The following is a 188456-nucleotide window of genomic DNA, read 5'->3' on the forward strand; positions in this document are numbered from 1 at the left end:
CTGCTAAGGGCGGCATCCGTGCCAAGCGCCTCAAGGCGGGTTGGGATGACCACTATCTGCTCAAGGTATTGTCTCAGTCTTCTAGTCAGGCTTCTAAAAGATGAAGAAACGTGTGCGTTTGCCCTATTGTTATCCCGCCTGTGCTTGCCAAGCTGGGCTCATGGTGCAACCCGTTGCAGCCTAGAGTTTGCGTGCCCAATCGCTGCTTTTCCAGAGAATAAAGAAGAGGCTGCTGGCAAGCAAGGCACCCAGATTCCATTTAATCGAGTTCTTGAAAAGAGTTTGCTTTTGCGCGGCGCGATTCTCTTCAATCTGCGCCTGCACTTTTGACCGCACGGTGGTCAATCGCGATAAAAATTCGGTTTTGAGCGCCTGCGGTTCTTTCGTTGGGTCGATCGGAATACCGGCTTTTGCCGCCAGTGCCTGAATATCACTGGGGGTGCTTTGACTGAGCTGGCTTTCAATTTTGTTGAATTGAGAAAGTTGCTGTTCGGCCTGGCGATTGACCTGTTGATCGTTCTGAAAATCCAAACGAGCCGTACCAAACACGCCAAGTGGAATCACCAGCAAACAGACGATCGATAGCACTAAGCAGACCCACGACAGCACTCTGAGTAGAATTTTTTCGAAGCGGTTGCGATCGTAAAATTCACCAAAAAAGACGAGCGCCATACCCAGTAGAGGCACAATCACGCGCTCGATCAAGCTCCCGATCGTCTGCACCTCCCAAGCCGGGTTGAAAAACTTCGGCGGGTATAAAAGCTGCACTACATCCATGAAGGCATACCCAAGCAAGCCATAGCCAATCCAACGGAATCTGTGTATGGATCGATTTTCAGTCGTTGATTCAGCCATGACGCTGGGGTTCCTTTGACACAATAGGGGCAAAATTGACAGTACACCAACAAACGGGTTCGCTCCGCAAAGAAGCCCAAATGGTTACCTTTTCCACCCTACATGTAGGCAAGGTAAATTGGTCGTGCGGAGGGCTCTAAGTCGGTGGAAAGTTGGGTTGCCACCAACGGTACCAGGAGAACCAGGCCGTTTCTAGTGTTTTGTAAGCCTTGTTTAGCGTCGCCGAGTCAGCCTGGGTAACAGGCACAGACATTAGAGTCCAGAGGCAGCGGCGATCGAGCAGCGGCTGTTGCCCGGTGAGCCAGGGTAAGAGGCGAGCAGGTATGAGATCGTGAGTGCGCAGATTTTGCACAAACTGCTGCGCTGTAACGGTGCTTTCGCCACGTGGATTCATGCAAGCACTTAGATAGGCACGGCCTTGATATGGCAGGACACCATAGAATCCGATCGACGGTTGATACTTTAAGACAAGGCGATTATTTTCCTGTCGAATGGGAGTGTGCACAAACAAAAAGCGGTTCACATCGCCATCGCCAGTCATGTAGCGTAGCTCAACCTTAAGAGACTGATCGCTGTGGCGGTACTGGTACGCTTGCCCAGCGATCGCCTCTGGCATGGGCTGAAGCGATTCACTCGACGCAGTTTGCCAGTCAGACAGCGGTACTGTTGCTGGTAAGGCATAAGACGGCTGCGTTTCTGCCGCTTTAGGAACCACGATCGCCTTACCCAAAACAAGCAGTGCACCACTAAAGCTCAGCACCAGCACAGCCATCCGGGCGGGTTGCCGAATCGTGTTAACCATTGGACGGGTTACCTGCATCTGAAACGGCTGGAGGCGTGCGCAAGAAGGCAAGCCAGCAAAAAACACCGAAAAGCCCCACGGCGATCGCGGCAAAAATCAGCGAACCGTCACCCGTATGCCAGTAGTCGAACGCGTTTTTTTGCGAGAAGGCTACGAGCACCGCCATCAGCGCCACTCGTGCGGCGTTCACTAGAAACCCAATCAAAACAGCCAGCAGCACAGCCAATGCTTGTTGCACCACTGAGCGTAGCGAAAACATCATCACAAACAGCACGGCGATGTAGAGCATTTGCAACATGCTGCTGACACCAGAACAGGCTCCATACACATCAACACGCCCCGTTGGCAACAGCAGCGATAGCCCGTCCAATCGCACATCAAACCCGGTATACCAGAGCATAAAGGCTGCAGCATTAGCCGTTAGCTTAGGCAGATTAATCAAGTCCAAGCCTAATTTCAGCAGTGGATTGAATGTCAGCAAGCCGAAGATGCACAGCTCTTTCCAATATTGATGCAGCCCACGCACGCCAGAAGCCAGTAAGCCCAACCCTAGTACCATCACGACTGGAAAGCCTCTCAGGAAGGAGCCAGACGTGGGCAGAGCCGAGCTGAGCCATAGTAGCCCTAGCAGCAAACCGCCACCGATCGCGCCACCGATCGCACCACTTTCAAGCACCAAGGTGTGCCGCCGCTCCCACACTAAAAACCCAACCGCAAACCACAGCAAAATGTACGTTGCAAATAGCTCTTGCGCCAATTCGGGATCACCGGTACGACTCAGCAACGTTAAATGGAGTGCCATCATGGCAGCCATCGTGCCGAGCAACCAAGAAGCTGGCTTGTGGAGACGCTTGATTAAGTCCATCATGAGTACTCGCTAACAACCGTCTTGAGCTAAAAAGAAAGCCGTAGGAACACAGCTTAAATTAAGGTCGAACGTCTCGCGTAGAGGCATGGCAATGCCATGCCTCTACAGGATGCCAGATTTACAGATTATTTAATTCGCGTTCCTTAAAAAACAAGAGTTGATCGAGCTTTTAAGCCCCATGTGCGTCAGCCTTAATTCAGTTCGAGCCTTTATCACTGTTACAGCAAGACACATAACTCTTAAAGTTTCGGTCAACACGATGGGTAAAGTGATAGCTTCATAAAAATTTCATGCACAGGAACACCAAAAAGATCAGCGGCAAGAAGTGAGGTGACACCCTTGTTTTATGTGAGCAGGTATCGTTGCATTACAGAATCGCTGCATGCGGCTGAATCGTGCTATAAAGCTGAAAATCTTTGATGCTAACTGTTCGGACAGTAGAGGTTTTCGCATCAGCCCAAATCGCAGCAAAATAGGCAAACCCGTCGCTCAACTTTGAATGCTGAAGATATAATGACAAGCGTCGTAGCCGTGACGTGCCAGAGACCTCCCGTCCTCAGGATGAGCCAACTTTAGGATTAGAGCCATGAGTGAAGCTGATAGCCCAAACGAGCAAGCTGATAGCCCAAACGAGCAAGCTGGTTCGCCCGCACCGACTGAACCAGTCGAGTTAACTGTTGTCCTTGATTCAGCCACTTCTGAGATGTCGAGACCAGGCAACCATGAAGGTTGGCAAACCGTTGATTTTCCTGGGGCGATGAGTGTCGATGCGATTCCATATCATGCTGCAAAGTCTATAGAGCCCAGCTCTACAGATGGGTCAAACACATCAATTTCTCAGGGAATCATTCACTATAGCGGCGCTGAAATTGACCCAGCGGCAGCCACTTTTGCAGTTTCTGCCGAAACACCTGACGAAATCACATTACGACAGCAGCTGCAGAATGAGAATGCCGCATTGCGCGATCGCCTTGCCCAAATAGAGCTAGACCTGGTGCAGCAGCAAATTGAATGGCAGTTGGAGTCAACACTTACACAGAGCCACACAGAGTCAGCAGGCACGGTCAGTACGGCAGAGTCGGCAGGTACAATCCAGCCGTCCATCGCTGAGTCAACAGATGAACGCCTGAATCAGCTTTTACAAGCCTTGGAACGATCGCGCCAGACCGCGCAACGGCAGCAGATTTTGGTCGAAACGCTGACCGAACAGCTAGAGAGCAGCCAGGAACGGATCGCCCAATTAGAACGAGACTGTGCGTTGACCCAGCAGCGCCATAACGAGCAGGTGCAGCAAGTACTGCAAGCAGAGGGTGCCTGTCGTGATTTGCGCTTGCGCTTGCATCGCCAGCAACAGCAGACACTTCAATTCAAAGCAGCGCTCGAAAAATGCCTTGAGATGCCAACGGCTTATGGGCAACAGGTCATGCCCGACCTTGCGATCGATGACAATGCAGCCACCCCAGAGACGCTTGCTTCCCTGCTCACGCCTAAAAATCAACCCGTGAAGCCCTGGTCGTCACCGCAACGAGCTGCACATGAAGCAGAGAGTGATTCAGCAGAGCTACCGAAACCACTATTCAAGCTTTTGAATGGGCTGCCAGGTCAGGGTCATGAAAGCAACGAACTTCAAGGAATCGACGCTTTAGCAGGGGAGTTTGACACGCCATTCGTTAGAGAAGACCAGGGAAGCAGGCTGCCTGCCCCTGCCGATCCGTCTGCCCTGATCGACTCCGACGATCCAGAGTTCGTCACCCAGTTGATGCAGTTGATCTTTCCCGCGACCGCTGAGCAAGAAGTCTACACGACAACTGACGCGCCTCCAGCAGAGCCATTGTTTGATTTGAGTCCCTTAGGGAAGGCAAACGCCACGCCACCCATCCCGGTTTCTCAGCAGAGTGAGGTCGTCGATGGATCGACAGACTGCCCTTTTGCCCCCCTGCAAAGCAGCGAGGCAAAAGGGCAGCAACAGGACGATCCGCCGTCGAGCGCGATCGACCACAACCCCTTGCCTGCACCGTCCGATGATCGCTCTACCGATCCACTGTGGGATGACCTGACCGCCTTAATCAATCCCCCCCAAACCGTTGAACAGACGACGGCTATCTTTGTCGTAGAGACTGAGGCTTCTTCTGGTCTACTGGAACTACCTCAGGCCAGCACTGACAGTGCTCACGACACCGTTAGCTCAGTGCTAGTGGAAAAGCACTCTGTGCCAGCGGGCTCTCCTAAGCGCCCAGGCATTCCACCCTTTTTTGCAGCGACAGCCGTAGAACGATCGCAGCTGGATGACACAGCCGAGCCAGACAGCAAAGCTGACAGCACCAAAAAAGCGATCGCGGCCTGGACATGGCGCGATCGCTTAGCAACCGCCAGTACAACACCGCAATCAACTGAACCTGATGCACCTGAAAAAGCAGATCAGAAACCAGCTAAACTCTTTGCGCTCAACTCTGTGAGTCGGCAAGCTGCGGTCGAGCAGCCGTCTGTGAGCCAAGCAACAGTCAGTCAAGCAGCAGTCAGCGTTGCCAGCCATGCTGAACGAACGCCAACATCCTTCTCGACCATAGCCCCCTCGCCGATCGTGTATCCGCTTCGCTCGACCAAAAAGCTAGCCTCACTTGCAGCTGTCGATTTACCAACCTTTCCCAGGCGCTAGGCAGCCGATCGGTTGAGTACAAAGCAGAGTCCAGTCAAGAAGCGATGGCTCAAGGCAGTAACCGATTGACCGATCGTGTCACGCCGCTGATGGCTATAACGTTAAACCCGCTCAGTCAAACTCACCCAGTCAAACCCGTCCATACGATTTGCGGCAGTATTGCATCCAGATCCTAAATCGGTGCGTGGGTTTGCTCTTCCACAGCCCCAATGACTTCAGGCTGCACTGTTTGTGGTCGTCCGACACCATCAGTCAGGTTATAGCGTTGCGCCAACAACCACAGCCAAAAGCCTGGAAACCTTGGTTCTAGCCAGGGTTGGATTTGGCGCAAAAGTGCAGGGAACCAGCCCCTCACCAGGCTGCTTACAAACGCAGTGAGCGTAAAGTCGAGGTAGCTACCGAGCCAACGCCCAAAGTCTACGGCTCCAGCCATATCCCAGATCCACAGCAACAGCTTCGGATTTTTCCAGGCAGCCGTCAGCGCCATGCGGTTAAACGTCACCCAGTCAACCCGATCTTTAATAAAGGCTTCGGCGATCGCGGGTGGCTGGTCGGCCAAAATGCCGAAAAAGGTGTTCAGCATGGCATTAACCCGTTCAGGCGGCAAGTTTCGCCCTGTAGGCACCATCATGCCTTTAGAAAACAGCCACGTGACCGCCACGTTACTCTGATATGCACGGATCTGATTTAAGTGTTTGGCGCTCAGCAGATCGTGCTTCAGGGCTGTATCGAGAAGATGGGTCAACCGGGGTAAGTTTCGCACTAGCGAGCCAAACCCAGTGAAGATCAGCGGTGACTGGAGTGAAGCCGCATCGCCTAATGCAATCAGGCGATCGAATGCCACCTGGCGATCGCCCCTACCCGTTGTAAAGTGCCCTGGAATATAGCCAAAGGTTGGTTTCTTCCAAACCAGCTGCTCCATGTCACAACGTCGGTATTCCGGCAGGATGGTGAAAAAGTCTTCGTACATTTCCAGCAGCGAGCCAGGATTTTCGGGGTGCACCTGGTGGTAATGGAACAGGTAAAAGGTAAGCTCTTCGCCATCGGCTGGAAAGAGCTCCCAGATGAGCTGCCGACCGCGTGAAATGTCTCCATGACTATTCAGCACATCGCCATAGCGCGCATCCCATACGCCCGGTTCAAACCCGCTAGCAATCACTGCCCCAACGGTTGGACAAACACTATCAAACGCACGGCCACCATTGAGCTGCCACGCGATCGGGGATGCCGTCCCCATCGCATCAACGAGCAACCGTCCACTCACTGATCGCAAACCCCCTGTTGGCAGATGTTTAGCGTGAACCGTCACCTGGGAGCGATCGACCTCAACACGGTTAAACTCTGTTTCATCCCAAATCTCGCCGCCGTAGCTCCGCAATTTCTCGCCACAGGTGCGCAGCAGCTTTTCAGCATCCAGCCCGACATTCAGCACCGTGGGCGTATGCAGCACAGGTGCTTTGGCTTGCGGCGGATTATTCGCATCAAAGAACTTGTGAAACCCGTCTACATACTCTCTAGCAATGACGCTTTCAAACTCATGGGGTGTCAATAAACCCAGGTTAATCAGGCTTTGGAACTCACTACGCGAGATATTCCACTCTCGGTTCATTTTGCCAAACGGCAAACGTTCTAACAGCAGCACCCGATAGCCCAACTTCGCCATCACGGCTGCATGAATGACACCCAGCGCGCCGCCAACGTAGATCAGGTCGTAGGGTGGTGAGGAGTCAGGGGTTAAAGCTGAGGAGTCAGAGAGTTTTGAGTTTTGAGTTCTGAATTTTGAGTTCTGAATTCTGAGTTCTGAATTGATGCTGACCGCTGACCGCTGACCGCTGACCGCTAAATCCTCTCTTTCAAACACCACTTGCCTCGGCTGCTGCGGATTCTGCACACCGTCGCGCCAGCGCTGCTCCCACCAATAGACGCGAGTGAGATCATATTCACCATTGGGCATCTTTTGAAAATATTTGACCGTGAGCGGATAGCGCTCCACGAGGGCATCGAAAATGGATTGGCGAGTGAGATCGATCGTCGGGGGCTGAGGATACTGATTGGGAAAGCGATCGCGTAGAGCTTGCGTCAGGCGCTTTAGCAAGGTTTTTTCTTGGGGCACTGGCTGTGTCGACCAACGAAAAACTTTAAGATAGGTCGTTCGTTGCAGCGACCAGACAAAAATTACCAGGGTAGCCGTTGACTCTGGCTGGGTTTCCGAAGTCAGCCCTTCCACAACTGTAGCTGGGGAAACCGTCAGACGAATGCCACTGCTGGTGATGACTTTTGCTTCCGTTTGAGGCTCAAACTCCCGCTGTAGCCAGGTTTTGACGGTCTCTACGTCGGGGGTAGGGACTTCTAGATAAAGAACTTCCTTCATTTAGGGGAGCCAAACTTTAATGAACTACTAAAAAAGGCGGGGATAAGCATTGCTAAAGTGCGCTAAACTGCAAGTCACACATTTGACTTAATAAACTTTACAAGTCTCTCATAAATCTTCTAGAGCCGCTTGCATTCATTACATCATTCAATCCGTCATGAACTATCCTATTTCAGCACACACACCAAAAGGGGATGTCCTCCGGCAGAAATTTGTCGATGAGGAGCTGATTGCAGCAGCGATCGTGGGTGTGGTTGATGTGGCGCGATTGAATGGTCAGTCGCTTGAAGAGTTAATGGCAGAAGTGTTAGCAGATGACGCTCTACTCGACTCTAAACAGCGCCATTGGTTAAGCGAAGTAGTTGCCGTGGCATGGGAACAGTTGCCCTCATAGAGACCTTGGCAGCAGGGAAGCATCGGTTAAGAGTCTGTGAATTTGGATCGATGGAATTTACAGTGGTGGCTAAGGGGTCATTTGGAGGACTGTTTGGTGGGGAAGGACAACCCCTCAAAACAGTCTTACAGAACATAAGCGACGATCGATCACAACAGACTTTAGTTTAAAGCGTGATAACGTCGCTCTTTGCTGATATTCCACGCATTTCAAACGCCAGCTCGATAGACTGGTAACAATGTCCATTGTCTATGAAAAGGTAGAGCCACCTTGAACTCTAATGCATGAGCTAAGTCAGAGAATTCTTCGTGTCTGGAGAGAGAATGTTGGCCCGCGAATTCTACCGTTACTCACAACGGTTCGCTTCATTGGTCTCATGATTGCTGCGTTTGCCCTTTGGGGCTTTTACGAGATTGCAGAGGGGGTTTTAGAGCAAGAAACGCAGTCGCTCGACACCCGCATCTTAATGGCGATTCGACAATGGCACACGCCTTTCCTCGATCGCCTCATGGTGGTCATTACCAATCTTGGCAATCCCTCAGTGCTATTGGTGGCAAGTTTGTTGCTGGCAGCCTTTCTGCTTTGGCGCAAGCGACGAGCCGAAACCGTCACGCTGGCGATCGCGGCGATCGGCGCACTCGGCCTCAATGTTGTGCTAAAAGACCTGTTTGCGCGTTCCCGCCCAGAACTTTGGCAACGCACGGTTGACGTCAACTTCTACAGCTTTCCCAGCGGTCATGCCATGATGTCTGTCGTGGTGTTTGGCATCATTGGTTACTTGCTAGCAGCCCATCTGCCACGCTGGCGGCTCGTGATCGCCACGCTGACAGTGTTACTGGTGTGTGCGATCGGCTTTAGTCGCCTTTACTTCGGCGTGCACTGGCCAACCGATATTGTTGCTGGTTATGCCGCTGGCACCGTCTGGCTTGTTGCCTGCATCCTGAGCCTCGAAATCTGGAAACGACGTTACCGTCGAGTTCCTAGTGAACGGCAGCGATCGCTCACTTCAGCGCCAAAAGTAAAGGCTAAAGGCTAAGGGCTGAAGGCTAAACTCAAAACTCAAAACTCAAAACTCAAAACTTTTCCCCATGACCGCTGCTGTTTCACTCCAGAACGTTTACAAAGTCTTTGACAAAGCCCTTGTTGTTAACGATCTCTCTTTTGAGCTTCAACCCGGTGAGATGTTTGGCTTACTAGGGCCGAATGGCGCGGGTAAATCCACCACCATTCGGATGCTGACAACGTTGACCAAACCCTCGGAAGGGCACATTGAGGTGGCAGGGTATGACGTTGTCAGACAGCGATCGCAGGTCAAGCAGCAGATCGGCGTTGTGCTTCAGCAGATTAGCGTTGATAGCGATCTCTCCGTTTGGGAGAACATGGAATTTCACGGACGACTGCACCACATTCCCAACCCCCAACGGCAGCAAGATATCGATCGCTGGTTGGAGTACGTGGAATTGAGCGATCGGCGAGATGACCTTGCCAAAACCCTTTCTGGTGGTATGAAACGGCGCTTACAAATTGCCCGTGCCCTGCTGCACCATCCAGATATTTTGTTTCTGGATGAACCCACTGTCGGGCTCGATCCTCAAACCCGTCGTCGTCTTTGGGAAATCATCCGCGATCTGAACAAGCAAGGCATGACAATTCTACTCACCACTCATTACATGGACGAGGTCGAGTATCTCTGCGATCGCATTGGCATTATGGATGCAGGTAAGCTCATTGAGCTTGGTACGCTTCAGGAGTTCCGTCAAAAACACGGCGAAGGCTTGGTGATGAAGCAAACCGACGATCGGTGGGACTACAAATTCTTTCCCACGGTTGAGGCCGCCAATGCCTATCTCGACCAGCAACCTAATAAAACTGGCATGATGGTGAGACCCTCAAACTTGGAAGACATTTTTGTAGAGTTGACGGGACGGAATTTGGATTGAAGGATAAAGGATAAAGTATGAAGGATAAAAAACGAAGCATAGAATTTATAGCCGTTCGACAACCAGCCAATCATAATCCTTTAGCCTTTAGCCTTTCTTCTTTCGCCCATGCCTCGTCTTGCTAGTAAAATTGAAGCCATTTTGTACTTAAAAGCGCAGCCGCTCACCGTTGCCGAAATTGCCGAGTTTGCAGAGTGCGATCGCGAGACAGCGGCAGAAGGCTTGCTTGAACTCATGACCGATTACGCCCATCGCGACAGTGCGTTGGAAGTAGCGGAAACACCCAATGGGTATACCTTACAGCTACGCGAAACGTTTCACCACCTGGTTCAAACATTAGTGCCTGCCGATCTAGGCTTAGGTGCGCTGCGAACACTTGCCGCGATCGCGCTAAGAGGTCCTATTTCGCAAACCGAACTGGTCGAACTGCGAGGTTCCGGTGCCTATCAACACGTACCAGAGCTGGTCGAACTAGGTTTTGTCCGTAAACGTAGACAATCAGATGGGCGTTCCTATTGGCTACAGGTCACCAATAAGTTTCATCAATACTTTCAAATGAATCAGTTGCCACAAGAGTTTGATCAGCACGTAAAAGCAAAGCCTTAAGCGGTGCGCGTTTTATTGATCGCGTCGTTTATTTGGCTGGGGTTGAGGTCTGTTTCAACTCCGTGCCAGGAGGCAATATCGTCTCATCAGACACTTTCTGAAAGATTGTCGCGTTATCGGTTAAGGCTTTAGGGCGAGGCTTGCCGGGACGAGTACCCAGCATTTGCAAGCGCAGGTCACCGTTAGCAGTGAACTCAAATAGGGTCTCGACGGTAACATCAGCGATCAAAACAATATCCAGGTGCATGGGTTGAGGTTTAGCATCCAGGCGATATTGGAATTGGCTGGCGATCGCGTTCCCCGACGCAGACGTGCCCGTCAGGATGAACGCTTTACCGTCTGGCGCAAAGACAAACATCACCGTATCGCCTTCTAGCGGTTCTTTCGCTAACCACTGCCCCAAAATTTGCTTGGCAGCGGGAACCGGAGCAGGCGTTTCAGGTTTAACCGCAGGTGATGGTGCAGTCGGAACAGGCGTTGGTTCGGCACTCAGCAACCGATCGGGAAGAAAGATCGTGGCAACACCCGCCAGCGTGAAGCATCCGATGAGCAAACGTCCGATCGCCAAACGCGATACCAGGCCAGCGCGATCGCCCTGCGCCCTTTTTCCCAAACAGACAGGGCAGTTTGTAGAAGGGTGTTTTCGAGTGAGTTGGGTCATGAACCTACTGCCAACGGATTACCAGCATCTTAACAGCGGAAGCGTCGATCACCCGACTGCTAAAATGCAAACTGCGCTCTAGTCGTTTCTTAATTTGCTGTCCACTCAAAGTGTCACCTGGAAAAACACCCCGCACGCTCATCGATTTTGACAATGATGCGGTTGCTGCCTGGATTTTTTTAGCCCCCGCTCTCCTTTTGCTGGGCGTTTTCGTGCTGTACCCGATCGCGTACCTGTTCTATCTGAGCTTTACAACTGGCAGCTTTACGAGGGTTGGCGTGCACTGGATCGGCCTCAAAAACTACTGGCGCTTGTTGTTGAATCCTGATTTTTGGCAGGTGCTCGGCAATACCATCTACTTCACGCTGGCAACCGTGATGCCGAGCTTAGTGCTGCCGTTAGGTTTGGCTGTGATGCTCGATCGGGCGATCGCATTCCGTGACCTACTCCGAGCGGCTTACTTTCTGCCATCCATTACATCACTGGTTGCCGTTGGATTAGGGTGGCGCTGGCTCTTTCAAACCGAAGGCCCGCTCAATCAGTGGCTAGAAGCGGTGGGTATGGAACCGATTCCCTGGCTGAGTAGCACCGTCTGGGCAATGCCTGTCCTGATTTTGTTAAGCATCTGGAAGCAACTGGGTTTCAACCTGGTAGTCTTCCTCGCCGGACTTCAAACCATTCCCCTCAGCCGCTACGAAGCTGCCGCCTTGGATGGAGCTAACCCCTGGCAGCAGTTCTGGTACATTACGCTGCCGGGATTGAGACCCACACTGCTTTTTGCTGCAGTGACAACGGCGATCTTTACGTTGCGGAGCTTCGAGCAGGTTTATATCATTACAGGCGGTGGGCCGCTCAACACCACTAATCTGCTGGTGTACTACATCTATGAACAAGCGTTTGCTCAGTTTGACTTTGGTTATGCGGCAGCCGCTGCCACGTTACTACTTGCAGCAACGCTGGTACTGGTATACATCCAGCTCAGAGCAACGCAAGAGGAAAGCGAACGGTAGCAACACGCAGTCGCACCGTCTAAACATTCGCGTCGGTGCCTCGACTCAGGGTTAGTGAGATGCCATTCTCTGCTGGTCGATCGCAGTAAAATCGACGCGCTCTGCATGCCCCCAGAAGGCTTCCAAATTATAGAATTCGCGCTCTTGCGGCATGAGAATATGGACAATCACATCACCGTAATCCTGGAGCGTCCAGCTTCCTTCTGATTGCCCTTCAGTACGAATGGGAGTACGCTGCAATTCCTCTTCAACCTTATCTTTGATAGAACCCGCGATCGCCCGCACCTGAGCCTTAGAGAAGCCCGTCACGATCACAAAGTAATCTGCCAGTGTAGAAATATCGGCAACCCGCAGGAGTGTAATATCAGCAGCTTTGCGATCATCCGCAGCGTTGGCAGCCGCGATCGCCAGTTGCAGGCTCGAATCCTGTTCAGTGTGCAGTGTACCTTCGCCAGCAGTAACTAAGACAGAAGACAGAGAGGATTCTTGGGCGTTGTTTGGCATTCAATCTCCAGTTTTGTAAATTGGTTAAACAGTCGTGGCTAAGTAAGAGGCTAGGAAAGCGGTCGTTTCAAGTTCTATGGGCGGTTTATCAAGGCAACATCGTTTGGTCTTAAGCATCTTTGATTGAGAATGACTAGAGCTTGAGGCTGATCTTAATGAGAGCGAGACGTTGGCGTTTTTTTGTGGGTTAAGCCCAATGCCCAATTACGAGTTAACACCATGCGGGGATGTATTTGCTGCGCGCGGGCTATCAAGTAACGCAACGACTCATCACAGGTGAGCCAAACAGCTCGATAGAGGTCTTGTTGGCTACTTTGACGTAAGGCAACTAGTTCCGGCGTGTCGCCACGACCAGGCTCCAGGCTGTCAGCTAGAAAGACGACACAACTCAACGCGCTCATGCCAGGGCAGCCCAACGTATGGTTACGAATGGCGTCTAGCACCGCTTCGTCTTGAATGCCAAACTCGTCTCTAGCAACGATCGCGCCCACCGCAGCATGAAGCAAATGCGGATTTGCCACATCCACTGGGTCAAGTACAACCCCTTCTGCCTGAGCCACTTGAAGCAGGCGTTGCGGCTTAAAGAACTTCGCCAGGTCATGCATGAGACCAGCCTGCGCGGCCTGCTCTGGATCAAGATGATAACGTTGAGCCAATTCGACTGAGAATTGCTCTACACGCAAAATGTGCTGCAAGCGGCTAATCGGAACATGCCTTCGGAGCCAGCGGATGACACGATCGCGCAGCTCTGGCGACATAAATGAGGCAGACGAGCTGGCATAAAGATGATCAAAAGACAGGTTCGTTGAAACGCCTCGACGATCGTGAGACCGATCGCCGTTTGAAGACCGAGCGGTTGGAGACTGAAAATGTGTGGCAGGCGCTTCTTCGGCAGGAACCCAGTCTACAGGCTGCTTGACAGGCTTCAGATGTCTTGCATCTGCGGTGTCATAAGCATCCAGGTTGCTGTCGGATTCACGCATTCAGACAAGGACTCCTAGTTTGCACTGATAGGGGTCAAGCTGAGAGAGTAAGTCGCCGTGAGGGGTTGTAAACGAAATCAAAAATTTGGCTGGGGATCGGAGTGCTCCTATTCTAGCTCACCCGTTTCAGTTGATTGGGCTTGAAGGTAGAATTCAACATTCGCAACATTCACACCCATTCTCAGAATTACAGCCATTTTCATTTGGATTAACCACACCCCACACCCCAGCCCCCACATCCCACGTCACAAGACTGTGGCTTACTGATCTGAAAACTGCTGTAGGTTCTGCGGACTAAACAGCAATGAGCTTCGGTTTCACGCACAGTTTGAAAGAAACCAGGTCTCTGGACACAACCTGGAGGCTTCAACAACCTCTGCTCGTGAAGAAACGCGGTTTCTCTAGCCTACGGATTGCTGCAACAGCCTTGCTAGCTCAAACCAGATTGGAGCTGTTTTTTGGCTTCTGCAAGCGCTTCAGGCAGTTTGCTGGCATCACGACCGCCTGCCTGAGCGAGGTTAGGCCGTCCGCCACCACCACCACCAGTAAGTTTGGCGATCGCGCCCACCAACTTACCAGCCTGCAACCCTTTTTGAATCACGGCAGGGCTGAAAGCAGCGACCAGGCTAACCTTATCGGCTTCAGGAACGGAGCCAAGGACAACCGCGCCATTGGCGAGCTTTTGCTGGAGCTGTTCAGCAGCCGTTTTGAGGGATTCGGGGTCAACGCCATCCAGTTGAGCAATCAGGATATGGAACTCACCGACGGCTTCAGCCTGTGCCAGAAGATTATCGGCTTTGGCGAGGGCAAGCTGACCTTTAGCGGTTTCGAGCTGTTTTTGGGTGGTTTTGAGTTCGGTTTGCAGGGTCGTGATGCGATCGCTGATCTCTTCGGGCTTAACCTTAAAGCGATCGCTCAGATCACGGACGATCGCATCACGTACATTCAGGTATTCCAGCACAGCAGGACCTGCAATCGCTTCAATACGACGGATGCCAGCAGCAACACCGGCTTCGGAAACGATTTTGAACAGACCGATTTCAGCCGTGTTGCTCACGTGAGTGCCGCCACACAATTCCATCGACACGCCTGCAACATCCAGTACGCGAACTTCACTGCCGTATTTTTCGCCAAACATCGCGATCGCGCCTTTTGCTTTGGCTTCTGCGATCGGCAGAATCGACGTCTGAGCCTTGTGAGCTTCGGCAATCCAGGTATTGACCTGATCTTCAACCTGCTGGAGTTCGTCTGGCGTGAGGGGACGAGGGCAGTGGAAGTCAAACCGGAGACGATCGAAGGACACCAGCGACCCTGCCTGAGAAATGTTGTCATCCACCAGCTTTTTCAGCGCTGATTGCAACAGATGGGTCGCGGTGTGGTGCGCCTGGGCACGACGACGACAAGCAAGGTCAATCTGTGCAGTGACGGAATCACCCGTATGCAAGGTGCCCCGCTCCACACGACCGTAGTGGACGAAGAAGGCAGATTCTTTTTGCACATCTTCAATCCGCACCAGAACGTCATCCCCAGAGAGGTAGCCACGATCGCCAATTTGCCCACCAGACTCGGCATAAAACGGCGTCTGATCGAGCACAACCTGTACAGCCGTGCCCGCTTCTACCAGTTGTTTAGGTTTACCATTCACCATCAAGACCTGCACGATCGCATTGGTTGCTGGCTGGGTATACCCCAAAAACTCAGTCTGCTCAATGTGGTTCGCCAGGTGATCCAGGGTGCCTTGAGCGGTGAGGTCAATGGTTGTATGTGCCAGTTGAGAGCGTCGTCGCTGCTGCTCCATTTCGGTCTCAAACCCAACGGTATCGATCGTTAAGCCTTTCTCAGCCGCAATTTCTTCGGTCAGCTCTAGCGGGAAGCCATAGGTGTCGTAAAGCGTGAACGCATCGGTGCCAGAAATTTGTCCACCCGCACCCACTTGCTCGGTGATGTCTGCTAGCAGCTTTTCACCGCGATCGAGGGTTTTCAGGAAGCCAATTTCTTCTCGTTGCAGCGCGACTTTGATCGTCCGCTCCATAATGCGCACGTCGGGATAGGCAGACTCAGATAGGGCGATCGCGGCTTCAGCAACTTTGGGTGTAAACTCGCGATCGATGCCAATCAAGCGACCGTAGCGGATGACGCGACGAATCAACCGGCGCAGCACATAGCCACGACCTTCGTTGGAAGCCACAATGCCATCGGCAATCATGTGAACAACGGCACGAACGTGATCGCCAATGACCTTGAGAGCGATTTTGGTCGTCTCATCAACGGTGGCGTAGTCAAGGTTGGCGATCGCTGCCGCGCTTTGAATAATGGGGAAAATCAGGTCAGTTTCATAGTTGTTGGGCACTTTCTGGAGGATTTGCGCCATCCGTTCCAGTCCCAACCCCGTGTCGATGTTCTTGTTTGCCAGCGGTGTCAGGTTGCCTGCGGTATCCCGGTTGTACTGCATGAACACCAGGTTATAGAACTCGATAAACCGGGTGTCGTCTTCTAAGTCAATATGCTCATCACCTTTTTCGGGATGAAAGTCGTAGTACATCTCAGAACAGGGGCCACAGGGACCCGTTGGACCAGACACCCAGAAGTTATCCTTTTCACCCATGCGCTGAATCCGATGGGCAGGAATGCCAATTTCGTCGCGCCACAGAGCGAAGGCTTCATCGTCATCCTCAAAGACACTCACAACCAAACGCTCTGGCGGCAGACCGTAGACCTTGGTAGACAGTTCCCATGCCCACGCGATCGCCTGCGACTTGAAGTAATCCCCAAAGCTGAAGTTGCCCAGCATTTCAAAGAACGTATGGTGTCGCGCCGTACGCCCCACGTTCTCGATGTCGTTGGTGCGAATGCATTTCTGCGACGTAGTGGCGCGGGGAAACTCAGCCGGACGCTGTCCCAAAAAGATAGGCTTGAACGGCAACATCCCGGCGATCGTCAGCAGCACGGTGGGATCTTCTGGCACCAGGGAGGCACTGGGCAAGATCTGGTGCCCTCTGGCTGCATAGAAGTTGAGAAAGGTTTGCCGAATTTGAGTGCCGCTGAAGGGAGTAGCCATGAAACGTGGTGGGGTTCTGCTAAGAAAGTATTCGCTGATCTTAATGATGCCGTATGATTCTGCCATTTCACCCGATGTCGTGACAAACTGCCCCGACAAATTGGAGCGGAAACCGCAAGATTCCTCAACGGCTGAGAAACAGGAGTGCGGGTTTATACGCAGGAAGAACGATGGCTTACCTGAGCGTACTTAACGGTAACTTCACCATTAGTAACCACAGCTTCACCGTTAGTCACCACAGCTTCATCACTACTAACGACAACTTGTGTGGAAGTAAGGACGATTTATGTGGAAGTCATCACAGCTTGAACGGAAGTAACGATCGCTCTAGCGGAAGTAAGGACGACTTCATCGCTGATAAGGACAGCTTGCGCGGAAGTAACGCTTGCTTGAATGGCAGTAACAACGCATTGAGCGGAAGCAATGATCGCCCCTCCTACATCAACATCAGCAAAAGGCTTTACGCCTCAAGCGTTCAGATCCCCGACTTCTTAAACATTGCTCTGCTTAGAAGTCGGGGATCTTTGCGTCCCTTCTAACCTCACACCTACCATACAGGTAGAGGGAGTGGCGACGGTGAAGTCGTAAAAGACTATTATGACGTTTACAAAGGTTCGCCTCTGGACGGTTGAAGAATCACGGTTTCTGGCAAGGATGGAGCAGACGCAAAACGCTACCAGGAGAAGGAAATGCAGGCGGCAATTGAGAGTGTCAAGGAGCAAGAGCAGTATGAATAAGCTCAAATACCAAATGGTCATCCAGTGGTCTGATGAAGATGATTGCTTTTTGGTCAGCTTTCCTGATTTTCCTGGGCAGCAATGGCGGACGCATCGAGACACTTATGCGTTAGCCGTCACTAACGGTATTGAGGCATTAGAGTCACTCATGCTGGCTTATGAAGCTACGGGCGAAGCATTGCCAGAACCAACCGTTTGCAGCGCTGCATAGAAGTTGAATTTGCGATCGATCCGCTCAAAAAAACATCGAAATCGCCTCAGTATAGCTAGTTCAGGTGCGATCGCTCACTGGCAATATAGCCACGATCGCTCACTGATAAACCTCCTGAACCATTTGATCAGTATTGGGTAGCTCCATACCCTCCTAACTTGAATTTTAGCCTGAGGAGTCGATCGCCCACTTCAGCACGTTGGTGAGGTTTCGCGATGATCACCCCAACTGCGAGATCAGCAAAGGTAACTGCTTAATGCTATCCGATCGCCCGATCGAGCAAGCACCTGTTTCGGTCGATCGACTAGACGCCCACAACCTGCGAGATTGGCGGCAACGGCATAGCACAGCTTGACAGACAGTTCTCATTTTGAGAGCATAGAGATGCCTTTAAACGGGAGTAGTTAGATGAAACGTACATTCTTATGCACCTTATCAGCACTCGAAAGTTAATCGTTGCTGCTGCCAGGTATCCTGATGTAAGTTCTCAAATGCGCTCTTGGTGCAAGACGATCGAGTCCTCATCATGGCAAAATTTGCTTGAAGTTCGGCAAGTTTATGCAACGGCTGAAGCCGTGGGCAACTTTACTGTCTTCAACATCAAAAGCTATCGTTTAATTGTTGGTATTAATTATCGTGTCCAACGAGTCTCTTACAAGTACTTTCTAACTCATGCCGAGTATGACAAGGGGAAGTGGAAAGATGACCCTTACTTTTGACAATGCTGCTTATGGTCACCTGTTAAGTGAGTTTCAGCCAAAGGTTATTGCAACTGAGGCTGAGTACGATCGCCTGCTTTTAGCCGTTGAAGCATTGATGTTCTGTCAAGATCCCACTCCAGAACAAACGGCTTTATTGGAACTGTTAGCAACCCTGGTGGAGAACTATGAGAGCGAACACTACCCAATGCCAAACGCATCCCCTCACGAAGTATTAGCGCACTTAATGGAAGCTAGAAAGCTCAAACAGATTGATCTAGTGGGAATTCTTGGTTCTAAAGGGGTCGTTTCAGAAGTGGTGAATGGGAAACGAGGCATCAGCAAAGCACAGGCAAAAGCGCTAGGAGAGTTTTTTCACGTTTCGCCTGAACTGTTCATTTAAGGAAGCGTATTTGGTCGGTAGAACTGAACAGCAGTCAAATTGGGAAATCGATCGCCCCCTTCAGAGCATATGATGGGTTTTGCGATGCTTAATTGGATTTGGAAGCGGGGCGATCTTCCATCGCTGATTAAGCAGTAGTTTCCAGGAAGATTTGCTGCCAGGAGTTAGGGCTTCTCTGACTAATATACAGAACCTCAATGCCAACGACTTTACCCTCAGCGTTGTAATCCAAAATGATCCCATCACTCACTTCTTCGGAGTCGATAATGGGAGTTTCATCTAACCGTAAGTACAAGGCATCATCGTCTTTATGAACCACTAATTTCATTTCACTCTCCTGCTAAAATCGCCTACTTCAGAGCATGGGTTTGGGCTTTGCGATGCTTTAAGGGGTTTAGGAGAAGGGCGATTATATTGCATCTGCCTTCAAAGAAAACAAAGAATTAGATTTCATTTTAAAACTCAGATTCGACTTGCTTCGGAAGAATGTAGACATCTTTGAGTAGGTGTTCAACAATATCCATCGCGAGAGCAAGCTGTTTCTCATTATGAGGCTTTACTTCGTGTGCTGCTGCGTTTCCCAAAGTGCGTATTTTGTGAAGGATGGCTGCACTAGCAGGTGTCAGAATTCCTTTACTTACAAGACTGTCAATCTTTTTGAGAAGGTCATTTCCGACAGCCTCTTTTTCTTTGCATACAGTCTCTAGCAAGGCACGCAAGCCTATACCAGCAAGAACTGATGCTTGGCATGACAAGGCAATTAGGTTCTCATTGTAGATTCTGTATACATTAGATGGCAAGTAATGTGTTTCTCTGCCAAGTCCTTTGATCCCTTCGATACGAGGAGGATACAATCTTTCATCTACATTGTATTCATAAGCATCGTGACTGATAGGATAGTACTCCTCATCATTTGAGCTTGCCTCCCGAAACGATACTGTTTTACAACCGAGACATTGAACGATTTGATTGTCTATCCACCATGAAAGCGAGTAGGTGCCTTCCTCTTTCGTGCCGCGGATGTCCACGGATACAAGTACTTTATGCGTAGTCTTGCCTGTGCATTGAATACATTGTAGCGAGTACTCTTCGCCCTGCGTCTTATTAGTGTAGTAATTGATAGTACCCGGCATAAGTTCCCCAATTTATTGATGTTTTCGCTCACCCTGTAGAGATAGCATTTACACTTCATTGAGAACTTTACAACTTTAATCTATTTCGATTCACAGGCTTTTTATATGGATTAAAGACAAAAAATAAGTTCAGTATGTTTCAACTAAAGCAGAGAGCTATTGTAGAAAATCAACTTTCAAAATACTCTCGACAGGAACTTCTAATCCTTCTCCATCAAAGCAAGCGTCTGACTCAATTTCCAATGGCTCTCCTTTAGCAGTTAGAAATAGATAATACAAGATTGGTTTAAACAACTCATTTCCAATGTATTTATTACTAACGAATTTGACTATGCAAGGTTGTAGCGATCCAACAACTGTATCGTGTAAACGAAAGTTGAAGACTTTTGAGTACCCATTACAGATATCTTCTATTATTTCTGGTAGTCGTAAGTAGTCATGATTACCAACCTCGTTTGCACGAAAGGCTTCTTCTCTAATTAGCATTGCAAATGGTCCCCAGTGACAGTGATCTGATACCTTCAGATTGTAAAGGTGATCTGCTACACCGCAATCTCTAAGCTGGAGTAAGTTATCGTAATGATCAGTACCTTCAAAGATTTCCAGTAGAGTGTTCCATATTTCTTTGATAGCTGAACCTAACGGAAGAATTCCTGCTTGAAATTTTGAGTCTAACCGAGTACGTGTTAGGTGAAACCAACAAACTTCATCAATGCCAATTACTGGTTCACCAAACTCTTGATTAAAAATTCCTCTCAGTGCTTCATCGAAATAGCAGAATTGTAAAGAGCTTTCATGAATCTCAGATATATCAGTTGCTAACAGGAACTGGTCAACCTTTAGTGGCGCTAGGTTGTAGAAATATGCAAGTGTATGCAATGCAGATTCTCGCGTTTCACAATCAATTCTAGTCACAAAAGTTTTATCCTAATCAATAAAATCTGGCACGATGAGTAGATGTTGCCTATGTCTAACCGACTGACAGGCCGCGATCGGCTTGACGTTCGCGGATCCGTTCCAAGCTACTCACAGGAATCGCTGAAATGAGTTGGCGCGTGTAGTCTTTTTGGGGTTCGCGGTAGATACTTTCGGAAGGGCCGATTTCTTCGATTTCGCCTTTGTTCATAACCATAATGCGATCGCTCATGAACTTCACCACACTTAGATCATGGGAGATGAAAATGTAAGTGAGGTTGAACTCACTTTGGAGTTCTTTCAACAGGTTCAAGACTTGCGCCTGTACCGAAACATCCAGGGCCGAAACCGATTCGTCACAGATGATGAATTTAGGGTTGAGGGCAAGCGATCGGGCGATGCAAATCCGCTGGCGCTGTCCACCCGAAAACTCATGAGGGTAGCGGTTCAGGGCATCGGCGCTCAACCCCACTCGTTCCAATAGATAGACCGCACGTTTCCGCTGTTCCTGCCGTTCTCTGGGCTTCGCGTGAATCACCATCGGTTCCATCACGGCTTTGCCCACCGTCATGCGAGAATCCAGCGAACCAAACGGATTTTGGAAAATGATTTGCATCTCGCGTCGCAACCGTCGCATTTCGTTCGGCAAGAGAGTCGTGACTTCCAGGTTCTCAAAGCGCACGGTGCCGCTGGCAGGCTTAATGAGTTGCAGAATGGCGCGCGCCAGCGTCGATTTACCGCAGCCAGATTCACCCACCAAACCCAGCGTTTCACCGGGATAGACATCAAAGGAGACATCCTTCACCGCCACAAAATAGCGCCGGGTTTGCCCAAATGCACCCCGTATAGGAAACTGGACGCGCAGTTTTTGCACAGACAGCAATGGTTCTGCTTGTTGCAGCGTCGCTAACCGCTGGTCGAGTTCGTCCTGGCTGACTTCGCGTGCAAGCTGGAGGGCGCGATCGACATCCGTTTCGCGCTCTTCAATCAGCAGTTCGCCCGATGGTGACGTGCTGACCTGCATAAAGTCTGAAACCGTGGGTAGAAGATGCAGGCGACGATCGAGTCTGGGTCGGCAGGTCAATAAGCCTTTGGTATAGGGATGCTGCGGATTCGAGTAGATCTGCAAAACGGGACCTGCTTCGACGATCTTGCCCCGATACATCACAGCAACATCATCGGCAATTTCAGCAATCAGCCCCAGGTCGTGGGTGATGAACATCATGGACATACCGCGTCGATCGCGCAGATCCCGCAGCAGATCCAAAATGGTTGCCTGTACGGTCACATCCAGCGCTGTAGTGGGTTCGTCGGCAATCAGGAGTGCCGGGTCGCAGGCGATCGCCATCGCAATCATCACCCGCTGCATCTGTCCGCCGGATAGCTCATGCGGATAGCGATTCAGGAAGGCCTCTTTTTGACGGAACACCTGATGCTCTACTTCTGCTGCCGGTGGCAATGGTACGCCAGGACTGTTGCGCTGGAGGTCTTCCACGTAGCGCCGTTTCATTTCCTCATCGTCTGGTAGCAAGCGCACTTCCTGGAGACGAGCGATCGCGTCCCGTTCGGCTTCTTTCTGCGTGACGCGTTTGTGCAGACGGATGGCTTCTACGAGCTGAAACCCGATCGTATAGACCGGATTCAGCGAACTCATCGGCTCCTGAAAGATCATTGAGATCTCCCCGCCGCGATAGTCTTCAAGCTGGCGTTTGGGTAGTTTGGTGAGGTCGATCGCCTGTGCCCCGTTCTCGGCACCCCAAAACAAAATTTCGCCGTTCGTCACCTTGCCCGGAGACGGCACCAGCCCCATCACTGCCAGCGATGTCACCGATTTCCCAGACCCTGACTCGCCCACAATCCCTAACGTCTGCCCTCGTTTGACCGCAAACGAAATGCCATTCACTGCCTTGATCAGCCGTCCATCGGGTTGAAACTGAACTTCAAGGTTGTTGACTTGCAGGACTGTGTCGCTCATGAGGTACCGGGAGAACTTTCCTGGATTTTAACAGCCTCTCTGGATGGATTGCGTTTAGCCTCCCATTGTTCCAGTGTCATCCCATCGAGTAGCCGTTATTCACGCTCGGAAGCCGCTATTGTTGAGGTGGTCGCGATCGCTCAGCCGCTATGGTTCAACTGCAACCGAAACTGCTCACTGACACCTGGGTTACTGCCACCTGGAACGAATACTTACGGCTAATCGAAGATCCTGCCTACGCCAAAGCTAAAGGGTATTACTTCAACGGTCAAATGAGAGTGGAGACAATGGGGGTAGGACCGGATCATGCTAGCGACAATGGAATTATTCACGTCGCAATCACGCTATTCTGCGCCCTCAAAGGCATTCCTCTTAAGGGGCTCATTAACTGTAGCTATCGCAAAACGGGTGTCCGTGAAGCGCAGCCAGATGTTTCCTACTACGTGGGCGATGCTGCTTTGCAGCCGTTGCACGATCGCGCCATACTCGCACCGCAGGGGAGCAGCATTACAAACCTGGATGAAAGTCCCGCGCCCGATCTGGCGATCGAAATCGCTGACTCGTCACTTGACGCTGATTTGGGCAAGAAACGGTTGTTGTATGAAGAGATGGCGATCGCTGAATATTGGGTGGTCGATGTTGAAAACGCGCAAATTTTGGCGTTTCAAATCATCAACAACGGCAGCCAGCGCATTGCTCAGTCTCAAGTCTTACCAGGGCTAGAAATGACAGTACTGTCTGAGGCGATCGCCCTGCGACGTCAAATGGATGACAGTCAGGTAGTTGCTCGGCTCATGTCCAGCTTTTAAAGCTAACACTCAGACCGAACACTCACAGCATCGACAGTTCACCAGCGACTTCCAGACGGGTGACACCGCTGAGCGTCATAAAGCTTTCCGACAGGGTTTCAGAAACCGATGGACTGATCCAGCCCATTTGTTTCAGTAAATGAATGGCAACGGCGTATTTGGCTCGCTTCGAACCATCCATTACCTTGATGGCTAACCCCATCCCTTCACCCAGTCGCCCAACGCACTGAATGCCCTCTGCTCCCGCTTTACTGACCAATTCGCCTTCTGTCAGGCGCATCAGCTCCGTATCGAACTCACCGTCGCCTGCTACCATCGCGGGGTGATGCGTCATGGCACGAACGATCCGCTCCATATCCAAACTGTCACCAGAGGCAAGACGGGCGTACAGCGAGGCAATCTGCCCCAACTGCATGAAGTAAGTCGGTGCGCCACAGTCATCCCGCGCGCTGATAAACTCTTCGGCTGGCATCCGTAATTGCTCGGCGACTTTTTGCAGAATTAACTGCTGTACGGGATGGCTGCGCTGGAGGTAGCTGCTGAGCGGAAAGTTACGCTGTTGGCAAACCGCCAGCATCCCTGCGTGCTTGCCAGAGCAATTGTGCTCCAGTCGACTGCGCTTGCCTGGTGGCACAGGGCACTGAAGCACGGTGGGATCAACATCTGCACGCCAAAGAATGTTGAACGCTTGCCGGACTTGCTCGATCCTGCCCTTGTGCGAACTACAGATAATCGCCAGGTCGCGATCGCTCAAGCCATAGCGCTCAAGCGTGCCCGTTGTTGTCACCGCTAGTGCCTGAAACGGCTTGAGTGCAGATCGCACGAAGGTTGCGGTCTCTGCACTGCCAGCCACCAGTAAATTTCGTCCTCGGTTGTCGCAAATGACTGCCTGGACGTAATGTCTGGATTCGATAATACCTTCACGCAGTAGCCTGACTTCCAGCTCTGCGGATTGTGTGCGTCTTCCCCTTGTCATGCCTATGACTCTAGCATTTGACGGGGACGGAAGGGGAAAAAAGATTTGAGGAGGAGGAGGATGAAGTATGAGGCTAAAGGATAAAAGTTTTGAGTTTTGAGTTTTGAGTTAACTCTGAATACTGACCTAGCTTTCTAGCCTTCATACTTCAGACTTCAGACTTTCACAATAGCTTCCACGCCAGACTACCTGCTAGCAGCCCGATCGCCAAAACGCCAAAGGTCTGTGTGAGGCGTTTGAGAATGGGTTGAATCTGGTATGTCACAACCAGTCGGTCTTGGGCGAGCATTTCGGGTGGTTTTTCCCAAAGCTGACCATCGTACCAACCTGACTCTTCGTAAAAAACGGTGGCATCGAACAACCGCGATCGGATGTACGTCCAGCCCAAATACAAGCGCAACAGCACCAGCGATAAAAACAAGGTGGCTCCTGCCATGCCCATCAGGGCAAACTGAGCCGGATACTTGGCGATCGGAAAACTGGCAGCCGCGATCGGTCCTGCAATGATCCAACTCCAAAACCAAATCCAGAGTAGCTTCCGAAGATATTGCGGGAAGGCAAATGTTCCCCATCGAAAATACCAGGACTCTTTAAGCTCCTGGTATTCATTAAGAGGTTGCTGCTCGAAAGGAACCGGGCAGGAAGAGACAGAAGACTTCATGGCTAAGCCATCCCAAGCTGGCACACTCTACACTATAGAACGACTTGCGCCCGGTAGACGAGTCAGCAAACAGGTGATTGTTTTGCCTGGGGCTGATTGAGAAACCATACGTCGAGCACAGCTTAATAGCTAGAGCGCTTGGGGCTCCCACAAAAAATCCCCTACCTCTTGCATCAGCAGAAATAGGGGAAATCAACACGTTAGACCAAGCGAAACGTCTAATCTTTGAGGTCAGAGGCTTGTCATAATTGCTTAAAAAGTGTCATCTTCCATCCGCGCCATCACAACGGCACAAAAGGCAAACGCTGCTACCAAGGGCATTGGGGACGCAAAGAAATAGGCAAACGCTCCAGCAGTGACAGCGCTTAGTCCAGCCGCTGCACACCACACCTTTTCTTCAAAGCACAAACCACGATTTGCCTTGATCGCCCTTAACACCTGGGTTGGGATTGGCACTGGCATCACTGCATTGGGAGGAAACGCCCAGTAATCAGTGCGTTCCTGAAATAAATCAGTCCAGCCATTTTCGGAACACCAATCTTCAATCCATTGGACAGCGTAATGTTTCATATCTCAACGCATCGGTGACTTTAGCGTGGGTAAACAAAGGCGAAAAGCTAGCTGTTACAGCGGCAGCCGAGATCAAAAGGAGTGATCAAATTCGCTAATCACGTTGATAAGCTTCCCTTCTCTTTTGAGACTACCAGAGGGATTCTTTGATCAACAGCCAAAGAAATCAAAGTTTACGTGTTCAAACTAACTTGAAACGATTTGTTAAATGCAGCTTTTGTCGCGCATAAATCGTCACGACTAAAAATCCATAGCTTCTGCCCTGTAGGCGTTGTAGGCATTTATAGTCGCATCGTTGGCACTCATTTATGGCACGACATATTTCTTCAAAAAACGACGTGATCGTTGCGTATTCGACGGTTGAATCAGCCTTAAGTGAGAGACTAATCTGCACGATCGCGTTACACAATTGCCTGTTTTGTTGCGAACCCTTAATATTCGGGCAGCAGTGTAGCAGGGGCAAAATATGGTGAAATAAAAGCGGCAGCATTGCAGCGCCTGTATCTGCTTGTTAAAAAATGCTAAAAACGCACCAACATTGAACCGCTATGAAAGCAACGATTGATTGCCCATTGTTAATGACTGCCGTCACGATCGCGTTGGCTGCCTGTAGTCCCAATCCTGGCCCTACCACGACTGCATCACCTCAGGCAGGAACATCGAGTGCTCCAACTAGCGGTGCGAGCGGGATTGCGATCGGCATTGGCGTTGCTCAAACCAGCAACGTGGCTTTGCTGGGGCAGGAACAAGTTGCAGGCGCAAAAATCGCCGAGAAGTACTTCAACGACAACGGCGGCATTAACGGTACGCCAATCAAGCTGGTCTTTCAGGATACGGGGGGCGATGAGCCAGGAGCGATTAATGCCTTTCAAGCGCTGATTACGAAAGACAAAGTGGTGGGCATTGTTGGCCCCACACTCTCGCAGCAAGCGTTTGGTGCAGACCCGATCGCCGACCGAGCCAAAGTGCCCGTCCTTGGTCCCTCCAACACCGCTAAAGGCATTCCGCAGATTGGAGACTTTATCGCCCGTGTTTCTGCGCCTGTGTCGGTGGTGGCTCCCAACTCGGTGAAAGCAGCACTCAAGATCAATCCCAGCATCAAGAAGGTAGCCGTCTTTTACGCTCAAAACGATGCGTTTAACAAATCTGAAACCGAGATTTTTCAGCAAACGGTGAAAGATCAGAAACTTGATCTGGTCACGGTGCAGAAATTTCAAACCACTGATACCGATTTTCAAAGTCAGGCAACCGCTGCTATCAATCTGAAGCCCGATCTAGTCATCATTTCTGGACTGGCTGCCGATGGTGGCAACCTGGTGCGGCAACTGCGGGAATTGGGCTACAAAGGGTTGATCATTGGCGGCAATGGACTCAATACCTCTAATGTCTTCTCTGTCTGTAAAGCACTCTGTGACGGGGTGCTAATCGCTCAGGCGTACAGTCCTGAACAGCCTGGTGATATTAATGCTGCCTTTCGTGAAGCGTACCGCAGTCAGTTCAAAAAAGAACCGCCCCAGTTTAGTGCTCAAGCCTTTACTGGCGTGCAGGTGTTTGTAGACGCGTTGAAGGCTGTAGACAAACAAGCAAAGATCAGTCAGCAGCCCTTAGCTGACCTCCGTGTGGCGTTGAATAAACAAATCCTGGCTGGTAAGTACAACACGCCCTTGGGTGAACTTTCGTTCACGCCTGACGGTGAGATTGTACAAAAAGAGTTCTACGTTGCCCAAATCAAAATGGATGCAAATGGCAATAGCGGCAAGTTTACTTACTTGAAGTGAGGATGGGTGTAGGGTGTAGGGTGTAGCGCGTCGGGAAGAAGTCGCTCATGTTCTGCATTCCCGGACTGAAGGGACGGAAGCAAGGCTGGTTGCTATGTGCGCGATCGCTCTATCCCTTTCTGTCGGGATTCTGGGCGATCGCACTGAGTCTTTTCTTGGCGACGATCGCCTATGCCAACGCACCCGCACCACCTGCCTACGCCTGGTTTACCTTCACCGATACTGCTGCCAAACCGATGGTGGTTCAAGGCGCTCAGTTGGCGGAATGTCAAACTGCAACGTGTGATAAGCCAGTCCTCTTGCTGCAAACGGGCACTTGTAATGCGTCAGGCTGTTTGCGATCGACTCCACTACTCAAAAGCCCGCCCGATCGCTTTGACTGTGCTGAGAATCGATGTCTTTACGTTGAAAAGGTGGTCAGCGATCGCAAAACGGGACCCTACTTTAAGTTGATTGCTCAGTTTACCGATGGTTTACGAACCAGCAAAGGCTTCCGTTTGAGCCTAAAAAGTCCACTTGACTCGAATGCTTTAGAGCATTTGCGCGTGACGGTTGGTGAAGCAGATCTGGCGATCGCTCCTGATACCAGTCCCAACCAGCCTACGCGCCTGGACTTGTTTTGGCTCGCTTTTGGACTGACGCAGGTGACAGAGTTAGCGGTAGCAGCTGTGTTTCTGTGGCGATTGAAGGTCGATCGACCGCTTCTCATCAAACTGTTAGTAGCGATAGCTTTCATTAATCTGCTGACGTTTCCAGTCGTCTGGTTTTTCTTCCCATCGCTGCAACCCTTTCAGTATCGATCGTTGCGCGTAGTGGGAGCGTTGAGTTTGGCCTTGGCGATCGGCTTCGGTGTGCTGTTATCCCGCCTCTCCAATGTGACGCTCAAGACGCTAGGCAAGGTGTTTGGAGGGTGGCTGCTCTCACTGCCGATCGTCTTTATTCTTGGCTTTGTCGGCATGTTGTTCTTCGCTTACGGCGAATGGCTACCCGCTGCCGATGGCTTGACTGCGAATATTACACTTCCTGCGTCTGAGCTTTTCGCCGTCATTGTCGAAGCCTGGCTCATCCACCGAGTTAGTCAACGTGTGCTGTCATTGCCAAAAGCAGGGCTTTTAAGCGTCTTGATGAATGCAGCCAGCCTCTGTCTAGGGCTTCTCTTTTTACCTGCCGTTCAACACGTAGGATAATGAGGTCGCTAAGGAATGCGAATTTCATCACATTATTCTTTAGTTGTATGGGCTTAGCATTTGGGCAACGGCTGCCAGAGCGGCAAGATTTATCTGCCAAATGCTAAGCCCCTACCGTATTTGTTCTCATTCCCTACTCCCTACTCCCTACTCCCTACTCCCCAGCTCTTGCATGTCCCTCACTATCTTTCTGCAAAACGTTTTGAATGGACTGTCGATCGGGAGCGTTTACGCCATCTTTGCGTTGGGTTATACGCTCATCTTCTCGATTCTGGGCATCATCAACTTTGCACATGGCGCAATTTTCACGCTAGGAGCATATTTCACCTATGTGCTGATTGGTGGCGCGTTTGGGTTTAATGGCTTGCTGGCAAATGCGATGTTGCCGGTGAAGATGCCGTTTGCGGCGGCGATCGTCCTCAGTGGCATTCTCTGTGGGTTGGTGAGTGTCGTGGTGGAACGACTGGCGTTTCGCCCTTTGCGACGACGAGGTGCAGATCCGTTGCTCACTGTTGTGTCGAGCCTGGGTGTGGCGTTGGTGATTGTGAATGTGATTCAGTATCTGGTCGGTGCGGAGAGCTATACGTTCCCAGCAGATACGTACGGCAACTTGCCACCTGCGATCAATTTTGGAACAGTTGACAACCCTATTCCCATCCGCAGTGTGCAGATTGTTATTTTTGCCGTCTCTGCCGTCATTCTGACCGTTCTCACGTATCTGATTAACGCGACTAAATACGGCAAGGCGATGCGGGCAGTGGCAGAAGATGCCACGACAGCCAGTTTGTTGGGCATTGATACCGATCGCTTCATCGTCCTCACTTTTTTCGTCAGCGGCTTTCTGGGCAGTCTCGCGGGGACGTTGGTGGGCTCTAGCGTTAGCATTGCTGGCCCCTACTTTGGCATCGGGTTTGGGCTCAAAGGGTTGGCAGTGATTGTGCTGGGGGGCTTGGGCAGCATTCCCGGTGCTGTCGCTGGAGGGTTGGTCATTGGCCTCATCGAAGCCTTCGTGCCCGGAGACTATTCTGCCTATAAGGACGCGATCGCCTTTGGGCTGTTGTTCATCATGCTTATGGTGCGACCGCAGGGATTACTGGGACGATCGTTTGTGCAGAAAGTTTAGACCGATCGCTGCGGTCGTTAAAAACTTCGCTATCAATCGCTTTAGGCGATCGCTTGGTTTCACCCACCTTCCCAAACCTGACGCTAACCGTTGATCAGATTTTTGCGGCAGGGCAGTAAAGCGCGATCCCTCTTTCACTGATTTCCATATCGCAGGCAACTGTGTCTCCCTTCCCTCAATCGCTCAATTTCATTCCAGGCTACACTGAAACTACTGTGAAATATGGCACTATGAGGCTTCGATCATGTTAAGTGGCATGAAACAACAAGTGGTTGTTGGTAAGGATGGCGAAATCGAGATCCAAACCTCTGAACCAGCAGAAGGAACTGTTGTTGAAGTGATTGTCTTAGTTGAACAAGATGGTGCTGAGACAAAGGCTACTCAGTCTGTTCCACAAGACGCAACAGAGTATTTGCTGTCTACTGAAGCCAATCGTTTTCACTTAATGACCGCTATACAAAACATCCAAGCAAAAAACAAGCTGGTCAATTTTACGCCTGAAGAGTGGAATGAAGAATATAACCTTCGCTCCTGAGGCCTTTGAGTAATTCAACAACTGCGCAACGCAAGATAGGAAAATTTATCGCAAGGTTATCGCCCTGATTAACAATATTCTTCGTCAACCATTTTCTGGACTTGGCAAACCTGAACCGCTAAAGCATGCATTGAGTGGATATTGGTCACGACGCATTACAGATGAGCATCGTTTAGTCTATGCAGTAACTGACGTTGAAATCATCATTTTGAGTTGTCGCTTTCACTATGATGACTGAATCGGCTTGCGATCGCTTTCCCTGTTCATGAAAGCGCGATCGCCATTTCCCGATTTCCTCAAAGGCGATCGATCGGCATTATCTTGCCATGATTGCCTTCTTCGACTTGAGGACGCACCTGAGTTTCATAAATCTCATCACCACGTCGAGCAAATTCCGCTTTGCTGTAGCAGGGTTGTCGAACTGTCATAGGTCTGACCTCGTTTCAACTTTGCCCCTACATTGTAACCTGAGCAATGTAGGGGAAGAATGCTGAAGCAACGGAGGTGATCAAACGAGAAGTTGTTGGGTTGACGCAGGAAACCCAACCTAAGTCTGAGTGTCACCTGCAATGTATCGATTGGGCTGGTGCAGCGACCTGAGAGAAATTGAGGAAATTGGGTGGCGTTGGGTGGCGTGCTTTTCCGTAGATGTTCCCTTCTCGATCGCCCTGCCGGAGCGTTAAGACTTAACGGACTGCACCCACTGGTCTCGTTTGTGCGTAGTACCCCTCATTTTGAGGCTTTGGGGCGTGATGAGCCAGCCAATCACTGGCTGCACAGATGTTGATCTAAGAAAAATCAATGCTTAATTTAGATCAACACAAGTGTTTATTATGAATGGGACGACGTTAGTGAGTAATGTCGTGATCAGATCGAGTAACGTCACGATGTTGCTTAGTAACACGTCGATCGCATCAAGTAAGGCGACGATGTTTCCTAGTAACATACCGATCGCATCGAGTAACGGGGCGATGTTGTGCGATCGGGATCTTGATTTTGTAACGGACAAGGCTTTTGAGGAGCAGGCGGATCGTACTTTATCGCGGTGCAATTGTCCGATCACGTCAGAAGATGGGATCGGGGTTGATACAGCGGTTTCGACCTAGATGAGGTACGGCAAAGAACGCTATACAAAGGCTTCAGACATTATTTTGTACCTCACTCACCTGAAAACCGCTGTACGTCTTTACGATCGCGGGAGCAAAGCCTATCGCTTTATCCAACTGATGGGAGTAAACTTCACATAGACCCATGAGTCAACCTCTTCTAAGCTAGAGGGAAATTAGGAAATTTATATGGGCCAGCCCATTCGGATTTTCATTGTGGATGACCTTCGCCTGCTGCGGGAGGGGCTGGTTTCCCTACTGGCGGAACAGGAAGACCTCACGGTGATTGGTGCGGCAGCCAGTGGCACCCAAGCCCTCGACCAAATCAAAGCCCTGTGTCCGCAGGTGGCGCTGATTGATATTGGCCTGCCGGACAAGGATGGCATCGCGATGACACAGGTGCTGCGCCGAGAAATCCCACAAGTGAAGGTGATTATCCTCGGACTGCTTGACTTGACCCATGAAATCATGGCATGTATTGAAGCGGGTGCGGCTGGTTATGTCTTGAAAGAAGCCTCTTTTGACTATCTGGTGGAAACGATTCGAGCGGTTCATGCGGGTGAATCGTTTTGTTCATCTCGGATAGCAAACTCCCTTTTCTCTCGCATCGCTGAGTTTGCCGATGAACAAAAAGTAGAACTGTCGCTCAGCTCGATCAAGCTAACCACACGCGAACTGGAGATCCTGAACGAGATCGCCCAGGGCTTATGTAACAAAGACATTGCTCAACGGCTGGGTATTGAACCGCAAACGGTTAAGAATCACATCCATAACATTCTCGACAAGCTGCAATTGCACACCCGATTGGAGGCGGTGCAGTATGCCCGCGATCGCAATCTGTTGAAGGAATAAGAAAAGTTTCAAGGTCCCTCTTCCAGAGAGAAAGAGGGCTTAAAGCCTGCGGCATCCAAGAAAAGGGTGAGGGCTACAAGAGAGAGATCACCCGACAACTGCTTCAGCGTTGGCTGACAGATGTGCTCAGGCAATCAGGTAATCACTGAGTATTTTCAGCAAGCGTTGATGTCGCTCTGAAGAAATCGAACCGATGGAACCGATGATATTGCGACGGGGCAAGACGGCTAGAAATCCCAGCCGAATTAAAGATTCTGCTTTCAAACCACTGGCAATAAAGTCTGGATCGGAAGGCGAGATAATTTCGTCGAAATCAGGCACTTGCTGATGCAACTGGGTACTGATGCCGCAGACCAAAAGATCTTTGTAGGGGGGCATTTCCCGCAAAATAATCGCTGGACGGTTCTTGATCACACCATCCGGTTGGGAAACAGGTGTTAGAACAACTTCAGCTTCCTGCATACTCCGGATTCGCTTGTTTGATTAAATCGACGGGGTAATCTTCTTCGTCTTCACCATAGGCCGCTTCCAGCCTACTGCCCGATAAACTGAGCCAGGATTCGCGTTCAGCATCTTGTTTGGGCAAGATCGTTATGATCAGCCTCGTGTTTGGCTCCAGATTAAATGGCTCGTCTAAGACAATTCGTTCGCCATCAAAATGAGCGGATAGGGATACGGTGTCCATAGAATCTACCTCCTACAGTGATTGTATATGGCCTGCTAGAGGCTAAACAACTCGGCATTGAATCGCAAACAGTTAAGAATCACATCCATAACATTCTAGAAAAGCTGCAATTGCACAAGCGACTGGAAGCGGTGCAGTATGCCAGAGAACGCAATCTGTTGAAGGAGTAAGAAAAGTACTAGTACTCGTGCAGCAAAAGTACTAGTACTTTTCCCTCAAACGTTGGCGATCGATCCAGCAAAGTACTAGTACTGGGTACAGGACTTTTTTGAACCCTCGGGTCTATGGAATGCTGGAGTTGACTTACCTACGATCGGGATCAAGGCAAGGAGGTCAATGCACCAGATTACCGTACTGTTAGCGATTCAACCGAGGATGCTATCGGCGGTAGTCGGAGGAATGGTGGAGCGACAGCCGGATATGGATGTGGTGGGTGAAGTGAGTGACCACAGTGAGCTTGGGGTTGCCATCCCGGCGACTGGGGCGCAGGTGGTGATTATGACATCCGGTGATGCAGAGAGGGAGCCAGGGATCTGCCGTGATTTGCTAGCAGAGTATCCGCAGCTCAAGATTATGGCGTTGTCAGCAGCGGGTGATACGGCGTTCCTTTACCAATTGGGGGCAAAACCGGAACGCATGGATGACGTGGGCGAGGCAGCGATTCTAAGCGCCATCCGGGAGTTCATGCGATAAAGCGTCATCGTTTGGATTCAGTGGCTGAACGCGATCGCCCTTGCCTCGTAGGTTGGCTTGACACTATCCAGATGCCGCTAAAGCCTATGAATGTTGGGTTTTATGCTTCAACCCAACCGACAAGAACGGCGAACGACTGTGCCCTTCAGGAAGCAAGCAACGTCGCGCGTCTCTGGGATGCCAAAGGCTTTAGCGCGATCGCACGTGTCTAACAAAGTTTCGGTATAACTCCGTCAAAGTGGGGTGTTATCCCGCAGATCTGCTGTTGAAGTCCATAGTTTGGCGGCAGAAGCTCAGAGCCTCGGATCCGTCGCCGCGAAAGACAGCTCGGACTCAGTTTAGCCACAGCACAGCACTTGTACTTCTACAGGAGTTCTTCATGCAGACGTCAAACCAACCGCCAATCCAGGACGCGCGAATGTTCCAGGACTCGCTCTACCGAAGCCACCGATCGACCGCCGTTGCGGGTATGGCCCTGGTCGATGATTTCAGCAAGATGTTCCCAAACCTACCGTCATTCGAGGACGGACAGAACACGGGTGACTTGCTCCAGCGCCTCCAGCAGCTAGCCCGCAAGGGTGGGCCAATGGACGCACTCGACCCGACCGTCACGATCACCAATCCGCTTGGAGGGAATGACGCCGATCGGAACCCCAACAACCAGAACCCAGACATGACCGTCGGGTTCACCTTCCTCGGTCAGTTCCTTGATCACGACATCACGTTCGACCCGGCAGCCCTGAAAGATCCGCCCACCAGTCCGAACCTGCGGACACCCTTCTTCGACCTGGACAGCGTATACGGCCGGGGACCAGACCAGGACCGGGTGCTCTACGACCGGACGAGTGAACTCGATCGCCCAACCGCGGCCCGTTTCCTGATCGACTTCGATGCCGTCCGGGATCTGCCGCGGACTAGTCAGCAACGGGCTATCACTGCCGACCCGCGGAACGACGAGAACGTCATTATCAGCCAGCTCCATCTGGCGTTCCTGAAGTTCCACAACCGGGTTACTGATCAAGTGGAGGCGGAAATGACCACAGCCGCAGTCGCAGCCGGGCTACCCTTGCCGCCCCCGGGGGCGGTGTTTGAGGAGGCCCTCAAGAGGGTCCGGTGGCACTACCAGTGGATCATCGTCTGGCAGTTCTTGCCCGCGACCCTAGACAAGGACGTGTACAACCAGGTCCGGAACGACAGGCCGACCTTGTTCCTCCCATCCGCCCGCCCGAAGATTCCCCGTGAGTTCCAAGTCGCCGCCTACCGGTTCGGGCATAGCCAAGTCCGCCCCGGCTACAAGGTTAACGTCGGCTTTGGGGCACCGATCTTCGATGCCCGAATCGACCCCCGGGAGGGTGACCCGAACGACCTCCGGGGTGGTCGCCGCGCCCCCCGACGGTTCGTCGAATGGGACACGTTCTTCAACTTTGGGACGCAGGAGATCAACCCTGACACCGGAGCCGTCCGAGCGAAGGTGAAGCAGAATAAGCGGATTGACCCGTTCCTCTCGACCCCGCTGTTCGACCTGCCAGTCGGCCCAGGGCTGCCATCCCCCGCAGACGACGTACGAACCCTGGCCGGACGGAACCTGGAACGACACATCCAACACCACCTCGCGTCCGGACAGGACATCGCCGCGGCCCTCGGTTATCCCGCGCTCCAAACGGCGGACTTTCCCGCGGACGTGCAGGCTCTCGGGTTCGACGTGAGCACGCCGCTCTGGTATTACATACTGCTTGAGGCATGGCGGCAGCCGGGTCGGCCACCGCAGCAGCAGGGACAGCGGCTTGGTCTGGTTGGCAGCCGGATCGTCGCTGAGGTTTTCCTCAGTCTGCTTCTCAGCGACCCCGATTCGTATCTGAGTCGGCAGCCTGAATGGACACCGACCCTGCCGCAGCGAGACGGGCGCGTCACTGGGTCCTTCACCATGACAGACCTATTGACGTTCGCTGGGGTCGCCTGACCAGACGCCACAGACGGCCTTGATCTGGCGGCAGTCGTGGGTAAAGGCGCGATCGCAACTCTGGTTGCAATTGACTTGAACATTAAGAGGGATGGGCGATCGCATGAGAGAGACAAAGTACCCCTATGAGTACGGTCGAAGGACATACTTTCTCTCATAATTGAAAGATAAGTCCATCGATCAAATAAGGGGCGCTGCAAACTCTGGTGTACCACGATGTCACCCAAGCGCTGATTTTAAGGATGCTGAAATCCGTACCGTAGATTCTGCAATTGGCACACTGGTGACCGTAACGCTCCGAATGACCGTAGAATCCGGCTCCACTTCATTCACCCTGCTGGTCCGACAGTGAACCTTCCGGGTCCGAAGCGCCACACCCACATCACAATCGAGAGCTTTACAACCCTGCACCGGTTCTCGATTCTCCCGCAGCTAAATCAAGTTCAGACGGAGCTTTACACGGTTACCCGACTCACTGGTATGGCAGAGGCAATCCCATTTTGATCGGAGCGCGATCGCACCAACAAGCAACGATCTAGTTGGGTAGGCACTGCTCACAATTCCCGTTGAACGCGATTTCCCCTCGTCTCATAAGTTGGTGTGACACCAGAACCGAATATAGCAGCCCCAAATATGTCTAGCCCTCAATTTGATCCCGAAGCCATCCTAGAATGCGCCCGCTCCATCCGCCCCGCTTTACCAGCTCTCCTGGGATCTGAAGCCGCTCTGGTCGATCGGCAACTGGCTGATCTACTGACACAAGCCAAGGCTGGACAACCTGTTGGCACCCAAATTTTAGAACTGCTCCAAAGCGACCCCAGAATCCGCAATTGGGCAGCGGAATTTCTTGCGCCACACCAAATTTCAAAGGGATTTGAACCACTGGCTGGCAGAAGTGGGGATGTCTCCGCTGCAAAATATGTTTGCCCTGATGGCGACTATGTCTGGTATCGCCGCACAACGGGTGAACAAATGCCCTCATGTCCAACGCACGGTGCCCTGGTTCGGGCTAATCGGGAGGACTCCATGTGATGCCCACTAAATTTCTTGAAAGTCTGGGCGGTAAACTAGCCGAGCAATGGGCCGCCAATCTGCTCACCCCTGCCTTTATTTTCTGGAGTGGTGGGTTAGCCGCCTGGATTGACAAGTTTGGTTGGAATCGCTTACAGCAATGGTTTACCCAACTTGATGAACCGCTCCAAATTGCTGTTCTGGTGAGTAGCTTGCTGCTGGTTGCAGCAACTGCCTTTGCCATCCAGCGGTTTGATCTGACAGTCCTGCGGTTTTTTGAAGGCTACTGGCCCACCTGGATGAATTTTCTGCGGCGGCGATTGCTGGCGCAACAACGACAACGGGTAAACCGGTTAAATACTCGTTGGCAGGCCCTCGCAGCACAGCGCGATCAGGAGGGTCTAACGGCAGAAGAGGTGGATGAGTTTGTGGCGATCGACTGGCGACTCCGGCAAGTCCCGGCTCAACCCGATCGCATGATGCCAACTAGTCTGGGAAATCTGCTGCGAGCCGCTGAGAGCCAACCCAGGGATAAGTATGGGTTAGATGCGATTATTTGCTGGCCTCGTCTGTGGTTGGTTTTGCCAGAGGCGATCAAGCAGAATTTGCAGGAAACCCGTGCCGAACTCAACACCGCCGCGCGGGTTTGGCTATGGGGAATCCTCTTTTTGATCTGGGCAGTTTGGGCATGGTGGGCGATTCCTGTTGCGTTACTGGTGGCGTGGTTTGCCTACGGTTGGATGCTGGGAGCCGCAGCTACCTATGGAGATCTGCTGGAGTCTGCTTTTGACCTGCATCGCCTCGATCTTTACCAGGCGCTTCACCTGCCACCGCCCTCCAGTCCGGCTGAGGAACGGCCACTCGGTCGGCAACTCACAGAGTATCTCTGGCGAGGGAGCGATCGCGAGAAACCGGGGTTTGTTTATCCCCAGGAGGGTGATCGCCATAAACCTAACTAAGTTGAATTTTCCCCGGATATTCCCGCCTGTTTACAAAGGTGCTGGTTATGAGTCGAGATGCGCTGGTTGTCGGTATTAATCTCTATCAACCGGGTGGCTTACAACAATTGCGATCGCCTGCCAATGATGCCGAAGCGATCGCCCAACGGTTAGAGCAGTATGGTCACTTTCGAGTCTGGCGACTGCCAGAATTCCTTGATCCCTTCGATCACAATGCTCACCGGATTGCCCAAAACCAGACCGTCACCGCCACCCAGTTAGAAGAAGCACTGGTACGGCTCTTTAAGCCAGAGGGTGAGCATATTCCAGAGACGGCACTGTTTTACTTCTCCGGTCATGGCTTGCGGAAAAACCGGGGCATTCAGGAAGGCTTTCTTGCCACTAGTGAAGTCAATCCAGACACTGATCAGTGGGGGTTATCCCTCCAATGGTTGCGGCGACTCTTGCAAGCCAGTTCAGTGCGGCAGCAAATTGTTTGGCTGGACTGTTGCTACAGTGGCGAATTACTCAACTTTGAGGAAGCCGATCCAGGCGATCGGGGCAAAGGCCGCGATCGCTGTTTCATTGCCGCCTCGCGAGAGTTCGAGGTTGCTTATGCAGAGGCTGGCGGGCCACACAGTGTGCTAACAGAAGCCCTGATCCGAGCCTTAGATCCCACGGAGCGACCGAATGGGGTGGTCACTAATTTCACCATCACAGAGTTTCTGGAGTCTCACCTGAGAACCGCCACCCAAAGCCCTCTGTTTGCCAACTCTGGCGGCAAAATTATGCTCACAGGGCGGCCTCAAGTCCCCGATCGCGTCGTCGCAGAAGAGAAATGTCCCTATAAAGCATTAAATTATTTTGATTGCAACGACGAAGATCCCAAATACTTTTTTGGCCGCACAGCACTCACGGATGCCCTGATTGAAAAAGTCCGCACCGGAGATTTTCTGGCTGTGGTCGGTGCTTCTGGCAGCGGGAAATCTTCCGTTGTGCGCGCCGGGCTGATGCATCAATTGAAATCGAGTTCCCGACTTTCTGGCAGCAATCAATGGTCGATTCACCTTTTTCAACCGGGTGTCCATCCGCTCCAAAGTCTAACTAACGCCTTTTTAACGGCGGAAGCATCAACGGTAGATCAAGCGGCTCAGTTGCAAAAGCTGACTCACCTGATCAGCGCTGGTTCAACGGGCTTAGGGCATTTGGTCGATGCGACACCTCATCGGCTAGTGCTCGTCATCGACCAGTTTGAAGAATGCTTTACCCAGTGTCGAGATGAGGCCGAACGGCAAGAGTTTTTTGCCTGTTTACTGGGAGCCTTAGAGCGCTCTGATCACAAATTGTGCCTTGTCCTGACGCTACGAGCAGACTTTTTGGGCAAATGCTTAGAGCAGGACTACTCCGGACTGGCGAAACAAATTCAGGATCATTTAGTGCCTGTCACCCCCATGACCCGGGAGGAACTCGAGCAAGCCATTGTTGAACCTGCCAAACAAGTGGGTCTGGAGATTGAACCCGATCTGGTGTCTCAAATGATTATCGATGTGCAAGGTGCACCGGGTAGCCTGCCCTTGCTGCAATATACCCTAACGGAACTTTGGCAGCATCGAGCGGTCAATTGGCTGACTTTTGCCGCCTACACGAACCTGGGTGGCGTGCGCGGTACGCTCCAGCAAAGTGCAGAAGCGCTCTATGCTGCCCTAAACGCCCAAGAGCAAGATGTCGCCAAGCACATTTTTCTGGAACTGACTCAATTGGGTGATGGGGACGGGGTAGCCGATACTCGCAGACAAGTTCCGAAACGAGAGTTCATCTCAACTCAACAGTCAGCAGCAATGGTCGAAGCGGTACTTCTCCGCCTCTTAGAGGCACGACTGCTGGTTACAACAGAATTAATTGAGAAAAATCAAGCCGCTCGTCACGTCGAAGTCATTGATGTGGCCCATGAAGCCCTGATCCGTTACTGGCCCAGACTTCATGGCTGGATTGAGGAAAATCGGGTGGCTTTGAGAAAGAAGCATGAGCTTGAGGCAGCGGCAGGAGTTTGGTTGGAAAACGGGAAAGCCACTGAACTGGCCTACCTTCTGCAAGGTTCAAAGTTGTCTGAAGCGCGGGCGTTCATTCAGGAGCATGGCGATCGCCTGCCGCTTTCCAGTACCGCTATCGCTTTTATCCACATCAGTCGCGTGCAAGAGCGCCAACGACAGCGCATGCGGTGGAGTATCATACTCGCCTTTCCAACGCTGATCATCCTCTTTCTGGGAGTGTTTGGCCTGCAACAGCAAACGTCAAAGCAAAGGATTCAACAAACGATTCAAGGGCTGTTCCTATCCGATGATCCTGCGACTGTTGCACAGGCTTTGCCACTGTCTTTTACCGCAGCTCAGCAACTGGAAAGGAATCCCACCAACGAAAATATTGATCTTGCCCTCTCTTATTACCGGCGAATCATGGTTGTTACTTCCAGATTGGCAAAGCAACCGCCAAATCCATTGAATAGCCCCTTTAGTCAAGCACACGCTCAAGCCGAAAGTGGAATGGCTGCCCTGATCAATCGATACAGAATGGGGGAATTGAAGAACGATCTTGAGCATCCACAATTTGGCAAACCGATTCCGAATGCAAAATTTACTCTATTTGAAAAGGCGTTTACCCATGGAGCCCTACAAACCACCTACAAAATTTTGATGCTTAATTTTGGTGCAGGAGCCGATCTCAATCGGGATGGTCAACTCAGTGAAGATGAAGCACAATTAATGCCCTGTGAAACATTAAAGGAAATTGAAACACTATGGCAAGCCCAAAAATCAAATTGCAGCTGGGATGATACTACCTGCATTGAGATGCCGATCGACAAAACACAAAAGCTTTCAAGTCAGTCTCTCGCAACAGCTATTTTTGACCCTGCCGGAGTCGAGTATGCCATCGATCGAATTAAAGCTTGTCACCCAATCAAGAACAAAACGGCAGCTAGTTCCGTCAACCCATCATTAAACTCATCGAATGGACATCAGTCATCATGAAAACCCTCTATGATTCATCCCAACCATCCGCATCTCAACATTCACAACGAAAGTTTTATCAGAGGCTACTAGCCCTGATCACACTCACTTTAATGCCTGTTAGTGTATTTGCAAATGCCCTTCAAGCCTTTGCCATTCCACAATCCGCCACCATTGCTGACTTGAAACCTGAATCAGGCAGTGGTGTTCCTGCCATTCGCATGGATCAGAAGCAACGCCCAGCGCCAGCCTCAAAAAATCAAACCATCAATTTGCAATTCCAAAATAGCATTCCAAGACAGTCTATCCTGGTGGTGGGTGGTCAACGCAGTCAGGTGCACGTCAGGTTCGACCATCCGGCTGATCCACTTTTGCAAATTGGTCCTGGTGATAGCGCTACAGAATACCTCTTTCCCTGTGCAATTCATGGCGCTGCAACGATCGGATGGAAAGCCATGAACCGGAATAGTAGGGGTTGCACTTCCGTCATTGCTAAATCGGGTCGAGGGCCCTCCGCAATGAACCTTCCCAAAGCAACTGGGTATCAACTGGGTCTGGCCAGCGACAAAAGCTTACAGGCAAAAAATCCTGCGGGTTCTTTTCAATATTGTAGTGTTTTGGAAGAGGCTGGCTCAGGGTGGGGATTTAGCGATTCGACCGATGGCACAACGAACCCCTGTCAAAAAGCAATTGAAGAGTGCAAGAGTAACGGGGTTGCTGGTTCCTGCGAGGTGGCGACCCTGGGTGAAGAACCACTGGAGACGCAAGAACTAATGGCCTTCGTTCAATGTTCTGGAAATATCGTCTTCCCAGCTAAAGGCAGTGGTCAAAGCATGGTGGACTCAGAACTCAAGACATTACACCAAGAGGCTCGCTACATAAATGGTAAGTCATGTTTTATTAATGTCTATCACCCAGGGGATGTGGCGATTTCTCCTGCCAGTGATGACGTCACGCTAATCCAACTCCAACCGCTCAACTCTGGCAGCATCGAAGTGTCGGTATTAGTGGGATCAGTAGACATCGTATCAGTAGACAGGCAGCATAGTCTGAGGCTGCAAAAAGGCAATAAGTATCAATCGGGTGAAAATATCATTAAGCCTATAGACTGCCCCAAAACTTTAGGTTCGGGATCCATGCAATCTTTTCTAAATCCTGCACTTTGGGCGGGTGCGCCAGGAATCTCAAGCCAATTAGCAGAATACAAACAAAAATTTTGTGCAACGGGGGGATCGCCTGAGCGACCAACAGAACCTCCCACCGGAATTAATATTCCCTTTCCTTTGCCCCGACCAATACATAGAGGAAACGATGGTAGAGGAAATAATGGTGGGGGAAACAATCTATTGATTCCTCTACGGTAGAGGAATCAATGGCAGGAGCCAAGGGGGCAGTAGATGATTAAACAGAGTTCCATTGCATAGGCGAGTTCCTTGGTAAGATTCGCGCCTGCGCGATCGCCTTCACCTTCTAGTTTAGGCTTCCTGGTGTCAACCCACTATTTCTGCCCTCAAAATCACCCATTTTGATTTGAGTGCGATCGCTTTCCTTTATAACGCGATCGCCGATCGCCCGTAGGATCGGTGAAAGAACACAGCCCATCATTGCTGAATGAGGGTATGAACCGTCTGATCGCGATATCGGCTGGGGGGCGACACGGCTGTTCGCCTCTACGAAATTCATACCTTTGATCAGCAATGCCCTGCTGCAAGGTTGGCTTACAACTCTGCAAAAACTTCTGGGAAAGGAATGGGACTGGATGGAGTAGTCGATGATCTGTCGCTGCAATTTAGCCGCAAAACTCGCAAAGCTCAAGCGGTAGCAGAGTAGTCTAGATTTTCACTGAAGAGTCATAGGTGGCGGTTGTAATTACCCATGACTGATTACTAAGCGGTCATGGGCAAATGTAGTTTGACCGCTCCTCCGTTTTTGGAGCGGCAACAGCTAGTTTTTTCGCACTACCGTTGTCGTGCTTGTTGGCGCAATCGCTTCTCCTCGGTCAAGCTGTCAATGCAGTAGGGACAGGCGATGCCATCTTCGTAATCAGGAGACGCTTTGTCCTCGTCTGAAATGGGATGTCCACAACTGCGGCACATATCATGGGTTCCCGGCTCCAAGCCGTGCTGCACCGCAACGCGTTGATCGAAGACGAAACATTCGCCTTCCCATAAGCTTTCGTCGGTCGGCACCGCTTCCAAATACTTCAGAATGCCGCCTTTGAGGTGATAAACATTCTCGAACCCTTGAGCCAGCATAAACGCAGACGCTTTTTCGCAGCGAATACCACCTGTGCAGAAGAGCGCGACTTTTTTCTGCTTTGCGGGATCGAGATGTGTGCGAACGTACTCAGGAAACTGGCGGAACGATCGAGTCTCTGGATTCTCTGCCCCCTGAAAGCTACCAATGCTGACTTCGTAGTTGTTGCGGGTATCAATGACGGTGACATCAGGGTCAGCAATGAGCGCATTCCAGTCGTTTGCCTCAACGTATGTGCCCACTTGGACATTGGGGTCAGCGTCGGGAACGCCGATCGTGACAATTTCTGACTTGAGGCGCACTTTCAGGCGAGCGAACGGCTGCACGGCTGCAAGCGATTCCTTGTGCTCCAGATCAGCGAAACGGGGATCAGCACGCAGAAAGGATAGCACCGCATCGATCGCCGCTCGCGAACCCGCGATCGTGCCATTGATCCCCTCTTCTGCCAACAAAAGCGTCCCTTTAATGCCTTGCTGCTGGCATAACGACAAGAGAGGCTGTTGCTGCTCAGCAAAATCAAGCAGCCTCACAAATTTGTAGAGCGTCGCAACCACCAACGTCATGATTCAGGCAACCGCAGTGCGGGAAATAACAAAGGTATTACCTCTTTACCTTAGTAGACAACAGCCTGTACAGATTAATACGCTGCGGTCGAGTTGACTCTCATCTGCGTGAGGCTTCTACCTTATGATGGGGAATCTTTGGAAGAGGTTTCGGTATTCTAAGGATAACGATCGTAGCGTGTAGTCTCTAGAACTCAGGTTGGCTCATTGATCGGACTATATATAGATCCGTAAGCAACCTATTCTATAAGCCACTCATAGAGCTGAGGTTGATGCCTGATACGCTGGAATTCTTGCCGCAGCAGCACTTACAAAAGTAGCATCGACCAGAAGCAGCATCGACGCTTATAACTAATATCAGGTATCAGGAAACGAGGGGACTATCAGGGAATGAGGAGAATTTTTAGATGAACAATCAAATTCAAACGCAAGCTGCTAAGGTCTGGCAACTCGTCAAAGACCCAGACACCGGGGCAACCTATACCAAAACGGTTTCCACAACCTGGGCTCTTCTGAAAGAAACAGGCTATCTACTCTGGTTGGTTGTTTGTTTAACACTAGTCTTTGGCGACTGGATCTGGCGAACGGGCTACCGTACTGGCTGGAGCACCCGCGAATGGATCAACAATTTTGAAAAGCCAAACACCGATCGCGTTGCTCAAGATGCGGGTCAAGGGCTACTGGAAGCCAGTAAGTCAGCCGTTACAAGCGCGATCGCCACAGCCAAAAATCAGCTAGGCATTGAAGCTAAGCCCGAACCGCTGTTGACAAGCACACCACCTGCAACGCCAGCCCCAAAGGCGACGCCAGCACCGACCCCGACACCAACACCGACACCAACACCGGCACCACCACTCAAACCCTCCACACCACCTTCACCGAACACGGAGGAATTGGATTCTGAATAGCCGTTGGGTGCCGTGCCTTACCTACAGCATCAGGATGGATGCGATAGACTAGCACTTCAGAAATGATTGCGAGGTCAAGAGAGAATGGGGGCACGGTCAACTTCTGCAAAGGCTGATTCAGGCATGGAATCGGTGGTATCAACCGAACAACAAACGGTGAAAGCACAGCTTCAGGCTACTAGTGGATCGAAGTCTGATGTCAATCGCTCACACAACGCCTGGTCGATCGAAAAAAGCGAGGAACTCTACCGCATTACTGGTTGGGGCGAACCCTACTTTTCGATCAATGCAGCAGGACACGTCACGGTTTCTCCAGAAGGCGATCGCGGTGGCTCTCTTGACCTTTTTGACCTCGTTAATGCCCTCAAGCAGCGGAACCTCGGCTTGCCACTCCTGATCCGCTTCTCCGACATTCTCGAAGACCGGATTGAGCGGTTAAACGCAGCGTTTGCCAAAGCGATCGCACGGTACAACTATCCCGGTGTATATCGCGGTGTGTTTCCCGTCAAGTGCAACCAGCAGCGGCATTTAGTTGAAGCACTCGTCCGGTTTGGTAAACCGCATCAGTTCGGTTTAGAAGCGGGTTCAAAACCCGAACTGATGATTGCACTGGCAACATTAAAAACTCCCGGCGCACTGCTGATCTGTAACGGCTACAAAGACCGTGAGTACATTGAGATGGCCATTCTGGCACAGCAGTTGGGGCAGACCCCCATTATTGTGCTGGAGCAAATTGAAGAAGTGCCGCTGGTGATTGAAGCGGGTCGCAAGTTAGGCATTCGTCCCATTCTGGGTGTGCGTGCCAAGTTGAGCAGCAAAGGCGTGGGACGTTGGGGCACCTCGGCCGGCGATCGCGCCAAATTTGGCCTCACCGTGCCCGAAATTCTCAGCACGGTTGAGCAACTGAGCGCTGCTAATATGCTGGACTCGCTGCAGCTCTTGCATTACCACATCGGTTCTCAGATCTCGTCAATCGCCGTGGTCAAAACTGCTATTCAGGAAGCCAGCCAGATTTATGTAGAACTGGCGAAACTGGGCGCAGACATGAAGTATCTGGATGTCGGTGGTGGGTTAGGCGTAGATTATGACGGTTCCAAAACCAACTTCTATGCTTCCAAAAACTACAACATTCAGAATTACGCCAATGATGTGGTTGCTGAGGTAAAGGAAGCCTGCGATGAGCGTAAGTTACCAGTACCAACCCTGGTGAGCGAAAGCGGTCGGGCGATCGCCTCGCACCAATCCGTCCTCGTATTCGATGTGCTCAGCACCAGCGAAGTGCCTTCTGGTGTGCCCGAACCTGTCCAGGAAACGGAACACCTGATCATCCGCAACCTCTACGAAACCTACGAATCCATCACGGTCGAGAACTATCAAGAGGCATACCACGACGCCACCCAGTTTAAAGAAGAAGCCATCAGCTTATTCAACTTCGGCTACGTCAGCTTGCCCGAACGTGCGCGCGCCGAACGTCTCTACTGGGTCTGCTGCGAAAAGATTTTGGCGATCGCCCGTCAGCAAGAATATGTCCCCGATGACCTGGAAGATCTCGAAAAGATCATGGCGTCGATCTATTACATCAATCTGTCCGTCTTTCAATCGGCACCGGATAGTTGGGCGATCGATCAGCTGTTCCCCATCATGCCTATCCATCGCCTCGACGAAGAACCCACCAAGCGTGCGACTCTCGCCGACCTTACCTGCGATAGCGACGGCAAAATTGACCAGTTTATTGACTTGAAGGATGTGAAGCCCGTGTTGGAGTTGCACCCACTTCAAAAGGCCGAAGGCAAAAGTATTAAGGATGAATCCGGAACTCATCCCTCATCCCTTATCCCTCATCCCTCTCCCGAACCCTACTACCTTGCGATGTTCCTTGGCGGCGCGTACCAGGAAATCATGGGCAACCTGCACAACCTGTTTGGTGACACCAACGCGGTTCATATTCACCTCACGCCCAAAGGATACGAGATCGAGCATGTGGTTAAAGGCGACACAATGACGGAAGTCCTCGGCTATGTGCAGTACGACTCTGAAGACCTGATCGAAAGCATTCGTCAACAAACCGAACTGGCACTGCGAGAAAAACGCATCACGCTGCAAGAATCCCAACTGTTGCTGCAAAACTACGAGCGTAGCTTGAGCCGCTATACCTACTTGTCTGCCTGACATAGCTGCGTGAGTCGTGTAGACTTTTGAGAAATGATTGCGGCGAATAGTACTCTTCAAAGCCCTGAATGCCATGACCAGCAGCGGACAACCTCATTCACCTGACAAGCTCGATATCCTGATTGACCAGGTTGGACACTTTACTAAGGGTTTAACCGAATTCAAATTACTGGTACACGAACAGGCAGAAACAGCCAAGCAACAGGCAGTGGCAGCTCAGCAACAGGCAGAAACAGCCAAGCAACAATTAGCTGCGATTGAGAAGCAGGGCGATCGCTTTGACCACATAGACGAACGCCTTGATCGAGTGGTTAAAACCGCTGAGCAGCAAAGCCAGAACATCGATCGTATTACTGCCGCAATGGAGGCAAGTAACCGCAGTCAAGCAGAAGCCATTAACCGCTTGGTGAGTGTTGTTGATCGGCTGGTGCCACCGTTGCCCTGAGTGCAGCATTCCGGTTAGATGGAGCGATCGCGCTAGCCATTGGGTCACCACCAGAAAGTACCCAGAAGGTGAAATAATAGCAAACGGATACCCAACGTTACATTGCGTTTGATCGCGACCAGTTGACCCTCTTTTAGCCATTCAGCCTTCACCAAAACCTTGGGTATAGACCTCCGCAGCTACGTTTATATCGATCGCTTGCAAGCCCAACACGCGGCTTACATGGGAACCGTCTCCATTGGGTTCTTGCCCCTTCCTGGCGATGCATCCCTCTGGATCGAGATTTCGCCTGGCATCGAAATCAATCGCATTACCGATGTCGCGCTTAAATCAGCCGTCGTTCGTCCTGGTGTGTTGGTCGTCGAGCGGTTATATGGCTTGCTCGAAGTGCATTCCAGCAATCAGGGTGAAATTCAGGAGGCGGGCAGAGCCATCCTGGAGGCGTTAGGTGTACAGCGGAATGACTGCCTCAAGCCGCGTGTGCTCTCTAGCCAGATTATTCGCAACATCGATCCGCACCATACGCAGCTCATCAACCGCAACCGACGTGGACAGATGATTCTGGCAGGGCAAACGCTCTATGTGCTGGAAGTGGAACCTGCTGCCTATGCCGCTCTCGCTGCCAACGAAGCCGAAAAAGCAGCCCTGATCAATATTCTGCAAATTTCGGCAGTGGGTAGCTTTGGACGGCTCTATCTAGGTGGCGAAGAACGCAATATTATGGCGGCAGCGCAGGCAGTCATCGAGTCGATGAAAAATGTGACTGGACGGAATCACCCCGACGATCGCCGCACAGAGTAGGCTGAATCAACCTTGATTCGTTGTCGCATCCGCTATGAATGAATCTGTTTGAATGAATTCGATCGTGCAAAGGACGCAAGTATGGCAAACCCAGAGCATCTTGCACTGCTAGAACGCGGTGTCGCTGCGTGGCAGGAGTGGCGGTTGCGATCGCCCCAAATGGTACCCGATCTCAGCAACGCTAATTTGAGCGGCAAGCAGTTTGCAGATATCGACTTAAGCGGTGCCAACCTCAATGGAACGCTCCTTTGCAATACCAATTTGAATGGCGCTGATTGCACGAAAGCCACCTTCAACAATGCCAATCTCATGCGAGTCAGCCTGGTGAAGGCAACCCTGAAGGAAGCAGAGTTCGTCAATGCCACGCTGAGTGTTGCTAACCTTAACGGTGCCAATCTGTCTCACGCCATCCTCATCGGTGCCGATTTGAAGGTGGCATTGATGCGTCATGCTGATCTGAGCCATGCCGATCTCAGTGCAACGGAACTCTATGGAGCGGATCTGCGCAATGCTGATCTGGATGAGGCAAACTTGAGCCGCGCGAATTTGAGCACTGCCATGCTCATTGCCGCGAACCTCAGCATGGCAACACTCACTCGTGCCAACCTCGATCGTGCTGAATGTGGACAAGCAACCTTCTACCGCACCAACTTGCACGCTGCAACGTTAACCGATGCACATTTTGCTGGAGCGTTGTTGCTGGGAGCTGACTTGAGCCATGCCAACCTGTCAGGAGTCAATTTCTCCTGGTCGAACCTCAGTCGAGCCAATCTGGCTAAAGCAGATGGTCGCAAAGCGAATCTACGCGGTGCAAACTTGAGCCGCGCGAACTTGAGCCACGCCAATCTTACAGAGGCAAATTTGCGAGGAGCCAATCTGAGCGAAGCAATCCTTACAGACACAGAGTTAGTCGGTGCTGATTTGATTGATGTGAAGGGCGATCGTACCCAGTTCAACAGCGCGACTATGCCCAACAGTAGCCGATATTAGCACTAGCATACGAAATGAGCTTGTATACAAAAGAAGCTAATCTAATGACTCAGTAGTGTATCGCATAGAAACGGTCTGTCTATCCACCGTAAACGGCGTACTATACAGAAAGATTCTGCCGATCTGTTTGAGGTGATCTGGGGAAACTGTCTGCTGATCCCCTGTTTTGGGGTGAATCTGCGGAAAGATTCCGTCTAATAACAAGTTAAACATCCAAATCAGGTTTCAAAAAGCGATCGCAGATAGCCTTGGTTGCATTGAGCATCCTAACTTCATCTATTGAAGAATGCTCAGCTTCATGCCAGGTGATGTTTCATATAGAGGGATCAACGGGACAAGTACGATCGCCCAAATTCTTGCCTCGTAAGGAAAATGATAGGTACGTAGCTGATGCTCAGAGGCTAGCATATTCAATTGAGGAGACCAGATCGCGCGAACGATCGCCGATTTAAGACTTTCTTTCTCAGCCTTCGTCACTTCGGCTGGTTCAACGATCGCCGCCTTTAAAGCTGGTGGGGCGATCGCGTTGAGGGTGCGTTGGAAGCGCGATCGCTTTTGGGCTTTCCGCTTGCGATAGTTGTGTTTCTCCAGCAGTTGGTCTACCACTGTCACACTGACGCTCATCCCTTCTGCCCGCAACAATCTGGCAAACTCGTGCCGCGTCAGCTTCGTCCACTTGATGGTTTCAGCCATCGGTGAACCCGCCGTATGCTTGGCAAGCACGCTCAAAAAGGCCTCATTGAGTCCCGCTATCGTTGCGAGGGCCGCTTTGCGTCCGCCTCCAGTGCGCCGCACTCGACTCTGGTGCCACGCCTCGGGTTGCTCTAATTCCCGTTTCCCCCATGGCATCGCTTCATCGTCACACTGGGGCGAACGCATACGTTTCTTCATCTTTTAGAAACCGAACGAGAGGACTGAGACAACACTTTCAACAGATAGTGGTCATCCCAGCCTGCCTTGAGACGCTTGGCGCGAGTCCCGCCTTTAGCCGATTTTTCTTGAGTGAGGAGATTCACTGCGAGATGGCGGATTACGGCTAAATTTTCGCCACTATGACCCAACGTCGAGCGTGCTTGGTCTTCTCGGAATGCGACATCCAGAATCCAGTGCAGTTGATTTTCAATGCCCCAGTGACCCCGTACCGACTGAGCAAATCGCTTTGCATCCAACGGTAGACTGAGCAGGTAATAGCGAGTTGCACAGGTCGTTTTCTCGCCGCTTTGTCGCTGCGATTCGACACAACCAATCGTGGTCAACTTTGCCCAGTGCTCAGCACCAACGAGATATTGGGTTTGACCCATCACCCAATAGCGACGAATTTCTGTTCGTCCATGCCCCCGTTCCTGAGTTGCATAGTCATCGTGTGCAATGCCGCGAAACGGCTGCTGACGAGCCTGGTCAAATAACTGCACCACATCCTGATGGAGATTGCCTTGGTTGCCTTTGAGCGCCAGCACATAGTCTCCTTGCTGTGCGACAATTTGCTCAGCAATGGCGGTTTGGCAGCCCATGGCATCAATGCTGGCCACAGCCCCAGCCAGATCTAACACCCTCAGTAATCCTGGAAGGGGGTGATTTCATTCGCTTGCTCATGCACCTTGCGTTGTCCCAACACAATCTGATTTTGCGTTGCCCAAGCACTCACCATATGAATCATGCCTTGCTTGCTGCCGCGCTCATAGCTACCCCGCAGCGTTTTCCCATCCAGCGCAATTAATTGCCCCCCACTGATCTCAAACACAGCCTGCACCCAGTTCAAAAAGCACTGTTGCAAAGGCTCTGGTCTGAGTCGAGCAAACACACGCTCGATTGTGTCGTGGGACGCCATGCCGTTCGGCAGTTCAAGAAAGGTTTCTAACCACTCCCGTTTCGCAAGCCCATAGTGCTCGATCTCCACCCAACTCTCTGCCCCACAGATCACCGCACAAATCGTGAGCATCACAATATCCATCAGCAAATGCTCAATGCTGTGTTGGGCACGCGGATCGGGCAGTTCTCTGAAATGGGCTTTGAGACTTGTAATCGCTGATGCAGGCATGAGAAACCTCGACTCAGATCTATAACTGTTTTGAATCTTCAGTCTGCTCAATTCTTCATGCAGGCATTGTTAAGATATGTATGCGTTCGCCCTGCCTGAGAGCCTAAGCTGACTTGTGAGAAGAGGTCTTTCAAGTCGCTGTCATACATGTGAATACACCCATGGGAGGTTGCTTGACCCACTGTGCCAGCCTCTAACGTGCCGTGAAAGCCAATCCAATTCGTGCCGTTCGTCCAAAAGCCAATCCAGTATCCCCCCAACGGGTTTCTCGGATCGTTGGCAGCAATGCGTTCATTCGTGAAAGGACTAATCCATGTGGGATGACGCTTCATCTGCATCACCTTGAATGTGCCGACTGGCGTTTCCCAACCGCGTCGTCCAGTGCCGATCGGGTAGCGTTTTACTGGTCTATCACCCTGATAGAGCACAGCCTGACCACGGCTCAAGTGAATTTCGAGGCGAGTGCTGCTGTTGGATAAGGTTGTGCTTTGCAGGATGGGTTGAGGAGCAATTGCTTGGGCGGAACTTGCCGTATTGACTGTAAAGACCGTGGCAGCGATCGACATGCCCGCCATTATGCCTGTACAACGGACGATCGTCTTGATCCATCTGGGTTTTCTTGCTAACGCGCTGAACGTGGATTGCCTGTACATCTTGCGCTGCTCCAGAGCATAAGGTGCTGCAAACGTTGATTCAGAAGAAACGTGTTCCTAAGAAAACCGTCCTTCACAACGTACCCACTTTCTACCTTGTGATAGATGACCATTTGAAAATGTTTGCTCAAGACATTGTGAAGCGATGAGGCGATCGCGTGTACTTACGGCATCGATCCAACGAAAGACGGTTGTACAATAGAGCCGTTGTGCTGTGCGACACGAACCTTGATTGAGCGTTATACCCTGCCCGAAATGGGCCATTTGTGGACTGATACTTACAAGCTAAAGACCTGGTTGCAAGTCGAAATTGCTGTTTGTGAGGCGCAGGCAGAACTCGGCTCTATTCCGGCAGAAGCGGTGGCAGAGATTAAGGCAAAGGCAAACTTTGACCCGAAACGAGTGCTGGAAATTGAGGCGGAAGTGCGCCACGACATGATTGCCTTTCTCACGAATGTCAACGAGTATGTCGGCGACGCAGGGCGTTATATTCACCTCGGGCTGACCAGTTCTGATGTGCTCGACACTGCTCTGGCGCTACAACTGGTTGCCAGTCTGGATGTTTTGATGGCACAGCTAGAGTCCCTCATTCAAGCCATTCGCTACCAGGCACAGCAGCATCGCAACACAATCATGATTGGTCGATCGCACGGTATTCACGCCGAACCGATTACCTTTGGTTTCAAGCTGGCTGGTTGGCTGGCTGAAGTCTTGCGCCATCGCGATCGCCTCTGCCAGCAAACACGCAGCATTGCGGTGGGCAAAATCTCTGGTGCGGTCGGCACCTACGCCAATATCGATCCGCAAGTGGAAGCGATCGCCTGTCAGAACCTTGGCTTAGAACCTGATACCGCTTCGACACAGGTGGTATCGCGCGATCGACATGCTGCCTTTGTACAAACGTTGGCGCTACTTGCTGCGTCGATCGAGCGCTTTGCCGTTGAAATCCGCAACCTTCAGCGTACCGATGTCCTGGAAGTAGAAGAATATTTTGCCAAAGGTCAGAAGGGCTCTTCGGCAATGCCGCACAAGCGCAACCCCATTCGATCGGAGCGCTTGACGGGGATGGCACGAGTGGTTCGTAGTCATGCCAGTACGGCTCTAGAAAACGTAGCGCTTTGGCATGAACGCGATATTTCTCATAGTGCCGCAGAGCGCGTGATCTTGCCGGATGCCTGCATCTTGACGCATTTCATGCTGGTCGAAATCACTGATCTAGTCAAAAACCTGCTGGTCTATCCCGAAAATATGACGCGCAATATGAACCTCTACGGTGGCGTTGTCTTCAGTCAACGGGTGCTGCTGACGCTGGTCGAAAAGGGCATGAGTCGCGAAGAGGCTTATACGGTTGTGCAAGGTTGCGCCCATCAAGCCTGGAACAAGCCGGATGGTGATTTTCACGCTTTGATCAGCCAGGACGATCGTGTGGCTAAACATCTCTCTGCCGAAGAGGTAGAAGGGTGTTTTGACCCGCAGCACCATCTCAAGCACCTTGACCAAATCTATCAACGCCTAGGCATTTAGCGGTCAGCGGTCAGCAGTCAGCTTTTGGCTGCTAAGTCGTTGGGTGTAATTAATAGATAGATGATCGTAGTATGAGGTCTCGCTCGCGGACAAGATGCACCCTGTTCTACATTTAATTAGCTCGGACTACTAGCTGATAGCTCTTAGCTCTTCTGCTTAAACCGCTCTTTTGCCGCTGCAAAGGATTCGTTCATCGCCTGCTGAATCCGTTTGGGGTCGGGTTTTTTACCGCCCATCAGATCGCCAAAGTAGACACAGGCCGCTTCACCCAAGGCCCAGGTGTACGCGGTTGCCCATGAAGCCGCGACCACACTCCCAAAGACAGGGATAAATTTAATCAATTCTCGCCCGATCGCCTGCGCTAGAAACCCACCCCCGATCGCGCTGACGATTCCCCCTGCCTGTGACGGCGACAGCGTTTGTCCATAGAGTTGGCCTAGAAGCCCGACCAATGATACCTGTAGTGCGGTGAGAACCGGCATGGTGGCGAAGGGTAACGGCACCGCAGCAAGAGTTGCCGCCATAATGGCAAACGGCAAAATGTAACGGCGACCCGTATCGCGGTAAAGATCGCCAAGCTTGTCCCCAGCACCTTCATTGAGGAGTTGATGCATGGCGCGGGCTTCGGCTTCAGGTAAAAGATCTGCTAACGCATTGACCAGAGCGTCTAACCCGTAGAACGTGGGCGTAAACTCGTCTTCTTCTAACGTGAAGTCGATGAGAATGGCGCGATCGTACAAACCCTTAAAGGATTCCTGCACGGCTGCAAACGCTCTGTTAACCGCTTCAACGTCTGGTGGATAGGCAGGATGGTCACTGAGATCGGCTGGATACAGCTCATGAAGTGATGTCACAGCCAGCAAACAAGGTACTTCTGGGTGCTGTTTGCGGATTTGGCTGGCAATCTGACGTAGTGTATCGGTCGCGAAATCATTAATTTTGACCGTCAAAATGAGGACTCTGGCGCAGCGATTCTCATTTGGCTGGAGTTCGCTGATGAGTTCCTGTGCGATCGCCCCTGTCTCCTGAGCACCATCGCCCAAACCAACCGTGTCGGTGAACACGAGCAGCGGCAAATCGCTGGTGGGATAGCTGTAGCGCTGTGTGTGCTGCGTATGGGGACGAAAGCCCTGCCCCACAATGTCTGCTGAAACTCCAGTTAAACCGCGCACGATCGAGCTTTTCCCGGCTTGGGGCTTGCCAACCATCAACGCTTCGGTGGTAGGCAACTGTCCCCGCACCTGTTCCAGAATCTCGACAACCTCTGCTTCGCTGACACTAAACCATGAGGTCAGCGTACTGGTGAGCCACTGTAGAGGAGCAAAGCGCTTCCAGTCGCTTAACTGTTCGGTGATGTCGTACCAGACTTTCACTGGCTGGGTTTCCAGGTTTGGCTCTGCAGAGACGATCGCGGTTTCCTCATGTAGCGATTGGGAAACGTCTGAAGGCTTTACTTCAGATGGCTCAGGCATAATCGTTTAAGAATGAGTGAGTACATGCCTTTAGTTTATGTCGTCACAATCATCCTGAATCATGCGTAAGGAGCACTTCTCTGCGCTGCCTCAATTGACCTTGTAATAAACGTTAAACTCATAAAACAAAGGCACGTTGGCTGATGGTCAACGTACCTTTGCGTTTGCCACAATAGGCAACGGCATTCTGGGGACTAGACGCGATTAAACATCTTCACGCCGATCGCTGGAGCCCGATGCGTTCGCCCCTGGTGACGATTCATAAAGCGCATCCAACTGTTCACGTGCGTCTTCAACGCTCATCGATCGCATGACTAACAGCGGTTCGTTAATAACATTCCCAGCGGTATCTAAAAATTCTGGGTGAGGCACCATCCGTAACCGTGAAGTTGATTTCGGTTCGCCCATGGCCCAGTTTCTTGGAGCTTGACTGCGCTGCGATTCAACACCCAGAGTCATCAAATTTCGAATCAAATTGCCAACGGCAAGGAAGGCGAGAGTCGTAAACGCAATGATATAAAGCAGGTGTAATAGCATAAAGGTTTCCTCAGGGTTAGCAGCCTTAAAAAGGGGCTACGACAGTGTATTTTTATGGATGCTTAAATTTTCAGGCACTCAACGCTCGTTTAACCAAACAAACCGAGAATACAGATATAGACTAAGGCCCTATGAAAATGAGGCTGTGTGTCAGCTCGGGTGTTGCTCTGCCTCCACAATCAGTCACAGTTATTTTTTCCAGACTCCTGCAAACGAAGGCGCACAGCTACCTGCCAACATTCTCCCACCAAATCATGCCAGGGTTTCATAACAGACGTCTCAATGCCAACCTGACCGTCTGTTACTTTAAGGAGCATTTGTGCAGTACTTACCTCTTGCTGCGCCGTGCTGACTCGCGCTAACAGGTCTGCACGCTTTTCAGCGCTTAAGAAGGGGAGCGTTTCGGTCTCTAAGAGCAAACGCGATCGCCCAAACCAGTATTGGAAATCTTCTAACAGTGGTCCTAGTATTGATCGGAGTAAGTCTGAGTTGGGTGAATTGGAATCAAACATTACTAAAGCTGACTTATTGTATCCATCCTTTTATCTTAGCGCCTTCTCAGGTTCGCAAACCTTCTTTACATATATTTAAGTAACTCAAAATCGTCACCATCAAGAGGGGGATCAAGAAGATTCAGTAAGATAGAAAGTGTCTTCCTGCACTCTCCATGTTGGACTTGTGGTGCCAGACTCTAGACTGGATCTATCTAGAGCTGGTTTCAATGAGCGTCATGTTTTGATGACGCTTTGGTGATTCGATCGCTCACTGCCCCTTGCTCGCCTCTAGTGTCTGTTGTATTGATGCCATCTCCTATGCCTGTCTCCGCCTCCCCCGACGACGATCAACCAGAAAAATTTTATTTGCCTCGCACCAGTGAATCAGTACCGTTGCAAAAGATTCGCCATACGACATCACACGTCATGGCAATGGCAGTGCAGAAGCTGTTTCCGAAAGCGCAGGTGACGATCGGTCCCTGGATTGAAAACGGCTTTTACTACGACTTTGATAGCCCAGAACCGTTTACTGACAAGGATCTAAAGGCGATCAAGAAGGAGATGACGAAGATCATCAACCGTAAGCTGCCTGTGATTCGGGAAGAAGTGAGCCGAGAGGAAGCGAAGCAGCGTATTCAGGCGATTAACGAACCCTACAAGCTCGAAATTCTGGAAGGATTGGAAGAGCCGATTACGCTGTATCACCTGGGCGACCAGTGGTGGGATTTGTGCGCGGGGCCGCATCTGGAAAATACTGCTGACCTGAAGCCAGACGCGATCGAGCTAGAAAGCGTGGCGGGTGCCTACTGGCGCGGCGATGAAACCAAAGCCCAACTCCAGCGCATTTACGGCACTGCTTGGGAAACACCTGAGCAATTGGTGGAGTACAAACGGCGCAAAGAAGAGGCACTGAAGCGTGATCACCGGAAGCTAGGCAAAGAATTAGGGCTGTTCATCTTTTCTGATTCGGTCGGGCCCGGTTTGCCGCTTTGGACACCGAAAGGCACGGTGTTGCGATCGATCCTCCAGGATTTTCTGCAAAAAGAACAACTTAAACGGGGCTATCTGCCCGTTGTAACTCCCCACATCTCTCGTGTGGATCTGTTCAAAACCTCCGGGCATTGGCAGAAATATAAGGAAGATATGTTTCCGCTGATGGCGGAGGATGCAGAGTCAGCAGCGCTGGAGCAAGGCTTTGTCCTCAAGCCGATGAACTGTCCGTTCCACATTCAAATCTATAAAAGTGAACTGCGCTCGTATCGGGAGTTGCCCATGCGGTTGGCAGAATTTGGTACCGTCTACCGCTACGAGCAATCCGGTGAACTCGGTGGCTTGACCAGAGTGCGTGGCTTTACGGTCGATGATTCGCACCTGTTTGTTACACCGGAACAGTTGGATGCTGAATTTCTAAGCGTCGTGGACTTGATCCTGTCCGTGTTCAAAAGTCTGCAACTGAAAAACTTCAAAGCCCGCCTCAGCTTCCGTGATCCCGATTCCGATAAATACATCGGCTCGGATGATTCCTGGGATAAGGCTCAAGGGGCTATTCGCCGTGCGGTGCAAACACTGGGTATGGATCACTTCGAAGGCATTGGTGAGGCCGCATTTTACGGTCCGAAATTGGACTTTATTTTTCAGGACGCGCTCGATCGCGAATGGCAGTTGGGCACCGTTCAGGTGGATTACAACTTACCCGAACGCTTTGACCTGGAATATGTGGCGGAAGACGGCACTCGCAAGCGTCCTGTGATGATCCATCGCGCTCCTTTCGGCTCTCTAGAACGCCTGATCGGTATTCTCATTGAAGAATACGCGGGCGATTTTCCGGTGTGGTTGGCTCCAATCCAGGTGCGGCTGCTGGCTGTGAGTGAAGACCAGCTACCGTTTGCGAAACAGGTCGTGAGCCAACTGCTGGCGATCGGTGTGCGGGCAGAGGTCGATACCAGTGGCGATCGTCTCGGCAAACTCATCCGTAACGCTGAAAAAGACAAGATTCCAGTCATGGCAGTCGTGGGTGCTAAAGAGGTGGAAGCCAACGCCCTCAGCATTCGCACCCGTGCTTCTGGCGAACTTGGCCCGACCCCGGTGGCTGAAGTGTTGGAGCGGTTGAACGTGGCGAATCAAAACCATACCACCTTTTAATTCTGTGCTTCGGTCGTTAGGATAAAACGAAAGTAATCCCTCAGGCGTTTACGTATGGCTTACCTGATCGAACCGCCGATTCAGCAAACTGATCAACAAGTAGTTTTGTTTGGCGTTAGCTGGCAGCAATATGAAAATCTCCTGGCAACGCTAGGAGATTTTCCAGGGTTACGCATGACCTATCTTGAAGGCGGATTAGAGATACTAATGCCCTCCTCTGAACACGAAATGCTCAAGAAGGTCATTGCTCGATTGCTAGAGCGATATGCTGAAGAATTAGATATTCCTCTGCACGGCTATGGCTCGACTACGTTTCGTAAAGAGGCAAAAGCCAGCGGTCTAGAACCCGATGAATGCTACTGCGTTAGTACGTTGAAAGATATTCCCGATCTTGCGATCGAAGTCATTCTGACCAGTGGCGGCTTGGATAAGCTAGATGTCTATAAAGGATTAGAGATTCCAGAGGTTTTGCTCTGGCAAAACAATCAGCTTATTCTTTATGACTTGAGAGGAGAAAGCCGCTCTGTAGCCAGTCGTAGCCAATTTTTTCCAGATTTAGATCTTGCTTTACTTGCTCAATACGTTAACCCTAAAGAGCAACCCCAAGCCGTCAAACGGTTTATTGCGATGCTGCGTCAAGCTCAGAATGACTAATCAGTATTGCTCATTCGCTCTTACTGTTTCGGGACCTTATGTTTTGGGAAGTGGCTGAATAAGTACCAGAAGACAACGATATTCACTACAAAGACGATCGCTTTAATGAGCGTGACGCCATGAATTAATTCATACACTTCGGGTGGAATGCTGAGACCAACCAGCACCAAGACGAGGACATGTGCCCAGCGTTTTTCGTGCCAGAGTCCAATCGCTTCGATCGCGGTTAAAAGAGCATAAACACCGGCTCCAATACCGCTAAATTCCAGCGTTCTTGGATTTAGATTCAAGATTTTGTCCAGAACCCAATCAATGAGCTGAGTTTTGCCTTCGATGGTGTACGACTCAGAAAAGTCTGCCAGAGAGTCATAGTTTCGTAACGCCAATAACAGCGCCACGGACGTAACGGCAAGGAGTGATGCGACAAAGGACTTGTAAAATACGATCGCAAGCAAGCCAAAGGAGCGCTTCGTCAGCATCTCTGTTCTCGTTAGTGAAAAGTAAGGGTCTAGATTAATGATACCCAGCCAACTGAGGCGATTACGGTAAGGATACCTACATGACCCTACTGCACAGGCGTTTCTGGCTGATCAGATGGTGATTGGTTTGTGAGTCGCTCAATCAGACCAGGAGGGGTAGCCTGACGGTATGCACCGCAGTAGTGCATCGTTAGAACTGCTTTGAATGCCCAATGATTCATAGGCACGTCAATAAACGGATTGGGCAACGTTTCGGCTCGATTCTGCACGCAGGCTTCGATGATCTGTCTCGCTGTCGGCTCAGTCTGGGCTTGAGCGATCGCGTGGTTTGGCTGAGTTGGTTGAGCGGCGATCGCAGTTAACGGAGTGGCGAGGCTGGCGATCGCAAGCACTGTCAGTGTCATCAAAGTCTTAACTTTCATCGGGAAATGCGTGAAGGGATTGCGTAAAACCGAATGTAGAAAACCAGTAGTCCTATCGCCAGTTTAACTACAGAGTCATCAAGATGGGAGTCTGCATCCGGCGGCGGGGATGCTGGCGATCGAGAAGCACCTCGGAAGGACTTTCAGCCCGTACGGCTGTCCGTGTCCAACTGCGTAAGCGCGCATGGAGGGCTTTCCAGGTACCGTCTTTGCGCCAGTTGCGGCAGTCGGTAGACACCGTTTACCAGGCGGGAAAGTCAGCCGGGATAGCGCGCCATTTACAGCCTTGGGTCACCACATAAAAGATGGCGTTGAGGACAGCCCACAGACTCGTACTGCGGGGGCGTCCGCCGGGTTTGGCAGCGGGCAGAAGGGGTTGGAGTAAGGCAAATTGGGCGTACTGAGTAGACTTTAACCATGGCTCTCACGGTGCTTGAGTTCAGTACTTAAAGCGTCTGCCGTGTGAGCTTTCTTACGCTCGATCCGGCTTTTCAAACACCCTCTTAACTCCTGATCCCTTCTTTCGCAGAGGCTTTTATAATGAGATGCTTGTATCAGCCGTTTGACTGAGTGAGGCGTTGCCCGATTGACTGAAAGCCGTTTTGATGTTGCCTCGATCGTCCAGGGTTATGCTCAGGGCTATTTTTTAATGGCAGACGATTCTGGAGCGTCACTGGGCTGGTACTCCAGTCGTGAGCGGACGTTGATTCCTCTGGATGAGCGGTTTCGCTATCCGCGATCGCTTCAGCGATTGCTCAATCAAGAGCGCTTCACGGTTGCGGTCGATCGGGCGTTTGAGGCCGTCATTGACGGCTGTGCCGATCGCGAAACGACCTGGATTTCAGAGGAATTAAAGGATATCTATCGATCGCTGCATGAGGCTGGATGGGCACACAGCTTTGAAACCTGGCAGGGCGATGAACTGGCTGGGGGGATTTTGGGGCTAACGATCGGCGGTGCGTTTATTGGTGAATCGATGTTCTTTCGGATTCCCGATGGTTCGAAGGTCGCAATGGTGAAATTGGTGGAACGTTTGCGCGATCGGCAGTTTGTGCTCTTCGACGCCCAGATGATGAATCCCCATTTGGAGCGATTTGGAGCCCACATTATTGGCAGCAAACAATATAACGCGTTGTTAAAGCAGGCACTAGCACGCCAATGTTCGTTGTAGTGAGGAGAGCTTCGTAGGAGCGTTTCGCGAAACGCCCCTATCCCAGAATCCTTCAGACCATCGATCGCAAGCTGGTGTCTTTCTCAGAAGAACCTGACCCCTTTGAGCAAGGCCTAAATTCAGGTGGTTACACAAGATACGGTGTCCAACGTTCCAGCAGTCCGGGCGATCCGTACCAGACGCGATTGCCTCTGGGAGAATGCATCGCGTCTTCAATCACAAGATTTTCGGCACCTTTGAGATGGGCTGCTTCGATCGGCGTAATGCCATCGCCCCACGTATTGCCCTTTCCACAGGTAAGCTTGTAGCTGCTATATGCCAGCCAGTTGCGCCAACGGTCTCCGTAAACCGCTTTCCCTGCCACGCACACGTAGCGCACATCCGAGTAGAATGCACCCGGATAGCTCAGGTTCACAAAGTCGAGATTTTTGCGCGTCCAACGCTCCAGGCTGGTGTGAGGTGTACCGAGCGTGATGAGTGTCGCTACCCGATCGCGGGCAGACCAGAGACAATCATCCGTCTCGTTGGGATGGATACAGTAAGGCTTTTCTCCTAAGTAGATGCGCGACAGCCAACCACCTGCCGAATGCCCGACCAGCGTGACGTGAGACACACCCTGCTGCTGAAGTACTTGCTTTACCGTGGTATCCAACACCCGCAAAATGGGCGCCACTGAACGACCACCGATTGTTGGCACCCAGTCTTGCCAGCGGAGCGGCACGGTGACAGTTGGAAACCCCAGCGCTTGTAACGTCTGTTCTAAAACGCGGTATTCAACAGCACCAGCGAGGTAACCCGGCAAAATGACGATCGGTCGTGGCATGAGCAACAGCGTTTAAATGGAGCGTACAGATTCAAGCGTAACGATTCTTTTCAGATCTAAAGACTCTCACAGTGTTGCAGGATCTGAATTTTGCTCAAACCGCGATCGAGACAACAATCAAGCTCAGTTACTGACTGATCGTACCAAGGCAGAGCGTAAATATTGTTCAGTCCCCTTTGCTCTCCCGCTTGCCTTCTCCCGCTTGCCTCCTCCCGCCTGCCTTCTTCTAAAACTTCTGTAGGCAATCGGGTCTCACAGTTCTTAAACTGGACATGCGGACTCTAACGAGTGCAACGGTGAGCGCTAAGATTTGAGCAAGGCGTTTCTCGCGATCGCATGCGTCCATTCCCCCACGACTGAGCTTGCCTGCTATGTCTAACTCCCTGTTGCCTAAAAACACGTCAAACGTCTTTACACAGGAGACGCTAGAGAAAGTACTAGTGGCGCTGCGCCAACCGTTCTCGATCGCTGTTTTAGCGTCTGTAGGCGTACATGGTTTGCTGTGGGCAGCGCTGCCTAACTTTCTGGCAGAAACAGAAAAGATTCCAGACACAAAGCAGCGCGTTCAGACCGTGGAACTGTCTCCTGCTGAACAAAGCCAACTACCGCAATTTGGCATCAATCCAATACCTCAAACCCTGACGCCTGCAAAACCCTCCAAACCAGCACAGTCAGCCACAAAGCTGCCAGACCCCAAGCTCTATAACGATCCGTCCCTCTACAATTTCCCCATCCTAGAGCCGCCACCGCCGATCGTGTTCCCTCTTTTAGGGCTACCTCCTGGGCTCGACTTCAAACTGCCACCAATTAAAAAAACACCTTCAAAACCACCGGCTGACCAGGCTATAAAACCGCCCAAGTCCCCTGAGAAAACAGAGCCAAAAAAGACAGATGCAGACACGCCGAAAACGCCTGTCGATCCAACTGCGCCTGCACGGCTTGACAAACTATCACCTGAGCAACTTACTGCGTTGCGGCAACAAGGAGAGCGATTGGGTCAGTTACGAACTTTATACACGTTTAATGGTCCAGATACAAAGGAAAAGGCGGGTGGGGTCTTTCAGGCGAATGCAACCACCTTCATAGACTTGGCGAAAAAGATTACTGGTGGGAATGCTGACGACAGTCGCCTTAAAACGCCAGAAAGAGTGACTGGTGTCTTTCCCAAAGAGGCGTGTCCGTTCGTGAGAGGATTTCGGAATGCGTCTTTTGCTGCGATCGTGAAACCTGATGGCACTTTGGCAGAACCGCCAACAGTGCTGCTAACGACTGGGTTTAAGGGTTTAGATAATGCTGCGATCGACGACATTACGAGCTCAGTCAAAAACAAGAAATTTGGTGACGGTAGCAAATTTCAACTCATCCGGTTCGATTTTATTTTTGATCCCAAAACATCCTGTTCGGCTTCTGATAAACGTGCTTAAGCGTTTGACTGATGGCAAACCTTGCAGTCAGATAGCGTTTTTCGCCTTGAGTGCATGTGTGAATGCCCGAATGCGCTACTCTGGCTGAGGTGAAGTTGTTGGCGTACGTTGAGCAACGTACGATCGTCTATGGCTCTTGATGCGTCTTTTGCAGTCCAGCTGATCGCTTCGGCTGAGCGGTTGTTTGACCTCATCGATCGCTTCCACGAAGCGAAGGTGCTAATTGTTGGTGACTTGACGCTCGATGAGTTTCTCACAGGGCAGGTCGAACGGCTGTCGCGTGAAGCGCCTGTGCTGATTATTCGCCATGAAACCACACAGCAGGTACCGGGTGGTGGCGCAAATGCAGTCTATAACTTTGCGAAACTGGGCGCACAAGTAAAAGCCGTTGGGCTGCTGGGTCAAGATGACCAGGGCAAGACACTGCGGGGTATTTTTGAGGCAGCCGACATCGACACACACGGCATTTTGCTGGATGCCGATCGCCCCACTGTGACCAAAACCCGCATTTCTGGTCATGCCCGTCAGTCTGTGACGCAGCAAATTGTGCGGATCGATCGCAAGTCAGATAACCTGCCTGATGAATCACTTCAACTTCAGCTTGCCGACTACATCCAGCAGCACATTGGTTCAGTGGATGCCGTTATTTGCTCCGACTACGGCGATGGTACGCTAACTCAGCCTGTGATTGCAGCGGCATTGGCTCACCCGCTCAGCATTGTGGATGCTCAAACCAAGCTCGATCGCTACAAAGGGGCAACCGTCTTCACGCCCAACTTGCCCGAAGCCGAGCAAGCGGTTGGCTATTCTCTCGTCAGCCCATCGGGCAATCCCTCTGATTTGACTCAGCTGCAGCAGGGTGGGCACGATCTGCTGCAATTGACGCAGGCAAAACAGGCATTGATTACCCGTGGCGAAGAGGGCATGAGTTTGTTCGATCGCGATGGCACTGAACATCACATTCCTGCGTTCAATCGCACAGATGTTTTTGATGTCACGGGGGCAGGCGATACCGTGGTTGCTGCGTTTACCCTGGGGCTCATCGCTGGGGCAACTCCGTGGGAGGCAACGGTCTTAGGCAACCTGGCAGCCAGTATCGTTGTCCGGCAGTTCGGCACCACACCGACAACCCCAACCGAGATGAAAGCGTCGCTCCAGGCGCTTTTGGATGAGTTTCAACATGAGTGAGGAATAGCGGTCAGCGGTTGGGAATAACTCAAAACTCAAAACTTTCTCGCTACCTACCGAAGCTAAATGTCATAACATCTAAATTAAATAGTACAAATATACTGATTTGTGTGTAGAATACTTAGAGCAGAACGTTGAGGAACTCCCTATGCAACCAGCGCTCAAATTCTCGCTCGAAATTGTTGATGGTGAACGACTGGGCAAACTCTCTGTACCCTACATCCATGTCGCCCGTTGGCTAAACTTCATTACCTCACCTCACTACGGTGCGCAAATTATCTTCTCGGAACAGGATAGAGAAGGCGTCACTATTTATTTTGATGCCTGCGAGGGTATGTACAGTTACTTGAGCGATCGCATCCACCCTCAAACCAAAGCCCCTCAGCAAGAGGTTGCCTTCGCGATCGCCAGCTAGGGGCGGGGTCTTGTGTCTTCACACAACTGGCGATCGTCTTGAGTAACATTAGGGTTTGTTGTGAGGTAATCATGTAGCCAATTGCAGCCGCGTGTAATCAATGCATTCAGGTTTAAATCGGCCAATTTCCACAGCACAACTCTTTTGTCATCACTTGCAGTTGCTAGCGTTTTGCCATCGGGGCTAAAGCTTAGCCCAACGACACCGCCACTGTAACCAGCCAGCGTAGCGATCAAAGTCCCGTCCGGCTGCCAGAGCTTAACGGTTTTATCGTCGCTAGCAGAGGCAAGAGTTTTGCCATCAAGGCTAAATTGAACTCCCTCAACAATGCCAGTATGTCCCGTAAAGCTGTTTAGCAGTGTGCCGTCTAGTTTCCAAAGCTTGATGGTTTTGTCTGCGCTGGCAGAAGCAATTAGTTTTCCATCCGGGCTGAAGGCAATGCCATAAATAATGGCACCGTGTCCGCTGAAGGTGCGAATCAAGGTGCCGTCTAGTTTCCAAAGCTTGATGGTTTTATCGGCGCTGGCAGAAGCGATCAGTTTCCCATCTGGGCTAAAGGTGACCCAGTAGACGTCTGACTGATGTCCCCTCAAGGTTCGGATCAGCGAACCATCAAGCCGCCAAAGTTTAACAGTATTATCGCCACTGGCTGAGGCAATCGTCTGTCCATCCGGGCTGAAGCTAACACCGTTTACATAGCTGCTGTGAGCAGGCCAACTCTTTAGCAAGCGGCTGTTTTGACCGCTCATTTGCCATAACTTAATGGTGCGATCGTTGCCGCCAGAGACGAGTAGCTGCCCCTTGGGACTAAAGCCAATACTATAAATTTCAGCGGTATGTCCACGCAATGTCGCAATTAATGCTCCCTGGGGTTGCCAAAGTTTGATGGTGCCATCACTACTTGCCGATGCCAATACTTGGCCGTCTGGGCTGAATTGAACACTGCCCACCCGTTCCTGATGACCCACTAGAACATTGATCAGACTTTTATCTTGCTTCCAAAGTTTGATAGTTTGGTCCTGACTGGCGGTTGCAATCATCTGCCCGTCTGGGCTGAAGGCAATACCATTGACATAGCTACTGTGGCCAAGCAGATCGCCAATCAAACTGCCGTCGCGTTGCCAAAGTTTCACCTTGTTGTCAGCGCTACCTGATGCAATAACCTGTCCATCAGGGCTAAAGGTCACGCTATACACTGCATATGTGTGTCCATAGAGTGTTTTCTGCAAGGTCCCATCCTGTTGCCATAGCCTCACTGTTTTATCAACGCCTGCGCTGGCAATTGTTTGACTGTCTGGACTAAAGGCGACATCACTCACGGGGGCAGTGTGCCCACTGAGGGTTTTGATGAGGTTGCCAGTAGGCTGCCATAGCTTCACTGTTTTATCAGAACTGGCCGAGGCAAACAGTTGCCCATCTGGACTGAACTGCAAACTATTGACGGCACCACGATGTGCGTTGATGGTGAGTTTTAAGCGCCCATCTCGCTGCCAGAGTTTAATAGTGCCATTCTCTTCACCTGAGGCGATCGTTTTTCCATCGGGGCTGAACCTGACAGCTCTCACTCTGCTTTGGTGTCCCACAAGCGTTCTCAATAACGTTCCGTCTGGCTTCCAAAGCCTCACCGTTTTGTCACTGCTAGCAGACGCAAGCATCTGCACATCTGGGCTAAAACTGACATCCAAGACCTCGTCGGTATGGCCTTTCAGTGCAATGGTCGAACGACCGTCTAGTTGCCAAAGTTTGACCAATCCGTCTCCACTGGCAGACGCGAGCATTTTTCCGTCGGGACTAAAGCTGACACGCCGAACCCAACTGGAATGTCCTTCTAAGCGGTTAGACTCCCTGACCCAGTAAACTGATTGACCAAAGGTCTTCAAGACGCGATCGCGGGTATCTGCTGGTGCCCAGGATGCTTGTTTAAGCAGTTTGGCGGCTCTTAACCCCTGAATGAGCGCATCAAACTCCTGATGATTAATGAACAAGCCGTCTGAGGTTGCTGTGAGTGCTTTGACTTCACCCAGTACCGCCTCCTTGCGGCGGGCTTCTGCCGATCGATACTGGCTAAACGCGACCAAGCCGAGTGATACTGAGACGATTAGTCCTAGCGTCAGGCTCCCGAGAGCCAGTCGTTGGCGTTGAGTTTCTCGCTTCTGCCGTGCCGTTTCTGCTAAGCGGCTGGTGATGGCGTATTCGGTCTGAACCTGCGTTGGCTGAGGTTCTTTGTCAGTTCCCTGAGCAATCCATTGTTCAACGCTTTCTAAATCGGTGCCGCGCAACAAAAAGCTATCATCGCGATCCCTATTCTCCCACTCGATTGCGCGAATGAGCAGTCGGGTATGGAAGCGAACATGGGCAAGATCGGTGTCGAGTGCTTGGATTAGCGCCTCAACGGCAGTGTCAAAAGCATGGTCGTTTTGGAAGTCAATCCAGTTGAGGTCTGCCAAAGCTCGATTGACGGTTCCAGCGTCTACGTCGCGCCGCAGAATGGGCATCAGCCGCTTGTTTAGCTTGATGGCGTGCTGTAGCTCAACGCCACATTCACGAGAGGCAATGGACTCTGGACTAATGACAAACAGAAACGTGTCAGCTGCAATAATGCCTGTATAAATTTCTTCTCGCCAGGGAGCATTGGGTGGAATGTCTTCCCAATCAACCCAGGTCGTTCGATTCTTTTGCTTGAGGGCATGGCACAGTGACTGCACAAAGGTCTTGTCGCGACGCGAGTAAGAAATAAAGATTTCAACGTTGATTTTTGATGGATTGGCAGCAGCATCGGATAAATTTGCGATCGTCATTTGGCCTCAAAGCATTAGACACAGTGCAACGTAATTACAGTGAATGCGACTAGTTCTCTTAGCAATCAACTGGCTATGAGGCCGGTTGCGGCGGTGGCTGTCCATGGTCGCCGCCACGTCCCATGTTGGAGCCCCAACTGTTATTAGAGCCCAACCCAAACTGCTCTGTCTCTACCCACTCTGCTTTGATCAGCGACCACCAATCGCGTGCTAAGCCTACCAGCACATAGTCGTAGGGTAGCCAACCATAGCCGCTTACTCCCCAGGTTTTGCCCCAAGAATTCTTAATGAGTAACGCTCCTGCATTGGGCGCGTTTTTGACCTTTTTGTAGTCGTCATAGCCGACGACGATCGCGGCATGCCCACCTTCTCGCTTTTCATTCCCCTTTGGGTAAAGAATGTGACCAGGTGGATTGGCCTCGTCATAGATAGAGTCGTAGACTGTAAACCCAAACATACAGGGAAAGCCCGCAACCAAAACTGTTTTAATCTGCGCTAGCAGTTCTTTTGTAGCGATTCCGGCTGCATCCAGACGAAAGTAAGTCATAGCCTGATAATTCTGGGCAAACGCATAGCAAAAAGCAGACGGATCTTCGTCATAGCGCTTCTCGTCATAGGGGCAGTATTCTTCTGGCGGTACGCCAAACAGCACCATCGCCTTCATGGTTTCCCGTACGGACGCGCCCGTATCGCCCTGACTGTGCATTAGATCACGGGTGACTTTATAAAGGAAACGCCGAGAGGCATCAATGGGATTACCACAGCTACGCTTCTCAAAGTATTCAATCAAGGCAACCCCAGCATGGGCAGTACAGGCATCCAGATTACCCTGATCCTCAACAGGCGTACACCAAAAACTTAAATCGACTGCTGCGGGTAGAGTCAGGTATAAGCTGCTACCTGAGTCGATCAATAGCGGTTTTGTGGACGCTTGAGCAATAGGCAACAGCGTTTTGCAGAGCTTACCGAGCATCGGCACTTGCAGCAAACATTCGTTGCACTCATGCTGCACATGGATAAAGGTTTGTGTTCGCACAGGGTTCACCGCCTGATCAGGCGAGTTTGAGCATCGATCGAACGGCTGGGTCTTTAAGAAAGCCTGGATGTCTTCAGCATGCTGACCATCGTACTCAGGAAGTAGACAAAGTTCTCGGAGCAAACATTCCTGAACATTTGCTCCGATCGAAGGCGATGTTGTGTCAGTGGGTGCGTCCACTGCGTTCTTGGGTGACGGAAAAAGGATACCCCATTGAGCAACCGTTTTTAGTGCGGTCATTACCAGTGGTTGAAATTGGCTCAGCGGGTTGGCCTGTTCAAGCGATCGCCCATAGCGCTTAAATTCTGCTTGCATAGTCGTCAGCGTTTCAACCAGCGGTTCGTACTGGTCTGGGGACTCAGGCCTATCAGATACTGTGAATACATGCCCTTTTAGCTGCCTCTCGATGACTTTGACGCGATCGAAGTTGGCAAACACCTTAAACCGAGCCAGACCGTCGGCACAGGCTTCTTCCAGATCACTATATTGAGCGATAGGTGCAACGATTTGGGCAATCACCTTGACAACCGGGCGAGTAATGACGGTTGTCATCAGCACCAGCATCTGTTTGACGGCGTCTTGCCTAACGGCTAAGGGCTTTTGCGAGTTGATTGCCTCTTTGAACAGTCCAGCAACTATTTGCTGCCTGTCTTGGGACTCGCTGTTGCTCTCGTCCAACACCACCAGCTTTGACAGTTCATCATTGAGCTGTGTGGCGATCGCAGTCAATCGATCGAGTTGCTGCGTGGGCAGAGTTGATGACTGTCCTGTTTGAGCATCTGCTAACAGCACTTTCATGGTTCGCCCGACAACTTTGGTTTGACAAATGAGCGTTTCAATAAATTGAGGCGCAATTGGGGGTTCTAGCGCTTTGAATGCTTCCCGACGAGCATCCGGGTTTTCATAGAGCTTGAGTATGGTGGCAAGATTAACAACACCATCTAATGCTTCCCCGTCCCGCATTATGGCAGTCTGAAATTGCTTGACGGCCTCTTCTGTAAGCTGCTCAAAATAGCCTGTAATGGGAGCGCTGTAATATCCTAGGGCGCGTAAACGTTCCTGGATATAAATAACGGCTGGCCCAGAATCACCAATTTTGTAGTCTGCGTACTGGAAGATGTTACTCGCAATGTAGCCTGCATCTTTAAGACGCTCGATAATTAGTTTTAAGTCATTACCCGTTAACGGTACGTCTTGCTCATTAGGGGGAGAAAATTTTGGCTGACCGCTATCATACGTCTTGAACGGAATGCGCTTCACAATGTTGTAACCAGTCTTTAAGGCAGTTATGCGATCGTCTTCGCCAAGACAGGGAGCTAATTGAGTTAAAAGTTCAGTCAGTGGCTCAATGTATCGTTGAACTTTTTCTTGCGACGTAAGTGATAAATTTGATGCACTAATTGATGTACTAGAACCGAGCAAAACAGCGCTAATTTGATCATGACCTCCTAACAAATCAACAATCTTATCCTCTCCACCTTCTGCAGCTAAAATGATGTTGTAGATCTCATTAGCACGTTCCTTAAAGATGCGACGCGGCACTGGCCTTAAAGGAAAGTCGAGTGTCTGCTTGCGCTTCCTTTCTAGCGCTTCTCCTGTCTGTGGCCCAATAATGCCATCGGCTAATAAACTGTTTGCCGTTTGAAAGGCGATTACGGCTTCATAGGTCGATTTGCCAAAAATGCCCGGTGGATCGGTGATAGTCAGTTTTGGCATTGCTTGCTTAAGCAACTCTTGAGCACATATAGTTGTCAGGTTAAAGTTGCTAAAGTTTTTGAGCATTGGATTGTACTTGCTCCGACGAATCTTGCCATCAATTGCGGTTAGTGCAAGTAATTCGGCTTTAGTAACGGCTGTTACAATGCCATTTGCAGGCTCAATGAGTTGATTCTGTTGAAATTGTTTGACAGCGTTCTCAGTAGCTTCATCAAAATATCCTGCAGCGGCGAGATCCGTTTCATGCAAAATGCCTAATTTGATCAATTTTGCCTGCAGTTCAGTAACTTCTTTCCCTTCGCTTTCTAGTGCAAGTATCCCTTCTGTAAAGGCAGCTGTCAAAAAATAGAGATGCTGATCAATATCTTTTTGAACATCAGTTGTGAGGGCTGTGAGCGCGTCAAATTCAATGTTTGGTAATTTGATTTTGAGAATGTCAATCAGTTGCCGGATGCGTTGGTCGGTCTGATCGATATCACCGAGTGGTTGCGCCGTACCTTTCTGAACGTTTTGCACGCGATCGTGGCGAAGTGTGCAATCTCTCACATCCGGGTAGTCAGGTACCCAGCCCATGCCTTTTTTACCCATGCTTGCTCCTGATTGCTTAGCTAAAAAATCTAGTCACTATGCAGTGTGCTGCTACTTATATAGCGTGTTCGACTAATATAAAGATGATTTTCTAACAAAAATTTTGGGGCAAGGAATAAATGGTTGCCACACCCACAGAGGTGATGTTGCGTTCAGCGACCCCTGATGATGTGTCTGTTTTGTTCAAATTAATTCAGGCGTTGGCAGAGTACGAGCGATTGCCAGATGCCGTAACGGGCACTCCAGAGGCACTCAGAGAGCATCTATTCGGCTCCAGGCGCTATGCAGAGGCGATTTTGGCAGAAGTGGACGGACAAGCTGCTGGCTTCGCGTTGTTCTTCTATAACTATTCAACCTTTTTGACGAAGCCAGGCATTTACCTGGAAGATCTGTTTGTGTTGCCAGAGTATCGGCAGCGAGGCATTGGCAAAGCGCTACTCACTTATTTGGCGCAACGAGCGATCGCAGAAAATTGTGGACGCCTGGAATGGAGCGTGCTGGACTGGAATGCACCCGCGATCGCCTTCTACGAGAAAATGGGAGCCACTGTTTTACCCGATTGGCGCATCTGCCGTGTCACAGGAGACGCACTGACGCTGATGGCAGGGTAAGAAACGTGACGAAACCATTGCAGATTATAGCGTTTAGGCTGAAGATGAGAGCGGTTGAAGATGGGAGAAGCATCGCCGATTACACTCACTGGCTTGCTTCTGAACGCTACAATCCGAAAGCCATCACCTAAAGCTCCACAATCTCCCAAGGAGGGCGCAACTATGTCTATTTGGGTAAATGAACAGATTGATCCGTCCGGCATCCTTTACTCCTGCATTGCGTGCTGTGATGAAAGCCACGCGCAAGATTGCCATCAATCCTTTCAGGAAAATTTGACGGACGATCAGGTTGCAGCCGGGTGGATTGCTCGACTGCGCACGGTTACTTCGTGGGATGACGTTCCTGCCAATGCGCTGAAGTTGGACTAACTGGGGGTGGCGATCGCCTTCGATGAATCAGTCGACGGGAACCGAGCGACAGACGCCTTGTTTCTATCGGCAAAGTTTCTGTACCTAAACTTGCCATTGCTGACTGAAAGAACTCGCAAAATGAGGGCCCGTGGCTCTCGTTGTCACTACAGCGATTTAAGTAAACTGGTTGTCTAACAACCACGTATTCGGCCAGTGAAAAAATTTTGGTCAGTGAAGATTTCGGAACTCTAACAATTAAGAAAGATTGCTAATCGTTGCAGACACGTTAAAAAGCGTAGCCTTGAGAACACCAAAATTCTACATTCAATTGTTTCTTAGACCCTGATTGGCTAGTACTTGCAAGCGTTAGGCGAACCCATTGATGCATCATTTAAGCTTTACAAAACTTAAATGACACTGCCTCACGCCATTCGTTGAATTGCATTAGGCAATACTCAAAAGCCTTTCTAACAAGCGGTTTTGGAGAATAATTTCAGAGGGTAATCTCATTGACAAATATTCACAGACAGCGCCGACAAAGAAAAACGAATGTTAATACTATAAGAAGTAGGTAAAACCTGTAACTGGGTAAAAATTACCGAACATTCATTCTTTGGCTACGGATTTCTCCTGTAGTTTCTAGCAATTATTACCACTATGACGACAACCATTCAAAGACGCGAAAGCGGCAGTGTATGGGATCGGTTTTGCAACTGGATCACCAGCACTGATAACCGCATTTATGTAGGCTGGTTCGGTGTCTTGATGATCCCGACTCTGCTGACCGCTACTATTGCGTTCATCATTGCCTTCATCGCTGCTCCTCCTGTAGACATCGATGGTATCCGTGAGCCCGTCGCTGGCTCCTTGATGTACGGCAACAACATCATCTCTGGTGCCGTTGTGCCTTCGTCTAATGCGATCGGTCTGCACCTGTATCCCATTTGGGAAGCTGCTTCCCTGGATGAGTGGCTCTACAACGGTGGTCCTTACCAGCTGGTTGTGTTCCACTTCCTGATTGGCATCTTCGCTTACATGGGACGCCAGTGGGAACTGTCCTACCGCCTCGGCATGCGCCCCTGGATCTGCGTGGCTTACTCTGCACCTTTGGCTGCAGCTACGTCAGTGCTGTTGATCTACCCCATCGGACAAGGTTCTTTCTCCGACGGTATGCCTCTTGGTATCTCAGGTACGTTTAACTTCATGTTCGTGTTCCAGGCTGAACACAACATTTTGATGCACCCCTTCCACATGTTAGGTGTGGCGGGTGTGTTTGGTGGTAGCTTGTTCTCCGCAATGCATGGTTCACTGGTGACGTCTTCACTGGTGCGTGAGACCAGCGAGAATGAATCGGCAAACGAAGGCTACAAGTTCGGTCAAGAAGAAGAAACCTACAACATCGTCGCAGCGCACGGCTACTTCGGTCGGTTGATCTTCCAATATGCCAGCTTCAACAACTCTCGCTCCTTGCACTTCTTCTTGGGTGCATGGCCAGTAGTGGGTATCTGGTTCACGGCTCTGGGTATCAGCACGATGGCGTTTAACCTGAATGGGTTTAACTTCAACCAGTCGATTTTGGATTCTCAAGGTCGCGTTGTAAACACCTGGGCAGACGTGCTGAACCGCGCCAACCTTGGTATGGAAGTGATGCACGAGCGCAACGCTCACAACTTCCCACTTGACCTCGCATCTGGCGAACCCACCCTCGTCTCGATGCAGGCTCCCGCGATCGACGGCTAATCCACCAGTCTCTCGCTAAACAAAAGCGCTCTCTTCTATGGGGGCGCTTTTGTCTGTAAATAAAAAAGTTTTATAAAAGGTTGTTCTCACGGCAGCAAGTTCGATGAACTTTGCCAATAATGAAAGAAAGAATGGCATCAATGCTGGAGTGACACAATGGCTACCTCAAAGCATCCGACCGATCGCTTCCGTTCGGCGACCGATTTCCCGAAAACGGTGGAGCATCTTAGTTTGTCGGATGCCAGTCAGTTTTATGTCGAGATGCGAGACTGTCTGATTTTTACAAACCGAAGTCGATCGCAACTCATTCGTCGGAACGAAGAGCATAAGCAGACGATATCGACACTGCAGAATGATGCCGCCCGGTTAGAGCAGTTCATCCATCAGCTTGAGCAAGACAAACAAACATTAACTCAGAGCCAACAGGACAACATTACGTCCTTGAAGCAGGAATTAGGCACGATGTCTTCCCATCTGGATCAAATTTCCCAGGCGTTTAAGGATGTTGAGGATATCGGTAGCCCGATGGGAGCAATGGCATTCCCTGGTCGCTTTAACCGCTTTTGGCGAGCGTTGAAAGCATTAATTACCTGGTGGCGAGAAGAAAATGATGATTTCAGCGCGGGTTCAGGAACCTTGCCTCCTTCGCCTACACCCTTAAACCCAGAGGATCGTCAGGAAAACCCGCAAATGTATTCTGATCCGGCTTCTGTTCAACGATCGCTGCGCGATTTATAACATGGGCAAAAAACGCATTACTCAGTTATTGGATCAACTACAGACCAATCACCAGGCGGATCTTGTGAATGCCGCCCAAATTTTCACAGTAGCGCAAGTTGCGGTTAATCAGCTTAACCAGCAAGCAGAGACAAACTCTAATGCCCTACCCGCCACCCGTTTTCAGCCTCCACCTGTCCTTGATCAAGCCGCACTGAAACAACGGTATGGTTCATTCAATGGGTGTCGAAAAGCGGCAAAGCAATTGGGCATCCAGTTTCATCACAATCCAACATGGGCGCAGTTAGTCGCTGCCTTTCGCTATTTTGACGCACTGCAAACCCTCGTTCAAGACTATACAACGGCTTTTCCAGATGCCAATCTGCATAATGTGACGGTAGCATTCAAGCTGAAGTAGAAAAGGCTTTAGAAGCAGCTAATTTGACTTTAGATAGCCGTTTTCAATTACGATCGATCTTCCGCTATCTTTTTGGACACTATGGGCAACACCTTCGGTCATCTCTTTCGCATTACCACCTTTGGCGAATCGCATGGCGGCGGCGTAGGTGTCGTCATTGATGGTTGCCCACCCAGACTGGAGATTTCGGTCGAAGAAATCCAGGCAGAGCTCAATCGTCGCCGACCGGGGCAGAGCAAGATTACAACGCCGCGCAATGAAGCGGATCAGTGCGAAATTCTCTCTGGCATGATGGACGGCAAAACGACGGGCACGCCGATCGCCCTCCTCGTTCGCAACAAAGACCAGCGATCGCAAGACTACGACGAGATGGCAGTCAAGTATCGTCCGTCTCATGCGGATGCCACCTATGACGAAAAATATGGCATTCGCAGCTGGCAGGGTGGTGGACGATCGTCCGCGCGGGAGACCATTGGACGAGTGGCAGCAGGAGCGATCGCCAAAAAGATTCTCCATCAGGTCGCAGGCGTTGAAATCATCGGCTACGTCAAGCGCATCAAAGATCTAGAAGGCGTAGTTGATCCTGAAACGGTGACGCTGGAGCAGGTTGAGAGCAACATTGTCCGCTGTCCTGATTCCAACGCTGCCGATCGCATGATTGACCTGATCGAGCAGGTGCGGAAGGAAGGAGACTCGATCGGAGGTGTGGTCGAATGTGTTGCCCGTCAAGTGCCCAAAAGCCTGGGCATGCCCGTTTTTGACAAGCTAGAGGCAGATCTAGCAAAAGGCGTAATGTCCCTTCCAGCCAGCAAAGGCTTTGAAATTGGCTCTGGTTTTGCGGGCACATTGCTCACAGGCAGTGAGCACAACGACGAGTTTTATACCGATGAGAACGGCAACATTCGTACCGTCACCAATCGATCGGGCGGCGTACAGGGCGGCATCTCCAACGGCGAGAACATCATCATTCGCGTTGCCTTCAAGCCCACTGCCACCATTCGCAAAGAACAGAACACAGTGACGAATGAAGGTGAAGCAGTCACGCTCGCTGCGAAAGGTCGTCATGATCCCTGCGTGTTGCCTCGTGCCGTGCCAATGGTCGAAGCAATGGTTGCGTTAGTGCTATGCGATCATCTGCTACGCCATCAAGGGCAATGTGGCGTATTGTAACAGTATTGCGTTAGATGGATTGATAAGTTTGCAGGGTCGGCGCAGTTTACACAGGAGGTAGACTTTCAATACTAATTCACTATCCATCCGCCATCTTCAAGTTGAACCCAAGTGGAACCATCTGCATACCGTTCTGCACCAGTCAAACGAATTTTATCATTTACTTCTAAAGACCCGATCGTTGGAGATTTAATTCCCGGACTTGAACGAATGTAAATCCGTTCTGCGGCATAAGCTGCTCCGCCTGAAATAGCTTGCGGTCCTGGGCAACCAACACCAATCCGTTTTCCATCTGGTAACGTTGCACCACAAATTCCTACAAAAGGTAGCTCTGGCAAAGCTTGCGAAGATTGCTTCTCCGTAAGCTTTGCTGCTATCTGTAAAGCGTCATTCAGTTCAGGATCTAATTGAGCATCTTGCAAATTAGCTCCAGACAAATCAGCTCCTTGGAACTCTGCTTTTTCCAATTTTGTTCGTTCCAATTTTGCTCGCCTCAATTCGGTGTCTTTAAAGCTAGTTCCACGAAGGTCTGCTTCCTGAAGATTCACGTTGAAAAAGTGGGTCTTGGATAAATCTATATCTTTGAGAACTGCTTGACTTAAATCTGCTGTACTCAGGTCAACCTTAAGATCTCTCCGCTTAATGAGGTTGGCTTCTTTTAGAAAGCGAATCACCTGCCCTTTTCGTTGCCCATCACCCTTGAGTTGACGAAATACTGTCAGCGTTCTTGTCCGTGCGATGATACTGATTTCGTCCTCAGGTTGAGCGTTTCTTAGTGTGGGCATCAATCTTTCGATGTTGTCAATATAAGCATTGAAAGCCTTCTCTCGATCTTGGTCATCTGAGAGCTTTTGTTTCTCTCGATTTTGGTCGTCTGAGAGCTTTTGTTGATTTGAGCTTGCCCAGAATTGAAGCAAAAAGGCAGCTAATGCTAGTCCTAGAGGAACAACAACCAACTGCAATAAATCCCAGGCGGTTTTTCCTTGAAACCCTGTCCATGTAGGAAATCGTGGAGGAAGTGTTTTTTCGTATAAACCAAAGAGTCGGCGGTACTTTCCAATCGCAAGATTATTCTCTTTTGCTTTTTCGGCAAGCAGATACTCACGCTTAATTGGATCAGTCTCCAAATCAAGCGCTTTGAAACTTTCTCGCAGTTTAATCAAATCTTCTGATTCTTGAACCTGGGCATCAGTTGCTTGTTGCGAGAGTTGAGTGCCCGGTTCTACAGGTGGTTCTTCTAAAGATTCTTTTTTCATCCCTCAAAATATTAATTACCTAATCTGTCATAACACGTTTTTTTACGGTTGCCAATTCACACAATCAAAATAGTTAGATAAAATCGTGCCTAGCGATCGCAGCCTTCACCAATCCTCCGATACGTTAACCCACCAGCAAATTAGGGCACACTGGATACGACTCAGCCGTCGCTTCTGTTCTCGTTTTTCGGAGTGTTTGATGCCAATGCAGTCCACTCAATTAGGCTTGGAATCGAACAGTATAGAAACTGATCAAGCCACACTGCTGCGGGTGTTTGTCGAACAAAGCCCTGCCTCGATCGCCATGTTCGATCGCAACATGCGTTACCTGGTCGCGAGCCGTCGTTGGCTGGAAGATTACGATTTGGTCGATCGCGATGCGATTGGGCAGTCTCACTACGACCTTTTCCCCGATCTGCCGCTGCATTGGAAAGCCATTCATCAGCGGTGTTTGGCGGGCGCGATCGAGCGGTCTGAGGAAGAAGCCATCACCCATGCCGATAGCAGCATTGATTGGCTCAAGTGGGAAGTGCGCCCCTGGTACTACCCCACAGGCGCTCAGACGGGCACAATCGGCGGCATCATGATTTTTGCTGATTTGATTACACAACAAAAGGAACGTGCACTGGCATTACAGCGCATTAATGCCGAACTCGAAGCCAGTATTAAAGCTCGCAATGCTGAACTGGAACTGACGGTTGAACAGTTGCAACAAGAAATTTGGGAGCGCCACGCTGCCCTGCGCGATCGCAGAGAAGCCGAAGCTCAACTGCAACAACAAGAGCAGTTGTTACGCAGCATTTATGACGGCGTTAGTTGCTCCATTTTTGTTGTCAATGTCCTGGAAAACGGTGAATTTCACTACGCCAGCCATAACCATACATCCGAGCAGCTAACGGGGTATCCAAGCGCTGATGTGGCAGGTAAAACGGCAACTGAGCTGTTTGGTGTGGCTGAAGGGGTTGCCATTGATCAATTCCTCAGCCGTTGCGTTGGTGCCAGAACTGCCATTACAGAAGCCGAAACTCTAACCTTTGATGGCAAATCAACCTGGGTGATGACGACACTGAACCCATTGATCAATGCAGAAGGGCGATTGCACCGCATTGTCGGCACGAGCTTCAACATTACGGATCTCAAGCAGGCAGAAGCCCAGCTCAAACAACAAGCGGTGGACTTGGCACACGCCTTGCAAGAGCTAAAGCGCACCCAAACGCAAATGGTGCAAAGCGAGAAGATGTCAAGCTTGGGGCAACTGGTCGCTGGCGTAGCGCACGAAATCAATAACCCCGTCAATTTTATTTATGGCAACTTGCTGCACGCTAATAAGTACTTACAAGATTTACTGAGCTTGCTGGCGCTCTACCAACAGTACTATCCCAATCCTCACGCTGCCATTCAGTCTGAGATTGAAGCGATCGACCTGGAATTTTTGCTGGCAGATCTCCCCAAACTTCTGGTCTCCATGAAAGTGGGTGCCGATCGCATTCAAAAAATTGTGGCATCCCTGCGATCGTTCTCGCGGTTAGATGAAGCGGAAGTGAAAGGTGTTGATATCCATGAGGGCATCGACAGCACGCTGATGATTCTCCACAATCGGCTGAAGTCCAAGTCAGACTATCCTGCCATCCAGATTGTGAAGGACTACGGCACGCTGCCCAAAATTGAATGCTATGCGGGACAGCTCAATCAGGTGTTTATGAATATTCTCAGCAACGCGATCGATGCCCTCGATGAACAGAATCAGCAGCGCTCTTTAGCCGAGGTCAGCGCTCATCCGAGTGTCATTACGATTCAGACCAGGGTGGTCGGTGCAGATTTTGTCGCGATCCAGATCACTGATAATGGTCCTGGTATCCCCGACGCATTGCAAACCCGTCTGTTTGAACCGTTCTTTACCACCAAGGCAGTGGGTAAAGGGACAGGCATGGGGATGTCCATTAGCCATCAAGTGATTACAGAACGCCACAAGGGACGCCTAACGTGTCTTTCATCCTTTGGGCAGGGTGCAACGTTTGTGATCGAGATTCCCATGCGACAAACCACGTGAAACGGCTTAGGTGATTTCTGAGTTGCCCACGTTGCACTTCTCGGCACGCCCTCACCAGCGTTAGCCCATCGATGAATCAGGGAATACTGAAAGCGTCGCCTGTGGGTGCTACTTGTTTCATGGACGACGTTGCTGGAACGCAGAATGCATCGTAACGAACGTTCAATTCCCAGACTCTTTTTCACTCCTAGCTCAACAACGCCTTGTGATATCCGGCTTCAAGGGACGTTGTAAGGCAGGAATTGTCACATGCATTTGAGGTATAGATGGCTATGAAGCAGGTAAAGATGCGCTGGTTAAACGCGTTGAGCAACCGAGTCAGAAGTAAGAAGCAACGGTGGCGATCGATCACTGGCTTGTGCCTCATGGCCTTGATCATGAGCTTAATAGTTAATGCTTGTAGCCTGGGTCAAACACCGACACTGAAACCGCTGAAAATCGGCATTACGACCTGGCCCGGCTTTGATGTGGTGCTATACGCAAAAACTGCTGACCTCTTCAAAAAGCATGGCTTGGAGGTTGAACTGATTCGGTTTGAAAACCAGCAAGACTCTTCCCGCGCTGTCCTCCGGGGCGCACTGGATGCCGCCTTTGCGTCGCTTTGGGATGTTGTACAGGTCGATCCGGGCAACGACAAACCGGCGGTTGTCATGGTGACGAACATTTCGCACGGTGCCGATGGCATTGTTACGCAAGCTGGCATCAAAGCCGTTGAAGCACTGCGCGGCAAACGGGTCGGTGCCAAACTAGGTACCGTGAATCATTTGATTTTGTTAGAAGCATTGAAGCTGCATCACATCAAGCCAGCGGAGGTCAGAATCGAAGATGTTTCCAATGAATCTGCCGTTGAACTCATGGAGCAAGGCAAACTGGACGGAGCCGTTATCTGGGAGCCACTGTTGGGTGCGACAGCGAAAAAAATTAAAGGCAACATTGTCTACACTACCAAAGAAATTGACAGCCTTGTCATTGACACCCTGATGTCCCGATCGACTGCCGTCGCTGCCAAGAAAGCAGAACTCACCCAATTTATTTCTACCTGGCTGGATGTCATGCATGCGGTTGATGTCGAACCAAAAGCCGTTTTCGAGCAAGTTGGGAAGCAAATCAATCAAAGTGGTGCGTCCTTTGGCAGCGACTATGCCGGACTCAAAAAAGGGGATATCTCTCTACAACAGCGCATGTTTCAGTCGCAAAGCAGACTCAAGCAAGCGATCGCCCAAATGTCGCAGCTTTTGAAGGATGACCCCCGCGCCGGACGCGCCCCGCGCGAGGATATTGAAATTGATGCTGCACCCGTTACCACTGCGATCGAGGGATGGAAATCTTGAAGCAGTTTTTCCGCATCCGACAACAAAGTCTTTCTAAGCAACTCTTGCTTGGCTTTGGACTCTCACTTACAACAGTTGGGCTGGCAACGATGTGGGTTAATTACCGTTTGATTCAGGCAGATTTAGCCCAGCAGGTCAAACAGCGCGCCCAAACCATCACGCAATCGCTGGAGTTCTCCACTGAAGGTTTGCTGGCACGCGAAAACCGCAATATCCTACGCCGGGTTGTACAAAACTACGCGACCTTACCGGCTGTGGTTGAAATTACGGTGGTCAGTCCCGATAACCTGATTTTGGCTCAGAGTTCGCAAGATACCGTGCAGTTCTCTTCTTCTGTGGCAGGAAATTCCTTCCAAGCCAAACATCCAGAACTGACAACCGCCCTTGAGCAAGCCTCACTGAAGGGTACAGAGAGCAGCCAGGAAATTGTGGTTGATGGCAAACCTGCACTGGCGCAAATTTTGCCGTTTAGTAGCGTGCTGTTTGGCACTTCGGGACGACGAGGATTGGTCATTGCGATCGTCGATTTAAAGCAGATGCAATTCGATGCCGAAAAGTCGTTCTTTACCTCTACCCTCGTTCTGCTGGTGGGCGTGGTCGGCATCCTTTTATTCATGGGCATCATCATCCATCGCACGGTGCTGCATCCTTTAAAGGCGCTTAACGATGCGGTAACCAGTAGCAAACAAACGGGCGTTTTCACGATGCCTCAGGCTCTTCTTGCCAATGAAATTCGGTTTCTAGCCACCACCTTTGACAAAGTGCTCAAAGAATTACAGGCGCACAATCAACTGAAATCGGAGATTGCACAACGCAAGCAGGTCGAAGCAGAATTGCGGGAAAGTGAAGCCAGCGAAAAGCAAAAAACCCGTGAGCTTGAGCAGACACTTCAAGAACTGCGCCACGCTCAAACGCAACTGGTACAAAGTGAGAAAATGTCGAGCCTGGGGCAACTGGTGGCGGGTGTCGCGCACGAAATCAATAATCCTGTCAACTTTATTTATGGCAACCTGCTGCATGCCAACGAGTATACGCAAGATTTACTCAATCTGCTGGCACTGTACCAACAGCACTATCCCAATCCCCATAATGCCATTCAGGATGAGGTGACGGCGATCGACCTGGAGTTTTTGATGGCAGATCTCCCCAAACTTCTGGTCTCCATGAAAGTGGGTGCCGATCGCATTCAAAAAATTGTAGCGTCGCTGCGATCGTTCTCGCGTCTAGATGAAGCCGAAGTGAAAGATGTCGATATCCACGAAGGCATTGACAGTACGCTCATGATTCTCCACAATCGGCTGAAGTCAAAATCAGAGTATCCTGCCATCCAGATTGTGAAGGAATACAGCATCTTGCCCAAGATTGAGTGCTACGCGGGGCAACTCAACCAGGTGTTTATGAACGTTCTTAGCAACGCAATCGATGCTCTGGACGAACAGAATCAGCAGCGCTCTCCCGCTGAGGTAGCAGCGCAGCCCAGCATCATTACCATCCAGACACGATCAAGCGATCACGAGACTGTGGCCATTCAAATTGCCGACAATGGACCTGGTATACCCGAAACCGTCCAAAAACGTCTGTTTGACCCGTTCTTTACTACCAAAGCTGTGGGCAAGGGTACTGGCATGGGGATGTCCATCAGCCACCAGGTGATTACCGAACGACACAAAGGCAGCTTGCAGTGTTTCTCAGTCCCCGATCAGGGTGCGACCTTTGTGATTGAGATTCCGATTCGCCAGACTGCGTGATGCTTTGTCGATCGTTTGATAGCGGTGTTGCTGCTTTGGCAAAGGCTAGATAGCCTCAACTGGTACCAAGGTTTCTAAAGACAAATAGTCATGAGCCATCTCAGCCGAGCGCAATGACAGCCATACCGTGTAGCCAGCCTTCGATTTGGTCAGGGCAGCTTGTTGATTCTGCTCACAGAGGTTGGTTCCCAAGCTGTATGCCTGTTGCTGCTGACTGAGCGGAAAAGAGGCAACGCAGCGGTAGAGATTCGTGCCGTAGCGCATTCCCTGATGAACGTTGTCACCGTCCCAAAACTTAAACTCAGACACTAATCGTGCTGGAATGATGGCAGGAAACATGCACTGAATCATGCAGAACGGAATACTATGCGTTTACATCACTATTGTACTTCGTTAAGAAGTGTATCGTCACTACTGTACTTCGTTAAAAAGTGTATCGAATCTTCCTGTTGGATGAATTCAATGCTGTGCACCTGCACCTATGACATAGCCGTTTTAAAAATCGAAGTAGATGTATGGCAGGGAGCCTTTGGGTGCCAGAATCCATACTAAAAACAGGCAGAGCGGCACTAGCATGAGCTTGATGTGCCAATTGAGCTGTAGTTTGAAGACGCGATCGCAGGTGTACGCAACGCCCATGCAGACTATCAGCGCCCAGAGCAACAGCGCAATTTGCAGCAGCCCCAGCCCGATCGCTTCTAAATAAACTTTTTGAGCAAACTGAGCGTCGGCGGCATGTCCCCACAGGCGCTGTACCACCAGCCAGGAGTCTTTCAAGTCTGGCAATCGAAAGAAAATCCAGGTGGTAAAGACCATGCCTTGCGTGAGTCCCCACGCCAGAACCACACCTGGTAGACTTTGCCATGCCCGCTCCAACCAGGAAAACCGTTTTGAGAGTGCTTCCGCCAGTCGGTGCACCACTAGCGCGATGCCATGCAGCAGTCCCCAAACGATGAAACCCCAGGCGGCACCATGCCAAAGTCCTGCGATCGCCATAATGATCATGAGATTCAGACACGTCCGCAGCAAGCCCTGGCGCGAGCCACCCAACGGGAAGTAAAGATAATTGCGCAACCAGTCGCCCAGCGTCATATGCCAGCGTCGCCAAAAGTCTGCAATGCTGGTGCTGAAATAGGGGAAGTCAAAGTTTTGCGGTAAGTCAAAGCCTAGCAACACAGCACTACCGCGTGCCATATCGACATAGCCGCTGAAGTCGAGATAAAGCTGCAGCCCATACGCTACAGTCGCCAACCATAGATCAGCACTACCTGCCCGCTGTAGGTTTTGAAAGCTTAAATCAACCAAAACACCCAGATTGTCTGCCAGGAGCCCTTTTTTGACTGCACCACAGGCAATCAACCATACTCCTTCGACGAGGCGATCGACACTGGGAAACGTCTGCGTTTGCACTTGAGCGGCGAGTGGGTGATAGCGAGTAATCGGGCCACTAATCAGCTTGGCGAAAAACAGCTTGTAAGCAGAAAAATCAAGAAACCGCTGTGCCGCTGGCGCTCCACGATACACATCGACCAGATAAGCAATGCACTCAAAGCAGAAAAAGCTCAGTCCCAAGGGTACAACTAGATTAGAGCGCGTCCACACCGCCCGCTCTTGTAGTATTGGATTCCCGATCAGCGCCCCAACCGTAGACAGCAAAAAAGGAATGTACTTAAAGCCCAACAGCAGTAAAACATTGACCACAATCCCTAGCCACAGCAGCCTCACCCGTTGTCGATGCCAGTCTTGTTGGGCAAACTGCCAGTCTTCAATCCGCCAATCGGGTGGCACTGCAAGCGCCTGCCCCAATTGAAACGTGACCCACGTGCCAGCCAGCAGCAGCGGAATGTACTGCACCTGAAAGGATGAGTAGAAGACGATACTGGCAGCAAGCAGTGCCCACATGCGGAGCCACTGCTGTTGCACCGACCAGTAAATGCCAATCACGCTTAGCAGGAACAGTCCGTAGGTGATGGAAATGAAGGTCATGCGATCGAAGGGGTGATGGTCATGCAGAGAGAGACAGAAGCAATGCCGCTCGCGTTGATTATAGTGAAGGTCTGCACATTCGCACAGATTCTTGACGTAACGGCGCGATCGATCGGTCTCTTGCGGGTTGCAGGTTGCAAATTGTGGACTTCAGGTAGGGTACGGCTAGATGTCAACGGCATGTCAGCCGATCGAAGTGAATCGTAGAGCTGCACGAATTGTTTCGCGATTAAAATCTCACTGACTATGAATCTGATGCACCCTGTTGTGCTAGGATCAATTTCCGTGGGTGAAGTGGGTCGATGCCCGAGTGGTTAATGGGGGCGGACTGTAAATCCGCTGGCTACGCCTACGCTGGTTCAAATCCAGCTCGGCCCATCCACGTTGAAAGGATGAAGTATGAATGATAAACGCTAAAAGAACCGTGTTCTTTTTAGCCTTTATCCTTAAGCCTTTATCTTTTCCTAAATGCCCGTGTGGCTCAGTGGTAGAGCACACCCTTGGTAAGGGTGAGGTCACGAGTTCAATCCTCGTCACGGGCTCTTTATTGCAGAGGCTTTCAACGTCCAAAAATCGCACTTCTGGCCCAAGCCTTAGTCAGGTTTAGGTCAGCGAGACGAGAGAAACTGTCTCAAGCTGGTTTCGCATCAGCATAGTAGCCAGTGACTTACAGCTTGGCCTGCATTTCCCCACCACTGTGAGGCTTAGGATCAAGCTTCGGCTCTAACTTTGCGGGACGGCAAGGCGTAGGCAGAAAGCCAATCGCGATAGTCTAGCGCTTCCTCTTTAGAGCCAAAGACGGGTGTGCTCAGAAAAGGTAAGTGCGCGATCGTGCATGAGCGAACGAGGTAAATCGATACGCCCCATTGCAAATACCAATAGCGTTTTTGCATAGAGTTAACAGGATCAACAGGGATGAGGCTAAACCACATCTTTAGCTCCAATTAAAACTAAATTATTTCGGCAAGTCCTTTGAGAAACCACTCATACGGGTGAAGGGCTAAGATTCAACCACTGAGGCATCAAGCGAGATTCTGTAGCAGATGAACCGTTTGCAGGATGCTCGATCGAGTAAAGGCGTGCTCTCACAATTTTTTCCAGGCAGGCAAACAAGCGATCGGTGTCTGCGTTTAGGCACAAAGAATTAGGCGGCCACCCGAACGAGCGGTTGGCAAAAAAGTATTAGGAGCCAGTTGAAGTATCCATCGGGCTCTTTTGTGTCTCATCCATCACCACAACGCCATCACTACTTGGTTAGCATTACCCATACGGCAAATGGCGTATTTTTGCATCATGATGGGTGCCTTTTGCTCTTCAAATTCGAAATTTGCTGCTGAAAAGACAGATGTTCCTTAATGCCTAGTTCTTCTATTAATCACGGTTAATATTATTTTTTGAAACTCTAAAAAACCCATTCAATAAAAGGTTTTAGGAAAAAGAGTATTCAGATCGATCGCTGTTTTCGATTTCAATATTCATTGAGAAATGCCATTTTTTTAATGAAATTCATATCTTTGTAGCAACTCAGCACTCAGCACCTGAGATACAAATTTACGTAAAGACACCGAGAACAAAATATTGTCTATTCGGGCACACTTTATCTAGGAAGATACTTAAACCCAAGCAAAGACGAACGTTGCTGGAAAGCGTCCTCATCTAACGCCCTAATCGGATGAGGCAACAAAGCGTTCTAATCGATGTGTTGTGAAGAACAACTGCACTGACATTTCGTCTCCAATGAACTCGGTGCTGTGTGTCTTGTAAAGCAGCTTTGCTTCAGTAGCGCGTAAGAACGTCCGAGCCCGACGTTAGCCTCTTACGCTCGCTCGTTCATCGTTTTAACTAATCGCCAAACTCACACATGGTTGCAAGCCACATCAAATGGATGCCGTAAGGCTCTGTTTAATCGACGCTCATCTGTGTGTGCGATCGCGCTTTTACTGCCTCTTCCGCTTTTCAGGCGTGAATCCAGCTGCGGTTCTGATGAACACAGATGCAGTCTGGTTCAAGCTGCCACCTGCGATCTACAGCCTTACTCAGGATATGAACACTCAAACCCGTTGGTCTTACTGCAAACTTTTAGCCGCAACTCTGCTAGTGGGTAGTTTACTGCCTCTAGCCTCTCGTGTACTTGCCGATGGCACGTCTGCTGGAACCACCATCAGCAACACCGCTACAGCCACCTACGAAGACCCCAATGCTCCGGGAACCACCATCAACGCCACGTCCAACACGGTGACAGTCACTGTTGCAGAGGTCGCAGGTGTCACGGCGACCCCACTGGCAATTACCGATGTGAACGGTGGCACGGTGCTGCCAAATGATGTCATTAACTATGACTACCGGATCACCAACGTCGGCAACGATCCGACTCGCTTCTTTATCCCTAGTAGCGCAACGGTGACAGGCCCTGGTACAGCCGGGACATTACAATACAGTACTGACGGTGGAACGACCTTTAATACTGTGACAGCAGGAGGCTTGACAACAACGTCCATTCCGGCTGGCAGTTCGGTCATTGTGCGGGTGCCTGTCACTATCTCTGGGCTGGCTTCCTCGGGTGCAACTGTTGCTGTGCGTTTGGGCGACACCGGAGCGAATGACAACAGCGCGGCTACCCAAAACCAACCTGATGTCACCGATGGTGCTACTGCTGGCGAAATTCGGACGGTTGACAACCTGGATGGTACTACTAATGAAGCAACGGGTGTGCCTACCAATGGTGAACGGGAAGCCAGTGTGACGCAACAAGTCCTGGTGGGTTCGCAGCCTCAAGCCTTTGCAGCGATTCTCAAGACCCGCACAGCTTATAGCGATTCCAGCACGACCGCACTCAATGACGATGTATTGACGTATGGATTGTCGCTGCGGGTGGATGCGACTGCCCCTGCTGGAACCGCTGGACTTAGCCCTGCGAACCTGGCAGGCACCACGATTAACGTAAACGGTGGTGCTGTGACGCGTGTGCTGGTATCAGATGCAGTTCCGGCAAGCACAACCTTGTCTGGAACGCCAGTTGCTCCAACTGGATGGACGATCGTTTACACCAATAGCCCCACTACCACTAATGCGAATGCAGCAAACTGGGTCACAAACGTCGCGACGATCGGCGGTATCGGCAATGCCATCCGGATTGGTTTCGTTAACAATGGGCCCATCACCGCTGGCACCACGGTTACAGGCTTTACATTCCAGGTAACAACGACGGGAGTGACAGGCACAACGACGATCGCTAACCTAGCTCAGGTCTTTGGTCAAACGGCAGGCGGCGGTACCACGCTGGTTTACGACGAATCGGGTGATCAGACTCCCAGCAACTTCAATGACGATGGCACAGCGGGCTCGATCACACCGACCAATGGCGTTGCTAACCCTACGACAGATGGTATCGATAGCAACAACAACAATACCGCTACGGGTCCCGGCGGTGAAGACAACGTCTATACCGTGGCGGCAGCAGGCACCATTCTTAACGGTTCCAACGGGCAGCCAGGGGCAGTTGGGCCAAGCAACAACAATGATGACTTCACCAACAAGTCATCCACAGTGCCAGCGAACCAGACACCCAATACAACCATTGATCCAAATTCAGTTACCTTCCTGAACACGATCAATAACCCGACTACAGGCAGTTTGAGCAATATTCTGCTAGTACCGGACTCTGTCAACTTCACCCCTGGTACAGGCGAGGTTCTACCCCCTACAGGGACAACCGTCACACTAACCTATGGTGCTCAAACGGCAGTCTACACCTACAACGGCACCAACTTCATCTTCACCTCTGGCACCGCCATTATTATTCCCACGCTGACCGCTGGCACGTCGGTGAACTACAGCGTGGCTGTAGATTTGCCGACTGGCACCGCCCTTTCCACCGATACTGGCAATGGGTTCTCTATTCCTATTTACGCCTTCCAGGATGTGAATGGAAACGGCAGACCGGATCTGGCGGCCGCAGAACCCACTCAAAACCGAACGATCGATCGCGTTTACACCGGCTTCCTGAAGGTAGTGAAGGATGCTCGCATCCTTGATACCGATGGTACGACGGTGGTTGAGAACTATACGCAGACCCCAACGGCTGCCAATCTGCGTACTGGCAGATTCATTGAGTACCGTATTACCTACACAAATATTTCGATCGCTCCCGTCGGTGCAGGGAACGTCACCCTCAACGCAGGCAATGTGGTCATCACTGAGGATGGCACCGCTGGCACCAACACATGGGCGAAAGATAACGATACCAACGGCACGATTGATACCAGCAATGTGGTGGGTTCAACGACTGCCCAGTTCGGCACGATCGCTTACTCCCCCAGCGGCGATCAGACGGGAACGACGGCAGCAGCGGATGTCACCCGTTACACCAACACGCTAGCCATCTCCATACAACCCGGAGCCAGCGGCACCTTCATTTTCCGCCGCAAGATCAACTAGACCAATGGCACCCTAATCAGCGGTTTCTGCAAGGAATCGCTGACTCCCACTTTATTCATTACCAAGCTTATAGAGGTTGAAAGCATGAAACGTCAATTCGCACTTGGTCTGAGTGTCGCGGCTGTGATCCTGACCATTCCCTTCGCCAGCAAATTGCCCGTTGTGGCGGGTTTGTTTAACTCCGATGTGGCGATCGCCAAAGCGATGCAGCATCCGAAAGTACAGCTGAATCTGATGGGTGAGAAGCAAGTCATCAGCAAAGATGCTCAAGGCAAGGAAATCATTTCCTGGCAGGGTGGACAGTTGGCAGCCCAACCGGGTGATGTCTTACGGTATCGCCTGATGGGTAAGAACGAGGGCGATCGTCCCATTAAAAACCTGACTCTGAATCAATCGATTCCCAAAGGAACAGTGTTTGTCCTCAAATCCGCTAAAGCTACTTCCAGTCAAGCAGCACGGATGACCTACAGCATCGATACCGGACGCAGTTTTGTCGAAGCACCCACAGTGCAGGTAACACTGCCCAATGGCAAGGTCGAAACCCGCCCTGCTCCGGCTGAAGCCTACACCCACATTCGTTGGAACCTGCCCAATATGCTGGCGGCAAAAGCCCCCGTTAACGCGGAGTACCAGGTGAAAGTGCGCTAATTGTAGCCTCTGATCTGATCTGATGGGTCGGCCTTCAAGGTTGTAACGGCTGTTGCCGACCCTATTTCCTCAATTTAGCGTTTGAATTTTGGCTCGCGGAAAGCACTCTTTTGTGGTTCCGACAGAGCTTTTATGCATGCTTTTTGGATGCACCGATGTCACATCAGACTTTTCCCAGATCTTTAAAACAGTTGGCAGCCACGCTGTTACTCAGTAGTATGCTGCCGACGACGATGGCGCAGGCGCAAACTCCGACACCTGCGGCGGCAAGCGCTATACCGAGTGTTCGGCTACAAAATACAGCATCTTACCAGTACGACGCGATTAATCAACCGCTGTGCGATCCGCAAACGGGCAATAGCCAGAACTGCGGTTTGACTCAGTCGGTTCAGATTTTGAACGTGACGAACCAGATTGGGGGCGCGTTTACGCCAAGCCTGGTTGACCCTTTGGGGCGCATTGTGGGCTGTGCCGGAGAGGCGTTAAGTGATTACACCGGGTTCAGCATTGCGCTGTATGCCTCTGACACAGGAGACCCGACTGGCGTCAATCTGGGACGACTCCTTTCGTTGACACCAACAGAGGTGCCGGACAAGCCAGGCAACGGGATTCCAGAAGGTCAGGCACCCAACACCGAAAACAGCAATCCATTCTCGCTCACTAATAGCGATCGCGGCACTTACAACTTCCTGCTTGACCCGCAGAAAGGGCAGCTAGATTCGGGACGCTCCTACGTTCTGGTGGTCAATCCGCCACGCAATTCGATTTACGCTCAGCGACGGTTTCGCTTAACGATCGGGGCACGCAATGGCAATCAGGTTGCTTACACGGCAACGGCGATCGATGGCAGACCGATTAACAGCGGCAGCAATGAAACCTCCGTCACCAGCACCATTACGATTCAGGATGCTGCACAAACCAGCCTGGTGCTTGCCGCGCTCAACTTTGGGGCTGGAGTTTGTCAGGCACAGGAGATTCAGATTATCAAAACGGGCGATCGGGCAACGGCAGAACCAGGCGATACCGTCATCTACCGTCTCTTGATCAGAAACCTCTCCAGTGCTGCCATCAACAGTTTGACCGTTACTGACACGCTTCCGCTGGGCTTCCGCTTTTTACCGAAAGCAGTACGAGGCGATTTTCGTGGCACTGCCGTTCCGATTACAACGACGCAGAGTGGCTCTACCGTTACGTTCAGCATTGGTACTGCCCTACCACAGGGCGCAACCGACCCCAGTGCTGTCATGAACATTGCTTACGCAGCTGTAGTGACACCAGATGCAGTGCGCGGCAAGGGACGGAATAGCGCGATCGTCTTCGGGAAGCGAGCCGATAACGGCTTTGGTGTGAAAGACGGCCCAGCCATTCACCAGCTTCGGCTTCGCTCTGGCATCATCACCGACTGCGGCACCATCATCGGGCGCGTGTTTGTAGATAAAAACTTCGATGGCGAACAGCAGCCTGGAGAAGCAGGAGTACCCAACGCGGTCATCTTCATGGATGACGGGAACCGTATCACCACTGATAAAGACGGTCTGTACTCGGTTGCCAATGTGCTGCCAGGATACCGCACGGGTGTCCTCGATCTGAGCAGCATTCTGGGCTACACCCTGGCTCCCAATCTTTACTTCAACGAACGCAATAGCCAGTCCCGCCTGGTGCATTTAGAACCCAACGGCATGGTGCGGATGAACTTTGCTGTCACTCCTTCTGCTGGGGGAGCTAAACCATGAAAGCGCAGAAACGTTACCTGAACTCTTATTTACTCTGGCTGTCACTGACCACTGAATTGCTGTTATTGTTCTGGCTCAAGACACCAGCGAAGGCAGTTACTCCCGCCACAGAAAGGCCATCTGCCACAACTGCTCAAGTACTTACAGACAATACGCCAGGAAGTGAACTTGTTAGCCCTCAACCATCAGTAGCACCCAGTCCGGTTGTTCAATTAGCTCCGATCGCTGCCCCTGAAATCATTCCATCCATTTCAACACTGCAGCCATCCCCGTCTGCCTCCCCTGCCTCCCTGGCTCCCAGTGAAGTCCGGATTTTGACACCGATTGCTCAAACCCTCCTGGATGTCCCCGCTGCCACTGTGGTTTTGCAATATCCCCAGGGCAGCCAAATTGAACTGAAAGTCAATGGTGCGAAAGTATCCGACAGCCTGATCGGACGCACAGAGACAGACAAAACGACTGGTATTGTGACGCAGATCTGGTATGGGGTGGCACTGAAAGAGGGCGAAAACACTCTGAGTGCACAAGCTGTAAGTAATGGCGTGGCGGGCGCGCTGGCGACCGTGCAGGTACAGGTGCGTGGTGATGTGAAACAGATTGCCATTAGTTCTGTTGAAACAAGGATTCCGGCGGATGGGCGATCGACTGCCACGATTCAAGGGCAACTGCTGGATGACAAAGGCAACCATTCAAATCGGGATGAGATCGTCACGCTGATAGCCTCCGAAGGTGAATTTGTGGGCGCAGATGCCAGTCCCGATCAGCCGGGATTTCAGGTGAAGGCAATGCAGGGGCAGTTTACTGCGTCGTTGCGCTCTAGCCTAAATGCCAGAACAGTCAATATCCGGGCGCTATCTGGAAGCCTGGAAGCCTTTACCCAACTCCTGTTTGAAACCAACCTGCGTCCATCGATCGCCACTGGCGTCATCGATATTCGCTTCGGCAAACGGGGCACTAATTTTTACGATAGCTTCCGAGGTTTTCTACCCGCCGATCGCAACAACCGCTATGAGTTAGATGTGCGGGGAGCCGTGTTTGCCACCGGGAAAATTGGCGAATGGCTATTCACCGGGGCTTACAACAGCAACCGTAACCTGAACCAGACTTGTGACGGCACCACGCGCCTGTTCCGCGATACCCAGTCCTGTGATCAGGTTTATCCCACCTATGGCGACAATTCCCAGTCCACGATCCTGGCTCCATCTACCGATAGTCTCTATTTGCGACTGGAGCGGACTTCGCCTGTGCTCGGTGCTGGCATTGACTATGCCATGTGGGGCGACTACAACACCGAGGAGTTTGCGCGGCGATCGCAGGAGTTCACCGCTATTACCCGCCAACTGCATGGCTTGAAGGTCAACTACAATCTTGGCAACCTGCAACTGACAGGCTTTTACGGCAACAACGTGCAGGGCTTTCAGCGCGACACGATCGCTCCCGATGGCACCAGTGGCTTTTACTTTATGTCGCGTCGCTTGCTGGTCGAAGGCAGTGAAAATGTGTTCCTGGAACTGGAAGAGTTGAATCGTCTGGGAACAGTGATTGAACGTAAATCTCTCAGTCGGGGGCCAGATTACGAGATTGACTACGATCGCGGCACCTTGTTGTTCCGTCAGCCTGTTTTGCGAACCGCTATCGGCAGCGATGGCGAAACACTAGTGCGTCGGATTGTCGTCACCTACCAGTACGATACGCCCGGTTCCAACAACAGCATTTATGCCGGACGAGCCGTTTATCATCTCGCACGGGAGCAGAACCGGGAAAGCTGGATTGGCGCAACCTACTTAAAAGAAGACCAGGGCAACCGCGATTTTGAACTGTACGGTGCCGATGCCTTCATTTCTTTGGGTTCCAGTGCTCGTCTGATTGCCGAATACGCCCACTCCAGCAACCTCTCTGACACACTGGGTCGGGTCAGCGGTGCAGCCTACCGGGCAGAACTGGAAGGAGACATTGCCAATGGCATTCATGGACGTGCCTATTTCCGCTCTGCCGAAACCGGGTTTGCTAATAACGCGACGGTAAGCTTTGTGGCAGGTCAAACCCGTTATGGTGCCCAGCTCGCTGCCAAGCTCTCCCCCATCACAGCACTCCGCTTTCAGTACGATCATGAAGATAACAAAGGGATTGCACCACGTCCGCTGAATACGCTGGAAGACTTGCTGACACCCCGACTAGAAGCGGTGCCTGGTTCTAGAGTAGACAACTCGCTGACCACCATTGCGGCGGGAGTGGTGCAGAAGCTGGAATCGGCGGAACTGGCGATCGACTGGTTCCACCGCGATCGCTCCGATCGCACAAACTCCGTCTTCAACACCACCTCTGACCAGTTGCGATCTCGCCTCACCATTCCGCTCAACTCCCGCCTGACCTTTCTGGCACAAAACGAAACTACACTGTCGGCTCAGACTGATGCGGTGTATAACGATCGCACCCTGCTGGCTCTGAACTGGCAGGCAATGCCCGGTATCAACCTTCAACTGGCGCAGCAGTTTTACACACGAGGACAGTTTGCTGGACAGTCCATTACCAGCTTGGGTGTGGCTGGAGACTATAAGCTCGGTGCCAATACTACTTTGAGCGGACGGCTCTCGTTGCTCAGAAGCTCTGATGCGATGACCATGTATGGAACAGCGGGCATCAGCCACCAGATCGTCCTGGCACGCGGTCTGAAGATGGATCTGGCGTATGAGCATGTGTTTGGCAGCTTTTCGGGCAGAACGGCTGCCGGAAGCCAATTTGCTCAACCCTTTGCCCCTGGTCAGTCGAGCGCATCGATCGGACTGCAATCTGGCGACACCTACAGCGTTGGCATCGCCTATACCGATAATCCTGACTTCCAGGCAAGCGCCCGGTTTGAACACCGCACGTCCTCACAGGGGAACAATACGGTGATTTCTGCTGCCGCTACGGGCAAAATTTCCCCCTCCTTAACAGCTTTGGTGCGCTATCAGCAAGCCAACGCTGCTAACCAAAAGCTCACTGGGCTGGGCGACACCGCCACGTTAAAGCTGGGTCTGGCCTACCGCGATCCTAACGATGATAAGTTCAATGCCCTGCTGCGCTATGAGTACCGCAAAAATCCTTCTACCATCCCCGACACCATTCTGTTTGGTACGGGCACTGGCTCCGTTGATCATGTCCTTGCAGCAGAAGCGATCTATGCCCCTAACTGGCGCTGGGAGTTCTATGGCAAATTTGCCCTCCGAAGCAGCACGTCTTATCTGGCAGATGATTTCGTAAATACGGGACTTGTCACTCTCGGTCAGGCACGCGCCACCTACCGCCTTGGCTACAAGTGGGATCTCGTCGGTGAAGCTCGCTGGATCAATCAGCCTGGAGTCGGTTACAGCGAAACAGGTCTGGTTGCAGAAGTGGGCTATTATCTGACCCCAAATCTACGTCTTGCGGCAGGCTATATGTTTGGCAGAGTGGGCGATCGCGACTTCGACGGCAACTCCCGCTCCTCTGGTGGTCCCTACCTCGGTGTCACCATCAAACTCAACGAACTCTTCAATGGCTTCGGTCAACAGCGTATTGCTCCACCCCAGAAGCAACCCTCAACATCCATCACTACGACTTCTTCTCACCCACTGTCCTCATCTCTTTTATCCCCCACTCCTGTTCCTGAAATACCCTTCCCTGGCAGCGTTTCATCTGCTGCCACCCTCCTGAATCCATAAGTCAGTGCAATCACTACCCATCCCCGGTACGGCATCTCAGAACCGGCAATGAATGCTGTGGTGCTTGAATTAAAAATTAAAAATTAAACATGCAAAAAACTGGAATTCTTAAAACAATACCTTCGCCAACCTGCTGCCCGGAAGGGCAAAGCATTCGTAAAAATCTTGGGACACTAACCGAAGCGATTAGCCGAATGCTTTGCCCCTACAGGTGGTTTTTTTGCACAAATTATTTTGTTTTTTTTGGCGAAGGTATCGTTAAAAGCGTAATCCTTTACTGACAAATATTTCAATGTTGCCCTGCCCTAAATCCTTTGTGAGAGAACCCATGAGTCGTGTGAAATCGCGATCGCTGCTGAAATGGATGCGGCGAGATTTGTCTAGAGCAATGCCCCAACTTGCCGGTCTTGTGACCGGTTGCGCACTGGTTTCCTACGCCCCGGCGGTACTGGCAAATGCTGCGATCAACAAGTTCTTTTCTCCTATCAGTGTCAATCCGGGGGATGTCTCAACCTTGACGGTAGTGCTTTACAACAGCAACACAACGCCTCTGACTGCGGCAGCGGTGACCGATAATTTGCCAGTGGGCATGACGATTGCGCCGAATCCGAATATTACCAATACCTGCGGTGGCAGTGTCGGGGCGATCGCAGGCAGCACAAACGCATCCCTTACGGGTGGCACTGTCCCTGGTCGTACGGGGTTTGTGGATGGCAGTTGCCAGTTTACGGTCGATGTTGTTTCCGTTGTTTCCGGCAACTCGGTCAACACCATTCCAGCCAATGCGTTGACCACCGCCCAAGGACAGACCAGCCCTCAAGCAGCTAGCGCCACCCTGCAAGTCAAAACGCTGAGCGCGATTTCGGCCAGCAAAGCCTTTGCACCCAATACGATTCCAGTCGCAGGGGTTTCCAGACTGACGATTACGCTGAACAACGGCAATGCTATCAATGTTCCGGGCACCGCCTTGACCGATAATTTGCCAGCCGGAGTCACGCTAGCAGCAACCCCCAGCCCAACCACGACCTGCGGCGGCACCGTCACTGCTGTACCGGGTGCATTCAGTGTGTCGCTGGCAGGTGGCAACATTCCTGCTAGCGGCAACTGCCAAGTGACGGTTTTAGTCACGGCATCCAGTGCCGCTTCTTTCACCAACAGTGTCCCCGCCGGAGCCATCACCAATAGCCGTGGTATCACGAATACGAGCGCCTTTACCGCCACGCTCAATGCCCAGGCAGATGCCCCCATTTCCAAGAGCTTCAGCCCAACGTCGATCTTCCAGGGGCAACCCTCAACCCTGACTATTACCATCAACAATGCCCAGTTCATCGCGTTGACCAATGCGGCTGTCACTGATAGCCTCCCCGCTGGACTACAAATTGCCAACCCGCCCACGGCTTCAACGACTTGCACAGGTGGAACGGTCAGCGCTACTGCGGCTGGAACCAGCGTGTCGCTTAGTGGTGCGACTATTCCCGCCGCCTCAACCCCAGTTGGCGGTACTTCTAGCCGTGGTGTCTGTACGTTTCGGTTTAACGTCACTAACGTCACAGGTGTGACGGGTACTCGGACTAACACCATTCCAGCCAGTGCCCTGACCAACACTCAAAATGTGACGAACATCGCAGCGGCAACTGCCAATCTGACAATCAATGCATTGGCAGGTGGGGGCAGCGGAATGACCCTGTCCAAGAGCTTTGGTACAACGGCGATCGCGCCGGGTGCCACATCAGTACTCACCATTCAGATCACCAATAACGCTGGAGTGGCTGTCTCCAGCCTGGGCGTGACCGATAATTTACCAACGGGTGTAGTTCTTGCTGCTACTCCCAGCGCTTCCACAACCTGTAGCGGCGGATCAGTGACGGCACCTGCGGGCGGTGGGGCGATCGTGCTATCCGGTGCCTCCTTGAACAGCGGCAGCAATTGCCGAGTCACAGTCACCGTGACCGGAAACACCCCTGGAGTGTATGGCAACACCATCCCCGCTGGTGGCATCACCACCGCCCAGGGCAACTCCAACGCATCTGCCGCTACAGCCAATCTCACTATCCTGGATGTGGTCAGTGTTTCTAAAGCATTTTTCCCCAGCACCATCGTGCCGGGAGGCAGAAGTCGCCTCACTCTGACCCTGAGCAACGCCCTCACCACCGCGATCACCAATGCCGCGATTACCGATAACCTCCCAACGGGTGCCCAGGTGGTCACCGTTGCATCGTCGCCCAATCCCACCACTACCTGCGGTGGCACAGTCACGGCGAATGCCGGTGGCGGCTCTGTGCGTCTAACGGGGGGCACCATTCCTGCCCAGGTTGGTGCAGTTCCTGGCATCTGTACGGTATCCGTCGATGTGACTTCCCCCAACACGGGCACATCCACCAACACCATCTCAGCCAATACCCTAACCAACGATCAGGGGCGCACCAATTTCCAGACGAGCACAGCGACCCTGACCAAGACCAACATGACGGTGAACTTGAATAAGGCGATCAGCCCGGTGGCGATCCAGGGCGGTGATCCAGCCGTATTGACCGTCACCATTACGAACCCAAATGCTGCTCCCCTCAGCAGTTTACGGTTTGTGGACAACATGCCTGCCGGGATGGTTGTGGCGGCGGTTCCCAATGCCACCACAACCTGTAGCGGTGGTAGTGTCTCAGCAACGCCGAATGGGACAAGTTTTACGGTCACTGGAGTCAGCCTGACCGCTGGACAGACCTGCACTGTTTCCGTGAATATCACCAACTTGGTCGCAGGCAATACGATTAACACGATCCCTGCCAATGGCGTCACCACTCAGGAGGGCGCAACGAACGCCAGCGCCGCCAGCGCAACCCTCACAACCTTGGCATCTGCTGCCCTGAGTAAGGCATTCACCCCCAATTCAATTTCGGCAGGTACGGTGGCAACATTGACCATCAACGTCTTGAATGCCAATCTGTTCCCCCTCACCAATGCCGCTCTGACGGACAATTTGCCCGCTGGTTTAACGATCGCCCCAACCGCCAATGCCTCAACCACCTGTGCTGGTGGCACCGTTACCGCCACATCGGGTGCCACGTCCGTCGCCCTCAGTGGCGCAACGGTACCAGCGAATGGGCTTTGCTCCGTGACGGTCAGCGTCAAAGCTTCAGTCTCCGGCACTTATACCAACACTCTGGCTGCTGGCACCCTCAGCACCAACGAAGGCATTACGAATCCCAAACCCACCTCGGATGTACTGACTGTGATTGCGGATGTACCTGCCTTAGTTCTGGTCAAGCGGATTACAGCCATTAATACGGTTAACGTTCCTACTTCGGTAGATGATCCCGGTTCCACCAATGACAATGCTGCCAATTGGCCCACGCCATTAGATGCTAGCAGCAACATCAGCACCTATCTGCGGGGTGCCTTGAATGGGGGAGTCGTGAGACCGGGGGATGTACTGGAGTACACGATCTATTTCCTCTCGGCAGGTAGCGTCCCTTCCACAAATATCAACCTATGTGATCTAGTTCCCACCAACAGCACCTTTGTGCCCAATTCTTTTAGTGGTGCCCCAGAATCGGGTATTAACCTGACGATCGGTGCTACGTCAACCAACCTGACTAACGTGCCTGACAGCGACGAAGGACAGTTCTTCAACCCTGGTGCCACTCCTTCGGTTTCCTGTGCGGCTGCCAATACCAACGGAGCGGTGGTCGTAAACGTGGTTAAGAGTCCAGCGAATTTGCCCAACGCCACTGCACCGGGTACGCCGACCAACTCCTATGGCTTTATTCGCTTTCGCGCCAGGGTGAACTGATACCAATTCGCTCAATTCCATTTACACACCCTCGTAGGGGCGTACGGCCGTACGCCCCTACGGACGGTCATCTGCAAGTGCTATCTTCTGGCATTAGTATGATTGGGACTGATCGAGTTCACTAGCAATACACCTAGAGCTTATGCAACTGCTAGAGTTCGCCCCCTAGCCCCCAAAGTTGGGGGAACCGCACTCATTTAAAGCTCCCAGAATTGGGTGGGGGCACATGCGTCAGTCCTAATGCCTACTGTTTCTTGCGTCAACTGCCCGATGGCGATCGCGCTTGCAAGTTAAGGTTTGCCTACGCAGTTTCACCCTATGTGGGTTTCTCGCTGCCCGGTGAGCTGCTGCCAAAGATAGTTCAAGGACTGGTTCACGACAAGTTTCTCTTCGATAGAGCAGTCTAGCTTGTCGATCAAGGGGGCAACGGATGTAGCTCCTACTGCCGTCATGCCGTAGTTGATGAGCACGGTCTGGTACAACTGATCACGGTATGCTTTCACGGGGTTACAACCGCAAGCAAGCTGCTGGAGGTAGTCATGGTCAGACATGCCCAAATCGACGATGATCGGTTGCTCTTCTGGCATAGCGGTATCGCGTAACGGTACAAGCGTGAGCGTTGACTAATCACTGCGTGAAGCGATCGCGGATTAGCCAAGCGATCGAACGTTCAAATCAGTCTAACCTTCAGAACGAGAAATGGCTCGAAACCGGATTAAAGCTCACACTTATACATCTATCTAAAGGTGTAATATGGCAAAAATCTGATACAGTGACTACCAATCACTCACCGTTCTGCCTAAGTCTTCGATATCGAGTTGATCGGCTGCAAACGCGCGACGAAGTAGATCGGAAGGGATGAACTCGTCGTACTTTTGCAGTTTGGGTACTTCCTCTTCGCCTAGCAACTCGTCTGCGGTGAGACGACGACTGCCGATCGATTTGATCTCGTGATAGAGGCTGACGGTATTGCATTTGCCCATGTTGACCACCAGGAAGTACGGCGATCGCCCGACCACGCCCTTAATTTTTAGCGCCTCTCGACAGTGCAACCGTAAAAACCGCTCCAGGGTGCGAACGGCGATCGTGCCTGCCCAGGGCAAAATGCAGCAGGCGTTCCCTTCTAGCGGAAAGAGGCGACTGCTCTCAAACCCTTCTTTCTGCGCGAGTTGACGAGCCGCCGCTAAACGCGCTTTGGCACCAGGTTGCAGGTAGAGATAGTCCGTGTCTTCTAGCAATGCCTGCCGCATGCGCTCTAAAACGCGCGTGTGAATATTGCCGCTGCTCCCACGCCAGGAAACCGTCGAGGTGCCGATCGCGGGTTTGACTTGAAGTACTTTGCGGCGATTGTTGACTTCGGTGACTTCCCAGACGCGTCCAGCCAGTGCAAGGCGATCACCGATGGCAGGCGGCACGACCACGGTGCCCAACTCTACCCCATCGCTCCAAACGGCGTATTCTTCGTTGTCGGGGAAGATGGCATAGAACTTAAAGTTTTTGACAATCCGCTCAGCGGTCATCCCAACAATGAGTCCGTTTTCCTTGGTGCGTTGAATGTGGTCTAGCTCGATCCAGTGGCGTAGCACCTGGCGAAAATCGTCCTGTGAGATCGAGCGAAAGGGTGGCAGCGTGAGAACCTGTTGTGCGAGGGCAGCGGGAGACAGTTCACCCAGAGCGACGAGCGTGCTCATGGTTTGCTGATATAGCAGGCTGAATGGGTAGTGTAACGGTGCGATCGGCTCGATCCACTTTTCCTCTAAATAAAGCTGAATGACTGCAATGCACTGAAGCAGTTGCCACGGAATGAGCTCGGGCAACGATTCACCACCTGTCGGTTTGTCTTCAGCGCAGACAAACCGCATGTCGGCTGGACTGCCTCGCCGACCCGATCGCCCCAGCCTTTGTAAAAAGCTCGCCACCGATGGCGGGGCTTCTAGCTGAATCACGCGATCGAGTTGTCCTAAGTCGATGCCCATCTCAAACGTGACGGTTGCCGCCGTCACAGTGGGGCTGGTTGGGTCACGCATGGCGTTTTCGGCAGCTTCTCGGAGCGGTGCTGCAATGCTGCCGTGGTGGACGTGATACACGTCAGGAAAGCCTTTAGCCTGGGCAATTTGCCGTAGAGAAGCAATCACAGTTTCTGTTTCGGTGCGTCCGTTGGCAAAGATCAGACACTTGCGGGATTGGCTCTGCTCGAATAAATGGCGCTGATAGGGGTTGAAAGCCGCGTCTCGTGTATCGCCTTTCGCCCGCACAGTGAGGCTGGATGTGTAGAAATGCTCCAACGCCAGTTGAATGGTGCGCGGCGCAGCCGGTAGATGAGGGGTTGTGACGGAGCGCTGTGTGCCCGATCTCAACCAGTCTTCTGCCATGCCGTAGTCGCCCAGCGTGGCCGATAGCCCGATGCGTCGCGGGTGGTTTTGCGTTAATTGAGCCAGCCGGGACAGCTGACAGAGAATTTGAGCCCCGCGATCGGAGCCAATGAAGGCATGAATTTCGTCAATAATGACAAAGCGGAGTTCGCCAAATAAGCGCTCCAGCTCGTTGTGTTTATTAATCAGCAGGCTTTCTAGCGATTCAGGCGTAATTTGTAAAATGCCTCTGGGATGCTTCAGCAACTTGTTTTTGTGGCTTTGCACCACGTCGCCATGCCATGCCCAAACGGGGATGTCTGCTTGCTTAAGCAGGTCGGTGAGGCGATCGAACTGATCATTAATAAGCGCTTTGATGGGGCCAATGTAGAGTGCACCCACGCTGCTTGGCGGACGATCGTGCAAGAGGGTCAGCACCGGCAGAAAAGCCGCTTCGGTTTTGCCTGATGCCGTTCCAGCTGCGATTAACAGATGTGTATCAGTTTCGAACAGCACTCGACAGGCTTCTACCTGCACAGGACGCAGATCTGCCCAACCCTGGCTATAAATGTATTCCTGGATGAAGGGAGCGAGACGGTGATAAGGAGAGGTTAGATCAGGCACTGCAAACTGCCTCTAATAATCGTTAAATTTGTCTTACGAAACACACGATCTGGGCCACGATCACCATGTGTCAAAATGCAAAAATAATCGTTACATTGTGTAGACTTCTAAGCGTTGGTTCTAGCTCCTACGCCTGTTACCCAAGACAGATTTAATTAAACTTAGCATCTACCTTGAGAAAGATTTCGCTAACGATGTCATCCTCACGACATTGCTATTGATGGGTTTTTGCTGCTGTTATAACGCTGCTGTGTCGCTCACGACTCCAGCTTTGTAAGGTGCATTGTTATCAAGGCGTTGTTTTTCCTAGTTCCGATAAAATTTGGGTTGCGTGAGCGGTATAATTTACATGATTGTGTTTTTAGTAGTATCAATCATTACTACTAAACTGTTGTTTTTAGGTTTTTAGGAGAGTTGAATTATGAATCTTATTGCGTGGATTGTTCTTGGTTTGATTGCTGGCGCGATCGCAAAGGCGATTTATCCTGGTACTCAAGGTGGCGGTCTTCTGGCAACGCTGGTCTTAGGTGTCGTTGGTGCCTTCATTGGTGGTACCTTGTTTACCCTCTTGACGACAGGAACGTTTGCTCTGGCTGCGCCAGGTTTTAGCATTGGCGGCATTGTCGTAGCGATTCTGGGTGCGATCGTTGCGATCTTCCTGTGGGGCTTGATTACCCGTCGCGCTGCTTAGAGAACGGCATCGTTGCATATAGGGACGAAGCATCTGACCAGTCAAAGCCTGCTCGCCAGATGCTTCGTCCCTATAATTTTTGGCATTGACCATCACTTCACGTTGTTTCAGTGAGTACACGTCAGCCTGAACGAAGGCGAACCGCTCGTCCAATTACACTGTAAATTCAGCGAACTCGCTGGTTTCATCGATCGACTCATCTTTGTGAGCTTTCGATGGTTGAAAGGTTGAACTTTGCATCACTTGGCTGAGCGTCATTTTAGGATTCTGCTGCAAAACGCTCAAGACACCCATAAAGTCGCGCACTACTTCGCCGGGAGTCAGCAAAGCTTCTGCGCCGACTCGGCTAGTGACTGCCCCTAAAAAGTCCTGAAGCTCTCGCTCTGTGAGTCGTTGCTTGCCATTGTGATGGGTCGCGTGAATTTCTGAGAGGCGCTGCAAGAGCCCCAGAATGTCTTCCTTGCTCAACGGCTCTAGCCAGATCGCTGGCCCCGAAACATCCTCCGCACTAACGTTGACAAAGCGACTTTTGGCGGTGCGACGCTGCCAGGCTGGGTCACTATAAAGTCCGCGACGTGGATCTTCTAAAAGCTGGGGTGTGCCGCCGATAATGGTGCCCAAGTGGCTAACTCTGCCTTGCATGGCATCGTTGAACATTGCCAGCAGTTTGTCGTAATTATTTTGACGCGCGATCGTGGTGTTGATTTTGTATAGGTGAATGGCCTCGTCCAGGAAGATGAGCAAGCCTTTGTAGCCAATATCAGCGACGAAGCGGGCAAAAAGTTTGATGTAGTCGTACCAGGTGTCGTCGTCGATAATTACCCGTACACCGAGTGCTGCCCGTGCTTCTGTCTTGGTAGCAAATTCGCCGCGTAGCCAGCGTAACGCGGCTGTTTTCTTGCTGTCATCGTCTGTGCGATAGCCCGACCAGTAAGTAATGATGACGTTGGCAAATTCAAAGCCATTGACCAGATCGGCAACATCTTTCACAACTTCGCGAATTTTGGCTTCTACCTGACCGTCAAAGCCATCGTCGTTCGGCTTTTTCCCGGTTTCCTGGGCAACCTGGGTTTGGATGCCTGCGATCCAACGCTCCAAAATAATGGTGAGTGCACCACCGTCAGGACGGCTTTTCGTCGCCAGGTTGTGCATTAATTCGCGATAGGTAGCAACGCTAGAGCCGCTGCTGCCGGCTAAACGACGTTCGGGGGTGAGGTCCGCATCAGCCACGACAAAACCTTGTTCCATCGCATAGTTGCGGAGCAATTGCAGGGTAAAGCTCTTACCAGCTCCGTAACGACCCACAACGAACCGAAAGGCTGCCCCACCTTCGGCAATATTGTCGAGGTCTTGCATCAGGGCTAGGACTTCCCGTTCACGCCCAACGGCGATATGTTCTAGCCCTACACGTGGCACAACGCCAGCGCTGAGGGCATTGATGAGCGCTGTTGAGACTCGTTTAGAAAGTTTGGATGGAGACATGGGCGTTTCTTCGTTCACTCAGTGCCAGGTTCATTTGTACCAGGACGATCGCTTATTCACCATAGTAAGACCTGAAAGGCAATACTCTGCGCCCAGTTGCAGGATTCATCAAGTCAGCTTCACCAGAAATTTCTGATGAGGTTGGGAATCGACAGCGTCATTTCTCATGTCAGACGGTTTAAACGCCTTTAACCCCCGCTTCGAAAAGCGAGAGTTAGCTGCAAGAGCATTAAGGGTTTAAGGCGCTTTCTTGTAAACAAAGTACCCGTACGGGCAGGTTTGACCACAAGGTTAACGGCTAGAGGACAAGACTCTGGCAAAACCTGCCCGTACCCAACGGTAAATTTTTTCTTGGAATTTCCTTACTAAACAGGGGTCAGTGCTGTAGCAGCCGGAAGACTGGCTGTAGCTGCGGCTGCGGCTGTGACTGGGGCTGACAGTTTCACAACTAAGGGTGCATCTGTGACGTTGAGCGTAAGTTGAGTGGGTGACGCATAGGCTGCGACTGGGGCGATCGATTGACTGGGTGCATACGTGGTTGCCTGCCCTAACGCCGTGTTGAAGTTTAACGTCACGCTTTGGCTAACCGATTGATCGGTACTGGGCACTTCAACCCAAAGTACCAGGTAGAACTCGCCGTTGCTCTTCTGTAGCAGCGTGTGGTGTACGTTTTGAGCTGTGCCGCCGATCGAGTAATTGAGTGCTCCTAGTGGGGTTGGTGTAGTAACAACTGGCGTGGTTACGGTTGCAGCGGGTTGAGGATCGTTGAGCAAGCCAATCAAATTTTTCAGCACTGTGTAGGCTGGCTTGGGCGTGCCATCGCTACGGATCAGACCATAGTTGTTTTCGCTGTTGTTTGGATCAGCCTTCTGATCAATCAACTCATACGAGAAGGTGCGGGGTACGCCCAGATTGAAGCTCTCTAAAAAGAGACGGGGAATATATTTGCCCTGGACAGCTTCTGTAACGGGTCGATCGGATGTGGCACTGCCAGTCGAATAACCCACTTCGGTTGCAATCAGCGGTTTGGTGCCAAAGGCCTGCGATCGCAAAGCATAGTCTTTCGCCAGACTACCGTCACCTGGATTTTTGGGGTTGTTGTATGGGTGGAAGTTGCCATAGTCTACCCACTGGCTCAAGTCGCCCACGGCGCTAGTAGAGGTGGAGTAAACAAACGATGGCCCGATGATGGGGATTTTGGCCGTTGCGGGGTCTGACTTGAGCGCTATGTAAACATCGCGTGTAAAGTCACGCACATAGCTAATCCAGCCGTTGCCTGTGACGGGTTGCCCATTACGGCTATAGGCAAAAATGCTGGAGAACAGGTCAAATTCATTCAGGATTTCGACTGCCTCAACTCCAGTCGCCACGAGATTTTTGACAAAGTTGGCGACGGTATAGCCAGGCGGTTTGATGTCGTAGGAGGCATCCGGCCCAATGCCAATATTGGGGTCAAGCACCAACGTGGACTTAATCCCTAAACTCCCTAACTCATTAATGCGCTGAATCCAGGTTGGGTCGCTGCCGCCATCGCGAATATGGCGAACACCGAGATCGAGCAAACTTTGTTTGATGAACGGATAATTACCATACGCGGTGTCGTAGTAGCGAATGTGGGTGTTAATGCCGATCGAATCCACAAACGCATTAGCACTTTTGGCGGGTTCACCCGTTGCAAACGCGAGCGTGCTAATACCCTGAAACAGTTGGCTAGCGGGAACGATCTCTTTCGCCTGTGTGGGGCTAGACCACAGCAATTGCGATGTCGCGCCGCCCGTACTGTCGTAGTACTCCAGCTTGATATCGTAGGCTTGTCCTGCTGCAAGGGTGATCGCGCCACTGTTTTCTATGAGGTCGTGATCAGTCCAGTTATCAATCAACAGTTGACCATTGACCCATAACCGAATGCCGTCATCCGATCGGGTGTAAAACGTATAGGCTTCAGAATATTTGGGCTGTACCTGCCCCGTCCAACGCACAGCAAAGTTATCGGCTGGTACGATCGAGTTGGGTGCATTCGTTCCCCATGTGAAATTGACGTTCGGATCAATTTGCGACCATTTGAGATTGGTAAAATCTTTGCCTTGATAATACTGCGCGCGTAACCCCAATTGGTTAACCGCAGGAGCCGCGATCGGTGTCGTGGCAGCAGCGCTGGTAGGGGTGCTGCTAGACGTTAGGCTGCTATTAAGATTAGCCGAGTTGCCAATTTGTGTGGTGAGGGTGGAAGCGGCGACTGGATTGGCACTGACATTTGTATTCAGAGCAGAGCTGCTTGGCACAGCTACGACGGTTGAATCTGCCACTGGTATTTTCCCTAGTAAACGAACTTGACGTCAATGAGCCTTTCAAATAGCGGCAGACTGGACAACTAGAACCAGAATTGCCATCTGTATTGAGTAGCTACTACGGAATGAGCTGTTTGCTGGGAACACACGAATTTGACTTGAAGGCATCTGCAAACGAAATTTGACTAACGGTCATCAGAGCAAGGTATTGAAACGGGCGATCAAATGGTTCCTCTTGAACCTCACTACTCTCTCAACACGAGAATCATTACCTGCGATAGCCGCGACTAATATGTATCACGAGTTTTCATAAATCTCAACCCCTTGGTAGGAGGGCTCAAACTAAAGTCGTTGCTTTGATGGGGAAAGGAAGCCACTTTTTTAGACAAAAATGGCATGAATCCAGCAACAAAATGGGCAGTCTGATGATCTTTCCTGATGTAAGCTGCGTTAAACATGAGACCTTCTGATAATGATTGAAACCTCCAAAAAACAATCGTATCAGTATTTTCAAGGCAGTTAAGCGCTTAAATTTACATGCTACAGTCACCTAAAGTTTGACTCCTCAGGATCTTTGTTTTACTTTCTGCGCTGCAAAAGCTTTTGTTCGTTATCTTCACAGAAAATTTAAATAAGCTTTGAATTTCCAGTCGCCACAGCTTGACCATTTTCTATCATTCAACCGCTCATGCTGAAAAACTTAGGAGGATGGGTAATCCCTCGTCTGTATAGGGTGAGATCCGTTCAGTCAAAGCGGATTGCACGATCGTGCAATCATTACGATAAAGAGACGTTTAGAGAAGACATTGATTGTGACAACCACCGTTTCGGAACGTTCCTTGTCATCCGGATCGACCTCGCTTCAAAACGCTTCTGACGCTCCGCGCTTGTGGCTCCCTGAGCGCGTTTTGTTCACGCCTTCAGCCTTGGAGTTGCCTTGGGGGCAGCAGATTCTGTCGCGTGTAGAGGCACTAAACTTGCCCGTTGAAACCTTGCCGCGCGATCGCCTGACGGGATTGCGGGGTGAAGATGACCGCGAGACCTACGCGATCGCCAAACGGACTCTTGCCGTTGTCGTTGCTCCACCTAGTCACTTTAAGCTCAGTCCCATTCCACCCTCCGCAGACTGGCAGTTTCATTTGGCGGAAGGCTGTCCGGCTCACTGTCAGTACTGCTATCTGGCAGGCAGTCTGCAAGGGCCACCGGTGATTCGGGCGTATGCCAATCTGCCGCAGATTTTAGAGAACCTGGCAGCGTATGAGCGTCCCGGTCAAATAACCTCTTACGAAGTCAGTTGCTACACCGATCCGCTCGGTATTGAGCATTTGACGGGTAGCCTTGCCGAATGCATTCGCTACTTTGGTACGCGACCTGATGCTCATCTGCGTTGGGTGTCGAAATTTGATGGAGTCGATCGTCTGCTTGACCTACCGCACAATGGGCGCACACGCTGCCGGATGAGTGTAAATGCAGCTCCGATCGCTCAAAAGCTTGAGGGTGGCACAGCTTTTGTCGCTAAGCGTCTGCAGGCACTACGACAACTGGCCTTACCCCGATCTCAGGGTGGCGGTGGTTATCCGATTGGACTGGTGATTGCGCCGATTATGCCGATCGATGATTGGCAGATTCACTACAGCCAGTTGTTTGATGCCATTGAAGCGGCGATCGACTTCGATTGTGATTTCACCTTTGAACTTATTTCTCACCGCTTTACACCCGGCTCCAAGGATGCGCTGCTGAGTTGGTACCCCAACACAACCCTTGACCTGGACGAGTCTACCCGTAGCGTCAAACGCAACAAGTTTGGCGGCACGAAATATGTTTACGCTACCGAAACGATGAAGACCCTGCGTCGCTTTTTTGAGCAAGAAATTGCCCGACGCTTTCCGCAAGCAAGGGTACTTTACTGGACTTAAAAGCTTTGGGCTGGCGATTAAAATCGCGCCTACAAGCACCAAGTCCGCCTGCGCGGACTAAGCTTTGCATGGGTTTTCGAGAACCCGTGTAGGCGGGTTTTGTCTCTGTAGCTGCGGTTTCAACGCCCATCGGAAAGATTTGTCAGGCAGGCAGCTTAAAAGCTTTCCTCAAAATGCCTCAGATTTAGCCAGGTTACGACGGACGTACTGATTGCCAAGCCATAATGGAAATACTATGAATGAATATGCTCCTGAAACCTGGAAGGTCGTATGACTAAGCGATTGGATGTTGAAGCAGCGATTAAGCAATTACCAGAGCGTGAAGTCCGCGATCTTGCAAAGTGGCTGCAAGACTATCTGAATGAGATCTGGGATCGGCAAATTGAAGCCGATCTAGCATCGGGGAAATTAGATCATTTAATGGCTCAAGCAGAAGCAGAGATTGCAGCAGAGAGCGTGAGGGATTTAGATGGAGTCCTTCGCAACGGCTGATTTCTGGAAGGCTTATGCGGCACTGCCACCTGATCTATAAAGAGCAAGCGCAGAAAACGTACCAACTTTGGCAGGAAAATTCACTTCATCCTTCTCTGCATTTCAAGAAAGTCGGTAAGCATCTTTGGTCTGTTCGTGTCGGTGGTGTCTATCGAGCCTTAGCTTTGAAGAAAGGCGACGATTATTATTGGTTTTGGATTGGTGCTCACGATGAATATGAGCGTTTTTTGCATTAGTCTCTCTCATAGGGCATGTTACGCCGCACCAACACACCGAAGCTGATGGATTACCGACTTCTCCATCAGGTTTATTCCGAAAGTAGTTCGGAGTACACTGCCACTGTTTCAGCGTGAACTCGTGCTACTTTCAGCCAGTCTAGATTTCGGCGCGATCGCGCTTTCCACTCCTTCAACAACTCAGAATCACGTAGTAAGGGGGCGATCGCGTCTGCCAATGCTGTGGGCTTGGCGGTTGCTACAAGGATACCTGCTTTGCCACCATCCAACGCTTCTGGAATGCCGTCAACATTGCTTGCTACGATCGCGCAACCAGCTCCCCGCGCTTCTGATAGGACTAAACCAAACGGCTCCTGACGCGAGGCGAGGACGAAAATATCGGTAGCGTGTAAGTAGCGCTGGGGTTCTGCCTGGTAGCCTTCAAAGTGAATGCGATTTGCAACGGCTGTAGCGTGTGCTTGCGCCTCAAATTCGGCGCGATCGGGGCCATTGCCAATTAAATAGAGATGAGCGTCTGGGAACTCTGCTCCCAGACGCTCAAACGCCGTAATCAGGTCTGCAATGCCTTTGCGATGGTACATACCAGCCAGTGTGGCGATCGAGGGATGCTGAAGCGTGACAGGCGGCAATTCCGATAACCGTTCGCGCGGACTGCCCAACGTGCCGTTGCAGACCACTCGCAGTTTTGCTTGGGGGATGCCTCGCTGAGCCATCGAGTCTGCTACTGACTGACTGACGGCAAGTACGCGGTCGGCTAACCCCATTAAAATGGCGCTGCGCTGGAATTCGTTGTGGACAGTAGACACCAGTCTGTAGGGTGACTGTCCTCGGAGTGTCCATGCGATTACGATGCCCGTCATCATGTGAGCGTGAACAACGTCTGGCTGCATGGTTTTCACTAGCGTCCGATACAGCCCAGCCGCCCGCAGCAGATTCAGTGGTTGACGGCGTTGATCGAGCGGCACGTGGGTCACTCCGTAGCGGCCTAAGAGGCGATCATAGCTCCCTCCCGCAGACGCGACGACCACCTTATGACCAGCTTCTGCCTGCAGGCATGCTAAATCGACTGCCGCATTAACGATGCCGTTGCCAATTTCCTGAATGTGGTTGAGGAGGTGCAAAATTCGCATGTTGCTTAACTGACCTGAAGAGCCTTCTGGTGTGTTAGTTGCGACAGCACATGGATGTACTGATCGGTAACGCGATCGACTGAAAATTCCTGGGCACGTTGGCGGAGCACATCAGCGGCGATCGGCGCTTGCAAGGTAGCTAGGATACCCTCTGCCAGCGCTGCCGGATCGTTTACGGGAACCAGCTTGCCATACTTGCCACCCTCCAAAATTTCGGCGGGTCCACTGGGGCAATCGGTGGAGACGATCGCGGTGCCTGCTGCCATCGCTTCGGCGACGACATTGCCAAAGCCTTCAAAAATTGAGGACAGTGCAAAAACGCTGGCATGAGCCATGTAGGCATAGGGATTTTCGGCAAAGCCCGGTAGCGCTACGTCGTCTTGCAAGCCCAGTGCACGGATCTGTGCCTCCAGCTTTGCCCGATCTTCGCCTTCGCCTAAAATCATCAGCCGTGCCGATCGCTGTTTGCGCACGATCGCAAACGCCTCTACCAGAGTGGGAAAGTCTTTCTGACTGACCAAACGACCGACACCCAGAATGACGGGTGGTTCTCCTGTTGCGAACCAGGGATGGTCAACGGGCTGCTGCATTTTTGCAAGCACCGCAGGCGTGACGACCGGGTTATAAATCACTCGAATGGTGTCTGATGAGATTCCTGTTAACCGAGCAACATCCTCTGCAACACCTTTGGATGCCGCCACGATCGCATCTGCCCACGGGTAAAATAAGCGCACCAATTTGGGTCTGATCCGGCCGATCGTGTTGGGTTGATGATCACGAAACTGCTGCGACAGATTCGTTTGCACACACATCACAACTCGAGTGGGTACGCCAGCTAATCGTTGTGCCCAGGTTGCAGAACTGAGAATATCCAGGGCCGAAAAGAGTACGGACGGTTGTTCCTGTTGTAAGTAGCGACGCAGTGCCAGTGTTTTCGATACCAGCAGTGGCGATCGTGCCTTCAAGTCCACAATCCGAATCGAGGACGGCACGGTGTCTAGATAGGCTCCTTTGGTCTCTGCCAGTACCAGGTCAATTTTGAAGCCACGTCCTGCCAAACCTTCTGCAAGATGAAGCATCGCTCGTTCGGCACCACCGCCTTCGAGGGCGGGAAGGAAAACGCTGAGGAAGGGCGTAGAGGGAGAAAAGGGCATAGGGTGAGAGGGGGAGGGGGGGAGGGGAGATGGCGATGGAGGGGAATTTTTGAATGTTGTATAGCCTTTGGCATTCCAGAAACGCGAAGCGTCTCCAAAGGAGATTTGCCTTAATTCTGACCGCTGACTGCTGACTACCGCTTGCAACAATTGATCGATCTGTTGCCAAATGTGATTGATGTCAAAGCGTTGCGTGGCCTCGACTTGGGCAGCTTGGGCAATTGTGTGAACGGGCTCTGGATGATCGCGGCAGTGGGCGATCGCGGCGGCTAGTGCCTGTACATCGCCTGGTGGCACTAACCAACCAGTGACGCCTGACTCGACTAATTCCACAGCGCCGCCAGAGGCAGAAGCGATGACAGGTCGCCCACAGAGCATGGCTTCGGCAATGACACGCCCAAAGGGCTCGGGTGCTGTAGAGGTGTGAGCCACCACATTACACGCCTGCATTAACGGTACGACATCAGAGCGGAAGCCTAAGAAACGCACTCGGTCTTGTAGCCCTAACGCGTCTACTTGTGCCTTAAGTGTCTGCACATAGTCCTGTTCACCAAAAAGCGCATCACCAACAAAGAGAGCGACAACATCGGCAGGGCAGTGAGGCAACGCTTCAAGCAAAATATGCTGTCCTTTCCAGGGAGACAGACGGCTAAAATGCCCTACCACAAAGCGATCGTCTAGCCCAAGCTGTTGCTTTAACTGGGTTGTCATCCCACTTGCTTGCTTGTATGTGGCTAATTCAAAACCGTTGTAAACCACAGCCGCTAAATCTGCCCGTCCACCCGCGTCAATAAATGCATCCCGGCTAGCCTCTGAGGTGGCGATCACTTGACTGGCAAAGCGATTGGCTAAGGTGACAGCAAGACGGCGATTCGTCGGGCTAAAGTGATCGTCGGAAAGAATGTCGTGCAAATGGAACACCAGCGGACGGCGACTGAACAGGCTTGCCAGTACACCGACCACCAATGCCTTTTGAGTGTTGGCATAAATCAGATCGTAGCGACGGCTGAGACGCGCTACTTTCATCGCTATTGGTAGCAGTTGCCCGAGGCTTTGCAATCCCTGCACTAAACCGCTGTCTTTCCGCACCTGAATGGGTTCTGTTTCCAAGACCTTGACTGGTACTCCATGTTTGCTCAACGCCGCTTCAAACGGACCATTGGTGAAGAGACAAACCAGGCATCGATCGCGATACGGCTGCACAATATCCAAGAGACACAATTCCGCACCTGCCAGTGCACCACTTTGGTCAAGAAAAAGAATCTTCATTGCCGTTGTTGGAGACGCTGGATCGAGAGGCTGTGTTGCGCTTGCTTTGGGGCTCATGATTATTTGTCTTAGACCATTGACCATTGGCATTTCAATCCATAAATAGGTGAGATACCCTGTGACGAGTGTGGTTGTCAGCAACAAACCAGCAGTAACTGGATAACCAATACGGTCAAGCAGATGGGTTGTGACGATCAGCTTCAACAGTACCGAGAGACAGAGATAGTGTGTCAAATAAACCGAATAAGAAGCATCACCCAAAGACGTAAATAGTCGTGCTAGCAATGTCGTTGTTTGGCGGCGCGATCGTTGCAAGTCGAAGGCCGCTGCACCAAAGACGATCAGCGTTGACGGTATGCCATAAGCAAGAACGGGATTCAGAATGAGCGATCGCTCCGCTTGAGCAAAACCAAAGAGGAGAAAGCATGACGTACCTAACAGTAAGAAAAAGGTACTCTTTAGCTTCAAACGGTTCAGTAGCACCAGGCAAGCCGCTAAACAGCCCAGCAGAAACTCAAGATTGTGAGCGTTAAACAGAAACTGCAGCAGAAAGTGCTTCTCTGGGTTGATACTACCTGAAAGACTGTCTAAGAAGAGAACAACTGTACCGAAGAGCCATCCCAATAGCAAATAACGAAATCGTTTGAGCGGTAGTACGATGGCGAGTGCAAAGACGACATAAAAAAGCATTTCATGGGTCAATGACCAGCCCACAATTAAGATAGGAAGATGCGGCTGGGGCACTAACAATAACGATTGAACAATGACCGCTAAATCACGTTCATGGCCGTAGCCCACTTGAGGCGCTAAGAAGTAGATGGGCAGTATGGCTAAGGTGATCAGCCAATAGAGCGGATAAATCCGAATGAGTCGTTTGAGAATAAACGGTTTGAGTCGATTGCGCTGACCAATATCGGCTTGATGAACGAAGAAAATAATAAAGCCACTGAGTACAAAGAAAAAATCGACTCCAGCACCACCAAAGGTGAACAAGTTACCTAAAAACGGCTGACCCAGCTTTTCTTGGCTCAGTTGAGTGATGTGGAACAGCAGCACCAGCAAAGCGGCAACGCCCCGACAGATCTGAATGCCTTCTAAGCGAGGTTTTACCGCTTTTTGCAACGCGATCGAGGCTGCTGTAGAACCCACTGCTCCTATCTGATCGGTCACAGCAGTGCTGTCAGCGACGGGTAGATCCTTCCCACTTGATGCCCTCATTCGCTTCCTACCTCCGACAGCAGCTGTTGCTGACGATAGAAGCGTTGAGCTGCCAGTGCGATACCTGCAAAACTCCACATCACGACGCCCGATAACGCCAGCGTCGAACTGCCCAAGCCGATTTGGGCAAACACACCCAGGCTGATGGCACGTGACGCGCTGACAAAGGGGTCAGATCGCCCCTCTGTTCCCCGAAACAGGCTAAAAAACAGCAGAATCATGCCGCCCAGATAGGGGATAGTCCCGAACCAACCCAGGTTAAACAGCATTGACAGAATGCCGCTATCATTGCTGCCCAGGCTATCGTTCGCCAGCACAAAGCCCAGCCCGTTGCCTGGAATTTCTGCCAGCGCATCACCCAAAATCTGACCGTATCCTTCCAGGCGCTGGTTGTAGCTCACGTCGTTCTGCGTATTCGAGAAGGTTTGCAGCCGCGCCGCGATCGCCCCTGAAAATGGCTGCATATTCACGAGCGGAATCACACAGATTGCCATCACCAAAATCGTCACAATCAATCGCATCTGCAGTCGTGGCTTGAGCGATGGAATGTACATCACCACGCCCACCACCCACCCCAACCAGGACGATCGCACCAGCGAGAGCAAAAACGATAGATAACCGACGCCGACTGCCGCAAACCGCAACATACTCTGACTGCTAAACAGCAACAGGAGTCCCGCCATCATCACGGTGGCAAACGGCCCCGGCGAATTCATGGTGCTGAAGACGCGCATTCCCAAGGGCTCTGGCGTACCAAACGCGATCGACTTTGAATTAATCAACCAAAAGCGATCCCATTCTGGTGCGATGAGATATTGCAGTACCCCGTATGCTCCTGATACCAGCACGCCCCACAAAAACACACGCTCTAAATTCTGGCGATAGGCCGGGTAGCTCCGCCAGTTAACGAACAAATGAAAGCCAAACAGAATAGGCGCTAACCAGTTCAGCAGCGGCACCACAACTGCCGTCGGTGGGTACTTAATGAGACCGACCAACATGCCATAGAGAACTCCCCCCGCCGATAAAATAAACGGCAACCCATCCTGTCTCAGGTAACGGGGAAAATGCTGCACAAAGGTCAACCCCGTCAGCATCATCACCAGAAACGGTGCCAGCAACACAGGGCTTGGATCAACCCAACCACTCTGAAAGTCGATCAAGCGCCTGACAAACGGAGTCAAGAACGCGAGCCACCAGGCAAAGCCCAGATAGAGCACTGGATAGCGCCGAAACAGAAAAAGCCCAACTGCCAGCGCCCCAGCAGGATAGGCCAACCGCAGCAACCCACCCGCATGCGCCAGGATGCAGAGCAATGAGAAGAACACCAATCCTAACATGGCAGTCCACGCCAGCGTTGGCTGTAAACCAAACTGGGGGCGACGACTGGGAGTGGCGACATCGGTTTGCATCGGGAAAAGTTGAAGGGGACAGGCTAAAGGCTAAAGGAGTTTTTAGTTTTTAGAAGAAAGCTGACTGCTGACCGCTCAATTAATTCAAAACTCATAATTCAAAACTCAAAACTCAAAATTGATCATTCAAAACTCATTTCCTGCCTTGTCGCCTCGCTTTCCAATCAATTTCGTACAGCTTGGCTTCCTTCAAAAAGATATAAAAACTCCACAATCCAGAGAGGGTAAAACCCGCCATGCCCTGACGAAACATGCCGTACCAGAGGTACTGCTGTACAAATTTAGCCAAGGGTTTGAGCACCAGGCGGAGCAGGCTAAAGCGTGTGCCGGTACGGTGAGCCTGCTGGGCATCCAAGTCGGTGTAGCGATTGAAGCGAATCACTAAATCGCTGATGTCGCGGAACCCGTAATGCCAGATCACGCCTGGCAGTTTCACCACGGGAGCATCTTTGATATCGGGGCCTTCATGCACCAGCACGTCTTTAATGCGAAACACGGTTTTGTTGTAAAGACGTGTGTGGTACTCCGGTCGTGTGTCGAGCCAGGTGTCCCAAAAGTCGCCGATGCGAACAGCAGAGAAGGCGTTGGCTGTGATCGTGGGTGCCTGCTTCCATTCCAGCAATGCATTTGACAGACGATTGTCAATCACCTCATCCGCATCAATGAAGAAAATCCAATCGTGCTGTGCCTTGTCAGCACCAAAATTACGCTGATTGGAGTAGCCCGACCAGGGATTGTGATAAACCTGACAGCCGAGATCGTGAGCGATCTGAACAGTGGCATCCTCGCTACCACTGTCTACAACCACAATTTCATCAGCAAACGGTTTGCACGATCGAATGGCGTTGGCGATACATTCCTCTTCGTTCTGCGCAATGATGACGATCGACAACTGTCTTAACGGTATTGCGTTCACTGATTTAGATGGTGATGCTTGGCTCACTTGCATAACGACCTACTGATAGAAAGAAGAATCAAAAAGAATGTTGTTTACGAGGCAGAGTTTTGATTGAAGAAACGTGTCTAAGTCAATAGGGTCTAAGACAATATTTTTTGCTCTACCAGGCTTAAAAGCCGAGAGGCAAAGACGTTGACTGTATTCATCTGATTGTGAGTCTCATACCACTGATGGGCTGCATCTGCGATCGCCTGCATTTGCTCCATTGCCAACTGTTTTGCTTGCACTCCAGCGAATAAAAATTGCTCATCTGTTTTCAATCCATCCATAAGGGGTGATCGATTCTGTGTGACGATCGGCACCAGTCCATGAGCGCAATAGGTGGCGAAAACACCTGATTTTGCTAAACGACCATTATCAGTAGAGTAGACGATTCCTGCAAGGGAATCAGAGAGCAACTGGCTAATCAAAGCGGCGGGCTGTTTGCCTTTTTCAACCAGTCGAATGCCTGCGATTTCTGGCTGGTTGAGATGCAAAGACGGCCCCACATCACAGATTTCTTGGATCCCTAAAAGCCTACAGCTATTGATGAGCATTGCCTGCGATCGCTGATAAATTCTGGCGCGGCGTCCGGATGTGCCAAAAACAATTAAGCGTCGCTGCCGTTGCTCCAGCGGTAGTGGTTGATCACATTCACCAATATTAGAAAACACAGGCAGATTGATGATTGGTTGCCGTAACCGTCTGGTTAGTATTGTCTTTGTGACAGCATTATTGGTCACAATGGCGTTGGCTAAGGTTGCCAGCTTCCAGGCAACTTGTTGCTGCCAGGGAAAGAGATAAAAGGTTTTCTTTAATAAATAGAACGATGGGAATTCGTGAAACACAATGATGAGTGGAAGCGATCGCTCTTGCTGCATAGATTTCAGGGCTTTAACCAACCAATTGGGTGCGCCACGTTTGGGATCGTAAGGATAGTCTGAATAGTGTAAAACAACGGCTTGAATGCGTGTTGGAATTGCTTTAACAAACGCCTGCGGGCTCTCAACAGGCAAGTGAAGATGCGGAAAGCGATGGTCGTCTAAGGCATGCTCTTGTGGAAACGTCATAAACTGTGTGCGAATACCGTGTTGCAACAGTCCATTCGCTAACGTCAAGGCATAATCACCAATGCCATCGATCGCGGGGGGAAGTTTGGGGCATAGTTGTAAAATTTCCATCAGTTGCGGATCATCTAACGGTGCTTAACTGGGGCTTGAAAGAAGCGGTGTTGGCGTTTTTGTGAGTCCTAACGCTTGCTGCATGGAGCGGCGAATTGAGTGCACAATGTTGGCACGATCGTAGTGCTTGATTGCGGTCACTCGAGCTGATGCCCCTAGCCGACCGCACCGATCATCGTTTTGTAAGAGGGCCACACAGGCAGCGGCGAATGCTTGTGGCTCATCTCGCTGCACAAAATCTTGACCATCCTTAAAGACCAGTCCTTCTGCCCCAATACGAGTCGAAACGATAGGTTTGCCATAAGCCGCAGCTTCAACCAGTTTTACGCGTGTACCGCCGCCCGACAGAATGGGGCAACAGACTACCCGCGATCGACAATACAACGCGTCCAAATCATCCACAAAGCCTGTGAATTCTACGCCTGGTGGGTTGCTGCGGTAGGTGCGAATATTCTCAGGCTGTTTGCCAGCAATAATCAAACGAGCTTCGGGCAACTGCTGACGGACGATCGGAAACACGTTCTCAATCAAAAAATTAGCCGCGTTGATGTTCGGATAATAGTGATACGCTCCCAGCAGCATGAGGGTTGGCTCTGCCGTTAGTGGTTGCGGTCGGGGCATCGTGACCGCATTGGGAATGGAGACGACATCGGCTAAGCCCTGCCTGGTTAAATACTCCTCATCGTGTTGTGAACAAACATAGGTTTGCTTTGCCAACCGGATTGCTTGCCGTTCGCCCCACCAAAACGCTGGCAGTTGTAAATAGTAGAGAGACGTGATCAGTCGCGTGGGTGGTTGCCGAATGTCGCGTAAGAAAGCGATGTGCTCAATGTCGTCCAGGTCAAAGAAAATGGGCGGCAGCGGCTTTTGAGTCAGCATTGCGGGACACATCGATCGCAGCCGATGGATAAACACTGCATCCGGTTGACGGCTTAGACAGGCTTCAAAGGCCTGAATTTGCTTCGGTTGGCTGGTACGAATCAAGTCACGCTGCTGAAAAAAGTTCAGCATTCCCGGTGTTTGCTGTTGCCATTTTGAAAGCGGCTTGGCATGCATGAACTCTGGACACAGAAACAGAGTGATGGGTAGGTTCCAGTGTTCTGAAAGGGCCTTCTCAGTGGCCGCGATCGCCTCTGGTGATGTATCGGTTTCAGGTGGAACGTAAAACAGCACATCCAATGCCGCCTTTGCGGAACGTTGGTCTTGCAGCATCAATTGCAACGCTTCAACAAACATGGCCATCCGCTTATACGTGCCCTGCACATCAAGCCGCAGATCACTTGGAAAGTGGGTTGAGACAAAAAGCACTCGCATAGGGAAGAGAGGTGGCAGATGAACAAGAACAAGAACGACGATCGTGAGCAAGGAGTGGTGAGCAACCAGTAGCAAATAATCGACATTGGGTTTAGCGATACTTGCTACTGAGTTACTTAAGCATTAAAACCTCTTTTTGGCGTCTAGCTAATGAATGTTGTTCAAGCGATTATAGATTGAAATTGGTGTCGCCATCGCTCAATTGCGGCAGTGTCAATGGTAATTCTGGTGACAAAGGGAGCGTTAATCCATTGTTGTATAGACTTGAAATCATGGCGATCGGCTGATGGTAAGCCAGTCGATCGAGCAATTTCGGCAGCACGATGGTCAATCTTGAGAATTAAGGATCGTCGTCTTGCTAAAAGGCAGCGAATGCCACCATGCAGACGGGTGCCAATATAATCCAATGATGGCTCAAACTTGAGCAAATTCTCTAGCATCGCTAGCGATCGATCGAGTAACGTAACAGGTAGATTGAAACTCTTAACATAGTCAGAATCGCCTGCCCCTTGAGGCCAAAAATAAACGGTTTTATAGCACGAGATGACAAGTTCTAACAGCGTCCGATCAAGTTCAACATTGCGAGAGTAATCGGTCAGCATCAACAGCGCATTTTCTGCCTTTGTGTGCGGAATGTCGGCAGACTTTAAGTTAGCCAGCGTCCACATGGTAGGACAACCTGTATTAATCACATTCCAGAAACCCATCGAGCGTAATTTCAACTCTGTATAGTGATCTCTCACTGAATGTATGCAGCTTGACGATAGCGCCAGATGTAGTAGTGCCATGGTATAGAGGTTTGGCCTACCCTGGTATTGCCACCAGCTTACACCGAGTAAGATGACCCGTTTTTGTAACCGTAGTGCATCTCGAAAAAAGATTTTCCATTGGTTGTAGTGGTTCATCTGCGATGACAGTAAATTTGTGCCGCCGACTAAAACAACAGAACTTTCTTGGATAATCTGAAAATGCTTTTCCTCTAATGGCACATGAGTTGAAATTTTGGCGGTTTGTTGATCGCCGAAAATATGTTTAATCTCGCGCAAGACCGCTTTTTGAATAATGAGATCGCCCAGATTTTCGCTGGGTGATCTGTTGTGATCTGCAATGCCTGGATCAAATAGGCAAACTTTAAATGGTCGTGCAGCATTTTTCTGATCGACGTAGAGAGGTTTCAACATAATCGGCTTTTCTTGAAACTGTTCGGTGAGTGAATTTCAAGAACTATCTAAACATAAAATGTCGATAGCATTTGTTGAGTTCGTATCACTCTGACGACTATTAAATGAGCGGTGAACCATTAATTTTTCCTTTTCCTGAGCTGAATTGCATTACTAAAACAAAGGACTTTGGTTTTAAAAAGAATTAGTTGATTGACTCGGAGACTGCTGTGTAATGATTCCTTGCTTGCGATGTTGATGGGAGCTTTTGCAGCAGACTCAATGTTTGCTCAATCATGGCCGTTTGAGTAAATATTTGTACCTGTTTCTTTGCCTGCTGTGCCATGCGCTGCATTTGCTCAGGGTGCTGCAGTGCCCAACGAATGGAGTGATGCAACTCGTCACTCTCTCCTGCACGGCATAGCAGTCCATGCACTTGATGTTCCATGACTTCAGGAATACTGCTGGCATTGGTAGTCACAATGGGCACACCATAGGCCATCGCTTCTAGCAAGGCAAAAGGATGTCCTTCAAACCGAGTTGGAAACACAAATAAATCTGCTGCAAGCAGCAGGCGAGGCAAATCAGAACGGTGTCCGAGTAGGAGCACTTTGTCTGCGATCGCGGCTTTTTGCAGGCGATCGTATAGTTCTTGCCGTTGTTCGCCCTCTCCAGCCCAGACAAACCGGAGATCAGGATACTCCTCAAGCAGCGTTGGAATCGCATCAATTAAATCGGTATACCCTTTTTGCGGTACTAGCCGACTGGCAGTTAAGAGAACCTTACTATTTGCAGGAATTCCCAATTCCTGCCGTACCGCTTGACGTAAAGTTGCTTGTGCTGAAGGGTTACAGTCCAATGTTGAAGGCAACTTGATGCCGTTGTAGATGTACCGAATGTCGCTGGTAGGCATCTGGAATAAGGCGGCAAGCAGATTGCAGTTCGCTTTAGAGTTGGTGAGCCATTGCTGCTGTCTGGTTCGCATCCAGGCATACGCACGCAAGCGCGATCGGCTCAGTGGAATCAACTCTGGTGGAATCAGGTGAAACATCACGACTGTTGGCATCTGCAGCCGTCCACAGGCAAGAAGGCTGCCCAAACAATGGTCTGCCCAGGGTAGGTTGATGAGTACTACATCTGGTTGGAGGGCGAGCAGCAGCGCACGCGTGCGGGTGAAACGTAAAAAGGCGTCGCTCATCGCTTGTATGCCCCGACTCAGCGTCTCAGCAATGTCTAGAGGGTGGTAGAAGACCTGACTAGTTGCCAATGCCTGTCGCAACGAGGTGTTTTCTTCCGTCTGAGGAAAGGCTGCATGGGTCTCCCATCCTGCTTGAGCTGCTGCCGTTGCGATCGCCAGCGCATAGGCTTCGGCTCCACCACACACAGTGGCCGATGCAATGATCAAGCACCTCATGAGCTGGCCCCTTTCGGTGTCGTTCCCCGTGTCCACTGCCGCTGCCACTGTTTATAAAGAGGTTTCCAGAGTGCTGCTGGCAGGCTGGGGCTGAGATAGCCATACGTCCAAAACAGTCGATACAGTGGCGATCGCAACAGCCATTGACGATCTTTGCCAGACTTTAGAATGAACTGCCAATCTGCCAGGACGGATTGGTGCCAGCTTTTCCAGGCATCACGCAGGCCGGTATCGTAGCCATACAGGGCTTGCAGCGCTAGCGTTTCCCGATAGGTGCGCTTATAGACCTGGCGCAGCGGCTCATTGTGAGAGTGATAGACCGCCGCCTCTGGTGCATAGATGATTTTTTTGCCCAGCGCGAGGATTGCCCATGCCCACTCCACGTCTTCGCATCCAGAGAGTACTTCATTGAAGGGACGTTTTTCCCAGCACTGACGACGAATTGCGGCATTGGCATTGGAAAACACACGATCGCTCAGTTCGTTTGGGTTGGTTTGTACGCGTGGTTGATCGCTATAAAAGCTACAGTAATCCCGCTCTACAGGGGGATAGGCGTCAGGATGCGGCACTTGCTTGCCATAGACGCCCGCGACATTAGGATCAGCAAAGGGCAATACTAGATGCTTTAACCAATCGTGATCGCAGGGAAACGCATGAGCGCTCAGCGCAACAACAATGTCTGCTGACGTGGCGGCAAAGCCAAGGTTTAGCGATCGTCCAAAGGTGAAGTCTTCAGGCAGCATGGTCAGCAGCCTGACAGCAGGACGCTGTTTTACCAACTCGATCGTGCCATCCGTCGAGCCTGAATCCACGACGATGATTTCGTCTGGCTGTAGCGATTGCTCGATCATTAAATCAAGCGTCTTGGCAATATCTTTCGCTTCGTTTTTCGTGCGAATTAAAATACTGACTTTGGGTTTCATAAAGATCTCGATCATAGGTAGAGCAGCCAGAGGCAAAGCGAGAAAGACACTGAGCTAGTGATTATCTCGCAGCCGATGAAAGCTTGAACATTTTTGCTTTGATGGCCTCTGGTAACGCTTGAGGCTTGCGCAAAAAATAAGCGGCTGTTGCCCAGTGATCGCGCAAAACTAGCTGCATTTGTTGCAGTAACGGTAAGTCTTTACGGTAATGCTTGAGCAACTGATTTACTCGATGATTCATCTGTCCCTTTTTCATATCATTCACTGTTTTTGTTCCTTCCAGGCGACGGTAATTTCCCCAGGTGCGATCGACATAAACCACGTTTGCCGCCTGCACTGCTTTCAAAATAAAATCCAAGTCCATTGAATAATGATCATCAAGCGAGTAAAGTCCAATTCTTTGGTGCAGCGATATGTGATAAAAGTAGGCAGCAGGGTTGCAGGGATAGGGGTTGACATTCACCCCAACGACTAAATCGAATAGACCGAGTTTGCCAGGTTTATTCACTTCAATTAATCTGCCGTCATCATCCCAAATATTGCAGTTGCCGACTAAAAGACTCGGTTCCGGTAAAGACTGAAAGCGATCGACAACATCGTTTAAGACATTGGGTTCATACTCATCATCGACGTTGAGTACGCCCATGACGGTTCCGCTTGCCATCGTAATACCCTTATTCATGGCGTCTGACTGTCCACGATCGGGCTCTGAACGCCAGCGAATATGAGGGTAGCGATCGGCATATTGCTGAATAATATCTACCGTACGATCGGTGGAACCGCCATCGATGATGATGTGTTCAAGATCAGAACAGTGTTGCCCTATCACAGCCTCAATGCAGGCCGCAATAAATCGTTCACTGTTATAAACCGGGGTAATAATACTCAACATAAGCGATCAGAATCAGAGTTCTACATAGGTATTAAACGCAGACGCAATGCCAGCAGAAAGACGCACTCTGCGACCGAGATATGGCTGCTGCCAAAGCATTGAACCAACATGACGCAACAGCGTTTTATCCTCTGCTTTTGCAGCTGTTTTCAACATGTGTTGGGCATAGTTAGACATGCGATCGCGAAAATATCGCTCGACATCCGTACTCAGGTTTGCGTAGCTAAGAATGGTTCGTTCAATCGCCTCTAGCTGCGACCAAAAATCGGCTCGACGCCACGTTTTGTACTGATAATTTTGGTCGTGCTGGTTGTAGTACAAAATCTCAGGGTTTTCAATTACTAGCGATGGATAGTGGGCACAAATGCGTGCAAAATATTCCAGATCGCAAGAGTAGGAAAACTGCTCATTAAAGGTTCCGATCGCTTTGACAATGTCCCGATGCAGCGTGACTCCAGAAGGCGTCGTGGTTGTGTTCAGCACTGACCAGGCTCCAGGCTCAGCCAGTCGGTAACGAAACGCTTGATCAAGGTGCGCGTCCACTGAGCAATGGGCAATGAGCGCGGGCTCGCCTACCAGCAGGCAGGCTCGTCGAATGGTTTGAAGCGCAGTTGGTGCGACGCTGTCGTCATCGTGAATGACACAAAGCCAATCCTGCGAGGCACCAGTAAGGCAGCGATTCCAGGTTTTTACCATGCCGTAGTTGGATGGATTAGACACCAGCTTGACGGCAGGAAGACGTTGCAAGGCCTCAGTCGTGCCATCCTGGGAGCCATCATTCACGACCAAAAGCTCATCACCTGGTAGTAGTTGGGGAATGAGCTGGTCCACTAGCGCCGTCACTGACTGACAGCGGTTGTAAGTGGGAATGGCGATCGTCAGCCGTGGCAATGCTCCAGCATCATGATCAGAGTGCCTCTGCAAGGTCTTAGCTTGGCTTAAGTTTGCTTCTCGTAGATGCATCGTCTCTCCTGTAAAGTGGGGGCAGATGAGGGACTAGGAGATGGGCAGGACTTACGCAGAAGTTGTCGAAGTTCGCCCCCCACCCCCCAAGCTTGGGGGAACTGAGCTTATTAAAGCCCCCAGAATTGGGGGTTTGGGGGCAACTGCGTAAGTCCTAATGGGGAAAGCTTTGAGTTTTAAGTTTTGAGTTAACGCTGGTTTTTACCTTCTGACTTCTGACTTCTGACTTCTGACTTCTGACTTCTAAATTTCTTCTAACAACTCTTAAACCTGTACTTGATTCAGCGTTTTCGCTAAGGTGTCTGTAAAAACGTCTAAATTGTATTTTTTTTCGCAAAGACGACGACCACGATCGCCCATGGCGGCTGCTTCCTCTGGGTTTGCTAAGAGATATGCGATCGCCTGTTGCCAACCTTGCACATCTTCGGGCTCTACCCAAAGGCCAATCCTTTCTTTTTCGATGTCTAGCTCAATGTGTTGGTTGCGTGTCATGACGACTGGTTTGCCCACTGCTATAGCGTCAATCAAACTGGTCAGACCGGCTAAATTATGGGTCTTTGTGAGTGGGATTGCGATCGCAAAGGCCTTACGATAGGCGGTTAAAAGTTCTTGGTACGAAACAGCATTGTGAGCAGAATGGCTTGCATGAATCTGAATACGATCGGGCAAGTTGATAATACGGGGTATTGTATTTGCAGAGCAGTAAACTTTCAGTGCACATTCAATGTTGAGGCACGCTTTGACCAACGTGTCATGGTCACGTTCAGTTTTGCCAGCGCTGACGATAGTTGGTGAGCTGGCGATCGTTGCTACATCTTGTGACCCTGCATCATAGAATGGTAGATCTGCTCCCCATCCAATAAAGTCCATCTTTTTGTAGATATCAGGTTTCTGTGCAAACGGCTCCATGACTTTTTCACTGAGACACAGTAAGCGATCGTGCCCTTGGAGAAAGAGAGCCTTTTTGAATGAGTGACTGAAGGGATGATGAATGAGAGCAACTAGCGGTTTGTGAAACAATTTGAGCGATCGTAAGCACGCTAGCAGAAATGTATTGGTCTGGCAGGCGGAGTAAACAACGTCATAGTTGGCGCGGCTGAACAGAACATAAAGCTGCTGATCAAGATGATCGCCCAAACCGATTTTGCGTCCAATTTTATTGAGCAGCCTAGACGTTTGATACGGCACAATTTCAACCTCAATGCCATGTTTGGCAAGATGCGTTGCCCCCCAAAGATGCTGTCCGGGATACTCGCCGTTTTGCCAGAGTTCCCAGGCGTGATCCATTGGGTAATTGTTGAGCAACAGCACTTTCATGGACAGTTTTGAGTGGAGAGAGGAGTCAGGAGTCAGAAGCGTATTGAGTTGATTGAGCGGTTAGGGAGCAGTGGTCAGCGTCTTTCTAACAACTAATCACTTCTTCTGCTCCATAAATTGAGGACTGCGATCGCAGGCTTTGCTAACTAAAACTGTTCGGTATTGGTGGCTCCTGTGATGGTGGCTTCGGCGATCGCACCAACATTGCCGCGATCGCCCACTTCGTACTGCATTTGGTGATAGTTCCAGAGCTTGCCGCGTTGATCAAGCAGTTCCTGGTAGGAGCCTTCTTCAACAACACGTCCCTGCTCCATCACGACAACTTTGTCGGCGCGAATGATGGTCGAAAGACGGTGGGCGATCGCAATTACGGTGCGTCCTTCTGCTAACTTTTCGAGCGATGCCTGAATGAGCCGTTCAGAAATTGAATCGAGGGCACTGGTGGCTTCGTCCAGAATGAGGATGTCAGGATTGCGGAGAATCGCACGCGCGATCGCGATCCGTTGTCGCTGTCCGCCTGAGAGCCGCACTCCACGATCGCCCAGGCGAGTATCAAAGCCTTCAGGCATCTCCTGGATGAACTCTAGAGCGTTTGCCAATTTCGCCACTTCAATAATGTCGTCCTCTGTGGCTCCTTCTGTGCCGTAGGCAATGTTGTCGTGTACAGTCGTGTTGAAGATGAACGTATCCTGGCTGACGATCGCAAAACGTCGCCGCAGCGAATTAATTTGAAACTCCCGCAAATCAACACCATCAATGAAAATGCCTCCCCTCGTTGGATCGTAAAAGCGGGGAATTAAGTCAACGAGAGTGGTTTTGCCAGCTCCCGACGCGCCGACCAGAGCCGTCATTTCGCCCTGCTTAATCGTCAGATTGATGTTGTTGAGGACAAATTGCTCGGAATCATAGCCAAAGTCAACAGACTTAAACGTAACGGCCTGACGCAATTCCGAAAAGGGAAGATGTCCGTCCTTTAAATAGGGCTTGTTTTCGGTCTCCAGCAACTCTCTAATGTTGTTCAGCGATCCCCAAAAACCGCCCATTGCTGCTCGACTGCCGTTAATTTCGTGTAGGGCTGGTACCAGGCGAAACAAAATAAACAAAAACGTCAGCAGCGTCGCCGTTTGCATAATGCCATTGGTGACAAACAAGGTCAGTGCCAGAATGATCATGCCAATCAGCACCGTCGTGGCTAAGGCCTCTGCAAGCGGACGCACCAACGCATACCCTTTGGTCGCTTTCATGGAAGCGTCTAAAACATCGCTGCTTGCTTTGTAGAAGCGTCGCCGCTCAAAGTCTTGGGTCGCAAATGCCTGTACGGTACGGATGCCGTTGATGAACTCCATTGCCGTGGCAGTAAAGCGACCATTGGACGATGATACCCCCGTGCTAGCCTGCCGAATCCGCGTCATTAGCCCAGACAAAGCAACTGAAAGCAGGATGAAGAGCGTCAACGAGACGATGGATAGCTGCCACGAGAGCCGAAACATCAGGTAGACGTAGACAGTGAGCGTCAGACTGCGCGTAATGATGAACGAAAGTAGACCGAAGGCAGCTTGCAGTCTGCCAATTTCACTGGTGAGTGTATTGAGTAATTCGCCGGAGTTCGTTTTGGAGAAATAACCGAGACTCAGCGCTTGCAGTTGCTCAAAAATTTGTTTTCGCAGGCGATCGACCAGTTTTTGCTGGGTCAATTCTGTGTAAACCTGAGTCAAATAGTTAAAGCCAGACCGAATCCAGGTTGCTGCCAAAATCAGCGCTGAGACGCGATACAGACGATTGGTTGAAGATTCGCTGACGCCCAAAATCCACTGGTCAAACCAGCCTAAGCCCGTGTGAAAGGGGGGAGCATCTGGATTGACTAAGCTTTGTAAGAATGCCAGCAGGAAGCCAAAACTAAAGCCCTCAAAAGAAGCTGCTCCCATAGCGCACCCGATCGCGAGGATCGCTACGAGTGGAAAATGCTTAAACTCACGCAGGATGGTGTAGTTTTCCTGCCAAAAGCTAGTGGCTTTCAGTGTTCGTTTGAACGATCGTCGGAGGGGTGCAGGAAGTCTTAGGAGCATGAATTTTCGGTAAAGGGTTGCGGTAGCCTTATTGTCAATGGAAGCTGTGGCGTCAGCAAGCGCTCACGCCTACACTAGAAGGCACCAAACCCTGAAAGTACTTTGGGCACTGTCATCAAGAGAATTTTGAAGTCTTGACGAAGTGACCAACTACCCATGTAGCGCAAGTCAACTCGGTTCACGTCATCCAGATCCCGCAGGTGCGATCGACCCGTCACTTGCCAAATGCCTGTGATGCCTGGTAGCGCGTTCAACCGTTGTCGCACGGCTGGGCTGAGCCGCACGGCATCATACAGCGCCCAAGGACGTGGTCCCACTAAACTCATCTCGCCTCTCAGCACGTTGATCAGTTGGGGTAACTCATCCAGGCTATATTTCCGCATCCAGCGACCAACGGGGGTAACACGGGGATCATTTTCACATTTGTGCAACCCTGCCTGGTGTCCCATCACCTGGTGGTGATACAGTTCTGCGCCGGTTACCATCGTGCGGAATTTAAGAATCCGGAACAACTTGCCCCGCTCACCAACGCGCCATTGGCTGAAGAAAACGGGCCCCGGTGATTGTAGCCGAATCAAAAAACTCAGTCCCAGCATGAGAGGCCCGATCACCAGTATTAGCAAGGCGGCAGCACTCCAATCGACCAGCCGTTTGAGCCACCATTTCAGTCGATTTTGCTTTTTGGGTAGAGCGGCGATGCTAGGTACGCTCAGGTAGGCGGGTTTATTGACTTTGGCACATGCATCAGCCCAAAGTGCCAGTGCAGCTTCGCCAATGTCAGGCGTCAGCTTCACCAGATGAATGGGCGATCGCTTTAAGCAATCTGCCAGCAATTGTTCGCTTTCTAACGCTGGCAGCAGTGGCGTCGTTTGTGTGGGAGATAACGTGAGTAAGAGCTGTTTTTGTCGCCAGGTGAGTGTGTAATAGGAGGCTCGATCGCGCGATGGTTTTCTCATCGCGGCTTGGTTGGAAAGGGAAAGGGTAGACATACGCTTGGGGGTCTTGAAAGGGTAGATTTGCAGGAGTGTTAATTTATAGAGTGGCTAACTGTCCTTGGCGCTCATAGGAGAGATAGCGATTTGCCGTCAGGTCAGACCCGTTAGCAATGACGCCGATGACATTAAGCTTGCTCAGCAGGGCTGTTGCTTGGGTCAGTTCAGCCCGCGTGACGTGACCAATGCGCCCGACCAGCACCATGCTGCTGCAAAACGATGCGGTCAGCAGGGCGTCGACAATACCCAGAACCGGGGGGGCATCAATGATGATGAGGTCATAGGCTTGCTCCAGAGCCTGCACTAAATCACCCATGCGTTCAGCGCTCAAGAGTTGGGCAGGATCAGTTGGTGTGGGGCCGGAGGTGAGAATCGACAGGGGAATGTCGGTATAGCGGTGCGACGGCTGAAAATCGCCATGATGTCGGAGCGGAGTGTGCCGTGTGAGCAGTGTCGACAGCCCATAGTTGTTGGGTAAGTCAAGCTGCTGGTGTAAGCTAGGACGACGCAGATCCGCATCGACTAGCAGTACCCGCTGATGCAGGCGCGCGGCGCTAATGGCTAAACCGAGGGCGATCGTCGACTTACCTTCGCCTGCTAATGCCGAGGTAACCACCAGGGAACGTAATCCAGCTGCACTCGGCAACAGCTGAATATTTTTGTAAATCAAGTCCAGGGATTCACGAAAGGGTTGCCAGTGAATGACTTGCATGATGGGTGGGGCTGGCACACCCACTTCGCGGAAGGGCACCAGCGCCGCTAAACCTCCCTCATACTGGAGGGCTGGCACCATGCCCAAAAGCGGTACAGCAACTTGCTTCAAGTCATCGGCATTATGGACGGCGTCGTCCATGGTGTCTCGAATGAAGGCGGCTACACTGCCTAGCATCAGACCGGCAACGGCTCCTAGCAGAATGTTCTGTTTCACATTAGGGCCAATTTGCTTACCGAGCTTGGGTTCTTCAACCACCTGCCAATCAAAACCACCACGTGCAATTTCAAGGGCAATATCCTGGCGGGCTTTTAACAATTGTTGCAAGGTGTTCCGCCCAATCTGAACATTGGGCTGCAGCCGACCATACTCTGCCAGCAGACTGGGAAAGCGTCGGAGCTGTTGTTGGAGCGATCGCTCTGCTTCGTTCAAGCTTTGAGCACGACCTTGCAACGCCACCAGATTCACCTGTGCGTCTACCAGTGCGTTTGCCAGGGTCAGATCGGTGGCGCTTAACTGTCCGACACTGAGCCCTCCGTCGCCTTTAACGTTGACTTGTGCAGCATTGTTACCCAAAATTCGCTGCACCTCTGCTGCCAGTAAATCGCGTTGCCGTTGCCGTTGGTCGATCGCCTGTTGCACGTAAGGACTGGCCGCCTTGAAGCGCAGGCGTTGTTGCGCGATCGCCAGCTCACTCTTTTGAATCTCATTTAACAGGCTTTGATACCGAGACGACTGGCTCAGCCGTGCGGCTATGAGAGCCTGCTGTGGCGACAGTGCCAGTTCTTGTTGCAGTGTTTGGTAGCGACCCTGTACTTCTCGTATCTGCGCCTGGTTAGTCTGCTGCTCCTTCTGAAGATTGCTGAGGGCATCAATCAAGGCGCGCGACTGCACTTCCGGATCAACCAGATTTTGGCTTTTGCGGAAGCGTTCCATGGCATCTTCGGCGCGATCGACCTGCTTTTCCACGAGGGGCAGTTGCTCATCCACAAACGCTAATCCGCGAGTCAACCGCAGCTTCTGTTGCTCTCGGTTATAGTCCTTGTAAACCTGCTGCACTGCCATCAGCACTTTCTGCGTTTTTTCTGGGTCATCACTGGTGTAGACGGCCTGGAAAATTTTGGTTTTTACCTTATCTTCCTCAACTTGTGTCAAGACCAGCGCTTTCTGGAGTTCTGCCGCTTCTAATTTGGGATACTCTGCTTGTAATAACACAACCGCTTTTTGCAGCAGTTGAGAACTGCGCATTTGAGTAAGCTGTGTCGAGTAATCAATTTCCACATTGCTATCAGCAAACTGATTCTCTGACCCGGCTCCAGAATCTTTTTTGCTTTGATAATTGGGCTCTACCAAGAGCTGCATTGAGCTTTGGTAAATGGGCTTTTTCAAGAGCGTGTAGATGGTTACTGCAGACAGAACAGTGAGAAAAATACCCAGGAGCCAAAGCTTACGGCGAAACAAAGCCGCCACTAGCTGCCCATAGCCTGGATCAGTTTCAACCGTATTAGCGAGATTACCTACTGTCACAACGACCACCCTTAAACATAGAAAAATAAATTAGTAGATTGATGCACCCATGCTATTCAAACTCCCCCAATGACATGTTCAACTTTGCCAAAAAAAGCTTCCTCAGAAAAATGCCGGAGCGCATGTTCCCGAATAGTGCGATAGTTCCATTTGATTGCGTTAGCAGTCAGCAAAGCCGATTGCACAGCTTCTGGAGTTTGACGATTAAATAAAACGCCTGTTTTTCCAGGAATCTGAGTATCGAGAACGCCCCCTGCTCCATACGCAATGACGGGTGTACCGCTTGCGTTTGCTTCGACTGGCACCAACCCATAATCTTCTAAAGCAGCGACAATAACGGCGCGCGCTTTAGACATTAATTGTGTACGGTCGGCATCACTAACATGTCCCAAAAAGCGAATATTTGGCATAGCATGCGCCTCTAAGCGTGCTCGTTCAGGCCCGTCGCCTGTTATGTAAAGCGGCAACCCTAACCAGTTGAACGCTTCGATGATAATGTCTGTACGCTTGTAGCTAATGAGCCGAGCCGAGGTCAGATAAAAATCGTCTTTTTGACCTGAGAACACAAATTTGCTGCTGTCGATCGGGTAATTAATAACGATCGCAGGCTTGTTGTAAACCGACTGAATACGTTTCGCGACAATGCTCGAATTGGCGATGTAAAGATCCGGTTCCTGAGAGTAGTTTAGATCCACTTTCCGCATCTGCTGAAAGATTTTTTCTAACAGCGGATACACCTTTCTGAACGTTGTGTATTCGCGTAGATAATTACGCGTATCCCACAGGAAGCGCGTAACGTTGTGGCAAAAGCAAACGTGCCGCGCCGTGGGTCGTTTGCGAACCGCTTTAGCAAAGCTGCTGCTACTGCTGATGATTAAATCGTAGTCCTGTAAATCGAGCGATCGAAAGGCTGGAAAATACAGCGGCGCTAATAGTCTGAACGATTTACTGGCTCCTGGAATTTTTTGCAATGCAGTCGTGTGTACTACTCGATCGTGAAGATCAATCGTTCGTTCTGGGTCGTACAGCGACGTAAAAATATCGGCGTTGGGATAGCGTCTGCAAAGCAGTTCAAAAACACGCTCTGCTCCACCCCGTTGAGTTAGGTAGTCATGCACTAAGGCAATTTTCATAGCTAAAAAGTGACGCTATAGTTGTGAACCTGACATCCAAACGCTGGCTTTAGTAAAACGCTCAAGAGCCATTACGGCAAGCTACTTTAGATGTAAATGTTCAAAGCTCCTGTGATGATTAAGGATTGTTCGGGTAGCAGATAGATTTGTCGAATGTACTCGATCGCAAGTAATCGGGCACTAACTTTCTCAGCTCATCAACTCACAGGGAACTACCTATCAAGATCAGCCTGCATCGCTACTAGTATCAATTGACGCAAGCAGATCTCAGTGCGGCAACGTATCGTCGTCAATCGACTTCTGTATCCGCTCAAACACCAAACTTAGCAAAGCGTAGAGAGCGTACAGAAGTAAAACATCTCTCAAAGGACTTAGATTGTCAAATCGTTCCAGAGAAATGTGTGCGCTTAGAGCATCACTTTAGTAAAAGTAATGATGCTTAGCAGTTTGATTCAATACTAAAAAGTGAAAATAGTAAAGCACCTGATGATTCAACAACCGCCTGAATGGCTGTTTTTAGGTGTAAATTTATACATTAATCTATGCATTCTTTACGTATTCTTCTGTGCTACTGTGTAGTGATATTGCGATGAGGCTAAAGACTGTAATCCTTGCTCAGTAGACGTTATAGCTTTTGAAAAGGTTCTGCTTGAGTGCGAATTTTGTGTGTGCCTGTCATCCTGGTCTATTAAAAATAACAAGCTTTGTGATTTGCGTATCACTTTTAACAAATTCGTAGTGTGAAGGGTTCAGCTGTTTTTTTTTGGCACGATCGCTTTAACAAAACAGGAACTTTGATGGCATTGCTACGTCTGTGGGGACATGCTCTACCTTCTCAGCAACCGTCTCATGGTTTTGGCACAACCGCTTTTGCTTTCCCAGCAGATGAACGGCGCGATCGTTAGCTTGGCTCCTGTTGTCGCACTTGGATTATTTCTTTTGCCATCGGCTGGCATAGCGCAGGTTGTCGATCGCACATCCAATACCTCCGTACGCCCTACCATTGATCCCTCGTTGCCCCAATCAGAAGATAGCTATTTGTTGGGATCTGGCGATCGTGTTCGCATCGATTTTTTCAATGTGCCTGAATACAGTGGCGAATATCTAGTTTTGCCCAATGGCGCGGTAAATTTGCCGCAAGTCGGCGCGGTTGCAGTGCAAGGTCGAACGCTGAAGCAAGCATCGGCTGCGATCGCGGCGAAGTACGAACCGTACCTGACGCGTCCGATCGTCACCATTGGGCTACTGGCAGCACGACCGCTGAGGCTGGCGATCGCGGGTGAAGTGAATCGACCCGGCACCTATAATGTACAGGCCGTTTCAGCAAGTGCTGACACAGGCGTACCGAGCGTGACGCGGTTAATTCAACTAGCTGGTGGCATTACCCAGGCGGCCGATGTGCGACAGGTGGAAGTGCATCGACCGCGTCCTTACAACACTGGCGCAGACAAGGTGATCAAAGTTGATCTCTGGCAGCTTCTGAAAACGGGCAATCTGCGACAGGATTTGCGGCTGCAAGATGGCGACAGTATTTTTATTCCTTCTGCGACAACGACCAATTTGGAAGAAGCGCAACGACTGGCGGCAGCAACGTTTGGGGCTCCCAGCGATCGCCCGATGCGGATTGCCGTGGTTGGCGAAGTGAACCGTCCTGGCCCCTACATTCTGACGCCCGATCAAACCAATCCGACGAACCAGACAAACGGCTCGGCTGTTAACCCACTGCCCACTAACGCTAATTTGAAGATTCCCACCGTGACGCGGGCGATTCAGACGGCAGGCGGCATCACTCAATCAGCCGATGTTCGTCGTGTCGAAATCCGGCGCGTCACGCAAGCTGGCCCTGTGCAAACAATCAATGTTGACTTCTGGAACTTGTTGCAATCGGGCGATTTGCGTCAAGATTTGCCCTTGCAGGAAGGCGATACGATCGTGATTCCCACTGCAACCGCTTTGAATGATACGGAGGCGACCAAAATTGCCGCTGCCAGTTTTGCCCCTGATCGCATTACGGTGAACGTGGTGGGTGAAGTGGTGCGACCAGGCCCCGTGCAGGTGCCGCCCAATACGCCACTCAATCAGGCCTTGCTAGCGGCGGGTGGTTTTAACAATCGTGCCAAGAAGGGTGAAGTCACGTTTATTCGTCTCAACCAAAACGGTACGGTTGCACGACGCGATGTAGACATTGACTTTGCTCAGGGTTTGAACGACAAGAATAATCCTGCGATGCGAAATAATGACACGATCGTAGTGCGGCGATCGGGCTTTACAACCGTTACCGATACATTAGGAGCCGTGCTATCGCCGATCGGCGGTGTCTTTAGCATCATCAACCTGCTGGGCTTTTAGACCTCCGAGGTCTTCGAGACCTCGGAGGTCTGGGGCTGCCTCTCAAGCAGGCGGATGTTCTAGCGCGATCGTGCCCAACACTCCGGTGCGAAAATCATTCAACAACTGACGTGCGGTTCGCTCAACATCACCCTGATGACGATGGACTGCGAGTTCATGCAGGTAGCTCTCGCCTGTGAGCGGCTGCGCATCAAGGCCATAACGCGATTTTAGCGACGACTCGACCGCCATTTGCTTGAGCAAATCCACCAACGCAGCGGCCACTCGTTGATTGTCGTAGGCGGCTTCGCCAATGTCGTCACAAATTGCCAGCTTGAGTGCAGCATCCTGGTCCGTCAGTCGTGAGGGCAGAACACCAGGCGCATCTAGCAGTTCGATTTGATCAGAAATTCTCACCCAGCGTAATTGTTTGGTGATCCCTGCACGGCGAGCACTATCGACTACCCGCCGATTGAGCAAGCGGTTGATTAACGCGGATTTGCCAACGTTTGGAAACCCAATGACAACTGCCCGCACGGGGCGGGGCAACATACCGCGATCGCGCCGCCGCTGATTCATCTGCTCTCCCGCTGCTTGTGCCGCATGAAGTACGGTTTCAATGCCTTTCCCATGTTGAGCATCGGTAAAATACGGCTCCTCACCCTGCGATCGAAACCACTCGATCCACTGTTGCCGTGCCTGCGCCGGTATCATATCGATGCGGTTCATTACCAACACGCGCCCTTTGGTGCCCAACCACTGCTGCACCTGGGGATGCTCCGTTGAAAGTGGAATCCGCGCATCCCGCACTTCCAGCACGACATCGACACGCTTCAGCTGCTCCATCAGCGCTCTTTCTGCTTTGGCAATGTGACCGGGATACCACTGAATTGGAGGAGTCGTCATGAGAAGTACAGCACAAACGTTGATGAAGGAATTACATTCGCTCTAGCGATCGTAGCTGACTGAGAAGGTTTTCTTTAGCCAAAACTTCCTTGCCTGACATTCGATCGAATCTGTAAGAGACGATCAGTGATTAGAAATGGAAACGGCGTTGTTGCATGAATAATCCCTTCTAGATAAGGGTTTCAGCCGTTTAAGAAGTCGAAATTTAGATTTTTATCGGTTTTCAATCGCTGAAACCCTTGATGTTACTGGATCTATTCATGCAATAACGCCAATGGAAACTGTAATCACCTGATCGTGCTGGGATGAAAGCATGATCAATCGTGACTGCCCCCTTCCTGAGCCTGCCTTAGTCTACTGTGGACATCCTTACTGCTCAGTATTATTGTGATGGATAAATATTGCTTTACCGAAGCAGACTAAAACGTGATCAAACTTTTGAGGGTGAGTGAGTGGTACATAAAATAAACGATTGCAGGCTTCCAGTGAGCCTTTTGGCAGGGATGACGATCGCGACGATCGGCTTGGAATTACCTGTCCTTGCGGCTCCTCAGCCTGCTCCAGTGTTGGTATCTCAAGTGGCTTGTAGGGTCAGTAATAGGATTAGTATGATTGCCGTTTATACAACGGCGAACCCTCAAAATCCAGAGGTGCTAGGTCGCAATCTCAGGGGTGGTACTCTGATTGGCTTGGCAGAAACGTTGACGGTGCGCCCGCCAGAACGTATTCAAATCACCGACCCGATCAATGGCTTTGTCGCTTATACAGGACTGGATTGTGGTAGAAGTTCATCTAATCCGTCAACCAAAACAACTGCCTGTCGCAAAGTCAGAAGCGATATTGTCAATGCAAATGTTTTTCGAGCACCAAACTGGAACTCGTCACCGATCGCACCGATCGATGTGACTCGACCCGTTTTTGTGACTCAAACTGCAGGACGTACGACTTCTTTTACAGATGTAAACGGTGAAGTGTGGGTAGAAATTGATTTACAACTCACCTTTAGCAGAAACTTTGGTCTCTCACCCAGCGTGGGCTGGCTTCCTGCCACTGATCCGAACAGTCAGCTCAGTACGTTAGTCAATGGGTGTGGTTAATTAAACCTTTGCAACTGGCTCAAACGGTTTTCTCTGCCTAAGATCAGCATAAGGGCTACAAGTTAGGTGGCAATTTTGCGGCTGACACTAGAGAAAACGTGGGTCGGGCAGGGGTATGGTCAAAACGATTCTCTTTTTATGTGGACTGGCGATCGTCATCAGCTTGATTTTGGCGGCACCGTTGTTGACCCGCTGGCGACGTAAACGCATTCGCGATCGTGCCTTTCCTCATCAGTGGCAGACGACACTCGATCGCAAGATCCCTCTTTACAAGAGTCTGCCCAAACCACTGCAAGAACGACTGCGTGGATACATCCAGGTTTTTTTAACAGAAAAGACATTTACGGGTTGTGGGGGCTTGACGATCACCAATGAAATGAGGGTAACGATCGCCGCACAGGCTTGTCTACTGCTGCTCAACCAGAACGAACGGTTTTATCCAAAACTCAACGCCATTCTGGTCTATCCAGGTGCGTTTGTGGTGAACACGACGCAATCAATGGGCGGTTATGTGGTGGAAGAGAAGAACGTCGCGCGACGAGGCGAGTCCTGGGATCGGGGCATTGTAGTGCTGTCGTGGGAAGACATTCAGTACGATGCGACTCATGGGCGCGATGGTCATAATGTGGTTTTGCATGAATTCGCCCATCAGTTGGATCAAGAAGGTGGACGTGCGGATGGTGTGCCGTTTCTTACGCCTCCAGTTGATCGCGCTACCTGGGCGCAGGTCTTTAGACGAGAGTACGATCGGCTGCAACGCGACGTACAGCGTGGATTAAAGACCGTCCTTGATGCCTACGGTGCAACCGACCCAGCCGAATTTTTTGCCGTAGCGACGGAAACATTCTTTGAAAAAGCCCAATTAATGCAGCGCCATCACTCGGATTTGTATCAGGTACTGGAATGCTACTACCGTCTAGATCCTGCCAGTTGGGGCTCAAAGATATAAAAGCATTGCTTCAGGTCAGGTCTGGTTTGGTCTGAAAAACACATCCTCGTAGAGCAGCGCGATTGGGCACTGAAAATCGATGCTCGTCAGTTCAACGTCATCCCCGTCCAGATAAGGTGTCAATTCCCATTTGCCCGCTTCATTCAGTCGAAAGCATTCCACACTGACCTGATCGGCATCAATCAGTACGTACTCTCGGAGCGTTTTAATTTGGCGATAGTGGGCAAATTTCCCACCTCGATCGTACGCTTCAGTAGTCGGTGAAAGCACTTCCACAATGAGGCAAGGGTGCAACAGAAACTGAATCGCAACGCGATCGTGCTCATCACAACTGACTGATAGATCAGGGTAGTGAAAGGGGCCGTTCTCTGTGACACCAACCTTGATATCAGAATTAAACACACGACAGCCGCTGCTTCGCAGATGCGATTTCAACGCTGTTGCAAGGTTGAGCGCAATCGTCCCGTGGGGAATCGTCCCGCCAGTCATGGCAAAAACTTCACCGTTGACATATTCATAGCGAAGTTCCTGACCTTGCTCCCAGTCCAGGTACGCTTGCGGTGTCAACGTTTGGAAATTTGCGACCATCGCTCTCGTCTAAGGCTCAATGACGTTCAAGGCACAATTAAGACGGGACACGGCGACAGGTTAATCACACGATTGGTGACGCTATCGGAGACGCCTTCGTCAGTGAGACCCAAGCCACGACAGCCCATAACAATGAGATCGGCGGAAACTTCGTCAGCCACATCACAGATGGTAAATGCGGGCTTGCCTTCGCGCTCGATCGCATCGGCTTCAATCCCCTGTTGAGCAAATAAGTTTTTCGCAGTGGTCAAGAGTTCGGCAATCGCTTCTGGTGAGGACATCGCATCAGTCGTGCCATCTTCAGCGGGTGGTTCGACAACAGACAACAAAATCAGTCGGCTGTTGTGGATTTTAACCACGCCAGCAACGGTTTCAGCCGCTTGTTGCGATTCGCGGCTACGGTCGATCGGAAAAAGTACAGTCTTAAACATGGTAATGAAGACCAAGGGTACGTACTTCTGTACAATAGGTAGAAAGACTCATTTGGGAGGTTCTTTCGGTGCCTAAGAAGACTCTAGCAGGTTTATTATCCTCTGATTTAGTGGGCAAGCGCGTCCTCGTGCGGGTAGATTTTAATGTTCCTTTAGATGACCAGGGCAACATCACAGACGATACGCGCATTCGCGCTGCCTTGCCGACGATTCAAGATCTCACCTCTAAAGGCGCAAAGGTCATTTTGGCGAGCCACTTCGGTCGACCCAAAGGTGACGATTACGCGGCTCGTGTTGCCGATAAGTTTCGCCTGACTCCCGTTGCCAAGCGCTTGTCTGACCTGTTGGGTAAGCCAGTCGTGAAAACAGACGACTGCATTGGCGACGATGTGGCTGCTAAAGTCGCTGGACTAAGCAATGGTGATGTCCTACTGCTAGAGAACGTTCGCTTCCATCCGGGTGAAGAGAAAAACGATCCCGAATTTGCGAAGCAACTGGCATCGGTGGCTGACTTGTATGTGAACGATGCGTTTGGCACCGCGCACCGTGCCCATGCTTCAACGGAAGGCGTCACGCATTACCTCAAGCCATCGGTTGCTGGCTTTTTGATTGAGAAAGAGCTGCAATTTTTGCAAGACGCGATCGAACATCCCCAACGTCCTTTGGCGGCGATCGTCGGTGGTTCCAAAGTCTCTAGCAAAATCACCGTCATCGACACCCTACTCGATAAAGTAGATAAACTGCTGATTGGCGGCGGTATGATTTTTACCTTCTACAAAGCGCGTGGGCTAAGTGTCGGCAAGTCCCTGGTAGAGGAAGACAAACTGGAACTGGCAAAAGCGCTGGAAGCCAAAGCGAAAGCGAAAGGCGTTGATCTACTCCTGCCTACGGATGTCGTGATTGCAGATAACTTCGCGCCCGATGCCAATGCTCAAACCGTTAGCGTTGAAAATATTCCCGATGGTTGGATGGGTTTGGATATTGGACCTGACTCCGTGAAAGTCTTCCAGGATGCACTTTCTACTTGCAAATCGGTGATCTGGAATGGTCCGATGGGTGTGTTTGAGTATGATAAGTTTGCGGTGGGCACAGAGGCGATCGCGCGTACCCTGGCAGACCTCACTAAAACGGGTACTACAACCATCATCGGTGGCGGTGACTCGGTCGCAGCTGTGGAGAAAGTGGGTGTTGCTGACCAGATGAGCCACATTTCAACGGGTGGCGGTGCCAGTCTGGAACTGCTGGAAGGCAAAGAATTACCTGGTATTGCAGCGTTGGATGATGCCTAAACCACGATCGGCTGAAAGGGGCGATCGTGTCGCTTTTCGCTTTTCGCTGACTTACTCTCAACTAGTATCTTCTAATAGCTTTCACCCGTTGTTGCTTCTTTTGAGAAAGCATCGGACGCAGTGAAGGCTTTTTTATGGTCGAGAATACCTGCCTTACAAAGGCGATCGTGTAGAAATCTACCTTGTAGTAGATCGCTTCCGTCGTATAGGGCTACCTCTTGATAGAGAAGTTGCCGCCTGCCTTTGGCTAACCTTTGCGGTGATGCATCACTTGTTGAAGTGAGCTTGCTTTCCCGCTCGTACGTTTGCTTTCGACTGTTTATCGGCTGGCTTGGCAAGAACGTTAAACAGCCGTTTTTCCATACAACACGTTAGTTAGAAGGTTTACTACTATGGCAACGACTTACAAGATCAGGCTCAAGAACGAAGCAGAAGGCATTGACCAGACCGTAGATGTTTCGGATGATGCGTACATTCTTGAAACGGCTGAAACCGAAGGTATGGAACTGCCGTTTTCTTGCCGCCAGGGCGTATGTTCCACCTGTACTGGAAAGTTGATTGAAGGTTCGGTTGATCAATCAGAACAATCCTATCTGGATGAAGATCAGGTTGCGGCTGGCTACGTGTTGATCTGCGTTGCACATCCTACTTCTGACTGCACAATCGAGACTCATAAAGAGGAAGAACTGGCCTAGACAGATTAAGCGGTAAACGGAATGCACGATCAATGATTTAGGACTGATGCATCTTGACCAAAACCTCCGAGGTTTAGCGACAACATTAGTTGCGATGCTTGATGCTTGGTTAACGTGAGTCGGATCAAAGCGATCGCCCGCCTACACCGACTATTCAGTCATCCCGGTCTTCTTCAGCTTGCGACCAAACCGTTGACCCATATCATCCACCAGCGCATCCAGTCCACTGCCTTCGCCGTGAGCTTTTACATGGCGATAGACTTGCAGTGCCGCTGAGTAGGCATCACTACCAACCGCAACCAGTGTGTCGTCAAGCTCGGCTTGAAGCTGGTTCAGCGCCATTGCGATGGGATAAATCGCTTCAAAGAGAGCGACATCCCGCTGCATTTCCTCCAGGTCAAAGGAGCGGGGCAGATAGTCCGGGTGTTGCGTGGCAACTTCCATTGCTTTGTGGACAAACGCCCGACTCTTATCACCCATTTTGGGCAGCGCCCGCTTTGCTTTACCTGCCATTTCAATGATGAAAGGAAGTTTGGTACGAATCTCCGCCAGGTCTGCCAAAATTTGCTCACGGTCTTGAGGTAGTAGCGCTCCACTGATGTAGTTGGATGTCATGAGAGGGATCTTCACTGAACTGACCATCTTATAGTTCCCAAAGGCTTTAGACAATCCTCAACGAGCCGAAACAAATTCTACCGTTTTGCGTGCTTGCACTCTACCAACGACGAAACGTTTGAGAAGTGCGACGAAACGTTGGTGGCTTGCCGAGAAATTTTCACGGGTTGTCGAGAAGATTTGTACGATCGCCGAGAAATCTTCATCGATCGTCGAGAAAATTTGGACGATCGCTAAGACATTTTGGTGGCTTGCGGCGAAACGTTCACGGATGATTGAGTAAATTGGGAAAGTTAACCGAGAACGGTTGGTGAGCGTGAAACATTCTTTCACCCACGACCCTGAACATCTCACAGGTGTTCTCGAAAATTTGACCGATTGCCTCGTTAGGGTAGTCAAATGAAGATCAAAAATGGCGTGAGCTGAATTGCAGCATATCGCTGGCTTCTGCATCGTCACGCAAAGCTGCCTTGAACACTAACAGGACTGACGCATTTTGACCAGAACCTCGGAGATTTCAGCGATAACATTGGTGACAATGCTTGATGCTTGGTTCAAACTTCTGAGGTTTGCATAAGCCCTAATTAACTAAGGATCGTGGATTAAATAAAACCGTCTATTCCAACTGTAGGGGCGAAGCCTTCGGTAGCTGATCCTGATTGCATTGCAAAGCCTTTGCCCGAAGGCTTCGCCCCTACCAAATCTTATTTAATTCCCGTTCCTAAGACGGTTTCTCTTAAAGAATCTACCCGATTGATACTGTAGTGCAAGCGTCTCGCTTGCGACGCGGGCAAGATGTCCGCACTACGACAGGTATTTTCTTTCGTAGAAATCGCCTAAGACGATATGACTTATTCGGAACGAGCAATCGGTCCTATGTAATCATTCATAGAAATACCCTCACTACTAATGAGTTGCACCGCATGGTCTCCTCGAATATGACCAGCAATCCATCCAACTATTTTGTCCATACCCTGCTACGGGCACGCGACTGGCAGCATCGCCCTGAGTTCGATCGAGTCTGTGAGTGGTGGCGCACGGGTGGTCAGGGTGTGTGTGGTCTGGTGGGCATGGGTGGTGCGGGTAAAACGGCGATTGTCGATCGGCTGTTGCAAGTGCTGCCAGGGGTAATGCTGCCAAACCCCAGGCTACCAAAAGACAACACGCTACCAGCGCCCAACAGCACCGTTGTCTTTTCCTTCTACGACGCGCCCAATGCCGAAGCGTTTTTTGAGGCGCTGTCGATCTGGCTTTCTGGAGCACCCAATGGTGCAACGGCAGTGTCCTACAGCCAACTGATCTTTCGGATGCAGAATGCTGTACCGGGGTTAATTGTGCTGGATGGCTTGGAAAAGGTGCAGGAAGACGGGACGCGGGGAATTCTCGGACGGATTGATGCCCCAAATCTACGGGACTTTGTCAATCGGGCAGCAAATGGTTACTTTCCTCGCTTGAGCGTGCTGCTTACGACTCGCTTTCCTCTGGCAGATCTCCAGGAAGAGCAGCCCCCGTTCTTTCAATCTATCCCCATTGAGGAAATCGACACCTCGATGGGCATCAATTTGCTGCGTCAGCGGGGAGTACGAGGACGTGACCTTCAGCTAGAGCACATTGTGAAAGAGTGCGGCTGCCATGCCCTCACGGTCGATCTGGCTGGAGGCTACATCAAAGAATATGGCAAGGGTGATCCAGATACTCCATTGGCGCTGGGCGCTGCCATCGAGCTAGAGCAAGCGGTGGAGCAAGAACAAGACCCCACTAAGCGCGCTGTCTTAAAACAGGGGTTTCGCTTTGCCCGCGTTGCTCAGCGCTATCAGGCAGCAATGCTGGAGCATGACCCTGCTGCCCTTGCCCTGCTGGAACGGATCTGTCTGTTTCGGTTGGGAGTGGATGCAACAACGCTGGCGGCAATCTTTACTGGGGAAGCGGCGGTGCCGGTGTCGGGGGCAGCGCTGGCGGGGTTAAGCGCTCAACAGCTCCAGCGTAAGCTCGACTGGCTGGTGCAGATGCGGATTATTGAGGAAACCAGAGTGCAGTCTCGCGATCGCACCACGCGCATCCTGTACAACATTCACCCTGCCGTGCGCGATGGTTTTGTGCAGGGCATTGGTCGTGATATTGCCGCCCTTAGCCACCAGGCGATCCGCACCGGGCTGGAAGTCTCCCTGGGAAAGACTCCTGGCGAAAACCCCTCCGACCCCGCCACCCTAGATCTGCTGGAAGAGATTGTGTATCACGCCATCGCCAGCGGGCAGGTACAGGAGGCATATAAAATCCATCGGGATAAGATCGGTGGGCACCAGAACCTGGGCTGGCGGCTGGGTGCTTATGAGCGGGGTGAACGGATTTGCCGTGCCTTTGGCGGCGCACAGTCCCCGGAAACGATTGCTGCGCTGCTGCGAGATCCCCACCGGCTCGCGAAAACGTTCCTCCCCTGCCTCCCCCTGTCCGACGCTGATCGAGCTGTCTTTATCAACGAATGGGGGCTGTATCTGCAAGCGCTTGGCCGCCTTGATGCCGCTGCCCGCTGCTGCGAAGCTCATATCGACATGCGAATGCGGCAGGAGAACTGGCAAAACGCCTCGAGGGGAAACCAGAACCTGTCTGGTGTGTGGCTGCTGGCAGGGCGACTGCGGTTGGCACTGGCGAGTGCTGAGGAGGCGTTGCGCCTGGCAGAGCAAGCTGACAGTAATGAACGTCGCTATCAATCATTTATCCTTCTTAGTCAGTCCCATACTGCGCTGGGGAAACCACGAGAGACGCTCAATCACTTTGCAGACTGCCAGCGCCTCTGGGGAACAGCTCCACTGGATAGCAGTTTAGGTAACGCCTACAGTATATTTTTGAGCCTGATGGGTCGTCGGCAGGAGGCGACCAGGTTTTGTGAAGGCAACAAAAGACGGTGCCGAGACCGATGGGGCGAAGCAGATGAATTTTCCCCCATCGCAGACCTCATTCTTGCTGATTTGTGGCTCAGCGCTGGAACGGTGCAATCGGCTCGAGATTGCTACCGTCAAGCCTATGACTGGGCGCTGGCGCGAGAGGCGAAGGACGTTTTATGTCGGGCAGCACTGGTCAAAGCTCGCATTGAGCTGGCAGAAGCCAGGAGTCAGGAGTCAGGAGTGAGGGCAGAACCGTTACAAGCGGCTCAGAATGCCCTTATGGAAGGGCTAAAGCTTGCGGTTGACTGTGGCTATGGCATCCATCACATTGACCTGCTGCTAGAGCAGACTCACCTGCATCTCTTCCTGGGCAAACCTCAAGCCGCCCTCGCTGACCTGCACCTTGCCCTTGATGGCGGCATTCCTGCAAACGACCAGATCGGTCAACCCGAACTGCTGGCAGCGCATGACCCAGAGTGCGGCTATGCCTGGGGGATTGCCCTCGGTCTGCACCGCCGTGCCGAAGCCCTGCTGCTGCAAGCCGCTCACACACTGGGCACCGATTCCTTTGCTCCCGCTCGGCGCAAGACATTGCCTGCAACTGTTCAAACCCTGATGACTCAAGCAGAAGCCTGCCTCACCGCTGCCATGATCTGCTGGCACGACCTGCGTGACCCAGAGGTGCAGGATTCCAATTTTATTCACCCCACCACAGATGAGGCATATAACTATCGCGCTGCTGAAACCTACCGGGTGCTAAACGATTTGCAGGGCGGGTTGCTGACCCAATATCCCCTCCCCTCCCGTACAGACACCACTACCCCGGAGCCGCTCTCTCCCTCAGAATTGCTCATGACGAAACGCTTCAATGTTGCCCTGTCTTTTCCGGGTGAACATCGCCCCTTTGTTGCCGCGATTGCCGATGTGCTAGCCCAAACCCTGACAAAGCCCAGAGTCTTCTACGATCGTTTCTACGAAGCCGAACTCGCACGCCCCAATCTCGACATCTATCTGCAACGCATCTACCCCGACGATGCTGACTTGATTGTGGTATTCCTCTGCGAAGACTACAACAACAAAGAATGGTGCCATTTGGAAGCCCGCGCCATCCGCGACCTGATCAAGCAGCGGCGGGATGAGGAGATTATGTTTGTCCGTGTAGATAATGGCAAGGTCGATGGAGTGTTCTCCGTCGATGGCTACGTCAATGCCCACGATCGACCTGCTAGTGAGATTGCCCAGTTAATTTGTGAGAGACTGCAACGGGTTCAGGCTGGGTGAAAAACAACAATGCTGATCACCTACACAGTTGTGGTAAGAGGGCGAAGGGATAAGCAGTAGGCTCTTAAATTAGGACTGGAATAGAAATCAAACGCTTGACAGGCAAAGCGCTGCTTTCATCCTTTATCCCTTATCCTTCTACTCAAAACTCCCCTTCCAACGCGGGAATGCAGCGTTCGCAGAGTAGCGGATGTTCAGCCGATTCGCCAACGTGGGTGGAGTAGTTCCAGCAGCGATCGCACTTTTTGCCATCCGCATCAACCACACCGATTTGGAGAGCATTGGCTTGAGCGCTGTATTTCAAGCCCTCTAAACGTTCCGTCGAGTCTAAGAGTTCGACTTGAGACGTGAGGAACAGGTAGCGTAGCTCATCCACACCGTTGCCGCTCAAGCTATCGGCAGGATTGAGTGCTTGCAGGGTTTGCTTGAGTTCTGCATCAGCCGTATACAGCAGCAGCTTGGCTTCCAGGGAAGAGCCGATCGCTTTGTCGGCGCGGGCTTTTTCCAGCACCTTGTTGACCTCATCGCGGCTTTGGGCGAGGGTTTGCCATTTTGTAGCTAACTCTGGTGCGCGCCACTGATCCTCTAGCGTGACCCATCCCGCCTGAAAGACAGACTTGTGCGGTGTGGCGTAGGGCAGCGCTTGCCAGATATCTTCTGCCATGTGGGAAAGGACGGGCGCGATCGCTTTTGCCAAGTTTTCGAGGGCGATCGCCAGAACGGTTTGGCAACTGCGACGACGGGGAGAATCGACCGCGCTGATGTAGAGCCGATCCTTGGCGCTATCCAGATAGAAGTTGGACAGATCCACGACACAGAAATTTAGTACCGTTTGGAAGAAGCGGAAGAACTGGAAGCTGTCGAAGGCATCCGTGACTTCGCTGAACACTTCGGTGATGCGATGGAGAAGGTAGCGATCGAGTTCTGGCAGTTGCTCATAAGGAACCGCATTTTTAGCTGGATCAAAATCATGCAGGTTGCCCAGCAAAAACCTTGCTGTGTTGCGGATCTTACGATAGACATCCGCCATCTGCTTGAGGACGGTTTTGCCCAGGCGCATGTCTGACGAATAATCCACCGAAGACACCCACAGCCGTAGGACATCTGCCCCATAGGGTGGTTCTTCCTTCTGGTTTTTGCCGCCCTTGATGATGACCGTTGGATCAACGACATTGCCAAGAGACTTGCTCATCTTGTAGCCCTGCTCATCCAGCACAAAGCCGTGAGTCAGCACGGTTTTATAAGGCGCACAACCATTCACTGCCACACTGGTCAGCAGACTGGACTGAAACCAGCCGCGATGTTGGTCAGAGCCTTCTAGATAGATGTCAGCGGGGTACTTCAACTCGGAGCGTTGCTCTGCGACGGCTGCCCAGGAGGAACCGGAGTCGAACCACACGTCCATCGTGTCGGTGCCTTTGCGGTAGGTGTGTCCGTTATTGCGGTAAGACTCTGGCAGCAGTGCTTCGACGGGCAGTTCCCACCAGGCATCGGAACCCTTCTCAGCCACGATCGCCTGTGCAAACGCGATCGTCTCCTGGGTCAGCAATGGCTCTCCTGTCGCTTCGTCGTAGAATACAGGAATGGGAACGCCCCAACTGCGCTGGCGGGAGATACACCAGTCCGACCGCTCCACCACCATTGACGTGATGCGGTTCTCGCTCTGCGCAGGAATCCAGCGTACGCCAGCGATCACGTCCAGTGCGCGATCGCGGAAGCCCTCGACAGAGGCAAACCACTGTTCTGTCGCTCGAAAGATGGTCGGCTTTTTGGTGCGCCAGTCGTAAGGATATTTGTGGACGTAGGGTTCTTCTTTCAGCAGCGATCGTGCCTCTTGAAGTGCCGCAATCACCGCCGTATTGCCGTCGCCCAGCACATTCAAGCCAGCAAACGGCCCCGCTTCGTCGGTGAAGTTGCCGTCGTCATCGACAGGTGCGAGGATGGGCAAGCCGTAGCGTTGACCAACAATATAGTCATCCTGACCATGACCGGGAGCGGTGTGGACTAAACCTGTACCCGCTTCTGTGGTGACGTAATCGCCGCCGATGACGATCTCGCTGCGACGGTCAAAGAGGGGATGCTGGTAGGTCGTATGCTCCAGCGTTCTGCCCACCATTGTTGCCTGGACAGTCAGCGTGGTGCCCAGGATTTCTGAGAGGCGATCGACCAGATCCTTCGCGACGATCAAATACTTAAAGCGACCAGGAGCGTTTTCACCCACTTCTACGACCGCGTAGATCAGCTCTGGGTTGACGCTTACGGCTAAGTTGGCAGGGATCGTCCAGGGAGTCGTCGTCCAGATGGCAACGCCCAGTTCGCCCGTACCCATAAAGGAATCGAGCCCCATCATCAGCGCGGACGATAGCTGCTTGACCTCGAACGCCGCGTAAAGACTGCGCGAGGTGTGCCCTTCGGGATACTCTAGCTCTGCCTCTGCCAACGCTGTTTTAGAACTGGGGCTCCAATATACAGGCTTCAAGCCCCTGTAGATATAGCCTTTCAGCACCATCTGCCCAAACACACCGATTTGCGCCGCTTCGTATTCGGGCTTCAGGGTCAGGTAGGGATGCTCCCAGTCACCCCACACGCCGTACCGTTTAAAGTCCTGTCGCTGCTGGTCAACGGTTTTGAGCGCAAACTCTTTTGCTTTCTGGCGTAATTTGAGCGGTGTTAACGCTTTACGCTCCTCAGATTTTAGGGTTTGCAGCACTTTCAGCTCGATCGGCAACCCGTGACAGTCCCAACCCGGCACATAACGTACCTTCCGACCTTGCAGTAATTGGTACTTGTTGATGACATCCTTCAACACCTTATTGAGCGCGTGCCCCATGTGCAGCGACCCGTTGGCATACGGTGGGCCATCGTGCAGCACAAACAGCTCGCCCGGATTCTCCTGCGATAGCTGCTGGTAAAGCTGTTCCTCCTCCCAGAATGCCTGTAGTTCCGGTTCCCGTTTGACCGCATTCGCGCGCATGTCAAAGTTCGTCTTGGGTAAATTAACCGTGTCTTTATAGGAGCCGGGTTCTGTAACAGTCATGGAGGCGTAGGGGTTAAGGAATAGGGTGTGAGTGGTTGTAGTATATGTAGTATAGCAATGCTGCGCTTAGCGGTGGGTTAGTAGGGTATGGTTTGCCCCCTGCTGAACGGCTGCGATGCATCATGGTTAATCAGCTATCTGAAGCTTTAAGTCTAGCGAATTGCGGTACTAGCAATTTGGTGAATGCTTGAGTCAGCGTGCGATCGTCTGTGGCGGCGACCGACTGATGCCCCACGACTGAGGGCGATCGCACACTGCTGCTTGTGGCACTCCCGCTTTGAAGCGTGATGGCATCAGGAGGAGAAGCGATGGCTGGATGCAAGCCGCAGGCTCCAACGGCATCGTTGCCTGAAGCAACTCGATTTTTGCGCAAGCCCTGACATTTAATAAATTTCATTTCGCTTGGTGTGAAGTCACAGGTGTTTACCATCACATCTGCTTAGGATTGATCCCAGAAACGTCAGTTTTCTGAATTAAGCATTGTTTCAAGATGAAGAACTATGACCCAGCTTGAGTTAGCGCAGTGCCTACATTTGGCTAAAACACTTGATTTGATTGTGTCGAGTCGCATGATTAACGGAGTCTTGTACGTCTACGATGCCGCTGGGCAAAAGAGACCGTGGGACAGCTTTATCTCCGATTACCCAATAGAGCGGCTGAAGGCGATGATCGATCGCCTTCAGATGCGCCTCAAAACAGCCAGCTAAAACTGTTGTAGAAAGCGCAAGTCGCTGGTATAAAGGCGGCGAATATCATCAATCTGGTGCAGTACCATTGCCAAGCGTTCGACGCCCATACCAGCCGCAAAACCAGTGTAAACTTCAGGGTCATAACCAACGGCTTTCAAAACATTGGGGTCTACCATACCGCAGCCCATAATCTCCAGCCAACGCCCCTTCCACTGCACATCCACCTCGGCGGACGGCTCTGTGAAGGGGAAGAAGCTGGGACGAAAGCGAATTGGGACTTCGCCAAATAATTGTTCCAAAAAGACTTTGATCGTACCCTTCAAGTCGGTGAAGGTTAGCCCTTCATCCACTGCCAGGATTTCGACCTGGTGAAACACCGCAGAATGGGTTGCATCGACCGTATCCCGCCGATAGCAGCGTCCCGGCATGACAATACGCACAGGCGGCTCATTGGTCTCCATATAGCGAATTTGCACAGAAGATGTGTGTGTTCGCATAATGTTACCGTCTGGCAGGTACAGCGTGTCTTGCATGTCGCGCGCGGGATGGTCGTGCAGGAAGTTCAACGCCTCGAAGTTGTAGTAGTCCGTCTCCATTTCTGGACCTTCGGCAACGGTGTAACCCAGGCCGACAAAAATATCCGTCACTCGATCCATCATGCCGTTGATCGGATGAATGCGCCCTTGGGGTCGATACACTCCCGACATGGTGATATCTAGCGTTTCTGCTTCAAGCTGTGCCTGGATTTGAGCCGCTTGTAAGGCAGTGCGACGACGATCGAGGTCGCTTTGAATCGCTTCCTTCACCTCATTTGCCAAAGCCCCAATACGGGGACGATCGGCCGCGTCAAGCTTTGCCATCCCGCCCAAAACCTGGGGGATTGGTCCTTTTTTGCCCAAATACTTCACCCGAAGCTGTTCCAGTTGCTCAAGCGAGTCGGTCGCTGCCAGAGCCTGTTGCGCTTCTTGTCGAATGGATTCTAATTGCGCTGCGAGTTCTTGAAGCTGAACAGTCATACTAATGAAGTTGTTGGTTGTTGGTTGCTGGTTGTTCGTTGCTGTTCGAAGCCAGAGGTCGATCGCACGACGAACAACTAATTACTTTCCAAGCCCGAAGAGTTGAATAAGATCTGGATCGGGAACGCAAGCTCTGATGCAGCTTATTCCACTGCACCCATCCTTCAGTTTAGTCGCTGAGTGGAGGCATAAGCGATCGCTCCCAAAAATCCCCACTTTCCATTCCCCATTCCCCGACCAATCAATGAAACTACTCATCAGCAACGATGACGGCATTTTCGCTCTGGGTATTCGCTCACTCGCGAACCGTCTAGCAAACGCAGGGCATCAGGTGACGGTTGTGTGTCCCGATCGAGAGCGATCGGCAACCGGGCACGGGCTCACACTGCATCAGCCGATTCGCGCCGATCGTGTCGAGTCGGTGTTCCATCCCAACGTCAAAGCCTGGGCTTGTTCCGGCACACCCTCAGACTGCGTGAAGCTAGCGCTTTGGGCGTTATTGGACAGCCCTCCCGATTTAGTGCTGTCTGGGATTAATCATGGGTCTAACCTCGGTACAGATGTGCTGTACTCTGGCACCGTATCGGCAGCGATGGAGGGAGTGATTGAAGGTATTCCCAGCATTGCCTTTAGCTTGGCTAGCTTTGTGTCATCCGAGTTTCAGCCTGCTGCTGCGTTTGCCGAATCGTTGGTGGCTCAACTGGCTCAACAACCGCTGCCTGAGCTACTGCTATTGAACGTGAATGTGCCTGCTGTGGAAGCAGAGGCGATCGCGGGAGTTAAAGTGACTCGCCAGGGCATTCGCCGTTACATTGATGTCTTTGAAAAGCGACTAGACCCACGTGGCAAGACTTACTACTGGCTGGCTGGTGAACTGTTGGAGGACGTGAATGATGCCCCTGAGTCAACCGAACACGCTCCAACGGATGTCCAGGCCATTCGTCACAATTACATCACGCTGACCCCTTTACAGTACAACTTGACTGCCGCCTCTGGGCTGAAAAGCTTGAAGGACTGGAAATTTGATCTCCCCGTTGAGTATGCTAAATAAAGGCTGTGGGTGAACAGTCAGTGGATAGACGCACTCAACGATAAAGTTTTGATAAACAGGCATCGTCGTTAACATAAACTGATGCAAGCGCTTGCAGTGGCAGAGATATGGCACTGTTATGACCTTATATGAATGCGGATCTTCATCAAGCCAACATTCCTCAGCAGGCTCCAGCAAGCGGACATTAAGCGGCTTCAGGGTGATGTCTATGCAGTTGAACGATGGCTTATTGAACAGGGTGCCAAATGACAGGAGTCGTGCAGCAATGGTGCCTGACCTGCGGCTAATCGCGACTAAAGATACCACAGTGGTAGAAAAAACTTGCAGCCCTGATGTGCATCTATGTTACTGAACGGGTACTTTAACTCAAAGCCCTATAAAGGGTAGGGTTAATCTGCCACCATTGCACTGTTTCCGATTAGCAAACGTTACAACCTTGACGATGAGATCACGGAGTGGTGCGATCGTGATCACTGACAAAGCGGACATTTTTTATAAAGCTGCCTTGAAGGGGCAAATTGAGTATCGGTTTTAACGTTACGTTCGCCCAGGTTTGGCTTTCTGGCTGCTGAGAAAGGCGCTTTACCTGGAAACTCGATCGAATCTTGCAAGAAGTACCCATGTCCAATACAGAAAATCAGTTCACAGCCACCTTCTGGGGCGTTCGGGGAAGTATTGCTAGTCCGGGCTCCGCTACGGTTCGCTATGGTGGCAATACTCCCTGCGTAGAAATGCGAGTAGGGAGCGATCGCCTGATTTTTGACGGCGGCACAGGCATTCGAGTCTTGGGTCAAGCACTGTTATCCCAGATGCCGCTGGAAGCGCACATGTTTTTCACCCATTCCCATTGGGATCACATCCAGGGCTTTCCGTTCTTTGTACCAGCGTTTGCTAAAGGTAATCGCTTTAACATTTACGGGGCGATCGCGCCGAATGGCTCTACGATGGAACAGCGCTTGAATGACCAGATGCTGCATCCAAATTTTCCTGTGCCCTTACAAATTATGGGTGCCGACCTGAAATTCAATGACATTGAGGTCGGACAAGCGGTAAAAATCAATGACGTTCTAGTCCAGAACGCTCTGCTGAATCATCCAGGGCAAGCAGTGGGCTATCGGGTTAACTGGCGTGGACATGCCGCTGCTTACGTGACCGATACCGAGCACTTTCCAGACCATCTAGACGAGAATGTCCTGTTTTTGGCCGACCAGGCCGATCTGCTCATCTACGATGCGACGTACACGGACGAAGAATACCACTCCAAGCAGTTCAGTAAAGTTGGTTGGGGTCACTCGACCTGGCAAGAAGCCGTCAAGATTGCCAAGGCTGCTAACGTGAAGACGCTGGTAATCTTCCATCATGACCCTTTACACAGCGACGACTTTCTTGACCAGGTTGGAGCCGAAGTTGCTGCTGCCTTTCCCAACAGTTTGATGGCGCGAGAAGGGCTAGTGATCCAAATTTCGCCGCCCACTGACCGAGTTGAGCCGGTGCTGATCGAGGCTGAGCTTGGTGTGTCAGTGTGAGAAGGATAAAGGATGAAGGATGAGTTCAAAGCGTTTTATCCTTCATCCCTTATCCTTGAGCCTTTCTTCTCCGCCTGATCGTCCCGCCCCTTTGTGTGTAAAAATGTAAAGCGTGTGGGTTACTTCATCGCCAACTACTGTTCTGACTCCAACTGCCGTTGCTCTAGGAAACTTTGATGGTGTGCATCAAGGGCATCGACAGGTAATTGCACCTGTCCTTTTGGACTTAGAACCTGCTGATCGAGTCGATCGCGTACATGCGACGGTTTTGACGTTTCACCCCCACCCACAAGAGTTTTTTACAGGGCAAACGCGGCTGTTACTGACTCCGTTGATCGAGAAGGCAGCACAGCTAAGCGCGATCGGGGTAGAGCAGCTTGTGCTCTTGCCCTTTGATCAATCACTGGCCAGTTTGAACCCAGAGCAGTTTGTGGAGCAAGTTCTCCTAAAGCAACTGAAGGCTACGAACGTGAGCATTGGCTCAGATTTTTGTTTTGGGCGGCAGCGATCGGGCACGGCAGAAATGCTACAGGTGATCGCTGCCAAACACGGTATCACCGTGACGATCGCGCCGTTGAAAAACTTGGGGGACGATCGTATCAGCAGCTCTGCGATTCGTCAGGCACTGCAGCAGGGAGACATGCAGCGTGCCAACCAGCTTCTGGGGCGACCGTACAGACTCATTGGCAAAGTTGTTCGAGGACAGCAACTGGGGCGGACAATCGGTTTCCCAACGGCGAATCTACAGCTTCCTCCAGACAAATTTTTGCCTTGCTCTGGCACGTATGCTGTCCGCGTTCATTGCTGCGATCGTGATAGCGTGGTTGACTTATCAGTTGTGCCGACGCTACCTGGTGTGATGAATATTGGCTACCGACCCACAGTGAACGGTACAACACAAACAATCGAAGTTCATTTGCTGGATTGGTCAGGTGATCTCTATGATCAGACCCTGATTGTCAGCATCGAAGCCTTCTTAAGATCGGAGCAAAAGTTTCCTTCTCTGGATGCCCTCAAAGCACAGATTCAGCAAGACTGTAACGCCGCTCGTCTATTGTTCTAGTGAGCAGCTTTCCAGAACATAAACGACCCATCACTTGTCTGTCCTGTAGGGACGTAAAGCTTTGCGTGCCTACAGAGTTAAAAGCTTGCTTGAAAACGCTTTGATGCGGTTCTGCCGTCCGTTATGCGATCGAACTTAGCATTCTTCATCCCTTACCCAAAGCGACCTTCCACATAATCTCTGGTGCGCAATTCGGCAGGCTGCATGAAAATCTGAGACGTGGGACCAAACTCAACGAGTTGACCAATGCGGCTTTCATCCGTACTGAAAAAGGCAGTGTAATTTGACACGCGGGACGCTTGCTGCATATTGTGCGTGACGATAACGATCGTCAATTCTTGTCGTAGAGTGTCGATCAACTCTTCGATCTTCATGGTGGCGATCGGGTCGAGCGCTGAGCAGGGTTCATCCATCAGCAGCACTTTAGGCTTGACTGCCAGTGCACGAGCAATGCAGAGGCGCTGTTGTTGACCACCGGAGAGCCCTAAGGCTGATTTCCCCAGATTGTCTTTGACCTCATCCCACAGAGCTGCTCCGCGCAAAGCCGCTTCAACGACTTCATCCAGCGAGGCGCGAGGCGGACGACCAAAGACTCGTACTCCATAGGCAACGTTATCGTAGATGCTCATGGGAAAGGGATTTGGCTTTTGAAACACCATGCCGATTTTGCGTCGCAGGCGATTCAGATTGACCCGTGGGCTATAAATATTCTGACCAAAGAACTCGATCGTGCCATCCACGCGCACCTTTGTTTCCAGTTCGCTAATGCGGTTCAGTGCTTTTAGGAAGGTGGATTTACCACAGCCAGACGGCCCAATAATGGCGGTCACTTGCTCCTGGTGAATATCCATCGAGATGCCTTCGACAGCTTTTTGGCTGCCGTAGTAGAAACTCAGGTTTTTCACACTTAGCGCAGGATTGTCGATGGCGATCGACGAGGAAGCAGTATCAACAGGGTGCATGAAAAAATTGTCCGTGCTGGATGACATAGTTTAGCTGGATGACACAGTTTAGCGGTTAGGCAGACGTTTGCGGGTGATAAACCGCGAGAGTAGGTTGGTCAGCAAAACCATACCGACCAGAATGACCGACGCCGTCCACGCTAGCTGGTTTTGTTGAACATACGCGGAATTGGCGTAGTTGTAAATCATGACAGACAGCGATGGTGCAGGTTGGAGCAACCCTTGCGACCAGCCTTGTGTGAACAGTGCCGTGAAAATGAGTGGAGCCGTTTCACCAGCGGCGCGGGCAACCGCCAGCAGCGCGCCTGTGGTGATACCGGGTAAAGCAGTTTTCATCACCGTGCGGGCTGTCTGGAAGGCGTTAGCTCCCAGGGCGGCAGACGCCAGCCGTTGCTGCATGGGCACCAGCTTCAGCGCTTCTTCGGTGGTGAGCACGACGATCGGCAGCATAATTACAGCCAGCGCAAAACTACCCGCCAACGCCGAAAATTTAAAGTTGAGCACAATGACGGCATAGGCGAAGACACCCACCACGATCGACGGTACGCCGCTGAGAATAGTGACGACAAACCGGACGGCTTGCGCGATCGGCTGCTGCTTCCCAAATTCCGATAAGTAAATAGCGGTCAGCACACCAATGGGAATGCTGATCAGCGAGGCGATGCTGACCATCATTACAGTGCCTTGAATCGCATTGGCAAAGCCATTAGGGACGCCTTCCAGACCCACAGGCGCGGGTAGCGAAGTCAAAACCTCCCACTTGAGATGGGGGACGCCTTCCCACAAAATTTTGAGCAGGATGGCCAGCAGCGGTAACAGTGCGATCGCGGTGCCCAAAAAGGCTATCGTCGTCATGCCATTGCTGAACCACTGGCGACGGACGGGCAAGGGTTGCATCAATTCTAGAGAGTCATCATTTGCCATAGCCCAATACCCTTACCATCAAAATTGCTACGACATTAATCGCCAGCGTCAGTGCAAACAGAATTAATGCTAAATACATCAGCGACCCGATATGCAGCGGATCGAGCGCTTCGCCAAACTCATTTGCCAGCAGTGCCGGGATCGTATAGCCCACGTTGAAAAGAGAGGGACTGATCTGTGCCGAGTTCCCAATGACCATTGTGACTGCCATTGTCTCGCCCAGAGCACGACCCAGACCGAGCATGGCTGCCCCCAAAATGCCCGACACGGAGGCCGGTAAAATCACTCCAAAAATCGTTTCCCAACGCGTGGCTCCCAGCGACATGGACGCTGCCCGTAAGTCGGTTGGAATTGCCATTAGTACTTCACGGCTAATGGCAGCGATCGTCGGCAGAATCATAATCGCTAGAATCACCCCTGCTGCAAGCATGCCAGAGCCAAACGGCTGTGTGCTAAACAAGGGAATCTGCTTGAAATGCGCATAAAGCCAGAGCTGAATTGGCTGCAAAGACGGTACCAGTAGATAGATACCCCAAAGACCAATGATAACGCTGGGAATGGCAGCAATGAGCTCGACCAGAAACGCAATGGGCGATCGCACCCAGGGCGGCAAAAAATTCTCGCTGGTGATGAGAGCGACTGCCAGCCCGATCGGCAGCGCCAGTACAAGAGCGACCGTCGAAGTCACAACCGTGCCGAAAATGTAGGGCAACGCGCCAAACTTCACATTGGCAATATCCCACTCCTGGCTGGTCAAAAAGCCGAAGCCGAATTCCTTAATGGCAGGTTGTGCCTGCTGGAAAATAACCCATCCCATCCATAACAGGATGAGCACTGTGATGAGCGCAAACCCTCGCGTCAACCAAAGAAAACCTTGATTGGCCCAGGATGCCATGCCATCGGTTGCCATGATGTCGTCACTGCGATCGGCAGTCGTCGATCGATTAGCAGAAAAAGCGGAAGCAGATTGGGGTGGTTCGGCTGAACTCATTGAGTAAGGAGTAAGGAGTAAGGAAACAGCAAACCGGTGGCTGGTGAGAGCGTGAGGTAAGAGCACTGTAACAGGTAAACCGGGCTTCTAAGTACTGAGCGTAGAAAGCGTCCTCCAGCTTGACCAGAGGACGCTTCAGGCTAACGTTGAACGATCACGACTAAGGCTTCACGCCAGAGTTCACTGAATCAGCGATTCGTTTCGCATCTTTAGCAGGAATCCGCACGTAGTCAAGACTAGCGTTGAGCTTCTGACCGTCGTTTAAGATCCAGCTGACTAACTTTTTGATCGCTGCTGCTTTTTCGGGGCTGTCATACTGCTTGTAAACCATCAACCAGGTCAACCCTGCAATGGGGTAGCCCTCATCAGGATCACCGACGAACACGCGATTGTTTTCAGGAATCGCTACTGTTCCCAGCGCCTTGTTGGTCTCACGAATGGATGGGGGCAAAAACTGTCCCTTTTTGTTCTCTACAAGCGCCTGCTGAATGCTGTTTTGCTTGGCGTAAGCATACTCAACATAGCCGATCGTGCCTTCAGCACCGCTTACACCTTTAGCCACGCCAGGATTTCCCTTTCCTTTGAGTGGGTTTCCAGGCCATTTGGGAGCCGTACCAACACCAATTTCAGATTTGAAGGTGGAGCTAATAGCGCTCAAATGGTTGGTGAAGATGAAAGAGGTACCGCTGCCATCAGCGCGAACGACAGGCTTGATCTCAGAATCAGGAAGCTTTGCACCGGGGTTATCCTTAGCAATTCTGGGATCGTTCCACTTCTTAATTTTGCCAGTAAAGATGTCGGGCAACACGCTGCGAGACAGCTTGAGGTTCGGTATAAAAGGGAGGTTGTAAACAACGGCTACAGCACCACCAGCAGTGGGTACCAGAATGACGCCATTCTTGACCTTAGCCATATCTTCATCGGTCATTGCTGCATCACTGCCGCCGAAGTCAACGGTACCAGCAATGACTTGGCGGATGCCAGCACCACTACCCACACCCTGGTAGCTCACGTCAATATCAGGATTGCTTTTCTTAAATTCAGCAATGTAGCGTTCATACAGAGGAACCGGAAAGGTTGCCCCAGCGCCCGTTAAGGGGACTGCTTGCGCGATCGCAGTCAGCAGGGGACCCAGCGCGATCGCGGCAGTCATGGCTGAAGCCGTTACGGCGCGACGAAATGCAGTAGCAGGAAATGCCATTTTGCCTTGTCCTCACAAAGAGACTTATTGTTAGTTTCGGTAACTGTTAGTTTCGGTAACAATGACAACCCTACCGCTAGAGCAGTTAAGTGAAAACCAAAGGAAATGTAACAAAAGATTAAGGTTAGTTAAACGTTTGTTTAAGGTGCTTTAATTTACCCTTCTGAACGGCCGTGCTGCACTAAACAAGTTGGTTGCTTGCAGTGTCTCCGCGATCAACTGTTGCTAGCTTCAAAGTGTTTTCTGTGTTGTCAAATCACTATACAGAATGGCTTTAGGAGCTTATATATAAGTTTCAGGTGAGCCGTAACGATCGTTTCAGTCAAAACGATCGGGTTGCTTGAGCTGATTTTGATTCTCAATTTGGTTCAATCTGCTTCTTTCTGGTAGCCTGAGCGACTTATCCATAAAGTGGTGGAAAACTATTATTTTTAAGTTGAAGACTAAACTTCAATAAAGCTGCTTAAAGGGTTGTGAAGACGACCCTTCCCCACGTACTATTTAGCTAGTTCACGCTCACTATCAGGCAGGACTCAAGCATCCTGTTATGAATAGGCTGTTGTGAACAAGGCATTTGGTTCGATGCCTGCAGCGCTCACGAGCTTTAGCCCTTGCTCAAAGGGTTGGAGAAGGGTAGCTACGCTTTGCTTTCCACACGGCTCAATCTTGCTGCAATCATTCCCATGTCTAATTCTCTGGCTCTAAAAAATCTGCCTACTCCTGTGCGATCGCTGCTTAGACCAATGCTCTTTGCGGCAATTGGCCTACATGCACTGCTGCTGTTTACGCCCATCCCGTCTGAAGAGAAGCCGAAAAAAACAGACGACAAGGAAAACCCCGTCAAAATTACGCAGTTGCCGACTGCAAAGCCTGCTGCTAAGGCACGCCCCAAGCTAGCAAAACCAGCACTGCCAAAGATTAATCGTCCTAAACCGGTAGTTGCGGTACCAAAGTCACCATCAACGCCACGTGCTAAAGGTGCAGGCGGTGCAACCGACGATACCAAAAATCCGTTTGTCGACTTTCCCCATTACCCAGGATCGGTACCTAATTATCAGGGGCTCGAAAATTTGCGAGTCGCTAGTGGTGCTTCTCTCGTTTCAGTGGTTGCCCATTTTCGCAAGGCGTTGCCTGCCCAAAAATTTACGCTGACTGACGAACCAGAGCCAAACACCTTCAAGGTGTCTAAGGGAGGCATCAGCTACTTCCTCAGTGTGATAGAAGATGGCTCACAAACGTTCTATTTGTTAGGCCCTGATAAATTAGACAAAGCCAAACTAGCGGCAATTAAAGAAGGCAAAGTGGTGGGCATTCCGCCGGAATTGGGCGGCATCGCTAAGGCACTTGATACCACGTATGCCATCTCTCAAGATAATTCTGCGACCTCGTTAGATGTTTCGCAGAGTAGTTCCTTCTTCGAGCCAGACAAAGATAATCCATCAAACGAGGTCTATGTTGATGGGATCTCTGAGACCCGCATTATTGACGGTCAACCGCCCGCGCAAGTTTATCAAGCACTCCAAGCAACTGTTTTGAAAGGGTTTGAGAGCGTCACTGAGGCGGGAACGTATGGCGGTGGCCCTCTCTATGAACTCAAGAAAGGCAAGTTCACAGGCGGTCTAAGCCTGGTGCCCGGTAAAACAGGTGGAACCGTGGCTGTGATCTGGACGAAGAAGCCCTAGCAAATGGCCTTCTGTAGGGACGTTCCATGGAACGTCCCTACAGAAAAAGAACAGTATGACTGAAAAATGAACGGCTATTCGATCGCCAACGAAACGCGATCGCCGCCAATATCGCGCAAGGTGCCCAATACCTGCACAACCTTGTCGTAGGTCACTTGTTTGTCGGCCTTGAGCACAACGGTGCCTTTAGGATTCTTTTGCAAGTACGTCACGATGAGTTGCGCCAGTTGCGTATCGGTCACCGTTGTGTTGTTCATCAAGACCTGCCCCTGTCGATTCATCCCAACAATGATCGGTTCAACAGGCTTTTCTTTGTTGATTCCCTTGTCCGTGCTCGGTAGCGGCACATCGACTGCCTGAAAGCTAGTCAGTGTCATGGAGACAATGATAAAGAACGTGAGAACGGTCAGAATCACGTCCATCATGGGCACCAGATTCGGCTCTGGCATCTGGGAGCCTTGCTGTTGAGCTTTGAATTTCATGGTTGCCCTCGGAGATTAATAGCTTACTGATGCCCACTGGTCACAGGATCAGCCAGAGGGGAAACACTTGAGCGATCGCCATTCAAGTGACCCGATTCATACCAGACGTGACGGTAGATGACTTCAAGCTCACTACCAATCTGGGAAAAGTAATCGATCTGTTTTGCCTGAAGCGTCACAAAGACACGAAAGGCGGCCAGCGCAATGATTGCAACCACCATGCCAGTTGCCGTCACAATCAGCGCTTCACCAATCCCTGCAGCGGCTTTAGACGTGTCTGCACCCGAACCGCCACCACCAATGTTCAGATTGGTGAAGGTGCTAATCAAGCCCGTGACCGTGCCCAGCAAACCCAGCAGCGGTGCAAGGGCAACCACCGTTTCAAGCAGCTTGTCACCTTTCCGCATTTGAATAAACTCTTGATCGCCGGCGGCTTCCATCGCCAGACGAAAGGTTTCGGGGGTTGGATGTCTCAGCTTTAGCGGTGCCAGCAAAAAACGACCGATCGGCAACGTCTGGTTGCGTTCGGCGATCGCCCGTGCCTCATCAAGACTGTAGCGAGCTGCATCTAACACGTCGTGGGCAACGCGATCTTCACGGCGCAGGAGCTGAAACCAGAACAGGGTACGCTCTAAAGCACAAGAAACAGTCACCAAAGACAGCCCTGCCATCGGGATCATGACCGGACCACCTTTGGACAATAAATCAAATAGCGTCGACATCTTAGAGTTTTGGAAAGAATGTTCTGCTTAGACTCTGAGTTCAGCTCAGCACTCCTGTTAGAATACCGGACTTACAGAGTGGGTCTGGTTAACGTCAGGTAAACAAAATGTAATCTCAACATCGAAAGTGACGATCTCTGGGCGGCCACCTCAATGGCGTCATCGAATCATAATCCGATGACGCCATTGCGCTCTGTAGAAACGTCCCTACAGAGCGCAATCTAGACTTATGAGGCAAGATGGGGTGAGGCAAGATGAAGTTACTACTTAGCCTGAGCAATCTCTCCAGGTTTGGGCTGAGACAGATCGCGAAAGATGATTTGGTCGGCGACTTTTTCTTGTGGTGGTTTGTCAGCAACCTTATCTTGCGGTTCATCCTCCTTCCGACGTGCCAGTGCCTGCTGTTGATAAAGATCCAGAGCACGGGCGATCGCCGTTAACCGTCGATTTTGGTCGTGACTGATGTTACCCTCTGTATTGCCCAGTCCTGGCGCTTCCCAACGGTTTAGTCGAGGATTCCAATACGATTGCGTGCGTGCCCACAGCACAGCCTCCGATCCCGTCAGACCACGATCGCGCGCTTTTTTCAGCCACTCCACATAACCAGGTGTATCTAATGCCGCTAGGGGAGCCTGATTTGCCAGGTCGATCGCATTTAGCTCCTCTTCTAACGATAGGCTTAGGCGATGAGAATCTGCTTTTTGGCGAATGACGTCTGCCTGTCTCTGTAAGCGCTGAAGCTGTTTTTCATCTGCTTCTTCTGGTGATTTGGCTCCGTGCTGATAGGAAAAACTGCCCACATTCCACACCCCATTGCCAGGATCAGAATGTCCATAGTAGGCACGAGTCTTGCTACCATCCGCTGTCCGTGTGCCTTCTGCATGACCCACCGTACGGGCAACTAACGAATCAGACCCGCCAGTAAAAAGGTCGGCTTGGGTGCTAGTTGAGGGTGCTCGTGAAGAGATTGTTGGGGGAGGAGAGGCTTTGGGCACTGCTGCAATGGCAGACGCAACAGGCGGATCGAAGCTAAGCGCTGGCGATCGGTTCGGGGTCGAAGCAGTAGGTATAGCTGCGTCGGTGGGTACTGCCGCTGACGTCTCAACTGGAGGTACTGCTGCACTTGCTAGCGTAGAGGCATCAGACGTGCCAACCGAGACGTCGATCGCACCACCATTGTCAGCGTGAACAGACGTATCAGCACGAGCCGCAAGCGCACTTGAGAAACAGGCAACCAGACTGAGAGCAATCAGAGCAGGGGATTTCATGGGCGACTGGTAGGGTTGAGTTATGAGTTACGAGTTTTGAGTTTTGAGTTAGCTTTCACCACTGACCACGCTCGGCTGAACGCTCATGTCAAAGCCTGACCACTGACCGCTGATAGCTGACCGCTGATAGCTAAGACAAGCCCTACCCATCTAAGGCTTTTTCAGCGTGCGTTCCAGGATGGCTTTGGCGGGCTCAACGATCGCCCAGGTGCCGTTTGGCTGTTTGCGTAAGGCGGCAAACTGAAGCAAATCGCCCTTGCCGATCGTGTCGCCTTGACTGACCTCACCCGTTTGTGGATTATCGAGCCCACACAGGCGAAAGAGGTAGGCGGGGACATCGGCACTGGAGAAGACTAGACAGCGATGCTGATCAATCTGAGTCTGACCGTCGAAGGGTGCATAGACATTGTTGCCCTTGAGCGCAATGGAAATGTCTCCAAGGCCACCCAGTACTGGACGATCGCCGATGGTATCGCCCGGTTGCAACTCCCAGGTTTGATAGAGTTTGATGTCTAATGTCGAGTTCTTATCTGGAGTACGGGCACAGCCAAGGGGTAAAAGCGATAGCAAAACACTAGCAATACCTACAAACGCCCTGATGGAGATGATTGGTGTAAGCATTCTAATGACGGAAGCTGAACGAGTAACCTGCATATTCGTCACCTTCGTAAAGGACGACAATCCAGGTCTGCATATCAAAGGCCAACGGATACACTTCGCGGCGAGACGAAACGCCTGCCCTCAGTTCTGCCGCTGGCAACTGGCAATAAGGCTCTTTCACAACTTGGCGGACTTGCGCTTTAGGAGAACGCTCCGGCACTGCCAACAATTTAGTGAGTTGATCCCTCGATAAGATTGCCTTCGACTGCACGATTTCCTGACAGACCTCTTTTGTCGGAGCAGGGGGTGGCAAGAGGCCGCGGGGGTCTGCGAGCAAGCCAAACGCTGCGACGACAGACCCACCAGCCAGCATGTATTTCATACTATTGGCGCGAGATTTGCGACGATGCATCGTTCCAGTCCTCGAAAGTGACAAGCGGGTAATTTCGTTAAGGTAGGCAAGGTACTGAGATGGTCTCTAAAGCGCTTTATTGGTTGGAAAGCGACCGCAACGGTTGAGACGGTAACACCAGTCATCACGATCGCAGAACCAATGACTAACAGGGTTAGTAACGCTTGGTCGATCGTCGTGGCAATCACAACAACTTAATTCTAATGAAATATTTAGTACAAGAGTACTATAGATGATCTTAGCAAGTCTATAACCGAAACTTCATAAATTGCCAAACATCAAAAAACTTCCCGTGATGAAACAGGGAGACAGGGCAATGCCCTATTCCTAGGATTGATCGACAGCGATTCTTCTTAAAATTGAGATGATCCTGACTTCAATAGTAAACAGGAGGCAAAAAGAACTTATCTCCTGCCTCCTGCTCCCTGTTTGCTATTAAGAAAGCGGTATTACGTGGTGATCGCCGCTTGATCACGACGACGGATGGCGACGACAGCAGGAATGGGTGGATCATTTGGTTCCTTGGTAGGCCAATTAGAGCCGATCGGTACCGTGCGAGTTTGCGTGAATGGCTGACCACCGGGCAACCGCATTGCATACTGACGAGTTTCGGCCGCCTTATCTTTGCGAGTACCGTTCAATTCGCCAGGGTGCTGCACCGAGAGAAAGAGCGTTTTGCCATCGGGAGCAAAGTACGGTCCGGTTAGTTCAGCATCCATCGGCGCTGTGCCGAAGAGGAAAGGGGTGCCTGCGGCTTCTCCTGCAAGGGGAATGCACCAGATGGAGTTGTTGCCGAACAGTCCGCGCAGGTTGGAGGCTTTGACTGGAACGCCGTTTTTCTCCAGGCGATCGGCCGGCACGGGATAATTCATTTTGTCCGAGGGCATATCCGTCACAATCCACAGATTGCCATTAGGGTCAAAGGCCAGATTATCGGGGTTAGAGAACCCAAAGCCACCGGCGGCTGGTTCTCCGCCCGTTGCCATCATCTTCCACTGAAACGACATGGCGGCTGGCTCATTGCCCTCTTCAGTTAAATGCATGACCCAGCCATACTCGTAAGCAGCACTACCATCTGGCCCCTTGAAGATACGAACATCAGGGCTACCATCTTCTTTGCTGACGGCTCCCGATGTAAAGGAGATAAAGAGTGACCCATCCGGAGCAATTTCGGTATCTTCAGGACGAGCGGTGCAGGTTGCACCCGCCGCATTGCCCGCATAATGCGCGTCGATGAGAATGGCACCTTGCTTTTCTGCGTCACTGCCTGCATAAAGCTGACCGAGCGTTTTGAATTTTTGCTTGAAAGCTTCGATCTGTTCGTCATCCTCGACCTGCATCACGCCGCCTTGGGGACGCTGTGGCAAGGGCAACATGGCTCCGGCAAGCCGTGCAGTGGTTTCGGGATCAACGGGTGTACTGGGAGCTAAGGCAATCCAGCGTCCCGTGCCGTCTGGGTTGAACTTGGCAGCATACAGCATGCCATCAGTCAGCAGTTCAGAGTTTGCCTTGTCTTTGGGGTCGCTCACTTTGGCTTTGCTGACAAATTTATAGATGTGTCCGCCACGCCGATCGCACCCGGAATAGAAGGCCAGCCGTTTGCCGGTCTCTACCCGCACCCCCACGGCTTCGTGACGATAGCGTCCCAACCAGGTGTGCTTGGTGCCGTAGTCTTTGGGGTTAGCAGGATCAATTTCGACCATCCATCCGTACTTGTTACCAGCCAGCCCAAACACATTCCCCAAACCGCTAATTTCTTCATCTGTGATGTTGAACGGGCGGTAAACCGGGTCAAACGATGTACCGTCAGCATGGACTGGCTCAGGCACTTGACCCTGGATGTTCTCTTCGGCGCTCAGGACGGTGCCCCAGGGTGTTGTCCCCCCCGCACAGTTCTGCATAGTGCCGATGATTTTAGCGCCCAGTTTGTCTACATAGCCCTGGCCTTTCGACTTGCGAAAGATGGCAACAGCAGGGCCAGTGGCACTCAGGTAGCGTCCATCGGTGAGACCAGAGATGCCTGTCACACGCCGATCGCTCGTGCCATTGGTTCTCACCCAACGACCATCCGACTCACGTCGCACCGAAATGACACCCAAGCCTAAATCGGTCAAGGCTTCTTGAGCAATCAGCTTGATCTTTGCTTTTACAGGATCACTGTCTGCTAGCGCAAACGCATTTAGCCCTGGCGCTTGATCCGCTTTGAGCACTTTTGTGGAGGCTTTTATAGCCTGATCAACTTCTCGCAGCGGCAAGGCTTTACCAATTACCTTTTCGTAGGTCTGCTGCCAGGAAACCGCGCTGATGTATTCAAAATTAACTGTCAAAAAGCCTTCGCCATTGCTGGTTTCTACCAGTGACAGGTAATCGTTGTTGAACCCAAAGCGAGAATCACCCACTTTGTCGCCCCATTTTGCCACGATGTCGTAGGTGTAGCCTTCTGGTAACACCAGGTCATCCATCACCTCATAGTTAGCAAACGATGCCGCAAGTTGTTCGTCGCCGTTTGCGGTGAAAGAAACCTGTTTCGCGCCTGTTGCGGTGCCGTTCGCTAGCGGCATTGGCCCCTTCAGTGGGCTAAAGCCTAGTTTTGCTGGAGGCTTGCCGATCGTCCCTGCTGGCTGACTTGTTGAAACAGACGACTGCTGACCTTGTGGTCGCCCGTTACAGGCAACAGTACCCACACCTGCACCCAAAAAGAGAAGGAAGTGTCTACGATTAATTGCCATATTCGTTTTCCGTCCAACGGTAGAGGTGACAATTCAGGATAAATGCATTGGGTTTAGGCTAGCTTAATGGCTTTAAGAAACGGTAAAACTTTACCCCTTCATCACTGGATAGGCTTTGTCTCAGAAGATTTCCATGCAAAAAATGACCGTTAGGTACGGACAGGTTTTGCCAGAGTCTTGCCCTCTAACCATTCAGCTTGTCATCAAACCTGCCTCTATGAGCCTTTTGTTCGTTAGAAAGCTCCTAAGAGACCGTAGGTAGGGGTCAGCCACTAGAGAAAAGCTGATAGCTGATAGTTAATCCAAAAGTATGCAGTTATTTTTTAACAAGTCCTAAGGCTGCCGTAATGGAGCCCTTGGCGATCGACTCTGTTGCCCAAAGTTACAGGCTGTCGCGATCGCGCTCGCGACAGCCTACAACTGGTTGACGAATGATTGCGAGATACCCAAACCGAAACGGTTCAAGTGACACGTACGAATGGAATCCGGCTACTTACCCGCGATCGCCGCCACTTTCTCCGTTGACTCTTCTGGTTGATAGTCAGCCAACTTGGTATAGATTTCATCGCGTACAATCTCGCGATAGTCGATGAAATGCTCCAGCAGTGCGCAATTGGTCAAGTAATGCTTAAAGACACCAGGATTTTGTCGCAAAATGGCAAAGAACTGCTGCCAAAACTGGACGCGAGTGCTGCGTTGGATGCCCTGCCGCCAACAGATGGTCACCATAGCGCGAATATCCGTCAACCCTGGCAACTTAAATTTCTTTTTGTTGGGGCTGGGCTGCATTGCCAAAAAGTGGCGATAGACCCGCGCCAGGTAGCGATCGGGTTCATACAACTCCCAGAAGCAGCGCACGTATTCCTGCGCAATTTCTTCTAACGGGCGAGTGGGCACAAAGTTCGTGAGCGTTGTTTGGTGAATATTCGCTTCGCCATCGCCTGCTCGTAACCGCCCTTCCTTCTCCAATCGATGCCACAGCGCCGTATTGGGCAGTGCTTGCAGCATACTGAACAGCGCCTGGGGAATCGCAGTCGCTTCGACGAAATCGATGATGCGATCGCCTGCCCCTGGTTTCTCACCATCAAACCCAATGATAAAGCCAGCCATCACTCGGAGACCCGTGCGATTAATAGTCTCTACAGCTTCCACCAGAGAATTACGGGTGTTCTGGAACTTTTGCGTGAGCGCCAGACTGTCAGTATCAGGCGTTTCAATGCCCAAAAAGACGGCAGTAAAGTTCGCGGCAATCATCAGATCCAGCAATTCTTGATCTTGCGCCAGATCCACCGACGCTTCTGTAGACAAAGTAAAGGGAAAGCCATGCGCTGCCATCCAGGGAGCGAGTTCCTTGAGCATCAACTTCACGTTGCGCTTGTTGCCAATGAAGTTGTCGTCCACCACAAAGATCGATCGTCGCCAGCCCAAATCGTACAGCGCTTGTAACTCCGCCAACAGTTGAGCAGGCGTTTTGGTGCGCGGCTTCCGCCCATACAGCACAATGATGTCGCAAAATTCACATTGAAACGGACAGCCTCTAGAAAACTGCACCGACATATCGCCATACGCGTCCAGTTCCAGCAGATCAAACCGGGGCACAGGCGTATCCGTCACAGCAGGCTTTTCACCATCGGCACGAAACACACCCGACGTTTCACCACGTTCCAATGCCTCTACCAGCATAGGCAACGTAATTTCGCCTTCATCCAGCACCAAAAAATCTGCTCCTGCTCCCTGCGCTGCTTCCGGTACAGAGGTCACATACGGCCCACCGACAGCAACAGGTTTACCCCTCCGCTTCGCCGACTCGATGAGATAGAGCATGTCTGGCTTCTGCACAATCATGCCAGAGATGATGACCAGATCTGCCCAGTACCAATCGGCATCGCTCTCGTATCGCACATTGCGATCGGCCAGACGAAATTCCCAGGTCTGAGGCAAAATTGCTGCAACCGTAGTCAAACTCAATGGTGGCAGCGAAACCTTGCGCCCGACTAATTCAAGCGCTTTATCAAACGACCAGAATGACTTTGGAAACAGCGGATAGAGGAGTAAAACGCGCATGTAATATCCAAACCTACAGCTACGATGATTGTTCAGTTAAGCAAACGCTTATGGGCACGCCCGATTATCATCGCTTAAGTATAGGTGTTTCAGAAAACTCGCTGAGATCTTAAGCATTGAGGCGATCGCTATAGGCTAATTTCACTCATCATCATAGAGAACATCGGAAGGTAACGGAATCTCATCACCGTGCTCATAAACCGTTTCAATCCAGAGTTGCCGTGCCTCTTCGATATTCGCCATGATTTCATCCGGCGTTTCGCCCTGCGTGATACACCCTGGCAAATCTTTAATGACTGCTACATAGCCACCTTCCGCCTCTGGATAAATGGTGATCGGGTAGCTGAGGTTAAGGTAGTGTTTCAGAGCCTTACGACTTGTCTGTTTGGTTTGCACACCACTTTCCATTACTTGGCTGAGCTAAATTACTTTAAATTCGCTCCAGAGGTTGCAGGGTTTCCAAAACAGACAACTCTCAGATACGTAGCCACACTTCTCGTAAAAGCCTGTTGCGGTTTCATGAGCAACGGTCACAACCGAAATATCATCTTCTCCGCCAACGGCCTCTCGGATACGAACCAATAGCTCACTTCCGATGCCTTGTTTTGCATACGCCCTGTCTACGCCAAGGTCTGTGACAAACAGGAAGTAGGCAAAATCTGTAGCACCAAAGGCGATCCCAATCAGTTTCCCGTCATCATTCCTGGCAGTAATGGCAATTGACCGCCTAGCCAGGAGCTTTCGTATTCTCTCTTCAAAGCGCTCTTTAGGGTATTGCCCCCCAAGATCACTCCTTTTCAAGAAGTCATAATATTCCTCAAAAGTTAAATTCTCGTTCTCCCGGTATTCAATCATCTCTGGTCACTCAACAACACGCAAAGCGCCTCCATTATCAACCTGGGTTGCTGGAACTTGAACGCCGACAAGCTCAAAATTCTTTGCCTACCCATGCTTGTTCGAAGCCTAACAATTCAGCACGATCATGTTGTTGTTAAAAGCACGAAGGAATCTGCTTAAACATCTGTAATGATTAGTGCGTCTCGTACTTCCACCAAACGGGTTACACACTGCGGTAAGGTGGGAAGAGTGACTTACACGCTTCAAGCTCTGAACTTATGTCGCCTACCGCCACGCCGATCGCCACTCGCACCATTCGTATTGGTTCCCGCAAAAGTCAGCTTGCACTGGTACAGACCTATTGGGTGCAGGAGCAGTTGCAAAAAGCCTTCCCAGACCGAACCTTCGAAGTGCATACCATGAGCACTCAGGGCGACAAAATTCTGGACGTGGCGCTGGCAAAGATCGGCGACAAAGGCCTCTTCACGAAAGAATTAGAAGTCGGCATGATCAGCGGTGACATTGATTTCGCCGTCCACTCCTTAAAAGATCTGCCCACTCATTTGCCGGAAGGTCTGGTTTTAGGCTGCGTGACCGAACGCGAGAATCCTGCTGATGCGTTGGTTGTACACGAAAAGCACAAAGACAAGCAGCTTCCCACCTTGCCAGAGGGTGCTGTAATCGGCACATCTTCCCTGCGACGGCTCGCGCAACTGCGGCACCACTATCCCCACCTCAGCTTCAAAGATGTGCGGGGCAACCTGAATACACGACTGGCAAAGCTGGATGCAGGCGAATACGATGCGCTGATTCTGGCAGCAGCAGGCTTGCAGCGGTTAAACATGGCAGACCGTATCCATCAGGTGATTTCGGCAGAAGTGTCGCTACACGCGGTTGGGCAGGGTGCGTTGGGCATTGAATGTCGGGGTGACGATGCAGAAGTCTTGTCGCTGCTAAAAGCGCTGGAGCATGAGCCAACTGCACAGCGCTGCTACGCTGAGCGATCGTTCCTACGAGAGCTAGAGGGTGGTTGTCAAGTGCCGATCGGTGTGAACACGTCTCTAGAAGGCGATCGGCTCACCTTGACGGGCATCGTGATCAGCTTAGACGGACAAACCGCCGCTAAAGATAGCGTGAGCGGTCTTGCTGCTGCTGCCGAAACGCTGGGCATTGAGCTGGCTCAACGGTTACGTCAACAGGGTGCACAGGCAATTTTGGACGAGATTCTGGCAACGGTACAACGAAGCTGAAGCATGGTTGCTGTTTGTTGGTTTTTAGAGGGGGCGATCGGCTTAAGCATGCTCTTCTGTTGAGTCATGGGATTAGTACAAAAGCAAAGGAACCTCCTTTATACATTTCTCTGCCTTGCTGCCTTTTATCTAACAACCAACAACTAACGACGACTAGCACAAGGGTTGTGCCAGTATTGCTCTCAAATTTGTGTGCCACAATCGGTAGCAATGCTGCAAGTGCCAATTTCTCTGAATCACTTTGCATCAATGCACTCAATCAAGGCTGGGCTACATGCTGGGCACCCTGCTTAACGGACGCTTTAGAATCATCCAGGCTTTAGGTAGCGGTGGTTTTGGGCAGACATACATTGCAGAAGATGCCTTGTTGCCCGATCGCCCTGAATGCGTCATCAAGCAATTTAAGCCTGCCTATCAAGAAGCAGAGTTTTTGCAGGTTGCACGTCGCCTCTTCTCTACGGAAGTTGAGACCCTGCGAAAGCTGGGCAGTCACGATCAGATTCCGACACTGCTAGCTGATTTTGAGGAACATCAAGAGTTTTACCTGGCGCAGGAGTACGTTAAAGGAACGTCTCTAGCAGATGAAATTGCAGTCACGCAGCGGCTTGATGAAGCGGCTGTAGTTGATCTGTTACGGGACGTGCTGCATATTCTGGCGTTTGTGCATCAGAACTACGTCATTCACCGCGACATTAAGCCTAGCAACCTCATTCGGCGGCAACGAGACGGCAAACTGGTGCTGATTGATTTTGGAGCGGTCAAAGAAATTCAAACGCAAATTACCAGCATGGTCCCTGGGCAAAGCGAGTTGACGGTCGGTATTGGCACGCAAGGCTATGGGCCCAGCGAGCAGATGATGGGCAAGCCGCGCTACAACAGTGACCTCTATGCCCTGGGCATGACCGCAATTAACGCACTTACTGGGCTGCAACCGTCACAACTACCGACCCACCCTGAAACTGGCGAAGTCATTTGGCGTGATCTGGTGCAGGTTAGCTCTGGACTGGCAAGCATTTTGACGAAAATGACCCGCTACCACTTCAGTCAGCGGTATCAATCTGCGCAGGCGGTGCTATACGCACTGGAACACCCAGCCGAAATTGTGGCTGATGAAACACAGTTGCCTGCCACTGTGGCAGAGTATCCAATCCAACGGACAGCGGATGGGGACGATCGTGCCACCGTACCCCAAACAGCCCAGTTCTCGCTCACCCACTGGCAGAGCCTCTCCAGCAGTGCGCGGAATGCAGATGGCAGACATCCCAAAGGCTTCAGGCTAGCAGCACTGTCGATCGGCGTTGCCAGTCTTGCCGTCACTGGTTTCATCCTAGGCATGCGTCAGTTGGGTATGCTTCAGCCGCTAGAGTTAGCAGTCTACGATCACATGGTGCAGGCAAGTCCAGACGCTGGGTTAGACCCACGTCTGCTGGTGGTCGGCATCACTGAAGCGGACATCACGGCACAAAAGCAGTTTCCTATTCCCGATCGCACCCTGGCTCAAGCAATCAACGCCCTGCAATCTGCTCAGCCCAGAGTGATCGGGCTTGATCTACTGCGTAATCTACCCCAAGAGCCTGGTCGGACAGAGCTTTTAGCAGTACTCAAGGCACCCAATGTCATTGCGATTACGACTTTGGGTAGTGCGAATCCACCTGCAATACCAGCACCAGCAGAAGTGCCTTTGAATCGCGTTGGTTTTAATGACGTGATGCTCGATCCAGGAGACATCGTGCGGCGCAATCTATTATTTGCCGATAGCACCACTCCCACCAGTCAAACTCCAGTGACGTTTTATTCGTTTTCTGCCCGTTTAGCGCTGGCGTATCTCGCAGTACAAAAGCTAGGACTGCAGCAGCGCTCCAGTGATCCTGACCTTTTTCAGCTTGGCAAAACGCCGTTTAGTCCCTTGGAGAAAAATTCAGGCGGTTACCAGGCGATCGATGCTCATGGCTACCAAGTTCTGTTGAAGTATCATGGACGCACGATCGCGCGGCAAGTAAGCTTGAGCGATGTCCTTAGCGGCAAAGTGCAGCCCGACTGGGTAAAAGATAAAGTCGTTCTCATGGGTACAACAGCTGCCAGCGGTAAAGATTTCTTTTCGACACCCTATAGTTCTGCCAGCGAAGAGACACCCAGAATGGCTGGGGTTATGGTACATGCGCAGATGGTGAGCCAGCTTTTGAGCGCAGCCTTAGACGGTCAACCGCTTGTCTGGTTCTGGACTGAATGGGTAGAAGCGCTGTGGATTGCAGCCTGGGCAGCGATCGGCGGCGTATTGGCCTGGTATATCCGACAGCCCCTAGTCTTGGTGATCAGTGGCACAGCGCTCTTGATCGGTCTCGCTGCCATTGGTTTCAACCTCTTTCTGCAACAGGGTTGGATTCCGCTGGTGGCTCCTGCCATTGCTGCTACGGCTACAGGCGGTATGGTAATTGCCTATCGTGCTTATTGGGCGCAGCGATCGGACCAGTTGAGGCGCTAGTGCAGAAGGTCTAAAAAAGCCGTTCCATATAGCGAAAATCACGCTCAACCTCTGCCCAGAGAGAACGGTTATGCGGATCAGTGCGGAGAGCCTTTTTCAGGTAAATTCTAGCCTTATCGAGCTGTCGTTCCTGAATCAGCTGCCGTCCCCAGCGCTGATACGCGATCGCTTGCCATTGCTTCACCTCTGGATCTTGCGGGATGCGCCGTGCCAGTCCTTCGATTAGAGCGATCGCTCTTGGAAAGCGCTGCTCCTTCAGCATCTGTTGCAACTGCTGATAGGAATTCGTTTTTAGCTGCTGCTCTAACGGCGACAGATTGGTGTACTGAAGCGGAGGCTGTTTACGCGTAATGCGAGTGCCGCCAGTCGTAGTCGAGGGCGGTTGTCTTCCAGTCGCTTTCGGCGGCTCTGGCTCAGGACTAAGAATCGTAGATAAGAGAAATCGATAAGCCTCAGTGAGCTCAATAAACTTGTCTTTTGCGTGCTGATTGCCAGGGTTCACATCTGGATGGTAACGCCTTGCCAGACGACGATAAGATGCCTTGATTGCATCAAACGACGCACCAGATTCTAGCCCTAAAATGCGGTAACACTCTGCAAGGTTCATTTAGATGAGAAATGGCAGAATTACTAATGATTCTGCCACTACTGAGACGGAGTGACGTGGATTAAGGCGATTCAATCATTGAATTAATAAGAAGCTAAGCAAAGGAAGTGCTGTCAGTGGAGCCTTGAATGACTGCCTGCTGCCAACAGATCGCTTTCGCTTGCAACGCTTGATGCCAGTTCGGCTACCTTAGTTGGCAGATTCAATGACGCGATCGATCAAGCCATACTCTTTCGCTTCTTCAGCCGACATGAAGTAATCGCGATCCATATCCTTCTCAATTTTCGCCAGCTGCTGACCCGTGCGATCGGCGTAGATCTGGTTCAGCTGCCGTCGGATGCGGATAATTTCCCGCGCTTCAATTTCGATATCCGTTGCCTGACCACGAGTACCACCAGAGGGTTGGTGAATCATGATCCGTGAGTGAGGCAGCGCCAAGCGCTTGCCTTTGGCACCGGCTGCCAGCAAGAAAGAACCCATTGAGGCGGCCAAGCCCACACAAATGGTCACCACGTCCGACTTAATGTGCTGCATGGTGTCATAAATAGCCATGCCTGCTGTGACCGACCCACCAGGAGAGTTGATGTACAGCACAATGTCTTTGCCGGGATCTTCAGAATCCAGGTAGAGCATCACAGCCACGATTTGGTTGGCAATTTCATCATCAACGTCTTTGCCCAGAAAGATAATGCGCTCTCGGTAAAGACGGTTGTAGATGTCGATCCATTGTGTATACGGTTCTCCCGGCATGCGGTAGGGAACCTTGGGAACACCAATTGGCATAAGAAGCTCCGTTGTTAGATAAATTTTGAGTTTTGAGTAGCGCTCCGCGCCACGTTGCTAGAGAGTTCTGAGTTAAATTCGGTCGCTCGACACTCAAAACCTTAAAGAATGCCAGCGGGAAGAGGAACGGGAATATCTTTTTCGCTTTCGAGAACGCGATCGATCAAGCCATACTCTTTTGCCTGCTCAGGAGACATATAGAGTAGCCGATCCATATCTTTGGCGATTTTTTCGATCGATTGGCCGGTGTTCTGAGACAAAATCTCGACCATCGTCGCTTTGTTCGCTAAGACTTCTTTAGCGCGAATTTGAATATCCGTCGCCTGACCCCGTGCGTAGCTCTTGCTCTGATGGAGAACGATCGTGGCATTTGGCAAGCTCACACGGAAGCCCTTGGTGCCTGCGGAGAGCAGCATAGCAGCCATGCCCATCGCCGAGCCGATACAAATTGTCTGCACGGGCGGTTTGATATAGCGCATGGTGTCGCAAATGGCAAACGCCTCGGTTTCAAACCCGATCGGTTCGCCATCGTAGCGAGAGGTGCCTGTGGAGTTGATATAAATTTTGATTGGTTTCTCTGGATCTTCATATTGAAGATAGAGTAGCTCTGCCACAATCAACTCCGTCACAGCGGGCACCAGCGGCATGCCCAGATACACAATCCGCTCCTTTAGTAGAAGGGAAGGTAGATCGGGCGGCGGCGTACGGTAGAAGGAATCACCACCGTAGTAAGGAGACTGAGCAGCTTGGATGGATGATGTCATAGCAGGGTTGCCTGAAACGTATGGCCTGAAGTGTGTCACCTGAAACAGCGGCGCTGTCTTTACATCTTAGCGTGACAGTTGGCACTGTGGAGAAGGGAGGGGAGGAGGGAGGGTGTAGGGTGTGTAGGGTGTGGGGTGTAGGTGGAGAAAGTCTTGAGTTTTGAGTTTTGAGTTTTGAGTTTTGATTGCAGCCTTCATTCCTCATCTTTAGCCTTTAGCCTTTGGCCTTTAGCCTTTCCCCACTCCCAATACATTCTTCCTAGCCGATCCCTTTTCACTTTCGCCTATTCTGGTTATTAATAGGCTTACGCTGTTTGCTTTGAGGTCATGTGTTTACCTCCCGCTTTACCAGGAGCTTCGTACCATGAAAGTTGGTTTGCAGTCTGTTCTAAACGATGCCAATGTTGATGCAGCCCAAGCGGCGAGCCAGCGTCAGCTTTCAGTTTCGATCGCGGCGATCGCAGAAGCGATGAGTCGCAGCATTCCATTAAATCTCTGTTTGATTTTAGACCACAGTGGCTCAATGGGCGGTCGGGCACTGGATACGGTCAAACAGGCAGCGCAACGGATTGTCGATCGGCTGTCACCGGGCGATCGGCTGACGATCGTGGCCTTTGACCACAAGGCGAAGTTGCTGGTGCCTAATCAGGTGATTGACAACCCTGCCAGCGTAAAGTTGCAAATTAATCAACTGAAAGCAGCGGGCGGCACAGCAATCGACGAAGGCTTACGGCTGGGCATCGAAGAACTGGCAAAGGGCAAAAAAGAGACGGTCTCACAGGCGTTTTTGCTGACGGATGGCGAAAACGAACATGGGGACAACGATCGCTGCCTGAAACTGGCAAAACTGGCAACAGACTATAACTTGACGTTAAACACGCTGGGGTTTAGCGATAGCTGGAATCAGGATGTGTTAGAAAAAATTGCGGATGCAGGCGGAGGAACGCTGTCATTCATTCAATACCCAGAGCAGGCGGTCGCTGAGTTCGATCGTCTCTTTAGCCGCATGCAGTCTGTCGGACTGACCAACGCCCATCTGCTGTTGACCTTAGCACCGCATGTTCGTTTAGCAGAAATGAAGCCGATCGCGCAGGTTGCGCCCGACACGATTGAATTAACGGTGCAGCAAGAAGCGGGCAAATACCTCGTGCGTTTAGGCGATCTCATGATGGATGCGCCCAGAGTCGTACTGGCAAATCTTTACATTGCCAAGCTACTAGCAGGCGAGCAGCCGATCGCCCAGGTACAGGTGCGCTACGATGACCCGGCAGCGGGCAAAGAAGGCTTGCTGTCAGAGATAGTCGCTGTCACTGCAAATGTGCTGACGCCTTATCAACCAGCCATTAATGCCGACGTACAGCAACATATTCTGGCGCTGGCAAAGTATCGGCAAACGCAGATTGCGGAAACCAAGCTGCAGCAGGGCGATCGCACAGGCGCAGCCACAATGCTCCAAACAGCCGCCAAAACGGCTCTACAAATGGGCGATCAGGGAGCCGCGACCGTGCTGCAAGCCAATGCGACAAAGCTACAAGCAGGCGAAGAACTATCGGAGGGCGATCGGAAGAAGACGCGCATTGTGTCTAAAACGACGTTGCAGTAGGCAGTAGAACGATCGCTTTAGTTGTCCCGATTAGCCAATAGAACGCCGTCTCAGCTTCTTACCTAGTCCCTTTTCTTCGCTTTCCAGATACCACCGTGGGGCAGAGCAGGTTGTTTTGACTGATCCATATCCAGCATGTTGGCAGGTAAACTGTCACTCTCCCGTAACATCTCATCTGGCGCGGTAGAGGACAGGGGATGGGGAGCACAGAACGAACAACACTTCTGGCGAGATCGGGGCATCAGGCACTTAGATCATAAGTTTGCGAGACGTTAAGAAGGAATCATAGACGCTCTGGGTCGGGCAAAAATCATCCGTCCAGCCGAGGTTTGCAGCGCGCTAGTGACAACCACCTGAAGCTCACCGCCCACATAGTCGCGACCTTCTTCAACCACGACCATTGTGCCGTCATCGAGATAACCCACGCCCTGTGCAGCCTCTTTTCCTTGCTTAAGAATCTTGAGGTCGAGACTATCGCCAGGAAGATAAGACGGACGCACGGCATGAGTCAGATCATTCACATTCAGGACAGGCACTCGCTGCACGCTGGCAACCTTGTTCAAATTGTAATCATTCGTTAACAGTGTGCCGTTAATCTCCTGCACCAAACGCACCAACTTGGCATCAACGGTAGGGATATCGTCATAGTCGGCAGAATGGATGATGATACGATCGGGATAGGCCTCTTTCATCCGGTTGAGGATATCCAGCCCACGTCGTCCTCGCACTCGTTTAATGTCACTAGAGGCATCAGCCACCTGCTGCAATTCTGCCAACACAAATTGAGGCACTAGAAGTTGTCCCTCAATAAACCCTGTATTCAACAACTCCTCAATCCGTCCATCAATGATGCAGCTTGTGTCGAGCACTTTAGTGGACGCTGGCTTCAATGTGCCCTCGGCCAGTAGCGTCGTTTCGACCGTATTAGGGTTAATCAAACGCAGCAAGGTACGACCATGCGTATCAGCTAGTGTGATGCCAGAAAAGGAAAAAAGAATGCTGCCCAGCACGGCTGCCAGAGGTTTGAGAAACGAGAATTCAGGTGGAATGGGCAGTAGGAAAATGGGTGCCAGCATTAGGTTAGCCACCAAAAGCCCAAGAACCAGACCAACCGCACGGCTTAAGAGCACATCCGCTGGCAACGCGCGAAACTGGCGCTCAAAGCGTCGATAAGCGGTTTGCATCAGCAAGCCGATCGCAAAGCCAATCAACGCTCCAAAGCCAGCTGTTACCCAGCGAAGGGCGCTTTCATTAGTGACTTGTTGAAGAGCACTGATTGGCAGCTCTTCGATGCCGTTAAAACCGATCCCCGCCCCTGCTAGGATGAATGAAAGAATGATAATGGCGTCAAGCATAAGCTTAGTTTGGTTGGGGGGACTGATTCCAAACGTCTGCACGGTTAGGAATCTACCGCTCTGGATGTCGAGCTAGTGAGAGCATATCAATCGAACGCAATGGAGAGAAGCAGTGCAGCGATTCAGCTAGCATAGCAAGCAAGCGGCATAGCTTCATTATACTCTTCGTACCTGTAATGCTTTTGCCCAAGGTAGATTCTAAGGAAACACTTAATCTTATCGAGCTGCCAGGGTCTGCTTATCTGCACATCCCCTTCTGTAGAAGGCGCTGTTTTTACTGTGATTTTGCGGTGTCTATCGTTGGCGATCGCCCACCCGTGGCTCGAACCGATGGCTTACCCGCTAACCCACTGAATGGCAGCAATTCTGGCACGATCGCCCATTACGTGGAGATCCTTTGCCAGGAAATTCGGCTTACCGAAGCAACTGGGAAACCCCTCGATACTGTTTTCTTTGGGGGCGGCACGCCATCCCTACTCTCCGTTGAGCAACTGAGCCGCATTCTGAGCACGCTGGAGCAGCAGTTCGGCATTGCTCCTCAGGCTGAAATCTCTATGGAGATTGATCCCGGTACGTTTGATTTGTCGCAACTTCAAGGTTATCGAGCGGCAGGCGTGAATCGGGTCAGTATTGGCGTGCAGGCGTTTCAGTCGGAACTGTTACAGGCCTGTGGTCGATCGCACACCGTTGCCGATGTGTACCAGGCTGTGAAGTGGGTCCAAGAAGCGGGCTTCGAGAATTTCAGCTTAGACCTGATTTCTGGCTTGCCGCACCAAACATTGGACGATTGGCAAGAGTCTTTAGCAAAGGCGATCGCCCTCGCGCCCACTCACCTCTCGTGCTACGACCTGACCATCGAACCTGTGACTGCCTTTGGTCGGCAATACAAACCGGGCATGCAGCCGTTGCCATCCGATGAAGTCACTGCCGAGATGTATCGCACTGCCCAACGGTTACTGACAGCAGCAGGCTATGCCCATTACGAAATTTCTAATTACGCCAAATCAGGCTACCAGTGCCGCCACAACCGCGTTTATTGGGAGAACCGATCGTTTTACGGATTTGGTATGGGCGCAACGAGCTACTTAGACGGCAACCGCCTTTCCCGACCCCGGAAGACACGCGAGTACTATGAGTGGGTGGAGGAAGAAAGGCTTAAGGCTAAAGGCTTAAGGCTAAAAAATGAAGTTGATCCTTCAGACTTGAGCCCACTGCCAAGCGGAAGCAAGCTACAACCTTCAGACGTTTTGCTCGACACTTTGATGCTTGGGTTACGACTGGCTGAAGGATTGAGTTTGACAGCACTGATTGAGCAGTTTGGCAGAGCAGCGTTGGAACGGGTTTGGGCGTGTTTGCAGCCGTTTCAACAGAAGGGCTGGGTGAAAATTAGTTCTAACAAAAAAGAGGTGATCGACGCATTGTTAGCAACTCTACCGGAAACGGGACGGCTCCAATTGACTGATCCAGAAGGCTTCCTCTTCTCAAACGTCATTCTCGTAGCGCTGTTTGAGGAGTTTGAGTAGAGAAAGCATCACCTCAAAGCTTGCACCTTTCCCCATGCCCTAGATACCAAACAGTGTTTGCAGGCGTTTGCGAATTTTCAGCAATGGCGTTTCTTCAGATAGTTCTGACAGCAGGCCCATTGCACGCAGGGTTTGTTGGCGTTCCATCAACTTGTGTGCAATCTGGTCTGCCAGTCCGCGATGGTCTTCCAGTAGTTTTTGTAAGTCGTTGCGTTCGATGACAAAGAGAACCGTGTCTTCGAGCGTTCTCACGGTTGCCGATCGGGGAATGCCCATCAGCAAAGACATTTCGCCGAAGAATTCACCTTCATTGAGCGTGGCAATATATTGCTCTGCCTGCTTCGAGAAGATTTCAACCGAGCCTTTCAAAATAATGTAAAATGACTCGCCGGGTGTCCCTTCCTCGCAAACAATTTGTTCCGTTGGAAAGAGCTGCCGATAGCCATATTCAATGAGCTGCAGCAGTTCTTCATCCGTGCATTGCTCAAAGTAAGCAATGCGCCGCAGCATGTCGCGCAGGGTCAAGTTGTTGGGTGCTTTGGGTGCAGGCTTGCGGCTGCCCACATCACCTTCGAGATGCTTGCCATTACCAGTAGCCCTTTCACTATCGGGGTGGAACAGTTGCAACACGTCCCCGATATTGCGGATGTTGAGATCGTGCTGGGGAAAAGGGACTTCAATGCCGCGGTGGTGAAGCTCGCGATCGATGCCAAAGTACAGCGCACTTTTAATCGGTTCGCTCTCTGTCGGTTCATTCGTCCACACCAAAAGCTCAAACAGCATAGCGCTATCGCTAAAGCCCTTAAACCAAACGCGAGGCGACGGGTCTGTGAGCACTTTGGAATCTTTACGAGCCGCTGCCAGCAACGCTTCCGTGACGATGAGTGTATCGCTGCCCTGAGCCACACCGATCGGCACGTGGAGACGACAGCGCGGGTCACGGTAGCTCCAGTTAATGATGTTGTTTTCGACAAAGCGAATATTGGGCACGATGACAAACACGCCATCCAGTGTCCGTACAGTGGTCGATCGGATCGAAATGTTTTCGACCGTACCCAGCAGCTTATCGATTTCAATGAAGTCGCCCACGCGGATCGGTTGCTCGATGAGAAGCGTGATCCCGCTAATAAAGTTGCTGGCAAGGTTTTGCAGCCCAAAACCTAAGCCAATGCCCAAGACGCCTGCAAACAGCGTTAGAGAGCTGAGATTGACACCCGCCGTTTGCAACACAATCACAAAGCCGATCGCCGTCAACAGATAACGGATAAAAGTGGCAACAACTTCACGACTGCCGCGATCGAGTCCCAGCCGTACCAGCAAGCGACGATTGATCAGATTACTGAGCGATCGCGACACCCAGAAGACCGCCACACTGATGATTACCAGCGTCACAATGAGGCTGAGCGAATAACGATTATTGCCGACCTCGAACATGGGTGTGGCAAATAACCGCATCAACTCTGCAAACGTTGTCTGAATTCCGTTAAGCAACCAGTTCATGCATGAGCCAGTGAAAAGCTATCTGAACATTGTGCCGGATTTGGTTGCGGCTCAGAAAAAGAAACTCAATCTCTTCATGCAGTTTGCACAGTGCCCTGCTGATCAAGGTGGCAGACGGGATGAGTGATTGGCAGTCGCCCTGGTATTGCTTTTTGACCTGGCACTGCCATCAGAAAAAAGTGGAGTGCGATCGCGATCGCACTCCACTAAATTGCCGTATAGCTAAAAAACAATCACTAGACTTTGGCTTCTTCCCGCACCAGTTTGTCCCAACCAAGGTCTTTGAGTTCGGTATTGCGGCGCAGAGGACGCGTCACCAGTTCCAAAATGTCACGAGCGTTGGTAAAGCCGTGAATTTGGGCAAAGGTGAATTCGACTGACCATTTGGTGTTGATGCCGCGTGCTTCCAGGGGGTTAGCGTGCGCCATGCCTGTAATGACCAGATCAGGCTTCAGTGCGGTAATGCGCTGAAGCTGGTTGTAATTATCGGGCTTTTCAACAATGCGAGGTGTCGGCACACCCATTTCGTGGCAGGTTTTCTCCAGCAGCGTTAATTCTGCTGCCTGATAGCGCTTATCCATATAGGGAATGCCAATTTCAGGGCAGCTCATGCCGCAGCGGATGAGGAAACGTGCCAGGGAGATTTCCAGCAGGTTGTCGCCCATGAAGAAGACGGATTTGCCGCGAATGAGTTGAAGGTAGTCTTCCATCCCTGCCCAGATTTGCGCTTCCCGATCGTCCAGCCCTTTCGGTTCAATACCAAATACGGAGCAGATCTTTTCAATCCAGGCGCGAGTGCCATCAGGACCGATCGGGAAGGGAGCGCCAATCAGCTTGCACTTACGACGACGCATAAACGTGGTAGCGGTACGCGAGAGGAAAGGATTGACACCCGACACATAGTAGCCTTCTTCAATCACAGGCAGTTCAGTGTAACGCTTAGCAGGCAACCAACCAGAGACTTTGATGCCCTGTTTCTTGAGTTCCAACGTCAATTGCGTGACCACTGGATCAGGTAGAGAACCGAACAGCACCAGCGGTGGGTGATCCACGTACTCAGATTCTGAGGTGGCAATCTCTTCTTTTTTGCGCCCAAAGTTGAGCAGTTTAGTAATCGCGTTGCGCTCTTCTTTGTCGCCTTCAGCTGCAAGCGGTTTATCAGGACAACGGTTCACCATTGCAGCGAGAACGGTATCTTCGCCTTGCGTGAAGGCATAATCCAATCCATTTGCGCGAGCCACAACGATCGGAATTCCCAGTTCAGCTTCCAGTCTAGGAGCCAACCCTTCCAAATCCATCTTGATGATTTCGGTGGTGCAGGTGCCAATCCAGACGATAACGCTGGGGTTGCGATCGCGCTTAATCTGCAAGCACAGCCGCTTCAATTCTTCGTAGTCATTCAATTGTGCAGAAATATCGCCTTCTTCCAGCTCTGCCATCGCATAACGTGGTTCGGCGAAGATCATCACGCCCATCGCGTTTTGCAGAAAGTAGCCGCAGGTCTTGGTGCCAATGACCAAAAAGAAGCTGTCTTCAATTTTCTGGTATAGCCATGCGACGCAGCTAATGGGGCAGAAGGTGTGATAGTTGCCTGTCTCGCATTCAAAATTCAGGGCTTGCGGTTCGGTTTCAGCAAGAGTCATGAGTCAGTGTCCTCCGTGAAGGGAGTGGTTGGTGGTTGGTTGTTAGTTGTTGGCAGTGTTGCTGCTTTTCCCTCACCCTCAATCCCTCTCCCTGGGGAGAGGGACTTTGAATCTAGCTCCCTTCTCCTGCGGGAGAAGGGCTGGGGATGAGGGCGGTTCGGATTGCTCGAACGATTATTCGGTCAATAGTGGTTAGCAGAAGAGAGATTAATCGCGTCGATCGCGCGAACCACGGCAGTCTTCATCAATTTGGGCAGGCGCTTTCATCGGCACTTGGCTGGCTTGGATGTTGATCTCATGCAAAGCGGCAGGCAGTAGCTTACGGGAGCCGTTCGTCGTTTCGTTGACTGCACCTTCAGACACCTTGTCTAACTGTTCTTCGGGGTTAAAGTTGAGTCCCAGAGCCATCACGATGCGATCGGGGTTGCTGCTCAGATCGACAACCAATGGTAAAAGTTGAGCAAGCCTTGGCTCCAATACTGAGAGGGTTGCCAGAATAAAGCCAGACGAGGGGCGACGTTGCCCGTCACAGTTGACCCAAACCCCTAAACGCGACAGCCATTGACGATTTTCGGCGTAGTAGGTCAACCATTTTTCTCGCACCGATTGGCGAATTTGCTCAGTATTCACGGGTAAATTAGTTTTGAGTTTTGAGTTTTGAGTTTTGAGTTTGGTCATCACTCATCACTCAAAACTTATCACCCATAACTTTCTTTTAAACCATCATCACGTCTAATTCTTGGGCTTCTGAGCGCACGGGTGGCTGAGCAGGGTTGAGGTAGAAGTCAGACAGGAGGGAGAACAGTTCGCGATCGGGCGTGTCGTTCGGCACCACGCCTTCGGGACGCGCCAGAATTTGGTCAGCGATGTTGAGGTAGTAGTCGCAGACGTAGTTGAGCGACGGATCAGTTTCCGCCATTTCAAACAGCGTCTTGCCTTTGACACGAGACACGCGAATATCTTCAATCAGCGGCAGAATTTCCAAGACAGGCATGGGGACGGTTTCAATGTACTTGTCGATCAAATCGCGCTTGGAGGTGCGATTGCCAATCAATCCACCTAAACGTAGGGGATGTGTCCGGGCTTTCTCGCGCACGGAAGCAGCAATCCGATTGGCGGCAAATAGAGCATCAAAGCCGTTGTCGGTCACGATCATGCAGTAGTCGGCGTAGTTGAGGGGAGCGGCAAAACCACCGCACACTACGTCACCCAACACGTCAAACAGAATGATATCGTATTCGTCGAAGGCGTTGAGTTCTTTTAGCAGCTTGACGGTTTCGCCCACAACGTAGCCGCCGCAGCCTGCCCCGGCTGGAGGTCCACCCGCTTCCACGCAATCCACGCCACCGTAGCCTTTGTAAATCACATCTTCAGACCACACATCTTCGTAGTGATAGTCTTTTTCTTGCAGCGTATCAATAATGGTGGGGATGAGAAAGCCCGTCAGCGTAAAGGTGCTGTCGTGTTTGGGGTCGCAACCAATTTGCAAAACCTTTTTGCCACGACGCGCCAGTGCGACTGAGATGTTGCAGCTTGTCGTAGATTTGCCAATGCCGCCTTTGCCGTAAACTGCGAGTTTCACTCTAGTTGTCTCCTAATCGTGTCGTGGGCTGCTCAGAAACCGGGTTTCTTATTTCTAGGTTTCTTATTCGGATTGGTCGATGAGGTCATTATTGGGCAACTCGATCGCAAAGGAAAGCGCGACCAAAAATGCACAGGGCTGCTAAACGAATAATTAAACCGTCTGGATTTGCTGGAACCTTGCTAGAAAGCATAAGGCTCTATCAGTATCTAAAACCACGTCTTAATCAGTTTTAACCTTTGTTTTTTATAAAAAGTGGAACAAAAGACAATAAATAAAAAGCGTCTGGAATGTTCTCGTTAGAGGCACTTTAAAGCGATCGCGCCTCTCCACACGCCCACTTCACCGACTAAAGTCAGACTCTACCAATGGCGCTTGCTAGTCTAAACGGCGACTGATCCCCAAAAAATAAGGGCGATCGCGCTAGATGTAAGGCGCTTGCTCAACCCAAAGTGTCTGCCTATCAGTCGTTTCAAAGCTTGGGAGCGATCGCGCACACTTCAACAGCAAGCCCCTTGCCGGGATTTTCGCTCTGCAATGGTTGGTGAATGCAATGGGAAAGAAGGGCTGATTAGTGGGGCGATCGTCCAAAACGATCAACAAACCAGCCGAAACAATCAGTCTTTTATTAAAAATAGTGACAACTTGCCAAACGGCTTCCTTTCGTAACAAATGCGTTACTGCTTCACAAATCCACGCATTAGCGTTTGAGTAGGATTATCAACCAGGAGCGTTTTCTTATCGGCTGAAGCATAGAGCATGAACCTATAGCACTTACTGCATCCAGGAAGGTCGGTTGAGCCACTCGCCCTGTCATTGCGTTCAGCTACATCGTCAATAAAAATAAGCTTATTGCCATCAAGTTTGACTTTGCCGTGCAGTTTACCGTCATCGCCGAAGAGTATGAACATAGCCTCAAATGTGCCGTTTGCCTTGATTGTGATGCTCATCTGTTCAACGAATTGACGGTAATCCGTCTCAAGTTCTTTTACAGGCATACTTACTGAATTTTTCATATCACTTAATGACTTTTTCAGTGCTTTCTCATCAACGACTCCTTTGTACGTTCCTGCCAATGACTCGATCGTGAGTGGTGCGGTAACAGGGGAGGCGATCGCGGGTTGAGGAGAAGCGGGACGATCGTCGTTGGCGATCGCAGAAGGCACGGTTTGAGAACATGCTCCCACTGTTAGCAAAACTGGTAGTAGAAAGAGGATGGGTAAAATCCGCATAATGACGGTTGCTTTGAGTACGATCAGACAATGAATATCGCGGAGTCTAGCAAAAGCAGTAAACACACTCCATCAGCATTGTTACTAGCCTGATCATTAAGAGTCATCAGGTCATCATTGAGCAAATTAATCAGACAGTTTGAATGCGATTGTCCAATCATCTAAAATTTTGCTTCCACACAGCACAGCAGGCAGTATAACGGCAGTAGAAATGAGAAGTTGTTTAAACTGGCGCATAAAATTCTTTCCTTATTGCTGCAAATCTTGACTGACTATGGCTCAATGCAGCGACAGGAAGAACTGACCTGACGAGCCTGGAAGCCGTTAGCAAGGGTTTAGCAGTTGTAGCAAGCGGTTGATTTTTACAAGTCTGGTTCATCGTCACCGAGCTGACAAAAGGCATTCGTTTCAAACATCCTCTCAACGAATATTAAGGAGACACTCGTGGTTCAAGATTTCACTGCATTCAGAAAAATTTCGTTTCAGACGGTCGATGTCGAGGTTGCGCTAGCAGAAATTGAGTATCAATACCTCAGATTTGTTTGCGAAGCGACGCTGCGTAATTCCGATGAAGTGTTGCGCGAGCAAATTCGCAATTTGCATATCCCCGGCTTACCGTCGTTTGACGACTGGCGCAAACAAGAAGCGACTCCAGTTAGAGGCATCCTGGTGCCTTCGATTGAGACCAACACCATTCCAACAACCGCGATCGCAAGTCAGGAGAGCGTCGCTCCGGTGGTTGAACCTGCTGTTGCACCATCAACGAAGCCCAGTAGCGATCGCAAACCAGCAGACGCACCAACGGCTAAAGCAACTCAAGCAGCGCCATCAGGAAGCGTCACCAGCGCACTCTTGCAGGTGTTAGCTGAGCCAGCGTCAGCCAAACTAACCTCGCGAGAAGTCATTGAACAACAACACGAAAAGCTCAGCGCCCTGCTGAAAGAAGGCCAAAGCATGGATGAGCTTGCCACCCTGCTGACCAGCAACGGTGCCAAGATTAGCGCCTCTACGCTCAGAAATTATCTGTCAGCTGCCAGACGCAAAGCCAAAACAAGTAACGCTAACAATGCAGGCAAACCCGCCCGTGCAAAGAATGACCCAGCCGCTAAAAAAGTCACTGGAGAGCGATCGACTGACAACGCAGTCCCAGCATCAAAGCCATCAGTCGAGGCCGCTCCAGTGGTCATTTCACAGCCATCCACGGCTGAAGCTACAGACGCTCCCCCTGTGCCCACAAAGCCTAAAAGAGGTCGCCCCAAAGCTGCTGCAAAAGCGAAGCTCGAGCATGAAACCAGCGTGACTGCGACCCGTAAGCCCAAAACCCAGGCGCCTGCACTCAAAAAGCGAAAGGGCAGTCGATAATGGACGACAGGGGGGATTGAAAGGATGAGCCAGTCACCGTAGAGACGCAAAAGACGCACTCAAAGCGCATCATGTCCTAACCATTACTATTAGGGCTTAAAACGTCACTACGGTACGAATCCCCTCACCGCTGTGCATCAGATCAAAGGCTTCGTTAATCCGCTCAATGGGCATCACATTGGTAATGAGATCATCAATATTGATTCTCCCTTCCATGTACCAGTCCACAATCTTAGGAACATCCGTGCGGCCTCTAGCGCCCCCAAACGCACTGCCCTTCCAGACACGCCCTGTCACGAGTTGAAAGGGGCGCGTGCTAATTTCTTGCCCAGCGCCCGCAACACCAATAATGACGCTCACACCCCAACCCTTGTGACAGCATTCCAACGCCTGTCGCATCACATTGACATTGCCAATGCATTCAAAGCTATAGTCAGCGCCACCCTTCGTCAGCTCGACTAAATGCGCCACCAGATCGCCCTCAACCTCACGAGGGTTCACAAAGTGAGTCATACCAAGCTTTTCTGCCAGAGCCTTCTTTTTGGGGTTAAGGTCTACACCCACAATCATGTTGGCTCCCACCATGCGAGCACCCTGAATCACGTTTAAACCAATACCGCCGAGACCAAAGACCACCACATTGGCACCGTACTCAACTTTGGCAGTATTGATGACCGCGCCAATCCCCGTTGTCACGCCACAGCCGATATAGCAGACTTTCTCGAACGGTGCGTCTTCGCGAATTTTGGCGACTGCAATTTCGGGTAGCACCGTGTAATTGGCAAAGGTCGAGGTGCCCATGTAGTGATACAGCGGCTGACCGTCGATCGCAAACCGACTGCTGCCATCAGGCATGACACCGCGCCCTTGAGTTGAGCGAATTGCCTGACAGAGATTTGTCTTCTGGCTCAAACAATACTCACAATTGCGACACTCTGGCGTGTAGAGAGGAATGACATGATCGCCCGTCTTCAATGACTGGACGCCTGCACCCACTTCCACAACCACGCCAGCTCCTTCATGCCCAAGAATGGCAGGAAACAGCCCTTCAGGGTCGGCGCCCGACAGTGTGTAGGCATCGGTGTGGCAAACGCCTGTAGCTTTGATTTCGACCAACACTTCTCCCTCTTTGGGTCCATCAAGCTGCACCGTTTCAATACTTAGCGGTTTTCCTGCTTCCAGCGCGACAGCGGCTCTAACGTCCATAACTCTGCTCCAACGTCCAGATTTTAGTGCTCAGATTAGGGCTTTTAGATTGAAATCTAAAGTCTCCTAACGACTACAGTCCACAGTCTAAAGCAGTTTACCCCGGCGGCGTCGATCGCCCTTAACGTGCGAACTAAATCCTTTGAGCCGATCGCGCCCACAGCCAGCCCAACCAACTGCCTACAAAATAAGGTGGAAAGTCCAGCCAGTTAAAGGTAGTGCCCAAAACAAGTCGGCCTGGCAAGGTAGCCCGAGCTGCTTCCAAAAACGGTGGATGCCATAGCTGGAGACACTCTAAGCCACAGGTACTGAGACAAACTCCGATCGCAATGGGACGCAAAGCAACACGAGGGAAAAGGAAACTAACCAGTAAAACCCAGAAAATTTCGTAAGCAAGGCTGCCGATCGCATCATTCAACCATTCGGGCGTTAGTCCTTGAGCAAAGCGAATGATATATCCGATCGGCACAATGAGGCTTATGCTGACTAACAGCACAAGGCGATATTTCAAAAACCGTGGATGTCCAGAGTGAAAAAGAAGCATTCGGAATTTTAGCTGAGAGCGATCGAGGGGCAATTTTTTTTGATCGTGGAGAGAAGCAGACAGATAACTAACGGGTGAAATGTAGACGATCACTAGCCAGTGGGCACTACTGTCTAAGCAACGCTCAACAGCGACAGATGAGCCACCCGTTTTCCAATCATGCTTAAAAGCATCTGGGCTGTCGATCAGTCAATTATTGAAAAATTCGCTTGGTATATAAGAAAAGCTGATCGCAAATGCCTCTAGCGACCGCCAAAGAAACGAAAATTGTACATTATTGAAAATAAGATGGACAAAAAACTAAGGAGTTGCTATCGTCCATTATTGGTATATTTAGCCCCAACACAAAAATTTAGAAACTTTTTTCCAAAAAAGTGAGCATTTGCAAAACTCTTTGTTAAAGTTGGAGGCAATTTTACGTCTTTCTAGGGAGCTTTATTTGAGCGTGTATGACTGCTAAATTGTCTTCTGATATCACTGAAACTGATTCTGCCGAATCAGAGGTTGCTGATTCTTCTGAATCAGTAGTTGCTGAACTTGATTTTGCGATCGATTTAACCGAAATTGAAGAGTTCGATCCGGACGAAGCTTCGCCAGAGAAGGTTCCATACAAACCAACCAAAGCGGAACGTCTTGGTCTTACCGATGATTCAGTGGGCTTATTCTTACGAGAGATGGCACGCTATCCTCTACTGACTCAAGCACAAGAAATTGAGTTGGCACGAGAAATTGTGAAGGGGGGCGATCGCGGCGAACAGGCAAAGCGTAAATTAGTGCGAGCTAACTTACGACTGGTTGTTTCAATTGCCAAAAAATATCTCAACCGGGGAGTACCGTTTCTGGATCTGATCCAGGAAGGGGCAATGGGGCTGATGCGGGCTGCCGAAAAGTTTGACTATGAGCGCGGCTACAAGTTTTCAACCTATGCCTACTGGTGGATTCGCCAGGGCATCACCCGTGCGATCGCTTCTCAATCCCGGACGGTGCGGCTACCCGTCCATATGGTCGAAAAGCTGAATCAGGTTCGCAAAGCCCGACAAACGCTCTCTCAAGCCCTGGGGCGCAAGCCTACCAAAGCCGAACTGGCAGCAGCCCTTGAAATTGATGAAGACAAGCTGGAACAGGTGTTAGACGTCAGTCAGGGTACCCTGTCGCTGCATGCCTGGGTGGGGCGTGAAGAGGATACAGAACTCATGCAGTTGATTGAAGACGCAGATAATATTGCGCCAAACGATTGCCTTGATCACAAACTCCTGTGCGATCGCCTCAACTCAGTGTTAGATCACCTCAGTGATCGCGAACGCGACATCATCAAGCTACGGTTTGGTCTTGAAGATGGACAGCACTACACCCTGACCGAAATCGGCGAACTTTATCAGCTTTCACGCGAACGAGTACGCCAAATTCAGGCAAAAGCAATGCGGAAGCTGCGGCACCCACGCCGCCAAGCCTTGCTTAAAGACTGGATTCGTTAATTAAGTTCAATCGCTCAGTGACCACAATCTCAGCTCACGTGGGCTCAGGACGCTTGATTGAGACGGCGAAACAGACGCTAGCTTGGCACAGGAGGTAGGGACTTTGCCCGTTCTGACTCCTCCAAGGCTTGGTGCACATGCTTGCGATCGTCCGGTTGTATGGCGAACAAAAGCGTCAAAGCAATTGTTCTAAAGATATCTTTATGACTGGCTATGGGTGCTTGAGGCGGCTTGACTGGATCAACTCTACATTGCGAACAGTCTTAGGACTAACTCGGATGGTAGAGGCGATCAGTATTAGCCAATACTAAACTTATAGAAGTTACGCATTGACAGAGAGCAGGAAATGTGATGACTCTAGATTAGTCTCCTAGCCCTTGGAAATCCGTCGTG

At 51.2% G+C, this 188456-nt stretch carries 164 protein-coding genes, 2 tRNA genes and 3 pseudogenes; 80 read left to right on the forward strand and 89 right to left on the reverse strand.

The genetic code is table 11. From position 1 onward, the window contains the following. Positions 1-180: 180 nt before the first annotated feature. The 3 genes from hpsJ-A to crtA all read right to left on the reverse strand — a co-directional run bounded on the left by hpsJ-A (position 181) and on the right by crtA (position 2522). Positions 181-855 carry an HpsJ-like protein, cyanoexosortase A-associated gene (hpsJ-A, locus tag C7B82_RS25275; RefSeq protein ID WP_106259533.1) on the reverse strand — a complete coding sequence of 225 codons (675 nt, stop codon included), beginning with the start codon at positions 853-855 and terminating at the stop codon, positions 181-183. A gap of 136 nt (positions 856-991) precedes the next feature. Next, entirely contained in the window at positions 992-1657 is a 666-nt protein-coding gene (locus tag C7B82_RS25280) for a cyanoexosortase A system-associated protein (protein WP_181357667.1), read from the reverse strand. Beyond that, positions 1650-2522, reverse strand: coding sequence for a cyanoexosortase A (gene crtA / locus C7B82_RS25285; protein WP_181357668.1), 873 nt, complete (start codon positions 2520-2522; stop codon positions 1650-1652). Before crtA ends, C7B82_RS25280 begins: the two co-directional genes overlap by 8 nt. Positions 2523-3111: 589 nt before the next feature. Between crtA and C7B82_RS25290 the strand changes: the two genes are divergently transcribed. Beyond that, on the forward strand, positions 3112-5181 hold the full coding sequence (locus C7B82_RS25290) for a hypothetical protein (RefSeq protein WP_106259536.1): 2070 nt from the start codon (positions 3112-3114) through the stop codon (positions 5179-5181). Between the two features lie 172 nt (positions 5182-5353). On the opposite strand, the gene C7B82_RS25295 is transcribed toward C7B82_RS25290, so the two are convergent. Then, the gene (locus tag C7B82_RS25295) at positions 5354-7552 is read right to left on the reverse strand and encodes an NAD(P)/FAD-dependent oxidoreductase (protein WP_106259537.1); all 2199 of its coding nucleotides are present in this window, start codon (positions 7550-7552) and stop codon (positions 5354-5356) included. Between the two features lie 157 nt (positions 7553-7709). On the opposite strand from C7B82_RS25295, the gene C7B82_RS25300 reads away from it, so the two are divergent. The 4 genes from C7B82_RS25300 to scpB all read left to right on the forward strand — a co-directional run bounded on the left by C7B82_RS25300 (position 7710) and on the right by scpB (position 10492). Beyond that, positions 7710-7946 carry a hypothetical protein gene (locus tag C7B82_RS25300; RefSeq protein ID WP_106259538.1) on the forward strand — a complete coding sequence of 79 codons (237 nt, stop codon included), beginning with the start codon at positions 7710-7712 and terminating at the stop codon, positions 7944-7946. A gap of 280 nt (positions 7947-8226) precedes the next feature. Beyond that, complete coding sequence (locus C7B82_RS25305) at positions 8227-8982, forward strand: phosphatase PAP2 family protein (RefSeq protein WP_106259539.1); 756 nt, start codon at positions 8227-8229, stop codon at positions 8980-8982. A 52-nt stretch (positions 8983-9034) separates the two neighbouring features. Beyond that, on the forward strand, positions 9035-9886 hold the full coding sequence (gene ccmA / locus C7B82_RS25310) for a heme ABC exporter ATP-binding protein CcmA (RefSeq protein ID WP_106259540.1): 852 nt from the start codon (positions 9035-9037) through the stop codon (positions 9884-9886). Between the two features lie 108 nt (positions 9887-9994). Continuing rightward, positions 9995-10492: an SMC-Scp complex subunit ScpB gene (scpB, locus tag C7B82_RS25315; RefSeq protein ID WP_106259541.1), complete on the forward strand. Its 498-nt coding sequence runs from the start codon at positions 9995-9997 to the stop codon at positions 10490-10492. 28 nt (positions 10493-10520) lie between these two features. Here the strand turns inward: scpB and C7B82_RS25320 are convergent, their stop codons facing one another. Continuing rightward, positions 10521-11153 (reverse strand): hypothetical protein, encoded by a 633-nt coding sequence (locus C7B82_RS25320; protein ID WP_106259542.1) that lies wholly within the window; start codon positions 11151-11153, stop codon positions 10521-10523. A 110-nt stretch (positions 11154-11263) separates the two neighbouring features. Between C7B82_RS25320 and C7B82_RS25325 the strand changes: the two genes are divergently transcribed. Next, positions 11264-12163 (forward strand): carbohydrate ABC transporter permease, encoded by a 900-nt coding sequence (locus C7B82_RS25325; protein ID WP_106259543.1) that lies wholly within the window; start codon positions 11264-11266, stop codon positions 12161-12163. Positions 12164-12214: 51 nt separating this feature from the next. Here the strand turns inward: C7B82_RS25325 and rsfS are convergent, their stop codons facing one another. From rsfS to alaS, 3 genes are all read right to left on the reverse strand, one after another. Then, positions 12215-12667, reverse strand: coding sequence for a ribosome silencing factor (gene rsfS, locus C7B82_RS25330; RefSeq protein ID WP_106259544.1), 453 nt, complete (start codon positions 12665-12667; stop codon positions 12215-12217). Between the two features lie 152 nt (positions 12668-12819). After that, a complete protein-coding gene (gene yqeK, locus C7B82_RS25335; RefSeq protein ID WP_245940089.1) occupies positions 12820-13650 on the reverse strand; it encodes a bis(5'-nucleosyl)-tetraphosphatase (symmetrical) YqeK in 831 nt (276 codons plus the stop codon). A 430-nt stretch (positions 13651-14080) separates the two neighbouring features. Then, positions 14081-16708 (reverse strand): alanine--tRNA ligase, encoded by a 2628-nt coding sequence (gene alaS, locus C7B82_RS25340; protein WP_106259545.1) that lies wholly within the window; start codon positions 16706-16708, stop codon positions 14081-14083. 729 nt (positions 16709-17437) lie between these two features. Here alaS and C7B82_RS25350 point away from each other — a divergent pair. The 3 genes from C7B82_RS25350 to C7B82_RS25360 all read left to right on the forward strand — a co-directional run bounded on the left by C7B82_RS25350 (position 17438) and on the right by C7B82_RS25360 (position 18757). Beyond that, positions 17438-17656 (forward strand): type II toxin-antitoxin system HicB family antitoxin, encoded by a 219-nt coding sequence (locus tag C7B82_RS25350; protein ID WP_106259547.1) that lies wholly within the window; start codon positions 17438-17440, stop codon positions 17654-17656. A 491-nt stretch (positions 17657-18147) separates the two neighbouring features. Further along, the gene (locus C7B82_RS34830) at positions 18148-18375 is read left to right on the forward strand and encodes a type II toxin-antitoxin system HigB family toxin (protein WP_339375217.1); all 228 of its coding nucleotides are present in this window, start codon (positions 18148-18150) and stop codon (positions 18373-18375) included. Beyond that, positions 18359-18757 carry a helix-turn-helix domain-containing protein gene (locus tag C7B82_RS25360; protein ID WP_106259549.1) on the forward strand — a complete coding sequence of 133 codons (399 nt, stop codon included), beginning with the start codon at positions 18359-18361 and terminating at the stop codon, positions 18755-18757. Before C7B82_RS34830 ends, C7B82_RS25360 begins: the two co-directional genes overlap by 17 nt. A gap of 127 nt (positions 18758-18884) precedes the next feature. Here the strand turns inward: C7B82_RS25360 and C7B82_RS25365 are convergent, their stop codons facing one another. The 4 genes from C7B82_RS25365 to C7B82_RS25380 all read right to left on the reverse strand — a co-directional run bounded on the left by C7B82_RS25365 (position 18885) and on the right by C7B82_RS25380 (position 22780). Next, entirely contained in the window at positions 18885-19085 is a 201-nt protein-coding gene (locus tag C7B82_RS25365) for a DUF2283 domain-containing protein (RefSeq protein ID WP_106259550.1), read from the reverse strand. Positions 19086-19212: 127 nt separating this feature from the next. After that, the gene (locus tag C7B82_RS25370; RefSeq protein WP_106259551.1) at positions 19213-19890 is read right to left on the reverse strand and encodes a DUF4145 domain-containing protein; all 678 of its coding nucleotides are present in this window, start codon (positions 19888-19890) and stop codon (positions 19213-19215) included. A gap of 156 nt (positions 19891-20046) precedes the next feature. Further along, the gene (locus tag C7B82_RS25375; RefSeq protein WP_146141261.1) at positions 20047-20805 is read right to left on the reverse strand and encodes a hypothetical protein; all 759 of its coding nucleotides are present in this window, start codon (positions 20803-20805) and stop codon (positions 20047-20049) included. A 55-nt stretch (positions 20806-20860) separates the two neighbouring features. Beyond that, positions 20861-22780 (reverse strand): ABC transporter ATP-binding protein, encoded by a 1920-nt coding sequence (locus C7B82_RS25380; protein ID WP_106259553.1) that lies wholly within the window; start codon positions 22778-22780, stop codon positions 20861-20863. Positions 22781-22929: 149 nt separating this feature from the next. On the opposite strand from C7B82_RS25380, the gene C7B82_RS25385 reads away from it, so the two are divergent. Next, a complete protein-coding gene (locus C7B82_RS25385) occupies positions 22930-23589 on the forward strand; it encodes a Uma2 family endonuclease (protein ID WP_106259554.1) in 660 nt (219 codons plus the stop codon). Between the two features lie 22 nt (positions 23590-23611). On the opposite strand, the gene C7B82_RS25390 is transcribed toward C7B82_RS25385, so the two are convergent. From C7B82_RS25390 to C7B82_RS25400, 3 genes are all read right to left on the reverse strand, one after another. Continuing rightward, positions 23612-24565, reverse strand: coding sequence for an asparaginase (locus C7B82_RS25390; protein WP_106259555.1), 954 nt, complete (start codon positions 24563-24565; stop codon positions 23612-23614). A gap of 163 nt (positions 24566-24728) precedes the next feature. After that, the gene (locus C7B82_RS25395) at positions 24729-25226 is read right to left on the reverse strand and encodes a CGLD27 family protein (RefSeq protein ID WP_106259556.1); all 498 of its coding nucleotides are present in this window, start codon (positions 25224-25226) and stop codon (positions 24729-24731) included. 252 nt (positions 25227-25478) lie between these two features. Next, on the reverse strand, positions 25479-25796 hold the full coding sequence (locus C7B82_RS25400; protein ID WP_106259557.1) for a slr1957 family protein: 318 nt from the start codon (positions 25794-25796) through the stop codon (positions 25479-25481). Positions 25797-26344: 548 nt separating this feature from the next. On the opposite strand from C7B82_RS25400, the gene C7B82_RS25405 reads away from it, so the two are divergent. From C7B82_RS25405 to C7B82_RS25425, 5 genes and pseudogenes are all read left to right on the forward strand, one after another. Next, complete coding sequence (locus C7B82_RS25405) at positions 26345-27574, forward strand: ABC transporter substrate-binding protein (RefSeq protein ID WP_106259558.1); 1230 nt, start codon at positions 26345-26347, stop codon at positions 27572-27574. Positions 27575-27621: 47 nt separating this feature from the next. Next, complete coding sequence (locus C7B82_RS25410) at positions 27622-28761, forward strand: hypothetical protein (protein ID WP_106259559.1); 1140 nt, start codon at positions 27622-27624, stop codon at positions 28759-28761. A 172-nt stretch (positions 28762-28933) separates the two neighbouring features. Next, entirely contained in the window at positions 28934-29884 is a 951-nt protein-coding gene (locus C7B82_RS25415; RefSeq protein WP_106259560.1) for a branched-chain amino acid ABC transporter permease, read from the forward strand. A 244-nt stretch (positions 29885-30128) separates the two neighbouring features. Beyond that, a complete protein-coding gene (locus tag C7B82_RS25420; protein WP_106259561.1) occupies positions 30129-30419 on the forward strand; it encodes a hypothetical protein in 291 nt (96 codons plus the stop codon). 37 nt (positions 30420-30456) lie between these two features. Continuing rightward, positions 30457-30657: pseudogene (locus C7B82_RS25425) on the forward strand (Txe/YoeB family addiction module toxin); the annotation flags it as partial. Between the two features lie 58 nt (positions 30658-30715). Here the strand turns inward: C7B82_RS25425 and C7B82_RS34425 are convergent. Beyond that, on the reverse strand, positions 30716-30847 hold the full coding sequence (locus C7B82_RS34425) for a hypothetical protein (RefSeq protein ID WP_281259049.1): 132 nt from the start codon (positions 30845-30847) through the stop codon (positions 30716-30718). 129 nt (positions 30848-30976) lie between these two features. Here C7B82_RS34425 and C7B82_RS34430 point away from each other — a divergent pair, with 129 nt between their 5' ends. From C7B82_RS34430 to C7B82_RS25435, 4 genes are all read left to right on the forward strand, one after another. Next, entirely contained in the window at positions 30977-31102 is a 126-nt protein-coding gene (locus tag C7B82_RS34430; RefSeq protein ID WP_281259044.1) for a hypothetical protein, read from the forward strand. Between the two features lie 204 nt (positions 31103-31306). Further along, positions 31307-31525: a hypothetical protein gene (locus C7B82_RS25430; RefSeq protein ID WP_146141262.1), complete on the forward strand. Its 219-nt coding sequence runs from the start codon at positions 31307-31309 to the stop codon at positions 31523-31525. Next, the gene (locus tag C7B82_RS32690) at positions 31526-31666 is read left to right on the forward strand and encodes a hypothetical protein (RefSeq protein ID WP_181357674.1); all 141 of its coding nucleotides are present in this window, start codon (positions 31526-31528) and stop codon (positions 31664-31666) included. It abuts the gene before it with no gap. A 48-nt stretch (positions 31667-31714) separates the two neighbouring features. Beyond that, complete coding sequence (locus tag C7B82_RS25435) at positions 31715-32377, forward strand: response regulator transcription factor (protein ID WP_106259563.1); 663 nt, start codon at positions 31715-31717, stop codon at positions 32375-32377. 126 nt (positions 32378-32503) lie between these two features. Here the strand turns inward: C7B82_RS25435 and C7B82_RS25440 are convergent, their stop codons facing one another. Together C7B82_RS25440 and C7B82_RS25445 are read right to left on the reverse strand one after the other, a co-directional pair. Continuing rightward, positions 32504-32839: a type II toxin-antitoxin system PemK/MazF family toxin gene (locus tag C7B82_RS25440; protein ID WP_106259564.1), complete on the reverse strand. Its 336-nt coding sequence runs from the start codon at positions 32837-32839 to the stop codon at positions 32504-32506. Further along, positions 32826-33062 carry a hypothetical protein gene (locus C7B82_RS25445; RefSeq protein WP_106259565.1) on the reverse strand — a complete coding sequence of 79 codons (237 nt, stop codon included), beginning with the start codon at positions 33060-33062 and terminating at the stop codon, positions 32826-32828. Before C7B82_RS25445 ends, C7B82_RS25440 begins: the two co-directional genes overlap by 14 nt. A gap of 17 nt (positions 33063-33079) precedes the next feature. Here C7B82_RS25445 and C7B82_RS25450 point away from each other — a divergent pair, with 17 nt between their 5' ends. The 8 genes from C7B82_RS25450 (at position 33080) to C7B82_RS25480 (ending at position 42033) form a co-directional block, all read left to right on the forward strand. Continuing rightward, complete coding sequence (locus C7B82_RS25450) at positions 33080-33232, forward strand: LuxR C-terminal-related transcriptional regulator (protein ID WP_106259566.1); 153 nt, start codon at positions 33080-33082, stop codon at positions 33230-33232. A gap of 166 nt (positions 33233-33398) precedes the next feature. Further along, positions 33399-33755: a response regulator gene (locus C7B82_RS25455; RefSeq protein WP_106259567.1), complete on the forward strand. Its 357-nt coding sequence runs from the start codon at positions 33399-33401 to the stop codon at positions 33753-33755. Between the two features lie 11 nt (positions 33756-33766). After that, the gene (locus C7B82_RS31660) at positions 33767-33967 is read left to right on the forward strand and encodes a hypothetical protein (protein WP_146141263.1); all 201 of its coding nucleotides are present in this window, start codon (positions 33767-33769) and stop codon (positions 33965-33967) included. Positions 33968-34341: 374 nt separating this feature from the next. Next, positions 34342-35715 (forward strand): peroxidase family protein, encoded by a 1374-nt coding sequence (locus tag C7B82_RS25460; RefSeq protein ID WP_181357677.1) that lies wholly within the window; start codon positions 34342-34344, stop codon positions 35713-35715. Between the two features lie 633 nt (positions 35716-36348). Beyond that, positions 36349-36747, forward strand: a complete 399-nt coding sequence (locus C7B82_RS25465) for a hypothetical protein (RefSeq protein WP_106259569.1) — start codon at positions 36349-36351, stop codon at positions 36745-36747. After that, positions 36747-37685, forward strand: coding sequence for a hypothetical protein (locus C7B82_RS25470; protein WP_106259570.1), 939 nt, complete (start codon positions 36747-36749; stop codon positions 37683-37685). The genes C7B82_RS25465 and C7B82_RS25470 overlap by 1 nt, the downstream gene beginning before the upstream one ends. A gap of 47 nt (positions 37686-37732) precedes the next feature. Beyond that, positions 37733-40690, forward strand: coding sequence for an nSTAND1 domain-containing NTPase (locus tag C7B82_RS25475; protein ID WP_106259571.1), 2958 nt, complete (start codon positions 37733-37735; stop codon positions 40688-40690). Further along, positions 40687-42033, forward strand: coding sequence for a hypothetical protein (locus C7B82_RS25480; protein WP_106259572.1), 1347 nt, complete (start codon positions 40687-40689; stop codon positions 42031-42033). Before C7B82_RS25475 ends, C7B82_RS25480 begins: the two co-directional genes overlap by 4 nt. A 106-nt stretch (positions 42034-42139) precedes the next feature. Here C7B82_RS25480 and C7B82_RS34435 read toward each other — a convergent pair whose 3' ends face one another. Next, positions 42140-42274: a hypothetical protein gene (locus C7B82_RS34435; RefSeq protein ID WP_281259046.1), complete on the reverse strand. Its 135-nt coding sequence runs from the start codon at positions 42272-42274 to the stop codon at positions 42140-42142. A 353-nt stretch (positions 42275-42627) separates the two neighbouring features. Next, positions 42628-43488, reverse strand: coding sequence for an oxygen-dependent tRNA uridine(34) hydroxylase TrhO (trhO, locus tag C7B82_RS25485; RefSeq protein WP_106259573.1), 861 nt, complete (start codon positions 43486-43488; stop codon positions 42628-42630). A gap of 407 nt (positions 43489-43895) precedes the next feature. Here trhO and C7B82_RS32695 point away from each other — a divergent pair, with 407 nt between their 5' ends. The 5 genes from C7B82_RS32695 (at position 43896) to C7B82_RS25510 (ending at position 48801) form a co-directional block, all read left to right on the forward strand. Further along, positions 43896-44396, forward strand: a complete 501-nt coding sequence (locus C7B82_RS32695; RefSeq protein WP_181357678.1) for a hypothetical protein — start codon at positions 43896-43898, stop codon at positions 44394-44396. Between the two features lie 123 nt (positions 44397-44519). Beyond that, the gene (gene speA, locus C7B82_RS25495; protein WP_219904692.1) at positions 44520-46565 is read left to right on the forward strand and encodes a biosynthetic arginine decarboxylase; all 2046 of its coding nucleotides are present in this window, start codon (positions 44520-44522) and stop codon (positions 46563-46565) included. A gap of 73 nt (positions 46566-46638) precedes the next feature. After that, positions 46639-47010, forward strand: a complete 372-nt coding sequence (locus C7B82_RS25500; protein WP_106259575.1) for a hypothetical protein — start codon at positions 46639-46641, stop codon at positions 47008-47010. Between the two features lie 159 nt (positions 47011-47169). Then, positions 47170-47811: a beta-carboxysome protein CcmP gene (gene ccmP, locus C7B82_RS25505; RefSeq protein WP_106259576.1), complete on the forward strand. Its 642-nt coding sequence runs from the start codon at positions 47170-47172 to the stop codon at positions 47809-47811. A gap of 81 nt (positions 47812-47892) precedes the next feature. Then, a complete protein-coding gene (locus C7B82_RS25510; protein ID WP_106259577.1) occupies positions 47893-48801 on the forward strand; it encodes a pentapeptide repeat-containing protein in 909 nt (302 codons plus the stop codon). 276 nt (positions 48802-49077) lie between these two features. On the opposite strand, the gene C7B82_RS25515 is transcribed toward C7B82_RS25510, so the two are convergent. The 3 genes and pseudogenes from C7B82_RS25515 to C7B82_RS25525 form a co-directional block, all read right to left on the reverse strand. Further along, positions 49078-49692: an ISAzo13-like element transposase-related protein gene (locus C7B82_RS25515; RefSeq protein WP_106259578.1), complete on the reverse strand. Its 615-nt coding sequence runs from the start codon at positions 49690-49692 to the stop codon at positions 49078-49080. Next, a pseudogene (locus C7B82_RS25520) lies at positions 49689-50839 on the reverse strand (ISAs1 family transposase). Before C7B82_RS25520 ends, C7B82_RS25515 begins: the two are co-directional and overlap by 4 nt. Positions 50840-50886: 47 nt before the next feature. Next, on the reverse strand, positions 50887-51492 hold the full coding sequence (locus C7B82_RS25525) for a L,D-transpeptidase (RefSeq protein ID WP_219904693.1): 606 nt from the start codon (positions 51490-51492) through the stop codon (positions 50887-50889). Between the two features lie 228 nt (positions 51493-51720). Here C7B82_RS25525 and purB point away from each other — a divergent pair, with 228 nt between their 5' ends. Continuing rightward, positions 51721-53016, forward strand: a complete 1296-nt coding sequence (gene purB / locus C7B82_RS25530; RefSeq protein ID WP_106259580.1) for an adenylosuccinate lyase — start codon at positions 51721-51723, stop codon at positions 53014-53016. Positions 53017-53159: 143 nt separating this feature from the next. Here purB and C7B82_RS25535 read toward each other — a convergent pair whose 3' ends face one another. The 3 genes from C7B82_RS25535 to C7B82_RS25545 form a co-directional block, all read right to left on the reverse strand. Continuing rightward, the gene (locus C7B82_RS25535; protein WP_106259581.1) at positions 53160-54488 is read right to left on the reverse strand and encodes a YcjF family protein; all 1329 of its coding nucleotides are present in this window, start codon (positions 54486-54488) and stop codon (positions 53160-53162) included. A 204-nt stretch (positions 54489-54692) separates the two neighbouring features. Beyond that, on the reverse strand, positions 54693-55025 hold the full coding sequence (locus C7B82_RS25540; protein ID WP_106259582.1) for a DUF2973 domain-containing protein: 333 nt from the start codon (positions 55023-55025) through the stop codon (positions 54693-54695). A 179-nt stretch (positions 55026-55204) separates the two neighbouring features. After that, entirely contained in the window at positions 55205-55537 is a 333-nt protein-coding gene (locus C7B82_RS25545) for a DUF2605 domain-containing protein (protein WP_106259583.1), read from the reverse strand. Between the two features lie 300 nt (positions 55538-55837). On the opposite strand from C7B82_RS25545, the gene thrS reads away from it, so the two are divergent. Then, the gene (thrS, locus tag C7B82_RS25550; protein ID WP_219904694.1) at positions 55838-57661 is read left to right on the forward strand and encodes a threonine--tRNA ligase; all 1824 of its coding nucleotides are present in this window, start codon (positions 55838-55840) and stop codon (positions 57659-57661) included. Between the two features lie 54 nt (positions 57662-57715). Continuing rightward, positions 57716-58315, forward strand: coding sequence for a Uma2 family endonuclease (locus C7B82_RS25555; protein WP_106259585.1), 600 nt, complete (start codon positions 57716-57718; stop codon positions 58313-58315). A gap of 20 nt (positions 58316-58335) precedes the next feature. Here C7B82_RS25555 and C7B82_RS25560 read toward each other — a convergent pair whose 3' ends face one another. From C7B82_RS25560 to C7B82_RS33980, 3 genes and pseudogenes are all read right to left on the reverse strand, one after another. Further along, a complete protein-coding gene (locus C7B82_RS25560; RefSeq protein WP_106259586.1) occupies positions 58336-58794 on the reverse strand; it encodes a DUF2127 domain-containing protein in 459 nt (152 codons plus the stop codon). Positions 58795-58880: 86 nt separating this feature from the next. Next, positions 58881-59216, reverse strand: a complete 336-nt coding sequence (locus C7B82_RS25565) for an S-layer protein (protein ID WP_106259587.1) — start codon at positions 59214-59216, stop codon at positions 58881-58883. A 112-nt stretch (positions 59217-59328) separates the two neighbouring features. After that, positions 59329-59613 (reverse strand): annotated as a pseudogene (locus C7B82_RS33980) (transposase); the annotation flags it as partial. Positions 59614-59802: 189 nt separating this feature from the next. On the opposite strand from C7B82_RS33980, the gene aat reads away from it, so the two are divergent. Then, the gene (gene aat, locus C7B82_RS25575; RefSeq protein ID WP_106259588.1) at positions 59803-60387 is read left to right on the forward strand and encodes a leucyl/phenylalanyl-tRNA--protein transferase; all 585 of its coding nucleotides are present in this window, start codon (positions 59803-59805) and stop codon (positions 60385-60387) included. Between the two features lie 127 nt (positions 60388-60514). Here aat and C7B82_RS25580 read toward each other — a convergent pair whose 3' ends face one another. Continuing rightward, the gene (locus tag C7B82_RS25580) at positions 60515-61210 is read right to left on the reverse strand and encodes an esterase/lipase family protein (RefSeq protein WP_106259589.1); all 696 of its coding nucleotides are present in this window, start codon (positions 61208-61210) and stop codon (positions 60515-60517) included. Between the two features lie 371 nt (positions 61211-61581). Between C7B82_RS25580 and C7B82_RS25585 the strand changes: the two genes are divergently transcribed. From C7B82_RS25585 to C7B82_RS25595, 3 genes are all read left to right on the forward strand, one after another. After that, complete coding sequence (locus C7B82_RS25585) at positions 61582-62634, forward strand: hypothetical protein (RefSeq protein WP_146141265.1); 1053 nt, start codon at positions 61582-61584, stop codon at positions 62632-62634. Positions 62635-62763: 129 nt separating this feature from the next. Further along, the gene (locus tag C7B82_RS25590) at positions 62764-63822 is read left to right on the forward strand and encodes a bifunctional heptose 7-phosphate kinase/heptose 1-phosphate adenyltransferase (RefSeq protein ID WP_106259591.1); all 1059 of its coding nucleotides are present in this window, start codon (positions 62764-62766) and stop codon (positions 63820-63822) included. A gap of 148 nt (positions 63823-63970) precedes the next feature. Beyond that, positions 63971-64237, forward strand: a complete 267-nt coding sequence (locus C7B82_RS25595; protein ID WP_106259592.1) for a hypothetical protein — start codon at positions 63971-63973, stop codon at positions 64235-64237. Here the strand turns inward: C7B82_RS25595 and C7B82_RS25600 are convergent. Beyond that, complete coding sequence (locus C7B82_RS25600) at positions 64234-67035, reverse strand: WD40 domain-containing protein (RefSeq protein WP_106259593.1); 2802 nt, start codon at positions 67033-67035, stop codon at positions 64234-64236. The genes C7B82_RS25595 and C7B82_RS25600 overlap by 4 nt on opposite strands. 73 nt (positions 67036-67108) lie before the next feature. Then, positions 67109-70375 (reverse strand): peptidoglycan-binding protein, encoded by a 3267-nt coding sequence (locus tag C7B82_RS35305; RefSeq protein ID WP_106259594.1) that lies wholly within the window; start codon positions 70373-70375, stop codon positions 67109-67111. Between the two features lie 119 nt (positions 70376-70494). On the opposite strand from C7B82_RS35305, the gene C7B82_RS25610 reads away from it, so the two are divergent. The 6 genes from C7B82_RS25610 to aroC all read left to right on the forward strand — a co-directional run bounded on the left by C7B82_RS25610 (position 70495) and on the right by aroC (position 75382). Next, positions 70495-70986, forward strand: a complete 492-nt coding sequence (locus C7B82_RS25610) for a GNAT family N-acetyltransferase (protein WP_106259595.1) — start codon at positions 70495-70497, stop codon at positions 70984-70986. A gap of 162 nt (positions 70987-71148) precedes the next feature. Then, positions 71149-71355, forward strand: coding sequence for a glycogen debranching protein (locus C7B82_RS25615; protein WP_106259676.1), 207 nt, complete (start codon positions 71149-71151; stop codon positions 71353-71355). A gap of 639 nt (positions 71356-71994) precedes the next feature. Further along, positions 71995-73077, forward strand: a complete 1083-nt coding sequence (gene psbA, locus C7B82_RS25620) for a photosystem II q(b) protein (protein ID WP_106259596.1) — start codon at positions 71995-71997, stop codon at positions 73075-73077. A gap of 156 nt (positions 73078-73233) precedes the next feature. Further along, on the forward strand, positions 73234-73815 hold the full coding sequence (locus C7B82_RS25625) for a hypothetical protein (protein ID WP_106259597.1): 582 nt from the start codon (positions 73234-73236) through the stop codon (positions 73813-73815). A gap of 1 nt (position 73816) precedes the next feature. After that, complete coding sequence (locus C7B82_RS25630; protein ID WP_106259598.1) at positions 73817-74212, forward strand: hypothetical protein; 396 nt, start codon at positions 73817-73819, stop codon at positions 74210-74212. Positions 74213-74293: 81 nt separating this feature from the next. After that, on the forward strand, positions 74294-75382 hold the full coding sequence (gene aroC, locus C7B82_RS25635) for a chorismate synthase (protein WP_106259599.1): 1089 nt from the start codon (positions 74294-74296) through the stop codon (positions 75380-75382). 71 nt (positions 75383-75453) lie between these two features. On the opposite strand, the gene C7B82_RS25640 is transcribed toward aroC, so the two are convergent. Next, positions 75454-76638 (reverse strand): pentapeptide repeat-containing protein, encoded by a 1185-nt coding sequence (locus tag C7B82_RS25640; RefSeq protein WP_106259600.1) that lies wholly within the window; start codon positions 76636-76638, stop codon positions 75454-75456. Positions 76639-76837: 199 nt separating this feature from the next. On the opposite strand from C7B82_RS25640, the gene C7B82_RS25645 reads away from it, so the two are divergent. From C7B82_RS25645 to C7B82_RS25655, 3 genes are all read left to right on the forward strand, one after another. Beyond that, a complete protein-coding gene (locus C7B82_RS25645; protein ID WP_106259601.1) occupies positions 76838-78688 on the forward strand; it encodes a PAS domain-containing sensor histidine kinase in 1851 nt (616 codons plus the stop codon). Positions 78689-78975: 287 nt separating this feature from the next. Continuing rightward, complete coding sequence (locus C7B82_RS25650; RefSeq protein WP_106259602.1) at positions 78976-80019, forward strand: ABC transporter substrate-binding protein; 1044 nt, start codon at positions 78976-78978, stop codon at positions 80017-80019. Next, entirely contained in the window at positions 80007-81767 is a 1761-nt protein-coding gene (locus C7B82_RS25655) for a sensor histidine kinase (RefSeq protein ID WP_106259603.1), read from the forward strand. Before C7B82_RS25650 ends, C7B82_RS25655 begins: the two co-directional genes overlap by 13 nt. Positions 81768-81812: 45 nt before the next feature. Here the strand turns inward: C7B82_RS25655 and C7B82_RS25660 are convergent, their stop codons facing one another. The 3 genes from C7B82_RS25660 to C7B82_RS31665 form a co-directional block, all read right to left on the reverse strand. After that, the gene (locus tag C7B82_RS25660; RefSeq protein WP_106259604.1) at positions 81813-82106 is read right to left on the reverse strand and encodes a hypothetical protein; all 294 of its coding nucleotides are present in this window, start codon (positions 82104-82106) and stop codon (positions 81813-81815) included. Positions 82107-82262: 156 nt separating this feature from the next. Beyond that, on the reverse strand, positions 82263-83753 hold the full coding sequence (locus C7B82_RS25665; protein WP_106259605.1) for an MBOAT family O-acyltransferase: 1491 nt from the start codon (positions 83751-83753) through the stop codon (positions 82263-82265). After that, positions 83750-83935 (reverse strand): hypothetical protein, encoded by a 186-nt coding sequence (locus C7B82_RS31665; RefSeq protein WP_146141267.1) that lies wholly within the window; start codon positions 83933-83935, stop codon positions 83750-83752. The genes C7B82_RS25665 and C7B82_RS31665 overlap by 4 nt, the downstream gene beginning before the upstream one ends. Before the next feature lie 114 nt (positions 83936-84049). On the opposite strand from C7B82_RS31665, the gene C7B82_RS25670 reads away from it, so the two are divergent. Then, a tRNA-Tyr gene (locus C7B82_RS25670) sits at positions 84050-84131 on the forward strand. Between the two features lie 92 nt (positions 84132-84223). Continuing rightward, positions 84224-84295: transfer RNA gene (locus C7B82_RS25675), tRNA-Thr, on the forward strand. Positions 84296-84463: 168 nt separating this feature from the next. On the opposite strand, the gene C7B82_RS25680 is transcribed toward C7B82_RS25675, so the two are convergent. Beyond that, positions 84464-84646 carry a hypothetical protein gene (locus C7B82_RS25680; RefSeq protein WP_106259606.1) on the reverse strand — a complete coding sequence of 61 codons (183 nt, stop codon included), beginning with the start codon at positions 84644-84646 and terminating at the stop codon, positions 84464-84466. 91 nt (positions 84647-84737) lie between these two features. Then, complete coding sequence (locus C7B82_RS32705) at positions 84738-84893, reverse strand: hypothetical protein (RefSeq protein ID WP_181357686.1); 156 nt, start codon at positions 84891-84893, stop codon at positions 84738-84740. A gap of 741 nt (positions 84894-85634) precedes the next feature. On the opposite strand from C7B82_RS32705, the gene C7B82_RS25685 reads away from it, so the two are divergent. The 5 genes from C7B82_RS25685 to C7B82_RS25705 all read left to right on the forward strand — a co-directional run bounded on the left by C7B82_RS25685 (position 85635) and on the right by C7B82_RS25705 (position 98041). Then, positions 85635-88190 (forward strand): beta strand repeat-containing protein, encoded by a 2556-nt coding sequence (locus C7B82_RS25685; RefSeq protein ID WP_245940091.1) that lies wholly within the window; start codon positions 85635-85637, stop codon positions 88188-88190. 84 nt (positions 88191-88274) lie between these two features. Further along, on the forward strand, positions 88275-88838 hold the full coding sequence (locus C7B82_RS25690; protein WP_106259607.1) for a hypothetical protein: 564 nt from the start codon (positions 88275-88277) through the stop codon (positions 88836-88838). A gap of 155 nt (positions 88839-88993) precedes the next feature. Next, positions 88994-90571, forward strand: coding sequence for a DUF11 domain-containing protein (locus tag C7B82_RS25695; RefSeq protein WP_245940092.1), 1578 nt, complete (start codon positions 88994-88996; stop codon positions 90569-90571). Beyond that, complete coding sequence (locus tag C7B82_RS25700; protein ID WP_106259609.1) at positions 90568-94254, forward strand: hypothetical protein; 3687 nt, start codon at positions 90568-90570, stop codon at positions 94252-94254. Before C7B82_RS25695 ends, C7B82_RS25700 begins: the two co-directional genes overlap by 4 nt. 328 nt (positions 94255-94582) lie before the next feature. Further along, complete coding sequence (locus tag C7B82_RS25705; protein ID WP_181357687.1) at positions 94583-98041, forward strand: beta strand repeat-containing protein; 3459 nt, start codon at positions 94583-94585, stop codon at positions 98039-98041. A gap of 311 nt (positions 98042-98352) precedes the next feature. Here C7B82_RS25705 and C7B82_RS25710 read toward each other — a convergent pair whose 3' ends face one another. Beyond that, positions 98353-98628 (reverse strand): hypothetical protein, encoded by a 276-nt coding sequence (locus C7B82_RS25710; protein ID WP_106259611.1) that lies wholly within the window; start codon positions 98626-98628, stop codon positions 98353-98355. A gap of 189 nt (positions 98629-98817) precedes the next feature. Continuing rightward, positions 98818-101016, reverse strand: a complete 2199-nt coding sequence (locus tag C7B82_RS25715) for a DEAD/DEAH box helicase (protein ID WP_106259612.1) — start codon at positions 101014-101016, stop codon at positions 98818-98820. Positions 101017-101437: 421 nt separating this feature from the next. Between C7B82_RS25715 and C7B82_RS25720 the strand changes: the two genes are divergently transcribed. Then, complete coding sequence (locus C7B82_RS25720; RefSeq protein WP_106259613.1) at positions 101438-101707, forward strand: GlsB/YeaQ/YmgE family stress response membrane protein; 270 nt, start codon at positions 101438-101440, stop codon at positions 101705-101707. Between the two features lie 153 nt (positions 101708-101860). Here the strand turns inward: C7B82_RS25720 and C7B82_RS25725 are convergent, their stop codons facing one another. Both C7B82_RS25725 and C7B82_RS25730 read right to left on the reverse strand, forming a co-directional pair. Next, positions 101861-103189 carry an ATP-binding protein gene (locus C7B82_RS25725; protein ID WP_106259678.1) on the reverse strand — a complete coding sequence of 443 codons (1329 nt, stop codon included), beginning with the start codon at positions 103187-103189 and terminating at the stop codon, positions 101861-101863. Positions 103190-103554: 365 nt separating this feature from the next. Next, a complete protein-coding gene (locus tag C7B82_RS25730; RefSeq protein WP_181357689.1) occupies positions 103555-105495 on the reverse strand; it encodes a PA14 domain-containing protein in 1941 nt (646 codons plus the stop codon). A 794-nt stretch (positions 105496-106289) separates the two neighbouring features. Here C7B82_RS25730 and C7B82_RS25735 point away from each other — a divergent pair. The 3 genes from C7B82_RS25735 to C7B82_RS25745 all read left to right on the forward strand — a co-directional run bounded on the left by C7B82_RS25735 (position 106290) and on the right by C7B82_RS25745 (position 108121). Then, complete coding sequence (locus C7B82_RS25735) at positions 106290-107393, forward strand: spore photoproduct lyase family protein (RefSeq protein ID WP_245940093.1); 1104 nt, start codon at positions 106290-106292, stop codon at positions 107391-107393. 270 nt (positions 107394-107663) lie between these two features. After that, entirely contained in the window at positions 107664-107885 is a 222-nt protein-coding gene (locus tag C7B82_RS25740; protein WP_106259615.1) for a hypothetical protein, read from the forward strand. A gap of 14 nt (positions 107886-107899) precedes the next feature. Next, positions 107900-108121 (forward strand): ParE family toxin-like protein, encoded by a 222-nt coding sequence (locus C7B82_RS25745; RefSeq protein ID WP_245940094.1) that lies wholly within the window; start codon positions 107900-107902, stop codon positions 108119-108121. Positions 108122-108192: 71 nt separating this feature from the next. Here C7B82_RS25745 and C7B82_RS25750 read toward each other — a convergent pair whose 3' ends face one another. The 16 genes from C7B82_RS25750 to C7B82_RS25835 all read right to left on the reverse strand — a co-directional run bounded on the left by C7B82_RS25750 (position 108193) and on the right by C7B82_RS25835 (position 130835). Next, on the reverse strand, positions 108193-109251 hold the full coding sequence (locus C7B82_RS25750; protein ID WP_106259616.1) for a glycosyltransferase family 4 protein: 1059 nt from the start codon (positions 109249-109251) through the stop codon (positions 108193-108195). 5 nt (positions 109252-109256) lie between these two features. Beyond that, a complete protein-coding gene (locus C7B82_RS33985; RefSeq protein WP_245940095.1) occupies positions 109257-112892 on the reverse strand; it encodes a glycosyltransferase in 3636 nt (1211 codons plus the stop codon). Beyond that, positions 112889-114304 carry a glucose-6-phosphate isomerase gene (locus tag C7B82_RS25770; protein ID WP_106259617.1) on the reverse strand — a complete coding sequence of 472 codons (1416 nt, stop codon included), beginning with the start codon at positions 114302-114304 and terminating at the stop codon, positions 112889-112891. The genes C7B82_RS33985 and C7B82_RS25770 overlap by 4 nt, the downstream gene beginning before the upstream one ends. Positions 114305-114437: 133 nt before the next feature. After that, complete coding sequence (locus C7B82_RS25775; protein WP_106259618.1) at positions 114438-115253, reverse strand: glycosyltransferase family 2 protein; 816 nt, start codon at positions 115251-115253, stop codon at positions 114438-114440. An 89-nt stretch (positions 115254-115342) separates the two neighbouring features. Next, positions 115343-116422 (reverse strand): glycosyltransferase family protein, encoded by a 1080-nt coding sequence (locus tag C7B82_RS25780; RefSeq protein WP_106259619.1) that lies wholly within the window; start codon positions 116420-116422, stop codon positions 115343-115345. A 24-nt stretch (positions 116423-116446) separates the two neighbouring features. After that, a complete protein-coding gene (locus C7B82_RS25785; protein ID WP_106259681.1) occupies positions 116447-117736 on the reverse strand; it encodes a glycosyltransferase in 1290 nt (429 codons plus the stop codon). A 161-nt stretch (positions 117737-117897) separates the two neighbouring features. Then, positions 117898-118917, reverse strand: a complete 1020-nt coding sequence (locus C7B82_RS25790; RefSeq protein ID WP_106259620.1) for a polysaccharide pyruvyl transferase family protein — start codon at positions 118915-118917, stop codon at positions 117898-117900. A gap of 184 nt (positions 118918-119101) precedes the next feature. Then, positions 119102-120310 carry a glycosyltransferase family 4 protein gene (locus tag C7B82_RS25795; RefSeq protein WP_106259621.1) on the reverse strand — a complete coding sequence of 403 codons (1209 nt, stop codon included), beginning with the start codon at positions 120308-120310 and terminating at the stop codon, positions 119102-119104. Continuing rightward, a complete protein-coding gene (locus tag C7B82_RS25800; protein ID WP_106259682.1) occupies positions 120307-121233 on the reverse strand; it encodes a glycosyltransferase family 2 protein in 927 nt (308 codons plus the stop codon). The genes C7B82_RS25795 and C7B82_RS25800 overlap by 4 nt, the downstream gene beginning before the upstream one ends. A gap of 61 nt (positions 121234-121294) precedes the next feature. Continuing rightward, complete coding sequence (locus C7B82_RS25805; protein ID WP_106259622.1) at positions 121295-122125, reverse strand: glycosyltransferase family 2 protein; 831 nt, start codon at positions 122123-122125, stop codon at positions 121295-121297. A 12-nt stretch (positions 122126-122137) separates the two neighbouring features. Next, entirely contained in the window at positions 122138-123088 is a 951-nt protein-coding gene (locus C7B82_RS25810) for a glycosyltransferase family 2 protein (RefSeq protein ID WP_106259623.1), read from the reverse strand. Positions 123089-123352: 264 nt separating this feature from the next. Continuing rightward, on the reverse strand, positions 123353-124405 hold the full coding sequence (locus tag C7B82_RS25815) for a glycosyltransferase (protein WP_106259624.1): 1053 nt from the start codon (positions 124403-124405) through the stop codon (positions 123353-123355). Between the two features lie 146 nt (positions 124406-124551). Further along, positions 124552-126471, reverse strand: a complete 1920-nt coding sequence (gene hepA, locus C7B82_RS25820) for a heterocyst formation ABC transporter subunit HepA (protein ID WP_106259625.1) — start codon at positions 126469-126471, stop codon at positions 124552-124554. A gap of 74 nt (positions 126472-126545) precedes the next feature. Continuing rightward, positions 126546-127460 (reverse strand): heterocyst development glycosyltransferase HepC, encoded by a 915-nt coding sequence (gene hepC, locus C7B82_RS25825; protein ID WP_106259626.1) that lies wholly within the window; start codon positions 127458-127460, stop codon positions 126546-126548. Positions 127461-127503: 43 nt separating this feature from the next. Beyond that, complete coding sequence (locus C7B82_RS25830) at positions 127504-129702, reverse strand: GumC family protein (RefSeq protein WP_219904695.1); 2199 nt, start codon at positions 129700-129702, stop codon at positions 127504-127506. Positions 129703-129758: 56 nt separating this feature from the next. Continuing rightward, a complete protein-coding gene (locus tag C7B82_RS25835; RefSeq protein ID WP_106259628.1) occupies positions 129759-130835 on the reverse strand; it encodes a glycosyltransferase in 1077 nt (358 codons plus the stop codon). Positions 130836-131657: 822 nt separating this feature from the next. Between C7B82_RS25835 and C7B82_RS25840 the strand changes: the two genes are divergently transcribed. Beyond that, positions 131658-133184 carry an SLBB domain-containing protein gene (locus C7B82_RS25840; protein WP_245940096.1) on the forward strand — a complete coding sequence of 509 codons (1527 nt, stop codon included), beginning with the start codon at positions 131658-131660 and terminating at the stop codon, positions 133182-133184. 42 nt (positions 133185-133226) lie between these two features. Here C7B82_RS25840 and ylqF read toward each other — a convergent pair whose 3' ends face one another. Further along, entirely contained in the window at positions 133227-134069 is an 843-nt protein-coding gene (gene ylqF, locus C7B82_RS25845; protein WP_106259629.1) for a ribosome biogenesis GTPase YlqF, read from the reverse strand. A gap of 485 nt (positions 134070-134554) precedes the next feature. Here ylqF and C7B82_RS25850 point away from each other — a divergent pair, with 485 nt between their 5' ends. Then, a complete protein-coding gene (locus C7B82_RS25850) occupies positions 134555-135166 on the forward strand; it encodes a hypothetical protein (RefSeq protein ID WP_146141268.1) in 612 nt (203 codons plus the stop codon). 115 nt (positions 135167-135281) lie between these two features. Then, positions 135282-136115 carry a M90 family metallopeptidase gene (locus tag C7B82_RS25855; RefSeq protein WP_106259631.1) on the forward strand — a complete coding sequence of 278 codons (834 nt, stop codon included), beginning with the start codon at positions 135282-135284 and terminating at the stop codon, positions 136113-136115. A 15-nt stretch (positions 136116-136130) separates the two neighbouring features. Here the strand turns inward: C7B82_RS25855 and C7B82_RS25860 are convergent, their stop codons facing one another. Further along, positions 136131-136703 carry a Uma2 family endonuclease gene (locus C7B82_RS25860; RefSeq protein ID WP_106259632.1) on the reverse strand — a complete coding sequence of 191 codons (573 nt, stop codon included), beginning with the start codon at positions 136701-136703 and terminating at the stop codon, positions 136131-136133. A gap of 26 nt (positions 136704-136729) precedes the next feature. Then, entirely contained in the window at positions 136730-137134 is a 405-nt protein-coding gene (locus C7B82_RS25865; RefSeq protein ID WP_106259633.1) for a universal stress protein, read from the reverse strand. A 68-nt stretch (positions 137135-137202) separates the two neighbouring features. On the opposite strand from C7B82_RS25865, the gene C7B82_RS25870 reads away from it, so the two are divergent. Together C7B82_RS25870 and C7B82_RS25875 are read left to right on the forward strand one after the other, a co-directional pair. Next, positions 137203-138423, forward strand: coding sequence for a phosphoglycerate kinase (locus C7B82_RS25870; RefSeq protein ID WP_106259634.1), 1221 nt, complete (start codon positions 137203-137205; stop codon positions 138421-138423). A gap of 392 nt (positions 138424-138815) precedes the next feature. Beyond that, positions 138816-139118, forward strand: coding sequence for a 2Fe-2S iron-sulfur cluster-binding protein (locus C7B82_RS25875; protein ID WP_106259635.1), 303 nt, complete (start codon positions 138816-138818; stop codon positions 139116-139118). Positions 139119-139268: 150 nt separating this feature from the next. On the opposite strand, the gene C7B82_RS25880 is transcribed toward C7B82_RS25875, so the two are convergent. Continuing rightward, complete coding sequence (locus C7B82_RS25880; RefSeq protein WP_106259636.1) at positions 139269-139733, reverse strand: hypothetical protein; 465 nt, start codon at positions 139731-139733, stop codon at positions 139269-139271. A gap of 93 nt (positions 139734-139826) precedes the next feature. Between C7B82_RS25880 and C7B82_RS32710 the strand changes: the two genes are divergently transcribed. Together C7B82_RS32710 and C7B82_RS32715 are read left to right on the forward strand one after the other, a co-directional pair. Then, positions 139827-139970 carry a hypothetical protein gene (locus tag C7B82_RS32710; protein ID WP_181357692.1) on the forward strand — a complete coding sequence of 48 codons (144 nt, stop codon included), beginning with the start codon at positions 139827-139829 and terminating at the stop codon, positions 139968-139970. A gap of 686 nt (positions 139971-140656) precedes the next feature. Beyond that, positions 140657-143896: a TIR domain-containing protein gene (locus C7B82_RS32715; protein ID WP_181357693.1), complete on the forward strand. Its 3240-nt coding sequence runs from the start codon at positions 140657-140659 to the stop codon at positions 143894-143896. Positions 143897-144038: 142 nt separating this feature from the next. On the opposite strand, the gene ileS is transcribed toward C7B82_RS32715, so the two are convergent. Next, entirely contained in the window at positions 144039-146933 is a 2895-nt protein-coding gene (gene ileS / locus C7B82_RS25895) for an isoleucine--tRNA ligase (RefSeq protein WP_106259638.1), read from the reverse strand. Between the two features lie 130 nt (positions 146934-147063). Beyond that, entirely contained in the window at positions 147064-147330 is a 267-nt protein-coding gene (locus tag C7B82_RS25900; RefSeq protein ID WP_106259639.1) for a hypothetical protein, read from the reverse strand. 103 nt (positions 147331-147433) lie between these two features. Here C7B82_RS25900 and C7B82_RS25905 point away from each other — a divergent pair, with 103 nt between their 5' ends. Beyond that, on the forward strand, positions 147434-147640 hold the full coding sequence (locus tag C7B82_RS25905; RefSeq protein WP_106259640.1) for a hypothetical protein: 207 nt from the start codon (positions 147434-147436) through the stop codon (positions 147638-147640). On the opposite strand, the gene pheS is transcribed toward C7B82_RS25905, so the two are convergent. After that, positions 147637-148638: a phenylalanine--tRNA ligase subunit alpha gene (gene pheS, locus C7B82_RS25910; RefSeq protein ID WP_106259641.1), complete on the reverse strand. Its 1002-nt coding sequence runs from the start codon at positions 148636-148638 to the stop codon at positions 147637-147639. The two genes, C7B82_RS25905 and pheS, sit on opposite strands and share 4 nt — an antisense overlap. Before the next feature lie 136 nt (positions 148639-148774). Between pheS and surE the strand changes: the two genes are divergently transcribed. From surE to C7B82_RS25925, 3 genes are all read left to right on the forward strand, one after another. After that, positions 148775-149689 (forward strand): 5'/3'-nucleotidase SurE, encoded by a 915-nt coding sequence (gene surE, locus C7B82_RS25915; protein ID WP_339375219.1) that lies wholly within the window; start codon positions 148775-148777, stop codon positions 149687-149689. Between the two features lie 620 nt (positions 149690-150309). Beyond that, entirely contained in the window at positions 150310-151215 is a 906-nt protein-coding gene (locus tag C7B82_RS25920) for an MBL fold metallo-hydrolase (RefSeq protein WP_106259643.1), read from the forward strand. A 112-nt stretch (positions 151216-151327) separates the two neighbouring features. Continuing rightward, on the forward strand, positions 151328-152278 hold the full coding sequence (locus tag C7B82_RS25925; protein ID WP_106259644.1) for a bifunctional riboflavin kinase/FAD synthetase: 951 nt from the start codon (positions 151328-151330) through the stop codon (positions 152276-152278). A gap of 152 nt (positions 152279-152430) precedes the next feature. Here C7B82_RS25925 and pstB read toward each other — a convergent pair whose 3' ends face one another. The 4 genes from pstB to pstS all read right to left on the reverse strand — a co-directional run bounded on the left by pstB (position 152431) and on the right by pstS (position 156356). Next, positions 152431-153267, reverse strand: coding sequence for a phosphate ABC transporter ATP-binding protein PstB (pstB, locus tag C7B82_RS25930; RefSeq protein ID WP_425443668.1), 837 nt, complete (start codon positions 153265-153267; stop codon positions 152431-152433). A 21-nt stretch (positions 153268-153288) separates the two neighbouring features. Further along, positions 153289-154164: a phosphate ABC transporter permease PstA gene (gene pstA / locus C7B82_RS25935; RefSeq protein WP_106259646.1), complete on the reverse strand. Its 876-nt coding sequence runs from the start codon at positions 154162-154164 to the stop codon at positions 153289-153291. Then, entirely contained in the window at positions 154154-155155 is a 1002-nt protein-coding gene (gene pstC, locus C7B82_RS25940) for a phosphate ABC transporter permease subunit PstC (RefSeq protein ID WP_106259647.1), read from the reverse strand. The genes pstA and pstC overlap by 11 nt, the downstream gene beginning before the upstream one ends. 160 nt (positions 155156-155315) lie before the next feature. Further along, a complete protein-coding gene (gene pstS / locus C7B82_RS25945) occupies positions 155316-156356 on the reverse strand; it encodes a phosphate ABC transporter substrate-binding protein PstS (protein ID WP_106259648.1) in 1041 nt (346 codons plus the stop codon). A 683-nt stretch (positions 156357-157039) separates the two neighbouring features. On the opposite strand from pstS, the gene C7B82_RS25950 reads away from it, so the two are divergent. Beyond that, entirely contained in the window at positions 157040-158038 is a 999-nt protein-coding gene (locus C7B82_RS25950) for a hypothetical protein (protein ID WP_146141270.1), read from the forward strand. A 74-nt stretch (positions 158039-158112) separates the two neighbouring features. Here the strand turns inward: C7B82_RS25950 and C7B82_RS25955 are convergent, their stop codons facing one another. The 9 genes from C7B82_RS25955 to C7B82_RS25995 form a co-directional block, all read right to left on the reverse strand. Next, positions 158113-158520, reverse strand: coding sequence for an ExbD/TolR family protein (locus tag C7B82_RS25955; RefSeq protein ID WP_106259650.1), 408 nt, complete (start codon positions 158518-158520; stop codon positions 158113-158115). 23 nt (positions 158521-158543) lie between these two features. Beyond that, positions 158544-159242, reverse strand: a complete 699-nt coding sequence (locus C7B82_RS25960) for a MotA/TolQ/ExbB proton channel family protein (protein ID WP_106259651.1) — start codon at positions 159240-159242, stop codon at positions 158544-158546. A gap of 263 nt (positions 159243-159505) precedes the next feature. Next, positions 159506-160510, reverse strand: coding sequence for a RodZ family helix-turn-helix domain-containing protein (locus C7B82_RS25965; protein WP_106259652.1), 1005 nt, complete (start codon positions 160508-160510; stop codon positions 159506-159508). Between the two features lie 150 nt (positions 160511-160660). Further along, positions 160661-161164 (reverse strand): hypothetical protein, encoded by a 504-nt coding sequence (locus C7B82_RS25970; protein WP_245940097.1) that lies wholly within the window; start codon positions 161162-161164, stop codon positions 160661-160663. Continuing rightward, positions 161133-161522 (reverse strand): hypothetical protein, encoded by a 390-nt coding sequence (locus tag C7B82_RS25975; RefSeq protein ID WP_106259654.1) that lies wholly within the window; start codon positions 161520-161522, stop codon positions 161133-161135. The genes C7B82_RS25970 and C7B82_RS25975 overlap by 32 nt, the downstream gene beginning before the upstream one ends. 449 nt (positions 161523-161971) lie before the next feature. Beyond that, positions 161972-164251: a PhoX family protein gene (locus C7B82_RS25980; protein WP_106259655.1), complete on the reverse strand. Its 2280-nt coding sequence runs from the start codon at positions 164249-164251 to the stop codon at positions 161972-161974. 489 nt (positions 164252-164740) lie between these two features. Then, complete coding sequence (locus C7B82_RS25985) at positions 164741-166315, reverse strand: B12-binding domain-containing radical SAM protein (RefSeq protein ID WP_106259656.1); 1575 nt, start codon at positions 166313-166315, stop codon at positions 164741-164743. A 141-nt stretch (positions 166316-166456) separates the two neighbouring features. Beyond that, complete coding sequence (locus C7B82_RS25990; RefSeq protein WP_245940098.1) at positions 166457-166711, reverse strand: type II toxin-antitoxin system HicB family antitoxin; 255 nt, start codon at positions 166709-166711, stop codon at positions 166457-166459. 24 nt (positions 166712-166735) lie between these two features. Continuing rightward, a complete protein-coding gene (locus C7B82_RS25995; RefSeq protein WP_106259658.1) occupies positions 166736-167170 on the reverse strand; it encodes a GNAT family N-acetyltransferase in 435 nt (144 codons plus the stop codon). A 260-nt stretch (positions 167171-167430) separates the two neighbouring features. Between C7B82_RS25995 and hemC the strand changes: the two genes are divergently transcribed. Next, positions 167431-168402, forward strand: a complete 972-nt coding sequence (gene hemC / locus C7B82_RS26000; RefSeq protein ID WP_106259659.1) for a hydroxymethylbilane synthase — start codon at positions 167431-167433, stop codon at positions 168400-168402. 241 nt (positions 168403-168643) lie between these two features. After that, positions 168644-170884: a CHASE2 domain-containing protein gene (locus tag C7B82_RS26005; RefSeq protein WP_219904696.1), complete on the forward strand. Its 2241-nt coding sequence runs from the start codon at positions 168644-168646 to the stop codon at positions 170882-170884. Positions 170885-170894: 10 nt separating this feature from the next. Here the strand turns inward: C7B82_RS26005 and C7B82_RS26010 are convergent, their stop codons facing one another. From C7B82_RS26010 to C7B82_RS26020, 3 genes are all read right to left on the reverse strand, one after another. Continuing rightward, positions 170895-171491 carry a J domain-containing protein gene (locus C7B82_RS26010; protein WP_106259661.1) on the reverse strand — a complete coding sequence of 199 codons (597 nt, stop codon included), beginning with the start codon at positions 171489-171491 and terminating at the stop codon, positions 170895-170897. Positions 171492-171680: 189 nt separating this feature from the next. Continuing rightward, positions 171681-172274, reverse strand: coding sequence for an ATP-dependent Clp protease proteolytic subunit (locus tag C7B82_RS26015; RefSeq protein WP_106259662.1), 594 nt, complete (start codon positions 172272-172274; stop codon positions 171681-171683). Positions 172275-172375: 101 nt separating this feature from the next. Then, entirely contained in the window at positions 172376-173038 is a 663-nt protein-coding gene (locus tag C7B82_RS26020) for an ATP-dependent Clp protease proteolytic subunit (RefSeq protein ID WP_106259663.1), read from the reverse strand. Between the two features lie 364 nt (positions 173039-173402). Between C7B82_RS26020 and C7B82_RS26025 the strand changes: the two genes are divergently transcribed. Then, positions 173403-174641, forward strand: coding sequence for a vWA domain-containing protein (locus tag C7B82_RS26025; protein ID WP_106259664.1), 1239 nt, complete (start codon positions 173403-173405; stop codon positions 174639-174641). A 272-nt stretch (positions 174642-174913) separates the two neighbouring features. On the opposite strand, the gene C7B82_RS26030 is transcribed toward C7B82_RS26025, so the two are convergent. Further along, on the reverse strand, positions 174914-175996 hold the full coding sequence (locus C7B82_RS26030) for a PIN/TRAM domain-containing protein (RefSeq protein ID WP_106259665.1): 1083 nt from the start codon (positions 175994-175996) through the stop codon (positions 174914-174916). A gap of 290 nt (positions 175997-176286) precedes the next feature. Here C7B82_RS26030 and hemW point away from each other — a divergent pair, with 290 nt between their 5' ends. After that, on the forward strand, positions 176287-177519 hold the full coding sequence (gene hemW, locus C7B82_RS26035) for a radical SAM family heme chaperone HemW (protein WP_422632155.1): 1233 nt from the start codon (positions 176287-176289) through the stop codon (positions 177517-177519). 39 nt (positions 177520-177558) lie between these two features. Here the strand turns inward: hemW and C7B82_RS26040 are convergent, their stop codons facing one another. After that, positions 177559-179019 (reverse strand): cyclic nucleotide-binding domain-containing protein, encoded by a 1461-nt coding sequence (locus C7B82_RS26040; RefSeq protein ID WP_106259667.1) that lies wholly within the window; start codon positions 179017-179019, stop codon positions 177559-177561. On the opposite strand from C7B82_RS26040, the gene C7B82_RS34440 reads away from it, so the two are divergent. Continuing rightward, the gene (locus tag C7B82_RS34440; protein ID WP_281259048.1) at positions 179018-179146 is read left to right on the forward strand and encodes a hypothetical protein; all 129 of its coding nucleotides are present in this window, start codon (positions 179018-179020) and stop codon (positions 179144-179146) included. The two genes, C7B82_RS26040 and C7B82_RS34440, sit on opposite strands and share 2 nt — an antisense overlap. Before the next feature lie 109 nt (positions 179147-179255). On the opposite strand, the gene C7B82_RS26045 is transcribed toward C7B82_RS34440, so the two are convergent. The 3 genes from C7B82_RS26045 to bchL form a co-directional block, all read right to left on the reverse strand. Then, positions 179256-180662: a ferredoxin:protochlorophyllide reductase (ATP-dependent) subunit N gene (locus C7B82_RS26045; protein WP_106259668.1), complete on the reverse strand. Its 1407-nt coding sequence runs from the start codon at positions 180660-180662 to the stop codon at positions 179256-179258. Between the two features lie 207 nt (positions 180663-180869). Then, a complete protein-coding gene (locus C7B82_RS26050; protein WP_245940099.1) occupies positions 180870-181340 on the reverse strand; it encodes a DUF5331 domain-containing protein in 471 nt (156 codons plus the stop codon). A 37-nt stretch (positions 181341-181377) separates the two neighbouring features. Next, positions 181378-182244 carry a ferredoxin:protochlorophyllide reductase (ATP-dependent) iron-sulfur ATP-binding protein gene (gene bchL / locus C7B82_RS26055; RefSeq protein ID WP_106259669.1) on the reverse strand — a complete coding sequence of 289 codons (867 nt, stop codon included), beginning with the start codon at positions 182242-182244 and terminating at the stop codon, positions 181378-181380. Between the two features lie 438 nt (positions 182245-182682). Between bchL and C7B82_RS31670 the strand changes: the two genes are divergently transcribed. Then, a complete protein-coding gene (locus C7B82_RS31670; RefSeq protein ID WP_146141271.1) occupies positions 182683-182913 on the forward strand; it encodes a hypothetical protein in 231 nt (76 codons plus the stop codon). Between the two features lie 8 nt (positions 182914-182921). Here the strand turns inward: C7B82_RS31670 and C7B82_RS26060 are convergent, their stop codons facing one another. Beyond that, positions 182922-183542, reverse strand: a complete 621-nt coding sequence (locus C7B82_RS26060; RefSeq protein WP_146141272.1) for a hypothetical protein — start codon at positions 183540-183542, stop codon at positions 182922-182924. Between the two features lie 378 nt (positions 183543-183920). Between C7B82_RS26060 and C7B82_RS26065 the strand changes: the two genes are divergently transcribed. After that, entirely contained in the window at positions 183921-184838 is a 918-nt protein-coding gene (locus C7B82_RS26065) for a hypothetical protein (RefSeq protein ID WP_106259671.1), read from the forward strand. Positions 184839-184934: 96 nt separating this feature from the next. Here C7B82_RS26065 and C7B82_RS26070 read toward each other — a convergent pair whose 3' ends face one another. Both C7B82_RS26070 and C7B82_RS26075 read right to left on the reverse strand, forming a co-directional pair. Next, entirely contained in the window at positions 184935-186044 is a 1110-nt protein-coding gene (locus tag C7B82_RS26070) for an S-(hydroxymethyl)glutathione dehydrogenase/class III alcohol dehydrogenase (protein WP_106259672.1), read from the reverse strand. A 133-nt stretch (positions 186045-186177) separates the two neighbouring features. Continuing rightward, a complete protein-coding gene (locus C7B82_RS26075) occupies positions 186178-186588 on the reverse strand; it encodes a ribosomal maturation YjgA family protein (protein ID WP_106259686.1) in 411 nt (136 codons plus the stop codon). Between the two features lie 449 nt (positions 186589-187037). Here C7B82_RS26075 and C7B82_RS26080 point away from each other — a divergent pair, with 449 nt between their 5' ends. After that, a complete protein-coding gene (locus C7B82_RS26080) occupies positions 187038-188063 on the forward strand; it encodes a sigma-70 family RNA polymerase sigma factor (protein ID WP_106259673.1) in 1026 nt (341 codons plus the stop codon). 137 nt (positions 188064-188200) lie between these two features. After that, positions 188201-188374: a hypothetical protein gene (locus C7B82_RS32720; RefSeq protein ID WP_181357694.1), complete on the forward strand. Its 174-nt coding sequence runs from the start codon at positions 188201-188203 to the stop codon at positions 188372-188374. Positions 188375-188456: the final 82 nt, after the last annotated feature.

Source organism: Stenomitos frigidus ULC18, from assembly GCF_003003795.1.
Taxonomy (GTDB): Bacteria; Cyanobacteriota; Cyanobacteriia; order Leptolyngbyales; family Leptolyngbyaceae; genus Stenomitos; species Stenomitos frigidus_A.

Coding starts and splice junctions, on each gene's coding strand:
- C7B82_RS25585 (WP_146141265.1), top strand. CDS start 61,582: ATGTCTAACTCCCTGTTGCCTAAAAACACGTCAAACGTCTTTACACAG.
- C7B82_RS26080 (WP_106259673.1), top strand. CDS start 187,038: ATGACTGCTAAATTGTCTTCTGATATCACTGAAACTGATTCTGCCGAA.
- C7B82_RS25615 (WP_106259676.1), top strand. CDS start 71,149: ATGTCTATTTGGGTAAATGAACAGATTGATCCGTCCGGCATCCTTTAC.
- C7B82_RS25630 (WP_106259598.1), top strand. CDS start 73,817: ATGGGCAAAAAACGCATTACTCAGTTATTGGATCAACTACAGACCAAT.
- C7B82_RS25370 (WP_106259551.1), bottom strand. CDS start 19,890: ATGCCGGGTACTATCAATTACTACACTAATAAGACGCAGGGCGAAGAG.
- trhO (WP_106259573.1), bottom strand. CDS start 43,488: ATGACGTTGGTGGTTGCGACGCTCTACAAATTTGTGAGGCTGCTTGAT.
- C7B82_RS25905 (WP_106259640.1), top strand. CDS start 147,434: ATGACCCAGCTTGAGTTAGCGCAGTGCCTACATTTGGCTAAAACACTT.
- C7B82_RS26025 (WP_106259664.1), top strand. CDS start 173,403: ATGAAAGTTGGTTTGCAGTCTGTTCTAAACGATGCCAATGTTGATGCA.
- C7B82_RS25800 (WP_106259682.1), bottom strand. CDS start 121,233: ATGAAACCCAAAGTCAGTATTTTAATTCGCACGAAAAACGAAGCGAAA.
- hpsJ-A (WP_106259533.1), bottom strand. CDS start 855: ATGGCTGAATCAACGACTGAAAATCGATCCATACACAGATTCCGTTGG.
- C7B82_RS25400 (WP_106259557.1), bottom strand. CDS start 25,796: ATGAAACATTACGCTGTCCAATGGATTGAAGATTGGTGTTCCGAAAAT.
- C7B82_RS25350 (WP_106259547.1), top strand. CDS start 17,438: ATGAATAAGCTCAAATACCAAATGGTCATCCAGTGGTCTGATGAAGAT.
- scpB (WP_106259541.1), top strand. CDS start 9,995: ATGCCTCGTCTTGCTAGTAAAATTGAAGCCATTTTGTACTTAAAAGCG.
- C7B82_RS25390 (WP_106259555.1), bottom strand. CDS start 24,565: ATGACAAGGGGAAGACGCACACAATCCGCAGAGCTGGAAGTCAGGCTA.
- C7B82_RS25280 (WP_181357667.1), bottom strand. CDS start 1,657: ATGGTTAACACGATTCGGCAACCCGCCCGGATGGCTGTGCTGGTGCTG.
- C7B82_RS33985 (WP_245940095.1), bottom strand. CDS start 112,892: ATGAGGGCATCAAGTGGGAAGGATCTACCCGTCGCTGACAGCACTGCT.
- C7B82_RS25725 (WP_106259678.1), bottom strand. CDS start 103,189: ATGTCTCCATCCAAACTTTCTAAACGAGTCTCAACAGCGCTCATCAAT.
- C7B82_RS25445 (WP_106259565.1), bottom strand. CDS start 33,062: ATGGACACCGTATCCCTATCCGCTCATTTTGATGGCGAACGAATTGTC.
- C7B82_RS25290 (WP_106259536.1), top strand. CDS start 3,112: ATGAGTGAAGCTGATAGCCCAAACGAGCAAGCTGATAGCCCAAACGAG.
- C7B82_RS25580 (WP_106259589.1), bottom strand. CDS start 61,210: ATGCCACGACCGATCGTCATTTTGCCGGGTTACCTCGCTGGTGCTGTT.
- pstC (WP_106259647.1), bottom strand. CDS start 155,155: ATGAGTTCAGCCGAACCACCCCAATCTGCTTCCGCTTTTTCTGCTAAT.
- C7B82_RS34440 (WP_281259048.1), top strand. CDS start 179,018: ATGCATGAGCCAGTGAAAAGCTATCTGAACATTGTGCCGGATTTGGTT.
- ileS (WP_106259638.1), bottom strand. CDS start 146,933: ATGACTGTTACAGAACCCGGCTCCTATAAAGACACGGTTAATTTACCC.
- ccmA (WP_106259540.1), top strand. CDS start 9,035: ATGACCGCTGCTGTTTCACTCCAGAACGTTTACAAAGTCTTTGACAAA.
- C7B82_RS25415 (WP_106259560.1), top strand. CDS start 28,934: ATGTCCCTCACTATCTTTCTGCAAAACGTTTTGAATGGACTGTCGATC.
- C7B82_RS25640 (WP_106259600.1), bottom strand. CDS start 76,638: ATGAAAAAAGAATCTTTAGAAGAACCACCTGTAGAACCGGGCACTCAA.
- C7B82_RS32715 (WP_181357693.1), top strand. CDS start 140,657: ATGGTCTCCTCGAATATGACCAGCAATCCATCCAACTATTTTGTCCAT.
- C7B82_RS25805 (WP_106259622.1), bottom strand. CDS start 122,125: ATGTTGAGTATTATTACCCCGGTTTATAACAGTGAACGATTTATTGCG.
- C7B82_RS25300 (WP_106259538.1), top strand. CDS start 7,710: ATGAACTATCCTATTTCAGCACACACACCAAAAGGGGATGTCCTCCGG.
- C7B82_RS25590 (WP_106259591.1), top strand. CDS start 62,764: ATGGCTCTTGATGCGTCTTTTGCAGTCCAGCTGATCGCTTCGGCTGAG.
- C7B82_RS25380 (WP_106259553.1), bottom strand. CDS start 22,780: ATGAGCGACACAGTCCTGCAAGTCAACAACCTTGAAGTTCAGTTTCAA.
- C7B82_RS25750 (WP_106259616.1), bottom strand. CDS start 109,251: ATGCGAATTTTGCACCTCCTCAACCACATTCAGGAAATTGGCAACGGC.
- C7B82_RS25855 (WP_106259631.1), top strand. CDS start 135,282: ATGGTCAAAACGATTCTCTTTTTATGTGGACTGGCGATCGTCATCAGC.
- C7B82_RS25510 (WP_106259577.1), top strand. CDS start 47,893: ATGGCAAACCCAGAGCATCTTGCACTGCTAGAACGCGGTGTCGCTGCG.
- C7B82_RS25545 (WP_106259583.1), bottom strand. CDS start 55,537: ATGTTTGATTCCAATTCACCCAACTCAGACTTACTCCGATCAATACTA.
- C7B82_RS31665 (WP_146141267.1), bottom strand. CDS start 83,935: ATGCCGTTGACATCTAGCCGTACCCTACCTGAAGTCCACAATTTGCAA.
- hepC (WP_106259626.1), bottom strand. CDS start 127,460: ATGTCTACCCTTTCCCTTTCCAACCAAGCCGCGATGAGAAAACCATCG.
- C7B82_RS25740 (WP_106259615.1), top strand. CDS start 107,664: ATGACTAAGCGATTGGATGTTGAAGCAGCGATTAAGCAATTACCAGAG.
- C7B82_RS25460 (WP_181357677.1), top strand. CDS start 34,342: ATGGACGCACTCGACCCGACCGTCACGATCACCAATCCGCTTGGAGGG.
- C7B82_RS26050 (WP_245940099.1), bottom strand. CDS start 181,340: ATGACCAAACTCAAAACTCAAAACTCAAAACTCAAAACTAATTTACCC.
- C7B82_RS25920 (WP_106259643.1), top strand. CDS start 150,310: ATGTCCAATACAGAAAATCAGTTCACAGCCACCTTCTGGGGCGTTCGG.
- C7B82_RS25900 (WP_106259639.1), bottom strand. CDS start 147,330: ATGAAATTTATTAAATGTCAGGGCTTGCGCAAAAATCGAGTTGCTTCA.
- ylqF (WP_106259629.1), bottom strand. CDS start 134,069: ATGACGACTCCTCCAATTCAGTGGTATCCCGGTCACATTGCCAAAGCA.
- C7B82_RS26070 (WP_106259672.1), bottom strand. CDS start 186,044: ATGGACGTTAGAGCCGCTGTCGCGCTGGAAGCAGGAAAACCGCTAAGT.
- C7B82_RS25395 (WP_106259556.1), bottom strand. CDS start 25,226: ATGAAGTCTTCTGTCTCTTCCTGCCCGGTTCCTTTCGAGCAGCAACCT.
- C7B82_RS25790 (WP_106259620.1), bottom strand. CDS start 118,917: ATGTTGAAACCTCTCTACGTCGATCAGAAAAATGCTGCACGACCATTT.
- C7B82_RS25720 (WP_106259613.1), top strand. CDS start 101,438: ATGAATCTTATTGCGTGGATTGTTCTTGGTTTGATTGCTGGCGCGATC.
- C7B82_RS25770 (WP_106259617.1), bottom strand. CDS start 114,304: ATGCAAACCGATGTCGCCACTCCCAGTCGTCGCCCCCAGTTTGGTTTA.
- C7B82_RS26045 (WP_106259668.1), bottom strand. CDS start 180,662: ATGACTCTTGCTGAAACCGAACCGCAAGCCCTGAATTTTGAATGCGAG.
- C7B82_RS25685 (WP_245940091.1), top strand. CDS start 85,635: ATGGATGCCGTAAGGCTCTGTTTAATCGACGCTCATCTGTGTGTGCGA.
- pstS (WP_106259648.1), bottom strand. CDS start 156,356: ATGGCATTTCCTGCTACTGCATTTCGTCGCGCCGTAACGGCTTCAGCC.
- C7B82_RS26020 (WP_106259663.1), bottom strand. CDS start 173,038: ATGACATCATCCATCCAAGCTGCTCAGTCTCCTTACTACGGTGGTGAT.
- C7B82_RS25465 (WP_106259569.1), top strand. CDS start 36,349: ATGTCTAGCCCTCAATTTGATCCCGAAGCCATCCTAGAATGCGCCCGC.
- C7B82_RS25865 (WP_106259633.1), bottom strand. CDS start 137,134: ATGTTTAAGACTGTACTTTTTCCGATCGACCGTAGCCGCGAATCGCAA.
- C7B82_RS25435 (WP_106259563.1), top strand. CDS start 31,715: ATGGGCCAGCCCATTCGGATTTTCATTGTGGATGACCTTCGCCTGCTG.
- C7B82_RS25795 (WP_106259621.1), bottom strand. CDS start 120,310: ATGAGGTGCTTGATCATTGCATCGGCCACTGTGTGTGGTGGAGCCGAA.
- pstA (WP_106259646.1), bottom strand. CDS start 154,164: ATGGCAAATGATGACTCTCTAGAATTGATGCAACCCTTGCCCGTCCGT.
- C7B82_RS25775 (WP_106259618.1), bottom strand. CDS start 115,253: ATGCAAGTGAGCCAAGCATCACCATCTAAATCAGTGAACGCAATACCG.
- C7B82_RS25965 (WP_106259652.1), bottom strand. CDS start 160,510: ATGAAATCCCCTGCTCTGATTGCTCTCAGTCTGGTTGCCTGTTTCTCA.
- C7B82_RS25745 (WP_245940094.1), top strand. CDS start 107,900: ATGCGGCACTGCCACCTGATCTATAAAGAGCAAGCGCAGAAAACGTAC.
- C7B82_RS25780 (WP_106259619.1), bottom strand. CDS start 116,422: ATGGAAATTTTACAACTATGCCCCAAACTTCCCCCCGCGATCGATGGC.
- C7B82_RS25480 (WP_106259572.1), top strand. CDS start 40,687: ATGAAAACCCTCTATGATTCATCCCAACCATCCGCATCTCAACATTCA.
- hepA (WP_106259625.1), bottom strand. CDS start 126,471: ATGCTCCTAAGACTTCCTGCACCCCTCCGACGATCGTTCAAACGAACA.
- C7B82_RS25600 (WP_106259593.1), bottom strand. CDS start 67,035: ATGACGATCGCAAATTTATCCGATGCTGCTGCCAATCCATCAAAAATC.
- C7B82_RS25365 (WP_106259550.1), bottom strand. CDS start 19,085: ATGAAATTAGTGGTTCATAAAGACGATGATGCCTTGTACTTACGGTTA.
- hemC (WP_106259659.1), top strand. CDS start 167,431: ATGTCGCCTACCGCCACGCCGATCGCCACTCGCACCATTCGTATTGGT.
- C7B82_RS25650 (WP_106259602.1), top strand. CDS start 78,976: ATGCGCTGGTTAAACGCGTTGAGCAACCGAGTCAGAAGTAAGAAGCAA.
- C7B82_RS25815 (WP_106259624.1), bottom strand. CDS start 124,405: ATGAAAGTGCTGTTGCTCAACAATTACCCAATGGATCACGCCTGGGAA.
- C7B82_RS25440 (WP_106259564.1), bottom strand. CDS start 32,839: ATGCAGGAAGCTGAAGTTGTTCTAACACCTGTTTCCCAACCGGATGGT.
- C7B82_RS25535 (WP_106259581.1), bottom strand. CDS start 54,488: ATGCCTGAGCCATCTGAAGTAAAGCCTTCAGACGTTTCCCAATCGCTA.
- C7B82_RS25525 (WP_219904693.1), bottom strand. CDS start 51,492: ATGTACAGGCAATCCACGTTCAGCGCGTTAGCAAGAAAACCCAGATGG.
- pheS (WP_106259641.1), bottom strand. CDS start 148,638: ATGACTGTTCAGCTTCAAGAACTCGCAGCGCAATTAGAATCCATTCGA.
- C7B82_RS32695 (WP_181357678.1), top strand. CDS start 43,896: ATGAACAATCAAATTCAAACGCAAGCTGCTAAGGTCTGGCAACTCGTC.
- C7B82_RS25710 (WP_106259611.1), bottom strand. CDS start 98,628: ATGCCAGAAGAGCAACCGATCATCGTCGATTTGGGCATGTCTGACCAT.
- C7B82_RS25540 (WP_106259582.1), bottom strand. CDS start 55,025: ATGCTATTACACCTGCTTTATATCATTGCGTTTACGACTCTCGCCTTC.
- C7B82_RS25705 (WP_181357687.1), top strand. CDS start 94,583: ATGAGTCGTGTGAAATCGCGATCGCTGCTGAAATGGATGCGGCGAGAT.
- C7B82_RS26040 (WP_106259667.1), bottom strand. CDS start 179,019: ATGAACTGGTTGCTTAACGGAATTCAGACAACGTTTGCAGAGTTGATG.
- C7B82_RS32720 (WP_181357694.1), top strand. CDS start 188,201: ATGCTTGCGATCGTCCGGTTGTATGGCGAACAAAAGCGTCAAAGCAAT.
- C7B82_RS25840 (WP_245940096.1), top strand. CDS start 131,658: ATGCTCTACCTTCTCAGCAACCGTCTCATGGTTTTGGCACAACCGCTT.
- C7B82_RS25625 (WP_106259597.1), top strand. CDS start 73,234: ATGGCTACCTCAAAGCATCCGACCGATCGCTTCCGTTCGGCGACCGAT.
- C7B82_RS25810 (WP_106259623.1), bottom strand. CDS start 123,088: ATGCATCTACGAGAAGCAAACTTAAGCCAAGCTAAGACCTTGCAGAGG.
- C7B82_RS25515 (WP_106259578.1), bottom strand. CDS start 49,692: ATGAAGAAACGTATGCGTTCGCCCCAGTGTGACGATGAAGCGATGCCA.
- C7B82_RS25475 (WP_106259571.1), top strand. CDS start 37,733: ATGAGTCGAGATGCGCTGGTTGTCGGTATTAATCTCTATCAACCGGGT.
- surE (WP_339375219.1), top strand. CDS start 148,775: ATGCAGCTTATTCCACTGCACCCATCCTTCAGTTTAGTCGCTGAGTGG.
- C7B82_RS26075 (WP_106259686.1), bottom strand. CDS start 186,588: ATGCTTCTTTTTCACTCTGGACATCCACGGTTTTTGAAATATCGCCTT.
- C7B82_RS25695 (WP_245940092.1), top strand. CDS start 88,994: ATGTCACATCAGACTTTTCCCAGATCTTTAAAACAGTTGGCAGCCACG.
- C7B82_RS25660 (WP_106259604.1), bottom strand. CDS start 82,106: ATGTTTCCTGCCATCATTCCAGCACGATTAGTGTCTGAGTTTAAGTTT.
- alaS (WP_106259545.1), bottom strand. CDS start 16,708: ATGGCTACTCCCTTCAGCGGCACTCAAATTCGGCAAACCTTTCTCAAC.
- C7B82_RS25880 (WP_106259636.1), bottom strand. CDS start 139,733: ATGACATCCAACTACATCAGTGGAGCGCTACTACCTCAAGACCGTGAG.
- C7B82_RS25860 (WP_106259632.1), bottom strand. CDS start 136,703: ATGGTCGCAAATTTCCAAACGTTGACACCGCAAGCGTACCTGGACTGG.
- C7B82_RS25955 (WP_106259650.1), bottom strand. CDS start 158,520: ATGAAATTCAAAGCTCAACAGCAAGGCTCCCAGATGCCAGAGCCGAAT.
- C7B82_RS26010 (WP_106259661.1), bottom strand. CDS start 171,491: ATGAACCTTGCAGAGTGTTACCGCATTTTAGGGCTAGAATCTGGTGCG.
- rsfS (WP_106259544.1), bottom strand. CDS start 12,667: ATGCCAAACAACGCCCAAGAATCCTCTCTGTCTTCTGTCTTAGTTACT.
- crtA (WP_181357668.1), bottom strand. CDS start 2,522: ATGGACTTAATCAAGCGTCTCCACAAGCCAGCTTCTTGGTTGCTCGGC.
- C7B82_RS25985 (WP_106259656.1), bottom strand. CDS start 166,315: ATGCGCGTTTTACTCCTCTATCCGCTGTTTCCAAAGTCATTCTGGTCG.
- C7B82_RS25405 (WP_106259558.1), top strand. CDS start 26,345: ATGAAAGCAACGATTGATTGCCCATTGTTAATGACTGCCGTCACGATC.
- C7B82_RS25410 (WP_106259559.1), top strand. CDS start 27,622: ATGTTCTGCATTCCCGGACTGAAGGGACGGAAGCAAGGCTGGTTGCTA.
- C7B82_RS26015 (WP_106259662.1), bottom strand. CDS start 172,274: ATGCCAATTGGTGTTCCCAAGGTTCCCTACCGCATGCCGGGAGAACCG.
- C7B82_RS25470 (WP_106259570.1), top strand. CDS start 36,747: ATGCCCACTAAATTTCTTGAAAGTCTGGGCGGTAAACTAGCCGAGCAA.
- C7B82_RS25295 (WP_106259537.1), bottom strand. CDS start 7,552: ATGAAGGAAGTTCTTTATCTAGAAGTCCCTACCCCCGACGTAGAGACC.
- C7B82_RS25875 (WP_106259635.1), top strand. CDS start 138,816: ATGGCAACGACTTACAAGATCAGGCTCAAGAACGAAGCAGAAGGCATT.
- C7B82_RS25645 (WP_106259601.1), top strand. CDS start 76,838: ATGCCAATGCAGTCCACTCAATTAGGCTTGGAATCGAACAGTATAGAA.
- C7B82_RS35305 (WP_106259594.1), bottom strand. CDS start 70,375: ATGGGTAAAAAAGGCATGGGCTGGGTACCTGACTACCCGGATGTGAGA.
- C7B82_RS25975 (WP_106259654.1), bottom strand. CDS start 161,522: ATGCATCGTCGCAAATCTCGCGCCAATAGTATGAAATACATGCTGGCT.
- C7B82_RS34830 (WP_339375217.1), top strand. CDS start 18,148: ATGCGCTCTTGGTGCAAGACGATCGAGTCCTCATCATGGCAAAATTTG.
- C7B82_RS25565 (WP_106259587.1), bottom strand. CDS start 59,216: ATGAAAGTTAAGACTTTGATGACACTGACAGTGCTTGCGATCGCCAGC.
- C7B82_RS25995 (WP_106259658.1), bottom strand. CDS start 167,170: ATGATTGAATACCGGGAGAACGAGAATTTAACTTTTGAGGAATATTAT.
- aroC (WP_106259599.1), top strand. CDS start 74,294: ATGGGCAACACCTTCGGTCATCTCTTTCGCATTACCACCTTTGGCGAA.
- psbA (WP_106259596.1), top strand. CDS start 71,995: ATGACGACAACCATTCAAAGACGCGAAAGCGGCAGTGTATGGGATCGG.
- C7B82_RS25360 (WP_106259549.1), top strand. CDS start 18,359: ATGACCCTTACTTTTGACAATGCTGCTTATGGTCACCTGTTAAGTGAG.
- C7B82_RS25785 (WP_106259681.1), bottom strand. CDS start 117,736: ATGCGAGTGCTTTTTGTCTCAACCCACTTTCCAAGTGATCTGCGGCTT.
- C7B82_RS26030 (WP_106259665.1), bottom strand. CDS start 175,996: ATGCTTGACGCCATTATCATTCTTTCATTCATCCTAGCAGGGGCGGGG.
- C7B82_RS25320 (WP_106259542.1), bottom strand. CDS start 11,153: ATGACCCAACTCACTCGAAAACACCCTTCTACAAACTGCCCTGTCTGT.
- thrS (WP_219904694.1), top strand. CDS start 55,838: ATGCCTGTCTCCGCCTCCCCCGACGACGATCAACCAGAAAAATTTTAT.
- C7B82_RS25555 (WP_106259585.1), top strand. CDS start 57,716: ATGGCTTACCTGATCGAACCGCCGATTCAGCAAACTGATCAACAAGTA.
- C7B82_RS25420 (WP_106259561.1), top strand. CDS start 30,129: ATGTTAAGTGGCATGAAACAACAAGTGGTTGTTGGTAAGGATGGCGAA.
- speA (WP_219904692.1), top strand. CDS start 44,520: ATGGAATCGGTGGTATCAACCGAACAACAAACGGTGAAAGCACAGCTT.
- C7B82_RS25560 (WP_106259586.1), bottom strand. CDS start 58,794: ATGCTGACGAAGCGCTCCTTTGGCTTGCTTGCGATCGTATTTTACAAG.
- C7B82_RS25305 (WP_106259539.1), top strand. CDS start 8,227: ATGCATGAGCTAAGTCAGAGAATTCTTCGTGTCTGGAGAGAGAATGTT.
- C7B82_RS25690 (WP_106259607.1), top strand. CDS start 88,275: ATGAAACGTCAATTCGCACTTGGTCTGAGTGTCGCGGCTGTGATCCTG.
- C7B82_RS25680 (WP_106259606.1), bottom strand. CDS start 84,646: ATGCAAAAACGCTATTGGTATTTGCAATGGGGCGTATCGATTTACCTC.
- C7B82_RS25430 (WP_146141262.1), top strand. CDS start 31,307: ATGTTGCTTAGTAACACGTCGATCGCATCAAGTAAGGCGACGATGTTT.
- C7B82_RS25980 (WP_106259655.1), bottom strand. CDS start 164,251: ATGGCAATTAATCGTAGACACTTCCTTCTCTTTTTGGGTGCAGGTGTG.
- C7B82_RS25385 (WP_106259554.1), top strand. CDS start 22,930: ATGGTTCAACTGCAACCGAAACTGCTCACTGACACCTGGGTTACTGCC.
- yqeK (WP_245940089.1), bottom strand. CDS start 13,650: ATGCGTGAATCCGACAGCAACCTGGATGCTTATGACACCGCAGATGCA.
- C7B82_RS25610 (WP_106259595.1), top strand. CDS start 70,495: ATGGTTGCCACACCCACAGAGGTGATGTTGCGTTCAGCGACCCCTGAT.
- C7B82_RS25500 (WP_106259575.1), top strand. CDS start 46,639: ATGACCAGCAGCGGACAACCTCATTCACCTGACAAGCTCGATATCCTG.
- C7B82_RS25700 (WP_106259609.1), top strand. CDS start 90,568: ATGAAAGCGCAGAAACGTTACCTGAACTCTTATTTACTCTGGCTGTCA.
- C7B82_RS25960 (WP_106259651.1), bottom strand. CDS start 159,242: ATGTCGACGCTATTTGATTTATTGTCCAAAGGTGGTCCGGTCATGATC.
- C7B82_RS25455 (WP_106259567.1), top strand. CDS start 33,399: ATGCACCAGATTACCGTACTGTTAGCGATTCAACCGAGGATGCTATCG.
- C7B82_RS34425 (WP_281259049.1), bottom strand. CDS start 30,847: ATGACAGTTCGACAACCCTGCTACAGCAAAGCGGAATTTGCTCGACGT.
- C7B82_RS25595 (WP_106259592.1), top strand. CDS start 63,971: ATGCAACCAGCGCTCAAATTCTCGCTCGAAATTGTTGATGGTGAACGA.
- C7B82_RS32690 (WP_181357674.1), top strand. CDS start 31,526: ATGAGGTACGGCAAAGAACGCTATACAAAGGCTTCAGACATTATTTTG.
- C7B82_RS25835 (WP_106259628.1), bottom strand. CDS start 130,835: ATGAAAATTGCCTTAGTGCATGACTACCTAACTCAACGGGGTGGAGCA.
- C7B82_RS25950 (WP_146141270.1), top strand. CDS start 157,040: ATGTCTAATTCTCTGGCTCTAAAAAATCTGCCTACTCCTGTGCGATCG.
- C7B82_RS25970 (WP_245940097.1), bottom strand. CDS start 161,164: ATGCAGGTTACTCGTTCAGCTTCCGTCATTAGAATGCTTACACCAATC.
- C7B82_RS34435 (WP_281259046.1), bottom strand. CDS start 42,274: ATGATGGGCTGTGTTCTTTCACCGATCCTACGGGCGATCGGCGATCGC.
- pstB (WP_425443668.1), bottom strand. CDS start 153,267: ATGTCATCCAGCACGGACAATTTTTTCATGCACCCTGTTGATACTGCT.
- C7B82_RS25665 (WP_106259605.1), bottom strand. CDS start 83,753: ATGACCTTCATTTCCATCACCTACGGACTGTTCCTGCTAAGCGTGATT.
- C7B82_RS25655 (WP_106259603.1), top strand. CDS start 80,007: ATGGAAATCTTGAAGCAGTTTTTCCGCATCCGACAACAAAGTCTTTCT.